Annotated in this window: 191 protein-coding genes, 3 pseudogenes and 1 riboswitch (2 of these 195 cut by a window edge); of the genes and pseudogenes, 84 read left to right on the top strand and 110 right to left on the bottom strand. The window is 71.0% G+C overall.

What is annotated here, in order from left to right:
• Nucleotides 1-179, top strand: the end of a protein-coding gene (locus STRCI_RS30970; RefSeq protein WP_269662238.1) for an FAD-dependent oxidoreductase. It extends 1219 nt beyond the left edge of the window; 179 of the gene's 1398 nt are visible here — the last part of the coding sequence; its start codon lies off the left edge, out of view; its stop codon occupies nucleotides 177-179.
• Here STRCI_RS30970 and STRCI_RS30965 read toward each other — a convergent pair.
• Entirely contained in the window at nucleotides 176-469 is a 294-nt protein-coding gene (locus STRCI_RS30965; protein ID WP_269662237.1) for a hypothetical protein, read from the bottom strand. The genes STRCI_RS30970 and STRCI_RS30965 overlap by 4 nt on opposite strands.
• 96 nt (nucleotides 470-565) lie before the next feature.
• Between STRCI_RS30965 and STRCI_RS30960 the strand changes: the two genes are divergently transcribed.
• Nucleotides 566-1387, top strand: coding sequence for a rhomboid family intramembrane serine protease (locus STRCI_RS30960; protein WP_269662236.1), 822 nt, complete (start codon nucleotides 566-568; stop codon nucleotides 1385-1387).
• Between the two features lies 1 nt (nucleotide 1388).
• Here STRCI_RS30960 and hemE read toward each other — a convergent pair whose 3' ends face one another.
• Nucleotides 1389-2444: a uroporphyrinogen decarboxylase gene (gene hemE / locus STRCI_RS30955; protein ID WP_269662235.1), complete on the bottom strand. Its 1056-nt coding sequence runs from the start codon at nucleotides 2442-2444 to the stop codon at nucleotides 1389-1391.
• A gap of 113 nt (nucleotides 2445-2557) precedes the next feature.
• Here hemE and STRCI_RS30950 point away from each other — a divergent pair, with 113 nt between their 5' ends.
• The 3 genes from STRCI_RS30950 to STRCI_RS30940 all read left to right on the top strand — a co-directional run bounded on the left by STRCI_RS30950 (nucleotide 2558) and on the right by STRCI_RS30940 (nucleotide 5601).
• Nucleotides 2558-3226: a DUF3000 domain-containing protein gene (locus tag STRCI_RS30950; protein WP_269662234.1), complete on the top strand. Its 669-nt coding sequence runs from the start codon at nucleotides 2558-2560 to the stop codon at nucleotides 3224-3226.
• A gap of 237 nt (nucleotides 3227-3463) precedes the next feature.
• Nucleotides 3464-4123, top strand: coding sequence for a helix-turn-helix transcriptional regulator (locus STRCI_RS30945; RefSeq protein ID WP_015657165.1), 660 nt, complete (start codon nucleotides 3464-3466; stop codon nucleotides 4121-4123).
• 173 nt (nucleotides 4124-4296) lie between these two features.
• A complete protein-coding gene (locus STRCI_RS30940) occupies nucleotides 4297-5601 on the top strand; it encodes a ribonuclease D (RefSeq protein WP_269662233.1) in 1305 nt (434 codons plus the stop codon).
• Between the two features lie 6 nt (nucleotides 5602-5607).
• Here STRCI_RS30940 and STRCI_RS30935 read toward each other — a convergent pair whose 3' ends face one another.
• Genes STRCI_RS30935 through STRCI_RS30925 form a run of 3 tightly spaced genes read right to left on the bottom strand, consistent with a single transcriptional unit; the run spans nucleotide 5608 to nucleotide 8668 of the window.
• Nucleotides 5608-6438 carry a carbohydrate ABC transporter permease gene (locus tag STRCI_RS30935; RefSeq protein ID WP_269662232.1) on the bottom strand — a complete coding sequence of 277 codons (831 nt, stop codon included), beginning with the start codon at nucleotides 6436-6438 and terminating at the stop codon, nucleotides 5608-5610.
• Complete coding sequence (locus STRCI_RS30930; RefSeq protein WP_269662231.1) at nucleotides 6435-7367, bottom strand: carbohydrate ABC transporter permease; 933 nt, start codon at nucleotides 7365-7367, stop codon at nucleotides 6435-6437. Before STRCI_RS30930 ends, STRCI_RS30935 begins: the two co-directional genes overlap by 4 nt.
• Nucleotides 7367-8668: an ABC transporter substrate-binding protein gene (locus STRCI_RS30925; RefSeq protein WP_269662230.1), complete on the bottom strand. Its 1302-nt coding sequence runs from the start codon at nucleotides 8666-8668 to the stop codon at nucleotides 7367-7369. Before STRCI_RS30925 ends, STRCI_RS30930 begins: the two co-directional genes overlap by 1 nt.
• 152 nt (nucleotides 8669-8820) lie before the next feature.
• Here STRCI_RS30925 and STRCI_RS30920 point away from each other — a divergent pair, with 152 nt between their 5' ends.
• From STRCI_RS30920 to STRCI_RS30905, 4 genes are all read left to right on the top strand, one after another.
• Nucleotides 8821-11193, top strand: coding sequence for a glycoside hydrolase family 2 protein (locus STRCI_RS30920; RefSeq protein WP_269662229.1), 2373 nt, complete (start codon nucleotides 8821-8823; stop codon nucleotides 11191-11193).
• Nucleotides 11190-12227: a LacI family DNA-binding transcriptional regulator gene (locus STRCI_RS30915; RefSeq protein ID WP_269662228.1), complete on the top strand. Its 1038-nt coding sequence runs from the start codon at nucleotides 11190-11192 to the stop codon at nucleotides 12225-12227. The genes STRCI_RS30920 and STRCI_RS30915 overlap by 4 nt, the downstream gene beginning before the upstream one ends.
• A gap of 121 nt (nucleotides 12228-12348) precedes the next feature.
• A complete protein-coding gene (locus STRCI_RS30910; RefSeq protein ID WP_269662227.1) occupies nucleotides 12349-13566 on the top strand; it encodes a thiolase family protein in 1218 nt (405 codons plus the stop codon).
• Nucleotides 13563-15692 carry a 3-hydroxyacyl-CoA dehydrogenase NAD-binding domain-containing protein gene (locus STRCI_RS30905; protein WP_269662226.1) on the top strand — a complete coding sequence of 710 codons (2130 nt, stop codon included), beginning with the start codon at nucleotides 13563-13565 and terminating at the stop codon, nucleotides 15690-15692. The genes STRCI_RS30910 and STRCI_RS30905 overlap by 4 nt, the downstream gene beginning before the upstream one ends.
• Nucleotides 15693-15743: 51 nt before the next feature.
• On the opposite strand, the gene STRCI_RS30900 is transcribed toward STRCI_RS30905, so the two are convergent.
• Entirely contained in the window at nucleotides 15744-16760 is a 1017-nt protein-coding gene (locus STRCI_RS30900) for a DUF8189 domain-containing protein (RefSeq protein WP_269662225.1), read from the bottom strand.
• 51 nt (nucleotides 16761-16811) lie between these two features.
• Between STRCI_RS30900 and STRCI_RS30895 the strand changes: the two genes are divergently transcribed.
• Complete coding sequence (locus STRCI_RS30895) at nucleotides 16812-17183, top strand: NTP pyrophosphohydrolase (protein WP_269662224.1); 372 nt, start codon at nucleotides 16812-16814, stop codon at nucleotides 17181-17183.
• On the opposite strand, the gene STRCI_RS30890 is transcribed toward STRCI_RS30895, so the two are convergent.
• From STRCI_RS30890 to ngcE, 10 genes are all read right to left on the bottom strand, one after another.
• A complete protein-coding gene (locus tag STRCI_RS30890) occupies nucleotides 17180-18610 on the bottom strand; it encodes a glycosyltransferase family 39 protein (RefSeq protein WP_269662223.1) in 1431 nt (476 codons plus the stop codon). The genes STRCI_RS30895 and STRCI_RS30890 overlap by 4 nt on opposite strands.
• Before the next feature lie 74 nt (nucleotides 18611-18684).
• Nucleotides 18685-20208, bottom strand: a complete 1524-nt coding sequence (locus STRCI_RS30885) for an amino acid permease (RefSeq protein WP_269662222.1) — start codon at nucleotides 20206-20208, stop codon at nucleotides 18685-18687.
• Between the two features lie 138 nt (nucleotides 20209-20346).
• Nucleotides 20347-22266 (bottom strand): 1-deoxy-D-xylulose-5-phosphate synthase, encoded by a 1920-nt coding sequence (gene dxs, locus STRCI_RS30880; RefSeq protein ID WP_269662221.1) that lies wholly within the window; start codon nucleotides 22264-22266, stop codon nucleotides 20347-20349.
• A 183-nt stretch (nucleotides 22267-22449) separates the two neighbouring features.
• Nucleotides 22450-23742, bottom strand: coding sequence for a sugar ABC transporter permease (locus tag STRCI_RS30875; RefSeq protein ID WP_269662220.1), 1293 nt, complete (start codon nucleotides 23740-23742; stop codon nucleotides 22450-22452).
• Nucleotides 23739-24530, bottom strand: coding sequence for an ATP-binding cassette domain-containing protein (locus STRCI_RS30870; RefSeq protein ID WP_269662219.1), 792 nt, complete (start codon nucleotides 24528-24530; stop codon nucleotides 23739-23741). Before STRCI_RS30870 ends, STRCI_RS30875 begins: the two co-directional genes overlap by 4 nt.
• Nucleotides 24531-24712: 182 nt before the next feature.
• Entirely contained in the window at nucleotides 24713-25810 is a 1098-nt protein-coding gene (locus tag STRCI_RS30865) for a substrate-binding domain-containing protein (protein WP_269664692.1), read from the bottom strand.
• Nucleotides 25811-25943: 133 nt separating this feature from the next.
• Complete coding sequence (locus STRCI_RS30860) at nucleotides 25944-27143, bottom strand: ROK family transcriptional regulator (RefSeq protein ID WP_269664691.1); 1200 nt, start codon at nucleotides 27141-27143, stop codon at nucleotides 25944-25946.
• 195 nt (nucleotides 27144-27338) lie between these two features.
• The gene (locus tag STRCI_RS30855; protein WP_269662218.1) at nucleotides 27339-28259 is read right to left on the bottom strand and encodes a carbohydrate ABC transporter permease; all 921 of its coding nucleotides are present in this window, start codon (nucleotides 28257-28259) and stop codon (nucleotides 27339-27341) included.
• 17 nt (nucleotides 28260-28276) lie between these two features.
• Nucleotides 28277-29206 carry a carbohydrate ABC transporter permease gene (locus tag STRCI_RS30850; RefSeq protein WP_269662217.1) on the bottom strand — a complete coding sequence of 310 codons (930 nt, stop codon included), beginning with the start codon at nucleotides 29204-29206 and terminating at the stop codon, nucleotides 28277-28279.
• A gap of 73 nt (nucleotides 29207-29279) precedes the next feature.
• Entirely contained in the window at nucleotides 29280-30725 is a 1446-nt protein-coding gene (gene ngcE / locus STRCI_RS30845) for an N-acetylglucosamine/diacetylchitobiose ABC transporter substrate-binding protein (protein WP_269662216.1), read from the bottom strand.
• A 347-nt stretch (nucleotides 30726-31072) separates the two neighbouring features.
• Here ngcE and STRCI_RS30840 point away from each other — a divergent pair, with 347 nt between their 5' ends.
• From STRCI_RS30840 to STRCI_RS30820, 5 genes and pseudogenes are all read left to right on the top strand, one after another.
• Entirely contained in the window at nucleotides 31073-34861 is a 3789-nt protein-coding gene (locus STRCI_RS30840; RefSeq protein WP_269662215.1) for a GH92 family glycosyl hydrolase, read from the top strand.
• Nucleotides 34862-34876: 15 nt separating this feature from the next.
• Nucleotides 34877-36841, top strand: a pseudogene (locus tag STRCI_RS30835) (alpha-glucuronidase).
• An 89-nt stretch (nucleotides 36842-36930) separates the two neighbouring features.
• A complete protein-coding gene (locus tag STRCI_RS30830; RefSeq protein ID WP_269662214.1) occupies nucleotides 36931-38295 on the top strand; it encodes a hypothetical protein in 1365 nt (454 codons plus the stop codon).
• Nucleotides 38296-38371: 76 nt separating this feature from the next.
• Entirely contained in the window at nucleotides 38372-39595 is a 1224-nt protein-coding gene (locus tag STRCI_RS30825) for an AAA family ATPase (RefSeq protein ID WP_269662213.1), read from the top strand.
• A 155-nt stretch (nucleotides 39596-39750) separates the two neighbouring features.
• Entirely contained in the window at nucleotides 39751-40956 is a 1206-nt protein-coding gene (locus STRCI_RS30820; RefSeq protein WP_336298852.1) for a vWA domain-containing protein, read from the top strand.
• Here the strand turns inward: STRCI_RS30820 and STRCI_RS30815 are convergent.
• A pseudogene (locus STRCI_RS30815) lies at nucleotides 40905-42035 on the bottom strand (beta-galactosidase); the annotation flags it as partial. The gene STRCI_RS30820 and the pseudogene STRCI_RS30815 overlap by 52 nt on opposite strands.
• Nucleotides 42010-45243, bottom strand: coding sequence for a GH92 family glycosyl hydrolase (locus tag STRCI_RS30810; protein ID WP_269662211.1), 3234 nt, complete (start codon nucleotides 45241-45243; stop codon nucleotides 42010-42012). The gene STRCI_RS30810 and the pseudogene STRCI_RS30815, both read right to left, overlap by 26 nt.
• 530 nt (nucleotides 45244-45773) lie before the next feature.
• Between STRCI_RS30810 and STRCI_RS30805 the strand changes: the two genes are divergently transcribed.
• Nucleotides 45774-46361, top strand: coding sequence for a hypothetical protein (locus STRCI_RS30805; RefSeq protein ID WP_269662210.1), 588 nt, complete (start codon nucleotides 45774-45776; stop codon nucleotides 46359-46361).
• Nucleotides 46362-46510: 149 nt separating this feature from the next.
• Here the strand turns inward: STRCI_RS30805 and STRCI_RS30800 are convergent, their stop codons facing one another.
• On the bottom strand, nucleotides 46511-47593 hold the full coding sequence (locus STRCI_RS30800; RefSeq protein ID WP_269664690.1) for a lytic polysaccharide monooxygenase auxiliary activity family 9 protein: 1083 nt from the start codon (nucleotides 47591-47593) through the stop codon (nucleotides 46511-46513).
• Between the two features lie 283 nt (nucleotides 47594-47876).
• Here STRCI_RS30800 and STRCI_RS30795 point away from each other — a divergent pair, with 283 nt between their 5' ends.
• From STRCI_RS30795 to STRCI_RS30785, 3 genes are read left to right on the top strand one after another with little or no spacing between them, the layout of a single operon-like run.
• On the top strand, nucleotides 47877-48488 hold the full coding sequence (locus STRCI_RS30795; protein WP_269662209.1) for a Uma2 family endonuclease: 612 nt from the start codon (nucleotides 47877-47879) through the stop codon (nucleotides 48486-48488).
• 56 nt (nucleotides 48489-48544) lie between these two features.
• Nucleotides 48545-49297: a GntR family transcriptional regulator gene (locus tag STRCI_RS30790; protein ID WP_269662208.1), complete on the top strand. Its 753-nt coding sequence runs from the start codon at nucleotides 48545-48547 to the stop codon at nucleotides 49295-49297.
• Nucleotides 49294-50562, top strand: a complete 1269-nt coding sequence (locus STRCI_RS30785; protein ID WP_269662207.1) for an MFS transporter — start codon at nucleotides 49294-49296, stop codon at nucleotides 50560-50562. Before STRCI_RS30790 ends, STRCI_RS30785 begins: the two co-directional genes overlap by 4 nt.
• Here the strand turns inward: STRCI_RS30785 and STRCI_RS30780 are convergent.
• Nucleotides 50480-51970, bottom strand: a complete 1491-nt coding sequence (locus STRCI_RS30780; RefSeq protein WP_269662206.1) for a sensor histidine kinase — start codon at nucleotides 51968-51970, stop codon at nucleotides 50480-50482. The two genes, STRCI_RS30785 and STRCI_RS30780, sit on opposite strands and share 83 nt — an antisense overlap.
• 331 nt (nucleotides 51971-52301) lie before the next feature.
• Here STRCI_RS30780 and STRCI_RS30775 point away from each other — a divergent pair, with 331 nt between their 5' ends.
• Nucleotides 52302-52571 carry a hypothetical protein gene (locus STRCI_RS30775; protein WP_269662205.1) on the top strand — a complete coding sequence of 90 codons (270 nt, stop codon included), beginning with the start codon at nucleotides 52302-52304 and terminating at the stop codon, nucleotides 52569-52571.
• A 120-nt stretch (nucleotides 52572-52691) separates the two neighbouring features.
• Here STRCI_RS30775 and acnA read toward each other — a convergent pair whose 3' ends face one another.
• On the bottom strand, nucleotides 52692-55406 hold the full coding sequence (gene acnA, locus STRCI_RS30770) for an aconitate hydratase AcnA (protein ID WP_269662204.1): 2715 nt from the start codon (nucleotides 55404-55406) through the stop codon (nucleotides 52692-52694).
• A 208-nt stretch (nucleotides 55407-55614) separates the two neighbouring features.
• Here acnA and STRCI_RS30765 point away from each other — a divergent pair, with 208 nt between their 5' ends.
• Together STRCI_RS30765 and STRCI_RS30760 are read left to right on the top strand one after the other, a co-directional pair.
• A complete protein-coding gene (locus tag STRCI_RS30765) occupies nucleotides 55615-56313 on the top strand; it encodes a hypothetical protein (protein ID WP_269662203.1) in 699 nt (232 codons plus the stop codon).
• Nucleotides 56314-56435: 122 nt separating this feature from the next.
• Nucleotides 56436-57965: a helix-turn-helix domain-containing protein gene (locus STRCI_RS30760; protein ID WP_269662202.1), complete on the top strand. Its 1530-nt coding sequence runs from the start codon at nucleotides 56436-56438 to the stop codon at nucleotides 57963-57965.
• Nucleotides 57966-58029: 64 nt separating this feature from the next.
• Here the strand turns inward: STRCI_RS30760 and STRCI_RS30755 are convergent, their stop codons facing one another.
• Entirely contained in the window at nucleotides 58030-58671 is a 642-nt protein-coding gene (locus STRCI_RS30755; RefSeq protein ID WP_269662201.1) for a superoxide dismutase, read from the bottom strand.
• Between the two features lie 150 nt (nucleotides 58672-58821).
• Here STRCI_RS30755 and STRCI_RS30750 point away from each other — a divergent pair, with 150 nt between their 5' ends.
• Nucleotides 58822-59226, top strand: a complete 405-nt coding sequence (locus STRCI_RS30750; protein ID WP_269662200.1) for a DUF6153 family protein — start codon at nucleotides 58822-58824, stop codon at nucleotides 59224-59226.
• 78 nt (nucleotides 59227-59304) lie between these two features.
• Nucleotides 59305-59934: a DUF305 domain-containing protein gene (locus STRCI_RS30745; protein ID WP_269662199.1), complete on the top strand. Its 630-nt coding sequence runs from the start codon at nucleotides 59305-59307 to the stop codon at nucleotides 59932-59934.
• Nucleotides 59935-59992: 58 nt separating this feature from the next.
• On the opposite strand, the gene STRCI_RS30740 is transcribed toward STRCI_RS30745, so the two are convergent.
• Entirely contained in the window at nucleotides 59993-60412 is a 420-nt protein-coding gene (locus STRCI_RS30740; RefSeq protein WP_269662198.1) for a DUF6299 family protein, read from the bottom strand.
• A gap of 257 nt (nucleotides 60413-60669) precedes the next feature.
• Here STRCI_RS30740 and STRCI_RS30735 point away from each other — a divergent pair, with 257 nt between their 5' ends.
• Entirely contained in the window at nucleotides 60670-60864 is a 195-nt protein-coding gene (locus tag STRCI_RS30735; protein WP_269662197.1) for a DUF5999 family protein, read from the top strand.
• A gap of 7 nt (nucleotides 60865-60871) precedes the next feature.
• On the opposite strand, the gene STRCI_RS30730 is transcribed toward STRCI_RS30735, so the two are convergent.
• Both STRCI_RS30730 and STRCI_RS30725 read right to left on the bottom strand, forming a co-directional pair.
• The gene (locus STRCI_RS30730; protein WP_269662196.1) at nucleotides 60872-61270 is read right to left on the bottom strand and encodes a RidA family protein; all 399 of its coding nucleotides are present in this window, start codon (nucleotides 61268-61270) and stop codon (nucleotides 60872-60874) included.
• Nucleotides 61267-62397, bottom strand: a complete 1131-nt coding sequence (locus STRCI_RS30725) for an acyl-CoA dehydrogenase family protein (protein WP_269662195.1) — start codon at nucleotides 62395-62397, stop codon at nucleotides 61267-61269. The genes STRCI_RS30730 and STRCI_RS30725 overlap by 4 nt, the downstream gene beginning before the upstream one ends.
• A 145-nt stretch (nucleotides 62398-62542) precedes the next feature.
• On the opposite strand from STRCI_RS30725, the gene STRCI_RS30720 reads away from it, so the two are divergent.
• From STRCI_RS30720 to STRCI_RS30700, 5 genes are all read left to right on the top strand, one after another.
• A complete protein-coding gene (locus STRCI_RS30720; protein ID WP_269662194.1) occupies nucleotides 62543-64144 on the top strand; it encodes an AMP-binding protein in 1602 nt (533 codons plus the stop codon).
• 18 nt (nucleotides 64145-64162) lie between these two features.
• Nucleotides 64163-64975 carry a PaaX family transcriptional regulator gene (locus STRCI_RS30715; RefSeq protein WP_269662193.1) on the top strand — a complete coding sequence of 271 codons (813 nt, stop codon included), beginning with the start codon at nucleotides 64163-64165 and terminating at the stop codon, nucleotides 64973-64975.
• A 119-nt stretch (nucleotides 64976-65094) separates the two neighbouring features.
• Nucleotides 65095-65646 carry an adenylyl-sulfate kinase gene (gene cysC, locus STRCI_RS30710; protein ID WP_269662192.1) on the top strand — a complete coding sequence of 184 codons (552 nt, stop codon included), beginning with the start codon at nucleotides 65095-65097 and terminating at the stop codon, nucleotides 65644-65646.
• The gene (cysD, locus tag STRCI_RS30705) at nucleotides 65643-66542 is read left to right on the top strand and encodes a sulfate adenylyltransferase subunit CysD (RefSeq protein WP_269662191.1); all 900 of its coding nucleotides are present in this window, start codon (nucleotides 65643-65645) and stop codon (nucleotides 66540-66542) included. Before cysC ends, cysD begins: the two co-directional genes overlap by 4 nt.
• Nucleotides 66543-66544: 2 nt before the next feature.
• Complete coding sequence (locus STRCI_RS30700; protein ID WP_269662190.1) at nucleotides 66545-67774, top strand: sulfate adenylyltransferase subunit 1; 1230 nt, start codon at nucleotides 66545-66547, stop codon at nucleotides 67772-67774.
• Between the two features lie 194 nt (nucleotides 67775-67968).
• On the opposite strand, the gene STRCI_RS30695 is transcribed toward STRCI_RS30700, so the two are convergent.
• Entirely contained in the window at nucleotides 67969-70239 is a 2271-nt protein-coding gene (locus STRCI_RS30695; protein WP_269662189.1) for a bifunctional salicylyl-CoA 5-hydroxylase/oxidoreductase, read from the bottom strand.
• Nucleotides 70240-70241: 2 nt separating this feature from the next.
• Nucleotides 70242-71069 (bottom strand): enoyl-CoA hydratase family protein, encoded by an 828-nt coding sequence (locus STRCI_RS30690; protein ID WP_269662188.1) that lies wholly within the window; start codon nucleotides 71067-71069, stop codon nucleotides 70242-70244.
• Nucleotides 71070-71362: 293 nt separating this feature from the next.
• Here STRCI_RS30690 and STRCI_RS30685 point away from each other — a divergent pair, with 293 nt between their 5' ends.
• Nucleotides 71363-71815, top strand: a complete 453-nt coding sequence (locus tag STRCI_RS30685) for an ATP-binding protein (protein ID WP_269662187.1) — start codon at nucleotides 71363-71365, stop codon at nucleotides 71813-71815.
• Between the two features lie 4 nt (nucleotides 71816-71819).
• On the opposite strand, the gene argF is transcribed toward STRCI_RS30685, so the two are convergent.
• Entirely contained in the window at nucleotides 71820-72842 is a 1023-nt protein-coding gene (argF, locus tag STRCI_RS30680) for an ornithine carbamoyltransferase (protein ID WP_269662186.1), read from the bottom strand.
• Nucleotides 72843-72916: 74 nt separating this feature from the next.
• Nucleotides 72917-74140: an arginine deiminase gene (locus STRCI_RS30675; RefSeq protein ID WP_269662185.1), complete on the bottom strand. Its 1224-nt coding sequence runs from the start codon at nucleotides 74138-74140 to the stop codon at nucleotides 72917-72919.
• A gap of 142 nt (nucleotides 74141-74282) precedes the next feature.
• On the opposite strand from STRCI_RS30675, the gene STRCI_RS30670 reads away from it, so the two are divergent.
• Both STRCI_RS30670 and STRCI_RS30665 read left to right on the top strand, forming a co-directional pair.
• Complete coding sequence (locus tag STRCI_RS30670; protein WP_269662184.1) at nucleotides 74283-75323, top strand: SPFH domain-containing protein; 1041 nt, start codon at nucleotides 74283-74285, stop codon at nucleotides 75321-75323.
• Entirely contained in the window at nucleotides 75320-76213 is an 894-nt protein-coding gene (locus tag STRCI_RS30665) for a hypothetical protein (RefSeq protein ID WP_269662183.1), read from the top strand. Before STRCI_RS30670 ends, STRCI_RS30665 begins: the two co-directional genes overlap by 4 nt.
• Nucleotides 76214-76234: 21 nt before the next feature.
• Here the strand turns inward: STRCI_RS30665 and STRCI_RS30660 are convergent, their stop codons facing one another.
• From STRCI_RS30660 to STRCI_RS30650, 3 genes are all read right to left on the bottom strand, one after another.
• The gene (locus tag STRCI_RS30660) at nucleotides 76235-78781 is read right to left on the bottom strand and encodes a polynucleotide kinase-phosphatase (RefSeq protein ID WP_269662182.1); all 2547 of its coding nucleotides are present in this window, start codon (nucleotides 78779-78781) and stop codon (nucleotides 76235-76237) included.
• Nucleotides 78778-80274, bottom strand: coding sequence for a 3' terminal RNA ribose 2'-O-methyltransferase Hen1 (locus STRCI_RS30655; protein ID WP_269662181.1), 1497 nt, complete (start codon nucleotides 80272-80274; stop codon nucleotides 78778-78780). The genes STRCI_RS30660 and STRCI_RS30655 overlap by 4 nt, the downstream gene beginning before the upstream one ends.
• A gap of 170 nt (nucleotides 80275-80444) precedes the next feature.
• Nucleotides 80445-81368 (bottom strand): LLM class F420-dependent oxidoreductase, encoded by a 924-nt coding sequence (locus STRCI_RS30650; RefSeq protein ID WP_269662180.1) that lies wholly within the window; start codon nucleotides 81366-81368, stop codon nucleotides 80445-80447.
• 180 nt (nucleotides 81369-81548) lie between these two features.
• On the opposite strand from STRCI_RS30650, the gene STRCI_RS30645 reads away from it, so the two are divergent.
• On the top strand, nucleotides 81549-81710 hold the full coding sequence (locus STRCI_RS30645) for a hypothetical protein (RefSeq protein WP_269662179.1): 162 nt from the start codon (nucleotides 81549-81551) through the stop codon (nucleotides 81708-81710).
• A 69-nt stretch (nucleotides 81711-81779) separates the two neighbouring features.
• Here the strand turns inward: STRCI_RS30645 and STRCI_RS30640 are convergent, their stop codons facing one another.
• The 5 genes from STRCI_RS30640 to STRCI_RS30620 all read right to left on the bottom strand — a co-directional run bounded on the left by STRCI_RS30640 (nucleotide 81780) and on the right by STRCI_RS30620 (nucleotide 85091).
• On the bottom strand, nucleotides 81780-82262 hold the full coding sequence (locus tag STRCI_RS30640) for a DUF6099 family protein (protein WP_269664689.1): 483 nt from the start codon (nucleotides 82260-82262) through the stop codon (nucleotides 81780-81782).
• Between the two features lie 193 nt (nucleotides 82263-82455).
• Nucleotides 82456-82782 carry a nucleotide pyrophosphohydrolase gene (locus STRCI_RS30635; RefSeq protein ID WP_269662178.1) on the bottom strand — a complete coding sequence of 109 codons (327 nt, stop codon included), beginning with the start codon at nucleotides 82780-82782 and terminating at the stop codon, nucleotides 82456-82458.
• Entirely contained in the window at nucleotides 82779-83969 is a 1191-nt protein-coding gene (locus tag STRCI_RS30630) for an AAA family ATPase (RefSeq protein ID WP_269662177.1), read from the bottom strand. Before STRCI_RS30630 ends, STRCI_RS30635 begins: the two co-directional genes overlap by 4 nt.
• Nucleotides 83970-84051: 82 nt before the next feature.
• Nucleotides 84052-84444 (bottom strand): cell division protein SepF, encoded by a 393-nt coding sequence (locus STRCI_RS30625; RefSeq protein ID WP_269662176.1) that lies wholly within the window; start codon nucleotides 84442-84444, stop codon nucleotides 84052-84054.
• Nucleotides 84445-84575: 131 nt separating this feature from the next.
• Nucleotides 84576-85091, bottom strand: coding sequence for a YceI family protein (locus STRCI_RS30620; RefSeq protein ID WP_269662175.1), 516 nt, complete (start codon nucleotides 85089-85091; stop codon nucleotides 84576-84578).
• 113 nt (nucleotides 85092-85204) lie between these two features.
• Between STRCI_RS30620 and STRCI_RS30615 the strand changes: the two genes are divergently transcribed.
• A complete protein-coding gene (locus tag STRCI_RS30615; protein ID WP_269662174.1) occupies nucleotides 85205-85714 on the top strand; it encodes a MarR family winged helix-turn-helix transcriptional regulator in 510 nt (169 codons plus the stop codon).
• An 18-nt stretch (nucleotides 85715-85732) separates the two neighbouring features.
• Here STRCI_RS30615 and STRCI_RS30610 read toward each other — a convergent pair whose 3' ends face one another.
• The 3 genes from STRCI_RS30610 to STRCI_RS30600 are packed head-to-tail and all read right to left on the bottom strand — an operon-like array spanning nucleotide 85733 to nucleotide 88454.
• The gene (locus STRCI_RS30610; RefSeq protein ID WP_269662173.1) at nucleotides 85733-86662 is read right to left on the bottom strand and encodes an MBL fold metallo-hydrolase; all 930 of its coding nucleotides are present in this window, start codon (nucleotides 86660-86662) and stop codon (nucleotides 85733-85735) included.
• Entirely contained in the window at nucleotides 86659-86856 is a 198-nt protein-coding gene (locus tag STRCI_RS30605; RefSeq protein WP_269662172.1) for an acyl-CoA carboxylase subunit epsilon, read from the bottom strand. The genes STRCI_RS30610 and STRCI_RS30605 overlap by 4 nt, the downstream gene beginning before the upstream one ends.
• Nucleotides 86857-86888: 32 nt before the next feature.
• Nucleotides 86889-88454 carry an acyl-CoA carboxylase subunit beta gene (locus tag STRCI_RS30600; protein ID WP_269662171.1) on the bottom strand — a complete coding sequence of 522 codons (1566 nt, stop codon included), beginning with the start codon at nucleotides 88452-88454 and terminating at the stop codon, nucleotides 86889-86891.
• 205 nt (nucleotides 88455-88659) lie between these two features.
• Here STRCI_RS30600 and STRCI_RS30595 point away from each other — a divergent pair, with 205 nt between their 5' ends.
• Entirely contained in the window at nucleotides 88660-89373 is a 714-nt protein-coding gene (locus tag STRCI_RS30595; protein WP_269662170.1) for an SDR family NAD(P)-dependent oxidoreductase, read from the top strand.
• Nucleotides 89374-89393: 20 nt separating this feature from the next.
• On the opposite strand, the gene STRCI_RS30590 is transcribed toward STRCI_RS30595, so the two are convergent.
• The 3 genes from STRCI_RS30590 to STRCI_RS30580 are packed head-to-tail and all read right to left on the bottom strand — an operon-like array spanning nucleotide 89394 to nucleotide 92819.
• Nucleotides 89394-90278: an aromatase/cyclase gene (locus STRCI_RS30590; RefSeq protein ID WP_269662169.1), complete on the bottom strand. Its 885-nt coding sequence runs from the start codon at nucleotides 90276-90278 to the stop codon at nucleotides 89394-89396.
• A gap of 58 nt (nucleotides 90279-90336) precedes the next feature.
• Nucleotides 90337-91563 (bottom strand): beta-ketoacyl synthase N-terminal-like domain-containing protein, encoded by a 1227-nt coding sequence (locus STRCI_RS30585; RefSeq protein WP_269662168.1) that lies wholly within the window; start codon nucleotides 91561-91563, stop codon nucleotides 90337-90339.
• The gene (locus tag STRCI_RS30580; RefSeq protein ID WP_269662167.1) at nucleotides 91560-92819 is read right to left on the bottom strand and encodes a beta-ketoacyl-[acyl-carrier-protein] synthase family protein; all 1260 of its coding nucleotides are present in this window, start codon (nucleotides 92817-92819) and stop codon (nucleotides 91560-91562) included. The genes STRCI_RS30585 and STRCI_RS30580 overlap by 4 nt, the downstream gene beginning before the upstream one ends.
• A gap of 196 nt (nucleotides 92820-93015) precedes the next feature.
• Between STRCI_RS30580 and STRCI_RS30575 the strand changes: the two genes are divergently transcribed.
• The 6 genes from STRCI_RS30575 (at nucleotide 93016) to STRCI_RS30550 (ending at nucleotide 100399) form a co-directional block, all read left to right on the top strand.
• Nucleotides 93016-94902 (top strand): 2-oxoacid:acceptor oxidoreductase subunit alpha, encoded by a 1887-nt coding sequence (locus STRCI_RS30575; RefSeq protein ID WP_269664688.1) that lies wholly within the window; start codon nucleotides 93016-93018, stop codon nucleotides 94900-94902.
• The gene (locus STRCI_RS30570) at nucleotides 94892-95905 is read left to right on the top strand and encodes a 2-oxoacid:ferredoxin oxidoreductase subunit beta (RefSeq protein WP_269662166.1); all 1014 of its coding nucleotides are present in this window, start codon (nucleotides 94892-94894) and stop codon (nucleotides 95903-95905) included. The genes STRCI_RS30575 and STRCI_RS30570 overlap by 11 nt, the downstream gene beginning before the upstream one ends.
• Nucleotides 95906-95977: 72 nt before the next feature.
• Entirely contained in the window at nucleotides 95978-97255 is a 1278-nt protein-coding gene (locus STRCI_RS30565) for a cation:proton antiporter (protein WP_269662165.1), read from the top strand.
• 20 nt (nucleotides 97256-97275) lie between these two features.
• The gene (locus STRCI_RS30560) at nucleotides 97276-98412 is read left to right on the top strand and encodes an acyl-CoA dehydrogenase family protein (protein WP_269664687.1); all 1137 of its coding nucleotides are present in this window, start codon (nucleotides 97276-97278) and stop codon (nucleotides 98410-98412) included.
• The gene (locus tag STRCI_RS30555) at nucleotides 98409-99890 is read left to right on the top strand and encodes an amino acid adenylation domain-containing protein (RefSeq protein ID WP_269662164.1); all 1482 of its coding nucleotides are present in this window, start codon (nucleotides 98409-98411) and stop codon (nucleotides 99888-99890) included. Before STRCI_RS30560 ends, STRCI_RS30555 begins: the two co-directional genes overlap by 4 nt.
• Complete coding sequence (locus tag STRCI_RS30550; protein WP_269662163.1) at nucleotides 99890-100399, top strand: flavin reductase family protein; 510 nt, start codon at nucleotides 99890-99892, stop codon at nucleotides 100397-100399. Before STRCI_RS30555 ends, STRCI_RS30550 begins: the two co-directional genes overlap by 1 nt.
• Nucleotides 100400-100533: 134 nt before the next feature.
• On the opposite strand, the gene STRCI_RS30545 is transcribed toward STRCI_RS30550, so the two are convergent.
• From STRCI_RS30545 to STRCI_RS30505, 9 genes are all read right to left on the bottom strand, one after another.
• Nucleotides 100534-102213 (bottom strand): NAD(P)/FAD-dependent oxidoreductase, encoded by a 1680-nt coding sequence (locus tag STRCI_RS30545; RefSeq protein ID WP_269662162.1) that lies wholly within the window; start codon nucleotides 102211-102213, stop codon nucleotides 100534-100536.
• Between the two features lie 76 nt (nucleotides 102214-102289).
• Nucleotides 102290-103969 carry an NAD(P)/FAD-dependent oxidoreductase gene (locus STRCI_RS30540; RefSeq protein ID WP_269662161.1) on the bottom strand — a complete coding sequence of 560 codons (1680 nt, stop codon included), beginning with the start codon at nucleotides 103967-103969 and terminating at the stop codon, nucleotides 102290-102292.
• 57 nt (nucleotides 103970-104026) lie between these two features.
• Nucleotides 104027-105763, bottom strand: a complete 1737-nt coding sequence (locus STRCI_RS30535; protein WP_269662160.1) for an NAD(P)/FAD-dependent oxidoreductase — start codon at nucleotides 105761-105763, stop codon at nucleotides 104027-104029.
• Between the two features lie 157 nt (nucleotides 105764-105920).
• On the bottom strand, nucleotides 105921-107420 hold the full coding sequence (locus STRCI_RS30530; protein ID WP_269662159.1) for an FAD-dependent monooxygenase: 1500 nt from the start codon (nucleotides 107418-107420) through the stop codon (nucleotides 105921-105923).
• A 34-nt stretch (nucleotides 107421-107454) separates the two neighbouring features.
• The gene (locus tag STRCI_RS30525) at nucleotides 107455-109206 is read right to left on the bottom strand and encodes an NAD(P)/FAD-dependent oxidoreductase (protein ID WP_269662158.1); all 1752 of its coding nucleotides are present in this window, start codon (nucleotides 109204-109206) and stop codon (nucleotides 107455-107457) included.
• Nucleotides 109207-109452: 246 nt separating this feature from the next.
• Nucleotides 109453-110961, bottom strand: coding sequence for an MFS transporter (locus tag STRCI_RS30520; protein ID WP_269662157.1), 1509 nt, complete (start codon nucleotides 110959-110961; stop codon nucleotides 109453-109455).
• 115 nt (nucleotides 110962-111076) lie between these two features.
• On the bottom strand, nucleotides 111077-117733 hold the full coding sequence (locus STRCI_RS30515) for a type I polyketide synthase (protein ID WP_269662156.1): 6657 nt from the start codon (nucleotides 117731-117733) through the stop codon (nucleotides 111077-111079).
• 2 nt (nucleotides 117734-117735) lie between these two features.
• Entirely contained in the window at nucleotides 117736-123789 is a 6054-nt protein-coding gene (locus STRCI_RS30510) for a type I polyketide synthase (RefSeq protein ID WP_269662155.1), read from the bottom strand.
• Complete coding sequence (locus STRCI_RS30505; RefSeq protein ID WP_269662154.1) at nucleotides 123782-124090, bottom strand: acyl carrier protein; 309 nt, start codon at nucleotides 124088-124090, stop codon at nucleotides 123782-123784. The genes STRCI_RS30510 and STRCI_RS30505 overlap by 8 nt, the downstream gene beginning before the upstream one ends.
• Nucleotides 124091-124436: 346 nt before the next feature.
• On the opposite strand from STRCI_RS30505, the gene STRCI_RS30500 reads away from it, so the two are divergent.
• The 3 genes from STRCI_RS30500 to STRCI_RS30490 all read left to right on the top strand — a co-directional run bounded on the left by STRCI_RS30500 (nucleotide 124437) and on the right by STRCI_RS30490 (nucleotide 126923).
• On the top strand, nucleotides 124437-125198 hold the full coding sequence (locus STRCI_RS30500; RefSeq protein ID WP_269662153.1) for a thioesterase II family protein: 762 nt from the start codon (nucleotides 124437-124439) through the stop codon (nucleotides 125196-125198).
• Between the two features lie 80 nt (nucleotides 125199-125278).
• Nucleotides 125279-125554 carry a hypothetical protein gene (locus STRCI_RS30495; protein ID WP_015657263.1) on the top strand — a complete coding sequence of 92 codons (276 nt, stop codon included), beginning with the start codon at nucleotides 125279-125281 and terminating at the stop codon, nucleotides 125552-125554.
• Between the two features lie 25 nt (nucleotides 125555-125579).
• A complete protein-coding gene (locus STRCI_RS30490) occupies nucleotides 125580-126923 on the top strand; it encodes an NAD(P)/FAD-dependent oxidoreductase (RefSeq protein ID WP_269662152.1) in 1344 nt (447 codons plus the stop codon).
• Nucleotides 126924-127070: 147 nt separating this feature from the next.
• Here STRCI_RS30490 and STRCI_RS30485 read toward each other — a convergent pair whose 3' ends face one another.
• The 7 genes from STRCI_RS30485 to STRCI_RS30450 form a co-directional block, all read right to left on the bottom strand.
• Complete coding sequence (locus STRCI_RS30485; RefSeq protein ID WP_269662151.1) at nucleotides 127071-127346, bottom strand: acyl carrier protein; 276 nt, start codon at nucleotides 127344-127346, stop codon at nucleotides 127071-127073.
• Between the two features lie 72 nt (nucleotides 127347-127418).
• The gene (locus STRCI_RS30480) at nucleotides 127419-128237 is read right to left on the bottom strand and encodes a 4'-phosphopantetheinyl transferase family protein (RefSeq protein ID WP_269662150.1); all 819 of its coding nucleotides are present in this window, start codon (nucleotides 128235-128237) and stop codon (nucleotides 127419-127421) included.
• On the bottom strand, nucleotides 128237-128533 hold the full coding sequence (locus tag STRCI_RS30475) for an acyl carrier protein (protein WP_269662149.1): 297 nt from the start codon (nucleotides 128531-128533) through the stop codon (nucleotides 128237-128239). The genes STRCI_RS30480 and STRCI_RS30475 overlap by 1 nt, the downstream gene beginning before the upstream one ends.
• 17 nt (nucleotides 128534-128550) lie before the next feature.
• Entirely contained in the window at nucleotides 128551-130212 is a 1662-nt protein-coding gene (locus STRCI_RS30470) for an acyl-CoA dehydrogenase family protein (protein ID WP_269662148.1), read from the bottom strand.
• 185 nt (nucleotides 130213-130397) lie between these two features.
• Nucleotides 130398-131528 carry an acyltransferase domain-containing protein gene (locus STRCI_RS30465; RefSeq protein ID WP_269662147.1) on the bottom strand — a complete coding sequence of 377 codons (1131 nt, stop codon included), beginning with the start codon at nucleotides 131526-131528 and terminating at the stop codon, nucleotides 130398-130400.
• A complete protein-coding gene (locus STRCI_RS30460; RefSeq protein ID WP_418953392.1) occupies nucleotides 131425-132255 on the bottom strand; it encodes an AfsR/SARP family transcriptional regulator in 831 nt (276 codons plus the stop codon). Before STRCI_RS30460 ends, STRCI_RS30465 begins: the two co-directional genes overlap by 104 nt.
• A 107-nt stretch (nucleotides 132256-132362) precedes the next feature.
• Entirely contained in the window at nucleotides 132363-134075 is a 1713-nt protein-coding gene (locus STRCI_RS30450) for a fatty acyl-AMP ligase (protein ID WP_269662146.1), read from the bottom strand.
• A 603-nt stretch (nucleotides 134076-134678) separates the two neighbouring features.
• On the opposite strand from STRCI_RS30450, the gene STRCI_RS30445 reads away from it, so the two are divergent.
• The 3 genes from STRCI_RS30445 to STRCI_RS30435 are packed head-to-tail and all read left to right on the top strand — an operon-like array spanning nucleotide 134679 to nucleotide 137368.
• Complete coding sequence (locus STRCI_RS30445; protein ID WP_269662145.1) at nucleotides 134679-135782, top strand: acyl-CoA dehydrogenase family protein; 1104 nt, start codon at nucleotides 134679-134681, stop codon at nucleotides 135780-135782.
• A 49-nt stretch (nucleotides 135783-135831) separates the two neighbouring features.
• Nucleotides 135832-136296 (top strand): nuclear transport factor 2 family protein, encoded by a 465-nt coding sequence (locus STRCI_RS30440; protein WP_269662144.1) that lies wholly within the window; start codon nucleotides 135832-135834, stop codon nucleotides 136294-136296.
• A gap of 7 nt (nucleotides 136297-136303) precedes the next feature.
• Nucleotides 136304-137368: an LLM class flavin-dependent oxidoreductase gene (locus STRCI_RS30435; protein ID WP_269662143.1), complete on the top strand. Its 1065-nt coding sequence runs from the start codon at nucleotides 136304-136306 to the stop codon at nucleotides 137366-137368.
• Between the two features lie 60 nt (nucleotides 137369-137428).
• Here the strand turns inward: STRCI_RS30435 and rfbB are convergent, their stop codons facing one another.
• Nucleotides 137429-138418 (bottom strand): dTDP-glucose 4,6-dehydratase, encoded by a 990-nt coding sequence (gene rfbB / locus STRCI_RS30430; protein ID WP_269662142.1) that lies wholly within the window; start codon nucleotides 138416-138418, stop codon nucleotides 137429-137431.
• 114 nt (nucleotides 138419-138532) lie between these two features.
• Between rfbB and rfbA the strand changes: the two genes are divergently transcribed.
• The 3 genes from rfbA to STRCI_RS30415 are packed head-to-tail and all read left to right on the top strand — an operon-like array spanning nucleotide 138533 to nucleotide 141002.
• Nucleotides 138533-139405: a glucose-1-phosphate thymidylyltransferase RfbA gene (gene rfbA / locus STRCI_RS30425; protein ID WP_269662141.1), complete on the top strand. Its 873-nt coding sequence runs from the start codon at nucleotides 138533-138535 to the stop codon at nucleotides 139403-139405.
• Between the two features lie 14 nt (nucleotides 139406-139419).
• On the top strand, nucleotides 139420-140040 hold the full coding sequence (rfbC, locus tag STRCI_RS30420) for a dTDP-4-dehydrorhamnose 3,5-epimerase (protein WP_269664685.1): 621 nt from the start codon (nucleotides 139420-139422) through the stop codon (nucleotides 140038-140040).
• Nucleotides 140037-141002 carry an aromatase/cyclase gene (locus tag STRCI_RS30415; RefSeq protein WP_269662140.1) on the top strand — a complete coding sequence of 322 codons (966 nt, stop codon included), beginning with the start codon at nucleotides 140037-140039 and terminating at the stop codon, nucleotides 141000-141002. Before rfbC ends, STRCI_RS30415 begins: the two co-directional genes overlap by 4 nt.
• 17 nt (nucleotides 141003-141019) lie before the next feature.
• Here the strand turns inward: STRCI_RS30415 and STRCI_RS30410 are convergent, their stop codons facing one another.
• Nucleotides 141020-141934, bottom strand: a complete 915-nt coding sequence (locus tag STRCI_RS30410; RefSeq protein WP_269662139.1) for an NADP-dependent oxidoreductase — start codon at nucleotides 141932-141934, stop codon at nucleotides 141020-141022.
• A 138-nt stretch (nucleotides 141935-142072) separates the two neighbouring features.
• On the opposite strand from STRCI_RS30410, the gene STRCI_RS30405 reads away from it, so the two are divergent.
• Genes STRCI_RS30405 through STRCI_RS30395 form a run of 3 tightly spaced genes read left to right on the top strand, consistent with a single transcriptional unit; the run spans nucleotide 142073 to nucleotide 145270 of the window.
• The gene (locus tag STRCI_RS30405; protein WP_269662138.1) at nucleotides 142073-143575 is read left to right on the top strand and encodes an MDR family MFS transporter; all 1503 of its coding nucleotides are present in this window, start codon (nucleotides 142073-142075) and stop codon (nucleotides 143573-143575) included.
• 49 nt (nucleotides 143576-143624) lie between these two features.
• The gene (locus STRCI_RS30400) at nucleotides 143625-144083 is read left to right on the top strand and encodes a hypothetical protein (protein ID WP_269662137.1); all 459 of its coding nucleotides are present in this window, start codon (nucleotides 143625-143627) and stop codon (nucleotides 144081-144083) included.
• A gap of 35 nt (nucleotides 144084-144118) precedes the next feature.
• Nucleotides 144119-145270: a nucleotide disphospho-sugar-binding domain-containing protein gene (locus STRCI_RS30395; protein ID WP_269662136.1), complete on the top strand. Its 1152-nt coding sequence runs from the start codon at nucleotides 144119-144121 to the stop codon at nucleotides 145268-145270.
• 61 nt (nucleotides 145271-145331) lie between these two features.
• Here the strand turns inward: STRCI_RS30395 and STRCI_RS30390 are convergent, their stop codons facing one another.
• Nucleotides 145332-146060, bottom strand: coding sequence for an SDR family NAD(P)-dependent oxidoreductase (locus tag STRCI_RS30390; protein WP_269662135.1), 729 nt, complete (start codon nucleotides 146058-146060; stop codon nucleotides 145332-145334).
• Nucleotides 146061-146114: 54 nt separating this feature from the next.
• Nucleotides 146115-146528: a nuclear transport factor 2 family protein gene (locus tag STRCI_RS30385; protein ID WP_269662134.1), complete on the bottom strand. Its 414-nt coding sequence runs from the start codon at nucleotides 146526-146528 to the stop codon at nucleotides 146115-146117.
• Between the two features lie 176 nt (nucleotides 146529-146704).
• On the opposite strand from STRCI_RS30385, the gene STRCI_RS30380 reads away from it, so the two are divergent.
• Nucleotides 146705-147442 carry an SDR family NAD(P)-dependent oxidoreductase gene (locus STRCI_RS30380; RefSeq protein WP_269662133.1) on the top strand — a complete coding sequence of 246 codons (738 nt, stop codon included), beginning with the start codon at nucleotides 146705-146707 and terminating at the stop codon, nucleotides 147440-147442.
• A 57-nt stretch (nucleotides 147443-147499) separates the two neighbouring features.
• On the opposite strand, the gene STRCI_RS30375 is transcribed toward STRCI_RS30380, so the two are convergent.
• From STRCI_RS30375 to STRCI_RS30360, 4 genes are read right to left on the bottom strand one after another with little or no spacing between them, the layout of a single operon-like run.
• Nucleotides 147500-147772 carry an acyl carrier protein gene (locus tag STRCI_RS30375; RefSeq protein WP_269662132.1) on the bottom strand — a complete coding sequence of 91 codons (273 nt, stop codon included), beginning with the start codon at nucleotides 147770-147772 and terminating at the stop codon, nucleotides 147500-147502.
• Between the two features lie 60 nt (nucleotides 147773-147832).
• Entirely contained in the window at nucleotides 147833-149068 is a 1236-nt protein-coding gene (locus STRCI_RS30370) for a ketosynthase chain-length factor (RefSeq protein WP_269662131.1), read from the bottom strand.
• A complete protein-coding gene (locus STRCI_RS30365; protein ID WP_269662130.1) occupies nucleotides 149065-150333 on the bottom strand; it encodes a beta-ketoacyl-[acyl-carrier-protein] synthase family protein in 1269 nt (422 codons plus the stop codon). The genes STRCI_RS30370 and STRCI_RS30365 overlap by 4 nt, the downstream gene beginning before the upstream one ends.
• Nucleotides 150330-151103: a thioesterase II family protein gene (locus STRCI_RS30360; RefSeq protein ID WP_269662129.1), complete on the bottom strand. Its 774-nt coding sequence runs from the start codon at nucleotides 151101-151103 to the stop codon at nucleotides 150330-150332. The genes STRCI_RS30365 and STRCI_RS30360 overlap by 4 nt, the downstream gene beginning before the upstream one ends.
• Nucleotides 151104-151385: 282 nt before the next feature.
• Between STRCI_RS30360 and STRCI_RS30355 the strand changes: the two genes are divergently transcribed.
• Genes STRCI_RS30355 through STRCI_RS30335 form a run of 5 tightly spaced genes read left to right on the top strand, consistent with a single transcriptional unit; the run spans nucleotide 151386 to nucleotide 156145 of the window.
• A complete protein-coding gene (locus tag STRCI_RS30355; RefSeq protein WP_269662128.1) occupies nucleotides 151386-152171 on the top strand; it encodes an SDR family NAD(P)-dependent oxidoreductase in 786 nt (261 codons plus the stop codon).
• A 46-nt stretch (nucleotides 152172-152217) separates the two neighbouring features.
• Nucleotides 152218-153162, top strand: coding sequence for an aromatase/cyclase (locus tag STRCI_RS30350; RefSeq protein WP_269662127.1), 945 nt, complete (start codon nucleotides 152218-152220; stop codon nucleotides 153160-153162).
• A complete protein-coding gene (locus tag STRCI_RS30345; protein ID WP_269662126.1) occupies nucleotides 153159-154472 on the top strand; it encodes an NDP-hexose 2,3-dehydratase family protein in 1314 nt (437 codons plus the stop codon). The genes STRCI_RS30350 and STRCI_RS30345 overlap by 4 nt, the downstream gene beginning before the upstream one ends.
• A gap of 11 nt (nucleotides 154473-154483) precedes the next feature.
• Nucleotides 154484-155446, top strand: coding sequence for a Gfo/Idh/MocA family protein (locus STRCI_RS30340; RefSeq protein WP_269662125.1), 963 nt, complete (start codon nucleotides 154484-154486; stop codon nucleotides 155444-155446).
• A gap of 54 nt (nucleotides 155447-155500) precedes the next feature.
• Nucleotides 155501-156145 (top strand): flagellar basal body-associated FliL family protein, encoded by a 645-nt coding sequence (locus STRCI_RS30335; RefSeq protein ID WP_269662124.1) that lies wholly within the window; start codon nucleotides 155501-155503, stop codon nucleotides 156143-156145.
• A 4-nt stretch (nucleotides 156146-156149) separates the two neighbouring features.
• On the opposite strand, the gene STRCI_RS30330 is transcribed toward STRCI_RS30335, so the two are convergent.
• From STRCI_RS30330 to STRCI_RS30320, 3 genes are read right to left on the bottom strand one after another with little or no spacing between them, the layout of a single operon-like run.
• Complete coding sequence (locus STRCI_RS30330; RefSeq protein ID WP_269662123.1) at nucleotides 156150-157616, bottom strand: WGR domain-containing protein; 1467 nt, start codon at nucleotides 157614-157616, stop codon at nucleotides 156150-156152.
• A 59-nt stretch (nucleotides 157617-157675) separates the two neighbouring features.
• The gene (locus STRCI_RS30325) at nucleotides 157676-158968 is read right to left on the bottom strand and encodes an MFS transporter (RefSeq protein ID WP_269662122.1); all 1293 of its coding nucleotides are present in this window, start codon (nucleotides 158966-158968) and stop codon (nucleotides 157676-157678) included.
• Nucleotides 158965-160344, bottom strand: a complete 1380-nt coding sequence (locus tag STRCI_RS30320; RefSeq protein ID WP_269662121.1) for an MBL fold metallo-hydrolase — start codon at nucleotides 160342-160344, stop codon at nucleotides 158965-158967. The genes STRCI_RS30325 and STRCI_RS30320 overlap by 4 nt, the downstream gene beginning before the upstream one ends.
• Before the next feature lie 88 nt (nucleotides 160345-160432).
• Here STRCI_RS30320 and STRCI_RS30315 point away from each other — a divergent pair, with 88 nt between their 5' ends.
• Entirely contained in the window at nucleotides 160433-161104 is a 672-nt protein-coding gene (locus STRCI_RS30315) for an ArsR/SmtB family transcription factor (protein WP_269662120.1), read from the top strand.
• A 70-nt stretch (nucleotides 161105-161174) separates the two neighbouring features.
• On the opposite strand, the gene STRCI_RS30310 is transcribed toward STRCI_RS30315, so the two are convergent.
• The gene (locus tag STRCI_RS30310; RefSeq protein WP_269662119.1) at nucleotides 161175-161924 is read right to left on the bottom strand and encodes a CbtA family protein; all 750 of its coding nucleotides are present in this window, start codon (nucleotides 161922-161924) and stop codon (nucleotides 161175-161177) included.
• Between the two features lie 16 nt (nucleotides 161925-161940).
• Complete coding sequence (locus tag STRCI_RS30305; RefSeq protein ID WP_269662118.1) at nucleotides 161941-162165, bottom strand: CbtB domain-containing protein; 225 nt, start codon at nucleotides 162163-162165, stop codon at nucleotides 161941-161943.
• Between the two features lie 250 nt (nucleotides 162166-162415).
• Between STRCI_RS30305 and STRCI_RS30300 the strand changes: the two genes are divergently transcribed.
• Complete coding sequence (locus STRCI_RS30300; protein WP_269662117.1) at nucleotides 162416-163003, top strand: histidine phosphatase family protein; 588 nt, start codon at nucleotides 162416-162418, stop codon at nucleotides 163001-163003.
• A 26-nt stretch (nucleotides 163004-163029) separates the two neighbouring features.
• On the opposite strand, the gene STRCI_RS30295 is transcribed toward STRCI_RS30300, so the two are convergent.
• A complete protein-coding gene (locus tag STRCI_RS30295) occupies nucleotides 163030-163770 on the bottom strand; it encodes a DUF1775 domain-containing protein (protein WP_269662116.1) in 741 nt (246 codons plus the stop codon).
• A 962-nt stretch (nucleotides 163771-164732) separates the two neighbouring features.
• The gene (locus tag STRCI_RS30290) at nucleotides 164733-165314 is read right to left on the bottom strand and encodes a hypothetical protein (RefSeq protein WP_269664807.1); all 582 of its coding nucleotides are present in this window, start codon (nucleotides 165312-165314) and stop codon (nucleotides 164733-164735) included.
• On the opposite strand from STRCI_RS30290, the pseudogene STRCI_RS30285 reads away from it, so the two are divergent.
• Nucleotides 165199-165604 (top strand): annotated as a pseudogene (locus tag STRCI_RS30285) (DUF4188 domain-containing protein). The gene STRCI_RS30290 and the pseudogene STRCI_RS30285 sit on opposite strands and share 116 nt — an antisense overlap.
• A 51-nt stretch (nucleotides 165605-165655) precedes the next feature.
• On the opposite strand, the gene STRCI_RS30280 reads toward STRCI_RS30285, so the two are convergent.
• Nucleotides 165656-167002, bottom strand: coding sequence for a class I SAM-dependent RNA methyltransferase (locus STRCI_RS30280; protein WP_269662115.1), 1347 nt, complete (start codon nucleotides 167000-167002; stop codon nucleotides 165656-165658).
• Between the two features lie 75 nt (nucleotides 167003-167077).
• Nucleotides 167078-169126, bottom strand: a complete 2049-nt coding sequence (locus STRCI_RS30275) for an APC family permease (RefSeq protein WP_269662114.1) — start codon at nucleotides 169124-169126, stop codon at nucleotides 167078-167080.
• Nucleotides 169127-169529: 403 nt separating this feature from the next.
• Here STRCI_RS30275 and STRCI_RS30270 point away from each other — a divergent pair, with 403 nt between their 5' ends.
• Together STRCI_RS30270 and STRCI_RS30265 are read left to right on the top strand one after the other, a co-directional pair.
• Nucleotides 169530-170201: a potassium channel family protein gene (locus tag STRCI_RS30270; RefSeq protein WP_269662113.1), complete on the top strand. Its 672-nt coding sequence runs from the start codon at nucleotides 169530-169532 to the stop codon at nucleotides 170199-170201.
• Nucleotides 170201-170878 carry a potassium channel family protein gene (locus STRCI_RS30265; protein ID WP_269662112.1) on the top strand — a complete coding sequence of 226 codons (678 nt, stop codon included), beginning with the start codon at nucleotides 170201-170203 and terminating at the stop codon, nucleotides 170876-170878. Before STRCI_RS30270 ends, STRCI_RS30265 begins: the two co-directional genes overlap by 1 nt.
• Before the next feature lie 61 nt (nucleotides 170879-170939).
• On the opposite strand, the gene STRCI_RS30260 is transcribed toward STRCI_RS30265, so the two are convergent.
• Together STRCI_RS30260 and STRCI_RS30255 are read right to left on the bottom strand one after the other, a co-directional pair.
• Nucleotides 170940-171671, bottom strand: coding sequence for a DUF3159 domain-containing protein (locus tag STRCI_RS30260; protein WP_269662111.1), 732 nt, complete (start codon nucleotides 171669-171671; stop codon nucleotides 170940-170942).
• A 3-nt stretch (nucleotides 171672-171674) separates the two neighbouring features.
• Nucleotides 171675-172073 (bottom strand): OB-fold nucleic acid binding domain-containing protein, encoded by a 399-nt coding sequence (locus STRCI_RS30255; protein ID WP_269662110.1) that lies wholly within the window; start codon nucleotides 172071-172073, stop codon nucleotides 171675-171677.
• Between the two features lie 171 nt (nucleotides 172074-172244).
• Here STRCI_RS30255 and STRCI_RS30250 point away from each other — a divergent pair, with 171 nt between their 5' ends.
• Together STRCI_RS30250 and STRCI_RS30245 are read left to right on the top strand one after the other, a co-directional pair.
• A complete protein-coding gene (locus tag STRCI_RS30250; RefSeq protein WP_269662109.1) occupies nucleotides 172245-172814 on the top strand; it encodes a TetR/AcrR family transcriptional regulator in 570 nt (189 codons plus the stop codon).
• Nucleotides 172815-172824: 10 nt separating this feature from the next.
• On the top strand, nucleotides 172825-173973 hold the full coding sequence (locus tag STRCI_RS30245; RefSeq protein WP_269662108.1) for an SGNH/GDSL hydrolase family protein: 1149 nt from the start codon (nucleotides 172825-172827) through the stop codon (nucleotides 173971-173973).
• On the opposite strand, the gene STRCI_RS30240 is transcribed toward STRCI_RS30245, so the two are convergent.
• The 6 genes from STRCI_RS30240 to STRCI_RS30215 form a co-directional block, all read right to left on the bottom strand.
• Entirely contained in the window at nucleotides 173970-174653 is a 684-nt protein-coding gene (locus STRCI_RS30240) for a response regulator (protein WP_269662107.1), read from the bottom strand. The two genes, STRCI_RS30245 and STRCI_RS30240, sit on opposite strands and share 4 nt — an antisense overlap.
• The gene (locus tag STRCI_RS30235; protein WP_269662106.1) at nucleotides 174650-177199 is read right to left on the bottom strand and encodes a sensor histidine kinase; all 2550 of its coding nucleotides are present in this window, start codon (nucleotides 177197-177199) and stop codon (nucleotides 174650-174652) included. Before STRCI_RS30235 ends, STRCI_RS30240 begins: the two co-directional genes overlap by 4 nt.
• A 109-nt stretch (nucleotides 177200-177308) precedes the next feature.
• The gene (locus tag STRCI_RS30230) at nucleotides 177309-178475 is read right to left on the bottom strand and encodes an alginate lyase family protein (RefSeq protein WP_269662105.1); all 1167 of its coding nucleotides are present in this window, start codon (nucleotides 178473-178475) and stop codon (nucleotides 177309-177311) included.
• A 157-nt stretch (nucleotides 178476-178632) separates the two neighbouring features.
• Nucleotides 178633-179394 (bottom strand): DUF3710 domain-containing protein, encoded by a 762-nt coding sequence (locus STRCI_RS30225; protein ID WP_269662104.1) that lies wholly within the window; start codon nucleotides 179392-179394, stop codon nucleotides 178633-178635.
• A gap of 1 nt (nucleotide 179395) precedes the next feature.
• Nucleotides 179396-179947: a dUTP diphosphatase gene (dut, locus tag STRCI_RS30220; RefSeq protein WP_269662103.1), complete on the bottom strand. Its 552-nt coding sequence runs from the start codon at nucleotides 179945-179947 to the stop codon at nucleotides 179396-179398.
• Entirely contained in the window at nucleotides 179944-180528 is a 585-nt protein-coding gene (locus STRCI_RS30215; RefSeq protein WP_269662102.1) for a PaaI family thioesterase, read from the bottom strand. The genes dut and STRCI_RS30215 overlap by 4 nt, the downstream gene beginning before the upstream one ends.
• A 58-nt stretch (nucleotides 180529-180586) precedes the next feature.
• Here STRCI_RS30215 and STRCI_RS30210 point away from each other — a divergent pair, with 58 nt between their 5' ends.
• Entirely contained in the window at nucleotides 180587-181045 is a 459-nt protein-coding gene (locus tag STRCI_RS30210) for a DUF3093 domain-containing protein (RefSeq protein WP_269662101.1), read from the top strand.
• 46 nt (nucleotides 181046-181091) lie between these two features.
• Here STRCI_RS30210 and STRCI_RS30205 read toward each other — a convergent pair whose 3' ends face one another.
• The 4 genes from STRCI_RS30205 to STRCI_RS30190 form a co-directional block, all read right to left on the bottom strand.
• Nucleotides 181092-182033 (bottom strand): hypothetical protein, encoded by a 942-nt coding sequence (locus tag STRCI_RS30205; RefSeq protein ID WP_269662100.1) that lies wholly within the window; start codon nucleotides 182031-182033, stop codon nucleotides 181092-181094.
• A gap of 13 nt (nucleotides 182034-182046) precedes the next feature.
• On the bottom strand, nucleotides 182047-182343 hold the full coding sequence (locus STRCI_RS30200) for a DUF4193 domain-containing protein (protein WP_005481602.1): 297 nt from the start codon (nucleotides 182341-182343) through the stop codon (nucleotides 182047-182049).
• 392 nt (nucleotides 182344-182735) lie between these two features.
• Nucleotides 182736-183971, bottom strand: a complete 1236-nt coding sequence (locus STRCI_RS30195; protein ID WP_269662099.1) for a sensor histidine kinase — start codon at nucleotides 183969-183971, stop codon at nucleotides 182736-182738.
• Between the two features lie 3 nt (nucleotides 183972-183974).
• The gene (locus tag STRCI_RS30190) at nucleotides 183975-184628 is read right to left on the bottom strand and encodes a response regulator transcription factor (protein WP_007385219.1); all 654 of its coding nucleotides are present in this window, start codon (nucleotides 184626-184628) and stop codon (nucleotides 183975-183977) included.
• Between the two features lie 362 nt (nucleotides 184629-184990).
• Here STRCI_RS30190 and STRCI_RS30185 point away from each other — a divergent pair, with 362 nt between their 5' ends.
• On the top strand, nucleotides 184991-185164 hold the full coding sequence (locus STRCI_RS30185) for a hypothetical protein (protein WP_015657365.1): 174 nt from the start codon (nucleotides 184991-184993) through the stop codon (nucleotides 185162-185164).
• 76 nt (nucleotides 185165-185240) lie between these two features.
• Here the strand turns inward: STRCI_RS30185 and STRCI_RS30180 are convergent, their stop codons facing one another.
• Both STRCI_RS30180 and STRCI_RS30175 read right to left on the bottom strand, forming a co-directional pair.
• The gene (locus STRCI_RS30180) at nucleotides 185241-186056 is read right to left on the bottom strand and encodes an inositol monophosphatase family protein (RefSeq protein ID WP_269662098.1); all 816 of its coding nucleotides are present in this window, start codon (nucleotides 186054-186056) and stop codon (nucleotides 185241-185243) included.
• 8 nt (nucleotides 186057-186064) lie between these two features.
• Nucleotides 186065-187192, bottom strand: coding sequence for a ferrochelatase (locus STRCI_RS30175; RefSeq protein ID WP_269662097.1), 1128 nt, complete (start codon nucleotides 187190-187192; stop codon nucleotides 186065-186067).
• 172 nt (nucleotides 187193-187364) lie between these two features.
• Between STRCI_RS30175 and STRCI_RS30170 the strand changes: the two genes are divergently transcribed.
• From STRCI_RS30170 to sepH, 3 genes are all read left to right on the top strand, one after another.
• Nucleotides 187365-188609 (top strand): MFS transporter, encoded by a 1245-nt coding sequence (locus STRCI_RS30170; RefSeq protein ID WP_269662096.1) that lies wholly within the window; start codon nucleotides 187365-187367, stop codon nucleotides 188607-188609.
• The gene (locus STRCI_RS30165; RefSeq protein WP_269662095.1) at nucleotides 188569-189888 is read left to right on the top strand and encodes a D-arabinono-1,4-lactone oxidase; all 1320 of its coding nucleotides are present in this window, start codon (nucleotides 188569-188571) and stop codon (nucleotides 189886-189888) included. The genes STRCI_RS30170 and STRCI_RS30165 overlap by 41 nt, the downstream gene beginning before the upstream one ends.
• Nucleotides 189889-190303: 415 nt before the next feature.
• Complete coding sequence (gene sepH / locus STRCI_RS30160) at nucleotides 190304-191359, top strand: septation protein SepH (protein ID WP_269662094.1); 1056 nt, start codon at nucleotides 190304-190306, stop codon at nucleotides 191357-191359.
• Between the two features lie 84 nt (nucleotides 191360-191443).
• On the opposite strand, the gene STRCI_RS30155 is transcribed toward sepH, so the two are convergent.
• On the bottom strand, nucleotides 191444-192295 hold the full coding sequence (locus tag STRCI_RS30155) for a sulfurtransferase (RefSeq protein ID WP_269662093.1): 852 nt from the start codon (nucleotides 192293-192295) through the stop codon (nucleotides 191444-191446).
• Nucleotides 192296-192588: 293 nt separating this feature from the next.
• On the opposite strand from STRCI_RS30155, the gene STRCI_RS30150 reads away from it, so the two are divergent.
• Nucleotides 192589-193392: a VOC family protein gene (locus STRCI_RS30150; protein WP_269662092.1), complete on the top strand. Its 804-nt coding sequence runs from the start codon at nucleotides 192589-192591 to the stop codon at nucleotides 193390-193392.
• Between the two features lie 11 nt (nucleotides 193393-193403).
• Here STRCI_RS30150 and STRCI_RS30145 read toward each other — a convergent pair whose 3' ends face one another.
• Genes STRCI_RS30145 through STRCI_RS30130 form a run of 4 tightly spaced genes read right to left on the bottom strand, consistent with a single transcriptional unit; the run spans nucleotide 193404 to nucleotide 198742 of the window.
• The gene (locus tag STRCI_RS30145) at nucleotides 193404-194051 is read right to left on the bottom strand and encodes a thymidine kinase (protein ID WP_269662091.1); all 648 of its coding nucleotides are present in this window, start codon (nucleotides 194049-194051) and stop codon (nucleotides 193404-193406) included.
• 40 nt (nucleotides 194052-194091) lie between these two features.
• Entirely contained in the window at nucleotides 194092-195282 is a 1191-nt protein-coding gene (locus STRCI_RS30140) for an alkaline phosphatase family protein (protein WP_269662090.1), read from the bottom strand.
• A complete protein-coding gene (locus STRCI_RS30135; protein ID WP_269662089.1) occupies nucleotides 195282-195869 on the bottom strand; it encodes a DUF5998 family protein in 588 nt (195 codons plus the stop codon). Before STRCI_RS30135 ends, STRCI_RS30140 begins: the two co-directional genes overlap by 1 nt.
• A 50-nt stretch (nucleotides 195870-195919) precedes the next feature.
• On the bottom strand, nucleotides 195920-198742 hold the full coding sequence (locus tag STRCI_RS30130) for a bifunctional acetate--CoA ligase family protein/GNAT family N-acetyltransferase (RefSeq protein WP_269662088.1): 2823 nt from the start codon (nucleotides 198740-198742) through the stop codon (nucleotides 195920-195922).
• Between the two features lie 177 nt (nucleotides 198743-198919).
• Between STRCI_RS30130 and STRCI_RS30125 the strand changes: the two genes are divergently transcribed.
• Nucleotides 198920-199201, top strand: coding sequence for an HPr family phosphocarrier protein (locus STRCI_RS30125; RefSeq protein ID WP_030021209.1), 282 nt, complete (start codon nucleotides 198920-198922; stop codon nucleotides 199199-199201).
• A 155-nt stretch (nucleotides 199202-199356) separates the two neighbouring features.
• Here STRCI_RS30125 and STRCI_RS30120 read toward each other — a convergent pair whose 3' ends face one another.
• The 4 genes from STRCI_RS30120 to STRCI_RS30105 form a co-directional block, all read right to left on the bottom strand.
• The gene (locus STRCI_RS30120) at nucleotides 199357-200043 is read right to left on the bottom strand and encodes a GntR family transcriptional regulator (protein ID WP_269662087.1); all 687 of its coding nucleotides are present in this window, start codon (nucleotides 200041-200043) and stop codon (nucleotides 199357-199359) included.
• 186 nt (nucleotides 200044-200229) lie between these two features.
• Nucleotides 200230-200997 (bottom strand): M23 family metallopeptidase, encoded by a 768-nt coding sequence (locus STRCI_RS30115; RefSeq protein WP_269662086.1) that lies wholly within the window; start codon nucleotides 200995-200997, stop codon nucleotides 200230-200232.
• A 13-nt stretch (nucleotides 200998-201010) separates the two neighbouring features.
• A riboswitch (cyclic di-AMP (ydaO/yuaA leader) is annotated at nucleotides 201011-201174 on the bottom strand.
• Nucleotides 201175-201388: 214 nt separating this feature from the next.
• Entirely contained in the window at nucleotides 201389-202777 is a 1389-nt protein-coding gene (locus STRCI_RS30110) for a M16 family metallopeptidase (protein WP_269662085.1), read from the bottom strand.
• The gene (locus STRCI_RS30105; protein WP_269662084.1) at nucleotides 202774-204165 is read right to left on the bottom strand and encodes a M16 family metallopeptidase; all 1392 of its coding nucleotides are present in this window, start codon (nucleotides 204163-204165) and stop codon (nucleotides 202774-202776) included. The genes STRCI_RS30110 and STRCI_RS30105 overlap by 4 nt, the downstream gene beginning before the upstream one ends.
• Nucleotides 204166-204466: 301 nt before the next feature.
• Here STRCI_RS30105 and STRCI_RS30100 point away from each other — a divergent pair, with 301 nt between their 5' ends.
• Nucleotides 204467-206923 (top strand): DNA gyrase/topoisomerase IV subunit A, encoded by a 2457-nt coding sequence (locus tag STRCI_RS30100; RefSeq protein WP_269662083.1) that lies wholly within the window; start codon nucleotides 204467-204469, stop codon nucleotides 206921-206923.
• On the opposite strand, the gene STRCI_RS30095 is transcribed toward STRCI_RS30100, so the two are convergent.
• Nucleotides 206920-207972, bottom strand: coding sequence for a CobW family GTP-binding protein (locus tag STRCI_RS30095; RefSeq protein ID WP_269662082.1), 1053 nt, complete (start codon nucleotides 207970-207972; stop codon nucleotides 206920-206922). The genes STRCI_RS30100 and STRCI_RS30095 overlap by 4 nt on opposite strands.
• A gap of 320 nt (nucleotides 207973-208292) precedes the next feature.
• On the opposite strand from STRCI_RS30095, the gene STRCI_RS30090 reads away from it, so the two are divergent.
• From STRCI_RS30090 to STRCI_RS30075, 4 genes are all read left to right on the top strand, one after another.
• Entirely contained in the window at nucleotides 208293-208799 is a 507-nt protein-coding gene (locus tag STRCI_RS30090; RefSeq protein WP_269662081.1) for a DUF6082 family protein, read from the top strand.
• A 227-nt stretch (nucleotides 208800-209026) separates the two neighbouring features.
• Nucleotides 209027-209263: a hypothetical protein gene (locus STRCI_RS30085; protein ID WP_269662080.1), complete on the top strand. Its 237-nt coding sequence runs from the start codon at nucleotides 209027-209029 to the stop codon at nucleotides 209261-209263.
• Nucleotides 209264-209311: 48 nt separating this feature from the next.
• Nucleotides 209312-209557: a hypothetical protein gene (locus STRCI_RS30080; RefSeq protein WP_269662079.1), complete on the top strand. Its 246-nt coding sequence runs from the start codon at nucleotides 209312-209314 to the stop codon at nucleotides 209555-209557.
• 139 nt (nucleotides 209558-209696) lie between these two features.
• Complete coding sequence (locus STRCI_RS30075; protein ID WP_269662078.1) at nucleotides 209697-210428, top strand: DUF6082 family protein; 732 nt, start codon at nucleotides 209697-209699, stop codon at nucleotides 210426-210428.
• A gap of 28 nt (nucleotides 210429-210456) precedes the next feature.
• Here the strand turns inward: STRCI_RS30075 and STRCI_RS30070 are convergent, their stop codons facing one another.
• Entirely contained in the window at nucleotides 210457-211629 is a 1173-nt protein-coding gene (locus STRCI_RS30070; protein WP_269662077.1) for a citrate synthase/methylcitrate synthase, read from the bottom strand.
• Nucleotides 211630-211739: 110 nt separating this feature from the next.
• On the opposite strand from STRCI_RS30070, the gene STRCI_RS30065 reads away from it, so the two are divergent.
• From STRCI_RS30065 to STRCI_RS30050, 4 genes are all read left to right on the top strand, one after another.
• The gene (locus STRCI_RS30065) at nucleotides 211740-212996 is read left to right on the top strand and encodes a citrate synthase (protein WP_269662076.1); all 1257 of its coding nucleotides are present in this window, start codon (nucleotides 211740-211742) and stop codon (nucleotides 212994-212996) included.
• Nucleotides 212997-213050: 54 nt separating this feature from the next.
• Nucleotides 213051-213995: a sucrase ferredoxin gene (locus STRCI_RS30060; protein ID WP_269662075.1), complete on the top strand. Its 945-nt coding sequence runs from the start codon at nucleotides 213051-213053 to the stop codon at nucleotides 213993-213995.
• A 153-nt stretch (nucleotides 213996-214148) separates the two neighbouring features.
• Nucleotides 214149-215822 (top strand): ATP-binding protein, encoded by a 1674-nt coding sequence (locus STRCI_RS30055; protein WP_269662074.1) that lies wholly within the window; start codon nucleotides 214149-214151, stop codon nucleotides 215820-215822.
• The gene (locus tag STRCI_RS30050; protein WP_269662073.1) at nucleotides 215819-216499 is read left to right on the top strand and encodes a response regulator; all 681 of its coding nucleotides are present in this window, start codon (nucleotides 215819-215821) and stop codon (nucleotides 216497-216499) included. The genes STRCI_RS30055 and STRCI_RS30050 overlap by 4 nt, the downstream gene beginning before the upstream one ends.
• A gap of 120 nt (nucleotides 216500-216619) precedes the next feature.
• On the opposite strand, the gene STRCI_RS30045 is transcribed toward STRCI_RS30050, so the two are convergent.
• From STRCI_RS30045 to STRCI_RS30035, 3 genes are all read right to left on the bottom strand, one after another.
• The gene (locus STRCI_RS30045; RefSeq protein ID WP_269662072.1) at nucleotides 216620-218212 is read right to left on the bottom strand and encodes a solute symporter family protein; all 1593 of its coding nucleotides are present in this window, start codon (nucleotides 218210-218212) and stop codon (nucleotides 216620-216622) included.
• Complete coding sequence (locus tag STRCI_RS30040) at nucleotides 218209-218721, bottom strand: DUF485 domain-containing protein (RefSeq protein WP_269662071.1); 513 nt, start codon at nucleotides 218719-218721, stop codon at nucleotides 218209-218211. Before STRCI_RS30040 ends, STRCI_RS30045 begins: the two co-directional genes overlap by 4 nt.
• 162 nt (nucleotides 218722-218883) lie before the next feature.
• A complete protein-coding gene (locus tag STRCI_RS30035) occupies nucleotides 218884-221007 on the bottom strand; it encodes a DNA gyrase/topoisomerase IV subunit B (protein ID WP_269662070.1) in 2124 nt (707 codons plus the stop codon).
• A gap of 439 nt (nucleotides 221008-221446) precedes the next feature.
• Here STRCI_RS30035 and STRCI_RS30030 point away from each other — a divergent pair, with 439 nt between their 5' ends.
• A complete protein-coding gene (locus STRCI_RS30030) occupies nucleotides 221447-221677 on the top strand; it encodes a DUF7455 domain-containing protein (RefSeq protein ID WP_269662069.1) in 231 nt (76 codons plus the stop codon).
• A 101-nt stretch (nucleotides 221678-221778) separates the two neighbouring features.
• On the opposite strand, the gene STRCI_RS30025 is transcribed toward STRCI_RS30030, so the two are convergent.
• The 6 genes from STRCI_RS30025 to STRCI_RS30000 all read right to left on the bottom strand — a co-directional run.
• Nucleotides 221779-222639 (bottom strand): S1 family serine peptidase, encoded by an 861-nt coding sequence (locus STRCI_RS30025; RefSeq protein WP_269662068.1) that lies wholly within the window; start codon nucleotides 222637-222639, stop codon nucleotides 221779-221781.
• Between the two features lie 133 nt (nucleotides 222640-222772).
• Complete coding sequence (locus STRCI_RS30020) at nucleotides 222773-224308, bottom strand: RNA polymerase sigma factor (protein ID WP_269662067.1); 1536 nt, start codon at nucleotides 224306-224308, stop codon at nucleotides 222773-222775.
• A 428-nt stretch (nucleotides 224309-224736) separates the two neighbouring features.
• Entirely contained in the window at nucleotides 224737-225624 is an 888-nt protein-coding gene (locus STRCI_RS30015; protein WP_269662066.1) for a FadR/GntR family transcriptional regulator, read from the bottom strand.
• Between the two features lie 163 nt (nucleotides 225625-225787).
• A complete protein-coding gene (locus STRCI_RS30010) occupies nucleotides 225788-227611 on the bottom strand; it encodes an ABC transporter ATP-binding protein (RefSeq protein WP_269662065.1) in 1824 nt (607 codons plus the stop codon).
• A 137-nt stretch (nucleotides 227612-227748) separates the two neighbouring features.
• The gene (locus tag STRCI_RS30005) at nucleotides 227749-228507 is read right to left on the bottom strand and encodes an NUDIX hydrolase (RefSeq protein ID WP_015657400.1); all 759 of its coding nucleotides are present in this window, start codon (nucleotides 228505-228507) and stop codon (nucleotides 227749-227751) included.
• 163 nt (nucleotides 228508-228670) lie between these two features.
• Nucleotides 228671-229863, bottom strand: partial view of a glycogen debranching N-terminal domain-containing protein gene (locus STRCI_RS30000; RefSeq protein ID WP_269662064.1) — the 3' portion only. Its footprint extends 1090 nt past the window's final position; 1193 of the gene's 2283 nt are visible here — the last part of the coding sequence; its start codon lies beyond the right edge, outside the window; the stop codon is at nucleotides 228671-228673.

Here is a 229863-nt window from a genome sequence, read left to right as displayed (position 1 = left end):
TCGGCCGCGAGGGCGCGGCCAAGCGGGTCGACATCGCGGCAGTGGCCCTTACCGCAGGCATGACGGTGGAGCAGATGACGGCCCTGGACCTGGGCTACGCCCCACCGTTCAGCCCGGTGTGGGACCCGGTACTCGTGGCAGCCAGAAAGGCGTCAAAGGCGGTGGCGCACGGCGCCTAAGCCGTCCCGCTGATCCTCGGCAGCGAAGCCACGGACGCACTCGACGGAGCAGCCACCGGCTGCTCCCCACTCCCAAGACCCGGCTTGGCATGCGCGGCCGACGCGCGGACGGACCGCAGCCGATGGCTCACCGCCTCGTCGAGCGTCACCGCCCGCCCCGTCTGCGCGGCGAGCCGGCCGGCCTCCTGGCCCAGCCGTGCGACGTCCTCCCACGGCAGCCGCACCACCAGGGAGAGCTCCGCCTCGCCGTCCGGCAGCGCTTGCATCGAAGGAGCCACTCGATCGTTCATCGCCTGTCCTCACGTAGACCCGGTTGAGAAGCCATACGCGCGCGGGGACACCGGCGTTCACCGATTCCCGGACCTCATCCGGGGAAGAAGACAATCGTGGTCATTCCCGTCCATGACGTGAACCCCGTACGGGGCACCCCCTGGGTGACGTACGGTCTGATCGCCGCGAACGTCCTCGTCTTCCTCGTCATGCCCGGCACGTTCGCCACCGCCGGGGAGAGCCGGCTGTCCCAGATCTGCCAGCTGCACGCGTTCCTGGACCACTACGCGGCGGTGCCGCGGGAGTTGATCCACGATCAGCTGCCCGGCCTGGTCCCGACCGGCGAGGTCGCGGGCGGCCCCCAGGGTCCCGGCTGTGTCATCGGCGAGCCGGGCTACGACAAGTCACCGATCCTGTCGGTGTTCACGGCGATGTTCCTGCACGGCGGCTGGCTGCACCTGCTGGGCAACATGCTGTTCCTGCTGATCTTCGGCAACAACATCGAGGACCGCATGGGCCATGTGCGGTTCCTGCTGTTCTACGTCGTCTGCGGCTACGCGGCCGGTTACGGCTTCGCGTACCTCAACGACGACTCGGGCGACCCCCTGATCGGCGCCTCGGGTGCCGTCGCGGGGGTGCTGGGCGCCTATCTGGTGCTGTATCCGAAGGCCAGGGTGTGGGTGCTGGTGCCGTTCCTGATCTTCCTGCCGCTGCGGCTGCCGGCCTGGCTGGTGCTGGGGTTCTGGTTCGTGCTCCAGGCGGTGTACTCGTCCGGCGAGGGAGTCTCCGGCGCCGGCACGGTCGCGTACACCGCGCATGTCGTCGGCTTCCTCGCGGGCATGCTGCTCGCCTGGCCGCTGAAACCGGGCACCCCACCGCCACCGGAGCCGCGCGGCCTGCTGTTCGGCAGACGGGCCCGGCCCCGGTACCCGGGGTGAGTCAGCGCGCGGTGCGGGTGTGGACGTACTCCACGAGCCGGGTCAGGCTGTCCGGGTCGGTGTTCGGCATGACGCCGTGGCCGAGGTTGAAGACATGGCCCTCCAGGCCCGCCGCCGCGTCGAGGACCTCCTGGGTCCTGGTCTCGACGGCCTCGGTGGAGGCGAACAGCACGGTCGGGTCGAGGTTGCCCTGGAGCGCCTTGCCGGGGCCGACCCGGCGGGCCGCCTCGTCCAGCCGGACCCGCCAGTCGACGCCGACGACGTCCGCGCCGGCCTCGCCCATCAGGCCGAGCAGTTCGCCGGTGCCGACGCCGAAGTGGATGCGCGGGACGCCGTATCCCTCGACGGCCTTGAAGACCTTGGCGGAGGCGGGCATCACCGAGCGGCGGTAGTCGGCGGGGGCGAGCGCGCCGGCCCAGGAGTCGAAGAGCTGCACCGCGGAGGCGCCGGCCTCGATCTGGACCTTCAGGAAGGCGGCGGTGATCTCCGCGAGCCGGTCCAGCAGATCGGCCCACAGCTCCGGGTCGCCGTACATCATCGCCTTGGCGTTCTCGTACGTACGCGACGGACCGCCCTCGACGAGGTAACTCGCGAGGGTGAAAGGCGCGCCCGCGAAACCGATGAGGGGGGTGGTGCCGAGTTCGCGGGTGAGCAGGCCGATGGCCTCGGTGACGTAGGAGACGTCCTCGGGGGTCAGATCACGCAGCTGGGCCAGGTCCGCCCGGCTGCGGATCGGCTTCTCGACGACCGGGCCGACGCCGGGCTTGATGTCGAGGTCGATGCCGATGGCCTTGAGGGGGACGACGATGTCGCTGAAGTAGATCGCCGCGTCCACGTTGTGGCGGCGCACCGGCTGCAGAGTGATCTCGGTGACCAGCTCGGGGCGCATGCAGGACTCCAGCATCGGAATCCCCTCGCGCACCTTGCGGTACTCCGGCAACGAGCGCCCGGCCTGCCGCATGAACCACACCGGCGTGTGCGGCACGGGTTCCCGGCGGCAGGCCTTCATGAAGGCGGAGTCATGCGTAACGGTCGGCGTCGTCTCGTGTGCACTCACGCAAGAGAGTCTCGCATGAGGGCACAGCTCCACCGGGCTCTCCCCCTTCACCGCACAGAACAGAGTGGGTGTCTAGGCCAGCGCCGCGCCTCCGTTCCCCTTAACCTTCCGGCATGGCTGCGGCTCAGGAACGACTGTCGGACGGCACTGGTGGGACGGGCGACGCGAAGGAGGGGGACCGGGATGGCGACAGCACGGCCCCGCCCGCGTTCCAGACCGCGGTTCAAGCACTGCGCAGCAGCCGGCTGAGGCCGCAGATCGAGGTGGAGTCGACACGCGCGCCCCAGCGCCTCGCCCCGCACGCGTACGCGCTGGAGGCCACGGTCGTCGACGGTGACCAGGATCTGGCGGACGGACGGCTGGTGCTGCTGCACGATCCGGCCGGGCACGACGCCTGGCGGGGCACGTTCCGGCTGGTGACGCTGGTGCGGGCGGAGCTGGAGCCGGAGATGGCGGCGGACCCGCTGCTGCCGGAGGTGTGCTGGTCGTGGCTGACCGGGGCGCTGCAGGCGCGCGGTCTGGCCTGCGGCGAGCCCAGCGGCACCGTCACGCGGGCGAGTTCGCACTACTTCGGCGGACTGTCCGAACGTCCGTCGGCCTCGCAGATCGAGATCCGCGCCTCCTGGACCCCCCGCGAGGGCCTCGGCGGGGTGCCGGACACCGCGGGGCATCTGGCGTCGTGGGCGGACCTGCTGGCGCAGATCGCGGGGCTGCCGCCGGCCGGCCCCGGTGACGCGGCGGTGGTGACACTGCCGCAGCGGAGGGGACCGCAGTCGCGCTAGACCGGGACGATCAGGCAGGCATGAGTCGCGGACGTGTGGGCATCACTTTGTCGATACGACCACTTTCAGTCATGAGTGACCACTCGAACGAACCGATTCGTTCACCGAACGATCGACCGTACGTCCGAATTGCACTAATTGTTACTCACTAGATCGTGATCATTCTCTAAAGGACTCCCGGTTCGGTGCCGAAGACGTCTGTGACCTTCAAAGCCGTCCCGCACCCCAGGAGGCCTGGTGTCCGTTCTCCTTGAGCAGCCCGCAAGCCTGGTCGCCTACCGCCCGAACAAGCCCACCGCCATGGTGGTCGTGGCCGATCCCCGAGTCCGCTCCACCGTCACCCGCCATCTGTGGGCGCTCGGTGTCCGCGATGTCATCGAGGCGTCGTCCATCGCGGAGGCCCGTCCCCGCGTCGGCAACCCCCGCGACATCTGTGTCGCCGACGTCCACCTGCCCGACGGTTCCGGCCTGACCCTGCTGTCGGAGACCCGCGCCGCGGGCTGGCCCAACGGCCTCGCCCTCTCCGCGGCCGACGACATCGGCGCCGTCCGCAACGCCCTCGCCGGGGGCGTCAAGGGCTACGTCGTCACCGGCACCCGTACCAACGTCGGGCTCCCCACCCGGCCCGGTGCCGCCCCCATCGGTGCCGCCGCCCGTATGCACCGCCGCCCCCCGGGTGCCCCGAGCCACCCGGGCGGCTACCGCGAACTGTCCGGCCGTGAGGTCGAGGTGCTGCGGCTGGTGGCGGAGGGCCAGTCGAACAAGGCCATCGGCGTCTCGATGGGTCTGTCCGCGCTGACCGTCAAGAGCCACCTCGCCCGGATCGCCCGCAAGCTCGGCACGGGCGACCGGGCCGGCATGGTCGCCGTCGCCCTGCGCACCGGCATCATCCACTGACCCCCAACCCGCCATTCACGGACGTGAACGGATCGGCCGCCGGCCCGCTCCGTCCGTGCCCCGCCCGTCGTGAACCGGAGTATTCACCGACCTGACTGGTTTGCGACCCCCAGGCGCCCGTCGACGGAACGTTCCGTCGACGGGCGCTGTCCATCCACGGATACCCTTGACAGGTGACCGACGCCCAAGAGACCGCAGCAGACAGCTCACTGCGAACCACCGGAGGCGCCCCTCCGGACGACGGCGGATCGTCTGTTACGGGGGCGCCGAGCGGGGTTCCGACCCCTGAACCCACCCCTTTGCTGGAACCGCGCGAAGGCATTCCGCCGGTGATCGCCGACGCGGAGTCCCTCGCCCGGGTGATCGCCGCGTTCGACGCCGGCTCCGGCCCCGTCGCCGTGGACGCCGAGCGCGCCTCCGGCTACCGCTACGGACAGCGCGCCTATCTGGTGCAGCTGCGCCGCCAGGGCGCGGGCAGCGCGCTGATCGACCCCGTGGCCTGTCCGGACCTCTCCGGTCTCGGCGAGGCGCTGGCCGACGCCGAGTGGGTGCTGCACGCCGCCACCCAGGACCTGCCGTGCCTGCGGGAAATAGGCATGATCCCGAGCCGGATCTTCGACACCGAGCTGGCCGGACGGCTCGCCGGGTTCCCGCGCGTCGGGCTCGGCCCGATGGTCGAGAACGTCCTCGGGTTCGTGCTGGAGAAGGGGCACTCCGCGGTCGACTGGTCCACCCGCCCGCTCCCCGAGCCCTGGCTGCGCTACGCCGCGCTGGACGTGGAGCTCCTGGTCGACCTGCGGGACGCGCTGGAGAAGGAGCTGGACCGACAGGGCAAGCTGGAGTGGGCCCGGCAGGAGTTCGACGCCATCGCCTCGGCCCCGCCGGCCGAGCCCCGCAAGGAGCCCTGGCGCCGGACCTCCGGGATGCACAAGGTGCGTCGGCGCCGGCAGCTCGGTGTGGTGCGCGAGCTGTGGGAGACCCGGGACCGGATCGCCCAGCGGCGTGATGTGTCGCCGGGCAAGGTGCTCTCCGACGCGGCGATCGTGGAGGCCGCGCTCGGCCTCCCCGCCAACGTGCACGCGCTCTCCGCGCTGAACGGCTTCGGGCACCGGATGGGACGGCGGCAGCTGGAGCAGTGGCAGGCCGCGGTGGACCGCGCCAAGGCGCTCACCGAGTCGCAGTTGCCGCAGCCGGGCCAGTCGGTCACCGGCCCGCCGCCCCCGCGGGCCTGGGCGGACAAGGACCCGGTCGCCGCGGCCCGGCTCTCGGCGGCCCGCGCCGGGGTGTCCGCGCTGGCGGAGCGGCTGAACATGCCCCAGGAGAACCTGATCACCCCGGACACCGTGCGGCGGGTCTGCTGGGAGCCCCCGAAGCCGGTGGACCCGGACTCGGTGAGCGCCGCCCTCGCCTCCCACGGTGCCCGCCCCTGGCAGATCGACCAGGTGACGCCGGTCCTGGTGGCGGCGCTGTCGGCGTAGCCCCGCTCATCGCGTGGCCCCCCGCATGAAGCCGTTGTAGATGAACCGCTGGAGGAACAGGAAGACGATCAGGGTCGGCAGGATGACCAGCACCGCTCCTGCCGAGATCGTCTCCCAGTGGGCCGCGTAGGGGCCGCGGAAGCGGAACAGCGACGTCGAGATCACGCCAAGGTCTTCCGACGGCATGTAGAGGAAGGGGATGTAGAAGTCGTTGTAGACGGTGATCCCCTTCACGATCACCACCGTCGCCGTCGCGGGCTTCAGCAGCGGGAAGATGATCTTTCGGTAGATGGTGAAGGCACCCGCGCCCTCCAGCCGGGCCGCTTCGTCCAGGGAGATCGGGATGGACCGGACGAACTGCAGGAAGATGTAGATGGAGACGATGTCCGTGCCCATGTAGAGCACAATCGGCGCCCACAGAGTGTCGAACATCCCGAAGCTGTCGACGATCTGGAAGGTCGCCACCTGGGTGGTGACACCCGGGACCAGCGCGGCGACCAGGAAGAGCGCGACCACCAGCTTCCTGAAGCGGAACCGGAACCGGTCGATCGCGTACGCCGTCATCGAGCCGATCAGGACCGTGCCGCCGATCGCCGCCAGCAGGATCAGGGCCGTGTTGCCGAAGGCGGAGAGCATCCGGCCGTCCTGGAACGCCGTCACGTAGTTGTCGAAGTTCAGCAGGTTGCCGGGGAGCGAGAGCGCCCCGTCGGCCTCCGCCATCTCCTCCTCCGTCTTCAGCGACGTCAGCACCACGACGGCCAGGGGCAGCAGGACCACCACCGTCGCCCCGATCAGCGACAGGTGGACGAGGGCACGGGCCACCGTTCGGCGCGTCATACGAGGTCCACCTTGTCGTCGGGGACGAGGCGCCGCTGGACCCAGGTCACCAGCAGGATGATCAGCAGCAGCACGACCGCGGCGGCCGAGGCGAGCCCCGTCTTGTTGAAGCGGAAGGCCAGGTTCACGGTCTGGATGACGAAGGTCTCGGTGCCGGTCGCCCCGCCGGTCATGATGTACGGGATCTCGAAGACCGACAGCGACCCGGAGATCGACAGGATGACCGTCAGACTCAGCACCGGCTTGATGCCCGGCGCGATGATGTAGCGGAACTGGTGCCAGCGGTTCGCGCCGTCCAGCTCGGCCGTCTCGTACAGCTCACCCGGGATCGACTGGATCGCGCCCAGGAAGAGCACGAAGTTCAGGCCCAGGTAGCGCCAGATCGAGACGCCCGCGAGCGAGGTGTTGGCGGAGGTGGAGGTACCGAGCCAGGCGTGGTCGGTCGTCACGCCGAACAGGCCGAGCACGGAGTCGAGGGTGCCGCCGTCCTGGAAGAAGTAGAGGAAGACGAAGCCGATCGCGACCCCGTTGATCAGATACGGGAAGAAGAGCACGCCCTTGTAAAAGTTCCGGAAGCGGACGTTGAAGCTCAGGACCGTCGCGAAGTAGAGCGCGGCCGCGATCTGCACCGCCGAGGCGGCGAGGTAGTAGCCGCTGACGAAGAAGACCCGGAAGAGATCCTCGCGGGTGAAGATCTCCGTGTAGTTGCCGACGCCCGTGTAGTTGAGCTCGGGGCTCACGCCGTCCCAGTCGGTGAAGCTGTAGGCGACCATGTTGGCGATCGGCGCGTAGGTGAAGACGATCAGCAGGGTGAGCGGGGCGATCAGGAACAGCCAGGGTGTCAGGCTCCGCCCTCGGCGTCCCCGGGCGGGGGCGGACTCCGCCCCCGCGTCCGTCTTCTCGGCCGCCCGCTGAGCGGTGGCCGCCATCAGCCCTGCGCCTCGGTCCACCGCTCGCTGAGATCGGCGAAGAAGTCGTCGAGGCTGCCCTTGGTGGCACCCCGGGCGAGGTCCACCAGCTTCTGGCGGTACTCGGGTGCGTAGATACCGGTCTCCGACTGGTTGTCGATCTGCTTGACCTCGGCGCCCTTGGAGTCGTCCACCTCGATGAACTTCACGCCCGCGTCCTCGTACGGCTTGAGCACCTCGGGAAGCGGGGCGTCCTTGCGCGGGGAGATCGCCAGATTGTCCTTGTCGTAGCCGGACTTGTCGGTGAACCAGTCGATCCAGGCGCGGGCCGCGTCCTTGTGCTTCGAGTGGACGTTGACGGCCTGGTTGTAGTCGGGGGAGAGAGCGGCGCAGAACGTGCCGTCCGTCTGGGCCGGGAAGGGCATGAAGCCGATGTCGTCGGGGTCGGCCCCGGCCTTCTCCGCGGCGTCCTGGAACTGGACGATCGCCCAGGTGCCGAGCCACTGCGTGGCGATCTCGCCCTTGGCGGTACGGGCCTTGGACTCCTCCCAGTTGGTGGTGGTCGGGTCCTTCTCGGCCAGGCCCTGCTCGACGATGTCGTGCAGCAGGGTGTCACCGACGCGCAGATCGGCGTCCGGCGCCCAGGGGTCGCCCTCGGCCAGCTTGGTGGTGGCCTGGGTGTCGCAGTGGACCGAGCCGTTGACGTACGTCCATGAGGTGAGCGTCCAGCCGGCCGCGAAGTTGGTGTAGTAGGGCACGGCGTCGGTCTTGTCCTTGACCGCCTTGAGCGCGGTGAGGAACTCGGCCGGGGTGGTGGGCCATTCGGTGATCCCGGCCTCCTCCCAGACCCGCTTGTTGTAGACGAATCCGGGGGTCACGCCGACCGGGCTCTGGCCGTAGACCTTGCCGTCGACGGTGGTGAAGTCGGTGAAGCGGTACTTCTCGGCGCGTTCCTCGACCGTGCCGAGGGAGGCGAAGAACTTCGGGTAGTCGGCCTTCTTGATCACCGCGGGGATCAGCAGGACGTCACCGTAGTTCTCGGTGTTCATCCGGATCTTGACCTCGGACTCGTAGTTGGTGAGCGCCTCGAACTCCACCTCGACCTTGGGATAGGTCTTGTTGAACTCGGCGGCGTACTGGTCCATCGTGCCGTCCTGCACCAGGTCGGTGCGCACGGTGAGGACCTTGATGGTTCCGCTGACCTTGGCCGGGTCGGTGGGCGCCTTCGCGTCCGCCCCCTCCGACGAGCCTCCGGTGCCGGTGCACGCCGAGAGCAGCAGGGCGGCACCCGTGACCATGGCGAGGACTGTACGGCGGTACATGTGCATCAGCTCCGTTCACATGAGACGGACGAGCACTGCGGGTTGGCTGGTTCGGAACTCTGACAGCGCTTTCTCAACCGGTAAAGTCCCTATCTCGCCAAGGCTGGAGAAAACCTTCCCCGTACTGGGGTTGACCGGTTTAGGGAGTGCGCATGCTGGAGGCCACACCGCTCGGCGACGGATGGATCCTGCGGCACGAGACGGCGGCGCTTCCGGCCGTGGTGCCGGGGTGCGTGCACACCGATCTGCTGGCCGCCGGGGTGATCCCGGACCCCTTCCTCGGGCGGAACGAGACCGAGGTCGCCTGGGTCGGGCGGCGGGACTGGACCTACGAGCGGGACCTGCGGGCGGCGGCCGACGGGGCGGAGCAGACCGACCTCGTGTTCGAGGGCCTCGACACGGTCGCCGAAGTCCTGCTGGACGGACGGCTGTTGGGCCGCGTCCGCAACATGCACCGCTCCCACCGCTTCGACGTCACCGGGCTCTCGGGACGGCTGTCCGTGCGGTTCGTCTCCGCGTACGCCGAGGCCGAGGCGGTGCGCGGCAAGCTCGGAGAGCGGCCCGCCGCCTACGCCGAACCCTTCCCGTACATCCGCAAGATGGCCTGCTCCTTCGGCTGGGACTGGGGGCCGACCCTGGTGACCGCGGGGATCTGGCGGCCGGTGCGCCTGGAGCACTGGTCGACGGCGCGGATCGCCCGGGTGCGCCCGCTGGTGACGGTCGAACCAGGTCTGGGGCGGCTGGAGTTGGTCGTCGACATCGAGCGGACCCGGGTCGAGGCACCGCTGACCGTCGAGGCGACGGTGGGCGGCGTGCGGGCGCGCGCCTCGGTCGACGGCACCGAGGGCGTCGTACGGCTCGACGTGCCCTCGCCGCGGCTGTGGTGGCCGCGTGGTTACGGCGAACAGGCTCTGTACGACGTGGAGTTGACGCTGTTGCACGGCGACGAGCCACTGGACGTGTGGCGGCGGCGGATCGGCTTCCGGAGTGTGGAGCTGGACCGGTCACCGGACGCGCACGGCACCGGGTTCACCGTCGTCGTCAACGGCGAGCGGCTCTTCGCGCGGGGCGTGAACTGGATCCCCGACGATGTCTTCCCGTCCCGGGTGACCCGGGCGCGCTACCGGGCGCGGCTCGGGCAGGCGGCCGACGCGGGCGTGGACCTGGTACGGGTCTGGGGCGGCGGGATCTACGAGAGCGAGGACTTCTACGACGCCTGCGACGAGCTGGGCCTGCTGGTCTGGCAGGACTTCCCCTTCGCCTGCGCCGCCTACCCCGAGGAGCAGCCGCTGCGCGGGGAGGTCGAGGCGGAGGCCCGGGAGAACGTCGTACGCCTGATGCCGCATCCCTCGCTGGTGCTGTGGAACGGCAACAACGAGAACCTGTGGGGCTTCCGGGACTGGGACTGGGAGCCGCGGCTCGCCGGGGAGTCCTGGGGCGAGGGGTACTACCTGGGCGTAATGCCCCGGGTGGTGGCCGAGTTGGACCCGACGCGGCCCTATACGGCGGGCAGTCCCTGGTCGGGGAGCTGGGACCGGCATCCGAACGATCCGGCGCACGGGACGCACCACTCCTGGGAGGTCTGGAACCGGGACGACTACACGCGCTACCGCGACGAAGTGCCGCGGTTCATGGCCGAGTTCGGCTGGCAGGCGCCGCCCGCCCACGCGACGCTGCGACGGGCGCTGCCGGACGAGGTGCTCGCGCCGGACTCCCCCGGCATGCTGCACCACCAGAAGGCCGAGGACGGCAACGGCAAGCTGCGGCGCGGTCTCGAACGCCATTTCGCCTTCCCCGAGGGGGACTTCGACCGCTGGCACTACCTCACCCAGGTCAACCAGGCGCGGGCGGTGGCCGCCGGGATCGAGCACTGGCGGTCCCACTGGCCGGTGTGCGCGGGCACGGTGCTCTGGCAGCTCAACGACTGCTGGCCGGTGACCTCCTGGGCCGCGATCGACGGGGACGGCCGGGAGAAGCCGCTCTATCACGAGCTGCGGCGGCTGTACGCGGACCGGCTGCTGACTCTGCAAGTGCGGGAGCAGGAGCTGGTGTTGGCCGCGGTCAACCAGGGCGCCGGGGCGTGGGAGGCGGCGGTGCGGTTGCGGCGGATGTCGGTCGAGGGGGATGTCCTCGGCGAGGTGAGCGTGCCGATGGCGGCGGAGAGGCGGGCCGTGGGACTCGTCGGTGTGCCCGAGGAGCTGGCGCCCGTCGGGCCCAAGGAGTTCCTGGTCGCGGATGTGGGTGAGTTGCGGGCGCTGTACTTCCCTGCGCCGGATCGGGAAATCCCTTATCCCCGGCCTGAGTTCGAGGTCGACCTCGTGCCGGGCGGAGTGCGGGTGACGGCCCTGACCCTCGTACGGGATCTGCTGCTCCAGGCCGATCGCCTCGCCCCCGGGGCGCGGGCCGACCGGGGGCTGGTGACGCTGTTGCCCGGCGAACAGGTGACCATTGGTGTGCGGGGCTGGGAGACTCCGGTCCTGGAGACCGCACATTCGGCCCTGTACTGCGTGGAGCCCTCCCGATGACCTCGACCTCCGGTCCCCGCGTCACCATCAAGGACGTCGCCGCGCGCGCCGGCGTGTCCAAGGGCGCGGTGTCCCTCGCCTTCAACCACAAGCCGGGGCTCTCCGAGGCGACCCGGGACCGGATCTTCCGGGCCGCCCAGGAGCTGGGCTGGGCACCGAACCTCACGGCGCGCTCGCTCGCCGGGGCGCGGGTGGACGTGGTGGGCCTGGCGATCTGCCGGCCCGCCCGGCTGCTCGGGCTCGAACCCTTCTACATGGAGTTCGTCTCGGGCGTGGAGAGCGTCCTGGCCGAGCAGTCCTGCTCGCTGCTGCTGCGGCTGGTGCGCAATGTGGAGGAGGAGGTCGGGGTCCAGGACTCCTGGTGGCGGGGGCGGCAGATCGGCGGCTCGATCCTGGTGGACTTCCGGGCCGACGATCCCCGGGTGGCGGCGGTGCGGCGGCTGGGGATGCCGGTGGTCGCCGTGGGGCATCCCTCGCTGACCGGTGGGCTGCCCTCGGTGTGGACCGACGACACCACGGCCGTGACGGAGGCCGTGCGGTACCTGGCCGCGCTCGGGCACCGGCGGATCGCCCGGGTGGGCGGGGCGGCGGCGCTCGGGCACACGTCCATTCGTACGGCGGCCTTCGACGAGGCCGCGCGGTCGCTGGCGCTCGCCGGAGCGTGGCAGGTGGCTACGGATTTCTCCGGGGACGCGGGGGCGAGGGCCACGCGGTCGCTGCTGGCGGCCGCGGCGCCGGACCGGCCCACGGCGATCGTGTACGACAACGACATCATGGCGGTGGCGGGGTTGTCGGTGGCGGCGGAGATGGGGCTGCGGGTGCCCTCCGACGTATCGCTGCTGGCCTGGGACGACTCCCAGCTGTGCCGCCTCACCCATCCGACGCTGTCCGCGATGAGTCATGACGTGCATGGGTTCGGGGCGGAGGTGGCGCGTACGTTGTTCGGGGTGATCACCGGGGAGGGGCCAGGGTCACACCCCGTGCCCACTCCTGTACTGACTCCGCGAGGATCGACAGCTCCTCCGGCGATGTGACCTTCGCCGCTCCCGCCTCCGGGACTGGGCAGCTACGTTACTCATAAGTAGCATGGTCGTAAGCGCGCGCTCAGTGCGTGCGCCGCAGCAGTGCAGTCCCGCACCCTGGAGGAGAGCCATCGTGCCTCGTACCGTCAGGGACGTCGTCTTCGTCGACGGCGTCCGCACCCCGTTCGGCAAGGCGGGCCCGAAGGGCATCTACCACGAGACCCGCGCCGACGACCTTGTCGTGAAGGCGATCCGGGAGCTGCTGCGCCGCAACCCGGCTCTGGAGCCCAGCAAGATCGACGAGGTCGCCATCGCCGCGACCACGCAGATCGGCGACCAGGGTCTGACCATCGGCCGCACGGCGGGCATTCTCGCCGGTCTGCCGCAGTCCGTGCCCGGCTACTCCATCGACCGCATGTGCGCCGGCGCCCTGACGGCCGTCACCGCCGTCGCGGGCGGCGTGGCCTTCGGCGCGTACGACATCGCCATCGCCGGTGGTGTCGAGCACATGGGCCGCCACCCGATGGGCGAGGGCGTGGACCCGAACCCGCGCTTCGTCAGCGAGAAGCTGGTCGACGAGTCCGCCCTGTTCATGGGCATGACCGCCGAGAACCTGCACGACCGCTACCCGAGCATCACCAAGCAGCGCGCCGACGAGTACGCGGTGCGCTCGCAGGAGAAGGCCGCCAAGGCGTACGCCAACGGCAAGATCCAGCAGGACCTGGTGCCGATCTCGGTGCGCCGCACCAACCCGGAGGCCGGTGAGACGGGCTGGGGCCTGGTCACCGCCGACGAGCCGATGCGCCCCGGCACGACGATCGAGAACCTGACCGGTCTGAAGACGCCGTTCCGCGTCCACGGCCGGGTCACCGCCGGTAACGCGGCCGGTCTGAACGACGGCGCCACCGCCTCCCTCATCGCCTCCGAGGACTTCGCCCGCGAGAACAACCTCCCGGTGAAGATGCGCCTCGTCTCCTACTCCTTCGCGGGTGTGGAGCCGGAGGTCATGGGCTACGGTCCGATCCCGGCCACCGAGAAGGCCCTCGCCCAGGCGGGGCTGACCATCGACGACATCGGCCTGTTCGAGATCAACGAGGCCTTCGCCGTCCAGGTGCTCGCGTTCCTGGAGCACTACGGCATCGCCGACGACGACGCGCGCGTCAACCAGTACGGCGGCGCCATCGCCTTCGGCCACCCGCTGGCCTCGTCGGGCGTGCGTCTGATGACGCAGCTGGCCCGGCAGTTCGAGGAGCAGCCGAACGTCCGCTACGGCCTGACCACCATGTGCGTCGGCTTCGGCATGGGCGCGACAGTCATCTGGGAGAACCCGCACTTCGAGGGGGACAAGTGAGCACCACCGCTGAGCTTTTGAAGGGTGCGGCCGAGCTGTTCCCCGACGAGGTCGTGACGTCCGCGCACGTACGCCACCTCGACCTGCCGTTCGGCGCCGGGCGCTTCGCGCTCGTCACGCTGGACAACGGCTTCGACCACACCAAGCCGACCACCTTCGGACCGCAGTCCCTGGCGAACCTCAACCTCGCCATCGACCAGGTCGAGAAGGAGGCCGCGGACGGCTCGATCGTCGGTATCGGCATCACCGGCAAGCCGTTCATCTTCGCCGTCGGCGCCGACCTCAAGGGCGTCGAGCTGCTGAAGGAGCACGAGCACGCGCTCGCCATCGGCAAGGGCGGCCACGAGGTCTTCAAGCGCCTCGCCGGCCTCGCCGTGCCGACCTTCGCCTACTACAACGGCGCGGCCATGGGCGGCGGTGTCGAGGTCGGTCTGCACTGCACCTACCGCACCGTGTCGAAGGCGCTGCCCGCCTTCTCGCTGCCCGAGGTCTTCCTGGGCCTCGTCCCGGGCTGGGGCGGCTGCACGATCCTGCCGAACCTGATCGGCGCGGAGAAGGCCGTCTCGGTGATCATCGAGAACAGCCTCAACCAGAACAAGCAGCTCAAGGGCAAGCAGGTCTTCGACCTCGGCATCGCTGACGCGCTCTTCGAGGGCGCGGACTTCCTGGAGCAGTCGCTGATCTGGACGGCGAACGTCCTCAAGGGCGATGTCGTCGTCGAGCGCCCGGCGATCGACCGCGGTGAGGCCTGGGACCAGGCCGTCGCCAAGGGCCGCTTCATCGCGGACTCCAAGGTGCACGGCGCCGCCCCGGCCGCCTACCGCGCCCTGGACATTATCGCGGCGTCCAAGGACGGCGACCTGCAGAAGGGCTTCGACGCCGAGGACGTGGCGCTCGCCGACCTGATCATGGGTGGCGAACTGCGTGCCGGCATCTACGCCTTCAACCTGGTGCAGAAGCGCGGCAAGCGCCCCGCGGGCGCCCCGGACAAGAACCTGGCCCGCCCGGTCACCAAGGTCGGTGTCGTCGGCGCCGGTCTGATGGCCTCCCAGCTCGCGCTGCTCTTCCTGCGCCGCCTCGAGGTGCCGGTCGTGCTGACCGACATCGACCAGGAGCGCGTCGACAAGGGTGTGGGCTACGTCCACGCCGAGATCGAGAAGCTGCTCGGCAAGGGCCGTATCAACCAGGACAAGGCCAACCGCCTCAAGGCCCTGGTCACCGGTGTGCTGGACAAGGCCGAGGGCTTCGCGGACGCGGACTTCATCATCGAGGCCGTGTTCGAGGAGATCGGTGTCAAGCAGCAGGTGTTCGCGGAGGTCGAGGCGGTCGCCCCGGCGCACGCGATCCTCGCCACCAACACCTCCTCGCTGTCCGTCAGCGAGATGGCGTCGAAGCTGAAGAACCCCGAGCGGGTCGTGGGCTTCCACTTCTTCAACCCGGTCGCGGTGCTGCCGCTGCTGGAGATCGTGCGCGGCGAGCAGACCGACGACGCCTCGCTGGCCACGGCCTTCGCCGTCGCCAAGAAGCTGAAGAAGACCGCGGTCCTCACCAAGGACGCCCCGGCGTTCGTGGTGAACCGCATCCTCACCCGCTTCATGGGCGAGATCCAGAACGTCATCGACGAGGGCACGTCGGTCGAGGTCGCCGAGAAGGCGGTCGAGCCGCTGGGTCTGCCGATGTCGCCGCTGGTGCTCCTGGAGCTGGTCGGTCCGGCGATCGGCCTGCACGTCTCGGAGACCCTCAACCGGGCCTTCCCGGACCGCTTCACGGTCTCCCCGAACCTCGCCGCCGTCGTCAAGGCCGGCAAGCGCGGCTTCTACGTCTACGACTCCGGCAAGCCGGAGCTGGACCCCGAGGTCGCCGCGCTCCTCAAGCAGGGCGATGTCGTCCTGACCGAGGAGCAGGTGCGGGACCGGGTCCTCGACGCGGTGGCGCAGGAGATCGGGCTCATGCTCGACGAGGGCGTCGTCGCCGAGGCCCAGGACATCGACCTGTGCCTGATCACGGGCGCCGGCTGGCCCTTCCACCTGGGCGGCATCACGCCGTACCTGGACCGTGAGGGTGTCTCGGAGCGCGTGAACGGCAAGAAGTTCCTGGCGCCGGGCCTCGCCTCGATTCCCGCCTAGCAACGACTTCGGTGCCCCGCACGCCACTTGGTGTGCGGGGCATCGTCGTGTCTAGCGGTGCTCCTGCCAGGCGGCGAGCGCCAGCCCCGGCTCGTCCTTCTGCCGGGCCACGCGCAGCACGCCGTCCGGGGTCAGGCTCGCCGCCACCACCCGGCCCTCGGCATCCTCCGCCACGGCGACCCGGGTGCCCGCGGGCAGGGCGGGTCCTGACTCCGTCCACCACAGGCCCGCCGACTCCTGCTCCGTCGGGTACGCGGCGAACGCCACCCGCCCCGAGGAGGAGCGCTGGGCGAGCAGCGTGCAGTCGTGGCCGTTCAGGTCGCAGCGGACGGCGGAGACCGGTCCCGAGCCCGCGGCGGCGAGCAGCGGGACCGGGTCGCCGTCCGGGCGCCAGGCGTGCAGCATGCCCTCGGGATCGCTGAAGAAGAGGGTGGTGTGCTCCTTCGAGGTCGGCAGCGCGCCGAGCGTCCCGGGCTCGATCCGTGCGGCCAGCGGGTCGGCGGCGAGCGGGCGGGCGCCGGGCTCCTGCTGGAGCCAGCGCAGGACGCCCTCGGGGCTGGTGGCGTACACCTCGACCAGGCCCGACTCGGCGGTGACGGCGACGAGTTCCTCGCCCACCTTGGAGCCCTTCAGGTCGTGCCAGGTGTTCCAGCCGCCGCGTTCCTTCTGGTTGATGGTGTGCACGCCCTTGCCGCGATTGCGTACGAAGAGGTGGGCGCGGCCCTCCGCGTCGACGGCGACGGCGGGGGTGCCGGTGCGCTCGCCGGTCTTGTTGGGGTGGCCGATGGACTGCCAGTCCAGGGCGGCGAGCAGGGGGCGGAAGTGGGTGGAGTGCACGAGCCCCGACTCGCCCGAACGGGTGGGGCGCCAGGCGATGAGGTGGCCGTAGCCGTCGGGGCCCTGGCCCAGCGCGAAGCCCGGCTGCACCTTCTGGTCGCCGCCCACCCGGCGGGGAGCGTCCCAGTTGCCGCCGGGGACGCGCTCCGCACGGCACAGGACGGCGTCCTGGGTGTGCCAGTAGACGCTGAGGCGGCCGTCTCGGCCGCGTATGAGCCAGTCGCCGTTCACCGGATCACTCTAAACGGGGGCGTCCCGGGCAGCGCGTGCGACCCTGGGGCCATGGAGGCTGCCCTGCTCGTGATCGTCGATGCCGCGAACGTGGTCGGATCGGTGCCGGACGGATGGTGGCGGGACCGCCGGGGCGCGGCGGAGCGGCTCCGCGACCGGCTGGCGGCGGACGGGGTGCCGGGACGGCCGGGCCCGGTGGAGATCGTGCTGGTGGTGGAGGGCGCGGCGCGGGGCGTCGGGTCCGTCGAGGGCGTACGGGTCGAATCCGCGCCGGGCAGCGGCGACGACCACATGGTGGCGCTGGTCGCGGCACGCCGGCCCGACCGCCCGTGCCTGGTCGTCACGGCCGACCGCGAGCTGCGCCGCCGAGTGACGGAACTGGGCGCGGAGGTGACGGGGCCTCGGACGGTACGGTCCGGCTAGCGCACGCGCGCGTGCAGTACGGCGCCGTCCACCACCGCCACCTCCTCGTACCCCTCCAGCAGCCGCCGCAGCGGCCGGATCCGTTCCGGGGCGTACGGCTTGCCCCGGGAGTCGTCGATGATCAGGCGGGGCGGATCGGTGGCGAACTCCCGGTTCAGGGTCGTCCAGGCGCCCTTCATCGCGTACCGCTCCCCCACGCTCGGGCCGTCGCGGCCGCCGCTGTAGTTCGTCAGGAGACCGGCCGTCAGATAGCGGGTCGCCGGGGTGCGGTCGGACAGCCAGTACGTCTCGGGGTGTATGCCCCACACGAGGATCCGGTCCTGCGGGGCGGTGTGGCGGCCGATCGCCTCCGCCAGGCGCTCGGCATGGGTCAGTTCGGGGCGAGGCGTCAGCAGTCCCCAGGTGAGGAAGAGGGTGGCGCAGCAGGCCGTGGTGATGAGGGCGCGCATCGCCCGGGGCCGGGGCAGGTGCCGTAATGCCGCTGTCGCCAACAGGGCCAGCGGCGGGGTCAGTTGCAAGTAGTAGTGGCCGAAGAAGTGGAAGCCCAGGGCCACCGCGCCTCCCGAGGCGGCCAGCCACAGCCAGAGGTCTTTGGGCTCCGGACGCCTCGCCCGTACCAGCAGCGGCAGTACGCCCGCGCAGGCCACCGTCAGGATCGCGGTGTTGGTCAACGCCCGGCCCAGGACGTGCAGTTCGGAGCCAGTGAAGGAGGCGTACGCGCCCGATCCGGTGACCGTCCAGAACAGGAAGCCGGACGGGTCGGTGAGCAGGGCGGCCAGCAGCACCGGCAGTACGGCCCCCAGTCCGAGCCCGACCAGCCCCGCCCAGGAGGCGCCGCACAGCCACAGCACCGGCAGCAGTACCGCGCCGCCCGTCTGCTTGGCGAGGAAGGCGCAGCCCACGGCCAGGCCCGCCGCGGTCCAGCGGCGGCGGTCGGCGCACCACATCGCGGCTGCCGTGCACGGCAGCATGAACACCTCGAAGCCGGCCGCCTGCGCGTCCTCGGGGTTCAGGCCGATGGAGATCAGCAGGTACAGCACTCCGGCCGTGCGGCCCGCCGTGTCACCCCAGCGGCGGCGGGCCAGCGAGGCGAGCAGGGCCGCGGTCAGCAGGTGCGCCAGGACCGCCAGCAGCCGCACCGACACCAGCGAGTCGGAGCCCGCCAGCGCGAACGCCCCCTGGTAGAGCCACGGAACGAGCGGGGGCTTGCGGTCCACGACTGTCTCGTAGAGCTCCCCGCCGTGCGCGAGCATGCGGGCCTGTACGGCGAGATAGCCCTCGTCGGGGTTCCAGAGAGGGTGGACGAAGGACGGGACGCGGGTGAGACAGGCCAGGAGCGACAGGGCCGGGAGCAGGCGTCTCCAGTAGCCGTCGCCGATGCGCGGGGTGGATACGGAGCGTTGCGGGGCGAGGAGCTCGGCGTCCATGGAAGTGCACGCTATCCGGCCCCGCAGTCCACGCCGAAGCGGGACATACGGGGCCGGAGTGTTCGACGGAACGATTACTCGGAGTCACCGCGCGGGGGCTTCATCACCTGGCCGACGGTCATCTCCTCCTGCTTGCCGAGGCGGCTGTGGGAACGGCCGTACAGGAAGTACACGAAGAAGCCGGCCACCATCCAGATGGCGAACCGGACCCAGGTCTCGGCGGGCAGGTTGATCATCAGCCAGAGCGAGGCGCACACCGACAGGATCGGGATGACCGGCACCCACGGAGTGCGGAAGGACCGGTGCAGGTCGGGGCGGGTCCTGCGGAGGATGATCACGCCGATCGCGACCACCACGAAGGCGAACAGGGTGCCGATGTTCACCAGCGCCGCCAGTTCGGTCAGCGGGGTGAAGCCGGCCAGGATCGCGATGATCACACCGAGCAGGATGGTCGGCCGGTGCGGGGTCTTGAACCTCGGGTGGACGTGGGAGAAGAACCGCGGCAGCAGTCCGTCCCTGCTCATCGCGAAGAACACCCGGGTCTGGCCGAGCAGCAGGATCATGCAGACCGTGGTCAGGCCGACCGCGGCGCCGAAGCTGATGAAGCCCGCGAACCAGGGATGTCCGGTGGCCTTGAAGGCGTCGGCGAGCGGGGCGTCCACGGACAGCTCGCTGTAGTGCTGCATGCCCGTGACGACGATCGACACGGCGACGTACAGCGTGGTGCAGATGAGGAGGGAGCCGATGATGCCGCGGGGCATGTCGCGCTGCGGGTTCTTGGTCTCCTCGGCGGCGGTGGCCACCACGTCGAAGCCGATGAAGGCGAAGAACACCACCGAGGCGGCGGTGAAGATGCCCATCACACCGAAGTTGGAGGGCGCCCAGCCGAACATCAGCTGGATCAGTGGCGCCTGGAGACTCTCCCCGGCGTCCACGGCCTGCTGCTTCGGGATGAACGGGTCATAGTTCTCGCCGTCGATCAGGAAGGCACCCGCGATGATCACGGTCAGCACGACCGTCACCTTGATGGCGACGACGATCGAGGTGATCCGCGCGGACAGCTTCATCCCGAGGACGAGGATGCCGGTCAGGACGATCACGAGGGCGAAGGCGAGGATGTCGAAGCCGAACTCCCCCGCGCCCTCTCTGCTGCCCAGCGCCGCGGGCATCTCCCAGCCCGCGTTGTCCATGAGCGACTGGACGTAGCCGGACCAGCCGACGGCCACCACCGCCGTGCCCAGCGCGAACTCCAGGACCAGGTCCCAGCCGATGATCCAGGCGGGCAGTTCACCGAGGGAGGCGTAGGAGAAGGTGTAGGCGGACCCGGCGACCGGGACCGTGGAGGCGAACTCGGCATAGCAGAGCGCGGCGAGCGCGCAGGCGACGCCGGACACCACGAAGGCCAGGGCGACGGCCGGACCGGCGTTGTTCTTGGCGACGGTCCCGGTCAGGACGAAGATGCCGGTGCCGATGATGACACCGACTCCGAAGACCGTCAGATCCAGGGCGGACAGGGATTTCTTGAGGGCGTGCTCCGGTTCCTCGGTATCGAGGATGGACTGCTCGACCTTCTTCGTCCGGAAGATGGTGTTGGCCACGGGCGTACCTCCCACGCTTGTCGTCCTCGACATGATCGAGAGGGGGCGTGGTGCGTATGCCCTGACACGAGCCAGGTCACCCGGATGGGCCGGTTCCACCACCGCAAAGGAGGGTGGGACCGGCCCATTCGGCGGTACTCAGTCGCGCGCGGGCTCCGCCTCGGCCGGAGTGCGGTCGTACCGCCCGTCCAGCTTGGAGACCAGCCCGGTCACCTGGCGGGCGATGTCCGGGGCGGTCAGCCCGATCTCGGCCATGACCTCGGCGCGCGAGGCGTGGTCGAGGAAACGCGGCGGGATGCCGAAGTCCCGCAGCGGGACGTCGACGCCCGCGTCGCGCAGGGCTTGGGCGACGGCGGAGCCGACGCCGCCGACGCGGGAGTTGTCCTCGACGGTGACGACCACCCGGTGGCGCTCGGCGAGCGGGGCCATGGCCTCGTCGACGGGCTTGACCCAGCGCGGGTCGACCACGGTGGTGGAGATGCCCTGCTTGTCGAGGAGGGAGGCGATCTCCAGGCACATCGGGGCGAGGGCGCCCACCGAGACCAGCAGCACGTCGGGCCGGTCGGTGCCCGGCTCGCGCAGCACGTCCATGCCGCCGACGCGGCCCACGGCGGGTACGGCGGGGCCGACGGCGCCCTTGGAGAAGCGGACCACGGTCGGCGCGTCCTTCACCTGGACGGCCTCGCGGAGCTGGGCGCGTACCTGGTCGGCGTCGCGCGGCGCGGCGAGCCTCAGGCCGGGGACGACCTGGAGGATCGACATGTCCCACATACCGTTGTGGGAGGCGCCGTCGGTGCCGGTGATCCCGGCCCGGTCCAGCACGAAGGTCACCCCGCACTGGTGCAGGGCCACGTCCATCAGGACCTGGTCGAAGGCGCGGTTGAGGAAGGTGGCGTAGACGGCGAAGACCGGGTGCACGCCACCGGTCGCCAGGCCCGCGGCGGACACGGCGCCGTGCTGCTCGGCGATGCCGACGTCGTAGACCCGTTCGGGGAAGCGCTTGGCGAACTTGTCCAGGCCGACCGGCTGGAGCATGGCGGCGGTGATGGCGACGATGTCGTCGCGCTCCTCGCCGAGCCTGACCATCTCCTCGCCGAAGACGGAGGTCCAGTCGGCGCCGCTGGTGGCGATCGGCAGCCCGGTGTCGGGGTGGATCTTGCCGACGGCGTGGAAGCGGTCGGCCTCGTCCTGGAGGGCGGGCTGGTAGCCGCGGCCCTTCTCGGTGAGGCAGTGCACGATGACCGGGCCGCCGAACCGCTTGGCGCGGGCCAGGGCGGACTCCAGGGCCTCGATGTCGTGGCCGTCGATGGGGCCGACGTACTTCAGGCCCAGGTCCTCGAACATGCCCTGCGGGGCGATGAAGTCCTTCAGGCCCTTCTTGGCGCCGTGCAGGGTCTCGTAGAGCGGCTTGCCGACGACCGGGGTGCGCTCCAGGAGGTCCTTGCCGCGGGCCAGGAAGCGCTCGTAGCCGTCGGTGGTGCGCAGGGTCGCCAGATGGTTCGCCAGGCCGCCGATGGTCGGCGCGTAGGAGCGCTCGTTGTCGTTGACGACGATGACCAGCGGGCGGTCCTTGGCGTCGGCGATGTTGTTCAGCGCCTCCCAGGCCATACCGCCGGTGAGGGCGCCGTCACCGATCACGGCGACGACGTGGTCGTCGCGTTTCTGGATCTGGTTGGCCTTGGCGAGGCCGTCGGCCCAGCCGAGCACCGTGGAGGCGTGGCTGTTCTCGATGACGTCGTGCTCGGACTCGGCCTGCGAGGGGTAGCCGGACAGGCCGCCCTTCATCTTCAGCTTCGAGAAGTCCTGGCGGCCGGTGAGCAGCTTGTGGACGTAGGACTGGTGGCCCGTGTCCCACAGCACCTTGTCCCTGGGCGACTCGAAGACCCGGTGCAGGGCGATGGTCAGCTCCACCACACCGAGGTTGGGGCCGAGGTGGCCGCCGGTCTTGGAGACCGCGTCGACGAGGAAGGTCCTGATCTCGCCGGCCAGCTGGTCCAGCTGCTCCAGGCTGAGCCGGTCCAGATCGCGCGGTCCCCTGATGCGGGTCAGCAGCGGCACCCGTGCCTCCTTGCAGTAGAGCTGTTGCCGGGCTTGTCGAGTCTAATGTTCCGCCTGCGCGGCCAGCGCGCGGGCGGTGCGTCGTACATCACGCGATCGGCTGTACCCACAATGTGCCGTTCCTACGACATGACTGTGCCCGGCACCGCCATTGGTGCCGGGCACAGGTCCTGCGGTACGCGGTTATGCGCGACCGGCGGTCTTCTGGGTCCTGCGGGTGATCGCGTCGATGACGACGGTCGTGAGCAGCACACCACCGGTGATCATGTACTGGACCGGGGAGGCGATGCCTTCCAGGGCCAGGCCGTACTGGATGGAGACGATCACCAGGACACCCAGCAGGGCGTTCCAGGTGCGGCCCCGGCCACCGAAGAGCGAGGTTCCGCCGATGACGGCCGCGGCGATGACGTTCATCAGGAACTCACCGGTGCCCGCGCCCTGGTTGGCGGAGGCGATCTTCGAGGCGACGAAGAGGCCACCGATGGCGGCGAAGGTGCCGGAGATCGCGAAGACCGAGATCCGCATCAGCTCCACGTTGATGCCGGCCCGGCGCGACGCCTCGACGCTGCCGCCGAGCGCGAACACCTTGCGGCCGTACGCGGTGCGGCGCAGGACGAAGTCCGTGATCAGCAGGACCGCGATGAAGAGCACCACGGCCAGCGGCAGGCCCTTGTAGGAGTTGAAGACCGCGGCGACGGCGAAGGAGACGACCGCCAGGAGCGCGGTGCGCAGAATGGTCTCGCTCAGCGGCCGGGACGGGACGCCCGCGGCCTCGCGGCGGCGGTTGCCGTAGAAGGAGCTGAGGAAGAACAGCACGACCGCGGCGGTGGCCAGCCCGTAGGCGGCCGCGACATCGGAGAAGTAGTAGCTGGTCAGCTTGGCGACGATGCCCTCGCTGTCCAGGTTGATGGTGCCGTTGTCGCCCAGGATCTGCAGCATGAAGCCCTGCCAGAACAGCAGAGCGGCCAGCGTCACGGCGAAGGCGGGGACGCCGATCTTCGCGAAGAAGAAGCCGTGGATGGCACCGGCGACCGTGCCGGTGAGGATGGCCAGCACGAAGGCGAGCCACTCGTTCATGCCGTGGGTGACGTTCAGCACCGCGAAGGTGGCGCCGGCGACACCGGAGACCGAGCCGACCGACAGGTCGATCTCGCCCAGCAGCAGGACGAACACGATGCCGACCGCGATCATGCCCGTGCCGACCATGGCGACGGAGATGTCGGAGAGGTTGCCCGCGGTGAGGAAGTTGGAGTTCAGGCTCTGGAAGATGATCCAGATGACCGCCAGACCGATGACGACCGGGATGGAGCCCAGGTCGCCGGCCTTCATCTTGCGCTTGAACTCGGTCACATAGCCCGCGAGGCCCTGCTCGCGCACCAGCAGCCGGGGGTCGACGGCGACGTCGGAGCCGCGTGCCGCCTCGGGGTTCTCCACCGCGTGGTCCTCGGGAGGCGTGGAGGTCTTGTCGATGCTCACTTCTGAACCTCCCCATTGGAGCGCGCCGCACGACGGGTCACGGCGTTGTCCGTGGCACCGGTGATGGCGGAGATGATCTCTTCCTGCGAGGTCGACTTGACCTCGAAGACGCCGTTGTTGCGTCCGAGCCGCAGCACGGCGACCTTGTCGGCCACCGCCTTCACATCGGCCATGTTGTGGCTGATGAGGATGACGGCGTGGCCGCGCTCGCGCAGCCGCTCGACGAGGTCGAGGACCTGTGCGGTCTGCTCGACACCGAGAGCCGCGGTGGGCTCGTCGAGGATGACCAGTTTGGGCGCGCCCAGCATGGAGCGGGCGATGGCGACCGTCTGGCGCTGACCGCCGGAGAGCGAGGCGATCGGGATACGGACGCTGGGAATGCGGATCGACAGCGTGTCCAGCAGCTCGCGGGAGCGGCGCTCCATCTCCACCTCGTCCAGGATGCCGCGCTTGCGCAGCTCCCGGCCCAGGTAGAGGTTGCCGACGACATCGATGTTGTCGCACAGCGCGAGGTCCTGGTAGACCGTCGCGATGCCCAGGCTCTGGGCGTCGTGCGGCCGGCTGATCGACACGGCCTTTCCGTCCCACTCGATGACGCCGTCATCGATGGGGTGCACGCCGGCGATCGTCTTGACCAGCGTGGACTTTCCGGCGCCGTTGTCGCCGACAAGGGCGACCACTTCACCGGCGTGGACCTCAAGCTCTACGTCGGTGAGCGCCTGAACGGCACCGAACCGCTTGGAGACCCCGCGCAACGCCAGCACGGGCGTAGCGGACACGTGAACCATCTCCTTCGCCGCCTGACCCGGCGGGAGGTTGTGCAGAAGATATTGGGGGGAGTTCCGTCCGGCGCCCCGCGCCGAGCTTGCGGGGCTGTATGTTGCGCGGGGCACCGGAGGAGCCTGGAGCTCAAGTCCCGTACGGGAATTCAAGGACGAATTCCCGTACTTGGAAAGGGACTCGATGCTGTTTACTCGAGGCCGATCTTCTCGCAGGCCGCCTTGTACTTGGCGGTGCAGATCTCGGCGACGGTGTAGACGCCGTCCTTGACGACAGTGTCGTTGATGTTGTCCTGCGTCAGCGAGGTGACGTCGACCAGGACGGACGGGATGCCCTTGTTGGTGGGGCTGTCCACCTTGTCCGGGGCGATGGAGTCGAGCGCCTTGCCCTGGGCGAGCGCGACGGCCATCTCGGCGGCGGCGTCGGCCTCGGGGGCGTACGGCTTGTAGACGCTCATGTACTGCTCACCGGTGACGATGCGCTGCACACCCGCGAGCTCGGCGTCCTGGCCGGTGACCGGGACGTCGAGGCCGGCGGCCTTGAGGGCGGTGATGATACCGCCGGCCATGCCGTCATTGGCGGAGTAGACGCCGATGATCTTGTCCTTGCCGATCGCCGAGATCGCGCCCTCCATGTTGGAGTTGGCGTTCTCCGGCTTCCACTCCTTGGTGTCGTACTCCTTGCCGACGTTCACCTTGCCGTCGAGGACGGAGTGCGCGCCCTCCTTGAACTGGGCGGCGTTCGGGTCGGTGGAGGAACCGTTCATCATGACGATCTGGCCGTCCTTGGCCTTGTCGCCAAGGGCCTCCAGGAGCGCCTCGCCCTGGGTCTTGCCGACCGTCACGTTGTCGAACGAGGTGTAGGCGTCGATCGGGCCCTGCGCCAGGCGGTCGTACGCGACGACCGGGATGCCCGCGTCCTTGGCCTTCTGCACGGAGGACTTGATGGCCGCGGCGTCCACCGCGTCCAGGATGATCACGTCCACCTTGTTGGTGATCATCGAGTCGACCTGCTGGCTCTGCTGGCTGGCGTCCTGCTTGGCGTTGGCGTAGACGACCTCGCCCTTGCCGTTCGTCAGCTCGCCGATCTTCTTCTCGATGAGCGGGCGGTCGAACTTCTCGTACCGCGCGGTCTGGTTCTCCGGCAGGAGCAGACCGACCTTGATGTCGTCGCCCTTCTTGGCGGCCGACTTGGTGGAGTCACTGTCACCGGCCTCATCGGCGCTGCCACAAGCGGCGAGCGAGATGGCCATTGCACCTGCGGCAACGGCAACGGCGGCACGACGCATACGCGTGTTCACTCTAGAAACCTCCCTGACGAGGCCGCGTCGTTGCGGCCGAGGTGGCTGGAAGTCAACTCGGCCACGCGTGCGACGTCAAGAAGTAAATCCTTAACGGGTTGGCAACGGTGCCATCCGTTCTCTAAGTGAAGGCGGGCGCCGAGGCGTGCAGAGTGCTGTCCAAAAGGGTCGAATCGCCCATCTCGCCGAGAGCGAGGGCAAGCGCTCCGAGTACCTCCGCACGGCCCCCAAGAGCCCCCGGGAGAACGGAGAGTTGACGTGCTGCGCTGGGGATCGCGTACCGGCTCACGGACTCCCTGATGGGCCCGAGAACCAGTTCGCCGGCCTCGGCGAGATCACCACCGAGGACCACCCGGCTCGGGTTCAGGAGATTGCAGAGATTGGCCACCCCACTGCCGATGTGGCGGCCGACGTCGGCGATCACCCGACGGCAGCCCGGATCTCCGTCCCTGGCCAGCCGGACCACACCCTCCATGGTGAGATCCGTACCGTGACTGGACTGGAGAAGCGGCAGCACATAGCGCGCCGCCGTGAACGTCTCCAGACAGCCCCGGTTGCCGCAGCGGCAGACCGGGCCGGATTCATCAAGTGTAATATGTCCGATTTCTCCGGCCGTGCCGCCAGGCCCTCGGTAGATCTTTCCGTTGATCACCAGACCCGAGCCGACACCGCTCGCGACCTTGATGTACGCCAGATCGCGCACCCCCCGGCCGCTCCCCCAGACCAGCTCCCCGAGGGCGCCCAGGTTGGCGTCGTTGTCCACGTGCACCGGCACGCCGAGCCGCCCCCGCAGCTCCTCGGCGGGCTTGGTGCCGGTCCAGCCCGGCAGGATGGCGGTGGAGCCCAGGGTCCCGGACTCCACGTCGATCGGGCCGGGCACACCGAGGCCCACGCCCGCGACCTTCGAGCGGTCCACCCCGGTGGCCGCGATCAGGCGGTTGACCAGCTCTTCGGCCCGGTCGAAGCCCTGCGTCGAGGAGGCGTCCACATCGAGCGGCTCGGACTCCTCGGCGAGCACCTGGTGGGCCAGATTGCCCACCGCGACGCGTAGGTGGGTATGCCCGAAATCGACGCCGATGACAATGCCCGCGTCCCCGCTCAGCGAGACGCTGCGGGCCCGGCGGCCACCCGCAGAGGTGGGCGTGACCTCGACGGTTCCGCCGTCCTTCAGCTCCCGGACGATATTGGAGACCGTCGCCGCCGACAGACCTGTCGTCCTGGCGATCTCCGCCTGGGTGAGCGAGCCCGCCAGCCGTACGGCACGGACGACCCGTTCCAGGTTGGCTCGGTGCAGCGACGACTGCGACCCCGGAGTCTCCACGACGACCTCCTGCGCGCGGGACCGCTTCAGTGAGGCCCCGTCTATGTCCAACTAGTGAACTCTAAGCTGAGCCGTTCGGGTTGCCTCCCGTCAAGAGGTTGAACAGTATCCAGGACGCAGCACACACGGACGCACGCCGCTCCCAGGAGAGGGAACGGCGTGCGTCCGGTTGACTGCCGAGGGTTACTTCGAGGCTTACTTCAAGGTCGCGGAGGTCAGACCCGCCTGTACCTGCCGCTGGAACGACAGGTACACGACCAGCATGGGGATCATCGCGATGGTGACACCCGCGAAGAGCACCGGGAGGTCGGAGGCGTACCCCTGCTGCTGCTGGAGCTGGATCAGCCCCTGGGTCAGCACATAGCGTTCCGGATCGTCGCCGCTCTGCGGCTGCATCAGCACCGTCGGCAGGATGAACTGGTTCCACTGGCCGAGGGTGTTGAAGATGCCGACACTGAGCAGTCCCGGCTTCGCCATCGGCAGCATCACCTGGAAGAAGGCCCGGCTGTGCGAGGCGCCGTCCAGGATCGCTGCCTCGAACACCGCCGTCGGCAGGGTCCGGAAGAAGGCGTGCATGAAGAAGACCGTGAACGGCATCGAGTAGGCGACGTACACCAGGATCAGACCCTGGTACGTGTTCAGCATGTCCAGCCGTTTGACCATGAAGAACAGCGGGACCAGGGCCAGGAACACGGGGAACATCGCGCCCGCGACGAAGAAGTAGTACAGGAACCTGTTGCCCCAGAACTGGTAGCGGGCCAGCACGTACGCCGCCATGGAGCCGAACAGCATCGTCAGCGGCACCGAGAAGATCAGCACGATGACGGTGTTGACGAAGTAGTCCCCGATGCCCTTGTCCCAGGCCCGGGAGAAGACGTCCAGCGACCAGCTCTCCGGCCAGCCGAACGCCGAGCCGCCGATCTGGGCGTCGGTCTTGAAGGAGCTGAGCACCAGCCACAGCAGCGGCAGCACGATCAGCAGCGCCCACAGGGCGAGGAAGCCGTGCGAGAAGACGTTCAGTACGACGCCCTCGCCGCGTTCGTCGCCCGGCCGGGCCGGTGCCTTGCTGACCGGGGGCGGGGTCGGGGGTGCCGATTCCTTGATGGGTGCGCTCATGTCGTCGTCTCTCCCGCTCAGAACTCGATGCGCTCGCGGCGGGTGGCGCGCAGCGTGACCACGGACACGATCAGGGTGAGCAGCAGCATGATCACGCCCATGGCACAGGCGTAGCCGCTCTTTCCGTACAGCAGGAAGTTGCGCATCATCACCGTCGCCATGACCTCGCTGTGGTGATCGGGGCCGCCGCCGTAGTCACCGGAGGTCATGGTCGTCACCAGGATGAACATGTCCATCGCGGCGATGCCGAGGTAGACCCAGGCGGTCTGCACGGAGTCCCAGAGCAGGGGCAGGGTGATGCGGAAGAAGGTGTGCGCCCGGCCGGCGCCGTCGATCAGCGCGGCCTCGTAGATGTCCCGGGGGATGGACTGCATGGCCGCGGAGAACAGCACCAGATAGAAGCCGACGCCGTGCCAGACGACGACCGCGATCAGCGCCCACAGCACGATGTTGGGTTCGTTGAGCCATTCCACGGGGCTGGCCGAGTCGACCAGGCCGAGCTTGATCAGCATCCCGTTGAGCATGCCGCCGCTGTCACTGCGGTACACAGCGCCGAACAGCACGGCGAGGATCGCCAGCGACAGGACCTGCGGGAAGAAGTAGACGACCTTGTAGAACCCGGAGCCGGCCACTCCGGCGACTCCGCCGGCCCGTCCGCGTCCGCCCGCGTTCAGCATGAACGCGAAGAACAGGGCGAGCAGAATGGTGATCGCCGGGATGAAGATCAGGAACAGGATGTTGTGCCAGATCGCCCCCATGAAGATGTCGTCCTTGAACAACGCGGTGTAGTTGTCCAGGCCGACGAACTTGAACGACTGCGACTGCCCCTTCCAGTCGGTCAGCGAATAGCCGAACGTCTGGATGTAAGGCCAGATCACAAAGACCACGTAGAGCGCCACGGGAACAACCAGAAACCCCGCGACGAACCGGTACTGCCCTTTACGCATAGGCGTTTTCCTGCCCCTGAAGTGCCGTTCCGGGCCGGGGTCGTCCGGCCCGGAACGTGGTCGTCGTGCGAGATCAGTCCCGACGGTTCTTCTTGGACTCCGGGTCCTCGGCCTGCTTGTTGACGGCCGCCTGGGCCCGCTTCAGCCACTCCTTGGGCTGGATCCGCTTGGCCATCAGCTCGTTGGACGCGTTCTCGATCGCCGTACCCATCTCGCTGTACCACTCGGTGTACAGGTAACGGAAGGTGTTGTCACCGGCCGCCTTGGACGCCTCGACCGTCGACTGCGTGCCCGGCCGCAGCTGGACGCTGGAGTCCACGCCGTCCGCGAGAATGGTCAGCGAGTTCGCCTCCTTGGCGAACAGCGTCGACCACTCCTTGGACAGCATCATCCGCATGAACTCCTTGGCCGCGGGGAGGTTCTTGGCCTTGGCGGGGATGATGAACGGCTCACCGGAACCGGCCCGGATCGCCTCGAAGGGCAGCTTGCTGTCGGGCAGCAGCGGCATCGGCAGGAACTTCATGTCGAAGTCCTCCGGCGTCGTCTTCAGCTGCTCGTTCTCCAGCCAGGAGCCGCTGGTGATGAAGGCCGCCTTGTACTGGTTCCATCGGGTCTGCGACTCGGTGTGGGTCAGACCGTTCGTACCGGGCATCAAGTAGCCCTTCTCGACGACCTCGTAGATCGCCTCGACGGCCGCCGTCGCGGCCTCGGACCCCACGAACGCGTCGGGTGCGAGGTTGTCGATCGCCTTCATGGCGTCCAGACCGCCGGTCTTGGCGATCAGGTCCATGATGGCGACGTTGATGTAGTACGGGTACTTGCCCTGGTGCGCGAGGCCGCCGATGCCCTGGGACTTGGCGTCCTTGCAGATGGCGAGGAAGTCGTCCCAGGTCTGGGGCGCCTCCCAGCCCTTCTCCTGGAAGAGCTTGCCGGAGTACCACAGGCCCCACACCGTGTAGATGTAGTTGAGGGCGACGACCTTGCCGCCCTGCATGCCCGCGTCCAGCGTGCCCGGGATCAGGGTGTCGCGGACCTTCTTGCTCGGGTCGTCGATCGACGGGGCGTCCAGGACCGCGGCGAGGTCGAGGAGCTGGCCGTTCTTGTTGAGGACGTCGATCGGGATCTGCTGCGCGCCCGAGTCGTCCACGATGTCCGGCGGGTTGCCCGCGTTGAAGCGCGGCTGGAGCTTGCCGGTGATCTCCTGGGTGCCGGTGTGGGTGGAGGTGACCCCCCACTTCTTCTCGAAGGACGCCTCCCACGCCTTGGCGTAGTCGTCGCCGTAGCCGCCCTTGAAGACGACCACGTCGAGCTTGCTGCCGTCCTTCACGCCGAACGGGTTCTTCTCGGACGTCTTGCCCTCGGTCTCACCGTCGGACGAGTCGTCCCCGCCGCCGCTCGCGCAGGCGGAGAGGAAGCTCATCGTCGGCACCGAGATCAGACCGAGTGCGGCGGACCGCTTGATCAGATCGCGGCGGCCTGTGCCCACCTCTGTGCTGTTCGGGTCGGAGCTGGATCCCATGCTCAAGTCCTCGCCTTCTCCAGGACTCAGGCGGTGAACCGGATCCTCGCCGGCACCGCGGTCAGGTCAAGCAGGGTCATGCAGGAACTACCGTGAATCGCCGACAGGTATAGTCCACTTCCCGCCAGCGGAGCAAGATCGAATGCAAGGTTGGCCGGTGGTCTTTTCCGAGTTGAGACCTCTTGGAAATATGAGCGGGTCGTGGACCCCCTGGCGGAAAAATCCCCGCCATCACCCCCGAATGCCACAGCCAACACCCTTGACACAGCAGGCGACTTGAGCCACTACTAATCCTTGCGCACCGAAGCTGACAACGTTGTCCAGAGCGCAGGGAGAGTGCTTGCCAGATGAGACACAGACGTGGCACGGCGGTCGTGTGGGCGACCGCCTTCGCTTTGGCGGTGGGCTCACAGGGCGTGGCGGTGGCCCTGCCCGAGGCCCCCACCGTCGACCGGGAGTTCAGCTCCTCCTTCGAGAGCGGTGACCCTGCCCCGGACTGGCTCAACACGGTCGACACGGCACCCGACGGCAGCAAGCGGGCCGAGGGGGTGGACGGCGGCTACAGCTCGGGCATTCCGGGCAATGTGACCGACCATGTCACCGACGTACGGGCGAGCGGCGAGAACACCGGCGGCGGCGAGGTGAAGGAGAACCTCGTCGACGGCGAGCCCAGCACCAAGTGGCTGGTCTTCCAGCCCACCGGGTGGGTCGAGTTCGACCTTGACAAACCGGTGAAAATCGCGAAATACGCGCTCACTTCGGCCAATGACTTCGCCGGGCGCGATCCGCGGGACTGGACCCTGAAGGGCTCGACCGACGGCACGAACTGGACGACCCTGGACTCCCGCTCGGGTGAAACCTTCGCCGAGCGGTTCCAGACGAAGACCTACGACCTCGCCGAGCCGGGCGAGTACCGGCACTTCCGGATCGAGGTCACCCGCAACAACGGCGCCTCGGACATCCTCCAGCTCGCCGACGTCCAGTTCTCCACCGGCGACAGCGACACCCCGATACCGCAGGACATGCTCTCGCTGGTCGACCGCGGCCCGAGCGGCTCGCCGACGGCGAAGGCGGGCGCGGGCTTCACCGGCAAGCGGGCGCTGCGCTACGCGGGGCGGCACACGGCGGACGGACGGGCGTACTCGTACAACAAGGTCTTCGACGTGAACGTGGCGGTCGGCCGGGACACCCGGCTGTCGTACCGGATCTTCCCGTCGATGGCGGACCGCGATCTCGACTACGACGCCACGAACGTCTCGGTGGACCTCGCCTTCACCGACGGCACGTATCTGAGCGGCCTCAAGGCCACCGACCAGCACGGCTTCCCGCTGACACCGCGCGGGCAGGGGGACTCCAAGATCCTCTACGTCAACCAGTGGAACAACGTCGCCTCGCGGATCGGGTCGGTCGCGGCCGGCAAGACCGTGGACCGGATCCTCGTCGCCTACGACTCCCCCAAGGGCCCGGCGAAGTTCCGCGGCTGGCTGGACGACGTGAGCCTGAAGAGCGTGCCGCAGGAGCGGCCGAAGGCGCATCTGTCGGACTACGCGCTCACCACCCGGGGCACCAACTCCAGCGGTGGCTTCTCGCGGGGCAACAACTTCCCCGCGACGGCCGTCCCGCACGGCTTCAACTTCTGGACGCCGGTCACCAACGCGGGCTCGCTGAGCTGGCTCTATGACTACGCGCGATCGAACAACTCGGACAATCTGCCCACGATCCAGGCGTTCAGCGCGAGCCATGAGCCGAGCCCCTGGATGGGCGACCGGCAGACCTTCCAGGTGATGCCGTCGGCCGCGTCCGGAACCCCGGAGACCGGGCGGGACGCCCGTGAGCTGGCCTTCCGGCACGAGAACGAGACCGCGCGGCCGTACTACTACGGGGTGCGGTTCGAGAACGGGCTGAAGGCGGAGATGACGCCGACCGACCACGCGGCGGTCCTGCGCTTCACCTACCCCGGCGACGACACCAGCGTCCTGTTCGACAACGTCACCGACCAGGCGGGCCTGACCCTCGACAAGGACAGCGGGACCTTCACCGGATACTCGGACGTGAAGTCCGGCCTGTCGACGGGCGCCACCCGGCTCTTCGTCTACGGCGAGTTCGACAAGCCGGTCACCGAGGGTGACTCCAGCGGCGTCAAGGGCTACCTGCGCTTCGACGCCGGGGACGACCGGCGGGTCACCCTGCGCCTGGCGACCTCGCTCATCAGCGTGGACCAGGCCAGGGCCAATCTGCGCCAGGAGGTCCCGGACGGCACCTCCTTCGACGCGGTCAAGAACCGCGCCCAGCGCCAGTGGGACCGCATCCTCGGCAAGGTGGAGGTCGAGGGCGCCACGCCGGACCAGCTGACCACGCTGTACTCCAGCCTGTACCGGCTGTACCTGTACCCCAACTCCGGTTTCGAGAAGGTCGGTTCGAAGTACCAGTACGCCTCGCCCTTCTCCCCGATGCCGAACCCGGACACCCCGACGCACACCGGCGCGAAGATCGTGGACGGCAAGGTCTACGTCAACAACGGCTTCTGGGACACCTATCGGACCACATGGCCCGCGTACTCCCTGCTGACGCCCTCTCAGGCGGGTGAGATGGTCGACGGGTTCGTGCAGCAGTACAAGGACGGCGGCTGGACATCTCGCTGGTCCTCGCCGGGCTACGCGGATCTGATGACCGGCACCTCCTCCGACGTCGCCTTCGCGGACGCCTACGTCAAGGGCGTCGGCTTCGACGCGAAGGCGGCCTATGACGCGGCCGTGAAGAACGCCACCGTCGTGCCGCCCTCCTCGGGCGTGGGCCGCAAGGGCATGGCGACCTCGCCGTTCCTCGGCTACACCAGCAGCGACACCCACGAGGGCCTCTCCTGGGCGCTGGAGGGCTACCTCAACGACTACGGCATCGCGCGGATGGGCCAGGAGCTCTACAGGAAGACCGGCGAGAAGCGCTACCAGGAGGAGTCGGAGTACTTCCTGAACCGCGCCCAGGACTATGTGAACCTGTTCGACTCCCGGGCCGGCTTCTTCCAGGGCCGGGACGCCAAGGGTGACTGGCGGGTGGAGTCGGCCAAGTACGACCCGCGCGTGTGGGGTTACGACTACACCGAGACCAACGGCTGGGGCTACGCCTTCACCGCCCCGCAGGACTCCCGCGGTCTCGCCAACCTCTACGGCGGCCGCAGCAAGCTCGCCGACAAGCTCGACGCGTACCTGGGCACCCCGGAGACGGCCTCCCCCGACTTCGTCGGCTCCTACGGCGGTGTCATCCACGAGATGACGGAGGCGCGGGACGTGCGGATGGGCATGTACGGGCACTCCAACCAGGTCGCCCACCACGCCCTGTACATGTACGACGCGGCCGGGCAGCCGTGGAAGACGCAGGCGAACGTCCGTGAGGTGCTCTCCCGCCTCTACACCGGCAGCGAGATCGGCCAGGGCTACCACGGCGACGAGGACAACGGCGAGCAGTCGGCCTGGTTCCTCTTCTCCGCGCTCGGCTTCTACCCACTGGTCATGGGCAGCGGCGAATACGCCGTCGGCTCCCCGCTGTTCACCAAGGCGACCGTCCATCTGGAGAACGGCGAGGACCTGGTCGTCAAGGCGCCGGGGAACAGCGCCCGCAATGTCTACGTCCAGGGTCTGAAGGTCAACGGCAAGACCTGGACGTCGACTTCGCTGCCGCACAAGCTGCTCGCCAAGGGCGGGGTCCTGGAGTTCGACATGGGCCCGCGGCCGTCGGCCTGGGGCACCGGCAAGAACGCGGCGCCGGTCTCCATCACCCAGGACGACAAGGTGCCCACGCCCCGGGCGGACGTGCTGAAGGGCGAGGGCGCGCTGTTCGACAACACCTCCGGGACCAGCGCGGCGGTGACGTCGGTGGATCTGCCGACGCCGGAGCCGGCCGAGGCGGTCCAGTACACGCTGACCTCGTCCGACCGCGCCAAGGCGCCGACCGGCTGGACCCTCCAGGGCTCCTCGGACGGAACCGAGTGGACGACGCTGGACCGGCGCACGGGTGAGTCCTTCACCTGGGACCGGCAGACCCGGGCGTTCTCGGTGGGCTCACCGGGTACGTACGAGAAGTACCGCCTGGTGCTGGACGGCGAGGCGACCGTTTCGGAGGTCGAACTCCTCGCTGAATGAGGAGAGTTGAGGCCCATGCCGCTACCCGTGCCCGTGCTCCCCGCCGGTGTGGACCCGGCCTGGCTGCCGCCCGCCGCCTTCGAGGCGATCGGCAGCCGGGTCGACCCTGATCCGCGGATCGGGGCTCCTGGTGGACACGGTGCACGGTGAAGTGGCGGAGGCTTGTGCACGGTTCGGGGGAAGCGTCGTACGTGACGCTTCCCCCGAACCGTTCGACCTGGTGCTCGACCTGACCGGCGCCGACGACAGCGAGGCGTTCACCTTCGAGCGCGCCGAGAACCGCACTACGGTCACCGCGACCGGCCAACGCGGGCTGCTGCACGGCCTGTTCCATGTCGTACGGCTCGGCGAGGACGCCTTCGGCGGGCAGCGGGCGCGGCTGACGCACCGGCCCGGCGTGGCGCTGCGGGTGCTGGACCACTGGGACAACGTGGCCGTGCATCCGGTGATGGGCCAGGTGGAGCGCGGGTACTCCGGCGGCTCCCTGTTCTGGCGGGACGGCCGGGCGCGCGGCGATCTGGAGCGGGTGCGGGTCTACGGCAGGCTGCTGGCGGCCTGCGGGATCAACGCCGTGACCGTGAACAACGTCATGTGCACGCGACCGAGGCACGGCTGCTGACCGAGCGGATCGGCGACGTGGCCAGGATCGCCGAGGCGCTGAGGCCCTACGGCATCCGCACTCACCTCTCGGTGTCCTTCGCCGCGCCGATCCTGCTCGGCGGCCTGGACACCGCCGATCCGCTGGACCACGGGGTGCGGCGGTGGTGGGAGCGGGCGACCGCCGAGGTGTACGCGGCAATACCCGACTTCGGCGGGTACCTGGTGAAGGCCGACTCCGAGGGGCAGCCGGGGCCGTTCGCGTACGGCCGCAGCCATGCCGACGGCGCGAACATGCTGGCGGCGGCGCTGGCACCGTACGGCGGGACCGTGCGCTGGCGGGCGTTCGTGTACGACCACCGCCAGGACTGGCGGGACCGCTCGACGGACCGGGCGCGGGCGGCGTACGACCATTTCGTGCCGCTGGACGAGGAGTTCGCGGCGAACGCGGTGCTCCAGGTGAAGCACGGGCCGATGGACTTCCAGGTGCGCGAGCCGGTCTCGCCGCTGCTCGGGGCGATGCCGGGGACGCGGCTCGCGGTGGAGGTGCAGGCCACCCAGGAGTACACCGGGCAGCAGCGGCACGTGTGCTGGCTGGGCCCGATGTGGGGCGAGGCGCTGCGGTTCCGGCCGGAGGGGACCGCTCCGACCGGGGGCCTGTCCGACGGCCTGGTCGCCGTCTCCAACGCCGGGGACGACCCGTTCTGGACCGGGCATCCGCTGGCCCAGTCCAACCTGTACACCTTCGGGCGGCTCGCCTGGGACCCGGGCGCCGATCCCCTGGCGATCCTCGACGACTGGATCGGGCTCACCTTCGGGCCGGGTCCGGCGGCGGGGGTGCGGGCCGTGCTGGAGGGGTCCTGGCGGACGTACGAGAAGTACACCGCGCCGCTCGGCGTGGGGTTCATGGTGCAGCCGGGGCACCACTACGGGCCGAGTGTGGACGGGTACGAGTACAGCCCCTGGGGCACCTACCACTTCGCCGACCGGGACGGGGTGGGCGTCGACCGGAGCGTGGCCACCGGGACCGGGTACGCGGGGCAGTACGCCAAGCCGTGGGCCGAGGTGTACGAGTCGCTCGCCACCTGCCCCGACGAACTGCTGCTGTTCTTCCACCATGTGCCGTACGGGCATGTGCTGCACAGCGGGAGGACGGTGATCCAGCACATCTACGACACCCACTTCGAGGGGGTGACGGAGGTCGAGGAAGCGTCCGAAGTGTGGGCTTCGCTAAGGGAGTTGATGAACGCGGGACGTCATGCGCGGGTCACCGAGCGGTTCGCCGAGCAGCTCCGCGGCGCCCGTGAGTGGCGGGATCAGATCAACAGCTACTTCCTGCGGAAGTCGGGCGTTCCGGACGGGCGGGGGCGGGATCTCTACTGACAGATCCCGATCGTGGTGCTTATGATGCGGGCGATGAACACCTTCCCCTCTTCCGGATTGGGGGAATCGTCCACGCAAGGTGAGTGCTGATGGCACTTCACTTCGCGGACACGATTCCGACCCGCCTGTCGATGTGGCAGCGCGTACGCGAGTACGCCGTGCCACCGTCCATGATCGAGACCGCGACCGCGCGGCGTACGGCCGGTGACTGGGCCGGTGCCTGCGCCGCCGCCCGGGTCGACGTCGACCTCGATCTGCGCGCCGTACGTCACCGCTACGGCACCGAACTGCTCACTCGACTCCGCGCGGACCTGCGCCGGTTGGCGCCGGATCTGCTGCGCTGGCACATGCCGCGGATCGCCCCCGACGGGTGGCTCCGGCCGGGTCTCACCCTCTCGCTGGCCCGGTATTCGGGTTCGGTGCAGCTAGTGGTGCGGACGCCTCCTGCCTGGGCGGACGCCGGACAGCGGATGTCGCTGGCGCTGTGGGACGAGTCCTCCGGGAGCTACGACTCCGGGCACCATCCGCACCCGCATCCCGACCGGCGGTTCCGGCTCGATCTGCACCGGCACCTGTGGGATTCCGGCCGCAGCGGGGAGTTGGCGCACCGGTGCGGTGATCCGCCCGACTCCTTGTGGAACACGGCGGGTTGGGCTGCCGAGGCCGAGCAGCTGCTGCGGGCCGAATGCGGCCTTGCTCGCGGTGCCTTCACCGTGCGCACCGGTCCGCGCAGCCATGAGGTGCTCGAACTCGTCGCCCCCGACGACAGCCACGCCCCGACGCTCCGGCTGGTGCAGGAGGAGCTGCCGCCGCAGGAGGTCGCGGCGCTCCCGGTGCTGCCGGAGGCGGCGACCCGGGTGCTGCCGGACCTGGAGCTGCTGCGGGCGGGGCTGCTCGCCGCCGACCGGCTGCATCCGCTCGTCGCCGCCGCGTTGCCCGCGTACGCCTCTCCTCCGGCGGCGCACCCGGTTCCCGAACCCGTCGATCCGCATCGGGTGGAGTGCCGGGGCGAGGTGCACCGGATCGCGCTGCGGGACGGGGTGCTGACGGCGGTCGACCACGACGCGGTCGAACTGCGCCGGGAGGAACTGCTGGTGGCGTTCGGCGGCCCCCCGCTGCCGTGTCTGCGGGCGATCGACGCCGTGCACCGCAGCCCGGAGGCGCTGCCCGCGGTCCGGGAGCGCCTCGGCCACGGTGATGTCGGCGGGGCGCTGGCCGTGGTCGAAGGGCTGCTCGGTCCCGGTGCGATGCTGCGCGAGGGCCCGCTCCGGGAGGAACTGGAGTCGGCCGCCGCCCGCCGCATCGAGCACGGGCTCTTCCGCTCGGGCCTGGTCGCCGTGCACCCCGCCGCCGACGTCGGAGCCGAAGGGCGCCGTATCCGGCTCGACCGCCGTACGCCTCCCGTACTGCGCCGCAAGCGCGGCAGCCGTACCCGGCCCCGCCTGGCCTCATAACCGGACGACTTCGTCCGCTTCTCATTCTTCAGCCCTCGGGGCTGCCCCGTTCCCTAGACCTCACCTGGTGATGCCCATGACTTCGCGCACGCTCCTTCCCGTCGACGCCCAACTCTCCCTCGCCGACGACCTCCTGACGCTCCTTCGGACCTCCAGCACCGAGCCGCGCCCCGACGAGCAGCTCGAAGCGCTCACCCTCGCCGTCGCGGCCGACCTCCCGGTGCTGCTCTGGGGCGAGCCCGGCATCGGCAAGACCGCGGCCCTGACACAGCTCGCCGCCTCGCTCGACCTGCCGCTGACCACCGTGATCGCCAGCGTCCACGAGCCGACCGACTTCTCCGGACTGCCCATCGTGGGCGACGACCCTGCCGTGCGGGGCGTGCCGATGGCGCCGCCGCAGTGGGCCGTGGAGCTGGTACGGGCCGGGCGCGGGCTGCTCTTCCTCGACGAACTGTCCACCGCCACCCCCGCCGTCCAGGCGGCGCTGCTCCGGGTCGTGCTGGAGCGCCGGGTCGGCAACCTTCAACTGCCGCCCGGGGTACGGATCGTGGCCGCCGCCAACCCGCGCGCCTCGGCGGCGGACGGGTGGGAGCTGAGCCCGCCGCTGGCCAACCGGTTCGTGCATCTGTACTGGGTGCACGACAAGGACGTGGTGGTACGGGGTCTCGGCGGGGTCTGGCCCCGGGCCGAACTGCCCCGCCTCGCCCCGGAGCGGTTGCCGGAGGCGGTGGCCTTCGCCCGCCGCGCGGTCTGTGACTTCCTCGCCGCCCGGCCCACGCTGATCCACCGGCTGCCGAGCAGCGAGACACGGCGCGGCGGGGCCTGGCCCTCACCGCGCAGCTGGGAGGCCGCGCTGACCCTGCTGGCCTTCGGTACGGCGGCCGGCGTCTCCCGGGAGGTGCTGGCGCTGCTCGTGCGGGGTGCGGTGGGCGACGGTCCGGGGCTTGAACTCCTCGCCCACCTGGACCGGATGGACCTGCCGGACCCGGAGCTGCTGCTCGCCGATCCGGCCACCGCGGAGCTGCCCGAGCGGGGCGATCTCCGGCAGGCCGCGCTGGAGGCGGTGGTGGCCGCGGTGGGGGCGCGGCCGGAGCGGGGGCGCTGGGAGGCGGCCTGGGCGGTGCTGGTCCGGGCCCTGGAGACCGGTGCTCCGGACCTGCTGGTCGCCCCGGCCAAGGCGCTGGCGGCGGTGCGGCGCGACGACTGGGAGGTGCCGGCGGCGGTGGAGCGGCTGGCCTCGATCGTCGGACTCGCGGCGCGCGCGGACCGGTCGGTGGAGCGGGCCAAGGTGGGCCGATGACGGGGGCGGTGCGTGCGGAGGGCGCGCGGGCCGTGCGGCGTCCGCTGCCCCGGCCGATGGCCCCGCCTCCGCCGCCGCGTCCGGTGCGGGCGACCGTTCCGGCGGCGCCGGTCCGTCCCGGCGAGCCCGACCATCCGGACGGGCTCCCCCTGGACATGGAGAAGTTGCTGGCCGCCCGCCTGCACGCGGTGAAGGTCCGCCCCTACCTCGCGGTCGCGCTCTTCGCGCTCCGGATCGTGGAAGACCGTGCGGTGCCGACGATGGCGGTCGACGCGCACTGGCGCTGTTACGTCTCCCCCGGCTTCGTGGCGCACACTCCGGTGGAGGAGCTGGCGGGCGTCTGGGTGCACGAGGTCTCCCATCTGCTCCGGGACCATCACGCGCGCGGCGAGCGCTACGCGCGGGAGAACGAGAAGTACGGGCCGGGCGAGCGGCTGCGCCGGAACATCGCCGCCGACTTCGAGATCAATGACGACATCTACGGCGACGGCCTGCCCCGGCCCACGGGGGCGATTCTCCCGTCGCTGCTGCGGCTGCCCGACGGGCTCCTGATGGAGGAGTACCTGCGCACGGCGTCCATGTCCGGGGCGCTCGCCGAGCTGGCCTGGCTGGACTGCGGTGGCGGTGCCCACGGCCAGGAGCGGCCGTGGGAGCTGGGAGCCGACGGGGCCCACGGGCTGACCAGACAGCAGCGGGACGCGGTGCGCTTCCGGGTCGCCGAGGGGATCAAGGGCAAGCCGGGCGAGGCCCCGGAGGGCTGGCGCCGCTGGGCGGACGAGGCTTTCCATCCGCCGCAGCCCTGGCGGCAGTTGCTGGGGGCCGCGGTGCGCTCGGCGGCCGGGGCGCCGGGGGTGGGCGAGAACCACAGCTACCGGCGTCCGTCCCGGCGCTCGGCCGCCGTTCCCGGGGTGGTGCTGCCGAGTCTGCGGCGCAATCCGCCCCGGGTCTGTGTGGTGATCGACACCTCCGGGTCGGTGAGCGACAGCGAGCTGGGCAGCGCGCTGCTGGAGGTGGCGGCGATCGCCCGAGCGGTGGGCGGGCGGCGCGATCTGGTCTCGGTGGTCTCCTGCGACGCGGCGGCCGGGATCGCCGTACCGATCTGCCGTGCGGAGTCCCTCGATCTGATCGGCGGCGGGGGCACGGATCTGCGCTCGGGTTTCGCGCGGGCGCTGCGTTCGCGGCCCCGCCCGGACGTGATCGTCGCCCTGACGGACGGCCAGACGCCCTGGCCGTCCGAGCAGCCGCCGTGCCGCACCGTCGTCGGCCTCTTCCCGCGTCCGCCCCGCGCCGTGAACGAGAACGACCCGGACTATGTCCCGGACTCCCCGCCGTCCTGGGCCCGTGTCGTCACGATCGGCTGAAGGCGCAGGACCGCCACGCCGAGCGGGTCGAGGCACAGGGGTTCGCCCCGCTCGATCCGCTTGCCGGTGAGGAGGTCGGTGGCGGTGACATGGGAGGTCAGGTCGACTGTGGCGGCGGCATGGTTGAGCAGGAAGAGCAGGTGTGTGCCGTCGGGGGCGACCCGGGTCGCCGTTTCCACCGTGCGGTGGTCCGCGTACGGGCCGAGCAGGTCGTGGCGGTCGAGGATCCGGCGGACCACGCGGTCCACGCCGGGCTGGTCGAGGGCGGTGGCGACGTACCAGCCCTCGCCCTCGCCGTACGGGTGCCGGGTGACCGCCGGGGTGCCCGCGTAGAAGTCGCCGCCGTAGGTGGCGACCGGTTCGGCGCCGCGGGGCCGCACGATCTCGAGGACGAGCCGGGCGTGGGCGTCCAGTTCCGGCACGGTCTGGGTGTACTCCGCGGGCCGGGCGTCCCATTCGTCGACGCGGACGCCCATCAGCGGGGCGAGCGGTCCGGGGACGTCGGTGAGGAAGGCACGGTCGTGCTCGTCGACGCGGCCGGAGAGGAAGGTGGTCAGGACGGTGCCGCCGCGCGCCGCCACCTCCTCAAGCCGGCTCGCGAGGTCGCCCTTGACCATGTGCAGGACGGGGGCGAGGACCACGTCGTACGGGGTCAGGTCGGCGGTGACCGGGACGACGTCCACGTCCGCCCCCGCCTCCCGGGCGGCCCGGTAGTAGGCGTGCACGGTGTCCTGGTACTTCACCAGCCGGGAGGGCCCGTCGGACATCTCCAGGGCCCAGCAGCTGTCCCAGTCGAAGAGCAGCGCGGTGCGGGCCGGGGTACGGGCGCCGAGGGTCGCCGTGCCGAGCAGTTCCAGCTCCCGGCCCAGTGCGGCCACTTCCCGGAAGACGCGGGTGTCGTCGCGGCCCGCATGCCCGATCACGGCTCCGTGGTACTTCTCGCAGGCACCCCGGGAGGCCCGCATCTGGAAGTACAGGGCCGCGTCGGCGCCGTGGGCGACGGCCTGGAAGGTGGCCAGGCGCAACTCCCCCGGCTGCCTGAGCGGGTTGACGTCACGGCAGGCCGTCGTCGACGGGGTCGCGCGCACACGGTCGCCGTCGGCAACAGCCAGGGCGGCGGACTGGCCCTGGCGGCGGCCCGGCGCCCGCGACATTCCGGTACGCGGCCCGCGCGACGACCTCGTTGCCGTACTGGACGGAGCCGGTACCGCCGCCGACGGTCCAGTCGGTGAAGGCGAGGGGGACCGTCGCGGTGGTGCCGTCGGTGTAGGCGACGGTCGCCTCGGACCGGCGGTTGCCGTTGACCGCGCTGCCGATGAAGGACAACTGCGTGACGCCGTCGCGGACTTGGATGGTCTGGCCGTCGGCGGTGGCGTTGTCCGGACGGCCGTTCGGCGAGTCGGGCCAGCTGAAGGTCAGCCCGTTCACCGTGCCCTGCCCGCCCGGCGTCAGCCCGGCCGCCGCGAGCGCCTGCCGGGAGTAACTCCGGCCGCCGCCGTCGTAGTCGGCCTCGTCGTGGTCGCCGGAGTCCTCGGAGATCCCGGTGTTGTCGTAGGCGGCGAGCAAGGTTCCCGGCGCGGCCACGGTGAGCGACACCGGCTGCTGGTACGAGCCGCCGTCGGAGGTCACCGTCACCCGCGCCTCGTGGAAGCCCTGGGGTGTGTCCGCGGTCGTGGTCAGGGTGATCTCCTGGGCGCCGTCGACGACCGTGCCCTCGCCGGGCGTGGCGGTGACGCTGTCCGGGGCGTCGACCCGGAACCGGACCTCGGGACCCGCACCCGCCCCGCTCATCGAGAGCACCCGGATCCCGACCTTCGCACTGTCGCCCGGGGCGAGCCTCACGGTCGTCGGACCGACCCCAATCTGGTACGGCTGCTCCCCAGCCCGGAACGACGGCGGGGCGTCGTCGGGAGCGCCGCCCCAGCTCCTGTCCGGCGCACCGGAGAGCGTCAGGTCGAGGCGACCACCGTCCCGCACGAAGGAGGCTGGGAGCCAAGGCCGGTCACTGGTACGACCGTTGACCCTCAGGGAGCGGATGTACGGCGCGTCCGCGGCGGCGCCCTCCGCGCGGACGGAGATGTCGTTGCCGCCCGGGCGGTCGATCTCGATCCGCGGGAACAGCGGTGAGGCGAGGACGAGTTCGGCCCGCGAGGGCACCTGCGGATACAGGCCGAGCGCGGAGAAGACGTACCAGGCCGACATCGCCCCGAGGTCGTCGTTGCCCGGAATCCCGCCGGGCTCCGCCGACCACAGCTCGCGCATCGCGGCGCGCACCGTCTCCTGCGTCTTGTACGGCGCTCCGGCGTAGGCGTACAGGTAGGGCACGTTGATCGACGGCTCGTTGTCCAGCTCGGACTTCTCACCTCCGCTGCCGGTGAAGGCCCAGCCGCCGTCGGCGTCGTGGAAGAAGGAGTCCAGCCGCGCGACCGCCCGGTCCCGGCCGCCCATCGCCGCGAACAGGCCCGCCGGGTTGTGCGGAACCATCCAGGTGTACTGGGCCGCCGTGCCCTCGACGAAGCCGTTGCCGGTGGCCGGGGTGAAGCCGGTGACCCAGCTGCCGTCGGCCTTGCGGTTGGCGATGTAGCCGCCCGACGGGTGGGCGGCGATGTTGAAGTTGTTCTGCCACCACTGCGAGCGGCGCCCGAACTCCGCCGCGATGTCCTTACGGCCCGCGGCCGGGGCCAGCTGGGTGAGCGCGAAGTCGGCGCCGGACATCTCCAGCGTCTCGGCCGCGCCGCCCCAGGCGTTGGAGACGGAGGGCATGTAGTGATGCTTCAAGTACTTGTCGAGGGAGGGGCGTTGGCCGACCGACAGCACCGGCTTCCCGGCGGCGGACAGGTCCTTGTCGGTGGGGACGGTCGCCGCCTTGAGGAGGGAGGCAAAGGCGCCGCGGAGATCGAAGTCGGTGCCGCCGAAGGCACGGATGCCGGCGAGCGCGATGGGCGAGGGATCGCCGTTCATGACGTGGGTGCCGCGCGCGCCGTGCAGCCAGCGGTCCCAGATCCCGCCGTTCTGCTCCGCGAGTTCGTACAGCGACTGGGCGATGTCCGAGCCGGTGCGGGGCTCCAGCAGGGTCAGCACCTGCACCTGGTCGCGGTAGACGTCCCAGCCGGAGAAGGTGCCGTACTGGGCGCGGTGGCCGCTGCGGACGGTGTGGACCTTGCCGTCGGCGCCCCGGTATCGGCGGTCCGCGTCGCTGATGACGTTCGGGTGGAGCAGGGAGTGGTACAGGGCGGTGTAGAAGGTGGTGCGCTCCTGTTCGGTGCCGCCGCCGACGCGGATGGCGTCCAGCCGGTCACGCCAGTCGGCGCGGGCCGCGTCCCGGACCGCCTCGAAGGAACGGCCGGGCGGGTTCTCCGCGACCAGATTGGCCTCGGCGCCCGCCTGACTGACGTACGAGATCCCGACCTTGACGTTCACCGGATCCGCGCTCGGCGCGAACTCGACGTAGCCGCCCGCACCCTTGCCCGGCACCGGCCGCCCGCCGTTCGCGAACCCACCGGTGCCACCGCTCGTCTCACGGGACCCCGGGTTCAGCCGATCGTCGCGCCAGGTGCCGGTGGCCTGGAAGGTGCGGTCGAAGCGGGCGGTGAAGTACAGGGTGTAGTAAGCCCGTCGGCCCTCGGGGTCGAGGTAGCCGCAGAAGTTCCCTGAGGTGACGGAGCCGGAGACGGTCCGCTTCTCGGGGTCGATGCTGATCGCCGAATCGGTCGACCCCACCTCGGAGTTGGCGGTGCGGATGAGCAGCGAGGCGGGCTTGTCGGGCGGGTAGGTGAAGCGGGCCGAGCCGGTGCGGGCGGTGGCCGTGAGGTCCGCGGTGACGCCGGAGGCGAGACCGACCCGGTAGCGGCCGGGTTCCGCGCGCTCGTCGGCGTGGCTGAAGTCGGCGGCGTACACCTGGTCCTTGGTGTCACCGGCCGGGGACGAGGTGACCTCGCCCGCGTACGGGAAGAACGGGATGTCCCCGCTGCCTCCGGCGCAGCCCGTGCCGGACATGTGCGTGAGGCTGAAGCCGCGGATCCGGGTGGCGTCGTAGTGGTAGCCGCCGGGGGCCGCGGTGCGGGTGGCGTCGCCGCGGGTGTTCTCCGGGCTGAAGGAGAACATGCCGAAGGGGGTGACGGCGCCGGGGAAGACGTTTCCGCCGTTCTTGGTGCCGATGAGGGGGTCGACGTAGGTGGTGGGGTCGTCCACCAGGGTGGACGCGGGTGGGGATGTCGCCGCCAGGGCGGGTGTGACGCCGGCCGCGAGCAGGGCGGCCAACAGCACGGACAGGGGACGGAAACGCATGACGCGGCCCCTCCTTCTCCGGACGGGTCGCGCACCACAGGTCGCACAAGCCGCGGGGACAGTAGCGTGCGCCACCGGTACCACGGAAGAGCACCTCCCCCGCCGCAGGCTCGCACACCGGCCACCCGGACGGGCCAACTCTCCAACTGGCTTGACATCGTTGTCCGTTGGGGCGGTAGCATCATGTGTAGACCACTCAGACAACGTTGTCGCGCGCCTTCACCCCTTCACGCCTTGGCGCCGCACAAGCCACGCACACCCGGACCGGCACTTCCCCCCCTCGTCGGCCCGGCTCGCGGACCCGGTGGAAGTCGGCTCACTTCCCACCGGGTCCGCCCGGAGCGGGTCGGCCTCTCGGAACCGCGACTGCCGTGTTGCGCGTGCTTGCTGGTGCCTGTCCGCCGACAGGGCACGGAGCATGAGGAGGCGTCATGCGGTTCCCCGGGCCTCGCCCGACACCCCCGGAGCCGCCCGAGCGGCCGCGAGCGGTTCCTCCCGCCCCACCGGCGCGGACGTCGGTACCGGTACCGGTGCCCGAGCCGCCGTTCGCCGAGGGTGTGGTCGAGAGCGTCACGGAGTGGTTCGGACTCCAGGTGGCGCCCTACGCCGCCGAAGAGCCGACCCTGCGCAAGGTCGAGCGACGTCTCGCGGAGAACCTCGACGAACTCGACCTCACGGGCGAGGATCCCCTCGACGCGCTGGCTGAGTGGGCCGAGGAGAAGCTCCGCGACCTGGCCGTCACCGTCGAGGCGGCTGAGCCGAGTGCGCCCGGGGCGGGCGCCGAGCACACTCCCACCGAGCGCCTCCTGGACACCGCCACGGCCGGTGCGGCGCTGCTGCGGGACCCGTTGGCGGGCGCCTTCACCACGGCCGAGGCGCTGGCCAAGCACCAGGAGGGCATGTTCGCGAAGGCACTGCGGTACGGCGCCCACGCCGCCGCCTGCCTGGTCGCGCCGGGCCTGATCGTCAATGACGTGGTCGCCCTGCTCACGGACGCCGTGGCACCGGAGCCCACCGCGCTGAAGGAGGCCGACCGCAAAAAGGCCGCGGATCGCAAGCGGATCGCGGACTTCACCCAGTCCCAGGGCTTCAACCTGCTGAAATCAGTTGCGGTGTAAGGAAGTTGCGTCCTGGCATGGACTTCCCCAGCGCGCTGGGCGCGGGCGGTTGGAGGATGCGGGACCAGGCTCAGGCTCACCACAGGGAATGGCACGGACCTGGTGGGCGACGGCTCACGCCCACCAGGTCCGGCCGTTCCGGAGCCCGCTCAGCCGACCCGGCAGGGCAGGTTCGTCGCCGTATCACCTCCGCTGCCGGCGACGACGTAGCCGAAGGTGGTGGATTCGCCCGGATCCAGCGAGCCGTTCCAGTTCGCGTTGTGGACCATCACCGCCTGGCCGTTGTACGTGGGGGTGCCGTTCCAGAGGCTGTCGACCCGCTGGCCGCTCGGGAGGGTCCAGTCGACCATCCAGCCGAGCATCGGGACGTCGCCGGAGTTGGTGACGGTGACCTCGGACTGGTAGCCGCCGCTCCAACTGCCCGTGGCCCTGCGGGTGGCGGTGCACGTGCCCGGGACCGGATCGGTGGGGTTGCCGGGCTCCTTGATGCCGGTCACCTCGCCGTTGCCGCCGTCGAAGACGATGTCGGAGCAGGAGTAGAAGGTCTCGGCGCTGTCGGAGCGCTGCCAGACCATGTAGACGATGTGGCGGCCCGACTTGTTCGCCGGAAGCTGCCCGGTCCAGGAGTAGTTGGCCTCGACCGTGCCCGGGGAGCCGTTGAGCGGCGGGTGGTCCACGCTCAGGAACGGCTGTGACTCCATGTCGTCCCAGGTCAGGGTCTGGGTCGGGTCGAAGCCGTCCTTGGTGATGTAGACGTAGAACCAACCGGGGTGTGCCGCCCAGGCGTTATAGGAGAAGTCGACCGTCGCGCCCGAGGTGAGATGGGTGAGCGGCCAGTCGTCGCGGGGCTGGTTGAAGCCGGTGAAGTTGGTGTTGCCGCCGCTGCACAGCTCGCCGTCCGGCACGAAGCCGCGGGTGCGGCCGGCGCCGTCGGAGCGGAGCACGGAGAACCAGTTGTAGAACGGGGTCGTCCCGCTGACCTGCTGTGCCGCCTTGCAGGCCGGGTTGACCGGCTTGATCTCACCGGTGTCGGTCAGCCCGTCCTGCCAGCACAGGAAGGTCCGACTGCCCGGCTTCATGGGCGTACCGTGCGCCTCCGCCTCGGTCCCGGCGGACATCACGAGCGCGAGGGCCGGGATCGTGGCGAGCAGGGAGACCAGGACGAGGAAGAGGGCCTTGGTGCGGAAGGTGAGCGCTAATCGGTGTGGTTGGTTGTCGGGCGCGGAGGCCATCGTCGATCTTGTCAGGATCATGACAGTTCAGTCCATCCATCAGGTACGGGCCGAGCGGCATGTGCATGCGGATGGGTGGGGCGGGAGCGGTCCCGCGGGCGGGTTCCGGTCCACCGAATGTGGGAGCGCTCCCACCTCACTTGAATCGGAAAGTAGCGCCATGGGGCGCGGTTGTAAACGCCTGGCGCACAGGTGTCAAGCGTGTGCCGTGGCATCGCCGGTTCGGGTGGCGGTAACGTCGTACGTACGATCACGCCACGTGCCGGCGTCCAGACTGGCGGCCATGGGAGCAGTGATGACCACACCCCGGCATGGACGGGCCACCGAGGACACCTGGATGTTCCCACCTGCCGACGGCTGGACCTTCGACGAGGTCAAGCACTTGGAACTGCCCTTCGACTGGGAACTCGTGGATGGGCGGATCGTGGTTCGGGGACAGACCAAGTTCTGGCACAACCGCGTGCGCGACAGGCTGCTGATCGCGCTGGAAGCCGCGCGCACCGAGCCGTACGAGGTGGTGACCGAACAGTGCGTCATGGTGGACGAGCAGAACACCAACAAGCCCGACGTGATCGTCTTCGACCCTCGGAAACTGGAGTTCTTGGAACTCGAGTGCGTTCCGGTGAACAGGCTCGCACTCGTCGTGGAGGTCGTCTCCCCAGGGTCCCGCCAGGACGACCGGGTACGAAAGCGCGCGCTCTTCGCGACGGCCAAAGTGCCGCTCTACTGGCGCGTGGAACTCGAACGGGATCAGGTAGCCGTCCACGAGTACTGGCTCAACACGGATACGCGCTCCTACATCCCGGCGCCCATGCATCCCGTGCATCAACACAAGCTCATCACTGAAGTGCCGTTCCCCGTCGAGATCGACCTGGACATCCTCGTCGGCTTCTGAGTGCCCCCCGTGATGCTGCTCCAGCAGCTTCCGGAGCCTGAAGTAGCTTGCCGGGCATGTCGGACGGAGCTGCGTATCTTGTCGTCGCCGATGCCCTGCGGGCTCGGATTCTCGCTGGCGAGTGGGGAGTTGGGGCCCGGCTGCCGTCGCGGGCTCGGCTTGCCCAGGAGTACGGGGTCGGGCGCAATGTCACCCAGCGGGCCGTGGAGCAGCTGGTCGTCGAGGGGCTGCTCGAAGGGCGTGCCGGATCGGGTACGTACGTCCGCGTGCCGCGCGAGCGGCTGCGGATCGTCCGGTCGCGGCACGGGGCATCCTCGCTCGCCGCGCTGAAGGAGCGCGGCCGGGCCGGTGCCTGGGACGCGCACAGTGACGTAAGGGTGCCCGCGCCCGTGAGCATCGCCGAGCGGCTCTCGATCCGGCCCGGCGATCTCTGTGTCCGTACGCACTACGAGTTCCTCGCCGACGGCCATCCCGTGCAGCTCTCCGAGTCCTGGGAGCCCATGGCCCTCACGGACGGCACTCCGATCGTGCTGCCGGAGCGGGGGCCCCTCGCGGGCAAGGGGGTGCTGCAGCGGATGCGTTCCATCGGCGTCGAGATCGAGACCGTGGTCGAACTGCCGCGTCCGGCACGCGCCACCCGGGAGCAGGCGAATCTGCTGGGGATCGCCTTCGGGGACCTCGTGCTGCAGATCGAGCGGACCATCTACGACATCGACCGGCGGCCGGTCGAGACCGCCGACATCGTCATTCCCGACGTACGGAGAGAAGTGGCCTATGAGTTCGCCGTGGAACGGCCGACCGTCGTATGAGTCGCATACGGCCGACCCTTCGGCTCGGGCTGCTGCGCGATCCCGACTTCCGTCGGCTCTGCGCCGCCACCGCGTTCGGTCAACTCGGCGACCGTATCGTCTTCCTGGCACTCCCCCTGGTCGCCCTCACCGCCCTGCGCGCCGACGAGTTCCAGGTCGGCTTGCTCACCGCCATGACCACGGCCGGTTCACTGTTCGTGGGGCTGCCCGCGGGCGCCTGGGTGGACCGGATGCGGAAGCGTACCGTGATGATCAGCACCGATCTCGCCCGTGCCCTGATCCTTTTGACGATACCCGTGGCCTCGTGGGCCGGGCTCCTCTCCCTCCCGTGGCTCTACACCGTCGCGTCGGTCCATGGCGTGCTGACCGTCTTCTTCGACGTCGCCCAGGTGAGCCATCTGCCCCGTCTCGTGGGGCGCGGCAAGCTGGTGGAGGGCAACTCCACGCTCTCAGCCGTCCGTTCAGTCACCAGCATCAGTGGCCCCGGCGTCGCGGGGCCGTTGGTCGGCTGGCTCGGGGCTCCTGTGGCGGTGCTGGCCGGTTCGGTCGGGATGGGACTCTCCGGGCTGCTCGCCTGCGGGATCCGGAAGCGTGAACCGCGGCCCGTGCCGAGTGCGCGGCCCCGACTGGTCCGGGAGATCAGGGAAGGGCTGCGGTTCGTTCTTCGGCAGTCCGGTCTGCGCGGGATCATTCTCGCCGACGCGGTCTTCAATCTCTTTCTGGTCATGTATCAGACCATGCTGCTGGTCTTCCTCCAACGCGAGACGGGAACGGGCTCGTTCGGCATCGGACTCATCCTCTCGGGGATGGGGTGCGGGGCGTTGGCCGGTGCCCTCACGGCGAGCGCGTTCTCACGGTGGGTCGGGCAGCGGCGGGTCATCTGGCTCGCTCCTCTTGTCACTTGTCCGCTCGCCGCCCTGATGCCCTTCGCCCGCCCGGGCTGGAGCCTGTACGTCGCCGCTGCCGGGCTCTCGGCCCTTTCGCTCGGCGGGGTCGTCCGTGTCGTGGCCCAGTCGAGCTTTCAGCAGGCGCTCACGCCCGATCGGTTGCTGGGCCGGGTGAGTGCGACCGCGCGGTTCGTGTCCTGGGGTGGGATTCCGCTGGGCGGGCTCCTGGGCGGCGCCTCGGGTTCCGTGTTCGGCGCGGCCACGACGCTGTGGATCGGCGCGGCCGGGATGACCCTCAGCGCACTGCCGACGTTTCTGTCCAGGACCCTCTCACCCCACTCACCGGCACCGACCCCGCCGACGGCAGTCGTACGGTGAACTCCGTCCGGCCCGGTTCGCTCTCCACGTCGATACGGCCGCCGTGGGCCGTGGTGACGGCCGCGACGACGGCCAGGCCCAGGCCGGAGCCGCCCGTGCTGCCGGGGGCGCGGGAGCGGGAGGTGTCGGCCCGGGTGAAGCGTTCGAAGACCGTGGGGAGGAGGGCGGCCGGGATGCCTGGGCCGTCGTCCGTGACCCGGAGCACGCAGTCGGCGCCCCGCGTCTCCACCGTGGCGACGACCCGCGTGCCCGCGGGGGTGTGCAGGCGAGCGTTGGCCAGGAGGCCGGCGACCGCCCGGCGGAGGCGGGCCTCGTCGCCGACGACCAGGGCGGGCGCGTCCAAGGGCAGGACGAGCCGCCAGTCGTGGCCGTCACCCGCGGCCCGCGCGTCCCGCACCGCCTCGGCGACCAGTCCCGCGAGGTCCACCTCCGCAAAGTGCGGTGGACGCCCCTCGTCCAGCCGGGCCAGCAGCAGGAGGTCCTCGACCAGACCCGTCATCCGGGCGGACTCGGCAAAGACCCGCCGCCAGGCCAGTACCGGCTCGATCCGGTCCGTGCCGCGGTTCATCAGCTCCGCGTAGCCCGCGATGGAGGCGAGCGGGGTGCGCAGTTCATGGCTGGCGTCGGCGAGGAAGCGGCGCATCCGCTCCTCGGTCCGCCGGCGTTCGGTGAGCGAGGACTCGACGTGGTCGATCATGCGGTTGAGCGCGGCGCCCATCCGACCGGCCTCGCTGCCGGGGTCGGTGTCACGCTCCGGGACCCGGGGGAGGGCGGTGACGTCAGCGCGGTCCAGCGGGGCGCGGGAGATCTCGGCGGCGGTGGCATCGACCCGGCCGAGCGGGCGCAGCTGACGCCGGATCACCACCGCGCAGACGCCACCGGCGACGACCAGTCCCGCGGCGGCGACGGCGGCCCCGGTGCGCAGCATGCCGCTGATCATCCGCTGGACGTCCGCCATCGGCAGCCCGGTCAGCACCCGCATCCCGTCGCCGTCGAGCACGGCGACGCGATAGGTGCCGAGGCCGGGGACGCTCCGGGTGAGCGGGGTGCCGTCGGCCCGGACGCCTGTGAGGGCGGCCCGCTGGGCGGCGTCGAGGTCCCTGGGGGCGGCGTCCTGGCCGACGACGGCCGCGGAGAGCAGGGCGCCGTCCTCGTCGAGCCGGGCGGCGAGCAGCCCCGCGGGATGGCCGCCCCTGTCGAGGAAGGCGAGCCCGTCGGGGTGCAACCGGGCCCCGTCGAGGCTGCGTTCGGCGGCGTCGGTGACCCGGTCGTCGAACTGGCCGAGCAGCGCGGCACGCTGCACATAGGCAGTGGTGAGGGCCGTCGCCGCGCACACCGCGACGAGCGTGGCGCCGATGAGGAGCAGCAGGCGGGCGCGGAGGGAGCGGGCGCGCGGTCGGTGGGTCATCCGCCGTCCTCGGGTCCGCGCACGGTGTGGATCATCGGAACCCCCTGCTTCCAGACATGTCCCGATCCTGTCCCGGTCCGCTGAGGGAATCCTGTACTCCACCTGAGCTGCACCGATGTCCTGATGTGCGGCCGTGGTCCGCCGTTGCTCCGCGAAGGTTCCGCCCCCGGCCCCGGATGGGCGCGCGGTCGTTCGGCACCCCGTCGACCAGCGCTGATCGCGACTGGAAACGGCGGTCGGGTCGCCGCTCCGGTGACGGTCCGGACCGCGGGGCGAGGACACCACCGTCGCGGAGACCGGCCCGGTCTCCTTCCGCCGACTGGGCCGCGCGGTGTTCGCACCGGCCGCCTGGGCGGCGTACGCCCTCCTGGTGCTCGCCACGGTCGTCGCACTCGTACGGGAGCCCGCGCTGCGCCCGGATCCCGGGCAGGTGTTCTTCACCGACTCCCTGCTGACCGTGCAACTGGTGCTGCTCGTCGGGCAGACGGCCGGCATCGCCTGGCACGAGGCGTTCCATGACAACCGCGGTGACGTGCGGGCCGCGCGGGGCGATCTGGACGGCGCCGTCGAGGACTTCGGCTACGCGCAGGCAATCCTGTGAAGGTTCGTCATGGGACCGTGCCGGGAATGGCCGTGAACCGCCAGCACCGCCCGGAAGAACGCGGAGGGCCGCATCCCCGTCGCGCCGGGGATGCGGCCCTCAACTGCCTTGCTGGACCGCTTACTTGCGGATCAGGTTGCGCAGCACGTACTGCATGATGCCGCCGTTGCGGTAGTAGTCGGCCTCACCGGGGGTGTCGATGCGGACGACCGCGTCGAACTCGACGCCCGTGTCGGTGGTGACCTTGACCGTGCTGGGGGTGGTGCCCTCGTTCAGCTCGGTGATGCCCGCGATGGAGAAGGTCTCCTCGCCGGTCAGGCCGAGCGAGTCGGCCGACTGGCCGGCCGGGAACTGCAGCGGCAGGACGCCCATGCCGATGAGGTTCGAGCGGTGGATGCGCTCGTACGACTCGGTGATGACGGCCTTGACGCCGAGGAGCGCGGTGCCCTTGGCGGCCCAGTCGCGGGAGGAGCCGGAGCCGTACTCCTTGCCGCCCAGGATGACCAGCGGGGTGCCGGCGGCCTGGTAGTTCTGCGAGGCGTCGTAGATGAACGACACCGGCGCGTCGGCCTGGGTGAAGTCGCGGGTGTAGCCGCCCTCGGTGCCCGGCGCGATCTGGTTGCGCAGGCGGATGTTGGCGAACGTGCCGCGGATCATGACCTCGTGGTTGCCGCGGCGCGAGCCGTAGCTGTTGAAGTCACGACGCTCCACACCGTGCTCGGTGAGGTACTTGCCGGCCGGGGTGTCGGCCTTGATGGCGCCGGCCGGGGAGATGTGGTCGGTGGTGACCGAGTCGCCGAGCTTCGCGAGCACGCGGGCGCCCGTGATGTCGGTGACCGGGGTGGTCTCCATCGTCATGCCCTCGAAGTACGGGGGCTTGCGGACGTAGGTCGACTCCGCGTCCCACTCGAAGGTGTTGCCGGTCGGGATCGACAGCGCCTGCCACTGGGCGTCGCCCGCGAAGACGTCCTGGTAGGACTTGGAGAACATGTCCTCGCCGATGGCGTTGGCGACGACGTCGTTGACCTCGGCCTCGGAGGGCCAGATGTCCTTCAGGAAGACCGGGTTGCCGTCGGTGTCGACACCCAGCGCGTCCTTGGTGATGTCCACCTTCATGGAGCCCGCGAGGGCGTACGCGACGACCAGCGGCGGGGAGGCCAGGTAGTTCATCTTGACGTCGGGGTTGATCCGGCCCTCGAAGTTCCGGTTGCCCGAGAGCACCGAGGTCACGGCCAGGTCGTGGTCATTGACCGCCTTGGAGACCTCCTCCGGCAGCGGGCCGGAGTTGCCGATGCAGGTGGTGCAGCCGTAGCCGACGAGGTTGAAGCCGACCTTGTCGAGGTACGGGGTCAGGCCCGCCTTGTCGAAGTAGTCGGTGACGACCTTCGAACCCGGGGCGAGGGTGGTCTTGACCCACGGCTTGCGGGTCAGGCCCTTCTCCACGGCCTTCTTCGCGACCAGCGCGGCGGCGACCATGACGTACGGGTTGGAGGTGTTGGTGCAGGAGGTGATGGCCGCGACCGTCACCGCACCGTGGTCGATCGTGTAGGTCGAGCCGTCGGGGGCGGTGACCTCGACCGGGTTCGACGGGACGCCGTTGGAGACGGCGGGGGCGTCGGAGGCCGGGAAGGACTCCTGACCCGCCTCGTCGGCGGTGGCGACGTAGTTGCGGACGTCCTGGGCGAACTGCGCGGCGGCGTTCGCGAGGACGATGCGGTCCTGCGGGCGCTTCGGGCCGGCGATGGAGGGGACGACCGTGGAGAGGTCCAGCTCCAGCTTCTCGGAGAAGTCCGGCTCGGCCTTCGGGTCCAGCCAGAGGCCCTGCTCCTTGGCGTACGCCTCGACGAGCGCGACCTGCTGGGCGGAACGGCCGGTGAGCTTGAGGTAGTTCAGGGTCTCGCCGTCGATCGGGAAGATCGCGGCGGTGGAGCCGAACTCCGGCGACATGTTGCCGATGGTGGCGCGGTTCGCGAGGGAGGTGGCAGCGACGCCCTCACCGTAGAACTCGACGAACTTGCCGACGACGCCGTGCTTGCGCAGCATCTCGGTGATGGTCAGCACCAGGTCGGTGGCGGTGGTGCCGGTGGGCAGCTCGCCGGTGAGCTTGAAGCCGACGACGCGCGGGATCAGCATGGAGACCGGCTGGCCGAGCATGGCGGCCTCGGCCTCGATGCCGCCGACGCCCCAGCCGAGCACACCGAGACCGTTGACCATGGTGGTGTGGGAGTCGGTGCCGACGAGGGTGTCGGGGTACGCCTGGCCGTTGCGGACCATGACGGTACGGGCCAGGTGCTCGATGTTCACCTGGTGGACGATGCCGGTGCCCGGGGGGACGACCTTGAAGTCGTCGAAGGCGGTCTGGCCCCAGCGCAGGAACTGGTAGCGCTCCTTGTTGCGGCCGTACTCCAGCTCGACGTTCTGCGCGAACGCGTCGTTGGTGCCGAACTTGTCGGCGATGACGGAGTGGTCGATGACCATCTCGGCCGGGGAGAGCGGGTTGATCTTCGCCGGGTCGCCGCCGAGCGCGGCGACGGCCTCACGCATGGTGGCGAGGTCCACGACACACGGCACACCGGTGAAGTCCTGCATGATCACACGGGCGGGCGTGAACTGGATCTCCTGCGACGGCTGGGCCTGGGAGTCCCAGTTGCCGAGCGCGCGGATGTGGTCGGCGGTGATGTTGGCGCCGTCCTCGGTGCGGAGCAGGTTCTCCAGCAGCACCTTCAGGCTGTACGGAAGGCGGGCCGAGCCTTCCACCTTGTCCAGCCGGAAGATCTCGTACGACTCGTCGCCCACCTGCAGCGTGCTGCGGGCGTCGAAGCTGTTCGCCGACACGACAGTCTCCTTCTTTGATGTGCGCGTTCCCACCGCATCCTGCCGCCACGTCGACTTGGCCGATCCGCTAAGGTCAGGCTAAGTTAGGTAACCCTTACCGGGCTGGCGGCTGCGGTACGCCTCGGCAGATATCTCGATGTCGAGATAACTCTAGTACATGGGGCCGGGATGGTCATGCCCGGCCTCCCTGTGATGTCCTTCTTCGACCATGAAGCGAGGCGATTTCCATCGGCATGCCAGCGGCTGGACGGCATGGGTACCCCTGCCGACAACCGCGTGGACGCGACTGCGTCCCGGGCGCGCCCCACTGCGCTGTCCCCTGCTGACCGACGCCGACCTGGCGCGCGCCGCCTGGACGGCGACGCATCTGCCCGAGCTCTTCGCCGCGCTCCGGCACGCGGTGTGCGCGCACCACGAGGGCTTCCCGGAGGGCCTCGACGTACGCGCCGTCCACATCCACCCCGTCTCCCGGGACGGCATACCGTACGTCGGCGTCGAGTTCCGCGATCTCGGCGTCGCCCTGCACGGCACCCGCGTGGTGGACCTCGGCGGACCCGAGGTCGCCACCGACCGCGGGATCGCGGAACAGGACGCCACCGACCCGCGCGCCGGCCTGGACGAGGCGCTCATCGGACACTGGAGCGGCATCCCCTTCGACTACGGCGTGATGGAGTCCTCGGAGTTCGAGTTGCGCGCCAACGGACAGGGGTGGAGCAATCTCGCCAACGCCCTCGGGGAGTGCGTCACCCGGCTGACCTGGCGGTGCCCGGAGCCGGGACTGCTGGAGCTGCGGACGGAGGGCGGAGCGGTCTCACACCACGCGTACCGGGTCACCGGCGACCCGGTGCCGACGGTCGCCTTCGACGAACCGGTGGAGTTCTGTCATCAGTTCGCCAGGTCGGGGTAGGCGGTCCCTCAGCTGGACCGGGCTCCGTCCGATATTGATGCTTTTGCCCGGACCTTGACGGTCTGTCACCCGAATGGCGCCCCCAGGAGGCGCCATCTCATATCTGAGATAGCCTCACCCTCATGGCAGACGACTACCTCGTACGCATCGGCAAGCTCATCCGTGACGCCCGGCAACACCGTGGCTGGACACAGACGCAGCTGGCCGAGGCGCTCGGCACCTCCCAGAGCGCCGTCAACCGGATCGAGCGCGGCAATCAGAACATCAGCCTTGAGATGATCGCCCGAATCGGTGAAGCCCTGGACAGCGAAATCGTCTCTCTGGGCTACGCGGGCCCGATGCATCTGCGGGTGGTGGGCGGTCGTCGGCTGTCCGGCGCGATCGATGTGAAGACGAGCAAGAACGCGGGCGTGGCCCTGCTGTGCGCCTCGCTGCTCAACAAGGGGCGCACGGTGCTGCGCCGGGTCGCCCGCATCGAGGAGGTCTACCGTCTGCTGGAGGTCCTCCAGTCCATCGGGGTGCGCACCCGCTGGATCAACGACGGAGTCGACCTGGAACTGGTGCCGCCGGCCGAGCTGGACATGGCCGCCATCGACGCCGAGGCCGCCGTCCGCACCCGCTCCATCATCATGTTCCTCGGCCCGCTGCTGCACCGCATGGACAGCTTCAAGCTGCCCTACGCCGGCGGCTGCGACCTCGGGACGCGCACCATCGAGCCGCACATGATCGCGCTGCGCCGGTTCGGCCTGGACATCGCGGCGACCGAGGGCCTGTACCACGCCCAGGTGGACCGGGCGATCTCCCCCGACCGCCCGATCGTGCTGACCGAGCGCGGGGACACGGTGACGGAGAACGCGCTGCTGGCCGCGGCCCGGCACGACGGCGTCACCGTCATCCGCAACGCCTCCTCCAACTACATGGTCCAGGACCTGTGCTTCTTCCTGGAGGCGCTCGGCGTCAAGGTCGAGGGCATCGGCACCACGACGCTGACCGTGCACGGCGTGCCCACCATCGACGTGGACGTCGACTACTCCCCCTCCGAGGACCCGGTCGAGGCGATGAGCCTGCTGGCCGCGGCGGTGGTGACGGAGTCGGAGCTGACGGTGCGCCGGGTGCCCATCGAGTTCCTGGAGATCGAGCTCGCGGTCCTGGAGGAGATGGGCCTCGACCACGACCGTACGCCCGAGTACTTCGCGGACAACGGCCGTACCCGGCTGGTGGACCTCACCGTCCGCCCCTCCAAGCTCGAAGCCCCGATCGACAAGATCCACCCCATGCCGTTCCCGGGCCTGAACATCGACAACGTCCCGTTCTTCGCGGCCATCGCGGCCGTCGCCTCGGGCAAGACGCTGATCCATGACTGGGTCTACGACAACCGCGCGATCTACCTGACCGACCTCAACCGCCTGGGCGGGCGCCTGCAGTTGCTGGACCCGCACCGCGTCCTGGTCGAGGGCCCCACCCGCTGGCGCGCCGCCGAGATGATGTGCCCGCCGGCCCTGCGCCCCGCGGTCGTCGTCCTGCTGGCCATGATGGCCGCGGAGGGCACGTCGGTGCTCCGCAACGTCTACGTCATCAACCGCGGCTACGAGGACCTCGCCGAGCGCCTGAACTCGATCGGCGCGCAGATCGAGATCTTCCGGGACATCTGAGCCGTCCCCGGCGGAGACGGCAGGGCTCCCGCAGGCCGGCGCCTGCGGGAGCCCTGCCGTTCGTTCACGGCGCGAGCAGCAGGCTGTCGCCGCGCTCCTTGGCGGCGGCGTAGCGCCGGGCCACGTCCTGCCAGTTGACGACCTTCCACATGGCCTCGATGAAGTCGACCTTCTGGTTCTTGTACTGGAGGTAGAAGGCGTGCTCCCAGGCGTCGAAGACCAGGATCGGGGTCGAGCCCTGGCCGACGTTGCCCTGGTGGTCGTAGATCTGCTCGACGACGAGGCGGCCGCTCAGCGGCTCGTACGCCAGCACGCCCCAGCCCGAACCCTGGGTCGTGGCCGACGCCTTGGAGAGCTGGGCCCTGAACCAGTCGTAGGAGCCGAAGGACTCGGCGATGGCGTCCGCGAGCTCGCCCACGCCGTCCTTCTCCAGCGGTTCGCCGCCGCCGTCACCGGTCATGTTGTGCCAGTAGACGGAGTGCAGGATGTGGCCGGAGAGGTGGAAGGCCAGGTTCTTCTCCAGGCCGTTGATCGAGCCCCACGCCTCTTTGTCCCGCGCCTCGGCGAGCTGCTCCAGCGTGTCGTTGGCGCCTTTGACGTACGCCGCGTGGTGCTTGTCGTGGTGCAGTTCGACGATCTCGGGGCTGATCACCGGGGCCAGCGCCGAGTAGTCGTACGGAAGTTCCGGGAGCGAGTAGACCGGCATGTCCAGCGTCCTCCGACATTATTGCGAATGATGTGCAGCTGCACGCTAACAGCAAGAGTGGCATCCGCGGGTTCGGAGTGCGCAGGGCGTCCCGTTCGGTACTGTCGGACGGGACGCGACAGGGCGGACGGTCCACGGCGGGAATCCGGGATGCGGGCAAACAGATACGTACGCGCAGGAAGTGCCCTCGGGCAGCTCCTGCTCGTCGTCGTGCTCGCGCTCGGGGTGTTCGTGATGCACACCGTGGGGCATCCCGAGGAGTCCTCGTCCCATTCCGGGATGCAGAACGCGTCGCACGCCGCACCGATGGACCATCCGGCGGCGCACGATCCCGACGGCTCGTCCACCCACGAGCCCGCCATGCCGATGGACATGGCCTCGCTGTGCGTGGCCGTGCTGTTCGGCGCCTGGGTGCTCGCCGCGCTGCTGAGGTCGGCGTTCACCCGGCACGGGGAGTGGCTGGCGCGACTGCTCGCCCAGGTCGCCTCCGTGCTGCGGCCCAATCCGCCGCCTCGCGGCCCCGATCTCACCCAGCTGTCGGTTCTGCGGCAATAGGCCGGTTCCTTCCACGGGCGTCAGCCCGTGACTCGGCATGCCCGGAAGGACAGAACCACACGCAAAGTGAGATCACCCATGACTGCAATCAAGCGCGGCCTCGCCGCGGCCGGACTCGTCGCCGCCGGCGCCCTGTTCCTCGCGGCCTGCGGGGACGACGACATGGACGGGACGGAGCACGGCAGCTCGGCGTCCAGGTCGGCGGAGGCCGAGGCGGGGACGGAGACTGAGGCTGGTTTCAATGACGCCGACGTCGCCTTCGCCCAGATGATGATCCCGCACCACGAACAGGCCCTGGAGATGGCGGAGCTGGCCGACGGCCGGGCCTCCGACGCCGAGGTCAAGGACCTCGCCGGGAAGATCGAGAAGGCCCAGGGCCCCGAGATCCGGACCATGAAGGGCTGGCTCAAGGAGTGGAAGCAGCCGACCGCGGCGGAGTCCATGCCGGGCATGGACCACGGCTCAGGCCACGGCGGTGACGGCATGATGTCCGGCACGGAGATGACGGAGCTCAAGGCCCTCAAGGGCACCGCGTTCGACAAGGCCTTCGCCGAGATGATGATCGAGCACCACAACGGCGCGATCAGCATGGCCGAGGACGAGCGGAAGAACGGCGAGAGCGCCGACGCCAAGAAGATGGCCGAGGCCATCGTCGAGGGCCAGTCGGCGGAGGTCGAGCAGCTCCAGGACATCGTCGACCGGCTCTGAGCACAGCGGGACCGGGCCGCGGAGGCTTCCCTCCGCGGCCCCGGTCCGGTGCGGGCGTTCAGCCCTCGGTCAATGTCACGTCCTGCTGCCGGGAGGCGTGGAAGGCGGGCAGGGGCAGGCCGGCGCTGGAGTCCAGTTCCATGACGGTCGCCTCGACGTGCGCCGCGCCCGCCTCGATGGCGCCCGGGGTCGGCTTGCCCGTGTTCTCCCAGCGGTGCTCCAGGCCGTCGCAGATCGCGCGCGTGCCGCCGATGCCATGGCGGACCGTGTCGTCCTGGCCGACCGAGGAGCTGACGAACACCGGGCCGGTGCCGCCCGTACAGCGGTAGGTGCCGGAGAGGGTGACCGTGCCGTCGGCGGCGATCCGGCCGGTCGGGTCGACGGTCACCGTCTCGAACGGGTCGGCCGGGGCGGCGGGGGCGGTGAGCAGCAGCAGGGCGGCACCTGCGGCGAGGCCGAGGGCGAGGCGTACGGGCATGAGGGGACCTTCCGGATGAGCGGAACTCGGGGGGCTCCACCAGTACCCGGCGGGCGCGCCCGCGCGCGTGATCATCACCCCTTCGGTGGCGAGTTGGCGGCGGGCGTCCGTGTACCGTCCGGGAGTTGTCCCCGTGTTGTCACACCTCCGGCCCGCCCGTGGCGATGAGTTCACGCGGGGAGCATGGTCTACCCATACGAAGAGGCCGGACCGTGTGGATCCGGCCTATGTGGATCCGACCTATGTGGAGGTGCGCCATGCGTGCCCACCAGCCTTCGTGTTCGCTGACCGCTCCGCACGCCGCGGTCGTCGTCGCCGCCCGTCCCGAGCAGGGGTGGAGCCTGCTGTGCGACGGCACGATCGTCTTCGACGACTCCGGGGAGCTGCTGCCGGACGGGCGGGTCGTCGCCCCGCACCGTGTGCCGGTCCGTCCCCTGGCGATGGCGGCCTGAAGCCCCGTTACGGCAGCACCGCGAAGCCGTCCAGTTCCACCAGGGCCTGGTGGTCCCAGAGCCGGACCACCTCCACCACCGCCATCGCCGGGTAGTCCCGGCCCGCCAGCCGCCGCCAGATGCCGCCCAGTTCGGGGGCGTGTGCGCGGTACGCCGCGACATCCGTGGCGTAGACCGTGACCCTGGCCAGTTCGGCCGGGGTGGCACCGGCCGCTCGCAGGGCCGTGAGCAGGTTGGTGAGCGCCTGCTCGAACTGCTCGGGGAGGGTGTCTCCCACGACCTTGCCGTCGGCGTCGAGGGCCGTCTGGCCCGCCAGGAACACCAGCCGGGTGCCGGTGGCGACCACCGCGTGCGAGAAGCCCGTGGGCGGGGAGAGTTCGGGTGGGTTGACTCGCTCGGCGGTCATCCTGAGTCCTCCAGGTCGGCGTACAGCTCCTTGGCGATGATGCCGCGTTGGACCTCGCTGGCGCCCTCGTAGATGCGCGGGGCACGGACCTCGCGGTACAGGTGCTCCAGCAGATGGCCGCGGCGCAGGGCCCGCGCCCCGTGCAACTGGACGGCCCGGTCGACGACGTCCTGGGCCGTCTCGGTGGCCAGCAGCTTCGCCATCGCCGAGCGCCGGGGGACGTCCGGGGCGCCTTCGTCGTACGCCGTCGCCGCCGCGTAGACCATCAGCCGGGCCGCCTCGGTGCGCAGGGCCATGTCGGCGACCTGGTGGGCCACCGTCTGAAGGTCCCTCAGCTTGCCGCCGAACGCGTCCCGTCGGGACGTGTGGGTGAGCGTCGCGTCCAGGGCCGCCTGGGCCATGCCGACCGCGAAGGCGCCGACGCTGGGGCGGAAGAGGTTCAGGGTGCCCATCGCCACCCGGAAGCCGCGGTCGGGCTCGCCGAGGAGGTCGTCGGCGGTCACCGGGACCGCGTCGAAGGCCAGGCTGCCGATGGGGTGCGGGGAGAGCAGGTCGAGGGGGGTGCCGGTCAGGCCGGGGCGGTCGGCCGGCACCAGGAACGCGGTCACGCCCCGGGATCCGGCGCCCGGGGTGGTCCGCGCGAAGACGGTGTAGAAGTCGGCGTCGGGGGCGTTGGAGATCCAGCACTTCTCGCCAGTGAGGCGCCAGGCGGACGGGCCGTCGGGGGCGGCGGCCAGGGACAGGGCCGCCGCGTCCGAGCCCGCACCCGGCTCGCTCAGCGCGAACGCGGCCACCGCCCGGCCCTCGCCGACCCGGGGCAGCCAGTGCGCGCGCTGTTCCGGGGTGCCGTGGGCGTGCACCGGGTGGGCGCCAAGGCCCTGGAGGGCGAGCGCGGTCTCCGCCTCGGTGCAGGCGTAGGCCAGGGACTCGCGCATCAGGCAGAGGTCCAGAGCGCCGGAGGTGAAGAGCCGGGGCAGCAGGCCGAGGGTGCCCAGCTCGGCGACGAGCGGACGGTTGACCTGGCCGGGCTCGCCCTTCTCGGCCAGCGGCCGCAGCCGCTCGGCGGCCAGCCGGCGCAGTTCGGCACACCAGGCGGTCTGTTCCGGTTCGAGTGAGAATGCGGGCATCGCCGTCCTCTCTCCCCGCGGCTGTCGAGGTGGCCGCAGAGCCACTCCCCCGACGGTATCGCGCACAGTTGACTGCCGTCACCAACACGATACGCTCGACGAGCGAGCCCACCAGGGAGCCCACCAGGCAAGGGGGCGCACCGCCATGAACCACTCGGCGCATCTCGACACCTTCGCGCGGGACCACCTCCCGCCGTCCGAGCAGTGGCCGGAGCTCAGCTTCGACCTGCCGGAGCTGCGCTACCCCGAACGGCTGAACTGCGCCGCCGAACTGCTGCACGGCCCCCCGGACGACCGCCCGGCGTTCCGCACCCCGACGGGCCCGGCCTGGACCTACGGCGAGCTGCGCGCCCGCGTCGACCGGCTGGCGCATCTGCTCACCGACGATCTCGGGGTGGTCCCGGGCAACCGGGTGCTGCTGCGCGGCCCCACCACCCCGTGGCTCGCGGCCTGCTGGCTGGCGGTGCTGAAGGCGGGCGCGGTCGCGGTGACCGTGCTGGCCCAGCAGCGCCCGCACGAGCTGCGCACGATGTGCGAGATAGCCGAGGTGGGGCACGCCCTGTGCGACATCCGCGCCGTCGACGACCTCGCCAAGGCGGAGGTACCGGGCCTGCGGATCGCCACCTACGGCGGTGACTCCCCGGACGACCTGCTGCGCCGGGCGGCGCCGAGCACGCCGTACCCGGCCGTGGACACCGCCTCCGACGACGTGGCGCTGATCGCCTTCACCTCCGGGACCACCGGACGGCCCAAGGGCTGTATGCACTTCCACCGTGATGTGTTGGCGATAGCGGACACCTTCTCCAAATATGTGCTCCAGCCACATGTGGGCGATGTCTTCGCGGGCAGCCCCCCGCTCGGCTTCACCTTCGGGCTCGGCGGGCTCGTCGTCTTCCCGCTGCGCGCCGGGGCGAGCGCGCTGCTGCTCGAACAGGCCGGTCCCAAGCAGCTGTTGCCGGCCGTCGCCGAGCACCGGGTGACTGTACTGTTCACGGCGCCGACCGCCTATCGCGCGATGCTCGACGAGCTGGCCGGGCACGACGTCTCCTCGCTGCGTCGCTGTGTGTCGGCCGGGGAGAACCTGCCCGCGGCCACCTGGCGGGCCTGGCACGAGCGGACCGGGCTGCGCATCATCAACGGCATCGGCGCCACCGAGCTGCTGCACATCTTCGTCTCCGCCGCCGACGAGCACATCCGCCCCGGCACCACCGGGGTCCCGGTCCCCGGCTGGCACGCGCGCGTGGTCGACGCCGAGGGCCGGGAGAAGCCCGACGGGGAACCGGGGCTGCTCGCGGTGCGCGGACCGGTCGGCTGCCGCTATCTCGCCGACCCGCGGCAGCGGGAGTACGTGCGGCACGGCTGGAACATCACCGGCGACACCTACGTCCGGGAGAGTGACGGCTACTTCCGCTACATCGCCCGCGCGGACGACATGATCATCTCGGCCGGGTACAACATCGCGGGCCCCGAGGTCGAGGAGGCCCTGCTGCGCCACCCGGACGTGCTGGAGACCGCGGTCGTGGGCCGCCCGGACGCGGCGCGCGGGCAGATCGTGATGGCGTTCACGGTGCTCAGGCCCGGCGCCCGGCGCGACGCGGAGGCGCTGCGGACCTTCGTGCGCGAGGAGCTGGCGCCGTACAAGTGCCCGCGCGAGATCGTCTTCCTCGACGCGCTGCCGCGCACGGCCACCGGAAAGCTCCAGCGGTTCAAGTTGCGAGTGGCGGCCGAGACCGGGAGTGACCGGTAATGATGCCGACGACCTAAGATGATCAACGTGTCCGACCAGCATGCACCTCGGTCTCTGATCGTCACGCTCTACGGCGCCTACGGCCGCCATGTGCCCGGCCCGGTGCCCGTCGCCGAGCTGATCCGGCTGCTGGCCGCGGTCGGCGTGGACGCTCCCTCCGTGCGCTCGTCGGTGTCCCGGCTCAAGAGACGCGGGCTGCTCGTGCCCGCCCGGACGGAGGACGGCGCGGCGGGCTACGAACTCTCGCCGGACGCCCGCCAGTTGCTCGACGACGGCGACCGGCGCGTCTACGCCACCGCACCGCCCGACGACGAGGGCTGGGTGCTCGCGGTCTTCTCCGTACCGGAGTCGGAGCGGCAGAAGCGGCATGTGCTGCGCTCCCGCCTGGCCGGCCTCGGCTTCGGCACGGCCGCCCCCGGCGTGTGGATCGCGCCCGCACGGCTGTACGAGGAGACCCGGCACACACTGGCCCGGCTGCGCCTGGAGCCGTACGTCGACTTCTTCCGCGGCGAGCACCTGGGCTTCACGCCGACCGTGGAGGCCGTCACCCGCTGGTGGGACCTGGCGGCCATCGCCAAGCAGCACGAGGCGTTCCTCGACCGCCACGCGCCCGTGCTGCACGACTGGGAGCGGCGCTCGGACACCCCGCCCGAGGAGGCGTACCGCGACTACCTCCTCGCCCTGGACTCCTGGCGCCATCTGCCCTACGTCGACCCCGGGCTGCCCGCCCGGCTGCTCCCCGAGGACTGGCCGGGCGTGCGGTCGGCGGCGGTGTTCCGGGCGCTGCACCGGCGACTGCGGGACGCGGGGGCGCGGTTCGCCGGGCTGTGACCCCGGCCACAACTCCGGTCCCTCAGAGAACCCTCAGGCCCTTCCGGCACTCTTCTCAGATTTCTCACCTAGCGTGCACCGAGTCGCATGCCAGGTAAGGAAAAAGAGGACTGTTGCGCATGACCACCACGGCAAGGGCTCAGGGAGCCACGATCTGGCTCACCGGGCTGCCGAGCGCGGGCAAGACGACGATCGCCCGCCTGCTCGGCGACCGGTTGAAGACCGAGGGACATCGCGTGGAGGTCCTGGACGGCGACGAGATACGCCGCTTCCTCTCCGCGGGCCTGGGCTTCTCCAAGGAGGACCGCAACACCAACGTGCAGCGCATCGGGCTGGTCTCCGAGGTGCTGGCCCGCAACGGCGTCCTCTCCGTCGTCCCGGTGATCGCCCCCTACGCCGACAGCCGCGAGGCGGTACGGGCGCGGCACGCGGCGAGCGGGACGCCGTACGTCGAGGTGCATGTCGCCACCCCGGTCGAGGTGTGCAGCGAGCGGGACGTGAAGGGGCTGTACGCCCGGCAGGCGTCGGGTGAGCTGTCCGGGCTGACCGGGATCGATGATCCCTACGAGCCGCCGGTGGACCCGGCGCTGGTGCTGCGGACGCAGGAGCAGAGCCCCGGTGAGTCCGCGGACGCCGTGTACGCGGTGCTGGCCGAGCGGGGGCTGCTGTGAGTTTCGCCCTCTCCCACCTGGACGCGCTGGAGTCCGAGGCGGTGCACATCTTCCGCGAGGTGGCGGGCGAGTTCGAGCGTCCGGTGATCCTCTTCTCCGGCGGCAAGGACTCCATCGTCATGCTGTACCTGGCGCTGAAGGCGTTCGCGCCCGCGCCGGTGCCGTTCTCGCTGCTGCACGTCGACACCGGGCACAACTTCCCCGAGGTGCTCGACTACCGGGACCGCGCGGTGGCGGCACATGGGCTGCGGCTCCATGTGGCCTCCGTACAGGACTACATCGACCGGGGTGTGCTGCGCGAACGTGCCGACGGGACGCGGAATCCGCTGCAGACGGTGCCGCTCACGGAGAAGATCCAGAGCGAGCGCTTCGACGCCGTGTTCGGCGGCGGGCGCCGTGACGAGGAGAAGGCTCGGGCGAAGGAACGGGTGTTCTCGCTGCGGGACGAGTTCTCCCAGTGGGATCCGCGCCGTCAGCGGCCCGAGCTGTGGAACCTGTACAACGGGCGGCACACTCCCGGTGAGCATGTGCGGGTGTTCCCGCTGTCGAACTGGACCGAGCTGGATGTGTGGCAGTACATCGCCCGGGAGAACATCGAGCTGCCGGAGATCTATTACGCCCATCACCGTGAGGTGTTCGCGCGGGGCGGGATGTGGCTGACGGCCGGTGAGTGGGGCGGGCCCAAGTCCGGGGAGACCGTCGAGAAGCGGCAGGTCCGCTATCGGACGGTCGGCGACATGTCCTGTACCGGCGCGGTGGATTCCGACGCCGACACCATCGAGAAGGTGATCGCCGAGATCGCCGCGTCGCGACTGACCGAGCGGGGGGCGACCCGGGCGGACGACAAGCTGTCCGAGGCCGCGATGGAAGACCGTAAGCGCGAGGGGTACTTCTAGGCATGAGCAAGACCATGGAACTCTCCGAGACGACGACCATCGACACCCTGCGGTTCGCGACGGCCGGTTCGGTCGACGACGGCAAGTCCACGCTCGTCGGCCGACTGCTGCACGACTCCAAGTCGGTGCTGGCCGACCAGTTGGAGGCGGTGAAGCACGCTTCCCGCAACCGCGGCCAGGAGGCCCCGGATCTGGCGCTGCTCACGGACGGTCTGCGCGCCGAGCGCGAGCAGGGCATCACCATCGATGTGGCCTACCGCTACTTCGCGACACCGCGGCGCCGGTTCATCCTGGCCGACACACCGGGCCATGTGCAGTACACGCGGAACATGGTCACCGGCGCCTCCACCGCCGAACTGGCGATCATCCTGGTCGACGCCCGCAACGGGGTCGTCGAGCAGACCGTCCGGCATGCCGCCGTGGCGGGGATGCTGCGCGTCCCGCACGTCGTCCTCGCCGTGAACAAGATGGACCTCGTCGGTTACGAGGAGCGGGAGTTCGAGCGGATCGTCGAGGACTTCGCCGGTCACGCGGCCGAGTTGGGGCTGCCCGGCTTCACCCCGATCCCGGTGTCGGCGCTCGTCGGGGACAACGTGGTGGACCGCTCGACGCACATGGACTGGTACCGGGGTCCCGCGCTGCTGGACTTCCTGGAGGAGGTCCCCGTCGGCGTCGAGACCGCGGACGCCCCGGCCCGCTTCCCGGTGCAGTACGTCATCCGGGACGGCGAAGTCCGCTACTACGCGGGCCAGTTGGTGTCGGGCGCGCTGCGCGTCGGTGACCGGGTCACGGTGCATCCCTCCGGCGAGACCTCAGAGATCACCGGTATCGACGTGCTCGGTTCAGCCCGGGAGGTGGCGTACGCGCCGCAGTCGATCAGCGTACGGCTGGCCGATCAGCGGGATGTGTCGCGCGGCGACCTGATCACCTCGGGGGTCGACGTCCCGGCACTCACCCGGGAGGTCCGGGCGGCGGTCTGTCATCTGGCCGACCGTCCGCTGAAGGTGGGCGACCGCGTCCTGGTCCGCCACACCACCCGCACCGTGAAGGCGATCGTCCAGGACCTCGGCGGCGCGGAGTCGCTGGCCGCGAACGACCTGGGCCGCATCTCCCTGCGCACGGCGGAGCCACTGGCCCTGGACGACTACGCGGTGTCCCGCTGCACCGGCGCCTTCATCGTGATCGACCCGGCGGACGGCGCGACGCTGACCGCCGGGATGGTGGAGCTGTAGCCCGCACCACCACTGGATGCCCTCAAGTCCCGGGGCCTGTCTGACGATTCCCGTCGTCCGCCCGAAGGGCGGGCCGAGCGGCGTATGGTGCGTGCGATCGCAAGGCGCCGGAGCGTCCTCGTGGCGGAGCCACGTGGGCGGTTCGGCAACGCGGCGAGCGGGCGTGCCATACGCCGCTCGGCAGGCGGGAATGGTCAGACAGGCCCCAGCGTCAGGCGGGGCTTGGGGGCGTCCGTGCGGCCGGTCTGGGGGCGGCGGCTGCCTGCGCGGTACGGGGCCGGCCAGGTCACGCCCGGGCCGTCGTAGGACTGTTCCGCCGCCGCGTGCAGGGTCCAGTGCGGGTCGTAGAGGTGGGGGCGGGCCAGGGCGCACAGGTCGGTGCGGCCCGCCAGGATCAGGGAGTTGACGTCGTCCCAGGAGGAGATCGCGCCGACCGCGATCACCGGGACGCCGAGGGAGTTGCGGATCCGGTCGGCGTACGGCGTCTGGTACGAGCGCCCGTACTCCGGTCGCTCCTCGGCCACGACCTGCCCGGTGGAGACGTCGATGGCGTCGGCGCCGTGCGCGGCGAAAGCGCGGGCGATCTCCACGGCGTCCTCGGCCCCGGTGCCGCCCTCGGCCCAGTCCGTGGCGGAGATACGGACGGTCATGGGCCGTTCCTCGGGCCATACGCCCCGGATCGCGTCGAAGACCTCCAGTGGGAAGCGCAGGCGCTCGGCGAGGGAGCCGCCGTAGGCGTCGGTGCGGCGGTTCGTGAGCGGGGAGAGGAAGCCGGAGAGCAGATAGCCGTGGGCGCAGTGCAGTTCGAGGAGGTCGAACCCGGCACGGGCCGCCCGCCAGGCCGCCGAGGCGAACTGCTCCCGCAGATCGGTCAGTTGGGCACGGGTCAGCTCGCGCGGGGTCTGACTGTCCGGCCGGTAGGGAAGCGGGGAAGCGGCCACCAGGGGCCAGTTGCCGTCGGGCAGCGGCTCGTCGATGCCCTCCCACATCAGCTTGGTCGAGCCCTTGCGCCCGCTGTGCCCGAGCTGCACGCCGATCGCGGTGCCGGGCGCCTGCGCGTGCACGAAGTCGGTGATCCGCCGCCACCCCTCGGCCTGTTCGGCGGTGTAGAGGCCGGTGCAGCCGGGGGTGATCCGGCCCTCGGCGCTGACGCACACCATCTCGGTCATCACCAGACCGGCGCCGCCGAGGGCACGCGCGCCCAGGTGGACGAGGTGGAAGTCGCCCGGGAGACCGTCGACGGCGGAGTACATGTCCATCGGTGAGACGACGACCCGGTTGCGCAGGGTCAGTCCGCGCAGCCGGAGCGGGGTGAACATCGGGGGCGTGCCGGGCGGGCAGCCGAAGTCCCGCTCGACCGACTCCGTGAAGCGGGGGTCGCGCAGCCGGAGGTTGTCGTGGGTGACGCGGCGGCTGCGGGTGAGGAGGTTGAAGGCGAACTGGCGGGGCGGCTGGCCGAGATAGAGACCGATGTTCTCGAACCACTCCAGGCTGGCGCGGGCGGCGCGCTGGGTGGAGGCGACGACCGGCTTGCGCTCCTCCTCGTACGCCGCCAGCGCCCGCTCCACGGAGGGCTGTTCCTCCAGACAGGCGGCGAGGGCGAGCGCGTCCTCCACGGCGAGCTTGGTGCCGGAGCCGATGGAGAAGTGCGCGGTGTGGGCGGCGTCGCCGAGCAGCACGATGTTCTCGTGCGACCAGTGTGCGTTGACGACCGTGCGGAAGGTGGTCCAGGCGGACTTGTTGGTGTGCAGGGGGCGTCCGCGCAGGGGGTCCGCGAAGATCTTGGCGCAGCGCTCGATGGAGTCGGCGACGTCCAGGTCCGCGAAGCCGGCGGCGCGCCAGACCTCCTCGCGCATCTCGACGATGACGGTGGAGGCGTCGGGCGCGTAGGGGTAGCCGTGCAGTTGCATCACGCCGTGCTCGGTCTCGGCGATCTCGAAGCGGAAGGCGTCGAAGGCGAAGTCGGTGGCCAGCCAGATGTAGCGGCAGTGGTGGGTGGTCACATGGGGGCGGAACACATGGGCGTAGGCCTCGCGGGTGGTGCTGTGCACACCGTCGGCGCTGATGACCAGGTCGTGGGTCTCGGCCAGCCAGGCGGGGTACGGGGCTTCGGAGTTGAAGCGGAGGTCCACGCCGAGGGTGCGGCAGCGGTTGTGCAGGATCTCCAGGAGACGCTTGCGCCCCAGGGCCGCGAAGCCGTGTCCTCCGGAGGTGTGGCGGGTGTTGCGGTGGCTGATGTCTATGTCGTCCCAGCGGGTGAAGTGGTGCTGCAGGGCCTCGTAGACCTGGGGGTCCGCGTGTTCTATGCCGCCGAGGGTCTCGTCGGAGAGGACCACTCCGAAGCCGAAGGTGTCGTCGGGGGCGTTGCGTTCCCAGACGGTGATCTCCCGGGTGGGGTCCAGGCGTTTCAGCAGCGCGGCGGCGTACAGCCCTCCAGGTCCACCACCCACAATCGCCACTCTCATGGTCAGCGCCCCTTCCACTTCGGAGGGCGCTTGGCCGTGAACGCCTTGTGGAACTCCGAGTAGTCCTCCCCCGTCATCAACAGGGCCTGGGTCGCCGCGTCCATCTCCACCGCCGCCGCCAGCGGCATGTCCAGTTCCGCCGTCAGCAGTGCCTTGGTCTGGGCGTACGCCAGTGCCGGGCCCTCGGACAGGCGGCGGGCCAGCGTCGCCGCCGCCTCGTCCGCTCCGCCGTCCTCCGTCAGTTCGCTGATCAGGCCGATGCGCTCCGCCTCGGGGGCGCGTACCGGCTCGCCGAGCATCAGCAGCCGGGTCGCGTGGCCCAGGCCCACCACCCGGGGCAGCAGATACGCCGCGCCCATGTCGCCGCCGGACAGGCCGACGCGGGTGAAGAGGAAGGCGAAGCGGGCGGTCGGGTCGGCCACCCTGAAGTCCGACGCCAGGGCGAGTACCGCCCCCGCGCCCGCCGCCACCCCGTGGATCGCGGCGACCACCGGGAACGGGCACTCCCGGATCGCCCGCACCACCTGGCCGGTCATCCGGTTGAAGTCCAGCAGCTGGGCCGTGTCCATGGAGAGGGTCGCGCCGATGATCTCGTCGACGTCGCCGCCGGAACAGAATCCGCGCCCCTCCCCGGCCAGCACCAGGGCCCGTACCGCCCGCTCGCGGGACAGCTCGGCGAGCAGGTCGCGCAGGTCGGCGTAGGCGCCGAAGGTGAGGGCGTTGAGCTTCTCCGGGCGGGCGAGGGTGACCGTGGCGACGCCGTCCGTGAGCTCCACGCGCAGATGCCGCCAGCGTTCGGTGCGGGCGGCGGAGCCGGTGAAGGGACTCATGAGGGGCGGCCTCCTCGGGCGGACTGCGGGCGGCGCTGTCTCACTGAGGTCTACCCCTCGAATTTATCACCCATCCGTGACTGTCGTCAGGATGGCGCGATACGTCACCGTCGCGACCCGGGTGTCACGGATCGTCGACACCCCCGTAACGGCGGGCTCGGACGTGCGAGGCGGAGCGTTGACCCGGGTAAGCCGCTCGCTACGGGGCCGAAGGTCCCGGACGGTGCCCGACTGAGGACTCTGCCGACGGGCGCCGTACCATTCATAAGGTTGAAAGCAGCACAGACTGCTTGATGAACGGACCCGCCGTGCACGATCGCCTCCCCTCCCCCGCCTCCTGGCGCATCGCACTGCCGCACACCACCGCGGCGGTGCCGGTCGCTCGCGCCCTGGTCCGTACCGCTCTGGCCGAGCTGGAGCACAGTGCCGACGGCGACACCGCCGAGCTGCTGACCGCCGAGCTGGTCGCGAACGCCGTGGAGCACGCGGCGGGCGAGGGGCCCATAGAGCTGGTGGTGGAGCTGCTGCCGAGCGGCTGCCAGGTCGAGGTGCACGACCCGGACCCGGCGCCGCCGGGCAATCTCACGCACCCGAGCGACGGCGAGCCCGATCCCTGGCAGGAGCACGGGCGGGGCCTGCTGCTGATCCGGGCCCTCAGCTCGTCCTGCGGCCACCGGCCGACTCCGTCGGGCAAGGCGGTGTGGTTCCGTCTGCCGGCGGTGCCCGCCCAGCGCCGCCCGCAGTAGCCGCCTACGCCGCCGCCCGGCCCAGCGTCGCGACCAGCACCGCCTTGATCGTGTGCATCCGGTTCTCCGCCTCGTCGAAGACCACCGAGTGCGGCGACTCGAAGACCTCGTCGGTGACCTCCAGCGAGTCCAGGCCATGGGTCTCGAAGATCTCACGGCCCACCTTCGTGCCCAGGTCGTGGAAGGCCGGGAGGCAGTGCAGGAACTTCACGCCCGGGTTGCCGGTGGCGCGCAGGACGTCCATGGTCACCGCGTACGGGGCCAGCGCCTTGATCCGCTCGTCCCAGACCTCCTTGGGCTCCCCCATGGAGACCCAGACGTCGGTGGCGACGAAGTCGGCGCCCAGGACGCCCTCCGCCACCGACTCGGTGAGCGTGATCGCGGCGCCGCTGCCCTCGGCCAGCCGCCGCGCCTCGGCCACGACCTCCTCGCCCGGCCAGTAAGCCTTCGGCGCGACGATCCGCACGTCCATGCCGAGCAGGGCGCCGGTGATCAAGTAGGAGTTGCCCATGTTGAAGCGGGCGTCGCCGAGGTAGGCGAAGGCGATGCCGTCGTCCAGGGTCTTCGGGGTGTGCTCCAGCATCGTCAGGACGTCGGCGAGCATCTGGGTGGGGTGCCAGTCGTCGGTGAGGCCGTTGTAGACCGGCACCCCCGCGTACGCGGCCAGCTCCTCGACCTTCTCCTGGCTGTCCCCGCGGTACTCGATGGCGTCGAACATCCGCCCGAGCACCCGCGCGGTGTCCTTGACCGACTCCTTGTGCCCGATCTGTGAGCCGGAGGGGTCCAGATACGTCGTCGAGGCGCCCTGGTCGGCGGCGGCGACCTCGAAGGCGCAGCGGGTGCGGGTGGATGTCTTCTCGAAGATCAGCGCGATGTTCCGGCCACGCAGGTACTGGATCTCGGTCCCGGCCTTCTTCGCGGCCTTCAGCTCGGCAGCCAGCTCGATCAGACCGCGGAACTCCTCCTCGGTGAAGTCCAGCTCCTTGAGGAAGTGGCGGCCGGCGAGGGCGGTCGGGACTGTCGCCATGGGGGCGCTCCAGAGATGCGTGAACAGGGAAACATGATCAGGGACTCTGGAAGTCTATACGATGTTCCACATTTCTATACGGGCCCACGTTCGACCGGGCAGCTCATGCACCGGGGTCCACCCCTCCCCCGCCCCAGCTCGCTCCCCGGGATCTCGATGACCTCGATGCCCTGCTTGCGCAGATGGGTATTGGTGGTGGAGTTGCGTTCATAGGCCACGACGACGCCTGGTTCGACCGCGAGGACGTTGCAGCCGTCGTCCCACTGCTCGCGCTCGGCCGCGTGCACGTCCTGGGTGGCGGTCAGCACCCGGATCTCGCTCAGGCCCAGCGCGGCGGCGATCGCGCGGTGCATGTGCTCCGGCGGATGGTCGGTGACCTTCAGCTCCTTGCCGTCGACGCCCGGCTCGATGGTGTACGAGCGGAGCATGCCGAGCCCGGCGTACTGGGTGAAGGTGTCGCCGTCGACCATCGTCATCACCGTGTCGAGGTGCATGAAGGCTCGCCGCTTGGGCATGTCGAGCGCCACGATCGACTCGGCGGAGCCCGCCGCGAACAGCTTGTGGGCGAGCATCTCGACGGCCTGCGGGGTGGTTCTCTCGCTCATCCCGATCAGTACCGCGCCGTTGCCGATCACCAGCACATCGCCGCCCTCGATGGTGGACGGGTAGTCGGCCTGCCCCTCGGACCAGACATTGAACGTCTCCTCGCGGAACAGCGGGTGGTGCCGGTAGATCGCCTCGAAGTGCACGGTCTCGCGCTGGCGGGCGGGCCAGCGCATGGCGTTGACGGAGACGCCGTCGTAGATCCAGGCGGAGGTGTCCCGGGTGAAGAGGTGGTTGGGGAGGGGGGCGAGAAGGAAGTCGTCGAGGTCCATGGCGTGGAAGCGCACGGAGGTCGGTTCCGGATGGGCGTGCAGGAACTCGCGTTTGGTCATGCCGCCGACCAGCGCCTCGGCCAGTTCGGGCGCGGGCAGGTTCTCGAAGGCGGCGCGCAGATGGTCGGTGGCGAGGACGCCGTACTCCTTCTCGTCGAAGACGCGGTCCAGGACGAGAGTGCGGGCCGCCGGGATCGCCAGGGCCTCGGTGAGCAGGTCGCCGAAGAGGTGGACGGTGACACCGCGGTCGCGCAGGACGTCGGCGAAGCCGTCGTGCTCGGCGCGCGCCCGGCGCACCCAGAGCACATCGTCGAAGAGCAGCGCGTCCTTGTTGCTGGGGGTGAGCCTTTTGAGCTCCAGATCCGGCCGGTGCAGGATGACGCGGCTGAGCCGCCCGGCCTCGGAGTCGACATGGAATGCCATGTCTCCATCCTGACCATCGGCGGCGATATTCACCCCCTTCTTGACCACTTCGCTCGCCATCACTTCCGGTTCTCGTCCTCTTGACGACAAGCGGAGTCCCCATTTATCGTCGGCGTGACGAAAATCAGCGAGGGGGTCGCTCATGGCCGACATCACCCGGCGCCTCGGCTGGCGCCATCTGCGGGGCGCGCCGACGGCGCACATCCGGCACCACCGCTCGGGCAAGCTGGCGCACGACGGCCCCGGGATCAGCTTCTGGTTCCGGGCGCTGAGCGCGGCCCTGTCCGAAGTCCCGGTCGACGACCGGGAGCTGGCGATGACCTTCCACGCCCGTACGGCCGACTTCCAGGACGTGGCCGTCCAGGCGACGGTGACCTACCGGGTCAGCGACCCGGCCGTGGCCGCCGCCCGGCTGGACTTCTCCATCGACCCCGACACCGGGGCCTGGCGCGGCACCCCGCTGGAGCAGCTCGGCACCCTGCTGACCGAGACGGCCCAGCAGCACGCACTCGACGTCCTGGCCCGTACGCCGCTGGCGGCCGCCCTGGTGGACGGGGTGAGCGCGGTCCGTGAGCGGGTCGCCGCGGGCCTCGCCGCCGAGCCGCGGCTGCCCGCCACCGGCATCGAGATCGTGGCCGTGCGCGTGGTGGCCCTGCGCCCGGAACCGGAGGTAGAGCGGGCCCTGCGGACCCCGGCCCGCGAGCTGATCCAGCAGGAGGCCGACCGGGCCACCTACGAACGGCGGGCCGTCGCCGTCGAGCGGGAGCGCGCCATCGCCGAGAACGAACTGGCCAGCCAGATCGAACTCGCCCGCCGTGAGGAGCAGTTGGTCGAACAGCGCGGGACCAACGAACGCCGCAAGGCGGAGGAACAGGCCGCGGCCGACGCGGTGCGCGCCGAGGCGGAGGCGGCGCGGACGGTGCGGCTCGCCGATGCCGAGGCCACCCGGTCGGTACGGCTCTCGCGCGCCGAGGCCGAGGGCGCCCGAACCGTGGGCGAGGCGAAGGCCGAGGCGCAGGCCGCCTGGCTGCGGGTGCACGCCGAGGTGGACGTCGCCGTGCTGCGCGCCCTGACCGGGACGCGGCTCGCGGAGAACCTGCCCCGGGTGGACAGCGTGACCATCTCGCCGGACGTGCTCACCGGACTGCTCTCCCGGCTCGGCGGCGACGGGGACCGGGCGTGAGCCTCGCGCCGCGCGCGGTGCTGGTCCATCGCACCACGGAGTACGAGGAGTTGGTGGCCCGGCACGGCACGCACGGCCAGGCCGCCTACTTCCTGCGCTCCCGGGGCCGGGACATCGAGGAGGTCGCCGAACGGCACCGGCGAACCCAACGGGCGCTGGCCGAGGTGACCTCCGCGATCCCGCTGACCTGGCGTCAGGCCCGGGTCGAGCGAGCCGACTTGGACCGGTTTCTGTTCGCGCCGCAGGACGTGGTGGTCGTGGTCGGCCAGGACGGATTGGTGGCGAACGTGGCCAAGTACCTGGCGGGGCAGCCGGTCATCGGCATCGACAGCGATCCCGGCCGCAACCCGGGTGTCCTGGTACGGCACCGGTCCGCGGACGCGGCGAAGCTGCTGGCGACATCCGGAACGACTCCTGCCGACGAACTCACCATGGTCGAGGCCGTCGCCGACGACACCCAGCGCCTGGTCGCGCTGAACGAGATCTATCTGGGCGCGGCCGGACACCAGACGGCCCGCTACCGCCTGGGCCTGGAGGACGACGGGGGTGTCGTCGAGGCCCAGGCCTCGTCCGGGGTGCTGATCGGCACCGGGACGGGGGCGACCGGCTGGCTCCGGTCGGTGTGGCAGGACCGGGGAGGGCGGCTGCGGCTGCCCTCCCCGGCGGAGGAACGACTGCTGTGGTTCGTCCGGGAGGCCTGGCCCTCCCCGGCCACCGGGACGTCCCTGGTGGCCGGGGAACTGGGCGCCGCCGCCCGGTTGACCCTCACCGTCGAGTCCGAACGCCTGGTGGCCTTCGGGGACGGCATGGAGACCGACGCCCTGCAACTGACCTGGGGACAGTCGGTACGGGTCGGGGTGTGCCGGGAGCGGCTGCGGCTGGTCGGCTGACCGACCCGCCGCAGCCTCGGGTCACAGCCGAGGGTCGACCGGCTCCGACTCCAGCGCCAGTACGCCGAACACCGCCTCGTGCACCCGCCACAGCGGCTCGCCCTCGGCCAGGCGGTCCAGGGCCTCCAGGCCGAGCGCGTACTCGCGGATCGCGAGCGAGCGCTTGTGGTTGAGGAAGCGGCGGCGCAGCCGGGTGAGGTTGTCCGGGCGCGTGTACTCGGGACCGTAGATGATCCGCAGGTACTCGCGGCCCCGGCACTTGATGCCGGGCTGCACCAGTCGGCCCTCCGGACCGCGCACCAGCGCGCCGAGCGGCTTGACGACCATGCCCTCGCCGCCGCGGCCGGTCATCTCCAGCCACCAGTCGACGCCCGCCCGCACCGACTCCGGGTCGGCGGTGTTGACGTAGAGGCGACGGGTGGTCTGGAGCAGGCCCGAACCGTCGTGCTCCACCAGCCGGTCGAGCAGCGCGAGCTGTTCGTCGTGCGGGAGCGCGGCGAGGCTGCGGCCCTGGACCGCCAGGATCTGGAACGGCGCCAGGCGGACGCCGTCCAGGCCCTCGGTGGTCCAGCAGTAGCGGCGGTACGCGTCGGTGAACGCGGCCGCGTCCACGGCCCGTTCGCGCTGCCGCGCCAGCAGGTCCGTCACCTCGACCCCGCGCGCCGCGGCGCCCTCCAGCGCGGCCAGCGCGCCCGGGAACACCGCGCCGGAGGCGGCGCCGACGGCGGCGTACTGCGAGCGCAGCAGCCCGGACGCCTTCAGCGACCACGGCATCAGCTCGGCGTCCAGCAGCAGCCAGTCCGTGTCGAGTTCGTCCCACAGTCCGGCCTCGCCGACGGCGTGCCGGACGCGGCCGAGGATCTCCTCGGTCACCGACTCGTCGTCGAGGAAGGGCCGTCCGGTACGGGTGTACAGCGCCCCCGTCGGACCGTCGACGCCGAACCGCGCCTTCGCCGCCTCCGCGTCCCGGCACACCAGCGCCACCGCCCGCGAGCCCATGTGCTTCTCCTCGCACACGACCCGCGCGACCCCATCCTGCCGGTACTGCGCGAACGCCTCCTCCGGGTGCTCCAGATAGCCCTCGACCTGCGAGGTCGCCGTAGGCGCCATGGTCGGCGGAAGGTAGGGCAGCAGTCGCGGGTCGACCGCGAAGCGACTCATGACCTCCAGGGCCGCCGCCGCGTTCTCCTCGCGGACCGTGATCCGTCCCGCGTGCCGGGTCTCCACCGTGCGGCGCCCGTGCACGTCCGCCAGGTCCAGCGGCCGCCCGTCCTGCCCGCCCGGCGCCTCGGAGCGCAGCGGCTTGGTCGGCTCGTACCAGACCCGCTCCGCCGGTACGTCGACCAGCTCGCGCTCCGGATAGCGCAGCGCGGTCAGCTTGCCGCCGAAGACGGCGCCGGTGTCCAGGCAGATGGTGTTGTTGAGCCACGTGGCCTCGGGCACCGGAGTGTGGCCGTAGACCACAGCGGCCCGGCCCCGGTAGTCCTCCGCCCACGGGTAGCGCACCGGCAGGCCGAACTCGTCGGTCTCCCCGGTGGTGTCGCCGTACAGCGCGTGCGAGCGGACCCGGCCGGAGGTGCGGCCGTGGTACTTCTCCGGCAGACCGGCGTGGCAGACCACCAGCTTGCCCTCGTCGAGGACGTAGTGGCTGACCAGCCCGTCGATGAACTCCCGTACCTGGCGCTTGAACTCCTCGCTCTCGCCCTCCATCTGCTCGACGGTCTCGGCGAGTCCGTGCGTGTGCTGGACCTTGCGGCCCTTGAGGTAACGGCCGTACTTGTTCTCGTGGTTGCCCGGTACGCACAGCGCGTTGCCGGAGCCGACCATCGACATCACCCGGCGCAGCACACCGGGGCTGTCGGGGCCGCGGTCCACGAGGTCGCCGACGAAGACCGCGGTGCGGCCGTCCGGGTGGACGCCGTCGGCGTAGCCCAGCTTGCCCAGCAACGACTCCAGTTCGGCGGAGCAGCCGTGGATGTCGCCGATGATGTCGAAGGGGCCAGTGAGGTGGGTCAGGTCGTTGAAGCGCTTCTCGGTGACCACGGTGGCGCGCTCGATCTCGTCCACGCCGCGCAGCACATGCACCTTGCGGAAACCCTCGCGCTCCAAGTGGCGCAGGGAGCGGCGCAGTTCGCGGATGTGGCGCTGGATGACCCGGCGGGGCATGTCGGCGCGGTCGGTGCGGGCCGCGTTGCGCTCGGCGCACACCTCCTCCGGCACGTCCAGCACGATGGCGATCGGCAGCACGTCGTACTGCTTGGCCAGCGCGATCAGCTGCTTGCGGGCGTCGGACTGGACGCTGGTGGCGTCGACGACCGTACGGCGGCCGGCCGCGAGCCGCTTGCCCGCGATGTAGTGCAGGACGTCGAAGGCGTCCCGGGTGGCGCTCTGGTCGTTCTCGTCGTCGGAGACCAGGCCCCGGCAGAAGTCCGAGGAGATGACCTCGGTGGGCTTGAAGTGGCGGCGGGCGAAGGTGGACTTGCCCGAGCCGGAGGCGCCGACGAGGACGACGAGGGAGAGATCGGTGACGGGCAGGGTGCGCCCCTGGGTCTCGCGGGTCTCGGTCATGCAGCCTTCGCCTCCTTGTCGGCGCGGTCGGTGGACGGGGTGGTGGACGGGGTGGTGTTCAGCTCGAAGACGGCCATCTGGGTGGGCGGACCCACCTCGGGGTCGTCGGGTCCGACGGGGACGAACTCCGCGGTGTAGCCGTGCCGTTCGGCCACCGCCTCCGCCCAGGTGCGGAACTCGGCGCGGGTCCACTCGAAGCGGTGGTCGCCGTGCCGGACGTGCCCGGCCGGGAGGGACTCCCAGCGCACGTTGTACTCCACGTTCGGGGTGGTCACCAGGACCGTCCGGGGGCGGGCGGCGCCGAACACCGCGTACTCCAGGGCGGGCAGCCGCGGCAGGTCGAGGTGCTCGATCACCTCGCTGAGCACGGCGGCGTCGTATCCCTTGAGCCGGTGGTCGGTGTAGGCGAGCGAGCCCTGGAAGAGCTTGACCCGGGACGCCTGGCGTTCGCCCATGCGGTCCAGCTTGAGGCGGCGGGAGGCGATGGTGAGCGCCCGCATCGAGACATCGACGCCGACGATCTCGGTGAACGCCGTGTCCTTGAGCAGCGCCTGCACCAACTGGCCCTGGCCGCAGCCGAGATCGAGCACCCGGGCGGCTCCGGCGCCGCGCAGCGCGGCGAGGATCGCGTCCCGGCGCTGCACGGCGAGCGGGGTGGGCCGCGCCTCCTCCTCGGCCTCGGCCTCGACCGCGTTGTCGAGGTCCTCGACCTCGCTGTCGTCGGCCTCGGCGAGCCGCACCAGTTCGAGGCGCTCCATCGCCTCGCGCGTCAGCGACCAGCGGCGGGAGAGATAGCGGCTGGTGATCAGCTTGTGCTCGGGGTGGTCGGCCAGCCAGCCCTCGCCGACCCGCAGCAGCTTGTCGACCTCGTCGGAGGCGACCCAGTAGTGCTTGGCGTCGTCCAGGACCGGGAGCAGGACATAAAGGTGGCGCAGCGCCTCGGCGAGGGTGCGCTCCTCGGATTCGAGCAGCAGCCGTACATACCGGGAGGCTCCCCACTCGGGGAACTGCTCGTCGAGCGCGACCGGTTCGACGGTCACCGTCCAGCCGAGCGGCTCGAACAGGCGCTGGACGAGCGCCGGGCCGCCGCGGGCGGGCAGCGCGGGCACCTCCACGCGCAGCGGCAGCGGCTCGGCGGCGCGCTCCGGGCGGGCGGTGCACACGCCCCGCATGGCGCTGGAGAACACCGCGCTCAGCGCCACCGCGAGCAGCGAGGAGGCCGCGTACGGGCGATCGTTGACGTACTGCGCGAGCGCCGCGTCGGGGGCGCCGCCGCGGCCCTTGCCCTTGCCCCGCTTGACCAGTGCCACCGCGTCGACCTCCAGCAACAGCGCCGCGGTGCAGCGCTCGGCGTTCGCCTCGGGGTAGAGGACGTGCGCCTTGCCGTAGGACGTGGAGAACGCCTGGGCCTTCTCGGGATGCTTGTGCAGCAGGAAACCGAGGTCGGTGGCGGGGCGTTCGGGGGTGCCGGTGGTACTGATCGTCAGGAACATGGGCAGGGCCTCTGAGGCTCGATGGACACGGGTGTCGCCGTATGCACGAAGGCCCCCAGGACGGTGATCCCGGGGACCTTCAGGACGACGCTCACACCTTCGCACGCCGGGCGCGACCGGCGCCTTTGTTTATTCCTACGGTTCCGGCGGCTCCCGAGGCTCTCGCGGTGCTACGACAGCTGCGACTGCACCTGGGAGGAGATCAGTTCCAGGTGGTCGAGGTCGGAGAGGTCGAGGAGCTGGAGGTAGACGCGGCGGGAGCCGATCTCGGCGTAGCGGCCGATCTTGTCGACCACCTCGGCCGGGGACCCCGCCAGGCCGTTGGTCCTGAGCTCGTCCACCTCGCGGCCGATCGCGGCGGCCCGGCGGGCGACCTCCGCGTCGTCCTTGCCGACGCAGACGACGAGGGCGTTGGAGTACGTCAGCGCGTCGGTGCCGCGGCCGGCCGCCTCGGCCGCGGCGCGGACCCGGCCGAACTGGCGCTCGCTGTCCTGGATGCTCGCGAAGGGCATGTTGAACTCGTCGGCGTACTGGCCGGCCAGGCGCGGGGTGCGGGTGGCGCCGTGGCCGCCGATCAGCACCGGGATCCTGGACTGGACGGGCTTGGGCAGCGCGGGTGAGTCGGTGAGGTCGTAGTAGGTGCCGTGGAAGTCGAAGGTCTTGCCGGGGTCGGTGGCCCACAGGCCGGTGACGATGGCGAGCTGCTCCTCAAGACGCGCCACCCTCTCTTTCGGGAAGGGAATGCCGTATGCCTGGTGCTCCTCCTCGAACCAGCCCGCGCCGAGGCCGAGTTCGATGCGGCCGCCGGACATCTGGTCGACCTGCGCGACCTGGATGGCGAGCACGCCGGGGAGGCGGAACGTCCCTGCGGTCATCAGGGTGCCGAGGCGGATGCGCTTGGTCTCACGGGCGAGTCCGGCGAGGGTGATCCAGGCGTCGGTGGGGCCGGGCAGGCCGTCCACGGAGCCCATCTTCACATAGTGGTCGGACCGGAAGAACGCGTCGAAGCCAAGGTCCTCGGTGGCCTTCGCCACGGTGAGCAAGGTGTCGTAGGTGGCCCCCTGCTGGGGCTCGGTGAAGATGCGAAGATCCATACCTCCATCCTGCATGGCCGAGTGGTGGTCAACCCCGTTGGCCCCTCCGGCCCCGCTCCGCCACGGTCGGGTGAAAATCGCGGGCGGCGGACCGCGGGGCGGCACGCGCCAGTGACCCGGTTCGGTGGTGATCGTTGGCTCGGGCGGAGCCGGACCGACCGGCTCTCCGAGGAGGCCGCGATGTCCGATGAATCCCAGTCGAAGGGACTGCTCCAGCAGATGGAGGAGCTGATGGCGGCGCTGAACGCGGATCTGTCCGCGCTGGACAAGGATCTCCAGTCGGCCGGGGCCTCGGGACGAGGTGCCGGCGCGACGGCGGGCGCGAGGGAGGACGTCGACTGAGGGGTGTGTCCGCAGGCTACGTCCCGTGCGGCCCGCCCCGCTCATTCCGCCCCGCTCAGCCCGTCTCTCTCAGCCCGCCTCTCTCTCGGACTGCCGTAGCACCTGGTCTCTGTCCCGGTCCGCGAGTCTGCGGAGCATCTCCAGGACCCGGTCGCGGGACTCGTCGGCCGCATCGATGGCCTCCATGCACTGCCAGTAGGTGCCCTCGTCGTCCGCCGCGCTCGCCAGGCCGACGAGGGCGATGCCGACCTCGCCGAGGAGACCGCCGAGGTACATCAACGCCTGGCGGGCGTCGCCCAGTTCGCCGAGCTGGGCCGCGCGCAGGTCCTTGGTGTCGATTTCGGGGGTGTCCAGCACCCCGCAGCCCCGGCCCGCCAGCTCGGTCAACCCCAGCGCCTCGCCGCGCAGTTCGGGTGGGCCGAAGACCGCGAGCCGGCTGCCTATCGCCTGTGCCAGGGCCTGCGCCTGCCACACCTCCGTCATGATGTCCGGCGCACGCTCGGTCCCCGCGAGGGCGCGCCTGCTCGTCACGATGAGCCGCACCGCGTCCATGCGCTGCCCCCGTCTGTCCGACGCGCCCATGGCACGTCCGCCCGAACTCCGTTGTCCACTACCCAGAGTGAGGGTGTGTGAGACGAAAAGCCAGAGGAAGACGGAAATCTGTGGACAACAAATCGATGTCGAGCGGCTAAACGGATACGGAGAGTGAAAACGGATCGATCGACTCCCGGATGTGGTCCAGAAGTCACGGCGCCGGGAAGCGCCGTTCGTTCCGGTCGATCTTGGCGGCGAGGGCGGCGAGCAGGTCGACGCCCAGCACCTCGCACAGTTGCAGCAGGTAGGCCAGCACATCGGCGACCTCGTCCGTGACCCGGTGCGCGGTGTCGGGGTCCGACATCACCCGCGCCGACTCCTCGGGGGTCAGCCACTGGAAGATCTCGACCAGTTCGGAGGCCTCCACGCTGAGCGCGGCGACGAGGTTCTTGGGGGTGTGGTACGGCTGCCAGTCGCGGGCCGCGGCGAACTCGGCCAGTCTGCGCTGGAGCTTCGCCACGTCGAGGTCTTCTGTCACGGGTTCAGGTGTACCACCGTGACGCCGGGCGTTCCGCGGGCCCAGGCCGGGTCGCTGACCGTGCCGACGAGACGGATGTGGCCGCGCTCGCCCATCCGGGCCGCGAGGCCGAGCAGTTCGGCGCCCTGGCGTGGGTCGAGGGCGCGTTCGAGGCCGTCCGTGAGGACGGTGAGGGTGCGCATCGCGGGGGGCACCTCGCCGGGCGGGTCGACCTCCAGCACGCCGGGGCCGGTGAGCAGCACCAGGGTGAGCGCGAGGTAGCGCAGTTCGCCGTCGCCGAGGCGGCCGAAGTCCGTGCGGCCGCCGTCGCCCCGGTCCAGCACGCCCCGGACGGTGCCGTCGCCGAGCGGCTCGGCGAGGACCTCGGCGACGGGGCCGCGGCATCCGGCGCGGACAGCCGCGACGAACTGCTGGTGGCGGCGGGCGCATTCCTGGCGGGTGCGCCACAGGACGTCGGCGAGGTTGTCGCAGCCGCCGAGCAGCCGGCCCGAGCCGATCGGGACGGGGACGCGCATCCAGTCGGGGCGAGGATCACAGGGGAAGACCGAGCGCAGGGCGACGACCATCTGCTCGGCGGCGGCGAGGACCCTGCGCTGTCCGTCCGTCTTCCCGGCGACGCGCAGCGGCAGCAGGGCGGTGCCGAGGCGGTCGTCGGGCAGCGGGGCGCGGGTGACCGGCGAGGATCCGGCGGTGTGCCAGGCGGCCTGCACGGTGCGGCGCCCGGGATCGCGCAGCGCGGTCTCCAGGAGGGTGACGCCGTCCGCGGTCAGCCGCTCGCCGACGACGCGCAGTTCGGGCTCGGCCTGTACGGCGACGTCGAGCCGGACCGGGCCCTCGGGCCCTTCGGCGGTGCACCCGACCCGGAAGCCCCGGCGCCGCTGGGCGTCGGGGCGTGCCCCGTAGGGGACGCAGGCGACGGGGTCCGGGAACACGTCGGCCAGCGCAGCACCGCCACCGAGCCGGGCGAGCGCCTCGTACGCGAGCAGCGCGGTCGTCTTCCCGCATCCGCTGGGTCCGGTGAGCACCGTGACCGCTCCGAGCGGCACGCCGACCCGCCGGTGTCCGGCGAAGGCGGCGAGGCGTAACTCGCTGATGTGGGGACGAGCGGGCCCTCCGGCGCCGGAGGGAAGGGGCACCCGGGGCGACGCGGCGCCGGACGGCGTCGCCGGGGTGGAAGGCACGGCCATATGCGGACCGTAGGACTCCGGTGGGCGGCGAACCGTTTTGGCGGTGGCAGCTTCCTACGATCGGGGGATGCTGCCGCCGGGGTCACGACCCCGGGGCGCCCGCGCCCTCCATGATTCCGCTCACCTCGGTGCCGTTCGGGGTCAGCAGGAAGACATTGCGGTCGACCCGGTGCATCCCGCTGGACAGGCCGAAGACAACGCCCGTGCTGAAGTCGAGAACACGCTTGGCGACCTCGGTCTCGGCCCCGGTGAGGTCGAGCAGGACCGGGATCCCCGACATCAGCGTCTCGGCGACCTCACGGGCGTCACCGAAGACGTTCACCCGCAGCACGACGAAGCGGCGGCGCGGCTCCGTCTCGGCCTCCGGGTGCGCGCGGTGGTCCACGGCGGACGGCCACGCGTCGCGGCCCCGCAGGGGTACGACCTGGGCGAGCCCTTCCCACTGTTCATCGGTGACGTCGTAGCGGCGGTTCACCGGCTCCCCCCGAACTGACTGGTACGCAAAACCTGCACCGGCCAATTCTTACGCCAAGTCACCCGTTCGGCCCAACTGCGACACGGACGGCGACCGGCGAAACCTCCGCGACGGCCGCGCTCGGGCGCCGCTCAGGCGTCCCGGCGGGTGAAACGGAGGGTGGCGGTGACCGTGGTGAGACCGCGCATCATGCCGAGTTGGTTCCAGCCCATGCCGAACTGCTCGCGGTCGACGGTGAACTCGGCCTCCAGGGTGACCGAGGAGGCGTCGGACCCGGCCAGGCGGGCGGTGACGGACTGCGGCCTGCTGATGCCGCGGACGGTCAGCCGGCCGTCGACGCGCACGGCGCCATCGCCGCCCGGCTCGGCGCCGCTCACCTCGAAGGTGAGCTCGGGGTGGTTGTCGGCGTCGAAGAAGTCGGCGGAGCGCAGGTGCACATCGCGCTTGGTGTTCCTGGTGTCCAGGGAGGCGGCGTCCAGGGTGACGGTGCCGACGGCGGACCCGTCGGGCCGTACCTCGCCCTGTCCCGCGACGCCCGCGAAGGCGCCCTTCACGGTGACCAGACCCCACATCGTCCGGTGCTTGAGGGCAACGGTGGTGGCGGCGGGGTCGAGCTGCCACAGTCCGGTCTCCACGGCGACGGTCATGGTCCTGCACTCCTCGGATGGGTACTTCAAATTTGGATGACCTCACGCTAGCCGACGATCCAAATTTGAACAACCCTCTCGTCCAAAATTGGACAACGGGTAGAATCGACGCTATGGCCGACCCGCAGGAGACCCCTACCGACCAGCTCGGATGCCCCGCCGCGTCCGCCGACAGCCTGCTCCCGGCCGAGCTGCGCTCCTGGATGCGGATGCTGGCCGCGACGGCGGCGGTGGAGCAGCGGCTGCGCTCGGTGGTCAAGGAGACGCTGGACGTCTCCCACGACGAGTTCCTGATCCTGTGCCTGCTGGCCGAGCAGCCCCGGGAGGGCCTGCGGATGAGCCGGATCGCGGAGCTGCTGGGCCGGCCGAAGACCCGGCTGACGTACCAGATCGCCTGTCTCCAGCACGCCGGGCTGGTCACCCGGCAGTCGGTCTGCGGGGACAAGCGCGGCGTCGAGGTCGGCCTCACGGCCAAGGCCCGCGAGCTGCTGACGCAGGCCTCCGGGACGCTCGCCGGGACGGTCACCGAGGCCCTGAGGGAGATCTTCGGCCCCGCCGAGCGCGAGGCGATGTGCGGGCTGCTGCCCGGCCTTGAGGAGGAGACACCGGGCTCGGGGCGGTGACCGCCCCGAGCCGCGTGGTCACGCGTGGCAGGTGGGCAGGCTGCCGCCGTTGTACGTGATCATCTCGCCGAACGCCTCCGCCACGTCCACCGTCCGGCCGGAGGCGATCGCCTCGCGCTCGTCCAGTTCGGCGTAGGCGCGGTGGAGGTTGCCGACGACGCGCTCGAACTCCGTGAGATGGCTGAAGGCGCCCTTGCCCGCCTCCTTCGCCGCCACCAGCGGGGTAAGCCGCTGGGCCCTGCCCTCCGCCGCCACCCGCTGGATCCAGCGCAGGTACTCCTCCGTCTCGTCCAGCACCTCGGGACCCCGGACCGGACCGTGGCCGCAGACCACCGTGCGGGGCCGCAGGGCGCGCAGCCGGGCCAGCACGGCCAGCGAGCCGGAGACCGAGCCCATCAGGACGAACGGGGAACTGCCCGCCATCGCGATGTCCCCGGCGAACAGGACCCGCTCCTCGGGCAGCCACGCCACCACGTCGTCGTTGGTGTGCGCGGGGCCCAGGTGCAGCAGCCGGATCTCGCGGTCGCCCTGGTACAGCGTCAGCTCGTCCGTGAAGGTGAGGTCCGGCAGCCGTACCGACAGGTCGCCCCACGCCACGTCCGGCCAGACCCCCGTGAGGGCCAGGCCGTTCTTGACCATCTCCGCGCGGGTGCGGGCGTGCGCCACGACCGTCGCGCCCCCGAAGGCGCCGTTGCCGTGGGTGTGGTCACCGTGGTGGTGGGTGTTGACCAGCACCCGCACCGGGCCCCGGCCCAGGCCGTCCACGGCCTCCCGCAGCGCCGCCGCCCGCGCCGCCGTGGCCGCGGTGTCGACGAGCACCAGCCCTTCGGGGCCGGCTACCACGCCCGCGTTGCTCAGGCACCAGCCCCCGTCGGGCTGGAGGTGGGCGTACACGCCATCGGCGACCTCGGTCAGCTCGGTCCGCAGCCTGGTGGCGGATCCGCTCATGACATCGCCGCCCAGTACGGGTATCCCGGCGCCGCCCAACTCGTCCCCCCTCCGGTGGTCTGCGTCCAGGACACCGCCGGCGGCTGGAGCGGCAGCGGTTCGCCCTCCGCCTGCTCGTCCTGCCGGCCGGAGAGGGCCAGCAGGACCGTGAGCAGGGCCGAGAGTTCTTCCGGTGTGGGTTCGCCTCGTAGCACTCGTATCACCCGTTCCTCGGAGTCCGCCCCGCTCACTGGGGCTGGTTCCCGTGCTTGCGGGAAGGCCGGTCGGCGTGCTTGCGGCGCAGGGTGCGCAGGGCGTCGATCAGCCGGGCGCGGGTCTCCGCCGGGTCGATCACGTCGTCCACCAGGCCGCGCTCGGCGGCGTAGTAGGGGTGCATCAGCTCCGAGCGGTACTCCTTCACCAGCTGCTCGCGCGTCGCCTGCGGATCGTCGGACGCGGCGATCTCCCGCCGGAAGACGACGTTCGCCGCGCCCTCCGCGCCCATCACCGCGATCTCGTTGACCGGCCAGGCGAAGGAGACGTCGCAGCCGATGGACCGCGAGTCCATGACGATGTACGCGCCGCCGTACGCCTTGCGCATGATCAGCTGCACCCGGGGCACGGTCGCGTCGCAGTACGCGTACAGCAGCTTCGCGCCGTGCCGGATGATCCCGCCGTGCTCCTGGTCCACGCCGGGCAGGAAGCCGGGCACGTCGACCAGGGTGAGCAGCGGGATGTTGAAGGAGTCGCAGAACCGCACGAACCGGGCCGCCTTCTCGGAGGCCTGGATGTCCAGCGCGCCGGCCTGCACCGTGGGCTGGTTGGCGATGACGCCGGTGACGTCGCCGCCCATCCGGACCAGTGCGCAGACCACATTGCGGGCCCAGTTCTCGTGGATCTCGAACAGGAACCCGTCGTCGACGATCTCCTCGATGACGTCCCGGACGTCGTAGGAGGCGCGCGGGTCGGCCGGGACCAGGTCCAGCAGGGCCTCGGTGCGCCGGTCGGCGGGGTCGGACTCGGCGACCTGGGGCGCGGATTCGCGGTTGTTCGAGGGGAGCAGGGAGAGCAGGAAGCGGACGTTCTCCAGGCACTCCTCCTCGTCGTCGAAGACGGCGTGGGCCACCCCGGAGGAGGTGGAGTGCGGGTCGGCGCCGCCGAGCCCGTTCATGGTGATCTCCTCGCCGGTCACCGCCTGGACGACGTCCGGTCCGGTGATGAACATCTGCGAGGTGCCGCGCACCATGAACACGAAGTCGGTGAGCGCCGGCGAGTAGGCGGCGCCGCCCGCGCAGGGGCCCATGATGACGCTGATCTGGGGGATGACCCCGGAGTTGCGCACATTGCGGGAGAAGATGCCGCCGTATCCGGCGAGCGCGGTGACGCCCTCCTGGATCCGGGCGCCGGCGCCGTCGCACAGGCCGATCACCGGGGCGCCGGCCGCCGTCGCGAGGTCCATCAGCTTGTGGATCTTCTGCGCGTGCGCCTCGCCGAGGGCACCGCCGAAGATCCGGAAGTCATGGGCGTAGACGAAGGCGGTGCGGCCGTTGACGCGGCCCCAGCCGGTGATCACACCGTCGGTGTGCGGGCGGCGGGCCTCCAGGCCGAAGCCGGTCGCGCGGTGCCGGCGAAGGCCCTCGGTCTCGGTGAAGGTGCCCCGGTCGAAGAGCAGGTCGATCCGTTCGCGTGCGGTCAGCTTCCCCTTGGCGTGTTGTGCCTGGGTCGCCCGCTCCGAGGGACCGCGGTGCACCGACTCGCGCAGTTCATGGAGTTCGGCCGTCCGTTCCCGGAGTGGAGGGGTAGTGCGGTCCATTGACGCTCCTCACAAGTCGTCAAGAGGCCTGTTCAGCCCCTTCTCGGAACGCGTGGCCGACAGAGTGCGTCGGGGGGCTGGAGCGCTGGTGGAGCGGGGCTTAAGCAGGCTCACCAGGGCGTCGAGCCGCATTCAACCGTGGCGAAGCAGAATCAGGGCGTCCGCCACGGGGGACTCCGCACGGGGGACGAAGGGAAGTGGTCACATGACGTACCCGACCGGCGAAGAGCCCTGCGGAACCGGCGAGTTGCCCGCGGCCGGGGCACCGGTCGCCCTGGTGACCGAGTGCGCCTCGGGGATCGGGGCGGCCGTGGCACGGCGGCTCGCGGCCGAGGGCATGCGGGTGGTCGTGAACTGCGAGCGCAGCCCCCGGGCCGGCGAGCGGCTCGCGGCGCAGCTGCCCGGGGCGATGTGCTTCGCCGCCGACATCGCGGTGCGCGAACAGGCCGAGGCGCTGGTCGCGGCGACCGTCGAGCGGTACGGACGGCTGGATGTGCTGGTGAACTCCGCAGGGGTGACCGAGGTACCGCCCCAGCGGGACGGCGAGGCGGCGGACGCCGAGGTGCTGCGGGAGATCTTCGACGTCCATGTCCTGGGGACCTGGCAGATGTGCGTGGCCGCGATGCCGCAGCTGCGGGCGGGCGGCGACGGGTGCGTGGTCAACGTGTCGACGGTGACGGGCGTACGGCCGTCCGCCGGCTCCGTCCCGTACGCCGTCAGCCGGGCGGCCCTGGACAACATCACCCGGCTGCTGGCGGCGGTGGCCGGTCCCGACGTCCGGGTGCACGCCGTGGCGCCCGGACCGGCGGACGCCTCCCCGCGCAAGCACCCGGACACGCCGGAGGAGGTCGCGGAGGCCGTGCTGGCGATGGTGCGGTCCCACTGGCCGTCCGGTCAGGCGCTGACACCGCTGCGCTGACCGGACGGGCCGCCCGGCCGCTACGGCCGGCGCGTCTCCGCGAACTCCTTCGCCCGCCGCAGGGTCGCCCTGCTGTTCGTCCCCAGCGCGTTGCGCACCGTCTCCCGGGCCTTCGGGTCGGCCAGGATCACGCTGTGCCGGGACGTCGCGAGCGTCGTGCCGTCGGGCAGCGCGTCCAGCCGCCACTCCCCGGTGTGGGCGACCAGCACGGTCGGCGTGCGGATCTGCTTGTAGGCGATGCTGCCGGCCTCGGGCCTGCACACCCGTACCGACTCGCTGTGGTGCGCCGTTCCGTCGGGGCCGCGGGTCTCCATCACCATCCGCTGGATGCCCGGGGCCTCATCGGTGAGCTCCAGCGAGGCCACGTGCTTCAGCCGCCCCGGCCAGCGGTCGGCCTCGTGGAGGAAGCCGTAGACGACGTGCGGGGGCGCCGCGATGCGCAGGCTGTCCTCGAAGGTGTACGGCGCCCTGGGGTTCTCGGCGGCGATCCGCACCCCGGCCAGTTCGGCCGGGCTGTTCTGGTGCAGGGCGTGCAGCACGAAGTGCTCGTCGGTGAACGCCTCGAACTCGTGGTGGAGTTCGAGCAGGGTCTCGCCGCCGCCGAGATCCTTCGCCAGCCAGCGTCCGCTCATCGAGGCCAGCGGCGCGGCCGGTTCCTCCTGGCGGAAGTCGACGGTCAGGGCGTGCGGGTCGAGCACCCGCTCGGAGGTCCAGCTGCGGATCTCCGAGCCCGCGAACGCCCAGATGCGGATGTGCTCCCGGCCCTCGGTGCGCGGGGCGCCCTCGACATATTCGGCGTGGACGCAGGGCTCGAACATCAGCGGCCAGACGGTCACATCGGCGACGAGCGCGTGGACGGCCCGCGCGGGCGCCGCGATCCGGGTGGTGTGGACGGTGTTCGGCATGCCGGTCCCCTCGACTGTCGGTGACGGTCTGTCAGTGACGTGCCCGGGCGATGGACCGTCACCTGACCACCACCGCGGCCGAGTTGAAGCCGCCGTGGCCGCGTGCCAGCACCAGTGCGGCGCGCAGGTCGACCGGGCGGGGGGCGCCGGTGACGAGGTCGAGGTGCCAGCCGTCCTTGGGCCGGTCCACGTGCGCGGCCGGCGGCAGCACCCCGTCGCGCAGCGCCAGCAGGGCGGCCACCAGGTCGAGCGTGGAGCCGCCCGCGCCGATCCGTCCGGTCATCGTCTTGGGGACGGCGACGGGGACGCCGTACGGCCCGAAGAGCTCGCCGATCACCTCGGCCTCGGCCTCGTCCAGGGCGGGCACCCCGGAGGCGTCGGCGAAGACGACGTCGATGTCGTCGGTGGTCGCCCCCGCGTCCTCCAGGGCGAGGCGGGCCGCCCGTCCGAGGTTGCCGGGCCCGGTCGGCGGGTCGAACGCGGCGGCGTACCCGGCGACCTCGCCGAGCACCTCCGCGCCCCGCTCCTCGGCGGCGGACCGTTCCTCCAGTACGACGTAGGCGGCGCCCTCGCCCGGCACATAACCGGAGGCGTCCTGGTGGAAGGGCAGGTAGGCGCGGTCCGGGCGGCTGTGCGGGCTGACCTGTCCGGTGGCGAGGTGGCCCGCCCAGCCCAGCGGGCACAGGCCCGCGTCGGAGCCCCCGGCCAGCAGCACCCTGGTGCCGTCGCCGAGGCGCCGCCGGGCCTGGCCCACCGCGTCCAGGCCCCCGCACTGTTCGGTGACGAGGGTGCCGCTGGCGCCCCGCATGCCGTGCCGGATGGAGACCTGGCCGGTGCAGGCGGCGTAGAACCAGGCGAAGGACTGGTAGGCGCTGACGCTGTCGCTGCCGGTGCGCCACAGGGCGCTCATCTCGTGCTGCCCGAACTCGTAGCCGCCTGCCGAGCTGGCGGTGAACACGCCGGTGCCGTACTCCTCCATCGAGGCGGGGTCGACATCGGCGTCGTCCAGGGCCTCGGCGGCCGCGGCCAGCGCCAGCCGGGTGAAGCGGGCGGTCTGCGGCAACAGCCTGCTGGGCACGTACTGTTCGGCCACGAAGGAGGCGACCTCACCGGCGACCGGGACGCGGTTGACGGGCGCGTCGCGGGCCGGGCGCAGGGCGCTGACCCCGCGCAGGGTCGACTGCCACCAGGCGCGGGTGCCGACGCCGTTGGGGGCGACGACGCCGAGGCCGGTGACGGCCGCGCGCACCCGGGCCTGCGGTGCGGAGGAGAGGTCGGGGGTCATTCGGGCTTCCTCAGCACGAGGGCGCTCTGCAGGCCCCCGAAGCCACTGCCCACGCTGAGCACTGTGTTGAGGGGCTGAGCCCGCGCGGTCAAGGGTACGTAGTCGAGATCGCATTCCGGGTCCGGGGTGTGAAGGTTCGCGGTGGGCGGGACGGCACCGTGCTCCAGGGCCAGGGCGCAGGCGGCGGCCTCCAGTGAGCCGATCGCGCCGAGCGAGTGGCCGATCATCGACTTGATGGAGCTGACCGGCACGTCGTAGGCGTGCGAGCCGAGGCTCAGCTTGAGCGCGTTGGTCTCGTGGACGTCGTTCTGCCGGGTCCCGGAGCCGTGCGCGTTGACGTAGTCGACGGCGTCGGCGGGCAGCCGGGCCTCGTCGAGGGCGGCCCCGACCGCGGCGGCCAGTTCGGTGCCGTCGGGGCGCAGTCCGGTCATGTGGAAGGCGTTGCCGCGGGTGGCGAACCCGGCGATCTCGGCGTAGACGTGCGCGCCGCGGCGGCGGGCGTGCTCCTTCTCCTCCACCACGAGAATGGCGCCGCCCTCGCCGAGCACGAATCCGTCGCGGGTGAGGTCGAAGGGCCGGCAGGCCTCGGCGGGGTCGTCCCCTTCATAGGGGGTGGTGGCCTTGATGGCGTCGAAGGAGGCCGCGGTGATGGCGCACACGGGCGCCTCCGCGGCGCCGGCCAGCATCACGTCCGCCGACCCCTCCGCGATGATCCCGGCGGCGTGGCCGAGGGCGTCCAGGCCGGAGGTGCAGCCGGTGGAGACCAGCGCGACCGGTCCCTGCGCGGCGACGGTCCAGGCGACCTCGCGGGCGAGCGCGCTCGGCACCATGTAGTCGTACAGCTGCGGTACGGCATAGGTGGTGTCGGTGCGCCAGTCCCGGCCCTCGTCGCTGAGCAGCGGGTAGGCCTGGTCCAGGCTGGTGGCGGCGCCGACGGCGCTGCCGATGCTGACGCCGGTGCGCAGCGGGTCCAGGCCGCCGAGGGCGAGTCCGCTGTCCGCGACCGCCTCCCAGGCGCTGACCACGGCGAACTGCGCCGAGCGGTCCATGCGGTGGATCTCCCGGACGCCGAGTCCGGCGGCCGCGGGGTCGAAGTCGACCTCGGCGGCGACGCGGGAGCGGTAGCCGGCGGCGTCGAAGAAGGTGATGTGCCGGGTCGCGGCCCGGCCGCCGGTGAGCAGCGCCCAGTAGTCCTTGGTGCCGATGCCACCGGGGGCGACCACACCCAGCCCTGTGATCACTGCGCGTCGGGTCATGCGGCGATGGTCGGCGCGCACGCTCAAGGGGTGGTGGAGCGGGTCGCGATCTGGCCGGGACCCATCGGTCGGCACCGCCTCCCCCGGTGCACCGCCTCTTGACCACCCCTCTAGGCGAACTACCCAGACTGCAACCGCCGTGGGCACCCCCCGAGAGAGAGGTAGAGGCTCGGTGACTGCAGCTCCTCACCCCAGCATCCATCCACCGGCGACGGCCTCGGAGGCCTCCTCGCGGACCGAGCGGCTGTCCCGTGTGGTCATCCGGTTCGCGGGCGACTCCGGGGACGGCATGCAGCTGACGGGTGACCGGTTCACGTCGGAGACGGCGTCGTTCGGCAACGACTTGTCGACGCTGCCGAACTTCCCCGCCGAGATCCGCGCACCCGCCGGCACCCTGGGCGGTGTCTCCTCCTTCCAGTTGCACTTCGCGGACCACGACATCCTCACGCCCGGCGACGCCGTGGACGTGCTGGTGGCGATGAACCCGGCGGCACTGAAGACCAATCTGGCCGATCTGCGCGCGGGCGGTGAACTCCTCGTCAACAGCGACGAGTTCGACTCCCGGGCACTGACCAAGGCCGGGTACGAGCGCTCCCCGCTGGACGACGACTCCCTCCAGGGGTACCGGCTGCACCCGGTGCCGCTGACCAGCCTCACCGTCGAGGCACTGAAGGAGTTCGGGCTGAGCCGCAAGGAGGCCCAGCGCGCGAAGAACATGTTCGCGCTCGGCCTGCTGTCGTGGATGTACCACCGGCCCACCGAGGGCACGGAGAGGTTCCTGAAGTCGAAGTTCGCCAAGAAGCCCCAGATCGCCGCGGCCAACATCGCCGCGTTCAAGGCCGGCTGGAACTTCGGCGAGACGACGGAGGACTTCGCGGTCTCCTACGAGATCGCCCCGGCGGCGGACGCCTTCCCGTCCGGCACCTACCGCAACATCTCCGGCAACCTCGCCCTGTCCTACGGTCTGCTCACCGCGGCCCGGCAGGCGGATCTGCCGCTGTTCCTCGGCTCGTACCCGATCACCCCGGCCTCCGACATCCTGCACGAGCTGTCGAAGCACAAGAACTTCGGTGTGCGGACGTTCCAGGCGGAGGACGAGATCGCGGCGGCGGGCGCGGCGCTCGGCGCGGCCTTCGGCGGTTCCCTCGCGGTGACCTCCAACTCCGGTCCCGGGATGGCGCTCAAGAGCGAGACCATCGGTCTGGCCGTGGCCCTCGAACTGCCGATGATCATCGTCGACATCCAGCGCGGCGGCCCGTCGACCGGCCTGCCGACCAAGACCGAGCAGGCCGACCTGCTCCAGACGATGTACGGCCGTAACGGCGAGGCCCCGGTGCCGATCGTCGCCCCCAGCACTCCGGCGGACTGCTTCGACGCGGCGCTGGAGGCGGTGCGGATCGCGCTGACCTACCGCACCCCGGTCTATCTGCTCTCCGACGGCTACCTCGCCAACGGGACCGAGCCGTGGCGGATCCCCGAGCTGCACGAACTCCCCGACCTGCGGGTGAATTTCGCCGACGGGCCCAACCACACGCTGGAGGACGGCACCGAGGTCTTCTGGCCGTACAAGCGCGACCCGCTCACCCTGGCCCGCCCGTGGGCGATCCCCGGTACGCCGGGCCTTGAGCACCGCGTCGGCGGCATCGAGAAGCAGGACGGCACGGGCAACATCTCCTACGACCCGGCCAACCACGACTTCATGGTCCGCACCCGGCAGGCGAAGGTCGACGGGGTCTGGGTGCCGGACGTGGAGGTCGACGACCCGCACGGCGCGAACACCCTTGTCCTGGGCTGGGGTTCGACCTACGGCCCGGTCACCGCGGCCGTGCGCCGGCTGCGCACCGCCGGGGAGCCGATCGCGCAGGCGCATCTGCGCCATCTCAGCCCCTTCCCGCGCAACCTCGGCGAGGCCCTCGGGCGGTACGAGCGGGTCGTGGTGCCCGAGATGAACCTCGGCCAGCTCGCGTCCCTGCTGCGCGCCCGCTACCTCGTCGACGTACGAAGCCACACCCAGGTGAGCGGCATGCCCTTCAAGGCCGAGCAGCTCGCCGCGGTGCTGAAGGAGGAGATCCATGCGGCTTGAACTGACGGCCCGTGACTTCAAGTCCGACCAGGAGGTGCGCTGGTGCCCGGGCTGCGGTGACTACGCGATCCTCTCGGCCGTCCAGGGCTTCATGCCCGAGGTCGGGGTGGCGCGGGAGAACATCGTGTTCATCTCCGGGATCGGCTGCTCCTCCCGGTTCCCGTACTACATGAACACCTACGGGATGCACTCCATCCACGGCCGCGCCCCGGCGATCGCCACCGGGCTGGCCGTGAGCCGGCCCGACCTGAGCGTCTGGGTGGTGACCGGTGACGGCGACGCGCTGTCGATCGGCGGCAACCACCTCATCCACGCCCTGCGCCGCAATGTGAACCTCAAGATCCTGCTGTTCAACAACCGGATCTACGGCCTCACCAAGGGCCAGTACAGCCCCACTTCGGAGCTCGGCAAGATTACGAAGTCGACGCCGATGGGTTCGCTGGACGCACCGTTCAACCCGGTGTCGCTGGCGGTCGGCGCGGAGGCGTCCTTCGTGGCCCGGACCGTCGACTCCGACCGCAAGCACCTCACCGAGGTCCTGCGCGCCGCGCACCGGCACCCGGGCACGGCACTGGTGGAGATCTACCAGAACTGCAACATCTTCAACGACGGTGCCTTCGAGGTCCTCAAGGACAAGCAGCAGGCGCAGGAGTCGGTGATCCGGCTGGAACACGGCCGGCCGATCCGCTTCGGGACGGACGGCGCCAAGGGCGTCGTCCGCGACCAGGCCACCGGCGAGCTCCACGTGGTGGACGTCACCCAGGAGAACGAGCACCGCGTCCTCATCCATGACGCACACGCCGACTCCCCCGCAACGGCCTTCGCCCTGTCCCGGCTCGCCGATCCGCAGACCCTGCACCACACGCCGATCGGTGTCTTCCGGGACATCGAACGGCCCGTCTACGACACGACGATGGCCGACCAGTTGGAGGCCGCCGTCCAGCAGAACGGCAAGGGCGACCTCGCGGCAGTCCTCGCCGGCAGCGACACCTGGAGCCGCTGATCCGCTCCGTCTCAGCACCAGCTTTCGTAAGGAGACCCAGTGACCACTGTTGCTGCCGCAAACTCCGAATGGTTGACCACAACCGTGATCGGCGGCATCGCGCTGACACTGTTCGTGGGTGTGCTGTTCGCCGCGGCCGCCCGCCGGATCCGCCAGCCCGCAGTCGTCGGTGAGATCGCCGCGGGCATCTGCCTGGGCCCCAGCCTGCTCGGGCTGTTCCCCGGCGATCTGCCGGAGAAGTTCTTCCCGGCCGAGGCACGCGCCCATCTGGGCATGGTGGCCCAGGTCGGTCTCATCCTCTTCATGTTCGTCATCGGCTGGGAGTTCGACGCCACCAGCTTCAGCGGACGCCGGAAGTCCACCGGCATCATCTGGCTGAGCTCGATCGCCTGCCCGCTCGCCCTGGGCATGGGCCTCGCCGCGCTGATCTACGGCACCTACGGGACCGTGAACGGCAAGGAGGTCGGGACGTTCGAGTTCACCCTCTATCTCGGCGTGGCCATGTCGATCACGGCGTTCCCGGTGCTGGCCCGCATCGTCGCCGACCAGGGGCTCCAGTTCAGCCGCGCCGGGGCGCTCTCCTTGGCCCTGGCGGCCGCCGACGACGTCCTGGCCTGGTGCATGCTCGCCCTGGTCGTGGCGCTGGTGACGGCCAGCGGTACGGGCGCGTTCATCACCATGCTCCTGTGGTCGCTGGTGTACGTCGCCGGCATGCTCTGGGTCGTCAAGCCGGTCCTGCACAAGCTCACCGACCGGATGGCCGGCTCGGCCCTCCAGTACGTCATGGTGATCGCCGCCTGCGGTGCCTTCGGCTCGGCCTGGATCACCTCCGAGATCGGCATCCACGCCATCTTCGGCGCGTTCTTCTTCGGTCTGGTCATGCCGCGTGACCGCAGGCTGATGCAGTCGGCGTTCGGCCCGACGGAGAAGGCCAGCAAGCTGCTGCTGCCCCTGTTCTTCGTGGTGACCGGTCTGTCCGTCGACCTCACCACGATCACCGGCAACGGTCTGCTGGTGATGCTGGCCGTCATCGTCGTGGCCTGCCTCGGCAAGCTCGGCGGCGTGGCGATCCCGGCCAAGCTGACCGGGATGAACTGGCGCGACGCCACCGTGCTCGGACTGCTGATGAACACCCGCGGTCTGACCGAGCTGGTGATCCTCAACGTCGGTCTGCAACTGGGCCTGCTCACCGTCGAGTTGTTCAGCGCCATGGTCATCATGGCCCTCGTCACGACGGCGATGGCGGCGCCCCTGCTGACCATGCTGCTGGCCAAGGAGAACGAGCGCGCCCACGAGGAGCTGCTGCAGTCCCAGCCCGTCATCCGCATCACCACGTCGTCCCCAAAGTGACGGAAAGGCAGGCACCCACCATGGACTTCGCCTGGTCCGAGGAACAGCGAGAGGCGTACGACCGCACCCTGGCCGCCGTGCGCGAGGCTTTCCCCCCGAGTGACGGCACGGCCGAGTACTACGACCGCGGTGACTTCAAACAGCTCGGCACGCTCGGCCTGCTGGGCCTGTCCGTGCCGGCCGAGTACGGCGGCGGCGGGCTCGGCGCCCTGGACACCGCACGGCAGGTGGAGGCCCTCGGGCGCGGCTGCGACCGCACCGGGCTGGTCTTCGGCGCCTCGGCACATCTGTTCGCCTGCGCCATGCCGATCGTCGACTTCGGCAGCCCGGCCCTGAAGTCCCGGGTGCTGCCCGGGATGTGCTCGGGCGAGCTGATCGCGGGCAACGCGATGACCGAGGACGAGGCGGGTTCGGACGTCTCCAGGCTGGCCACGGTCGCCGAGCGCACCGACGGCGGCTGGATCCTCAACGGCGAGAAGAGCTTCGTCACCAACGGGCCGGCCGCGGACGTCTTCACGACGTACGCGACCACCGATCCCAAGGCGGGCTATCTGGGCGTCACCGGGTTCGTGGTGGAGCGTGGCGCGCCCGGTCTGACGATCGGGGAGCCCTTCGAGAAGATGGGCATGGCCCATGTCCCGGCCGGGCGGCTGAAGTTCGAGAACTGCTTCGTGCCGGACGAGCAGATCCTCGGCGCCGAGGGCCAGGGCGGCTTCATCTTCCAGCACTCGATGGGCTGGGAGCGGTGCTGTCTGTTCGCCGGGTTCCTCGGCCTCGCCGACCATCTGCTGGACCGGTCCGTGGAACAGGCCCGCACCCGTAAGCAGTCGGGGCGCCGGATCTCCCGCTTCCAGGCCGTGTCCCACCGGATCGCGGACATGAAGCTGCGCACGGAGAGCGCCCGGCTGCTGCTGTACCGGGCGGCCTGGGAGATGGACCGGGGCGGCCCGGCCACCCTGTGGATCGCGCTGTCCAAGCTGGCCGTCTCGGAGGGCGTGATCTCCACCGCGCTGGACGCGATCCGGCTCTTCGGCGGGCGCGGCTACCAGCGCTCCGAGGGCATCGAGGCCGCCCTGCGGGACGCGGTGCCCTCCGTCATCTTCTCCGGCACATCGGACATCCAGCGCGACATCATCTCCAGGGAGCTGGGACTATGAGCACCAACGTCAGCCTGCACCGCCTGCTGTACGACTCCGCCCGGCGCTATCCGTACTCGGTGGCGGTGCACGGGGCGGACGGCCCCATCGACTACCGCAAGCTCGACCGCCTCGCGGACCGGTACGCCGCGGCCCTGCTGGAGAGCGGGGTGGGGGTCGGCGACCGGGTCATCATCTGGAGCCACAAGAGCGTCGACGCCATCGCCGTGATGCAGGCGGCGCTGCGGATCGGCGCCATATACGTGCCGGTCACCGGCTCCAATCCGCCCGCCCGGGTGGCCCGGATCGCCGCCGGCTGCGAGCCGCGGCTGGTCGTGGCCGACGCGGGCGGTGTGGAGCGGGCCAAGGCGGCGGAGTTCGACGCGGCGCCGCTGGCCGGTTTCGCGGAGCTGCTCGGCCGGGCCGAGGACGGCGCGCGCCCGACGCACTTCAAGAACGAGCCGGACGATCCGGCGTACATCCTCTACACCTCGGGTTCCACCGGTGAGCCCAAGGGCGTGATGATCAGCCACCGCAACGCGCTGGCGTTCGTGGACTGGGCGGTCGAGGAGCTGGAGCTGACGGTCTCCGACCGGCTCTCCAACCACGCGCCGTTCAACTTCGACCTCTCCGTCTTCGACCTGTACGGCGCCTTCGCCTCCGGCGCCTCGGTGCATCTGGTCCCCGAGGAACTCGCTTACGCGCCCCTTCAGTTGGCGGAGTTCATGCGGCAGCGCCTGATCACCGTCTGGTACTCGGTGCCGTCCGCGATCAGCCTGATGATGCGGGAGGGCGGCCTGCTGGAGGGTCCCCCGCCGTCGAGCCTGCGGGTCTGTCTCTTCGCCGGCGAGCCGTTCGCCATCCACCACGTCCAGGAGCTGCGCAAGGCCTGGCCCGGGGTGCGGCTGCTGAACTGGTACGGCCCGACCGAGACCAATGTCTGCACCTCCTACGAGGTCACCGAGGCCGACCTGGAGCGGGAGACCCCGCTGCCGATCGGCACGGCCTGCTCCGGTGACACCGTCACGCTGGACGGGCCGGAGGGCGGTGAGGGCGAGGTCGTCGTCACCGGCCCGACGGTGATGCTGGGCTACTGGGGGCGCGGCCCCCACGAGGGCCCGTACCGCACCGGCGACATCGCGCGCCTGGACGCGGACGGGAACCTGGAGTACGTCGGACGCCGCGACCACATGGTGAAGGTCCGCGGCAACCGGATCGAGCTGGGCGAGATCGAGGCGGCCATCGGCACCCTCGAGTCCGTCGCCGAGGTGACGGTTCTGGTGATCGGCACCGGCCTCACGTCCCAACTGCACGCCGTCGTCGTCCCCTCGCCGGGGCAGCGGCCCTCCCTGCTCGCCATCAAACGCCGTTGTGCGGAAAGGTTGCCCACCTATATGAACATCGACCGTTTGCACATCGCCGAGGACCTGCCCAGGACCCCGAACGGCAAGCTGCACCGGGCCGCGCTGGTCACGGCCGTAGAGGCGGGTGAGCTGTGATGCAGACCGCCATGCCCACGATGGCCTCGTCCGTCGACATCCAGCTGTTCCGTACCGTGATGGCCTCGCTGGCCAGCGGGGTCTCCATCGTGACCACGCTGGACAAGGAGGACGAGCCGCGCGGTCTGACGTGTTCCGCGGTGTGCAGTGTCTCCGTGGACCCGCCGCTGCTGCTGGCCAGCGTCAGCAACCGCAGCGGGACGCTCCGCGCGGTCCTGGACCGGGCCCAGTTCTCGGTCAACATCCTCGGCTCGCAGGGCCAGATGGCGTCCCAGCTGTTCGCCTCGGGCGCCACCGACAAGTTCGAGCGGGTCCGCTGGACCCCGGGTCCGGCGACCGGGACCCCGCTGCTGGCGGTCACGGTCGGCCACGCGGAGTGCGAGCTGCACGACGCGGTGGAGGCCGGCGACCACACCCTGCTCATCGGCCGGGTGGTGGGCGGCGGCACCGCGGACGAGCGGTTCCCGCTGACCTACTGGCGCGGCGGCTACGCCCGTCTGCTGCCGTAGCCGACGGTCTGAACCCGGCGTTGGGCCACAGCGGCCCGCGCCGGGTTCTTTCGTGGCTGGAGCGGCGCCCGGACAACGACAGGTGCCGCCGTCCTCCTCGCGGAGGACGGCGGCACCTGTCGTGCGCTACGCGCCTAACGGGACGTCGCCGAGGTGACCGAGGTGACGTTGTCCCGGGTCAGCAGGCGGCGGAAGTCCGCGGGGGCCGCGGTCTTGACCCACCAGAGCATCTTCAGACGCTTGGGGATGGTGAAGTGGTAGACCCGGGCGTCCGGGTCGCCGAAGGCGTACAGCGGCGGGATGAACTTCTCGCGGCGCAGCTCCGAGAAGATCATGTCCGCCGCCGGACCGGCGGCCAGCTCGCCCGCACCGACCCGCTCGATGGACCGGAGCGAGCGGTCGATGACGCCCCGCAGGCCCTCCGGGACGTGGAACCAGATGCCGCCGAGCTCGAAGCGTTCGACCGGCGTCCAGTCCCGCCCCGCGCTGGACTCGCAGTCCAGGCGGGCCCGCTTCAGCGAGAGGTCCGCGAGGATCTGCCAGAGCAGCCAGACCCGGGAGAAGGCGTTGTAGAGCGCGAACTCCTTGGCGGCGATACGGGCGCAGCGCAGCCAGCGGTCGTTGAAGGCGTTCAGGTCGTCCTGGAAGGCCGCCACCCGGGCGAACGGCGCCGTGGCGAAGTCGTCGCGGCGCACGGCCGGGATGAGCGCGCCGGCCAGCGCGTGCACGATCTCGGTGGCCATGGTGACGTCACGGGAGAGGAACAGGTCGTTGCGGGCCGCCGTCCGCTCCAGTGCGAACCAGCGGTCCCCGTAGGTCCGGGAGGCGGTGCGCTGCCACAGCGGCGCGTTGGTCCAGGGCCGGACGGCGGTCGCCGAGGCGAACTGCTTCTCCAGGTCGGGGAACTGCTCGACGACCGTGCGGAACGCTTTCTCGGGGTCGTCCGGAAGGTGGTCCCAGCGGTCGGGGTCGAGGCTGAGGGTGACTCCGGTGGCGGGGTTGCCGCCGCCGGCGTGGTTGTCGAAGCGGACGAGCTGGACCCAGCCGCCGTCGAAGAGGTGGTGGACGGTGCCCTCGGACCAGGCGGTGGCCTTCGGGTAGTCCGCGGGCGGCCGCACCTCCTCGAACGGGGTCACCCCGGTCATGTGGGTGGCGATGACCCGGGAGCGCAGCCCGAGCCGCGGCTCGGCGTCGTCGCCGCCGTTCCGCGCCACCAGGAAGGAGTCGGGGCCGCTGACGTCGACCAGGTAACGGGCCTTCCAGACATGCCCGTCGGTGGTCTCGATCCGCGCCCCGTCCTCCTCGGTCCAAGCGTCGGTCGCGTGCACCCCGTGCGGCAGTATCGCGGCGCCGTAGCGGTGGGCGATGCGCTGGGTGTACGCGTCGACGGTGCGCCGCTCCAGATGCCATTCGGCGTGCTCGCCGGGCACGTTGAACTGGATGGACTCCTCGGGGCTCTGCGACCGGCCGGGCCGGTGGTAGAGGAAGCCGAGGCTCTTCTTGACGCCGCTGTCCCGCCGTACGTCCGCCGGCAGGTCCGGGAACAGGCCGAAGGCGGCGATCTCCGGGATGTCGAAGCGCTTGGCCAGCAGCAGGAACACCTCGGCCGTGTAGGGCACGGTGGTCTCGCCCGACGGCTCGCTGCGGTCCTCGGCGCCGGGCACCACGAGCACCCGTACACCCTGCCGGGCCAGGACGGCGGCGAGCAGGCCGCCGGCCATGGTGCCACCGAGCACGGCGACGTCGTACCTCTCCCGGAAATCCGCGGGAGGAGCCGCGCGGTCGCCGGCGGGGGCGGTTCGGTTGATCTTCATGGGTTCAACTCCCCTCGGTTCACTCCCTGGACGCGCGTGGGCGCCGGCCCCACCGGGGCCGGCGCCGATCGCGTCATCAGAAGATGCGCTTGCCGCGCAGCTTCGCCTTCACGGCCTCCCGCCCGTTGCCCGTCATCATCCGCTTGACCACCGGGTCGGCGTCGTTGCGCAGCCAACGGGCGGTCTTCAGGATGGTCTTGGGTCCGGGGATCATGAAGCGCAGATTCCGCTCCGAGAAGCCGAAGTTCTTCGGCACGAAGTTCACGGTCTCGAGCTGCTCGTAGATCGTGTCCGCCGCGTCGCGCGCGGTGGTCGTTCCGGCCTCGTAGTCGAGGACCTGCCCGATCATGAGGTCGTACAGCTCCTTGAAGCCGTCGTGGTCGGGCCAGTACAGACCGAGGTGCGGGGCCTTCTCCAGGTCCTTGAAGTGCTGCTCGTTGCCGTCCTTGAAGTACTTGAACAGGCCCTCGGAGAGCCGGTAGGTGCCCGCGTTGGCGCCCCAGGCCCACATCCGGTAGACGGCCGTCCACAGGTCGTAGTCGCTCCAGGAGATGAAGGAGGCGTTGACCAGCGAGTCGTTGTAGTCGAACAGGCCCTGCTGCATCGTGTCGACGTACTCGAAGCGCTCGCGGGAGAAGTCGCCGTCCTTGACGGCCTCCAGCAGCCGCCAGGTGAGGCTGTTGATGGCCTCGGCGGTGTTGGACAGACCGCGGGAGTACAGCGGGTCCAGGAAGCCGGCCGCGTGCGAGAGCAGGAACCAGCGGTCACCGGCGCACTGGCGCGAGGAGTACTGGAGCCGGTCGGTGGAGACCCAGTTGCGCACCCCGCGGGCGCCCTCGTACTGGCGCGCGATGTCCGGGAAGCGCGAGGCGTAGGAGTAGAACTCCTCCTCGGGCGTCATGTCCGCGGACTTGGGGTACTTGCGCGGGTCGAGGGTGAGGCCGACGCTGCACAGCGGGTTGCGGGACCACTCGTGGTTGTCGAAGCCGATCACCCAGAACCAGCCGCGCTCGAACATGTGGTGCACCGTGCCCTGGTACCAGGGCGAGGGCGGGGTGTCCGCGGCGCTGCGGTGGGTGAACAGGTCGTCCGTCTTGCGGACGTTGGTCATGTGGTTCCACATGGACCGGGAGTGGTGCAGGAACCGGCAGGGGTCCTCGCGCAGCTTGAACTTGTCCGCGAGCGGCGAGCGGTAGCCGCTGGCGTCGACGACGTACTTGGCGCGGTACTGCTCGCCCTCGGCGGTGCTCAGGGTGACCCCGCTGTCGTCGAAGTCGACGTCGGCGACCCGGAAGTTCTGCCGGGATTCGGCGCCGTACTTCAGGGCCACGTGGAACATGTACGCGTCGGTGTCCTGCCGGTACAGGTGGCTCGCCTCGTGCAGCAGACCCGGGGTGCCGAACTGGTTGACCTCCTGCGGGTCCTGGTCCTGGCCCTCGTGGTGCAGCAGGAAGCTGAAGTGCTTCTTCACACCGAACTTGGGGCCGAGCACCTTGGTGCTGTTCGTGAAGGTCGCCAGCGTCTTGATCTCCGGCACGTCGTAGCGCTCGGCGATGGTGCGCAGGCACACCAGCGTGTACGGGATGGTCGACTCGCCGATCGCGAAGCGCGGGTGGGCCGAGGCGTCCAGGAGCAGGACCTTGACGCCGTTGCGGGCCAGTACGGCGGCGAGCATGGAACCGGCGATGCCGGACCCCAGGATCGCCACGTCGTACACCGGCGCCGGGCCGGTGACCAGGGCGGGGCTGTCGGACACGGGGAACTCCTCAGGCTTGTCGGGCTGCTGGTCTCGGGGATCCTGTTCGGGGTGCGGTCACTCGGGCTCGGGCACCCGGAAGGCCCGTCCGATCACCGGCCAGCCCGCGGCCATGTGCTTGAGTTCCTCCGCGAGTTGGAACTCGCTGCGGTCGAAGCGCTTCTTCATGAAGAGCGTGAGCCCTTCCCAGGTCAGGTCGCCGATCTCCTTGGGAGCCTTGGTCCGCGACCAGCGCAGCGTCTTCGCCAGCTTGATCGGGTTCACCTCGGTCCAGTGGACGTCGGGGTCGTCCAGGCCGAACACCGGCGGGATGAAGTCGGCCTTGCCGAGCAGCTTCATGATGTGGTCGGAGGCCTCGCGGTCCTCGCGGCGGCCGTGCTGGACGTCCTGGATCGTCTCGCTCATGGCCTTGAGCAGCTCACGGGCGGGCGCGTACTCCGGGATGGCCCCGTTGGGCGCCTGGCGCTCCAGACGGTCCAGGACCTTCGGGTCGTGGTTCTCCAGGAAGCGGGCGTAGGCGCGGTTGATCTCGAAGGTGGCGAGCGCCTGGCTGAGCACCCAGGACCGGTAGTAGGCGTTCCACAGGAACCAGCTCTTGGTGCCGGTGTAGGCGTTGGCGACCAGGTCGTCGTTGAAGTCGAGCAGGCCCTGCTCCAGCTCCTGGACGTACTCGAACCGCTCGACGGCGAAGTCGTCGTCCTTGATGGCGTCCAGCAGGCGCCAGGTCAGGGCGTGGATGATCTCCATGGTGTTGGACAGGCCGCGGGAGAACAGCGCGTCCACGAAGCCGGCGGCGTGCGAGGTCAGGCACCAGCGGTAGCCGACCGTCTGCTTGGAGGAGTACTGGAGCCGCTCGGTGCGCACCCAGTCGCGGACCGTGATGGACCCCTCGAACTGCGGTGCGATGTCGGGGTACTTGGCGATGAAGTTGCGGAACTCCTCCTCGGGGGAGCAGTCCGGCGTGGGGTGGATCCGCGGGTCGAGGTTGAGGCCCACGCTGCACAGCGGGTTGGTGGCGCGCGGGTGGTTGTCGAAGGGGATGACCCACATCCAGCCGCCCTCGAACATGTGGTGCAGGGTGCCCTGGCTCCACGGGCTCGGGTTCTTGTGGCTGCCCTTGGGGACGGTGTCCTCGTACGGCTTCACATTGATCATGTGGGTGAACAGCGAGCGCGACTGGTGGCGCAGCCGGCTCGGCTCCTCGCGCAGGCCGAACTTCTCGGCCAGCGGGGAGCGGTGACCGCTCGCGTCCACCACGAACTTCGCCCGCACCGGATCGCCCTGGACCGGTATGACGGTGACACCGTCGTCGTCGAACTCGGCGTCGACGATCTTCGTCTGCTGGCGGACGTCGGCGCCGTACTTGATGGCCACGGCCAGCATCCAGGCGTCGACGTCCTGGCGGAAGAAGTGGTTCTCGGTGTGGGTGATCTTCGGGATCGGGAACATGCTGGTTTCCAGCGGGTTCTGGCGGGCGCCCTCACGGTGGTAGAGGAAGCCGAAGTTGCGCTTCACACCACAGTTGGTGGAGATCTTCGACTGCACGGACTCGAAGGTCGTCAGCCACTTGATCTCGGGCACGTCGTACCGCTCGCTGACCAGCCGCATCAGCATCGAGGTGTACGGGATGGTGGACTCACCGATGGCGAAACGGGGGTGCGTTCCCGCGTCGAGGACGAGCACCTTCGCGCCGTTGCGGGCGAGGCAGGCGGCCAGCGTGGTGCCCGCCAGACCCGACCCCAGGATGGCCACGTCGTACTGCGGCGACGTAGGGTGCTTCGAGCGAGTCGGCATGAGCCTCTCCTTGGTCGATCCCGGCATCCGTTTCGGCCAAGCTAGGACCACTGACTCAAGCCCCACTCAGCCACCGCTCAGGGCCGCGCCGCACCGGGATACAGCCGTACCGGTGGTGTGCCACCGCCACAGGCCGGGCGGCGGCACACCGCACGGTTCAGCTCTGGACCCAGCGCCGGCAGGCGAGAGCCAGTTCCTGCCGTGCGCGGGCGCGCGGGCCCGCCCAGGCGCAGTAGCCGTCCGGGCGGATCAGCACGACCTCCGGTTTGTTCCAGGGCCCGGAGTCCGCGACGATCCGGCCGCCGATCCGGACGAGGCGGCCGTCCCCCTCCGCTACCGCCGGCAGCAGCGGGGCGCCGTCCTCCCGGTCGATGAGCACGAACCCGCCGTGGCGCAGCGCCTCGTGGATGCGGACGGGAGCGCCGTGCCCGGCGACCCTGAGGTCGGGGACCCGGGTGCCGGTGAGGGGTGAGGCGCCGACGGCCGAGGCCATCGTCGGGTAGCGGGTGGCGATGCCCGACAGATGGCCGACCGCGGTCCGGTGGGTCGCGGGGATCCGGCTGGCCACGGACATCACGGTCCTGCGGGCGATCCGCGCGGGCAGCCGGTCGGACGTCATCATGCGGGTGGCGATGTCCGTCACCTTGATGACGCCCTGGGAGACCCGGCGCCGTTCCAGCTCGAAGGTGTCGAGCAGGTCGTCCGAGGCCCGTCCGCCCACCACGGCGCCCAGCTTCCAGCCGAGGTTCATGGCGTCCTGGATGCCGAGGTTGAGCCCCTGTCCGCCGAGCGGGGAGTGCACATGGGCGGCGTCGCCGGCGATGAGCATGCGCCCCTGGCGGTAGAACGACGCCTGCCGCTCCTGGATGTGGAAGCGCGAGGTCCACAGCGGCTCGCTGGGCCGCATGTTCCTGCCGAACAGCTTGGCCAGGGTCCGCTCGACCTCGTCGAGCGTGACCGGCTCGTCCGACCAGGGCTTGTCCCGGTCGATCACGCCCATGCGGTACCAGCCGTTGCCGAAGTCGGTCGCCACCACCAGCCCGGCCCGGCCGACGCGGATCAGCAGCTGGTCGTCGAGCGGGGTACCGAGCCGCACATCGGCGACGATGATCGTGTACGGGTAGGTCGCGCCGGTGAACTCGGCGCCCATGGCCTCCCGCACCCGGCTGCGCGAGCCGTCGCAGCCGACCAGCCAGGAGGCGCTCTCCTCCCACACCTTGCCGTTCTGCTCCAGCGTGCAGTGGACCACGGGACCGTTCTGCCGGCAGCCGGTGAGGGCGACGCCCCGGTCCACGGCCACGCCGAGGTCGGTGGCGCGCTTCTCCAGGATCTCCTCGGTCTCCCCCTGCGGAATGATCGTCAACTGGCCGTAGTCGGTGGCCAGTCGGCTCATGTCGAACAGGGAGTGGCCGAGTGACACCCGGACCTGCGGGATCGGGTTGGCGCGGGCCAGCACCTCCTCGGCGAGCCCGCGCATGTTGAGGACCTCCATGGTCCGGCCGTGCAGTCCCAGTGCCCGGGACTCCCTGGTGCGGTCCTCGCGACGTTCGACGACCCGGCAGCGCACACCCGCCATGGCGAGTTCGCCTGCCAGCATCAGCCCCGTGGGACCGGCACCGGCGATGATCACGTCGTATGCGACGGTCTTCGTGCTCAAGACGATGCCCTCTCTCCGCTCGTGTGACGAATCGTCAGCTGACGTTTGTGGCGCGGTGCTTGATGATCCGGCCGACAACGGGCCAGTACGCGGCCATGTGCTTCAGCTCCTCGGTGACCTTGAACTCCTCCTGGTCGAACCGCTTGCGCAGGAACAGCGTGAGTCCGTCGTAGACCAGGTCACCGATCCCGTCCGGGGCCTCCTTCTTCGCCCAGCGCAGGGTCTGCAGGACCTTGAGCGTCGAGGCGTCCGTCCAGTGGTTGTCGGGCTCGGAGAGACCGAAGGCGGGCGGTACGAAGTCGACGGCGCGCAGCTGCGCGAGGATCTCGTCCGCGGCCGCCCTCGGGTCGGCCGCGCCCTTCTGGACTTCCTGCACCAGGGTGCTGACGTTCTTCAGCAGCTGGCGGACCGGGGCGTAGTCGGGGATCGCGCCGTCCGGGGCCTGGCGTTCGAGGCGTTCCAGGCCGGCCGGGTCACGGTTGTCCAGGAAGGTGGCGTAGGCGCGGTTGATCTCGAACGTGGCGAGGATCTGGCCGAGCGACCACACCCTGAACCAGGCGTTCCACAGGAACCAACTGCCGAACGACGTGTAGGCGTTGGCGACGAGGTCGTCGTTGAAGTCGAGCAGGCCCTGCTCCAGCTCCTGGACGTAGGAGAACCGCTCCTCGGCGAAGTCGTCCGCCTTGATGGCGTCCAGCAGCCGCCAGCCGAGGGCGTGGATGATCTCCATGGTGTTGGACAGGCCGCGGGAGAACAGCGCGTCCACGAAGCCGGCCGCGTGCGAGGTCAGGCACCAGCGGTAGCCGACCGTCTGCTTGGAGGAGTACTGGAGCCGGCCGGTGCGCACCCAGTCCCGGGTGGCGACCGCGCCCTCGAACTGCGGGGCGATGTCGGGGTACTTGGCGACGAAGCGGCGGAACTCCTCCTCGGGGGTGCAGTCCGGCTGCGGGTGGATCCGCGGGTCGAGGTTGAGGCCGACGCTGCACAGGGTGCTGGTGGCCAGCGGGTGGTTGTCGAAGGGGATGACCCACATCCAGCCGCCCTCGAAGAGGTGGTGCAGGGTGCCCTCGCTCCAGGGGCTGGGGTTGTGGTGCGTGCCCTTGGGGACGGTGTCCTCGTACGGCTTCACCCCGATCATGTGGGTGAACAGGGAGCGCGAGTGGTGGCGCAGCCGACTGGGCTCCTCGCGCAGGCCGAACTTCTGCGCCAGCGGGGAGCGGTGGCCGCTGGCGTCCACGATGAACTTCACCCGCACCGGGTCGCCCTGGTCCGGGATGACGGTGACGCCGTCGTCGTCGATGTCGACGTCGACGACCTTCGTCTGCTGGCGCACCTCGGCGCCGTACTTGAGGGCGACGTTGAGCATCCAGGCGTCGGTGTCCTGGCGGAAGAAGTGGTTCTCGGTGTGGGTGATCTTCGGGATCGGGAACATGCTGGTTTCCCGCGGGTTCTGGTGCGCGCCCTCGCGGTGGTAGAGGAAGCCGAAGTTGCGCTTCACACCGCAGTTGGTGGAGATCTTCGACTGCACCGCCTCGAAGGTGGTCAGCCACTTGATCTCCGGCACCCCGTACCGCTCGCTGACCAGCCGCATCATCATCGAGGTGTACGGGATCGTCGACTCGCCGATGGCGAACCGGGGGTGCGTTCCCGCGTCGAGGACGAGCACCTTCGCGCCGCCGTTGGCGAGACAGGCGGCCAGCGTGGTGCCGGCCAGGCCGGACCCGAGGATGGCCACGTCGTACTGCGGCGACCTGGGACTCTTCGGACTGAGGCGGTCAGGGGACATGAGCCGCTCCTTGGTCGTTTTCAGCCGTCTGGCTAATGGATCCGGCCAAGGTAGAAGCACCCCCTCAAAGGCAACTCCTATTCCGGTCATCTTAGGGGTTAATGCAGGCCAATACATTTATCGTTCAATCCGCTCACATTCACCTATTTCCGGCCAGCGGTCGACCCCTCGGACAAGGTGCGCGCACAGCAGAACGGCCGGCCTCCCCCGAGGGGGAGACCGGCCGTCCAGGCCGTACGGGAACCGTCAGCCCATGTGAGCCACCGGAGCACTGCTCTCACCGGGCCGCGGCTTGGGCGTGTTCATCATCGCCGCGATGGCCACGGCACCACAGGCCATGATCACACCGGCCCAGGTGAACGCGGTCGTGAACCCTTCGGTCATCGCATCGTGGACGACCGCGGGATTCTTCGCCTGCGCGGCGTGATCGGCCAGGTACTCCGCCGCCGCGTCGGCGGCGAGGGTGCTGAGCAGCGCGGTACCGATCGAACCACCGATCTGCTGCGCGGTGTTGACGGTGCCGGAGGCGACGCCCGCGTGCTCGTCGGCGATCCGGTACGTCGCGTAGTTCATCGCGGTCGCGATCACCAGACCCATGCCCGCGCCCTGGACGTACAGGGCGGGCGCGACCATCGTCCAGTACGACGAGCCCGGGTCGAGCGCGGCCAGCCAGAACAGCGCGCAGGCCGCGATGACCATGCCGGGCACCACGAGCGCGCGCGGCGGGGCCTTGGGGATCAGCTTGGTGGACACACCGCCGGCGAACATGCCGACGCCGAGCGGCAGCGGCAGGAAGGCCAGACCGGTCTCCACCGGGGAGTACCCCTTGACCAGCTGGAGGTAGAAGGTCAGGAAGAACAGCGCACCGAGCATGGCGATCATCGCGACGCCCACCGCGAGGTAGGAACTGCCCCGGGTGCGGTCGGTGATCACCCCGAGCGGCAGCAGCGGATGCGAGGAACGCGCCTCCACCGCGACGAAGGCCGCCAGCAGCACGGCGCCAGTAACGAACAGGCCCACCACCAGACCGGAGCCCCAGCCCTCGGACTCGGCCTCGCTGCACGCGTACACGACCGCGACGAGACCGGTGGTGACCAGCAGCACGCCGGGGATGTCCATCCGCGCGCGCACCGCGGCACGCTGCTCCGGGCCGAGGTACAGCACGCCGAGCGCGGCGATCACGGCGATCGGCGCGTTGACGTACATGCACCAGGTCCAGTCCATGTACTCGGTGAGGAAACCACCGAGCAGCAGACCGATGACGGCACCACTGGCGACGATGCCGCCGAAGATGCTGAACGCCTTGGCGCGTTCCTTCTGGTCGGTGAAGTTCACCGAGATCAGCGACAGCGCGGTGGGGGCGAGCAGAGCGCCGAAGGCGCCCTGGAGCGCACGCGCGGTGAGCAGCATCTCGATGTTGGGGGCCGCGCCGCCCAGGCAGGAGGCGAGCGCGAAGCCGGCCAGGGCGATCAGGAAGGCCCGCTTGCGGCCGGTGTAGTCGGCGATCCGGCCACCGAGCAGCAGGAGGCTGCCGAAGGCCAGGGTGTACGAGGTGACGACCCACTGCCGGTTCTCATTGGAGAAGCCGAGGTCGGCCTGCATCTCCGGCAGCGCGATGTTCACGATCGTGATGTCGAGAACCACCATCAGCTGGGCCAGGCAGATGAAGACGAGGGCCGTCCAGCGCTTGGGGTTCGCTAACGGGGCCGCTCCGACGGCGCTACCGCCGGGGACCCGGTCCTCGGATGTGGTCATGGGGGGAGATGCCTTTCTCCGTCGTGTTCCGCGGCCCCGGAGCAGGGGCCGCAGACGTTGGCTCGGCCGGCGGGTCGGCCTCCGCAACGGGCGGGGGCGTCACCGCTACATGAATTCACCCGTTGATGGATTCATCTTGCCATGAATTATTCTCCCTGCGCGACGGTGCAGGCAAGTACCCAGTTCGGACCATCCACCCGAAGTACAGCGACAGCAGTGAACCGTCGAGCGGAGGACAAGCGATCCCCGAGCCGGTCAGGCCCTGGACGGTGTTCGTGGCGTCGTAGTCGATGGCCTCCTCGCCACCGACGACGAACTCCTCGACCACCCCCATGACGGGGTGCAGCTCGTTGTCGTTGACGGCGAAGGAGTCCTGGAGGGTCCGCCACCACTGCTCCACCGGCACCGTCCGGAACTCCCAGCCGTGCCGCTCCATGGCCAGCAGCAGCTCCTTGAAGGCCGCCTTGCGCCGGTTGACCAGGTGGTACGTCAGCCCCCACGCGTGCTCCCCGCGCGAGATCCGCACCAGGGCCGAGGTGACGTAGTCCACCGGGGTCATCTCGATCTCCAGATCGAGATCGGGGGCCATTCCCAGCTGCACACAGCCCTTGATCACCCGGGTGGTGAAGTGCGTGGTCAGACAGGCCCCGGTGCGCGAGTCGCCGAGGACACGGCCGGGCCGGTGCATGTCCACCGGGATGCCCCGCTCCTGCGCCTGGCGGACCAGCAGTTCGGCCGCCCACTTGGTCTGGACGTAACCGGTCACCAGCTTGCCCGCGCCGAGGATGTCGTCGCCCTCGGCGATCACGGTGCGGCCGTCGGCGGGGATGCCCCAGATGCCGTACGTCGACACGTACGAGACCGGGATCTGCGCCGGGCCCGCGCAGGCGAGCCGGAGGATCTCCTCGGTGCCGCCCACGTTGGCGGGGCGCAACTGCTCGTAGGTGTAGGAGAAGTTGACCCAGGCGCCGTTGTGGTAGATCGCGTCCAGGGTGCCCGCGAGCCGGGTGAAGTCCTCGTCCGTCAGGCCCAGTCGGGGCTTGCCCAGGTCGCCGGGGACCACCGTGATGCGGTCGTCGGCGCCCTCCCGCCAGGTCAGGTACTGCTCCAGGTTCTGCCGGACCCGGGCCAGGCCCGACTCCGGTGTGTCGCAGCGGACCAGGCAGTGGACGGTGGCGTCGGTGGTGGCCAGCAGCTCGTCGAGGAGGTACGCCCCGAGGAAGCCGGTGGCACCGGTGAGCAGGACGTTCGCGGGGTTCGTGTAGCCCTCGCCGACCGGTCCGGCCGGCACGATCGCCGGGTCGAGGTTGACGTCGGCGGCGATCAGCGCCGGTTCCGTCCAGTCCGCGGCCGGCGCCGGCGCGGCCTCGCCGTCACCGCCGAGCTCGGTGTCGAGCAGCCGCACCCAGTCCTCCAGCGTGGTCCGCTCGAAGAACTGGCTCGGCCGCACGCTGATGCCCAGATCGCCCTTGCAGCGCTTGACGACCTCCATGACCATCAGCGAGTCCAGGCCGTGCGACATCACGTCGGCCTCCGGGAGCACCGACTCCGGCGGCACCGCCAGCACCTCGCCGAGCACCTGCTGGAGGTAGCCGGTCAGCACGGTCGCCCGGCCCGCGGTGTCGGCGCCCTCCAGGGCCTGGAGCACCGCCGTGGACGTACCCGATCCGATGCCCTCGTCGATCTCGACGGTGCGCAGCACCGGACGGTCGGCGCGGGCCTCCATCACCGGCTTGTACACCGACCAGTCGGCGGCGCACACCACGGCCTGCGGCGCCTCCCCGGCCAGCAGCGCGTCCAGCAGCCGCAGACACTGCGGTGCCGAGAGCATGCGCAGACCGGTGGAGGTCAGGAACTCCACGACGTCGGCGCCGAACAGATTGGACGTCAGCTCCCACGGTCCCCAGCTCACGGTGAGCGCGGTCAGACCCTGGGCCTGCCGGTACTCGGCGAGCGCGTCGAGGAAGGAGTTGGCGGCGGCGTAGCTGGTGACGTGCTGCGAGCCCCAGGTCGCGGCGATCGAGGAGAAGCCGAGGAAGAAGTCCAGCTCCAGGCCCTCGGTCAGCTGGTGCAGCAGCCAGCCGCCGACCACCTTGGGCCGCCACACGGCGTCGTAGTCGCTCGGGTCCGACACCGGGATGTCCCGCAGGAACTGCGGGACCGAGGTGCCGGCCGCGTGGACCACACCGCGCAGCGGCATCAGGCCGGTCGCCAGGCCCTGGATCACCGGCAGCATGTCCTCGATGTCGTTGACGTCGGCCGCGACCACGTCGACCAGGACCCCGGTCTCCTCCAGCCCGGAGACGAAGTCGACGCGTTCGCGGACCGAGCCGGTGAGCGTGGGGTCGTTCCACTGCTGCCGGGGCGGCAGCGGGGTGCGGCCGAGCAGGACGAGCTTGCCCGCGCCGTTGTCGGCGAGCTTGCGGGCGAGGGCCTGGCCGATGCCGCCGAACGCGCCGGTGATCAGATAGGCGCCCTGGCGGTCGATCGTCGGCCGTCGCCGCAGTTCGTCGGCGGTGAGCGGGTACTTCACCAGCCGGGCCACCCGGCGCGAGTCGCCGCGCAGCGCCTGCTGGTCCTCGGCGGCGGTGTCGGCGAGCGCCGCGGCCAGCGCCGCGCCCTCGCCGGTCTCCCCCTCCGGGTCCGGGTCGAGGTCGATCGCGCCGGCCCAGTGCTCTGGGTGCTCCAGCGCGATCGCCCGGCCGAGGCCCCAGAGCGTCCCGGCGAAGGGCGAGGTGACGCCCTGTTCCGCCAGCGCGGGCACCGCGCCCCGGGTGACCAGGCTGAGCCCGGTCCTCGTGCAGGCAGCGCGGGCCGTCAGGCCCTGGACCAGGGCGACGGCGGCCAGTTCGGCGCGGTCCCGGAAGGCGGTCAGCGACTCCGCGTCGGCCGCGTCCGGGCGGGGCGCGTCCAGACCGGTCAGCAGCACGACCCGGTGCGGGGCGACCCCGTCGGGCAGATCGCGCAGCCAGTCGTCCAGGTCGGGGGCGCCGGACTCCTCGATCCGGCAGTGCGCGCCGAGCGCCCGCAGGGCCGTGGCCAGCCGGCGGGCGGTGCCGGTGCGGTCGGGCACCAGCAGCCAGCCCTGCCCGGACAACTCCGGTGCGGCGGCGGCCGGTTCGATCTCCTGCCACTCCAGCCGAGTGAGCAGTTCCTCCGGGTCCCGCCAGGGCGCCGGGGCCGGGGCCGAGGAGGACGCGGGCTCGGTGACGACCATCAGCTCCCGGATGCCGCCCAGGTAGGCGCCGTCCTCGGAGAACAGGTCAACGCTGCCGGAGACCGTGCCGGGCTCCTTGCCGGCCTGGGCGATGGCCCGGACGTAGCGGGCGCGGTCCAGGGACTCCATGGTGGCCTCGGTGACCCGGCCCGCGAAGCCCGCCTTGCTCAGGCCCGCGCTCCAGGAGACGGCCGCGACGGCCGCGTCGAAGACCTGCACCGCGTGGTCGGCGGTCTCCTCGCTGTCCAGGCCGAGGGCCACCAGCACGCCCTCGTCACCGCGTCGCGCGGAGACCACGGCGCCGATCAGCGCGTCCGACAACGAGGCCGTCTCGTAGTGGAGTTCGTCCTCGTACTCGTGTCCGGCGAGGGTCGGGGCGGAGTGCCGCGAGCGGGAGCTCGCCCGGCGTCGCAGCACGGCGCGGGCATGCCGGGTCCAGGGCGCTCCGGCGGCGGCCTCGGCCGGGGTCTGGCTGTGCAGGGTGACGATCGCGCAGCCGTCGTCGTCGGTGTCGACGGTGATCTGCAGGACCCGTCCGGCCCGGTCCATGGGCGGCGGCCGGAACACGTCGAGCTTCTCGACGCAGGACCACACACCGCCGAGCGCGTCCCCGGCCGCGGCCCGCGCCGCCCGGCCCAGCGAGCCGACGGGCAGGAACCGGAAGCCGTCCGCACCGGTGCGCGCGAAGCGGTCCCAGTCCGGCGCGTCGAGCTGGAGCTCATAGGTCGGTACGGCGCTGTGCAGCCGGGTCCCGGCCTGCGGCACCGGAGTGCCCGCGGCGGCGGCCCGGGGTGCCTCCCGGCGCTCCTCGTACCAGTAGCGCTCGCCGTTCCAGGGGGTGACCGGCAGGGCCACCCGGCGCGGGGCGCGTCCGGTGCCCGAGTGCACCGCCGTCCAGTCCACGGTCTCACCGCGCAGGTGCAGCAGACCCAGCGCCCGCTGGACGGCGGTGCGGTCCTCGGGTGCGCCGGCCCTCGGCTTGTACAGGGACGGCACATACAGGCAGTCGCCGTCCAGGCCGGTGCGCTCGCCGATGCCGCTGAGCACCGGGGAGGGGCCGATCTCCAGGAAGGTGCGGGCCCCTTCCGCGTGCAGCGCGGTGAGGCCGTCGTGGAAGCGGACCGTGCCGGCCGCGTGCCGCACCCAGTACTCCGGGCCGCTGTCCTCGGCGGTCCAGGCGCGCCCGGTGTGGTCGGAGATCAGCGGCAGGGTCGGCATCCGGTAGGTCAGCGACTGTACGACCTCGCGGAAGTCGGCGAGCATCGGCGCCAGCAGCGGGGAGTGGAAGGCGTGGCTGACGGTCAGCCGGGTGGTGCGCATGCCGCGCGCCTCCAGCGCCGTGCGCACCGCGTCCACATCGGCGGCGGCACCCGAGATCACCACGCTGGAGGGGCCGTTGACCCCGGCCAGCGACACCGTGTCGCGGTGTCCGGCGATGGCCGCGCGGGCCGTCGCCTCGTCGCAGTCCAGGGCGGCCATCGCGCCGCCCGCCGGGAGCGCGGCCATCAGGGCGGCGCGGGCCGCGACCAGCCGGACAGCGTCCGGCAGTTCGAAGACTCCGGCGATGCAGGCGGCGACGATGCCGCCGATGGAGTGGCCGAGCAGTCCGCTGGGCTTCAGGCCCCAGGACTGCCACATCCGGGCGAGCGCGTACTCCACCGCGAACAGCGCGGGCTGGGTGTAGCGGGTGTCATCGACCGGGGAGTCCTCGCCGGGCTCCGGCCACACCACCGACGCCAGCGGGCGGTCCAGCCGCGCGTCGAAGAGGGCCGCGACCTCGTCGAAGGGGCCGCGGAAGGCGGGCTCGTCGGCCAGTCCGCGGGCCATTCCGGCGTACTGCGAACCCTGGCCGGTGAACAGCCAGGCCGTCTTGCGGTGCTTGTGGACGGGCAGTTCGGCGGTGACGACGCCGGAGGCCCGCTCACCGCGCGCGAACGTCTCCAGCGCCTCGGCGAGTTCACCGGCGTCGGTGCCGGTGACGGCGAGCCCGTTGCGCTGCCGGGACCGGCCGACCTGGCTGGTCCAGCTGATGTCGGCGAGCGGCGCCCCCGGGTGGGCGCGCAGGTGTCCGGCGTAGCGTCCGGCCAGCGCGGCCAGGCCCTCCGCGGAGTGCGCGGACAGGGTCAGCACCTCGGGTCCGCCGTACTCGACGGCCTCGGCCCGCTCGGGTACGGCGCTGATGACGGCGTGCGCGTTGGTGCCGCTCGCGCCGAAGCTGCTGATGCCGCCGATGCGCGGCCGGTCGCCGGTGTCGCCCCAGGCGCCGCCGTCCTTGGTGACCTCGACGTTCAGCTTGCCCCAGTCGACGTTCGGGTTGGGGTCGTTGAAGTGCAGGTGCGGCGGGAGCTCGCCGTTCTGGAGGGCGAGGACCAGCTTGAGCACCCCGGCGATGCCCGCCGCCGACTCCAGGTGACCGATGTTGGTCTTGATGGAGCCGACCTTCAGCGGGCTGTCCGCCGGGCGGTTGCGCCCGATCACGGCCTGGAGGGCGCGCAGTTCGATCGGGTCGCCGAGCGCGGTGCCGGTGCCGTGCGCCTCGATGTAGTCCACGTCACCGGGGGCGATCCCGGCCTGCTCCAGGGCGCCGCGGATGACGCCCTGCTGGGCGGCCGGGTTGGGCACCGTGAGTCCGCTGCTGCGGCCGTCGTGGTTGACGGCCGAGCCGCGCACCAGGGCGAGCACCGGATCGCCGTCGCGCTGGGCGTCGGAGTAGCGCTTGAGGACGACCACACCGGCGCCCTCACCGCGCACATAGCCGTTGGCGCTCGCGTCGAAGGTCTTGCAGCGGCCGTCCGGGGAGAGCCCGCCGAACTTGCTCATCATGACGAAGCCGTACGGCGAGAGCATCAGGTTGACGCCGCCGGCGAGCGCCATGTCGCACTCGCCGGTGCGCAGGTCCTGGCAGGCCTCGTGCAGGGCGACCAGGGAGGACGAGCAGGTCGTGTCCATGACCTTGCTCGGTCCCATCAGGCCGAGAGTGTAGGAGATCCGGCCGGCGACGAAGCTCGGCTCGCCGACCAGCTGGTAGGCGTCGACGTCCCGGATGTCGCCCTCGCTCTGCCTCAGCCGGGCGTAGTCGGTGGTGGAGACGCCGAAGTAGACGCCGGTGGAGCTGCCGGTCAGCCGGTCCGGTGCGTAACCGGCCCGCTCCAGCGCCTCCCAGGCCACCTCCAGCACGATCCGCTGCTGCGGGTCCATGCCGACGGCTTCGCGCGGCGAGATCCCGAACACACCGGGCTCGAAGAGGTCCACCCGCTCGTCGAGGAAGCCGCCCTGGGTGACGTACGCCTTGCCGGGCCGGTCGGGGTCGTCGTCGAAGACCGCCTGGGCGTCACCGCGTTCCGCCGGGAACTCCCGGATGGTGTCGGTGCCGTCCACCAGCATCCGCCACAGCGAGTCGGGGCTGTCGGCACCGCCGGGCAGGCGGCAGCCGAGCCCGATGACGGCGATCGGCTCGTCCAGCGGCCGGCTGCGGTTCTTCGCCAGCTCGCCCTGGAGCCTCTCGATGGTGCGGACGGCTTCGACGAGGCGGGCCCGGTAGTCCGGGGTCGTCATGGTCAGTCTCCCTCGGTCAACAGGGCTTCGGACGACGCCAGCGCGTCGTCGAGACGGCTCAGCAGGTCGTCGTCGTCGAGATCTGCGGGATCTGTCAGGTCCTCGGCCGGCTCCTCGGCGGCTGCCGCCGCCGCGGGTCCGGTCAGGTCCTGGGGTTCGGTGAGCACTTCGTCGAGGACGAAGCGGGCGAAGGACGTGACATTGGGGCACTCGAACATGACGGTGCCGGGCAGTTCCAGGCCCAGCTCGCGTTCGGCGCGCTGCTTGAGGTCCTGGGAGAGCACCGAGTCCATACCGAGGTCGAAGAAGCCCTGGTCGGGCGAGACATCGGCCTCCTCGCCGAGCACCTGCGCGACAAGCCTGAGCAGCAGGTCGACCAGCCGCTCCGCCCGCCGGTCGGGCGGCAGCGCGAGCAGCTCGGTGGCGAGATCACCGGCGGGCTCCGGCGCGGTCTCGGCCACGGGCTGCGGCTCGGACTGCGGGCGGGGTTCCACCGCGTAAGGAGTGTCCACCCAGTAGGGCTTGCGCTGCCAGGGGTAGGCGGGCAGCGTCACGGGCCGGTGCGCGCCGGGGACCAGCCGGTCCCAGTCGACGTTCGCCCCGTGGGCGTGCAGCGTGGCCGCCAGTTCCAGCAGGTCGACCGGGCCGAGGTAGGCCTTCTCGACACCGCTGGGCTGACGCCTGCGCGGCGCGGTGAGCTGGACCGGGATGGACTCGCCGGGTTCCGCCGCCGCGTCCAGGGCGGCGCCGAGCATCCGGATGGCGCGGCTGCCGGTGCCGATGTCCAGCAGGACGTCGATGCCGGACATGATGACCTCGTTGGCCAGACCCGACCAGCCGTTCGCGGCGGAGTGGCGGGCCACCCTCGCCCCGTCGGGCTGCGCGGGCACGGGCACTCCGGCCGCGAGCAGCCGTACGGCGTTCAGGAGGGTGAGGTCGCCCGCTACGACGGAGGCGGCGTACTCGCCGATGTCCCATCCGACGACCGCGTCGGGCTCGACGCCGAGCGCCTTCCACAGCGCGGTCGTGGCGAGCTGGCCGGCGAACACCTCGCCCGCGTGCTCCACGCTGCCCGGGAGCGCCGGGCCGTCGCTCTCGCCGAGCTCGGCGCGCAGCGCCTCATGAGCCTCGGCCAGGGCCGTGCGGTAGATGTCCGCGGCCTCGGGGTCACCGGCCAGCGCTTCCTCGTAGCCGGACATGTCGGCCGGGGTGCGGCCGTAGACGAAGAGCACGGCCGCGTCGTCCCGGGCCTGTACCGGGTGGGCCCGGTCCAGCGCGGCGAGGACTTCCTCACGGGTGCGTCCCACGGCGGTGACCCGGTGCGCGAGATGGGCTCGGCGGGCGCCCGACGTCCAGCACAGGTCGGCGAGTTCACCGTCCGGGGTGGCCGCCACCCGCTCCCGCATCAGGGCCACGGCGGCAGTCAGGGCGTCCGGCGTCGCGGCCGACACGGTCAGCACACAGGGCCGGGCCGGCCCGGTCGCGGCCGGGGTCGCCGGCTGCTCGGGGGCCTCCTGGACCAGGACGTGCGCGTTGGTACCGGTGAAGCCGAAGGCGCTGATGCCCGCGATCCGGGGCCGTTCGCCGCGCGGCCACGGCACGGGTTCACCGGCCACCGCCAACGGCAGCTTCTGCCAGTCCAGTTGTCCGGTCGGCTCGGACAGGTGGAGCTGGGCGGGGATGCGCTCCCGGCCGAGCGCCAGCACCGTCTTGATCAGTCCGGTGACTCCGGCGGCGGCCTCCAGATGGCCGACGTTGGTCTTCACCGAGCCCACCAGCAGCGGCCGGTCACCAGGGCGTCCGGTGCCCAACGCGCCTGCCAGGGCGCGCAGTTCGACGGCGTCGCCGAGCCGGGTGCCGGTGCCGTGCGCCTCGACGTACGACACCTCGTGCGGTTCGATCCCGGCCTGGTCGAGGGCGGAGAGGATGACCTCTTCCTGGGCGGTGCCGCTGGGCACGGTGAACCCGCCGCTGGCCCCGTCCTGGTTGACCGCGCTGCCGCGGATGATCGCGTACACCCGGTCACCGTCGCGCAACGCGGTCGAGAGTTTCTTGAGGATGACCACACCGGCGCCCTCGCCTCGGCCGTAGCCGTCGGCGGAGTCGTCGAAGGTCTTGCACCGTCCGTCGGGCGCGAGCGCCCCGGCCGCCCCCATGGAGAGGAAGACCGTCGGGGTGGCCATCACGTTCACCCCGCCGGCCAGCGCCAGCTTGCTCTCCCCGGCGCGCAGGCTCTGGCAGGCCAGATGCACGGCGGTGAGCGAGGAGGAGCAGGCGGTGTCCACGGCGAGGCTCGGACCGCGCAGCCCCAGGAAGTACGAGATGCGTCCGGCGGTCGCGCTGAAGGAGTTGCCGGTGCCGTAGTACAGGTCCACATCGGCCTGACTGCGTGTCACCAGCTGCTGGTAGTCGGTGGTGTTGAGGCCGACGAACACTCCGGTACGGCTGCCGCTCATCCGGTCGGCCCGCACCCCGGCGTCCTCCAGCGCCTCCCAGGCCACCTCCAGGAACAGCCGCTGCTGCGGGTCCATGGTGCGGGCCTCGCGGGGCGAGATCCGGAAGAAGGAGTTGTCGAACCCGTCGACGTCCCCGAGGAACGACCCACGCGCGGGTACCCCGTCTAAGGCCGCGGCGTCCCAGCGCGAGGCGGGCACATCACCACTGGCGTCGACCCGCTCGTCGAGCAGCCGCCAGAAGTCCGACGGCCCGGAAACCCCACCCGGGAGCCGGCATCCGATGCCGACGATGGCGACGGGTTCGACAGCGTCGTCGGACTCGGGAGCAGGAACCGAGGGCTCCGCACGAACGACCGGCTCAGAGGCGCCGCCAAGGGGCGCGGGGAACTGCGCGACCGGCCCAGACGGCGCGGCAGGGACGGAATCACCTGTCGAGGCACTCTCCGAGGAAATCTCCGGCGCCTCTTCAGCGACAGGCTCGAGAACACCCTCGGCGGCGCCCTCCGGCGTCAACGTCATGATGTAGTCGGTAAACCCATCGATCGTGCCGTGCGCCAGCGCATCCGCCCCGTCGACAGGCACCCGCAACTGCTCCGCCACCATGCGCCCGAACTCCGCGACGGAGATCGAGTCGACACCCAGCTCGAAGAACCCCCGGGTACGCGGCAACCGCTTCCGCGGCCCGTGCCCAAGGATCTTGATGAGCACGGAGTGAACCGTGGACGCCACGTGCTCCCGGTCGAGAGCGACCGGCGCGGCCTCCTCGACGGCCTCCTCAACGACCTGCTCAAGAGCGACAGGAGCCTCAACAACCGCAGCCGGAGCCACAGTTGCCGGAGCAGGAGCCGGAGCCACGACCTCGGGCCGGTCGGCAGCAAGCTCCGCCACGACCTTCCCGCTCGCGTCCACGAGCCGCACCTCGGCCCGCAGCCCGCTCAGATCGGCCGGCCCCGAGCCCTGCTCACCGCGCTCCACACCGTCCAGCCAGAACCGCTCGTCGGCCCAGCGGTGCGGCGGCAACGACACCGGCCGCACCGGCGCCCCGTGCGCCGTGGCCCAGTCGACCTCGACACCCGCCTCGTGCAGCTTGGCCCGGGAACGGGCCAGCATGGTGGGGCCGTTCTGGCCGCGGACCAGCGAGGAGACGACCGGTCCGCGCCGCTCGCGATGGGCGAGCGAGGACTGGAGCGGCCGGGCCAGCACAGGATGCGCGCCGATCTCGACGAACGCCGTCTCGCCCTGTGCGAGCAGTGTGTCGACGACGGGCCACAGCCGCACCGCCTCACGGAGGTTGGCGCTCCAGTACGCGGCGTCCAGCGGGACGTCCTGCCCCGGCAGGGCGGTGGACAGGAACGGCACGGCCGGCGTCGAAGGCGTCAAGTCCGCGAGCAGCGAAGCCAGTTCGTCGGCGTAGGGCTGCATCAGCGGGGAGTGGAAGGCGTAGTCGACCGGGAGCGAGACCACGTTCACGCCGTCGTCGGCGAGTTCGCGGACCGCGGCCTCCACGGCCTCCTTGGGTCCGGCGATGACGACGGAGGCGGGCCCGTTCTCGGTGGCGACGCACACCTCGGGGTGGCCGGCCGCGAGCCGTTCGGCGACCTGGTCGGCGCCGAGCTCGACATTGGCCATCCGGCCGGTGCCGGCGGCGGCGTGCATCAGCCGCCCGCGGTGCGTCACCAGCCGTACGGCGTCCTCGAGTTCGAGCGCTCCGGCCATGTGGGCCGCGGCGACCTCGCCCATGCTGTGGCCGATCACCGCGTCGGGGCGCACGCCCCAGGACTGCCAGAGCCGGGCGAGCGCGACCTGGACCGCGAACACCGCGGGCTGGGCCACGTCGGTGGCCTTCACCCGGGCCGGGTCGGCGTCGCGCAGGACGTCGTACAGGGACCAGCCGGCCTCGGCGCGCAGCAGCTCGTCGATGTCGTCGAGGGTGTCGCGGACCACGGGCTCGCTCTGGGCGAGGTCGAGGCCCATCTTCGGCCACTGCGAGCCCTGTCCGGAGAAGACGTGGACGAGCTTGGGCGGACGGTCGGCGGCCCGGCTGCCGTCGGCGTCGGCGAGCGCCGCGGTGAGTTCGGCGGCGTCCTTGCCGACCACGGCGATCCGGTGCTTGTGATGGGTGCGGCGCACGGCGGCGGCCGCGGCGAGGGGGGCGACCGGGTCGGTGAGCCGGGCGGCGTAGTCCGCGGCGAGTGCGCGCAGTCCGTCGGCGGTGGTCGCGGAGACCAGCAGGGTGTGCGGTCCGGCAGCGGAATCGGCCGCGGGCTCGGTGGCCGCGGGCTGCGGCGCGCTGCCGAGGACCACGTGCGCGTTGGTGCCGGAGAGCCCGAACGCGCTCACTCCGGCGGTCAGTTGACGCTGGTCGTCGGGCAGCCGTACGTGCTCCACCGGGACGTGCGTGCCGGAGGACTCCCAGTCGATCATCGGCGCCGGGTAGACGTGGTGGATCTGGCCCGGGACCGTGCGGTGGCGCAGCACCAGCAGCGTCTTGAGGAGACCGGCGATACCGGCGGCGGAGTCCATGTGCCCGAAGTGCGCCTTGTGCGAGCCGACCAGCAGCGGTGACTCGGCGGACCGGGTCTTCCCGATCACCTCGGTGAGGGCGGAGATCTCCAGCGGGTCACCGAGCGGGGTGCCGGTGCCGTGTGCCTCGACGAACACCGGCTCCTCGGGCGTGACGGACGCCGACGCCAGCGCCGCGCGCAGCAGGTCCTGCTGCGCGACGGCGTTGGGGGCGGTGAGTCCGGCGCTGCGGCCGTCCTGGTTGACGGCCGAACCGCGGATCAGCCCGTGGATGCGGTCATGGTCGCGTACCGCGTCGGCGTAGCGCTTGAGTACGACGACCCCGCAACCCTCGCCGCGGACGATGCCGTCGGCGCGGGCGTCGAAGGGGCGGCACCGTCCGGTCGGGGACAGCGCTTGCACCTTGCCCATGAAAACGGAGAGTTCGGGCGCGACGATCACATTGACGCCACCGGCCAGCGCGGCGTCGGCCTCGCCGTTGCGCAGCGCCTGGCAGGCGAGGTGGACGGCGACGAGCGAGGAGGAGCAGGCGGTGTTGACAGTCATCGCCGGGCCGTGCAGCCCGAAGGTGTAGGCAATGCGTCCGGCGGCGAAGCTGAACTCCTTGCCGGAGGCGAAATAGGGGTCTATGGCGCGGATCCCGGAGGTCCGCGCGTGCAGCAGCAGATAGTCGGAGCCGAGAATGCCCATGTGCACGGAGGTCCGGCTGCCCTCCCAGGCGCCGCGCGGCAGGCCCGCGTCCTCCATGGCCTCGGAGCAGACCTCCAGCAGCAGCCGCTGCTGCGGGTCCATGCCCCGGGCCTCACGCGGCGAGACGCCGAAATAGTCGGCGTCGAACCGGTCGATCTCGTCGAGGAATCCGCCCTCACGGCAGTAAGTGGTACCGGGGTTGTGCCGGTCGGGGTGGTGGAACTCGTCGCTCCAGCGGTCCGCGGGCACCGGCGCGACGACGTCCACGCCGTCCATCAGCACCCGCCACAGTCCGTCCAGGTCGCGTACGCCGCCGGGGAAGCGGCAACCGACCCCGACGACAGCGATGTCGTCGGGGCGGGGCTCGAACCGTCGGTTCTCAGCCATGGACCGGAATACCTCCCGTTGTGACCTGACGGCGTAGGCCCGCCAGGTATCCCGCCAGGGACCGGATCGTCGGATACCTGACGAGGGCGCGCGGATCCACCTCGAATCCGAGCCATTGCGCCAGAGCCGTGGTGATGACCAGGCTGTCCGCGGAATCGATGTCGAACTCGTCGAAGCAGAGGTGGACCGACACCGTCGCCGGCGGCAGCAGGGTTCGTTGGGCTATCTGCTCCACCAGCCAGTTCTCCACCGCTTCGGGGGTGATCTCCTGGGGGGTGACCCCCTGCGCAGTTCCGCTCACCGTGGCACCTCTCTCCCTCAAGTGCGGCCGAAAGCGACGGTAGGGAGACGGACTCAAGACGCCCTTGAGAGAGCCCGGGGTTGGCCGGTCCTCGACCGTCCCAGAAGGGGGTTCCCGGCGTGAACGGGCGTCTGGACCACCAGAGTCCGGCCCGTCCGCCCCCTTGGAGCCAGCGGTCCTGCGGGCCCCGGAACGGCTACATCAGTTCGATGCATTCCGGCCAGAGGGGGCGGACTCACCCCCTCCCCTCTCGAACCCCTGTCGACGGCGACTTGAGCGCCCCCTGTTCCGATCCCCGTCGAACAAGGTCCGCCGACCTCCCTCCGAGCGCGGAAGGAACCCTCCCTTGACCACCGACCCGCAACTGACGCTGTTCTGCCTGGCCCACGCGGGTGGCAGCGCGCATCCCTACATCCGGCTCGCGGCCGATCTCCCCGATCACGTCACCGTCGTACCGCTGGAGCTGCCCGGCCATGGCACCCGGGTGCGCGAGCCCCTGCTGCACGGTCTGACCGCGCTGACCGAGGAGGCGGTACGGCTGATCGGCGAGCGTCGGCACGAGCCGTACGCGATCTTCGGGCACAGCTTCGGCTCGCTGCTCGGCTACGAGGCCTCACGGGTGCTGACGGCCCAAGGGACGCCACCGCAACTGCTGTTGGTGTCCGGGCGCAACGGTCCCACCGAGCCGCTGTCGCACCGACCCTTCCACCATCTGCCCGACGACGGCTTCGTCCAGGGGCTGCAGCGGATCGGCGGGCTGCCCGAGGCGCTGCTGGCCGAGCCGGAGCTGCTGAAGTTCTATCTCCCGGCGATCCGGGCCGACTTGCGGGTCGTGGAGACCTACTCGCACGCCCCGGGTGCGCGGCTGACGGTCCCGGTGGCCGCGTTCGCCGGGCGCAAGGACGTGCTGACCGACGCCTCCTCGATGGCCGCGTGGTCGCGGATCACCACCGGGGTCTTCGATCTCACCCTGGTCTCCGGCGGCCATTTCTTCATCCAGGAGCCGGAGTTCAGGGCCGCGCTGAGCACCCGGCTGACCAGGTTCGCGGCCACGGCGGGCCGGATTCCGGCGGCTCGTGGCGCGGTCGCCCGAGCCGTTGCCGAGTGAACCTCAACCGACTGCGCCCAGCATCTCGGGCAGTACGGCTCTCCCCCCACGCTCAAGCCCGAGACCAACAGGAGGCCCCAGTGGCGGCGCTGTCCCAAGAAGAGATCCGTCGCAGGATCGGCGAGTACATCGAGCAGCAGTTCCTCGGTGAGAGCGAGGTTTCGGAGCTGACGGACGACACCCCGCTGCTGGAGTGGAGCGTCCTCACCTCCATGAACACCTCCCTGCTGCTCTCGTTCATCCGCACCGAGCTGGGGGTCGTCGTGCCCCCGACCCACATCACCGGCCGGCACTTCGCCAACCTGGCTGCCATCACGGACATGGTCTACTCCCTGGCCCCGCAGCCCGCTGCCTGAACCGACCGAAGGAAGAGAGAGCATCGTGGACGCACAATTCGACGTCGCAGTCATCGGCGGCGGCCCCGCGGGATCGACCGTGGCCTCGTACCTGGCCAAGGCCGGTCTGTCCGTGGCCGTGTTCGAGGCGGAGAACTTTCCTCGTGAGCACGTCGGCGAGTCCCTGGTCCCGGCCACCACCCCGGTGCTCCTGGAGATCGGGGCCATGGACAAGATCGAGGCGGCCGGCTTCCCGAAGAAGTTCGGTGCCGCCTGGACCTCCGCCGAGGACCGCGACATCAACCACAACGGCTTCCGTGGCCTGAACCACGACTTCCGTGCCGCCGAGGTCCTGTTCAGCGAGCGGGACCAGGACGGCGTGGACCGGGACCACACCTTCCACGTGGACCGCAGCAAGTTCGACCACATCCTCCTCAAGCACGCCGAGGAGCTGGGTGCCAAGGTGTTCCAGGGCGTCCGGGTCGGCAAGGTCGACTTCGACGGCGAACTGCCGGTCGTGGAGGTGAAGGTCGGCGCCTCGTCGACGCAGATCCCGGTGAAGATGGTCGTCGACGCCAGTGGCCGGCAGACCCGTCTGGGCACCCAGCTCAAGTCCAAGATCCCGGACCCGGTCTTCAACCAGTACGCCGTGCACACGTGGTTCGACGGTCTGGACCGCAAGGCCCTCGCCGTCAACAAGGACCAGGCCGACTACATCTTCATCCACTTCCTCCCCCTGCTCGACACCTGGGTGTGGCAGATCCCGATCACCGACACGATCACCTCGATCGGTGTGGTCAGCCAGAAGAAGCGGTTCCAGGAGTACGGCGGCGACCGCGAGAAGTACTTCTGGGAGACCGTGGCCTCCCGCCCCGAACTGCTCGACGTGCTGAAGAACTGCGAGCAGGTCAAGCCGATGAAGACGGAGGGGGACTACAGCTACGGCATGAAGCAGATCGCCGGCGACAACTACGTCCTCATCGGCGACGCCGCCCGCTTCGTGGACCCGATCTTCTCCTCCGGTGTCTCCGTCGCGCTCAACAGCGCCCGGCTCGCCGCGAAGGACATCATCGCCGCCGCCGAGGCCGGTGACTTCAAGCACGAGCGGTTCTCCGCCTACGAGAACAAGCTCCGCAAGGCGGTGGGCTACTGGCACCGCTTCATCGAGGCCTACTACCGCCTCAACATCCTGTTCACCGCCTTCGTCCAGGACGACCGCTACCGGCTGGACATCCTCAAGATGCTCCAGGGCGACGTCTACGACGACCAGGAGCCGAAGGCGCTCTCCGCGATGTGGGAGATCATCGAGGCCGTGGAGAACGACCCGACCCACCTGTGGCACCCGTACCTGGGCCAGCTGAGGTCCCCCACCGCCGCGCCCAGCTTCTGACCCACCCGGCCCTCCCCCAGCCGGGAGAGCGCCAGAGCTGGAGCGCAAGCAGCCGGCCGCGTACCTTCTCCGGAACTTCCGGGAAGGTACGCGGCCGGCTCTGTGTGTGCCGTGCCGCGAAGCGGCGCGCGCGAGGCGCGCGCCGCTTCAGGCGGCACGCGCCTGCGCGATGACGGTGAGCAGGGCGCGCGGGGTCGGGGCGTCGGCGACGATCGTGTCGGGCAGCATCAGCCCGTACTCCCGCTTGAGCCGGCCGGTCACCTGGAGCAGCGCGAGCGAGTCGTAGCCGAGCCGGTAGAACGGCGTGTCCACGACGTCCTCGGCCGCCAGGTCGATGCCCTCGGGGATACCGGCGCTCTCGCCCAGCAGCCGGAGCAGATCGGCGAGGGTGAAGCCGGGCGAAGGGGATTCGGACAGGGTCATGGATGCCTCCTGGAGAAGGGGAACGGGAATCGGTGACGGTGAAGCGAGGGAAGAACAGGGGGAGTCGGAGTCTCAGAGCCGGCCGAGCAGCACGCCGAGCAGGCTCTGGTCCAGCGTGGTGTCGGCGGCGGTGTCCTCCGCGGCGCCGAAACCCTCGTCGCGCAGGGCGGCGCTCACCACGTAGTCGGACTCCAGGGCGAAGGTGCCGAAGCTCCACTCCGGGCCGGTGCCCGGGGAGCCGTCCGGCCGCTGGAGCCGGATGCGCGCGTCGTCCAGCGTGAAGCCGAACTCGGTGAACCGGAAGCGCAGTCCCTGGCCGATGGCCTTGCTGTACGCCTCCTTCAGCGTCCACAGGCGGACCAGGGCGCTGTTGCGGGTCTGTTCGGGGAGCGAGTCCAGCAGCTCGCGCTCGTGCGGCGTGCAGGCCTGGAACTCCACACCGGTGCCCACCATCGGGCGCTCGGCGCGCTCCACGTCCACGCCGAGCAGTCCGCGCCGGGTGACCCCGACGACCATGACCTCCTCGGTGTGGCTGAGGCTGATGTCGATCTGGTCGCAGCCGCGCAGATACGGCCGACCACCCGGCTTGTACGCCAGGTCCACCGCCTCGGGGCTGCTGGCGAGCACCCGGGCCGCGGTGTGCTTCAGCAGCAGCCGGGAGGCGAGGAAGCCCTCCCGTACCCGGCGATGGGTCAGCCGTTGGAAGCGGCCCCAGTCACGGGGGCCGAGGAGCGGGCGCAGAACCCTTTCTCCTGAGTCCTCCGGGAGCCAGTCGGTGACTCTGCCGTAGGTCACGACAGTGCCGCCCGCGGACAACGGCCGCAGGACCTCGTCCCACTCTCCCTCGGGACCGGACACGAGCACGGGGGCTCCGGCGGCGGGAGCGGCCATCAGACAGCCGCCTTCACCAGACGGTCGCGCAGATAGGCGACCAGGGAACCCACGGACGTCATGCTGTCGACCATGTCGGGCAGGGAGAGCTCACCGAGCTCCGGTACGGCCTGCTCAACGCGGTACTTCAGCTGCATGATGAGGACCGAGTCGAAGCCCAGGTCCTCACGGAGCAGCGATTCCGTGCCCACCTCGGCCACCGGGTCGTCGATGACCCGTCGCACCGCCTGGACCACCGCGGAGATCAGATCGCCGGACGAGTCGTCGGCGTGTGTGTCGTCGGCGCGCGCGCTCATGGGCCGTTTCCTTCCGGTCAGGACTCAGCGAGGTTCGTCTCGTACAGGTCGTAGGAGCGCTTCTGCTCGTAGCGTTCGAGGACCGCGTCGAAGAGACGTCCCTCGACGGCCTCCTGCGGGGCCTTCGGTATGTCCAGGCCCAGCAGGGCGCCCAGCCGGTGCAGCGCCCCGGTGATCCACGCCGGGTCGGCGAGGAAGGTGCCGGGCCGGGCGTCGTGGTGCTCGCGCCAGACGCCGAGGCTGGCCGCGGCGGCGCAGACCAGGGCGTAGCGGTCGGTGAGGGCGAGGGTGTCCGGGGTGGAGAGGCCGTCGCCGGAGGTGATCCTGGCGAACCGCCCGCGCAGCTTGCGGAGTTCCGCGAGGAAGGCGGTGACCAGCTCGCCCAGTTCGCCGCCGACGCCGGCGCAGGCGCCGAGGATCGGGACGATGGGGTCGGAGGTCCCGGCGGGTGTCAGCGCGCCGAGATCGGCGGGCGGCAGGTCCTCCCAGGGCCGCAGCAGGGTGGCCGGCGGCGCCTCGTCCACCAGCCAGGACTCCCGTGCCAGTTGCGGCAGTTGGGCGACCAGCATGGCCTGGCGGGCGGCGGTACCCGCGTGGCCCTGGGCCAGCAGCGGCAGATCGCGCGCCATCCGCCCGAAGGCGCCGTAGGGGCCCTTGGCGTCGAAGTACGCCTCGCCCAGCACGGTGGACAGATCGTGCGCGGAGTCCTGCAGGAGCTTGGGCACGGCGTAGGCGGCGGCCGCGGCGCAGGCGCTCACCCGGTCGGGCAGCAGATGCAGGCCGCGTGCGGCCGCCAGGGCGATGCTGTCGCTGATCAGCAGGTCCAGCAGGGCACCGGTCAGCACCTCGCGGCCGTACGTCGACTTCAGCGGGCCGTAGGGGTCATCGCCCCGGGTCTCGACGGCGAACCGGATGGCCGTGCGCAGCACGGTGTCGGCGGCGGCGATCAGCACCGAGGGCAGCAGGGCACGGGTGACGACCGAGCAGCGCACGGCCAGGCCCATGCCCTGGCCCGCCCGGCCCACCACGGCCTCGTCCGGCACGGGGCAGCCGCTGAACTCCAGGCCGCCGAACTCGCAGCCGTCCAGGCCGACCGTCCGGTACCGGTGGAGGGTGCGCAGGGTGCCCTCGGGCAGGATCTCGCGGTCGATCAGCAGCACTTCGTGCGTGCCGTCCTCGGTGCCGGCGATGACGGTGAGACCGCGGGCCCGGGCGTAGTTCAGCACGGCGGTCTTGGCGCCGTGCAGGCGCCGCCGGCCGTCGCCCTTGACCAGCGCGAACTCGTCGCGCACAAAGTCGTTGGCGTGCGCGACGGCGGGCCGGGCGACCGCGATCCGGCCACCGCCGAGCAGCAGCGCGGCGGTCCACTCGCGTTGCGCCGTGTCGCCGGCGGTCCACACGGGCGTGGCGGCGAAGTAGCAGTTGAGCCCGTACCCGAACCCGAGCGCGAGATCCCGTCGGCAGGCGGGCCGCACGACGCGGCCGAGCCCGTCGATCCGCTCCAGCCGCCCGCCGTACTCCACCGGCACGAACTCGGCGCCGAACTCATGGTCGTCCAGCAGCCGTTCGGCCCGTGCGAGCGAATCGCCCCCGAGCGCACCGGCCCCTAACGGGGCCAGCGCACGCTCCAGTTCGTCCGTACGGATCCGGAGCCGTCCCTCGGCCGTGGTCGCACGCACAGATCGCTCCACCGGGTGTCACTCCTCGCGGTCCGCAGGGTCCGATCCGTCCCCGTGCGACCGGCTGTCGCGCCCACCCGCACGAGAACGAACCAAGGCTGCGCCGGACCACTCAAGCCCTGGTGGACCGCACCAAGTGCCTGTGGAGTGGAATATGCCCAGGTCAGATTGGACCGGTCCGTGTCCTAGGCCGGCCCCCTGCCCGGCGGCCGTAACCACGCCACCGACGCGCGGGGCCCGTCGTCGGCCCGGGCCGCCCGCTCCGCGGGATCGCCGAGCACCAGACAGTCCAGCGCCTGCCGCAGCCGGTCCCGTTCCTCGTGCGGCGCGCCCACACAGCCGTCCAGCAGTGAGACCGCCCGATGGCCGTGCCGTCTGGCCTGCACGGCGAGCCCATGACCGGGTCCGACCTCCGCGCACAACAGGGCGCCCACCGTGTTCAGTTGACCGAGCGCGGCGTCCAGCAGCACCGGACGCGAGGGCTGCAGCGCCCAGAACTCGGGGTCGACCGCCCGCTCCGGCTCCGGCCGCCCGCCCGCGCACCCGGACAGCAGCGGCGTATGCGGAACGGCGTACTCGGACGCCTCGAAGGCCGGCAGGGTGTCCCGGCAGGCCTCGGCGACCAGCGGGCCGTGCAGTCCCGCGGGCACCTGGACCCGCATCCAGGTCAGCCCCGCTCCCTCCAGCGCGCGCCGGGTGGCCGCGAGACCGAACTCCGAGCCGGACACGATCGTCTGTCCGGGCCCGTTGCTCGCGGCCACCACCGTCCCGCCCCGCAGGAAGGGCGAGACCGCGGGCGGTGCCGCGGCGACGGCGAGCGCCCCGCCCGCCGGTGCCCCGGCCAGCGCCTCGGCCTGCACCACGACCAGCCGCACCGCGTCCGTCAGCGGCAGCACCCCGCTCTGGACAGCGGCGACCAGCTCGCCGACACTCTGTCCGAGGACCGCGCCGGGGCGCAGTCCTCGGTCCCGAACCGTCTCGCTGAGCGCGTGGCAGACCGCGAACAGCAGCGGATGCACCTCGGCCACGGTGCGCAGCCGCGCACCGGACGACCACAGTCGGTACAACCGTTCTCCGGTTTGGCCCAGCAGTCCCAGGACCGTGTCCATGGCCGTGGTGAAGGCGGGCTCGTACCGGTACAGGCCATAGGCCATGGCGGGGTACTGAGCTCCCGCTCCGGGCAGGAGCAGCGCGACCGGCGGCACTGATCCGTCAGTACCGGCCCGGCGCCCGCACCCTGAAGAGCGAGAGCGGCTGGTCCAGCCGTAGTTCGGAGGAGGAGTCGAGCAACGCCCCCTGGAGCGACTGGAGTTCATAGCTCGGGTCGAGCCCGAGCTCACCGGCGAGCACATCGCGCAGCCGCTGGTAGACCTCCAGCGCCGTGGTCCGTCGCCCGGCCCGGTACAGGGCCAGCATCAACTGGAGGTGAATCCCCTCGTGCAGCGGATGCCGGGCCGCGAGCCCGAACAGCTCCCCGATGATCTCGTGATGGCGCCCGAGGAGCAGGTCCGCCTCGATCCGGCGGCACAGTATGCCCATCCGGGACTCCTCCAGGCGGGTCACCTCGACGTCGAGGATCCTTCCGCACTCCACATCGGCGAGCGCGGGACCGCGCCACAGCGACAGAGCCTTGCGGAACAGGTCCGCCGCCGCCTCGTAGTCCCCCTTCTCCAGGGCCCGATGACCGCCGCCGGAGAGCCGCTCGTACTCCCGGACGTCGACAGAACCGCCCTGGGTGTCCAGCAGATACCCGCCGGGCTGGGTCACGAGCACACTTTTCGCGCCCAGAGGCATATCAGGCGATGGGCCTCCGATGGCGGAGGTGATAAGGTTCCGAAGTTGAAGTATGTACGTCTGTAGGGTCGTTGCCACGCTGGGCGGTGGGGTCTCGCCCCAGACCTCCTCCACCAGCATCCCGACGGAGACGGGACGGTCAGGGTTGAGGGCCAGTACCGCGAGAACCTTGCGTGGCTTGACCGCGGAAGGCACCACAGACTTGCCGGTCTGCATCACTCTGCATGCGCCGAGCACTTCGATGTCCATCGGCATCCTCTCTGTTGCCTGCACTCCGCTGCTGAAATTCCGCAGCATTGGTTCCGCTGGGTGATGTGATGGTCACGTGATGGTCCGGTGAGCGTCTTGACGTGCACTCAACTCGGACTCAAGTCGGCCTGGAACACGGGTACTTGTGGATAGAGCGGCCGTATCCCGCCACTCCGCAGCAGCCCGCGCATGGCCGAGCGCTGGAGCTTCCCACTGGTCGTACGCCGCACCACACCCTGCCGGACGAGCAGGATGACGGCGTCGGGGATCCCGAACTCCCCGTCGAGGTGGCTCTGTACGGCCTCGGCGAGCGACGGCAGTTCACCGTCGAGGAGGCCGTTCTCGCGCACTTCCTGGATCACGATGAGCCGGTCACGCTCCGGCCCCGTGGTGACAGCCGCCGTGACCCCGAACTTGGGGTTCAGGCCCTGGACCGAGGTCTCGATGTCCTCCGGCGCGACATCGACCCCGTTGACAACGACGCCCTCCTTGAGCCGTCCGATCACGAACAGCTCGCCGTGATCGTCCACGGCACCGAGGTCGCCACTGCGCAAAAACGATCCGTCATGGGCGGAGGTGACCGCTCCGAAACTCTCCTCGGTCTCGGCCCGGCGCCGCCAGTACCCCGGGGCCACACTCTCGCCCCGGATCCAGATCTCGCCCACCCGCCCCGGCTCCAGTACCTGCCGGGTCTCCGGGTCGACGATACGTAACTCCACCCCGAACGGCCGCCCCACACCGACCAGGGTCCGACTGAGCGTGCCGTTGCGCGGTGCGGCCAGCCGGCCGGCGGCGAGCGCGATACTGTCCACCGCGCGCTCCACCGGCGGCCGACCGGGGCTGCTGCCCGTCACCAGCAGGGTCGCCTCGGCGAGCCCGTAGGCCGGATAGAACGCCTCGGACCGGAACCCGGCCGGGGCGAACCTCCCCGCGAAGGCGGCCATGGTGGGCTCCCGCACGGGTTCGGCCCCGTTGACGGCGACCTGCCACGAGGACAGATCGAGCCGCTCGACCTCTTCGTCCGTGGCCGCGCGGACACACATGTCGTACGCGTAGTCCGGACCGCCGGACACGGTGACGCCGTACCGCTCGATCATCCGCAGCCAGCTCAGCGGCCGAGCGGCGAAGGTGGCGGCGGGCATCAGCACGCCCCGGGCCCCGAGGTGCAGCGGATGCAGCAACTGCCCCACCAGGCCCATGTCGTGGTACGGGGGCAGCCAGCCCCCGATCACCGAGTGCTCGTCCGTGCCCAGCGCCCGGGTGATGGCCTCCTGTCCGGCCAGCAGGTTCCGCTGGCTGATCAGGACGCCCTTCACCTGGGTCACCGAACCGGACGTGTACTGGATGAGGGCGATGTCCTCGTCCGCCGCCACCGTCGGCCGCCAGTCCTCCGGATCGGGCAGCGCGGCCCGGTCCGCCGCGAGGCACACCAGGTCACTGCCCGCGAAGAGCCGGGACAGTTCGGCCGCCACGGCTGAGTCCGCGAGCGCCAGGGACACATCGGCGTCCTTGGCGACGGCGGTCAGCCGGCGGACATTGCGCCCGCCGTCCAGCGGGGACGGACAGGGCACCGCGGTCGCCCCGGCGTAGAAGCAGCCGAGCAGTCCGGCGATCTGCAGCGGTCCTTCGCAGTTCGGCAGCAGCACGCGCTGCGCCGCCCCGCCCTGCGACTGGAGCCATGCCGCCAACTGCCGTGCCTGCCGGTCGAGTTCGCCATAGGTCAGAGTCCGGACCGACGGCCCCGACCCCTCGTCGTGGCGCGGGGTTGACTCGGCGCCGACGAAGCTGAAGGCTTCGCGGCTGGGATCCGCCGCCTCCATGCGACGTCGTAATGCGCCAAGAAAACCACCCATTTCGAACCGCCCCCGTTCGACTCAATGGCGCGAAGCTAACGGCCGATGCTCAAGGAACGCATGACCTCTCCTCGACTCCCGGACGGGCGTCGGGCGCTTGAGACGCATCATAACGAGGGAAGATGCCGTCGCGGTACGGGTAATTCATGATGTGTTGAGGAATCGATCCGGTCGGATCCTGTCCGCGACTCCTCACCGCACCCACGCTGAACTTGGCAAGTATCGCTCGGAGCCTCAGCGTCCGGATCAGAACAGATTCGCGAAACTCACGACTTGGCCGCGATCGAACCCCTCTTCGATCTCCATCGAGGGGCGGGACGGGGCCGAGAGGCGGCCGAGGCGCCCTTCAGCGCTCACTCGCCGCCGGGCCGGCACCGCACCGATGCTCAAGGTCCCTCCGAGTCCGAGGGCGCACCCTGACGCCCGGGCCCCTGGCCCCAACAGTCTCCGTCGGCGCGCGAACACCATGGGATCCACTGGTGCTCCGGGGATCCTCCAAGACTCCTCCAGCCCGTTCCCCGACGTTGAGTGGCGGCACGCCATACGTCCCGCGGCGAGGAGGCTTCATCCATGTCCGGCTCGTTACTCACCCCCACCGACACGTCCGGCGCGGTGCGGCAGGCCGCCGAACTGGCCGCACGGCACGCCGCTGCCGCGGATCTCGCCCGGCGCCTGCCGGGCGAGGTGGTGGAAGCCCTGGTCGCGGCGGGGTTCGCCCGGCACTTCGTGCCGGTCCGCTGGGGCGGACGGGCGGGCGGATTCACGGAGTTGCTGGACTCGGTGGCCACGGTGGGCGAGGGCTGCACCTCGGCGGCCTGGATCGCCACGGTCACCTCCGGGGCCGCCCGGATGGGGGCCTGTCTGCCGGAGGAAGGACAGCGCGAGCTCTGGTCCGGTGGCGCCGACACCCTCGTCGTGGGAGCGCTCAACCCCACCGGGCGGGCGGTGCCGGTCGCCGAGGGCTGGCGGCTCACCGGCCAGTGGCCGCTGGTCAGCGGGGTGGACTTCGCCGACTGGACGCTGGTCTGCGCACTGGTACCCGGGCCCGAGCGGGAGGAGGCCCGGTTCTTCGCCGTGCCGCGCCACGACTACCGGGTCGCCGACACCTGGTTCAACGTCGGCATGCGGGCGACCGGCAGCAACACCCTGATCGCGGACGGGGCGTTCGTCCCCGAGCACCGGTCGGTCGCGCGCGAGGACATCTGGCGCGGGCGGGCCGTCGGCTCCGCCGCGCGCTGTCACACCGCCCCGCTGCGTTCGATCAGCGGCACCCTGTTCGCCGCCCCCGCGCTCGGTGCGGCCCGCGCGGCCGTGCGGGCCTGGTCGGCGCGGATGGCGGGCCGGCCGAGCCCGGCGGCGCAGGGCGTACTGGCCCGCGCGGAGGGTGACATCGAGGGCGCGGCCCTGCTGCTGCACCGGGTGGCGCGCACCGCCGACGACGGCTGCGGCGACGCGCACGAACGCACCCGGGCGCCGCGGGACTGCGCGCTGGCCGCGGACCACCTCGTCGACGCGGTGCAGCGGCTCTTCCGCTCGGCCGGCTCCGGCGCCCAGGCCGAGGCCGACCCGCTGCAGCGGATCTGGCGCGACGTGCACTGCGTGGCGAGCCATGCCGCGCTGCGCTTCGAGACCGCGGGCGGCGCGCACGGCGGCCAACTGCTGGGGGCCGGGTGAGGCAGAGCCACAGCCGCACCGACACAGGCCACACCAACAAAGAGAAGGAGTGACCGAGTTGCACGGAGAAACCGCTCCACCTCGCACCAGCCCGTTCGCCGATCCCGGCCTCTACGCGGAGATCACCCAGTTCTACGCCTGGCACATGGCGCTGATGGACGAGGGCGAGCCGGACGCCTGGGCCGACGCCTACACCGAGGACGCCGTCTTCGAGGAGCCGGGGCGGACCAATGTACTGCGCGGCCGGGAGGCCATCCGGGCCTCGATCACCAAGCGCACGGCGGAACTCGCCGCGGCCGGGACCGTCATGCGGCACTGGATGAGCAACCTGGCCGTCACCCCGCAGCCGGACGAAACCCTGCGCGCCCAGTACTACTCGCTGGCGATGCGGGCGCCGCGGGGCGAGCGGCCCGACATCTTCGCCCATGTCGTCTGCCGGGACGTGCTGGTACGGGAGGGCGAGCGCTGGCTCATACGGCATCGGCACGTCGGCATCGACGCCTTGGAGAAGTGAGGGGACCATGCGGATCGGAATCGTCTTCTTTCCCACCGTGGGACCGGCCGACAAACCGGCCGCACAGTATTTCGAGGAGTGCCTGCGCTTAGTCGATCTCGCGGAGGAACTGGGCTACGACCACGTCAAGATAGTCGAGCACTACTTCTTCACCTACGGCGGTTACAGCCCGGACGCCACGACATTTCTGGCGGCCGCGGCGGGCCGGACCCGGCGGGTCAGGCTGGGGACCAGCGCCACCATTCCGGCATTCCAGCACCCGGTGAAGCTGGCCGGGAAACTCGCCATGCTCGACAATCTGTCCGGCGGGCGGCTCGACGCCGCCTTCGGACGGGCCTTCCTGCCCGATGAGTTCGAGGCGTTCGGCATTCCGATCGACGAGAGCCGGCGGCGCTTCACCGAGAACGTCGCCGCCATTCAGAAACTGTGGGCCGAGGAAAACGTCGTATGGGACGGGGAGTTCCACAGGTTCGGCCCCGTCACCCTGCTGCCGCGGCCGGTGCAGCAGCCGCATCCGCCCGTCTTCGTGACCACCGCGCAGAGCCTGGACTCCGTCGCCGACGCCGCCCGGCTCGGCCACCACCTCCAGACGGTGCCCAACGCCATGTCCCGGGAGGGCCTTGAGGAGCGGCTGAGTCTCTTCCGCGCGGAGTGGGCGGGGGCGGACTCGCCGCGGATCCACCTCAGCTATCCGACCGTGGTGCACGAGGACCCCGAGCGGGCGCGCAAGGCGGGGCAGGCGGACGACGAGGCCAACACGGCGTCGTTCCGGACCGCGGTCGAGTCCTGGCGGAAGGTGTCGAGCGAGGCGTATCCCGGCTACGGCAAGCTGGCCGAGAAGCTCGCCCGGGGCTCCGACTTCGAGGCGAAGGTCGCCGAGAACAAGCTGCTGGTCGGCGCTCCGGACGCGGTGCGGGGCCAGTTGGAGACCATCGCCGAGTGGTACGGCGACGACGTCACCCTGAGCCTGGGCGTCCACTCCGGCCATCTGTCCTACGAGGACGCGGCCACCACCCTGCGCCTGCTCGCCGAGAAGGTGCTGCCCGGACTGTTCCCGCTCCGGGCCGCCTGAACAGACGTGCCGTCCCGGGCCTGGTGGCCTCCGGGACGGCACGTTCCTGTCGCGGCCCTGTCACACGCCGAGCGCCGCACGGTCGAGCAGCGGCTCCCACCAGGTAGCGTTGTCCCGGTACCAGTCGACGGTGGCGGCGAGCCCCTGCTCGAAGGGGATCGAGGGCCGGTAGCCCAGCTCCTCCTGGATCTTGCCGATGGCGAGCGAGTACCGGCGATCGTGTCCCTTGCGGTCCTCGACCGCGCGCACCCGCTCCCAGCCCGCGCCGCAGGCCCGCAGCAGCAGACCGGTCAGCTCACGGTTGGTCAGCTCGGTACCGCCGCCGATGTGGTAGACCTCGCCGGACCGGCCGCCGCGCAGGGCAAGTTCGATGCCGGCGCAGTGGTCGTCGACGTGCAGCCAGTCGCGTACGTTGCCGCCGTCGCCGTAGAGCGGGACGTCCTGTCCGGCCAGCAGCCGGGTGACGAAGAGGGGGATGACCTTCTCCGGGAACTGGTGCGGCCCGTAGTTGTTGGAGCAGCGGGTCACCACCACGTCCAGGCCGTGGGTGCGGTGGTAGGAGAGGGCCAGCAGATCGGAGCCCGCCTTGCTCGCGGCGTAGGGCGAGTTGGGGGCCAGGGGCTGGTCCTCGCGCCAGGAGCCGGCCGGGATGGAGCCGTACACCTCGTCCGTGGAGACATGGACGAAGCGGCCGGTGCGATGCGCCCGCGCGGCGTCGAGCAGGACGGCCGTGCCGGTCACGTTCGTCGTGACGAAAGGCAGCGGCCCGTGGATCGAGCGGTCGACGTGGGACTCGGCGGCGAAGTGCACCACCGCGTCATGGCCGGGCACCACGGAGTTGACCAGTTCCACATCGCGGATGTCTCCCTGGACGAACGTGCATCCGGGATGGTCCGCCACCGGCCGGAGATTGGTGAGCGTGCCCGAGTAGGTGAGGGCGTCCAGTACCGTGACTTTCGGATTCGGGATCTTTGGATAACGTCCCGAGAGTAGATTTCGCACGAAATTGGAGCCGATGAAACCGGCGCCGCCGGTGACGAGAATCCTCATGTCCGGAGACTGCTGTCACCGGCTCAATATGCGGTGGTGGCCTGCTCGCGGGCGACTGGACTTCAACTGTTCCCGTGTGTACGGCGGCAGTTGCTTGTGCCTATGCTGCCGGATATGCGCGGCATACTTCTCGCCGGTGGGACGGGATCGCGTTTACGACCTCTCACCCAGGCGGTTTCCAAGCAGCTCATGCCAGTGTTCAACAAACCGATGATCTATTACCCGTTGACCACCCTCATCAATGCGGGTGTCCGGGAGATCCTGATCATCACGACGCCCCACGAGCGGGAACAGTTCGAACGGCTTCTGGGCGACGGTTCACAGTGGGGGCTCCGGCTGGAGTACGCCACCCAGGACCGCCCCGAGGGGATCGCGCAGGCGTTCCTGATCGGCGCCGAGTTCATCGGTGACGAGCCGGTGGCCCTGATCCTGGGCGACAACATCTTCCACGGCGTCGGGCTCGGCACCCAGTTGCGGTCCAGGCGGGACATCACCGGGGGCTGGATCTTCGCCCACCAGGTGAAGGACCCCACCGCCTACGGCGTGATCGAGTTCGACGACCAGGGCCGGGCGACCTCCATCGAGGAGAAGCCCGAGCGGCCCAAGTCCCCCTACGCGGTGCCGGGTCTGTACTTCTACGACAACGACGTCATCGACATCGCCCGCAAACTGCTGCCCTCCGCCCGGGGCGAGCTGGAGATCTCCGACGTCAACGCGGAGTACATCAGGCGCGGCAGTCTCCAGGTCACCGTGCTGGAGCGGGGCACCGCCTGGCTGGACACCGGCACCTTCACCTCCCTGGTGGAGGCGGGTGAGTTCGTCCGGGTCCTGGAGGCCCGCCAGCGGCTGATGATCGGCTGTGTGGAGGAGGCCGCCTGGCGTGCCGGGCTGATCGACGACGACCGGCTCGCCCAGCTCGCCGAGCCGCTGATGCAGAGCGGATACGGCGAGTACCTGCTCGAACTCCTCCAGCCGTCCGCCCCGTAGGAGGCACCGTGCAGATCAAGGCGCTGTCGATCGAGGGTCTGTGGGAGGTGACTCCCCAGCAGCACCAGGACGCCCGGGGCCGGTTCATGGAGTGGTACCGCTTCGACCACCTCGCCGAGGCGGTGGGGCATCCGCTGGACCTGCGGCAGGCGAACCTCGCGGTCTCCTCGCTCGGTGTGGTGCGCGGCATCCACTTCGCCGATGTCCCGCCCGGCCAGGCCAAGTTCGTGACCTGTCCGGCCGGTGCGGTGCTCGATGTGATCGTCGACATGCGGGAGGGCTCACCGACCTTCGGGCGGTGGGAGGCGGTACGCCTCGACGGTGACACCCGCAAGGCGGTGTACATCTCGGAGGGTCTGGGCCACGGCTACTGCGCGCTGACCGACGAGGCGACCGTCGCCTATCTCTGCTCCGCGGTCTACGCCCCCGAGCGGGAACGCGCCGTCCACCCGATGGACCCCGATCTGAACATCGACTGGCCCGCGCTCGGCGAGCCGCTCCTTTCCGAGCGCGACTCGGGTGCGCCCACCCTCAAACAGCTCGGCGAGGAGGGGCAGTTGCCGGACTACAACGCCTGTCGGCGCTTCACCGCCGGCCTGGACGCCGCGGCCGCCGCGAAGGGAGCCTCCGGATGAGCGCGCCGGCGAGGACCGAGGTGTACGAAGTGGAGCACCGTGCCGAGATCGCGGCCCCGGCCGCCTTCGTGTACCGGCTGCTCGCCGACGTCACCCACTGGCCGCGGCTCTTCCCGAACATCGCCCACATGGAACGGTTCTCGGGCGACGGCACGAACGAGCGGGTCGGCGTCTGGCTGACCTCCGGCGACCGGGTCTTCCCCTGGGTGGCGCTGCGCGTCCTGCGCCCCGGGGAGCTGCGGGTCGACTACCGGCAGGAGACGACCCAGGCGCCGGTCGCCGACATGGGCGGCTCCTGGATCGTGGAGCCGCTCTCGGAACGGGCGTGTCGGGTACGGCTGCTGCACGACTGCCGGCCGGCCTCGGACGAGCCCGCCACCCTGGAGTTCATCGCCGGGACCCTGGAGCGCAACAGCACGGCCGAACTCGCCGCGTTCAAGGAGGCGGCCGAGCGGGAGGCCGCCGACGAACGCCTGGTGACCGAGATCGAGGACACCGCGAGGGTCGACGGATCGGTCGCGGACGTCTACGAGTTCCTCGCCGACGCGGCCGCCTGGCCCGAGCGCATCCCGCACATCGTGTCGGTGGACGCCCGCGAGGGCGGCGACGACGTGCAGCTGCTGGACTGGGTCACGCACACCGAGCGCGGTGTGGACCACCCCTCCAAGGTGGTCCGGGTGTGCTTCCCGCCGGACCGGATCGTGTACCGGCACCAGCTGCTGCCGCCGCTGGCCGCCGTGCACACCGGTGGCTACACCGTGACCGCGGACGGGGACGGGGCCGTCGTGTCCTCCCGGCACACCGTGGTCCTGTCGGCGTCCGGCATCGCGAACGTGCTGGGCGAAGGGGCGGACGTGGAGCAGGCCCGCGCCTTCACCCGGCAGGCGCTGAGCACCAGCAGCCGGGAGGTGCTGGCGCGGGCGAAGGAGTTCGCCGAGCACCGACGGCACGGGGGCGGGTGAGGACACCCGTGTGCCGGTCAGCCGCTGGTGAGCACCACCTTGCCGCGCACATGGCCGGTCTCGACCTCGCGATGGGCCTCGGCGGCCGCCGCCAGCGGGTGTGCGGCCGCGATGGGAAGCACCAGCTCGCCCCGGGCCGCGAGGCCGGCCAGTTCGGCGAGCATCCCGGCGGAACGGGCGCCCCGCAGCCGTACGATGCCGTGCTCGTCGGCCGCCTTCTGGTCCACGGTGGTGCCGATCCGGGCGCGGTCGGCGACGAGTTCCAGCGAGGCGTCCACGGACGCGCCGCCGACCGCGTCGAGGACGACGTCGACGCCCTCGGGGGCCAGCGCCCGCACCCGCTCGGCCAGTCCGTCGCCGTACACGACCGGCTCCGCGCCCAGGGCCCGCAGATATGCGTGGTTGCGCTCGCTCGCCGTACCGATGACCCGCGCGCCCAGGCGCCGCGCGAGCTGTATCGCGACGGTGCCCACTCCCCCGGCCGCGGCGTGCACCAGCAGGGTGTCGCCGGATGCGACCTTCAGTTCGCGCAGCGCGTTGCAGGCGGTCTGGCCGACGGCGGAGAGCACTCCGGCCAGCTCCCAGGGCAGGGCGTCCGGTTTGCCGGTGACCGAGTCCGCGGGGACGGTGAGGACCTCGGTGTAGGCCGCCATGGCCGTGAAGCCGAGCACCTCGTCGCCCGCGGCGAAGCCGGTGACGTCCGCGCCGACCTGGTCGATCACCCCGGCGAACTCGTTGCCGAGCCGCTGCGGGAAGGTCACCGGGACCAGGCCGGCGAAGTCCCCGCGCCGCAGCTTCACATCGACCGGATTGACCCCGGCGGCGCGGACCCGGACCCGCACCTCACCGGGTCCCGCGACCGGTTCCTCGATCTCCAGCGGGCCCAGAACCTCCGGACCTCCGTACGCGGAGAACACGATTGCCGTAGCCATGCGGTCTTCCTCCCGTTCCACATCCGGTCCTCACGTCCCAACCACCCTACGATGCTTGGCAGTTGAGACGCTCAAGCGTCTCTCGGAACGTGTCTCGGAACGTGTCTCGGAACGTGTCTCGGAAACGGGGGAGAACCCATGGCTGACACCGCCGGCACCGGCGACAGGCTTGATGCGCGGCTGGTGAGACTCGGCGCGATCATCGTGTGCGGCGCCTTTCTCTCGGCGATGGACGCCACCATCGTCTCGGTGTCGCTGGACAGTGTCGGCCGGGAGTTCTCCGCCTCGCTCTCCTCCCTCCAGTGGGTCGCGGCCGGGTATCTGCTCGCGCTCGCCATGGTCGTCCCGGTGACCGGCTGGGCCGCCGAACGGTTCGGCGCCCGGCGCATGTGGCTGTTCGCGCTCTCGCTGTTCGTCGCGGCCTCGGCCCTGTGCGGCGCGGCCTGGTCGGTGGAGAGCCTGATCGCCTTCCGGCTGTTACAGGGCCTGGGCGGCGGGCTCATTCCGCCGCTCGCCCAGATCCTGCTGGTGCGGGCCGCCGGGCCACGGCGGATCGGCCGGGTGATGACGCTGGTCAGCGTGCCCACCCAGCTCGCGCCGATCGTCGGTCCGAGCGTGGGCGGCCTGCTCGTCCACGACCTGGGCTGGCGCTGGATCTACTACGTCAACCTCCCCCTGGGCGCGATCGCCATCCTGTTCGCCTGGCTCGCCCTGGAGAAGGACACCCCGGCCCCCGGTGAGTCGGGCCGCCTCGACATCGTCGGGCTGGTGCTGCTCTCCCCCGGGCTGACCGCGCTGCTGTACGGGCTGTCCGTGCTGGAGGAGTCCGAGGACGGCTTCGGCTCCGGGCGGGTCCTCGGCTTCGTCGGCGGCGGGGCCGTGCTGCTGGCGGTGTTCGTCCTGCGCGCGCTGCGTCCGCGGGCCCTGGCTCCGCTCGTCGATCTGAAGCTGTTCGCCAACCGGTCGTTCGCCCTCTCCTCCGGGCTCCTGTTCCTGCTCGGCGCCACGCTGTTCGGCGCCATGTTCCTGCTGCCCCTCTACTACCAACAAGTGCAGGGCCACGACGCGTTGCGGGCCGGTCTGATGCTGGCCCCGCAGGGCGCCGGTACGGTGATCGCGCTCGCCCTCGCCGGGGCGCTGGTGGACCGCTTCGGCCCCCGCTGGATCGTGCTGACCGGCATCGCGCTGACCGTCGCCGGCACCCTCGCCTTCACCGGAGCCGGTACCGACACCGGCGACGCCCTGCTGACCGGCTCGCTGGTGCTGCGCGGTCTGGGTCTCGGCGCCGTCGCCACTCCCCTGACCGCCTGCGCCTACCGCTCGCTCAGCAAGGACGCGGTGCCCCGGGCCGCCCCCGCGCTCGTCATCGTCCAGCGCATCGGCGGCTCCCTGGGCACCGCCGCGCTCGCCGTACTCCTCCAGGGGCGGATCGGCGGGGCGCACGGCGCGGGCGAGCCGTCCGCAGCGGCCCTCGCCGACGCGTTCAACACCACCTTCTGGTGGACCGTCGGGCTCAGCGCCGTGGCCCTCGTCCCGGCGCTGTTCCTGCCCGGCCGCCCGCGCGAGACCGAGGACGCCGAGCCACCGGAGTCGGACGACGGCTCAAGCCCCGCGTCAGCGGATTTCGAGCGGCGGCCGTAAGGCTGCGCCCCGCAAGGCCCACTCGCCTCAGCCGGAAAGAGGAGCTGCCATGTCCGCCCGAACTCCCCAGACCCGTCGCCGCGTCCTGCGCTCGCTGGCCGTCACCGCGCTGGCCGTCCCCTCGCTGCTCATGGCCGCCGGCGCCGCGCAGGCGGACACCACCGCGGCGGCCGCCAAGTCCTACTCGCCGGTCGGCACCTGGAGCGCCCAGGTGCAGACGTCCATCCCGAGCTCCGGCACGACCAGCTTCACGTTCCTCTCCGACGGAACCATGGGCAACGACACGGACACCTGGTACTGCACCGGCAAGACGACGTTCTCGTACGACATCAAGCACCCGCACAAGGACTCCAGCGGCAATGTCGACGGCTCGGTCGTGGGGCACCAGGACGCCGTCTTCAGCGACAAGGACCACTGGACCTCGCACGGCGTGTCCAAGGTCCTCGACCTCCAGGGCAACGTCGTGAGCAGCTTCACCGTCGACGTCGTCGCCACCCGGACCTCGTAACGCATCGGCGAACATCGACGAACGGAGTTCCGGCCATGCGCGTGCTGTTCACCTCCCCACCCGCCCTGGGCCATCTCTTCCCGGTCATCCCACTGGCCTGGGCGCTGCGCTCCGCGGGCCACGAGGTGCTCGTCGCCTCGTCCGACACGGCCGTGGACGCGGCCGTGAAGGCGGGCCTGCCGGTCGTCGACGTGTCCCCCGGCACCGACTTCGACCGGGTCTTCGGCGGCGGCCCCCAGCTCTCGCCGGCCGAGCTGGCGGCGCAGATGAAGGTGCGCGGCCAGGCGATCGTCAAGGCGGGCGGCGCCACCACCCCGGCGATGCTGGAGCGGTTCGCGACCGTGAGCGACCTCATGGCGGACGGCACCCTCGGGATCGCCGAGGAGTGGCGGCCCGATCTGGTCGTCCACGGCCGGCTCCAGGGTGCGGGGCTGCTCGCCGCCCGGCGGCTCGGGGTGCCGGCGGTGGAGCACGGCTTCGGGATGCTGCGCGAGGGCGGCTTCGCCCAGGGCTTCCTGCCCTACCTGGCACCGTCCTTCGAACGGCACGGCGTGCCCGTGGAACTGCCCGCCCACGCGGTCCTGCACGTGGCACCGCCGAGCCTGATGAGGGGCGAGGGCGAGGGCTGGAACATGCGGTACGTCCCCTACAACGCCGGGGGCGAGCTGCCCGGCTGGCTCACGGCCCCCCGCCCGCGCGCCCGGATCGCCGTGTCCCTCGGCACCATCGTGCCCAGGATGCTGGGCACGGGCGGGCTGGAGAAGCTGCTGGGGGCCGCCGCCGAGACCGACGCCGACTTCGTCGTCACCGGGATGAGCGAGCAGGACCTGCCTCAGGTGCCGGAGAACGTACGGGTCGTGCGCTGGCTGCCGCTGAACGCGCTCCTGGAGCGGTGCGACGCCACCGTGCACCACGGCGGTTCCGGCTCCACCCTGACCGCGCTCACCTTCGGTCTGCCCCAGCTGCTGCTGCCCCACGGTGCGGACAACTTCGTCAACGCGGACGTCATCGACCGGGCCGGCCCGGGGCTGTCCGTGGACCCGCACGAGGTCACCACCGGCACGCTGGAACGGCTGCTGACGGACGACTCACTGCGGGCAGCCGCCCAGCGGGTGGCGGAGGAGGTCAGGCAGCAGCCGTCCCCGGCTCAGCTGGTGGGCGAGCTGGCGAAGTTCGCGGCCTCCTGAACCGGCGCAACGGAATGAGGGGCCGACGTCGCTGTCGGCCCCTCTTCGGTGTCCGTGCCGCTCAGAGGTTGTGGATCCCGCCGTCCACCAGCAGCACCACACCCGTGGAGTACGCGGCCTCGGCGAGCGTCAGCACGGACTGCGCCACGTCCTCGGGCGTGCCGATCCGGCGCAGCGGGGCACCCGCCTTCACGGCCTCGCGCGGGCCGGTGAAGTCGGCGGTCCAGGGCGTGTCGATGAGCCCGGGGGCCACTGCGTTGACCCGGACCTCCGGCCCGGCGACGTTGGCCAGGAGCCGGGTCAGATGGTTGATCGCGGCCTTGCTGACGGCGTACGGGATCGAGCTGCCGGTCGGCTTGACGCCCGCGATCGAGGAGACGTTGACGATGGCTCCGCCGCCGTCGGCCTTGAGGTGGGGCAGGGCCGCGACGCTCATCTGCCAGGTGCCCACCACGTTGACGTCCAGGATCTCGCGCCAGATCGCCGGGGTGGCCGCGGCGAGGTCGGCGTGCGGGATCAGCCGGGTGGCGCCCGCGTTGTTGACCAGCAGATCGAGTCGGCCGAGCCGCTCGACCACCGTGTCGACGATCCGGACCGCCTGCTCCTCCACCGCGATGTCGCCCTGCACATAGACGGCGCCGGGCAGGGAGTCGGCGAGTTCCTTGCCCTCCTTCGGCGAGTTGCGGGAGTTGACCGCGACCCGGTAGCCGGCGGCGGCCAGGGCCTTCGCGGTGGCCTCGCCTATCCCGGACGTCGAACCGGTCACCAGGGCGACCCGCTGCGTGGACATGTGTGCGCCTCCATCGGGAGTCGGGGGTGGGGCGTCGGGAGTGGGGCGTACGTGTCAGTCCGTGCCGTCGTGGGTGACCCGCCGGTACCGGATCAGCCAGCCGTCCTCGTGGCGGACCAGGGTGTCCTCGGCGTAGGTGCTCGCGGTGATCCGCGGCCGGCCGCCGCGCTCGGTGGCCATGGAGAAGGCGTAGTAGCGCGTGTGCACGACGCCCTGCTCGTCCTCGGGGTCCACTTCGAGCATGCCCAGCCAGTGGCGCCGGGTGATGCCCTCGGCGACGATCTGGTCCACCCGCTTCTGGGAGGCCACGGCGATGTCCACGCGGCCGGTCAGCGGTTCGGCGACGTTCTGGTCGAAGACGCCGTCCTCGGTGAACGTGTCCGCCCACTCCTCGACGGCGCCGTTGTCGAGCAGCCGCATCTGTCGGGCGTAGAACTGCTGGATCTGCTGGAACAGACTGCCCGTCATGGAGTCCTTCTCCTCTTTCTCGGCGGGGTGTTCTCGGCGGCGTCATCTCGGCTGCGTGGAAGCCTCCGCGGCCCGGGCCGAGACTGACAGCCGGCTCTCAAGGTGAACTCGATTCATCGCACAGCGGTTGGGCCGACCCTTCCCCACGACAACCCACCTCGGGAGGGAGACAGTTCATGAGGCTCGACGGAAGGGTCGCGGTCGTCACCGGCGGCACCAAGGGGCTCGGCCGGCGGATCGTCGAGGCGTTCGCGGGCGAGGGCTGCAAGGTCGTCGCGGCGGGCCGGGACAAGAGCGTCGGCGCGGACCTCGTGGGGAGCGGCGGGGACGTGATCGTGCACGAGGCGGACGTACGGGACCCCGAGTCGGTGGACGAGCTGATGCGCGCCGCCGCCGAGTACTTCGGCCGGCTGGACATCGTGGTGGCCAACGCGGGGGTCAGCCGGCCGGGACCGGCGGCCCTGCTCGCCCCCGCGGACTTCGCCGACACCATGGCCACGAACCTCGGCGGTGTCTTCCACTGCACCCGTTCCGCGGTGCCCTACCTGGAGCGCAGCGAGCACGGCGGACGGATCGTCAACCTGTCCTCGGCGCTCGCCACCCGCGTCGCCCCGGGCGCGTCCGCGTACGCGGCGACCAAGGCGGCGGTGGAGATGTTCACCAGGGTGACGGCGGTGGAACTGGCGCCGAAGGGCATCACCGTCAACGCGCTGTGCCCGGGCCTGATCGACGAGGGCATGACCCGCTCGATCAAGGACAACGAACGGGTGTGGGCGCAGTACGCGCCGAAACTCGCGATGGGGCGCCTCGGCTCCCCCGACGAGGTCACCGCCGCCGCGCTCTTCCTCGCGGGGGCGGAGAGCTCGTACGTGAACGGGCATGTGCTGGAGGTGAACGGGGGCCTCAACTGGTAGTCGAACGGCCCGGGTGCGCACGACGGCCGGCGCGGACCGCGCCGGCCGTCGTGCGGATCAGGCAGTCGCCGCCCCGTCGGTGGCGAACGCCGCGTTGACCGCGGCGAGGTACTGGCGGGGGGTCTCCGCGACCGCGACGGCGTCCTCGTCGACCTCGATGCCGTACTCCCGCTCGATCTTGCCGGTGGTCTGGAGCACGGCCAGGGAGTCGTAGTTCAGCTCGGTGAACGTCTTGTCGAGGATGTCGCCGTCCAGGTCGACCGTGTCGTCCGCTCCTGCGCAGTCCCGGAGCAGCGTGGTCAGATCGTCGAGGGTGATTTCAGTCGGCATGGTCTCTCCGTCTCCTACGTGGGGTTCTCATGTGGGGTCCCGCGGTCGGGTGGCACGGGCTCAGCCCGGGACGCGCACCACCATCGCCGCGTTGAAGCCGCCCCGGCCGCGGGCCAGCACCAGTGCGGTGCGCAGCGCCGCCGGGCGGGGCTCGCCCGTCACCAGGTCGATGGGCAGACCCGGGGCGGGACCGTCGACGTTGACGGTCGGAGGGATCACCTGGTCGCGCAGGGAGAGCAGGGCCGCAGCCAGATCGAGTGCGGCCCCGCCCGAGGACAGCCGGCCGGTCATCGTCTTGGGTGCGGTGACCGGAACGCCGTTCGGACCGAAGAGCGCGGCAAGGGCCAGGGCCTCGGTACGGTCGGCGGCCAGGACGCCCGCCGCGTCCGCGAACACGACATCCACGTCGGCCGCGGTCAACCCCGCGTCCCTGAGCGCCAGTTCGGCGGCGTCCTTGAGGCGTGAACCCTCGCCGGACTGCGCGGCCGGGTCGAAGGTGGCCGCGTACCCGGCGATGGTCCCGTAGGTCTCGGCGCCCCGTTCCCGGGCGGCCGCCGCGTCCTCCACGACCAGCAGTGCTCCCCCCTCACCGGCGACATGCCCGGAGGCGTCGGCGGAGAACGGGAGATAGGCACCGGCCGGATCGGTGACCGTGCTGAGGCGGCCGTCGGCGAGCTGGGCGGCCCAGCCCCAGGGGCACAGCGCGGACTCGACGCCGCCGGTGACCACGAGGCGGATGCCCTTGCGCACCACCTGCCGACGGGCCTGGGCGACCGCGTCGAGCCCGCCCGCCTGCTCGGTGACGAGCACCCCGCTGGGGCCGCGCAGCCCGTGCCGGATGGAGATCTGGCCGGTGTTGACGGCGTAGAACCAGGCGAACGACTGGTAGGCGCTGACGTAGCGCCCGCCCTTGCTCCACAGCGCCTCCAGCTCCCGCTGCCCGAACTCGAAGCCGCCCGCGGAGCTGGCGGTGACCACGCCCGCCGCGTACTCGGGCAGTGCGGCGGTGTCGACGTCGGCGTCGGCCAGGGCCTCGTCCGCGACGGCGAGCGCCAGCCGGGTGACGTGGTCGGTCTGCGGCAGCAGCCGCCCCGGGGTGTGCTCGGCCGGGTCGAAGTCCCGGACCTCCCCGGCGAGTCGGGCCGGATACCGGTCGGCGTCGAACCGGCTGATCTCCCGGATGCCGCTCGCCCCGGCCAGGGTCGCCTGCCACCACTTCTCCCGCCCGAAGCCGTTGGGCGCGGCCACGCCCATACCCGTGACGACGGGGGGCGCGGTGGCCGTGGGCGCTGTCATCGTGCGTCTCCCTTCTCGGGGCGGATCAGGACCATCGCACTCTGGAAGCCGCCGAAGCCGCTGCCGACGCTGAGGACGGCGTCGGTGCGCTGTTCCCGGGCGGTGAGCGGGGTGTAGTCCAGGTCACAGGCCGGGTCGGCGGTGTGCAGGTTCGCGGTGGGCGGGATGACTCCGTGCTCGATGACGAGGGCGCTGGCCGCGACCTCCAGGGAGCCGATCGCGCCGAGCGAGTGACCGATCATCGACTTGATGGAGCTGACCGGGATGTCGTAGGCGTGGCTGCCCAGGCTGCGCTTGAAGGCGGCCGTCTCGTGCCGGTCGTTCTGCTTGGTGCCCGAGCCATGGGCGTTGACATAGCCGATCTCGGTGCGGTCGAGCCGCGCCTCGTCCAGGGCGACCCGGATCGCCTCGGCCATCTCCCGGCCGTCATTGGTGAGACCAGTCATGTGGTACGCGTTGCAGCGGGTGGCGAAGCCCGCGATCTCGGCGTAGATGTGCGCACCGCGCCGACGGGCCGCTTCCAGCTCCTCCAGCACGAGTACGGCGGATCCCTCGCCGAGCACGAAGCCGTTGCGGGAGGCGTCGAAGGGCCTGGAGGCGGTCTCGGGTTCGTCGTTGCGCGGCGAGGTGGCCTTGATGGCGTCGAAGCACGCGATGGTGATCGGGGAGATGGGCGCCTCGGTGGCGCCCGCGATCATCACGTCCGCGCTGCCCTCCCGGATCAGTTCGACCGCGTGCCCGAGGGAGTCGAGGCCGGAGGTGCAGCCCGTGGACACCGTGGCCACCGGCCCCTGGGCGCCGGAGCGCCAGGCGACCTCGGCGGCCATGGAGCTCGGCACGAAGTAGTCGAAGAGATGCGGTACGGCGAGGGTGTGGTCCACCTCCCACCTGCTGCCGCCCTGGCTGACGACGTTGTACTCGGCGTCCAGGCCCATGGTGCAGCCGACCGCGCTGCCGAGGGTGACACCCGTGCGCAGCGGGTCGAGGCCCTGCTCCAGGCCGCTGTCGCGCAGTGCCTCGCGGGCGCTGACGACGGCGAACTGGGCGGCGCGGTCGAGGCGTTCGGCTTCGGCGGGGCTGAAGCCGTGCTCCAGCGGGTCGAAGTCGGCCTCGGCGGCGATCCTCGACCTGAACTGGGCGGCGTCGAAGGTGGAGATGGACCGGGTGGCGGTCCGGCCGGAGGTGATCAGGGACCAGAACTCCTTCGTTCCCACCCCTCCTGGAGCGACCACACCGATCCCGGTGATGGCGACACGACGGTTCATCGGCTGCCTTTCATGAGTAGCGGCTGCCTTTCGTAAGGGGCTGCGTCCGCGGGCGAGGGGCGTCGTACGTCGCGGCACAGCCGGGCCAGCAGCTCGGGCAGGGCCCGGCCGCGTACGAAGTGGTGGTCACCGGCGACGGTCCGCTGCCCGTGGACGCCGTCGGCCCACGCCCGCCAGCCGTCCATCACCCGGGGACCGGCCAGCGGGTCGTCGGTGCCGGCGACGGTGAGCAGCGGGGTGGTGAGGGGTGCGTCGGCGGCCCGGCGCAGCTCGCGGGCGAGCCGCAGGTCGTCGCGGATGACGCCGAGAGCCGTGCGCTGCCAGACGCCGCCGCGCGGGGTGCCCGGTTCCACCGCGCCGAACGTCTCCAGCACATCGAGCAGCCGGTCGTCGGGCAGGTCGCAGGCGTCCACGAGGGGGGTGCGGGAGTCGGGCGGCGGACAGGCGCCCACCACCACGAGCTCCGGCCCGCGGCGGCCCGTCCGCTCCAGGGCCCGGGCCACGGAGTACGCGATCAGGCCGCCCAGGCTGTGCCCGTACAGCACGTACGGCTCCTCGGGCGGCGGTCCGTGGTGGCGCAGCAGGTCGGCGAAGAGTCCGCGGACCGTGGTGACGCGGGGTTCACGGCGTCTGCCGTCGCGGCCGGGGAGCAGGACGGGTACCGGCAGCGCCGCGTCGCCGAGCCGCGCGGGCCAACCGCCGAAGGCGGAGGTGCCGGCGCCCGCGTGCGGGAAACAGAAGAGTTTCGGTAATCGGGAACTCCGGGTCATCGCCACCTCTTGGGTCGTCACCTCTTGGGATGTCTCTCGGGTCGTCTCTCGGGTGCCTCTCGGGGTGTCGCGAGCCGGGTCAGTCTGAGAAGACGTCCTCGACCACAGATGGAGCGGCAGTGGTGCGGCGCCACAGCCGCGCACGGTGTGCCGAACGTCGTCCGGTCCCTGAGGTCCCTTCAAGCGCCCTTCCAGGTGCTGCTGTGAGCATCCCCGCGTCGTCCGGACCCTGTCGTCCGGACCTTGTGGATCGGACCTTCCGGAGCACCGTCAGGAGGATGTATGTCGGAGCAGGAGTCACGGACGGCCGTGGTGACCGGCGCGACCAGCGGGATCGGCCTCGCCACCACCCGGCTGCTGGCAGAGCGGGGTTACCGGGTCTTCCTCTGCGCCCGTACCGAGGACAGCGTGCTGCGCACGGTGAAGGAACTGCGCGACGAGGGCCTGGACGTCGACGGCCGCCCGTGCGACGTCCGTTCCACCGAGGACGTCCAGCGCTTCGTGGGCGCCGCCGCCGAGCGGTACGGCACGGTCGACGTGCTGGTCAACAACGCGGGCCGCAGCGGTGGCGGGGTCACCGCCGACATCGCGGACGAGCTGTGGCTGGACGTCATCGCCACCAATCTCAACAGCGTGTTCCTGATGACCCGTGAGGTCCTGAACACGGGCGGCATGCGGCACAAGGACTGGGGCCGCATCGTGAACATCGCCTCGACGGCGGGGAAGCAGGGAGTCGTGCTCGGCGCCCCTTACTCGGCCTCCAAGCACGGCGTGGTCGGCTTCACCAAGGCGCTCGGCAATGAGCTGGCCCCCACCGGGATCACCGTCAACGCGGTCTGCCCCGGCTATGTGGAGACGCCCATGGCGCAGCGGGTGCGCTCGGGATACGCGGCCGCGTACGACACCAGCGAGGAGAAGATCCTGGAGAAGTTCCAGGCCAAGATCCCGCTCGGCCGGTACTCCACCCCCGAGGAGGTCGCCGGTCTGGTCGGCTACCTGGTCACCGACGCCGCCTCCTCCATCACCGCGCAGGCCCTGAACGTCTGCGGCGGTCTCGGCAACTTCTGAGCAACTCCCGACAGGTACCGCCGACTTCGGAGAGGTGACAACGATCATGACCGTACGCGAGGTTGAGCACGAGATCACCATCGAGGCTCCGGCAGCCGAGGTGTACCGGCTCATCGCCGACGTGGAGAACTGGCCGCTGATCTTCCCGCCCTCCGTGCTCGTCGAGCGGGTGGAGCACACCGGGAACGAGGAGCGGATCCGGATCTGGGCCACCGCCAACGGCACCGCGAAGAACTGGACCTCCCGCCGTGTCCTGGACCCCGAGGCGCTGCGGATCACCTTCCGCCAGGAGGTGTCGGCGCCCCCGGTGGCCGCGATGGGCGGCACCTGGATCGCCGAGGCCGTGGAGCCGGGCCGCACCCGCCTGCGGCTGCTGCACGACTACCGGGCCGTCGACGACGACCCGGCCGGACTGGAGTGGATCGACCAGGCCGTGGACCGCAACAGCCGCGCGGAACTCGCCGCGCTGAAGACCAACGTCGAACTGGCCACCGGCGCCCCTGACCTGATGCTCTCCTTCGAGGACAGCGTCGAGATCAACGGCTCGGCCAAGGACGTGTACGACTTCATCAACGAGGCCGACCGCTGGAAGGACCGGCTGCCGCACGTCGCCGAGGTGGACCTGACCGAGGAGACGCCCGGTCTGCAGGTGCTGCGGATGGACACCCTGACCAAGGACGGCTCGTCGCACACCACCGAGTCGGTCCGGGTGTGCTTCCCGCACGACCGCATCGTCTACAAGCAGACCACGCTGCCCGCCCTGATGGCCCTGCACACCGGGCGCTGGACCCTGGTCGAGGACGACCGGGGCGTCACCACCGCCACCTCCCAGCACACGGTGATCGTCAACACCGGGAACATCCACGCGATCCTGGGCGAGAGCGCGGGCGTCCCCGAGGCCCGCACCTTCCTGCGCAACGCGCTCGGCACCAACAGCCGCGCCACGCTGGGCCACGCGAAGACCTACGCGGAAGCCAAGGCGCGACAGTGAGTGCGGCGTTGGAGGACCGGGCCGCGTTCCTGGAGTGGTTCGACGAGCGGCGGGCGGCGAACACCTACCGGGTGACGCCGGTGCCGCTCGACGCGCTCGACGGCTGGCACTTCGACCCCGGCACCGGGAACCTCGGGCACCGCAGCGGCGGCTTCTTCACCGTGGAGGGGATCGAGGCGTCCCTCGGCGAGGACGTCGGCAGCTGGACGCAGCCGATCATCATCCAGGACGAGATCGGCATCCTGGGGATCCTGGTCAAGCGGTTCGGCGGCACGCCGTACTTCCTGATGCAGGCGAAGATGGAGCCGGGCAATGTGAACACGCTCCAGCTGTCCCCGACGGTCCAGGCGACGCGCAGCAACTACACGCGCGTGCACCGCGGGAGCGCGGTGCCCTATCTGGAGTACTTCGTGGACCCCCGGCAGGGCCGGCGGGTCTTCGACTCCCTCCAGTCCGAGCAGGGTTCGTGGTTCCTCGCCAAACGCAACCGGAACATGATCGTCGAGATCCCCGAGGACGCCGAGGTCCCCGCACACGACAGCTTCCGCTGGGTGAGCCAGGAGCTGCTGAAGGACCTGCTGCGGATCGACAACGTCGTCAACATGGACTCCAGGACGGTCCTGTCGGGCCTGCCGTTCCTGCACGGCGAGCAGTCCGGCACCGGCGACGAGCCGCACACGAAGGCCGAGATCCTCAGCTGGTTCACCGAGGCGCGCAGCAACCACGTGCTGGAACGCCGCCGCATCCCGCTGAACCAGGTGAAGGGCTGGAGCCGGGGACCGGAGCGCATCGAGCACGAGCGCGGAGCCTTCTTCACCGTGCTCGGAGTCGAGGTGGAGGCCAGCAGCCGTGAGGTGGCCCGCTGGTCGCAGCCGCTGCTGGCCCCGGTGGACCGGGGAGTGGTCGCCTTCCTGGCCCGCCGCCCGGCCTCGGACGCGGACTGGCAGGTGCTGGTGCACGCCCAGAGCGAGGCGGGCACCTCGGACGTGGTCGAGATGTCCCCCACGGTGAACTGCGTCCCCGCCAACTACACCCACCTGCCCGCCCAGCAGCGCCCGCCCTTCCTCGACCAGGTGCTCTCCGCGCCCGCCTCCCGCATCCACTTCGACACCGTGCTCTCCGAGGAGGGCGGCCGCTTCCACCACGCGGAGAACCGCTACCTCCTGGTCGAGGTGGGGGACGACTTCCCGGCCGCCGGACTGCCCGACGACTACATCTGGATGACCCGCCGCCAGCTCACCGGCTTCGTCCGCTACGGCAACCACGTCAACGTGGTCGCCCGCTCACTGCTCGCCTGCCTCATGGACTAGGGGGATCCCGGATGCCTTCCGTGGGCCTGGGCCTACTCGGCTGCGCCGACATAGCGATCCGCAAGGTACTGCCCGCCCTGACCCCGGACAGCGGGCTGCGGTTGGTGGCCGTCGCCAGCCGCGCCCCCGAGAAGGCCAAGGAGGTGGCCGTCCGCTTCGGCACCCGAGCGGTGACCGGCTACGCGGAACTCCTGACCGACCCCGAGGTGGATGCGGTGTACATCCCGCTGCCCCCGGCGCTGCGCGGGCGGTGGGTGCGGGCAGCCCTGGACGCGGGCAAGCACGTCTTCGCTGAGAAGCCCCTGACCACGAACGCGAGGGAGACGGCCGCCCTCGCGGCACGGGCGGCCTCCTCCGGCCTGGCGCTGATGGAGAACTACATGTTCGTCCACCACGCCCAGCACGCCTACGTACGCACCCTGCTGTCCGACGGCGCGATCGGCGAACTCCGCACGTTCCAGGCGGCGTTCACCATCCCGCCCCGCCCCGCCGGCGACCACCGGCTGGACGCCGCCCTGGGCGGCGGAGCCCTGCTGGACGGCGCGGGTTACCCGATACGGGCGGCGCAGTACTTCCTCGGTGACGACCTGACGGTGCTGGGGGCGAGCCTTCACCGGGGCGCGCCCCAAGCGGTGGACACAGCGGGCGCCGCGCTGCTCCGCACCCCCACCGGAGTCACCGCCCACCTCACCTTCGGCATGGAGCACTTCTACGTCTCCCGCTACCAACTCCTGGGCACCACGGGCCAGATCACGGTGGACCACGCCTTCACCACCCCGGCGGACCACCGCCCCCTGATCCGCGTCGACCACCACGACCACCAGGAGCGGCGCACCCTGCCGCCGGACAACCAGTGCGCGAACACACTCGCCCACTTCGCGAGCGCCGTCCGCACCGGCACCCCCACGGACATCGCGACGAGCGTGGCGCAGAGCGGGATCGTCGAGGCGATCAGGGACACAGCGGGGTCGTAGTCGGTCCACTCGGTGAGATCATCGAGGCGGGCGGAACCGACCTCCACTGCCCCTGTGTCCACTCCTCATGACAGGCAGAACCAGTTGAACGACAAGGCGCCACAGCAGCCGGACCCCCGACCCGCCATCTCCGAGCCCGAACTCGTGGGGTCCTCGCTCCCTCCGATGCCCCCGGTGCCGCCCACGGCACCCCAGCCCTGGGGCGCCGCCCCGCCGGGCCGTCGGAGCAAGCGTGGCTTGATAGTCGGCGCCGCCGTCGCCGTGCTCCTCGCGGGCGGCGGCATCGGCTGGTGGGCGCTGGCCGGGGACAGCGACCCGCTGGACCACGTCGAGGTCTCGGGCGGGAAACTCATCAGCGACAGCGGCGACTCGTACGAGGACTGCAGCGACACCGACGAGTACGCGTACAACGACTGCGACTCGTACAGCGGTTCGGACGCCCCGACCTACGAGTTCACCTACAAGATCACCAACAAGGGTGACGAGCACGCCAACTACTCCGTCATCGTCAACGGCTTCGACGAGGACGGCGACTTCGTCGGCCAGACCTACATCGGTACGACGCACCTGGCCGCCGGCAAGTCCGACTCCGACAAGGGCGAGTTCGACGAGTACGTGACCCTGGAGAAGGGCCACGAGCTGTCCGACATCAAGTCCGTGAAGGTCGCCTACGTCGACCGCATGGCCCTGGCCAACTGACCCGTCACACCAGCCGCCTGATCTCTCCGCGCACCCGGTAGAAGCCACCCGGGGCGGAGTGCAGGGCATCCACCACATAGCGGGCGCCGGGCTGGCGGATCGCGCGGGGGAACTGGACGTTCCAGCCCGGCTCATAGCCTTCGGAGACGACACGCACGCGCACGCGGCCGCCCTGCTCGAAGCACTCCACGACGACTCCGCTCCCCGCCGCCGGGACGACGCTGACCGTGGCGACGGAGGCGGCCGTGGTCAGGGGCGCGTACGTCGGCAGGGCGGCCGCCAGCTTGATGTCGGCGGCGACCGGGACGGTGCCCGACTGCGCGGCGGTGATCGCGGCCTCGCTCGCGTCGATGCAGGCGAGCGAGCCGTCGGTGGAGACGGTGTAGAGCCGTCCGTCGTGGTACTGCATGGAGAGCGCCGAGCCGCCGCCCGTGCCGAGCTTCCACAACCGTGTGCCGTCGGCGGTGAAGCAGTAGACGGAGGAGGCGGAGTCGCCCGCGAAGACGTACCGCCCGCCGGGGGACGTGGCGCACGAGTACACCGCGGCGTCGCACGGGTAGGAGGCCTCGACGAGACCGGTGGACTTGGCGAGCCGCTGGACGACCCGCCGCCCCGTCCCGGCGTAGACCGCGTCCTGCTCCTGCCAGCCGAAGAGCACATTGCCGCCGGTCGCGGTGTGCCAGAGCTGGCGGGTGCCGTCCGCCGCGTAGGCCGTCACACCGCTGCTGTGCCCGTGGTACACGGCGCGGTCGTCGGCCCGCACCATCCAGCCGTGCTCCCCGGACGAGTTGCGCGACCACTGGAGCTCGTCCTCGTGGTCGATGACCGTCAGACCGCCGTCGCGGTCCGAGACGTTCAGCACGCCCGCGTGGATGTCCAGCCAGAAGATGTCCACGTCGGCCGCGATGTCGTAGGCGGCGAACGGCACCTTCGCCGAGAGGTCGTACACCCGCCCGTCGTCACAGCCCGCGTAGATCCAGAAGTCGTCCGCCACCAGGCACTTCACCCCGTCGGGCAGGGAGTAGTGCGCCAGCACCTCGCCGTCGTGGCCCAGGTTGTACACGTCGCCGTCCTGGTTGCCGATCCAGCAGCGGTCCTCGTCGACATGGATGCCGAACGCGGAGGCGCCGGTACGGAACCGCCACAGCACCGGAGCGGTGGCCCGCGCCGTGGACGGGGCGGACGTCACCTGACGGCGCGTCACGGGCCGGGCCGCGCGCTGCCCCTGAACGGCGGGCGCATACCCCTTGCGCACCTTCTCGGCGATCTTCTTCGCCGCCGCTGCCCGCGCCTTCTCGACGGTCGGAAAGGTGGAGGTCTGACGCTGCCCGTCCACGCCGATCCGTCCGTACCGCACGGAGACGGTCGTCCCCTCGACGGTCACCTCGTAGAACTTGTGAGCGCTTCCGCTCTCCTGGGACAGCTCCAGATACGTCGTGTTCCCCGACTGTCGTGCCTGCGCAGCGGACACAGCACACCCCTCCCCAAGGTCTGGCCGAGCCGATACGGCCGATCTCCAGTGACTCCAAACTAGTGGCCACCACTGACAGCCGGCCGCTGCTCGGTGATCCAGCGGGCGGCGAGCAGTCCGGAGCCCGCGGTGAGGACGGCGGCGGCGACGACCGTGGCATCGAGGCCGAGGGTGTCGGCGAGGACACCGGCGACGAGGGCGCCGGCGGCATAGCCGATGTCGCGCCAGAAGCGGTACGTGCCAAGAGCGTTGGCGCGCCAGGCGGGGTGGGCGTGGTCGGAGACCGAGGCGATGAGGGCCGGGTAGACCAGGGCGGTGCCCAGGCCGAGGGCGACCGCGGAGAGGATCCCCGCGAGGAGCGGCCGGTCGAGCAGGACGAGTGCGAGGACGAACCCCGCGGCCTGGACGAGCATGCCGGTGACGATGAGGGGTTTGCGGCCGATGCGGTCGGCGAGGTGGCCGCTGGGGATCTGGCCGATGCCCCACAGGATGGGATAGAGGCCCTTGATCAGGCCGACGGCTGCGATGCCGAGGCCGTGGTCGGTGAACAGGAGCGGGAAGACACCCCAGGTGAGGCCGTCGTTGAGGTTGTTGACGAGACCGGCCTGACTGGCGCCGCGCAGGGAGCGGTCGCGCCAGGAGGTGCGTGCGAAGGTGGCCTTCAGGCCGGTGTCCTCGTCGGTGGGCAAGGGCCCCGCGTGGTGGGCGAGTTCGAGGGCGACATGGTCGGCCGTGTCCCGGACGACGAGGGACAGGCCGAGGCCCGCGACGACGAAGACGACGCCGATGAGCTCCGGTACGGGCCGCAGACCGTGGCTCGTGGCGAGGTAGCCGGTGAGCAGAGCGGTGACGCCGACGGCCGTGTACCCGGCGGCCTCGTTGAGGCCGGTGGCCAGTCCCCGGCGGGCGGGGCCGACGAGGTCGATCTTCATGTTGACCGTCATCGACCACGTCAGGCCCTGGTTCAGGCCGAGGAGGACATTGGCGGCGACGATCCAGCCCCACGACGGCGCCCAGGCGAGGACGAACGGCACCGGAACGCCGATCAGCCAGCCCGCCACCAGCAGTTGCTTACGGCAGAAGCGGGCGGTCAGCGCGCCCGCCGCGAGGTTGGTCAGGGCCTTGGTCAGTCCGAAGGCGATGATGAAGGAGAACACGGCGAGGTCGCTGGTGAGGCCGAAGGTCTCGGAGCCGATCAGTGGAACGGTGGTGCGCTCCAGGCCCACCAGACCGCCCACGGCGACATTCACGATCACCAGCAGCGTGAACTGGGGCCAGTTCTCGCGCAGACCGAGGCGTACGGGGCGGCCCGGGGTGCCGGCCGGGGCGCTGGGCGCGGGGACGGCCTTCACGGGTGGGTGCCCTCCGGGCCCTGGACGAGTTCCTGTCCGTGCGCGGCGGCGTAGTCGGCGGGTCCGCCGTCGAGCACCGCGACGTCGGTGTGACCGGCGCGTTCCAGCAGGCTGGCGGCGGTCATGGCGCGCTCGCCGTGTCCGCAGGCCACGACCGCGCCGACGGGAGCGGCCGCGGACGCCTCGGCGAGGGTGCCGAGTTCGATGTGGATCGAGCCGGGGACATGCCCGGCGGCGAACTCGGACTCCTGGCGCACATCGACGTAGGAACGGCCGTGCGTGCGGTCGGCGGGGAGGAACGCGGTGGTCGCCTGCCGGTGCCCGGCGGCCGTCCAGGCGGGCATGCCGCCCGCGAGACGGCCGGCGAGGCGTTCGTATCCGATCTTGTACGCCTGCCAGACGATGTCGTCCGGATCCTGTGCGTCGGCGGTGACGAAGGCGAGCGGGGCGGTGTCGGGCAGCAGCCAGCCCAGCCAGGTACCGAACTGGCCGCGCAGCGGAATCGCCACGGAGCCGGGGATGTGTCCGGCGGCGTAGTCCGCGGCGGGGCGTGCGTCGACGACATGGCCGCCGTCGGCCATGAGGGCGCGGACCTGTTCGGCGGTGAGGTCCGGCAGCCGTGGCGTGCCGGACAGGAGGCCGGGTCCGCGCCGGTTGGCCTCGGCGAGGCGGTCGAAGTAGGCGGGGTAGGTGCCGGGGCCGGTGACGAGCCGCCGTACGAACGTGTCCTCGTCGGCTGCCGCGAGCAGGGGGTTGTCCCGCTTCTGGGCGCCGATCGTGGAGGTGCGCTCGGTCCCGGGCGGGGCGGAGCAGAACGAGCCGGCGCCGTGGGTGGGCCACACCGCAGTGTCGTCCGGCAGCGCGGTCAGGCGCCGGAGCGAGTGGAACTGGGCGCGGGCGAGTTCCTCGGTGCGGTCGGCGCCGAGCAGGTCGGTGCGGGCGGCGGAGTTCACGATCAGCGAGCCGCCGGTGAACACGCCGAGTGCGCGGCCGTCGTCGAGGAGCAGGAAGGCGAGGTGCTCGTCGGTGTGCCCCGGCGTGGCCAGCGCGCGCAGCGTCAGTCCGCCGAGGTCGGCCTCCTCGCCGTCGGTCAGGCCCCGGTGATCGAAGGAACGGTGCCCGGCGGCGGAGGCGAGGATCGCGGCGCCGTGGTCGTGGCCGAGCTGGACGGCGCCGGAGAGGAAGTCGGCGTGCAGGTGCGTGTCGGCCGCGTACGCCACGGTCAGACCACGCCGCCCGGCCGCCGTGTGCAGGGCTCGCAGGTCACGGCCGGCGTCCACGGCGAGCGCGCGGCCGTCGCCCAGGTCCACGAGGTAGGCGCTGTTGCCCAGCCCGTGGTCGACCAGCGGAATCAGATGATCGTCGGCGAATCCCATCGTGCTGTCCTTCCCGGAGGATGCGCCGGGCGGGGAGCGTCACCGCCGCGCTTCAGTTACAGTAATCCATAGATATTTGGAGGAAGCAATGCGGGACGCCACCACGAGCGGCGGCAAGGCCGCCCTCTACGACGCGTTCGCGGCCAGCGGCAAGGCCCTGGCCAGTGGAAAGCGCCTGGAACTGCTCGATCTGCTCGCTCAGGGCGAGCGCACCGTCGACGCCCTCTCGAAGGCCGCCGGGCTGAACCTGACCACCGCCTCGGCCCACTTGCAGACGCTCAAGCAGGCCGGTCTCGTCGCCACCCGCCGCGAGGGCGTCCGGATCCACTACCGGCTCGCCGGTGACGACGTCGCCCGGCTCTTCGCGCTGCTGCGCAAGGTCGCCGAGCACCACCAGGCCGCCGTCCCCGCCGCCCGCGACGCCTACCTCGGCGAGGACGGCGCCACCGAGGTCACCCACGAGGAGCTCCTGGCCCGGGTCGGGGCCGGCGACGTGGTGGTGCTCGATGTGCGGCCGCTGGAGGAGTACCTCGCCGGCCACATCCCCGGCGCGGTCTCCCTCCCCGTCGCGGAACTGGCCGACCGGATCGGCGAACTGGCCGAGGACACGGAGGTCGTCGTCTACTGCCGCGGCGAGTACTGCGCCCTCGCCTACGACGCCGTACGCCTCCTCGCCGAGCACGGACGGCGGGCGGTCCGGCTCAACGACGGCATGCTCGAATGGCGCCTCGCGGACCTGCCGGTGCAGGTCGGGCGCTGACCGGGCTCGTGCGCAAACGGCATGACCCGCCGGTCGCGCCCCCGGCGGGTCATGTGCTGTTCCTGCGGGCTCAGACGGCTGCCACGGAAACCTTCCGGGCGGCGGGCTCGGGTTCGAGGACGCGTTCCGCCAGATGTCCGAAGAGCACGCCGAACGCCGTCCACAGCACCGCCTGGATGCCGATGGAGGCGAGGCGGAACTCCCACAGGTCCGTCGCCGGGAAACCCTCGGGCACGTTCTCGCCGGAGGGGAGGAAGACCATCGCGACGGTCATCACCGCCAGGAAGGCTCCGCCCGCGACGACGGAGGCGTTCCAGTTGCCCAGTTGCGGTGCGATCCGGCGGCCGAGCAGCACCGCCGCGATCGTCAGCAGCACGCTGAGCGCGATCATCAGGAAGAACAGCGCGGTCCGTTTGTCGATGGTGTCGGGGTTGCCCACGGCGGGCGGGCTGGCCGGGTACTTCAGCATCGGCACCAGGTACCCGGCCCCGAACGCGCCGAGCGCGGTCAGCGCGGCGGTGGCGCGCGCCCCGAACCGGCCGATGCGGCCCAGCGCGAAGCAGAACGCCAGGGCGGCGATACCGCCGACCGCGATCCCGAAGACGAGGACACCCGTGGCCAGACCGGCCGTGGACTGCACGCTCCGGCTGACGAGTTCCTCCCCGCCGGCCTCGTGATGGGCGTTGCCGGACTCGAAGGCGATGGCCGCGTCGACCGGACCCTCGCCCACGAGGTACGCGAAGATCAGCGCCAGTGTCCCGGCGCCCAGCCCCGCGAGCATGCCGCGCACCAACAGGGCGCGCACGACAGTGGAGTTCATCGGTGCTCGCCCCGTCTCAGTGGCAGGGGAAGCCGAGCAGATGGCGGGCGTCGTGCACCCACTCATGAACGCCCTCACCGGACACGACGGCGGTGGCGCCCTGCTCGGCGCCGACGAAGTAGAGCAGGACGAGCATCAGGACGCCGAAGAACACCGCCCACGGGGCGATGGCCCGCAGCGGCAGTGGCGTGAGGGTCTGGGTGGTGGAAGTGGGGGTGGGGGCAGCGGTGGACTGCGCCATGGCGAGACCTCCTCGGGAACACGCGTCCCGCATCGTGTGGAGCACTCGACGACGGCTTGGGTCTGACTCACCACCACCTCACGGGGAGGGGCGGCACACAGTGGCGCGACCGTGCCGGACTTGCACCGGACTTCCGTGGCGCCGTCGTCCTGTCGCCCAGATGGTAGGGGCAATACGGGTTCCGGCCAACATGGCGTACGCCACCCTACGATGGGCGGCCGACGCCGGGACCTGCCGCGAAGGGGATGCCATGACCGTCCGATTGACGCTGGTGTGCGCCGCCGCGCCCGCGACGGACACGGTGCGTTTCGCCGATGCCGTGCCCGACGACAGGGCGCTGGAGCGGGCGCGCCGGATGGCCGGGACGCTGCCCTCGGCCGGCGACCGGTACACGGCGCCGTCGCTGCGGTGCCGCCGCACGGCCACGGCGCTGGGGTGGGAAGCCGTGGCCGTCGAACCCGAACTGCGCGACCTGGACATGGGCCGCTGGCGGGACCGCACCCTGGACCGGGTCGCGGCCGACGAGCCGGACGGATTCGCCGCCTGGCTGACCGACCCGCACGCGTCTCCGCACGGCGGCGAGTCCGTCGCCGGGTTGTGCGCACGGGTCGCCGCCTGGGCCGACGCGCTGCCGCCGGACACGGGGCGGATGGTGGCCGTGGTCGAGCAGGCGGCGGCCCGCGCGGCGATCCTCCACGCGCTCTCCGCTCCCCTGCACTCCTTCTGGCGCGTGGACGTGCCCCCGCTCACCACCGTCCAGCTCACCGGACGGGCCGGGCGGTGGAACCTGCGGACGGGGGCGGCACCCGCCACGGCGCCGGACGACGGCCCCCGGTGACCGACGAGCGAACCGCCCGCGAGGGATCAGCTGTCGGCCCCGGCGGCGCGACGCCTCACCAGCCACCACGCGCCGCCACCCAGGGCGAGCAGCGCCACGGCCGCCACCCCGATGACCGTCCCTCGCGAGCTGCCTTCGTCCTCGTCGGCGGCAGTATCGGCGGCGGCGTCGGGAGTCTCGGCGGACGTCTCGGCGGGGGCGGATGACGCGGCGGCCGACGGCGTCGGGCTGGGGCCGATGGGTTCCGCACCCGGTGCCGCGGCCTTCAACTTCAGTACCGGCGCGGGCTGTTCGGACTCCACGCCACCGCCGGGCAGTTCGATCCACCGGGAGATCTCGCCGTCGCTGTAGGTCTCGACGGTCTTGAACGCGAGTTCCTTCGCGTCCGGCAGCTGCCGGACCTTCACCTTGTACTCGGCGTCCGTGCCGACGGCGAGCTTGGGGCCGCCCACGGTGTAACCGTCGTCCGTGGCCTTGAACTTCCAGCCCTTGGGCGCCGCCACGAGCGTGACATCACCCGGTGCGATACCCGCGGGCAGGACGACCCGCATCTCGGTGAAGCCCGCGCTGCCGGACTCGGCCTCCGAGACGAAGCCGAGGGTGACGTTCTCGGCCAGGGCCTGCGCGGTGTCGGACTCGACCTCCGCGTGGGCGGCGGCCGGGCCGGCCAGGGCGACGGTGGCCATCAGGGCGAGGGCGCCGACGACACCCGACCGTCGCGCGGTCCGTCCGAGGGCGTGCGTGAACGTGGGCATGGGGAGGGACATGGGGAACTCCTTGCTGATGCCGAGAGCCGGGCAGGCCGAAGCCAGGCCCGGGTGGGGGAAGGACCGGGACGTGCTCGTGTCCCGGTGGTCCCCTGCGCACCAGCGCGTGTTGCAGCGTGTGCGTCCGTGGGGTGGCCGGGTCGGCGAAGCGGCCGGGCAGCCGTGCGCCCGACGGCCTGCCGACATCCCCGGAGGGCAGGCGTGGCAGCACCCGGGCCAGCGCGGCGCCCGCGACCGCGCGCACGGTCCGGGCGGCCGCCGACGCCACGGTGACGGCCGTGTCGGCACGGTGCAGCAACCAGGCCGCGACAAGGGCGGCCAGCAGATGGGCGGCGGTCATGGCCGACCCGGCGTCGTGCCAGACCTGCCCGTCCCCCGTCGCCGTCCCGGGATGACCGACGTGCCCTTCATGACCGTACGACCCGTCCCCATGCCCGCCACCGGCCCGGCTCAGGGCCAGATGCAGCCCGCCCTGCGCCGCGAGCGTGCAGCCGATGACCACGGGCAAGGACAAGCGGCGGCCCGCCACGGGCCGCACCAGGACGAACTGGGCCGCGGCGAAGGCCGCCACGAGCCGCCAGGGCACCGCGCCCTCGGCGACCGCGTGGTGACCGAGCGCGGCGAGCACACTGCCGACGAGCGCGAACAGCCCGGCCCGCGCGCACGCCACGGCGCGATCCGGCCGCGGGCGGTCGCCCGAACCGTCGTACGCCCTCACGTGATCACCTGCCACGGTCGCCCATCGCCTTCCCCTACGGCAGAAGGTGAGGCGGTGTTCACCGCGAGGGTCGGGCTGTTCAGGCGCGCACCGGAACGGGCGCCTGCTTCACCCGGGCGACGGTCAGGACGTACAGGAGCAGGCCCCCGGTGGTGAGGGCGAAGCCCGCCCACACGCCACAAGGCACTGCTGGACAGCATCGAGGGACCGATCGTGCTGGTGGGGCACTCGTACGGCAGTGCGGTCATCTCCACTGCCGCCGTGGGAAATCCGAACGTGAAAGCACTGGTCTACCCGGCGGCGTTCGTACCGGACGGGGGGAGGCGCGCAGTCGCTGGTCGGGAAGTTCCCGGGCAGCACCGTGGGCGAGTCCCTGAAACCGGTGCCGCTGCCCGACGGACAGGTCGACCTCTACATCGACCCGCAGGTCTTCCACTCCCATTTCGCGGCCGACGTGTCGGCGGAGGAAGCCGCCCTCTACTCGATCACACAACGCCCGGCCACCGGCGCCGCCCTGGGCGAGCCCGCCAGCGGCGCAGGAGTTCATGGCCCAGCGCTCCTGCGCGAAGACCCAGGTGGTCGAGGGCGCTTCGCACATGGTGTTCGTCTCCCGGCCGGGCGCGACGGTGGCTCTCATCGAGACGGCCGTGCTCATGAAGTAGGGCCTGCGGATCCACGCCTTCTGGTACGTCATAGCCAATGTGGCCCAGGTGGTGCTGTGGGGAATTCTCACCCCCGACGTCGTCATCTTCCACATCGGGCTGCGGATCAACCGGCTGCGAGCGTTCTCCAGTTGGCTGCCGGCCTTCATGTCGATGCCGCGCATGCTGCGCGAGCTGTCACAGGAAAAGAGCAGTGGACTTCTCGGCTACAAGGTCCTCTACGGCGGCCTCCGAGACTTCTACGTCGTCCAGTACTGGTCCGACAAGGAACGGCTCCTCGGGGGGGGAGGGCCAGGTGGGCATCTGGCACGAGACGTTCCTCGTCCCGGCGGGCTCCTACGAATCGGTGTACGTCGACATGCCCGCCTACGGCCTCGCCGCCGCGACGGGCGTCGTACCGGTCGGCCGGCGCGGCGACTCGGCGGCCGAGCGCCTCCGGGCGGCCGAGAAGTAGCCGCCCGTTCCACGAGGACCACGCACACCGAACCGCCCCCGAGTACCGGAGTCAGCGCCCCTTCTTCTCGGCAGGCTCCAGAATCGCCACGCACTCCACGTGATGCGTCATCGGGAACAGATCGAACACCCGCAACGTCCGCACCCGGTACCCCCCGTCCCGGAAGTACCCCAGATCCCGGGCCAGGGCCGCCGGGTCGCAGGCGACGTACGCGATGCGGCGGGCGCCCAGGGACGACAGGTGCTCGACCGTCTTGCGGCCCGCGCCCGCCCGGGGCGGGTCCAGGACGACGAGGTCGACCTCGGTGATGCCCGTCCGCGGCAACACCGCCTCGACCTTGCCCTGTTCGATGCGCACCCGGTCGAAGTCGGCGAGGTTGTGCCGGGCGTCCTCCACCGCGCGCTTGCCGGACTCGATGCCGAGGACCGCGCCCTGGTCGCCGAGGCGGTCGGCGAGGGCGCCCGCGAACAGGCCCACGCCGCAGTAGAGGTCGAGTGCCATCTCGCCCTTGCGCGGCAGCAGCCCCTGCATCACGGCCGTCACCAGCGTGTCCGCCGCCTTCGGGTGCACCTGCCAGAAGCCGCCGCTGCCGACCCGGTGGGTGCGGCCGTCGGCGCGTTCGCGGACGAAGGGGCGGCCGTGGACCCGGTGGATCCCGCCGTCCTTCTCCTCGACCCGCATCACCGACACCGGCTTGTCCAGCTCCACGATCGGCAGCCGGGCGCCCGGCCGGGGCGTGAGGATCACCTGGCGGTCCTGCGAGCCGGTCGCCGCGATGGCCTCGATCGACTCCATCCCGGACCAGTCCCGCTGCTCGATGCCGAGCTCGCTGACGCCCTCGGCCGCGATCATGCAGTGCTCGACCGGCTCGACCTCGTGCGAGCGGTGTCGGCGCAGACCCGCCCGGCCGGTGTCGGGGTCCACCGCGTACTGCACGCGCGTGCGCCACTGCGGCACCTCCCCCGCCGGCAGCTTGTCGCCCTCGGCGGGCATCACCGTGCCGTCCCAGCCGGCCTCCTCGGGCGTCAGCCCGGCCAGCCGCGCGAGCTGCTCGGCGACGACCTCGCCCTTCATCCTGCGCTGCGCGCCCGGCTTGGCGTGCTGCCAGTCGCAGCCGCCGCAGCGGCCCGGACCGGCGTAGGGACACGGCGCCTCGATGCGGTCCTTGGACGCCGACAGCACCTCCACCGCGTCCGCGCGCAGGAAGCGGGCGCCCTCCTCGCCCTCGGTGACCCGGGCGACGACCCGCTCACCGGGCAGCGTGTGCCGGACGAAGAGCACCTGGCCTTCGTCGGTGCGGGCAATACAGTGGCCGCCGTGCGCAACGGGCCCGACCTCGACCTCGTACTCCCGCCCGACGAGCGACCCCACCTGCGAGTTCTTCGGTTCTGCCTGCATGGCGGGGTGACTCCAGATACGTGAGGAAGGAACTACGGGACAACAGACCGACGGGCCCGACAACAGCCCACCAGTCTACGACTGCTTCGAGGAGTCCTTCGTCCGCTCCACCGCCGGGCCACGCCGCACGGAACCCGGCGCGTTCCACTCCTGCCGCCTGCGGGCCCGCTTCTTGGCGACCTCGGAGGACTGGAGCTGGTAGGGCACCGACGTCACCATGACACCCGGCGTGAACAGCAGCCGGCCCTTCAGGCGCAGGGCGCTCTGGTTGTGCAGCAGATGCTCGTACCAGTGGCCCACGACGTACTCGGGGATGATCACGGACACGGCGTCGCGCGGCGACTCCCGGCGCAGGTTCTTGACGTACTCGATGACCGGCCGGGTGATCTCGCGGTACGGCGAGTCCAGGACCTTCAGCGGTACGTCGATGCCGCGTCGCTCCCACTCGGCCTTGAGCGCCTTGGTCTCGGCCGGGTCGACGTTGACGCTGAGCGCCTCCAGGGTGTCCGTGCGCATCAGCTTGGCGTAGGCGAGGGCGCGCAGCGTGGGGCGGTGGATCTTGGAGACCAGGACCAGGGAGTGCACCCGGGAGGGGCGCACGCTGTCGTCGCTCGGGCCCTCGGGCGCGGCGATCTCCTCGGAGACCCGGTCGTAGTGCTTCCGGATCGCGCTCATGGTCACGTAGAAGATCACCATGCCGAGCAGGGCGACCCAGGCGCCGTGCGTGAACTTGGTGACCAGGACGACGACGAGCACCAGGCCGGTGAAGAAGGCGCCGAAGGTGTTGATCGCGCGGGAGCGGACCATGTGGCGGCGCTTGGCCTGGTCGGTCTCGGTACGCAGGTGCCGGTTCCAGTGCCGGACCATGCCGATCTGGCTGAGCGTGAAGGAGACGAAGACACCGACGATGTACAGCTGGATCAGCCGCGTGGAGTCGGCCCCGTAGATCCACACCAGCAGGGCGGCGGCGCCGGCCAGCAGCACGATGCCGTTGGAAAAGGCGAGCCGGTCGCCGCGGGTGTGCAGCTGGCGCGGCAGGTAGCGGTCCTGGGCGAGGATCGAGCCGAGCAGCGGGAAGCCGTTGTACGCGGTGTTGGCCGCGAGGAAGAGGACCAGGGCGGTGGCGGCGGCGAGCAGGATGAAGAAGAACGTGCCGTCCCCGAAGACGGCGGCCGCGACCTGTGAGATCACCGGGTCCTGGACGTAGTCCTCACCGACGGGCACGCCGTTGTGGACGAGGTCCTTGGCCGGGTTCTCCGCCATGTGCACATCGGTGGCCATGGCGAGCCCGATGATGCCGCAGAACATGGTGACCGCGAGGCCGCCCATGAGGGCGAGCGTGGTCGCCGCGTTCCGGGACTTGGGCTTGCGAAAGGCGGGGACGCCGTTGCTGATCGCCTCGACGCCGGTGAGCGCCGCGCAGCCGGAGGAGAAGGCGCGCAGCAGCAGGAAGACCAGGGCGAAGCCGGCCAGGCCCTCGTGCTCGGGCTTGATCTCGTAGTCCGCGGTCGGGGCGGCCATCGAGTCGTCCAGGACCAGGCCCTTGAACGCACCCCAGGTGATCATGATGAAGACACCGGCGACGAAGACGTACGTCGGGATCGCGAAGAGGCTGCCGGACTCCTTCACGCCGCGCAGGTTCATCAGCGTCAGCAGCACGATGATGGCTACGGCGCACAGCACCTTGTTCTCGACCACGAACGGCACGGCCGAACCGAGGTTCTCCACGCCGGAGGAGATGGACACGGCGACGGTCAGGACGTAGTCGACGAGCAGCGCGCTGGCCACGGTGAGGCCCGCCTTGGGGCCGAGGTTGGTGTTGGCGACCTCGTAGTCGCCGCCGCCGCTCGGGTAGGCGTGCACGTTCTGCCGGTAGGAGGCGACCACCGTGAACATCAGGACCACGACCGCGAGCGCGATCCAGGGGCTGAAGTGGTAGGCCGACACACCCGCGATGGACAGGACCAGCAGGACCTCGCCGGGCGCGTACGCCACAGAGGACAGCGGGTCGGATGCGAAGACGGGGAGTGCGATGCGCTTCGGCAGGAGCGTTTCCCCGAGCCGATCACTGCGCAGAGCGCGCCCGATCAGAATCCGTTTGGGCACGTCGGTCAGTTTGGACACAACAGAGGATCGTAGGCGTTCGAACGGGCTGCCGCCCACCCGCCACCCCAGTTCCGCCGGTCCCCTGCCCTCCGGGTGAAATCGAGGGCGTCGCGGCTGCGGATTCCGCGGCTCCCGGCATCGCCATGCCTATATGACAAAACCCGCCCGTTTTCCCGGCCGTTGCCGCTCCAGGAGGTCCCATGGCCACCACCGCCCAGCTGATCGGCGCCGCCGCCGCACTCGTCGGCCTCGGAATCCTGACCCTGGCCAGCGTCCGCAGCATCAGCCGCCGCTGATCGACCCGATCGCGCGGCAACCGTGCACAGGGGTGCCTACGTCCTAGTGCGCGTGTGTAGCTTGGGCGTCGATCTGAGACCCTGATCTCGCCGAGCAGTATCTCTTGACATCTGGAAGGACGGTCGTGCACATCGTCATCATGGGCTGCGGAAGAGTGGGTTCCGCTCTCGCCCAGACCCTGGAACAACAGGGGCACACGGTCGCTGTGATCGATCAGGACCCCACCGCCTTCCGCCGACTCGGCCCCGGTTTCGGCGGCCGCCGGGTCACCGGTATCGGCTTCGACCAGGACACCCTGCGCGAGGCGGGCATCGAGGAGGCCGGCGCCTTCGCCGCCGTCTCCAGCGGCGACAACTCCAACATCATCTCCGCGCGCGTGGCCCGCGAGATGTTCGGCGTGGAGAACGTCGCGGCCCGTATCTACGACCCCCGCCGCGCCGAGGTCTATCAGCGCCTCGGCATCCCCACGGTCGCGACCGTGCGGTGGACCGCCGACCAGATGCTGCGCCGGCTGCTCCCCTCGGGCGCCGAGCCGCTGTGGCGCGACCCCACCGGTGGTGTCCAGCTCGCCGAGGTGCACACCGCCACGTCCTGGGTGGGTCACAAGATCAGCAGGCTCCAGGAGGAGACGGGCGTCCGGGTGGCGTTCCTGACCCGGCTCGGCGAGGCCATCCTGCCCAGCTCGCAGACGGTGTTGCAGGAGGGCGACCTGGTGCACGTGATGATGCGCACCGATGAGGTCGACAAGGTCGAGGCGGCGTTCGCCCAGGGTCCCGAAGAGGAGGGCGGTCACTGATGAGGGTCGCCATTGCCGGTGCCGGCGCCGTCGGCCGCTCGATCGCGGGCGAGCTGCTGGAGAACGGCCACGAGGTCCTGCTCATCGACAAGGCGCCGACCGCGATCTCGGTCGAGCGCGTCCCGCAGGCGGAGTGGCTGCTCGCCGACGCCTGCGAGATCACATCCCTGGACGAGGCGGCGCTCCAGCGCTGCAACGTGGTGATCGCCGCGACCGGCGACGACAAGGTGAACCTGGTCGTCTCCCTGCTGGCGAAGACGGAGTACGGCGTCCCGCGCGTCGTCGCCCGCGTCAACAACCCCAAGAACGAATGGCTCTTCAACGAGTCCTGGGGCGTCGACGTCGCCGTCTCCACCCCGCGTCTGATGTCCGCCCTGGTCGAGGAGGCGGTGAGCGTCGGCGACCTGGTCCGGCTGCTGCGCTTCAGCCATGGCGACGCCAACCTGGTCGAGCTGACCCTGCCCGAGGAGTCGGCCCTGGCCGGCACCCAGGTCGGCGATGTGGAGTGGCCGCAGGACACCTCGCTGGTCACGATCATCCGGGGCACCCGGGTACTCACCCCGACCCGCGACGACTCCCTGGAGGCGGGCGACGAGCTGCTGTTCGTGGCCGCGCAGGCCCGCGAGGAACAGCTGGAGGACCTGCTCTCGGTGCGCCGCGAGGACACCGCGAGCTGAGACACCACGCACGAAGAAGGGCGCCCCGGGAGATCCCGGGGCGCCCTTCTTCGTGCGTGGTTCAGTTCGCCGAACGGGCCTCGGCCTGCCGCTCCTTCTCCGCCTTCTCGGCCGCCTCCATCTCCGCGAACACATCGATCGGAGCGGGTGCCTTGGCGAGGAAGACCCAGGTCAGCCAGACGGCGAGCAGGAACGGCGGAATCTTGAGGGCGACCAGGACCCAGCCCAACTGGGTGGTGTCCGCCCACCAGTAGAGGGGGAAGAGGATCGCGCACTTGGCGAGCAGGATCGTGCCCCAGGCGTAACTCGCCTTGGCGTACGCCTTCTTGCGGCCGGGGTTGCGCTTGCGCCAGGAGAGGTTCTCCTTGAACACCGGGCCGAGGATCAGACCGATCAGCGGGACCCCGCACAGCGTGGTGATGATGTACGCGAGCCCGAGGCCCAGCGTGTAGAGCATGCCCGGCAGATAGAAGTCCTTGGCGTTGCCCGTCATCATCGCGAAGACCACACCGAAGGCGACGCCGAAGACACCGCTGAAGGCGTGCTTGACGGTGTCCTTCATCACGAGCCGGACCACGACCAGGACCAGCGACACCGCGAGCGCGGCGATCGCGGACATGTGCAGGTCCTTGTTGATCGTGTAGATGGTGACGAAGAGCAGTCCGGGCAGCACCGTCTCGACCATGCCGCGCATGCCGCCGAAGGCCTCGAACAGGGCGGCCTCGGTCACCGCCCGGGCGTCTGCCGCGGCGTCTGCGGTGGTGTCTTCGGTCGGCTTGTCGAGCGACGTCACCGGCTACTCCCGTCCGAGGGGTCTCAGTTCGTATTTCGGGTTGAACAGCACGCGGCGGCCCCGGCTCATCGAGATCCGGCCCGATGCGATCAGTCGGCGCCCCGGCTCTATCCCCACGATGGAGCGTCTGCCGAGCCACACCACGTCCAGCGCGGCGGAGCCGTCGAACAGCTCGGCCTCCAGGGCCGGGACCCCGGCACGCGGCCGCAGGGTGACCGTGCGCAAGGTACCAGTAACGGTGACTATCTGTCGGTCGTGGCAGTCACCGATGCGGATACAGCCGGCCGTCTCGGCGTCCTCTCGCAGCTCCTCGGACTCCAGGTCCTCCTGCGACGAGGAGAGCCGGTCGAGCATGCGCCGGAACCGGCCCACCGGCTTCTCGGAACGAGGAAGAGAACTCATGTCTGAAGCGTACCGGGGCGCACCGAGACGTACGTACCCGCGGGCCCGGGGCTCCAACCAAGGGTGAGCATGGTTCGACTTGCCTAAAGCTTTTAGGTAAATACATAATCACTTTCGGTAGGCGATGGGCAGGCGATCCGCACACGATCGGTGGACGAAAGGAAGGCGGGCATGGCGCGCGCAGGACTCACCCCGGAGCTGCTCACCCGCGCCGGGGCGGAGCTGGCCGACGAGGTCGGCTTCGAGCAGGTGACCGTCTCGGCGCTGGCCCGCCGGTTCGACGTCAAGGTCGCGAGCCTGTACTCGCATCTGAAGAACTCCCACGACCTCAAGACCCGGATCGCCCTGCTGGCCCTGGCGGAGCTGGCCGACCGGGCCGCCGACGCGCTGGCGGGCCGGGCCGGCAAGGACGCGCTGACCGCGTTCGCCGACGTCTACCGCGACTACGCCCGCACCCACCCCGGCCGCTACACCGCGGCCCGCTTCCGCCTGGAGCCCGAGACTGCGGCGAGGAGCGCGGGAGTACGGCACGCCCAGATGACCCGCGCGATCCTGCGCGGCTACGACCTGGCCGAGCCGGACCAGACACATGCCGTCCGCCTCCTGGGCAGCGTCTTCCACGGCTATGTCGACCTGGAGCTGGCGGGCGGCTTCAGCCACAGCTCCCCCGACAGCGAGGAGTCCTGGTCCCGGATCCTGGACGCCCTCGACGCCACGCTCCGCAACTGGCCCTCAGTCTGAAAGCCCTCCCATGCACACCGCACCCCTCACCGCCGGCCTCGTCCGCGGCGCCCTGGACCTGGAACCCACCGAGCACGGCCTGCTCCCGCACCGGCTCCCCGCCAGGGCCCGCGCCCAGTGCGCCGACCCCCAGCTCGCCATGGCCGAGTCCCAGCCCTCCGGCGTACGGCTGGCCTTCCGCACCCGCGCCACCACCGTCGAGCTGGACACCCGGCCCACGAAGCGGTCGTACGTCGGACTCCCGCCGCGTCCGGACGGGGTGTACGACCTGCTCGTCGACGGCGCCCTGACCGAGCAGGCGGTGGCGAACGGCGGCGACACCCTCGTCGTCGACCTGGCCACCGGCGGCCAGGAGCGCCGCCCCGGCCCGGTCGCCACCCTGCGTTTCACCGGGCTGCCCGCCCGGGAGAAGGACGTGGAGATCTGGCTGCCGCACAACGAGACCACCGAACTCCTCGCCCTGCGCGCCGACGCCCCCGTCGAGTCCCTGCCCGACCGCGGCCGCCGGGTGTGGCTGCACCACGGCAGCTCCATCAGCCACGGCTCGGACGCGGCGAGCCCCACCGGCATCTGGCCGGCGCACGCGGCGGTCCTGGCGGGCGTGGAACTGATCAACCTGGGCCTCGGCGGCAGCGCCCTGCTCGACCCCTTCACCGCCCGCGCGATGCGGGACACCCCGGCCGATCTGATCAGCGTCAAGATCGGCATCAACCTGGTGAACCTGGACCTGATGCGGCTGCGCGCCTTCACCCCGGCCGTCCACGGCTTCCTGGACACCCTCCGCGACGGCCACCCCGACACCCCGCTGCTGGTCGTCTCCCCCATCCTGTGCCCCATCCACGAGGACACACCGGGCCCGGGAGCCTTCGACCCCGAAGCCTTGGCCACCGGACGGCTGCGCTTCCAGGCGACCGGCGACCCGGCGGAGCGGGCGGCCGGAAAACTGACCCTCAGGGTGATCCGCGAGGAACTGTCCCGCATCGTGGCGCAACGCACCCCCGAGGACCCGAACCTGCGCTACCTCGACGGCCGCGACCTCTACGGCGAACAGGACCACGCCGAACTCCCGCTCCCCGACGACCTGCACCCGGACGCGGCCACGCATCACCGCATGGGCGCCAGGTTCGCGGAACTGGCCCTCGGGACCCCAAGGCCCTAGCGCTCGAACCGGTACCCCATCCCCGGCTCAGTGATGAAGTGCTTCGGATGCGAGGGATCCGCCTCCAGCTTCCGCCGCAACTGAGCCATGTACACCCGCAGATAGTTGGTCTCCGTGCCGTAGGACGGCCCCCAGACCTCCTGGAGCAACTGCTTCTGGCTGACCAGCCGCCCGGCATTGCGGACCAGCACCTCCAGCAGATGCCACTCGGTGGGCGTCAGCCGGACGTCCGTGCCGTCACGGTTGACCTTCTTCGCGGCCAGGTCGACGGTGAACGTCCCGGTCTCGACGACGACGTCCTCCTCACCGCCCCCGAGCGGCTCGGCACGCCGGACCGCCGCCCGCAGCCGGGCCAGCAGCTCGTCCATGCCGAAGGGCTTGGTGACGTAGTCGTCGGCGCCCGCGTCGAGGGCCTCGACCTTCTCGTCGGAGGAGTGGCGCGCGGACAGGACGAGGATCGGCACCCGGGTCCAGCCGCGCAGCCCCCGGATCACCTCGACACCGTCCATGTCCGGCAGCCCGAGGTCGAGGACGACGACGTCGGGGTGGCGTGCGGCGGCGAGCTGAAGGGCGGTGGCGCCGTCGTGCGCGGCGTCCACCTCGTACTTGCGGGCCTTGAGGTTGATCACTAGGGCGCGCACGATCTGCGGCTCGTCCTCGATCACGAGCACCCGGGTCATGTGGCCTGCCTTTCGGGTTCCGGAACTGTGGGGCGGAGGAGCGGTCCCGCGGCAGCGCGGAGCGTGAGGACCATCGTGAGCCCCCCGCCCGGGGTGTCCTCCGCGGTCAGCGTCCCGCCCATCGCCTCCGCGAACCCCCGGGCGACCGCGAGCCCCAGCCCCACTCCGGCGCCGCGCGGAGCGTCACCGTACCGCTGGAAGGGCGCGAAGATCCGCTCTTTGGCGTCGTCGGGGACGCCGGGCCCGCGGTCCACGACGCGCACCTCGACCCGGTCGGCGAGGGAGCTGGCGGAGACGAGGACGGGCGTGCCCGGCGGGCTGTACTTGACGGCGTTCTCCACGATGTTGGCGACCGAGCGCTCCAGCAGCCCGGGGTCGACGGCGACCATGGGCAGGGTCTCCGGGATGTCGAGTTCGACGCTGTCCTCGGGCACCCCGCCGAGGGCCATCGGCACCACCTCGTCGAGGTCGATCTCGCGGACGATCGCGCTGACCGTGCCGGTCTGCAGGCGGGACATGTCGAGGAGATTCCCGACCAGGTGGTCGAGGCGGTCCGCGCCCTCCTCGATCCCGGCCAGCAGCTCCGCCTCGTCCTCCTCGGACCACGCCACGTCGTCGGAGCGCAGGCTGCTCACGGCCGCCTTGATCCCGGCGAGCGGGGTGCGCAGGTCATGGCTTACGGCGGCCAGCAGCGCGGTGCGGATGCGGTTGCCCTCGGCGAGGGTTCGGGCCTGGTCGGCCTCCTCGCGGAGGCGGCGCCGGTCCAGGACCACGGCGGCCTGCGCGGCGAACGCGGCGAGCACCCGGCGGTCCTCGGCGGGCAGCACCCGGCCGGTCAGCGCGAGCGCCATGTGGTCCCCGGCCGGCATGTCCACGTCGGCGTCCTCGGGCCGTGTGACCGGCGGCCCCATTCCGACGCTGCCCGCGCAGGTCCACGGGTCGACATCGCTCGCCCGCTCCAGCAGGGCCGCCGACTCCATTCCGAAGGTCTCCCGGACCCGTTCCAGCAACGCCTCCAGGCTGGTCTCGCCGCGCAGCACGTCCCCGGCGAGGAAGGAGAGGATCTCCGACTCGGCGCGCAGCCGGGCCGCCTGATGGGTCCGGCGGGCGGCGACGTCGACCACCGAGGCGACCGAGACCGCTACGCCCACGAAGATGACCAGGGCGAGGATGTTCTTCGGGTCGGCAATGGTGAGCCGGCTGACCGGCGGGGTGAAGAACCAGTTCAGCAGCAGCGACCCGAACGCGGCCGAGGCCAGCGCGGGCAGCAGTCCGCCGATCAGCGCCGCCGCGACCGTCAGGGCCAGGAACAGCAGCATGTTGTTGGTGAGACCGAGGTCGGCGTCGACATGGGTCAGCAGCAGCGCGAGCAGCGCGGGGCCGCCGATCCCGGCCAGCCAGCCCCACACGATCCGGGACCGGCCGAGCCGGGCACCCCGGGCGACGGGCAGCCCGCGCCCCTTGGCCACCTCTTCGTGGGTGACGATGTGCACGTCGAGATCGGGCCCCGACTCCCGGGCGACGGTCGCGCCGACGCCCGGCCCGAAGACGTACTGCCAACTCTTGCGGCGCGAGGAGCCGAGCACGATCTGGGTGGCGTTCACCCCGCGCGCGAAGGCCAGCAGCGCCGCCGGTATGTCGTCCCCGACGACGTGGTGGAAGGTGCCGCCGAGATCCTCGACGAGGGTCCGCTGTACGGCGAGTTCCTTGGGCGAGGCCGCGGTCAGCCCGTCACTGCGGGCGATGTACACCGCGAGCACCTCACCCCCGGCACCCTTCTCCGCCAGCCGCGCCGCCCGCCGGATCAGCGTCCGCCCCTCCGGACCGCCGGTCAGCCCCACCACGATCCGCTCCCGCGAACCCCAGATCTTCTGCACCCGGTGCTCGCCGCGGTACTCGCGCAGGTACTCGTCGACCCGGTCGGCCACCCACAACAGCGCCAGCTCCCGCAGAGCCGTCAGATTGCCGGGCCGGAAGTAGTTGGACAGCGCCGCGTCGACCTTGTCCGGCTGATAGACGTTGCCGTGCGCCATCCGCCGCCGCAGCGCCTGCGGCGACATGTCGACCAGCTCGATCTGATCCGCCCGCCGCACCACCTCGTCCGGCACCGTCTCCTGCTGCCGCACCCCCGTGATCGACTCCACCATGTCCCCGAGGGACTCCAGATGCTGGATGTTCACGGTCGATATGACATCGATCCCGGCCGCCAGCAGCTCCTCGACATCCTGCCAGCGCTTGACGTTGCGGGAGCCGGGGACATTCGTATGGGCCAGCTCGTCGACCAGCGCCACCTGCGGGCGGCGGGCGAGAACGGCGTCCACGTCCATCTCGGTGAAGGCCGTGCCCCGGTACGCCAGCTCCCTGCGCGCGATCTGCTCCAGACCGTGCAGCATCACCTCGGTACGCGGCCGGTGATAGTGCTCGACGAAGGCGACGACGCAGTCGGTGCCCCGCTCGGCACGCCGGTGCGCCTCGGAGAGCATCGCGTACGTCTTGCCGACGCCGGGTGCCGCACCGAGGTAGATCCGAAGTCTGCCGCGTCCCACAGCGTCGACCTTACGGCCAGCAAACCGGACATATGACACCGGGTGCGGCGGCCGGGGTGCTTTTGACGCAACCCTGACGCACCGCACCCGGCGGGGGCTCTCCCCCGGCTCAGGAGGGGTTGTCCCCGTGGGTGAGGGTCTCCCAGGCGACGAAGAGGTTGTTGCTGCCGGCCGGGCGGCTGTTCCTGGTCAGCGTCTCGGTGTTGGTCATGGCGTGGCCGAGCCGGTTGTGCAGGGCGTTGTAGCCGACCTCGGTGACGGGCCCGAGCCCGAGGTGCAGGGAGCCGCCGCACAGCCAGCCGGGCACGGCCGTACCGAGCTGGTACTTGGACTGGAATCCGAGCGCGTGCCGCAGCCGCTCGCCGACGTCGGTGCCGTACAGGTCCTGGCCCTGGATCCGGCTGGTCTCGGCGATGTGCGAGATCGAGGAGATGCCGTAACCGGTGTGCGTGAGGTCGCGGCAGGTCTCCTGGGTGAGTCCGGTGACGAAGGTGGACTGGCCCTGCCAGTACTTGACGATCTTGTCGCGGGTGTCGAGGTTCTGGCTCGGCACGGTCTTCGGCAGCGCGCCGTCGGATTCGAGGTAGACGTAGGCCGCGGTGCGGGTGCGGAACTTCGCCATGGCCTTGTCGTAGGACGCCTTGTCCTCCAGGAAGACGGAGATGCCGACGGCGGCCTCCATCATCGTCAGCTCCCAGTTCCCGTTGGAGTTGGAGCCGTTGATGATCTCGGGGAGGTAGACGTTGCGGAGCATCGTCGCGAACCGCCCGGAGTTCGGCCAGCCGCCGGCGTAGGTGTGCTTGATGATCTCCGCGGCCTTGGACCAGGACGAGCCCGCCCAGCCGGTCTGGAGCGGGGCGTTGCTGTTGGTGTGGTCCGTGATGACGGCGGACCAGGCGTCCATCAGCTGGATGGACTTCTGGGCGTAGCGCGCGTCCCGCGTGATGTACCAGGCGAGGGCGTTGGTGTACGCGGCCATCGCGTCCTGGCGCTCGTCGGTGCAGCCGTGGTCGGGATTGGAGTACGAGCCGCACTCCACCACCGCGCGCGGCTTGGGCGTGCGGTTCTGGTCGGCGTACCTGCTCCCCATCATCTGGTCGTAGGCGCCCTTCCAGGGCTGGGCGCCGACGAGGACCTTGGAGCGGGTGAAGTCCAGCTGGCTCTTGGAGACCGTGACACCGGGGTGCGCGAAAGCGGTGGGGGCGGCGTCGGCGGGCCAGGCGAGAACGCTCGCGACGAGGGCTGCCACCGTCGCGAGGAGGGGGGTACGGCGCATAGCGACTCCGTTCTCATGCATGAACAAGGAGCGCCTCTGTGAACGCAGGCGTTGGCCGCAGACCATAGGTCCAGACCAATAGGCCGTCAAGAGCCCGCGCAACGGAAAGGGCCGCACCCCGAGGGGTACGACCCTTTGCCGCCTGTCTGTCCGGCGTCTAGCGAACCTCGGTGATCTCCGGGCCGCGCTGCAACTGCCCCATGCCGCCGGAGAACCGGGAACCGGCCTCCTCCTGCTGGACCCCCTCGGGGACCATCTGGGCGTCGTTCGGCAGCTTCAGCACGATCGGGTCGCGGGGCGCCATCGGGCCCTCACCGCGGACCACGACCGTGTCCCGGAAGATCTGCTCCAGCAGTCCGGCCGCCTGCGGCTGCACCGCGCCCTGGCCGGAGATGACCCCGCGCAGGAACCAGCGCGGGCCGTCCACACCGACGAACCGCACGACCTGGAAGCCGCCCGTGCCGTCCGGCAGCTGCACCGGGACCTGCGCCCGCAGCTCCCAGCCCAGCGGACCCTCGACCTCGTCGATGATGCCGCCCTGCTGGGTGATGCCGGTGCCGATCTCCTCGCGCACCTCGCCCCAGATGCCCTCGCGCTTGGGAGCGGCGAAGGCCTGCAACTGGACCGCGCTGTCCCGCAGGACGACGGTCGCCGCGACGATCGCGTCGCCCGCGACCTCGACCCTCAGCTCCATGCCCTCGACCCCGGGCACGAAGAGCCCGCCCAGGTCGACCCGGCCCTCGCCGGGCTCGCGCACCTCGGTGCTGTCCCACGGCCCGTCGGGCCGCGGCTCCGGCTCCAGACGCACGCGCTCGCGCGTGCCCTCGTCGTCCGCCTCGGTGTCGACGCCGTCGACGACCTGCTCGGGCTCGCCGGCCGCGTCCTCGGCGGCACCCTTCTTCTTGCGACGTCCGAACACGTCACTGTCCTTCCCGGTCGGATACGACCGAAGCGTATCTAGTCCCACCCGTCGTGCCGCCGTCGGCGGCCTGACCGCTTGTGCCGCGCCCGCCGTCCACGGCGGCGTGCCCACCGGTGGACCCGAAGCCCCCCTCGGCCCGCGCCGAGTCGGGAAGCTCCGCGACCTCCTGGAAGCGGACCCTCTCGACCTGCTGGACGACCAGTTGGGCAATCCGGTCGAAGCGCTCGAACCGCACGGACTCGCGCGGGTCGAGATTCACCACGATCACCTTGATCTCCCCACGGTACCCGGCATCAACCGTCCCTGGGGCATTCACCAGGGCGACACCGCAGCGGGCGGCGAGACCGGACCGTGGATGCACGAAGGCCGCGTACCCCTCAGGGAGCGCCACAGACACCCCGGTCGGCAGCACCGCGCGCTCCCCCGGCTTCAGTTCACAGCCCTCGGTGGTGCGCAGATCCGCCCCCGCGTCGCCGGGGTGCTCGTACGACGGAAGCGGTACGTCCGGGTCGACGCGGCGGATCAGCACGTCCAGGGGGGCACGGCTCACGGGTTCACCTCGAAGGCGCGGGCGCGGCGCACCTGGTCCGGGTCGCTCATCGCGGCCCGGATCTCCTCCGGGCGGCCGTTGTCGATGAAGTGGTCGACCTTGACCTCGATGAACAGCGCCTCGGCGCGGACGGCGAGCGGGCCGTCGGGGCCGCCGACGCGTCCGGTGGCCCGGGAGTAGATCTTCCGCCCGGCCACCGCGGTCACCTCGGCCTCGAGGTGCAGCGTGGTGCCCACCGGCACCGGCCGCCGGAAGTCCGTCTCCAGCCGTCCGGTCACGGCGATGGTGCGCAGCAGCCAGTTCAGCGAACCGAGGGTCTCGTCGAGCGCGGTCGCGAGGATCCCGCCGTGGGCGAGGCCCGGGGCGCCCTGGTGCTCGGGGCGCACGGCGAACTCGGCGGTGAGGGAGACCCCTTCGCCCGCCCGCGCCTGGAGGTGCAGCCCGTGCGGCTGCTCACCGCCACAGCCGAAACACTCGCCGTAGTGCGCGCCGAGCAGCTCACCGGGCGCGGGGGCGTCCGGGTGCCGTACCGGTGTCACGGCGTCGGCCGGGGGCTGAAGGCTTGCGGATGTACCACTCACAGGCGCAGACCTTACCCGCGCGTCGGCGCCTTCCGGACACCGTGCCAAGCTTGGCTCCATGCAGCTCTCCGCCACCCCGTACGAAGAACGCCTCACCGCCCCCCGCTCGTGGTGGCTGATGTCGGTGCTGGTCGGCGTCTCCCTGGCGCTGATCCTGCTGCCGTTCGGCACCCTGCCGATGCTCGGCGGACTGGCCGGCGGCACGGCCGCCGCGGCCGTGGTGGCCAGCTCCTACGGCTCGGTCCGGATCCGGGTGGTGGCCGGTTCGCTGATCGCGGGCGAGGCGAAGATCCCGGTCAAGGCGCTGGGCGAGGCGGAGATCCTGGACGCCGAGGAGGCTCGCGCCTGGCGGACCCACAAGGCCGACACCCGTGCCTTCCTGCTGCTGCGGGCCTACATCCCGACGGCACTGAAGGTGGCGGTCACCGACCCCGAGGACCCGACGCCGTACCTGTACCTGTCGACCCGCGAGCCGGAGGCACTGGCCGAGGCCATCAGGGCGGCGAAGGCGGCCTAGCACACAGGGTCGAAGGGTCCCCGGTGCGGGGACCCGGTGCGCGCCCTCAGCGGGTGGGTCTGCCCCGCCCGAACCGCTTGCGGCCCACTTCCCCGGTGATCTCGCCCATCGTCAGCGGATCGGCGGGCGCCTCCAGCGCCGGGAGGTCCGCGAGCGCGTCCCAGGGCACCTGGTTCTTGCGCAGATCGGCGCGGATCCGGTCGGCCAGCCTTCTGGTGTCCCTGCGGTTCATCAGCGCGCCGACGGCCGCGCCCACCATGAACGGCATCAGGTTCGGCAGATTGCGCACCATGCGCTTCATGATCTGCTGGCGCAGCTGGTGCTTCATATGGCTGTTCAGCGCCAGACCCACCGTCGACGGTCTGGTCACGTCGACGCCGCGCTCCCCCGACCAGGAGTCGAGGTACGCGGTGGAGCGCTGTTTCAGGTTCCCCGGCGGTCGCACGCCGTAGACCTCGTGGAGTTCGGCGATCAGCTTCAGCTCGATCGCGGCGACTCCGGTGATCTCCGCGGCCAGCTCCGCGGGCATCGCGGGCGGAACAGGCAGCATCGCCGCCGCGCCCACGCCCGCGCCGACGGTCGAGGTCGCGGCCATGGCGCCCGTCACGAGCTTGTCGGCGAGCTGCTCGGGGCCGAGCCCCGGGAACTGTCCGCGCAGGGTCGCGAGGTCCCGTACGGGCACACGCGGGGCGTTCTCGATGACGCGGTCGGCCAGGTAGGCCAGCCCCGCCTTGGCGCGGCTGCCGCCCTTGCGGACGCCTTCTCTGGCCTTGTCGCGCATGACCGCGGCGCGGCGCCGGGCCACGGGCGCGGGAGACTGCGCCGGCACCGGCGGATCGCCAGGGCCGGCCGCCGGTTCGAGCGAGGCCGATCCAGTACCGGATGAGCCTCGCTCGTCGTCACGCGCGCCGTAGGGGCCGCCGGGCGGCCCTTGGTCCGCTCCCCGCGCGGGGAAGCGGCGCTTCCAAGGAGAGGTCGAGCCGGTCATGCCCGACCCGCCCTCAGTCGCAGTCGCGGCAGATCGGCTGACCGTTCTTCTCCCGGGCCAGCTGGCTGCGGTGGTGCACCAGGAAGCAGCTCATGCAGGTGAACTCGTCCTGCTGCTTGGGCAGCACCCGGACGGCCAGCTCCTCATTGGAGAGGTCCGCGCCGGGCAGCTCCAGGCCTTCTGCGGCCTCGAACTCGTCGACGTCCACTGCGGAGGTCGACTTGTCGTTCCGCCGGGCCTTGAGCTCTTCAAGGCTGTCCGAGTCGACGTCGTCGTCGGTCTTGCGTGGGGTGTCGTAATCCGTTGCCATGTCGCTCTCCCCCTCTGGGTGTCTGCGGTGTCTCAGCGCACGTAACGCGTGAGAGGCCGGACTTGTGCCCGACCTGAGGCGGAGATTTTGCCTCACATCAAGGTCTGTTACTCAATCGACACCCAACCGGACTCCTCAAGAGTGATCGGCTTGGATGGCGAACGGGACCGTACACGGTCCTAACGCCGCAGTTCAAAGGCGTCTCACCGTGTACTTCCCGTGATCAAGACCCGTGAAAACCCGGATTTTCCCGGCTTTCCGACAGGTCACATGATCACTCACAGTAGATGGCCGGAAATTCGCCCTTGTGATCGATCACACACGGTACAGCTCGGTTCGCGTTCAGAAAATTCCGCGCAAAGCGAACAAGCCCGAATGTCGGCTCGTCGATCTCACACCGGCAACGCCACTCTCATCTCCAGCCCACCACCCTCGCGCGGCTGCGCCGCGATGTGCCCGCCGTGGGCCCTGGCCACGGACCTCGCGATGGACAGACCGAGCCCGACCCCCTTGTCACTGCCGGTCCGCTCGGTACGCAGCCGCCGGAAGGGCTCGAAGAGATTGTCGATCTCGTACGCCGGGACGACCGGCCCGGTGTTCGAGACCACGAGCAGCGCCTGGCCGTGCTGGAGCTCGGTGGTGACCTCGACCCAGCCGCCCTCGGGGATGTTGTACCGCACGGCGTTCTGCACGAGGTTCAGGGCGATCCGCTCCAGCAGTACGCCGTTGCCCTGGACCACCGCCGGATCGCGCTTGCCGCGGATCTCCACGCCCTTGGCCTCCGCCTCGCCGTGCACCTGGTCGACGGCCTGCTCGGCCACCTCCGCGAGGTCGACGGGCTTGCGCTCGACGATCTGGTTGTCGCTGCGGGCGAGCAGCAGCAGTCCCTCGACGAGCTGCTCGCTGCGCTCGTTGGTGGCCAGCAGCGTCTTGCCGAGCTGCTGGAGCTCCATCGGCGCGCCCGGGTCGGACAGGTGCACTTCGAGCAGCGTGCGGTTGATCGCGAGCGGGGTGCGCAGTTCGTGCGAGGCGTTGCCGACGAAGCGCTGCTGGGCGGTGAAGGCCCGCTGGAGGCGCTCCAGCATGTCGTCGAAGGTGTCGGCCAGCTCCTTCAGCTCGTCGTCCGGTCCGTCAAGCTCGATCCGGCGGGAGAGGTCGGAGCCGGCCACCGCGCGGGCGGTGCGGGTGATCCGGCCGAGCGGCGACAGGACGCGTCCGGCCATGGCGTAGCCGAAGGCGAAGGCGATGACCGCGAGGCCGAGCAGGGCCAGCAGGGAGCGGCTGAGCAGGGTGTCCAGGGCGTGCTCGCGCTGTTCGTTCACACACTCGTTGAGCGCGTGGTTCAGCTCGTCCGCGGGCAGCCGGGTGGCGCCGAGGTTGCACATGTCGCTGGAGACCTGGCCGGAGAGGATCTTGAAGGGCAGGTCACTGCCGACGTTCAGCGCGCTCGCGGCGAGCAGATAGATGATCGACAGCAGCAGGATGCCGGCAATCAGGAACATGCCGCCGTAGAGCAGGGTGAGCCGTATGCGGATGGTCGGGCGCAGCCAGGGGAAGGGCTGCACCGGCCTTCTCGGGTCCCAGGTCGGTTTCGGCGGCGCCTGGGGCGGTGCGGGGGTCGATGCCATGACTCAGATCCGGTAGCCGGAGCCGGGAACGGTGACGATGACGGGGGGCTCGCCCAGCTTGCGGCGCAGCGTCATGACGGTGACGCGGACGACATTGGTGAACGGGTCGGTGTTCTCGTCCCAGGCCTTCTCCAGCAGCTGCTCCGCGGAGACGACCGCGCCCTCGGAGCGCATCAGCACCTCCAGCACGGCGAACTCCTTGGGCGCGAGCTGGACCTCCTTGCCGTCGCGGAAGACCTCGCGGCGGTTGGGGTCGAGCTTGATCCCGGCGCGCTCCAGGACGGGCGGCAGGGGGACGCTCGTACGGCGTCCGAGGGCACGCACGCGTGCCGTCAGCTCACTGAAGGCGAACGGCTTGGGGAGATAGTCGTCGGCGCCGATCTCCAGGCCCTCGACGCGGTCGCTGACGTCGCCCGAGGCCGTGAGCATCAGCACGCGGGTGGGCATGCCGAGCTCGACGATCTTGCGGCAGACGTCGTCGCCGTGCACGAGCGGGAGGTCGCGGTCGAGGACGACCACGTCGTAGTCGTTGACGCCGATGCGCTCCAGAGCGGCCGCGCCGTCATACACGACGTCGACGGCCATGGCCTCCCGGCGCAGTCCGGTGGCCACCGCATCGGCGAGCAGCTGCTCGTCCTCGACGACGAGTACGCGCACGTCGCTGTTCCTTCCTCTGTCCACCCGCGTAGCGCCGCTTCGGGGCGCGCGAGCAGGGGTCCGGTGGGGGTGTTGGCCTCCATCCTGCCCTTTTCGGCCATAAGTCGGCGGTAAGACGGGTGAGTGACGGATGAAGGGCGGGTGTGAGGACCGGGAATGCGAGATTTTCTCGCTGGGTTGAGGTTTCCGTGAAACAGAGCGGGGGGAGGACGGCTTTACACCCCGCGATCACGCTCCGCTTGTGCCGCACCACCATGCGGTACAACGCAATCCGCTTTCCGCAGAGCGGCCGACGTGATCGCCCCTTCCGAACGGCACACCCCCGTGCCACCGACCCACGACCCAGGACGAGGGGGCACAGCATGGACGCATTCACCGCAGGGCTTCTCCAGCGCATAAGGGCGACCGAGTCCGACCTGACGCGAGCCCGCGACGAGGGCGACGACTTCCTCGTCGAGGTGGAGCAGGGCGAGCTCGACGACCTGCGCCGCCTCGCCGCGGAGCACGGTGTGGAAGTCGGCGCGTACAGCGTCTGACCAGCACGCGCGCACAGGAGCGGGCCCCCGGCGAATCCAGCGCCGGGGGCCCGCTCTCGTGTGCTGCGGCCCGCTGTCAGTCGTGCCAGGCGCCGAAGTCCTCCAGCAGCCTCTGGAGGGGCTCGAAGACGCCCGGGGTGGCGGCGACCGCCAGATCGCCGTTGGGGCCTTCTCCGGGCCGTCCACCGGTCAGCGCGCCCGCTTCCCGGGCGATCAGGTCACCCGCGGCGAGGTCCCACGGGTGCAGACCCCGCTCGTAGTAGCCGTCCAGGCGTCCCGAGGCCACGTCGCACAGGTCGACCGCGGCCGAGCCGGAGCGCCGGATGTCGCGCAGCAGCGGGATCAGCCGGTGGGCGACCTCGGCCTGGTGCAGCTTGACCGCGGAGACGTAGTTGAAGCCCGTCGAGACCAGCGCCTGCTCCAGGGGCGGCGCCGGGCGGCAGGCCAGCTCGCGCTCGCCGTCCCAGGCCCCCGTGGCCCGGGCGCCACCGCCGCGGACCGCGTAGTACGTCTCCCCGCGCATCGGGGCCGCTACCACTCCGACGACGGTCTCGCCGTCCTGTTCGGCGGCGATGGAGACAGCCCAAGTCGGCAGTCCGTACAGGTAGTTGACCGTGCCGTCGAGCGGGTCGACGATCCAGCGGACGCCGCTGGTGCCCTCGGTGGAGGCGCCCTCCTCGCCGAGGAAGCCGTCGTCGGGGCGCCGGCCGGAGATCAGGTCGGTGATCAGCTTCTCGGCCGCGATGTCCATCTCGGTGACCACGTCGATCGGGCTCGACTTGGTCCTGGCCACCGCGAGGTCGGCCGGGCGGCCGTCCCGCAGCAGGTCGCCCGCGCGGCGCGCGGCCTCCTGGGCGATCCGGAGCAGGTCCGAGTGCAGGGGGTCGGTCACGGGGCTCCTCAGGCGTGGGGGCTGTCCGCGCCCGCGGCGGCGGGCCGGGGGGCGCGGGCCGGGCAGCAGCCGACCGGGCACAGGTGGTGGCTGGCGCCGAGCGTGCCGAGGGCGCACGGGGTGACCGCGCGGCCGCTCTCGACGGCGGCCCGCTCCAGGGCCAGTTCCCGGACGGCGGCGGCGAATCTCGGGTCTGCGCCGACGGTGGCCGAGCGGCGCACCGGCAGCCCCAGCTCCGCGGCCTTCGCCGTGGCCTCGGTGTCGAGGTCGTAGAGAACCTCCATGTGGTCCGAGACGAAGCCGATGGGGGCCATGACGACCGCCGGGACGCCGGCGGCGTGCCGCTCCTCCAGGTGGTCGCAGATGTCGGGCTCCAGCCACGGGATGTGCGGGGCGCCGGAGCGGGACTGGTAGACGAGCCGCCAGGGGTGGTCGACGCCGGTGCGCTCGCGGACCGCCTCGGCGATCAGCCGGGCCACGTCCAGGTGCTGCCTGACGTACGCCCCGCCCTCGCCGTGGCCCTCGACCGGGCCGGAGGTGTCCGCGGCGGAGTCCGGGATGGAGTGGGTCGTGAAGGCGATGTGGGCGCCGCTCCGGACCTCTTCGGGGAGGTCGGCCAGAGACTTCAGCACACCGTCGATCATGGGCTCCACGAAGCCCGGGTGGTTGAAGTAGTGCCGCAGTTTGTCGATCCTCGGCGGCTGAAGGCCCTCCGCCTCCAGCGCGGCGATCGAGTCGGCGAGGTTCTCGCGGTACTGACGGCAGCCCGAGTACGAGGCGTAGGCGCTGGTGGCGAGGACGAGGACGCGGCGGCGGCCGTCGCGGACCAGCTCGCGCAGGGTGTCGGTCAGATAGGGCGCCCAGTTGCGGTTGCCCCAGTACACCGGCAGGTCCAGGCCGTGGTCGGCGAAGTCCTTGCGCAGCGCATCGAGCAGCGCGCGGTTCTGGTCGTTGATGGGGCTGACCCCGCCGAACAGGAAGTAGTGCTGTCCGACTTCCTTCAGGCGTTCCTTGGGGATGCCGCGCCCGCGCGTCACGTTCTCCAGGAATGGAACCACGTCGTCCGGGCCTTCGGGGCCGCCGAAGGAGAGCAGGAGCAGGGCGTCGTAGGGGCTGGCATCGAGCGCGTCTGGCATGCGTCCGATCCTGCCACCCGGCACTGACACCCGGGAAACGGCGGGGTGTCGACCTGGGTTCCCGACCGGCCGATCGGGTGCGTTAGGGTCACCTAACTCGTAAGCTGTATCGGCCACGTACACGCCTTACGCGGCGCCTTCGCGCGCCGCCTTCCCCGCGACCGGAGACCCCGTGCCCAGCCCCTACCGCGCCCTGTTCGCCGCCCCCGGCTCCAAGGGCTTCTCCGCCGCGGGCTTCCTCGGCCGGATGCCCCTGTCGATGATGGGCATCGGCGTGGTGACCATGGTGTCCCAGCTGACCGGCCGGTACGGCCTGGCCGGCGCCCTGTCGGCCACCATCGCGCTGGCCGCCGCGGTGGCCGGACCGCAGGTCTCACGGCTGGTGGACCAGTACGGCCAGCGGCGCGTGCTGCGTCCGGCGACCCTGCTCTCGCTCGTCTCGGCGGCCGGACTGCTGCTCGCCGCGCACTACCGCTGGCCGGACTGGACGCTGTTCGTCTTCAGCGCCGGCATCGGGTGCGTGCCGAGCGTCGGCGCGATGATCCGGGCCCGCTGGGCGGCCCTCTACCGGGACACCCCGCACCTGCACACCGCGTACTCCTTCGAGTCCGTGGTGGACGAGGTCTGCTTCATCTTCGGGCCGATCATCTCCATCGGTCTGTCCACGGCCTGGTTCCCGGAGGCCGGTCCGCTGCTCGCCGCCTGCTTCCTGGCGGCCGGGGTCTTCTGGCTGACCGCCCAGCGGGCCACCGAGCCCGAACCGCACCCGCGCGAGAAGCACGAGGGGCGCGGCACCAGCGCCCTGCGCTCCGCCGGGCTCCAGGTGCTGGTGGCCACCTTCGTGGCGACGGGAGCGATCTTCGGCGCGGTCGACGTGGTCACCGTGGCCTTCGCCGAGGAGCAGGGCCACAAGGGCGCCGCCAGCGTGGTCCTCGCCTTGTACGCGGCCGGTTCCTGTGCAGCGGGCGCCGTCTTCGGGCTGTTGCGCCTCAAGGGGGCGCCCGAACCTCGCTGGCTGCTGGGCATATGCGCGATGGCCGTGAGTATGATCCCCCTCCTACTGGTCGGAAACTTGCCGTTTCTGGCCGTGGCGCTGTTCCTTGCGGGCCTCTGCATCGCTCCCACGATGATCACGACGATGTCCCTCATCGAGCAGCACGTACCACGCGCGCAGCTGACCGAGGGCATGACCTGGATAAGCACCGGGCTCGCGGTCGGGGTCGCGCTCGGCTCCTCCGTGGCCGGCTGGGTGATCGACGCGGCCGGTGCGCGGGCCGGGTACGGGGTTCCGGCGGTCTCCGGAGCCGTCGCGGTCGCGGTCGGTTTCCTCGGGTACCGCCGGCTCAGCAGGCCGGCTCCGGGTCGGGGAGGCACCGTTGAGCAGCACAGCGAGCGGGAAGAACGGCACGTGGCGTAACTGGGGCGGAAACGTCTCCGCCCGCCCCGCGCGGGAGGTCGAACCGGCCTCGGTCGAGGAACTGGCGGCCGCCGTACGGAAGGCCGCCGAGGACGGCCTGAAGGTGAAGGCCGTCGGTACCGGGCACTCCTTCACGTCGATCGCCGCCACCGACGGTGTGTTGATCCGCCCTCAACTGTTGACCGGTATCCGCAATATTGACCGGGACGCCATGACCGTCACGGTCGAGGCCGGTACCCCGCTCAAGAGACTCAACCTGGCCCTGGCCCGCGAGGGTCTGTCGCTGACCAACATGGGCGACATCATGGAGCAGACCGTCTCCGGGGCCACCAGCACCGGCACCCACGGCACCGGCCGCGAGTCCGGCTCGATCGCCGCCCAGATCGTCGGACTTGAACTGGTCACCGCCGACGGCTCGGTGCTCACCTGCTCCGAGAAGGAGAACCCGGAGGTGTTCGCGGCGGCCCGGATCGGCCTGGGTGCGCTCGGCATCGTCACCGCGATCACCTTGGCCGTGGAGCCGGTCTTCCTGCTGACCGCCCGCGAAGAGCCCATGCCCTTCGACCGGGTCACCCGTGAGTTCGACCAACTGTGGGCCGAGAACGAGCACTTCGAGTTCTACTGGTTCCCGCACACCGGCAGCACCAACACCAAGCGCAACAACCGCAGCGCGGGCCCGGAGCACCCCGTCGGACAGCTCAGGGCGTGGTTCGAGGACGAGTTCCTCTCCAACGGCGTCTTCCAGGCCGCCCAGTGGGTCGGCCGCGCGGCGCCCGCCACGATCCCGGCCATCGCGCAGATCTCCAGCAAGGCCCTGTCCGCGCGGACTTACACGGACATCCCCTACAAGGTCTTCACCTCGCCGCGCCGGGTGCGGTTCGTGGAGATGGAATACGCCCTCCCGCGCGGGGCGGTCGTCGAGGCGCTGCGTGAACTGCGCACGATGGTCGACCACTCCGGCCTCAGGGTGAGCTTCCCGGTGGAGGTGCGCACCGCACCCGCCGATGACATCACCCTGTCCACCGCCTCCGGCCGGGACACCGCGTACATCGCCGTCCACATGGCCAAGGGGACCCCGTACCAGCGGTACTTCACCGCCGCCGAGCGCATCTTCACCGCGCACGAGGGCCGGCCGCACTGGGGCAAGGTGCATACGCGGGACGCGGAGTACTTCGCCGAGGTCTACCCGCGCTTCGGCGAGTTCACCGCGCTGCGGGACCGGCTGGATCCGGAACGGCTGTTCCAGAACGACTACTTGAGGCGGGTTCTGGGCTCGTAGCCGGGTCCACGACAGTTGGTTCCGATTCTGATGTTTAGGTGAAGTACGCCACTTTCAAGATCCCCGGATCCCTTGCCGCAGAAGGCCAACTCCCGTCCCTTGCGCCAATTCGGGCGGCGTGCCAATCCACGCACGTGGCCCAAATGGAGTACTGTTGCGAGCCCTGGGTCCGGTCTCCCGCCAGGGCGTCCGCGACCTTCAAGGACCGCCGGGAGGGGGCTAGTTGCACAGGGTGACGGAGTTGGTCACTTAGCGTTGCGAATAGGTAACCGTGCCATAACGGCGATCCAGGGCCCGTGCCCGACACGCCGGGCAACTCGGCAAGGTTGTGGCAGGCTGCACCCGGGCAGGCCACACTCGACTAGCGGAAGCAGCGACGCACGTGACGTCGGCAGGCACCACCCGGGAGGTCCCCATGCCCGAACTGCGTGTCGTGGCCGTCTCCAATGACGGCACACGGCTGGTGCTGAAGGCTGCGGACAGCACGGAGTACACGCTTCCGATTGACGAACGGCTCCGCGCCGCCGTGCGCGGCGACCGTCCCCGCCTCGGCCAGATCGAGATCGAGGTGGAGAGCCATCTCCGCCCCCGCGACATCCAGGCGCGTATACGCGCGGGTGCCACGGCCGAGGAAGTCGCGCAGATGGCGGGCATCCCCGTCGACCGCGTCCGTCGCTTCGAGGGCCCCGTGCTGGCCGAGCGCGCCTTCATGGCCGAGCGGGCCCGCAAGACCCCGGTCCGCAGGCCCGGTGAGAACGCCGCGGGACCCCAGCTCGGCGAGGCCGTCCAGGAGCGACTGCTGCTGCGCGGCGCCGAGAAGGACACCGTGCAGTGGGACTCCTGGCGCCGCGACGACGGCACCTGGGAAGTCCTGCTGGTCTACCGGGTCGCGGGCGAACCGCACTCGGCGAGCTGGACGTACGACCCGCCCCGGCGGCTCGTCCAGGCCGTCGACGAGGAGGCGCGCTCGCTGATCGGCGAGTCCGAGGACCTCGCCGCGCCGGAGCCCAGCTTTCCGTTCGTCCCGCGGATCGCGCGGCTGCCGCGCGACCGTCCGCTGGACCGCGCGCTCGACCGTGCCCACGACCGGGAGCGGCCGAGCCTGCCCGCGCCGACGCCCGAGCCGGTCGAGGAGGCGGTGAGTGAACGGGACTCGCTGACCAGCCTGTTGGAAGCGGTCCCGAGCTTCCGCGGCGATCTCGTCGTGCCCGAGCGCCCGTCGGAGACGCCCGCGCCGGAGGAGCCCCCGGCCGCTGAGCCCGCGGCGGAGGAACCGCCCGCCCCCGCGGCGTCGGCCGGTTCCGCCTACGCGGACGTCCTGATGCCGCGTTCGGTGGGCAGCCACCGCGACCGCCTCATCGGCTCGACCGACCGCCAGGCCGAGGCCGACGGCGTCCGCCCGGGCCGCCGGGCCGCGGTCCCGAGCTGGGACGAGATCGTCTTCGGCACGCGCCGCAAGAAGCAGGAGTAGTCGACCGTAGGACACTTGGGGCCCGCGCCGGTTGGCGCGGGCCCCGTTCTGTGCGTGCGTCGGAGCAGGCCCTCTGCTCCGCGCCTACTGCGGGTCCGGCCCGACCGCCACCGGCCGCGTGGGGTCGGCGGACCACTCCGACCAGGAACCCACGTAGAGCGCGGCCGGGATGCCGGCGACGGCGAGGGCCAGCACCTCGTGGGCGCCGGAGACGCCCGAACCGCAGTACACGCCGACCGCCGTGCCGTCCGTGGCGCCCAGGGTCTTGAAGCGCGCGTGCAGTTCCTCGGCGGGCAGGAAGCGGCCGTCGGCGGCGACGTTCTCGTTGGTCGGCGCGGAGACGGCGCCCGGGATGTGTCCGCCGACCCGGTCGATCGGCTCCACCTCACCGCGGTACCGCTCCCCCGCGCGGGCGTCCAGCAGCAGCCCGGAGCGGGCCAGGGCGGCGGCGCCGTCCGCGTCGAGCCGTCCGGCCGCGCCAGGCTTCGGCTGGAAATCGCCCTCGGCCGGGGTCGGCGCGGTGGTCTCCAGGGGGCCGTCCCAGGTCGGCAACCCGCCGTCGAGGACCCGCACGTCCGGGTGACCCGTCCAGCGCAGCAGCCACCACGCGCGGGCCGCCGCCCACCCCTGTCCCCCGTCGTACACGACCACCGGCCGTCCGGCCGAGACCCCCGCGCGGCGCATCGCGGCGCCGAACTCCGTGAGGTCCGGCAGCGGGTGGCGGCCGGCCGTCCCGGGGGCCGAGGCGAGCTCTTCGTCCAGGTCGACGAAGGCCGCGCCGGGGATGTGCCCGGCCGCGTACTCGGCCCGGCCGTCGAACGGCGGCTCGCCCGCCGCTCGAGCCACGCTCAACTGCCAGCGGACGTCCAGGAGCACCGGCGGACGCTGTCCTGCCAGGTCGCCGGCCAGTTCGGTTGCGGAGATGATGGCGTTCATGGCCACCATCCTCGCGTACGGGGTGGCCGCGAAGTCCAGCTCCGGCTACTCTGCTCGGCCGGACAGCCCCGATCACGAGGCGTACGGGATCGGGCACATGCTGTACAGCCGATCGACACCCGTGGGCAATCGCACGGAAACGGACGAGAGACGGCACTCCGGGCATCCTCCGGAGACAGCGCGCGGTACGGCGCGCCCGAGACGCGTGGCACCACGGGTGGTGCGAGCATCGGCACGGGGTCCGGAGAGCGGAATCGACGCGGCCACCACGAGCGGCCGAGGAGAGAGTGACGATGACCGAGGCACGGGGGTCGGCCGGCCTGAACGGCGAAGCGCACACCCGGCACGCGCCCGGCTCGCCCTGCTGGGTGAGCCTGATGGTGCACGGGCCTGCCGCGACCCAGGAGTTCTACGGCGAGCTGTTCGGCTGGGAGTTCCAGCCTGGACCGCAGCAGCTCGGCCCGTACGTACGCGCGCTGCTCGACGGGCAGGAGGTGGCCGGAATCGGCCAGCTGCCGCCGGACCGGCATCTGCCCATCGCCTGGACGCCCTACTTCGCCTCGACCGACGTGGACCAGACGGCCGAGACGGTACGGCTGTGCGGCGGCACGGTGGGAGTGGGCCCCCTGGACGCGGGCGAGGCCGGGCGCCTCGCCATCTGCTCCGACCCCACCGGCGCGGTCTTCGGGGTCTGGCAGGCGGCGGCCCACCTCGGCATCGCCCTCACCGGCGTCCCCGGCACGCCCGTCTGGAACGAGCTCCTGACCTTCGAGACGGCGAGCGTCACCAAGTTCTACGAGACGGTCTTCGGCCACGAGCAGCAGGCGGTCGCCTCGGCGGACTTCGACTACGTCACCCTGCACCTCGGCGGCCGCACCATCGCCGCGATCCTGGGCCTCGGCCAGTCCCTGCCCCGCGACCGGGGCCCGCACTGGATGACCTTCTTCGAGGTGGCCGACACCGACGAGTCGACCGCCCGTGCCGTGTCCCTGGGCGGCCACGTCCTCAAAGCCCCGCACGACAGCGCCCTCGGCCGCATGGCCACCCTCACCGACCCGGAGGGCGCCCGCTTCTCCCTGCTCCAGAGCAGCCCCTGACCTCCACACCGTCAGGCCGACGGCACCGGGAGCACGTCCGGGGACAGGGCCGCGGCTCTCGCCGTGGCCGCTGTCATGCGCTTGCTGTGATGGCGGCGGCAGAGGACCTCGTAGCCGATGGCTTCGGACTGGTTGACGTCGCCGACGACCACCTGGGCGCCCTCGACCACCATCGCGCCGCCTATGGTGCGGGCGTTGTGGGTGGCGCGGGCGCCGCACCAGCACAGGGCCTCGACCTGGAGGACCTCGACTCGGTCGGCCAGCTCCACCAGGCGCTGGGAGCCGGGGAAGAGCTTGGAGCGGAAGTCCGTGGTGATGCCGAAGGCGTAGACGTCGAGGCCCAGGTCGTCGACCACGCGGGCGAGTTGGTCGATCTGCTCCGGGGCGAGGAACTGGGCCTCGTCCGCGATCACGTAGTCCGCGCGGCCCCCTTGGGAGAGGTGGTCGACCAGGTACGCGTACAGGTCCTGCCCGTCCTCGACCTCCACCGCGTCCGTCACCAGGCCCAGCCGGGAGGACAGCTTGCCCTCGCCCGCCCGGTCGTCCCGGGTGAAGATCATGCCGACCAGACCGCGCGCCGAGCGGTTGTGCTCGATCTGGAGAGCCAGCGTCGACTTCCCGCAGTCCATGGTTCCGGAGAAGAACACCAGCTCGGGCATGGGAGGTTGAGCACCTTTCGGTGGAGGGGGCGGACGGCGATCAGGAGCGTACTTCGAGCAGCGGGACCAGTTGCTCCGCCGGGGTCATCGAGCCGTGGTTGCCGACCATCACCGACTCCTTCGGCTCCCGCTCGGACGCGATGATCAGCACATCGTCCCGAGCGGCCGCGACCACGTCGCCGATCCGGGCGTACACCCGCTCGTCGATGTGCGGGCCGAACCAGCCCGCCGCGATCGCCTCCTCGCGCGAGGCCACCCAGAACTGCTCGCCGAGCACCTCGCGCCAGCAGGTCAGGACGTCGTTCTCGGCGCCCGGGACCGCGTAGACATGGCGCGCCCGGCCCTCGCCGCCCAGCAGGGCGACCCCGGCCCGCAGCTCCCAGTCCTCGTCGAAGTCGATGCGGTGCTGCTCGTCGAAGGGGACGTCGACCATGCCGTGGTCGGCGGTGACGTAGAGCGCGGTGCGCGGCGGGAGTTGCTCGGCGAGGCGCTGGACCAGCCGGTCGACGTACATCAGCTGGCCCCGCCAGGTGTCGGAGTCGACGCCGAAGCGATGCCCGGCGCCGTCCACCTCGGCGTAGTACGTGTAGACCAAGGAGCGGTCCCCGGCGGCCAGTTGCGCGGCCGCCAGATCCATCCGCTCCTCCCCGCTCAGCCGCCCGTGGAAGGTGCCGCCGCTGAGCGCCACCTTGGTCAGCGGGGTGTTCTGGAAGGCCGGCGAGGACACCTGCGCGGCGTGCACGCCCGCGTCATGGGCGCGCTGGAAGACGGTGGGGTACGGCTGCCAGGGCCCCGGCGCGGTCCACGGCTGCCAGCGCAGCTGGTTCATCAGCTCGCCGGTGTCCGGATTGCGCACGGTGTACCCGGGCAGTCCGTGCGCCCCGGGCGGCAGTCCGGTGCCGACGGAGGCGAGGGAGGTCGCGGTGGTCGCCGGGTAGCCGGTGGTGAGCGGCCGTCCGGTGCCGCCCCGCGAGCTGGCCAGCAGCGACGTCATGAAGGGCGCGTCCTCGGGATGCGCCTTGAGCTGCTCCCAGCCGAGACCGTCGATCAGGAACACGCAGTTCCGGTCGGCCGGGGTCAGCTCGCTGATCGCGGCGGACATGCCGGGCACGTCCATACCGGCGGCCAGGGTCGGCAGCAGGTCGGCGAGCGAGCCGGCGCCGTACTCGGGCAGGGGGGCGGAGTCGAGGGGAAGCGGCTGCGGGTCGTGCTCCCAGGCGGGCTGTGCCATCAGCGGCTGACGTCCGCGGTCGCCTCGGAGAGCGACTGTGCGAAGGCGAGCGCCTGGCGCACCGTCTCCGGTCCGTCGCCGGCCTCGCTGACCCGCAGGCTGAGGTCGTCGGCCGTGGAGTTGCCGGTGTAGCCGTGGTCCGCCTCGCAGTTGGGGTCGCCGCAGGCGGCGGGCTCCAGGTCGATGCGGGAGACGGCGCCCCAGCCGATGGTCAGCACGACCTCGCGGGGCAGGGTGCCCGGTGTGTACGACTCCGGGTTGGCGACCACCCGGCTGACCACGACCGACGAGATCCGGCCGATCTTGACCGACTCGGTGGACGTCGTGGCGTACGGGGTGGGCGAGGTGGTGTCCGCCGCCTGCTCGTCGGTGTGGCTGACGATGAAGCGGTTGTCGGTGAGGACCAGGACCGTGACGTGCCTGCGCACCTCGTTCTGGTCGAAGGTGGTCTCCTGGTGGACCAGGTACGACCGGATGGGCTCGCCGCCCACGGCGGCCTCCACCGCCTCGGCCACGAGGGCCGGGTAGTAGCCGCTGCGCTCGATCGCCGCTCGCAGCCCCTGGGTCGTCGTACTGGTCTTGGCCATGACCCCCATCCTACGGGGGCCCACTGACTGCGAGGGACCGCTCGCGCCGGTCAGTAGGCGGGCAGCGTGCGCGGCCCGAGGTCGTCGCGAGCGGGCGGCGGGGCCAGCCGTACGGTGGCGCCGAGCACGCTCAGGCCGTGCGGGGCGACGACCACCGGTTCCAGGGTCACCGCGACGACCTCCGGGTGGTCGTGGACCAGGCGCGACACCCTCAGGAGCAGCTCCTCCAGCGCGGGGGTGTCGGCCGGGGTGGAGCCGCGCCAGCCGAAGAGCAGCGGCGCGGTCCGGATCGAGCGCACCAGGGTGGACGCCTCGCGGTCGGTCACCGGGATCAGCCGGTGGGCCATGTCGCCGAGGAGCTGTGAGGCGGCTCCGGCGAGCCCGAACGACAGGACGGCGCCGGCCGCCGGGTCGATCACGGCCCGTACGACCGTGTCCACCCCGCGCGGGGCCATGGCCTGGACGACCGGCCGCAGTTCCTCCGGCCTGCCGAACAGCTCGACCAATTCGGCGTAGGCCCGGCGCAGTTGCTCCTCGTCCGCGAGATCCAGCCGGACGCCGCCCAGGTCGGCGCGGTGGCGCAGGTGCGGTGCGGTGGCCTTGAGGGCGACGGGGTAGCCGACCGCGCGGGCCGCTTCGGCGGCGGCGTCGGGGGTGGGCGCGGGGACGGCGCGCCGTACCTGGACGCCGTACGTCCCGAGCAGGTCGGAGGTCTCCTCGGGGCCGAGGGTGAGGCCCTGCCCGCGCGTGAGGAGGCCGTCGATCAGGGCGGCGGCGGCCCGCTCGTCGATGCCGTCGTACTCGGGGACCCGGCCGGGCTCGGCGGCCTCCCGGCGCCACTGGGCGTACTTCACGGCTTCGGCGAGGGCCCGGACGGCGCGTTCGGCCGCGGGGTAGGCGGGGATGAGGCGCCCGCGCGGGGAGGGCGGCTGGTCCCGCGGCGCGTCCGCGGGGGCGGGCGCGGGGGGCGCGACCGGCCCCGGTTCGGCCGGGGCCCGGGGTGCCGTGCTGGCGGCGGCGGACAGCGCCTCCGCCAGCCCGCCCAGCTCCACGTGCACCACCAGCACCGGTTTCCCGGGCACCTCCTCCGCGGCCGATCGCAGCGCCTCGGCCAGCACCGCGTCGCCCGGCGAGGTCTCACCGATCGCCGGGATCGCCGTGACGACCACGGCGTCGCAGGTGTCGTCGGCCAGGGCGCGTGACAGGGCCCGGCGGAAGTCCTCCGCCGACGCCCCGGTCGTCAGGTCCAGCGGCGGCAGTGGCCGCAGGTCCTCGGCGAGGCAGGCGTCGTAGGTCAGCAGGCCCAGCGACTCGGAGTTGCCGAGGATCGCCACGCGCGGACCGGACGGCAGCGGCTGGCGGGCGAGGAGCAGCCCCGCGTCGACCAGCTCGGTGATGGTGTCGACCCGGATCACCCCGGCCTGCCGCAGCAGCGCCGACACCGTGGCCTGCGGCAGCCGTGTCGCCCGTACGGCGTGGCCCTGCGGGGCAGCTCCCCCGTGCCGCGCGCCCTGCACCACGACCAGCGGCTTGGCGGCGGCCGTCCGCCGGGCGAGCCGGGTGAACTTGCGGGGGTTGCCGATGGACTCCAGGTACATGAGGGCGACATCGGTGTCCGGGTCGTCGTACCAGTACTGCAGGACGTCGTTGCCGGAGACGTCGGCCCGGTTGCCGGAGGAGACGAAGGTGGACACGCCGGTGACACCGGTGACCCCGCCGCCGCGCCGGTGCAGCCGGGACAGCAGCGCGATGCCGATGGCGCCGGACTGGGCGAACAGCCCTATCCGGCCGGGCCGTGGCATCTCGGGCGCCAGCGAGGCGTTCAGCCGGACGTCCGCCGAGGTGTTGATGACACCGAAGGCGTTCGGCCCGATGATCCGCATGCCGTACGTACGCGCGTGCCGGACGAGTTCGCGCTGGCGCTCCCGGCCCTCGGGCCCGCTCTCGGCGTACCCGGCGGAGACCACGACCAGCCCCTGGACGCCGTGTTCGCCGCACTCGGTGACGACCTGGGGGACCTGTTCGGCCGGTACGGCGACCACGGCGAGGTCGACATGGCCGTCGATGTCCCGCACCGAGCGGTGCGCGGGCACGCCCGCCAGCTCCTTCAGCTCCTCGGGGAACGCCTGGTTCACCGCGTACAGGGGGCCGCGGTAGCCGCCCGCGCGGATGTTGTCCAGGACGCCCCGGCCGACGCCGCCGGGGGTCCGGCCGGCGCCGATGACGGCCACCGAGCCGGGCACCAGCAGGCGTTGCACGGACCGGGCCTCGGCGCGCTGCTCGCGCGCGTACTGCACGGCGAGCGAGCGGTCGGTGGGCTCCAGGCCGAACTCCAGGCGGACGACGCCGTCCTCGAAGCTGCGCTTCTGGGTGTACCCGGCGTCCGTGAACACCTTGATCATCTTGGTGTTGGCGGGCAGCACCTCGGCGGCGAACCGGCGGATCCCGCGCTCCCGCGCGACGGCGCCGATGTGTTCGAGGAGGGCGGAGGCGACACCGCGGCCTTGATGGGCGTCCTGGACGAGGAAGGCGACCTCGGCCTCGTCGGCGGGGGCGGAGGCGGGCATTCCGTCGGGGCCGATGCGGTCGTAGCGTACGGTGGCGATGAACTCGCCGCCGATGGTGGCCGCGAGTCCCACCCGGTCCACGAAGTCGTGGTGCGTGAAGCGGTGGACGTCCTTTGCGGACAGTCGCGGGTAGGGCGCGAAGAAGCGGTAGTACTTCGACTCGTCCGAGACCTGCTCGTAGAAGCTGACCAGGCGCTCGGCGTCGTCAACGGTGATGGGTCGGATGCGCGCGGTGCCGCCGTCGCGCAGCACCACGTCGGCTTCCCAGTGGGCGGGGTACTCGTGCCGGTCCGAGGCGCTCTGCATGGGGCCCAGATTACGGCTCGCGTCCGACAACGGCGCGGGGCAGTCTGTGGAGGACGGGTGCCGGATCGAGGCCGCGGTCCGGCGACCACACGGAACGGGACGAAGGTCTGTTCCGGGCACGCTTCACGTTGTGGAACACTGGTCTAGACAACCTGAGCACCTGAAGGGCAGCATCACATGGCTGAGCGCCGCGTCAACGTCGGCTGGGCCGAGGGCCTCCACGCCCGCCCCGCTTCCATCTTCGTCCGAGCCGCCACGGCCGCAGGCGTCCCGGTGACGATCGCCAAGGCTGACGGCAACCCCGTCAACGCGGCCTCCATGCTGGCCGTTCTGGGCCTGGGTGCCCAGGGCGGCGAGGAGATCGTGCTCGCCTCCGACGCCGAGGGCGCGGACGCCGCCCTGGACCGGCTGGCCAAGCTGGTCGCCGAGGGCCTCGAGGAACTCCCCGAGACCGTCTGAGCCAGTGCGCACGCGGCACTCGCCGCTTCCCGAGGGGCTCGTCCGAATTATCGGGCGGGCCCTTCGCCTTTCCCGCCGGGCGATCGCCATTTCCGAATTCGGGCAGCAGAAATAATCCCCCGCGAATTACTGCCTCTTTGTATACGGCGCGCGTGTTAATACGGCTGACCCGACATGTTTACGGGATGTTGCGAATTCCTCACACGCTCCGGTCCCGCGGACAGCTTCAGCCGGTGCGCGCCGTTCGCGCGCTCGGTGTGCATGGCCGTGATCGCCCGCGCGCGCTCGCTGTCGCCGCGCGCCACCGCGTCCACGATCGCGCCGTGCTCCGCCCACGCCTCCACGGGGCTGGCGGGCGCCTCCACCGCGTACATCCAGGCGATCTTGTGCCGCAGCTGGGTCAGCATCGAGGTCAGCGCGGGGCTGCCGGAGGCCTGGGCGAGCGTCTCGTGGAACCAGCTGCCCAGCGAGCGCAGATCCTCGCTGTTGCCCCTCCTGGCCCGCTCCTGACCGAGCCTCACCAGGCCGCGCAGCACCTTCAGATGCGCCTCGGTGCGCCGCTGGGCGGCGCGGGCGGCGCCCAGCGGCTCCAGCAGGCCGCGCATTTCCAGCAGGTCGGCGGCCTCCTGCTCGGTCGGTTCCGCGACACACGCGCCCGCGTGCCGCCGGGTCACCACGAAGCCCTCCGCCTCCAGTGTGCGCAGGGCCTCCCGGACGGGGACGCGCGAGACACCGTAGCGGCGGGCGAGCAGTTCCTCGGTGAGCCGGCCGCCGCGCTCGTGGACTCCGGCGACGATGTCGTCCCGGATCGCCGTGCATACCGACTGCGCCGGAACACGCATGACCGACCTCCGCTTTAATCCCCGTGAAACGTCGATGGCTGACGTGTTCATCGACTCTATGGCAATGAGCGGGAATTTCCGATGGCGGGCCGGAATCCATGGATATTTTTTGGACAACAGGGCCCGGTAAAAGCCGAAAACCCCGACTCTGGGAGCCGGGGTTCCGGTAAGCGGTGGCGGATGCCGTCAGAGGCTCACACCGTGCGAGCGGAGGTAGAAGAGCGGGTCGATGTCCGAGCCGTACTCCGCGGTCGTGCGGGCCTCGAAGTGCAGGTGCGCCCCGGTGACGTTGCCGGTGGCACCGGACAGGCCGATCTGCTGGCCCGGGGTGACGCTCTGGCCGACCGCGACACCGATCGACGACAGGTGCCCGTACTGGGTGTACGTGCCGTCATGCATCCGGATGACGATCTGGTTGCCGTAGGCACCGCCCCAGCCGGCCTCGACGACGGTGCCCGTGCCGACCGAGTGGACGGAGGTGCCGCTGGAGGCGTGGAAGTCGATGCCGGTGTGGCTGCCGGAGGACCAGACGGCGCCGCCGGCCTTGTAGCTCGTCGAGACGTAGGAGCCGGAGATCGGGGAGACGAAGGTGTTCAGGCGCTTGCGCTCGGCCTCACGGGCGGCGCGCTCCTTGGCCTCGCGGGCCTCCTCGGCGGCCTCGGCGGCCCGCTTGCGCGCGGCCTCCTCGGCCTCCTTCTTGGCCTCCGCCTCGACGGCCGCCTGCTGCTGCGCGGCGGCCTGGGCGTCGATCTGGTCGGCTACCGAGTCACCGATGGTGATCACGGGGGTGAGACCGGTCTGCTCCGCGGGGACCTCGGCGGCGAGCGCCGGGGCGGCCGCGAGAGTGCCGACGACGCCGGTGGTGGTGAGGGCCGCGACGCCCGCCGCGCGGGCGGTCGTGCGCTGCATCCGGCTGGGACGGCGGTGCTTCCCGGTGGCGCGGGTGAACGCCATGTAGTGGCTGGTCCTTTCCTTCCTTCTCGCCTACCGGGTTAGCTGACGGGTTCGGAGCAGGAAGGTCTCCTACGGACCCCCTCGCACTACGCGCGGGCGCCCGATTCACCCCAGGGACTGCGGTGGGTCCCCGGCTCCCCTGGCTCGCGCCGTAGGGGGACTCGGCGATGACTGTCCGGTGCCGCGGTCGCGGCGCACTGCCTGACGGACAGCCCGCATGACGCTAATCGGGGCAACTTTCAATTCCCAAACGGATCACTGTTTTTGTAGCGCATGCCACAGGTCAGACAGGCAACCTCTCCCCCAATTCGGACATAAAGGGGCCCTGGTGGCGCTTCCGTCACCAGGGCCCCACACGCGCGTGACCGCGCGTTCACATCCGAGGAGGTGTCTACTCGGCCGTCACGACGGTGACTTCACCGATCCCAAGGGCCTCCACGGCCTCCTTGATCTGCGCCGCGTCACCGACCAGCACCGTCACCAGACGGTCCACCGGGAAGGCGCTCACGACCGCCGCGGTGGCCTCCACGGTGCCCGTCTCGGCGAGCCGGCGGTACAGCGTGGCCTGGTAGTCGTCGGGCAGGTGCTGCTCGACCTGGTCGGCCAGGGTGCTCGCCACGGCGGCCGCCGTCTCGTACTTCAGCGGCGCCACCCCGACCAGGTTCTGCACGGCGACGTCCCGCTCGGCGTCGGTGAGCCCGCCCTCGGCGAGGGTGCGCAGCACCTTCCACAGGTCCTCCAGGGCGGGACCGGTGTTCGGCGTGTCGACGGAACCGCTGATGGCGAGCATCGCCGCGCCGCTGCCGTCGGGGGCGGAACGCAGGACCTGCCCGAAGGAGCGCACGCCGTAGGTGTAGCCCTTCTCCTCGCGCAGGACGCGGTCCAGGCGGGAGGTGAGGGTGCCGCCGAGGCAGTACGTGCCGAGGACCTGCGCGGGCCACACGCGGTCGTGCCGGTCGGGTCCGACGCGGCCGATCAGCAGCTGCGTCTGGACGGCTCCGGGGCGGTCCACGATGACGATCCGGCCGGTGTCGTCGGCGGTGACCGGGGGCACCGGCCGCGACTCGGCCGAGGAGCCGGTCCAGGAGCCGAGGGTGTCGGCGAGGAGCGCGTCCAGGTCGGTGCCGGTGAGGTCGCCGACGACCACGGCGGTGGCCGTGGCGGGGCGCACATGCCGCTCGTAGAAGGCGCGTACGGCCGCGGAGTCGATGGCCTCGACGGTCTCCTCGGTGCCCTGGCGCGGGCGGGACATGCGGGCGGTCGCCGGGAAGAGCTGCCTGGACAGCTCCTTGGCGGCGCGCCGGGAGGGGTTGGCCAGCTCGTGCGGGATCTCGTCGAGGCGGTTGCGGACCAGCCGCTCGACCTCGCTGTCGGCGAACGCGGGCGCCCTGAGGGCGTCGGCGAGCAGTCCGAGTGCCTTGGGCAGCCGGGAGACCGGCACTTCGAGGGAGAGGCGCACGCCGGGGTGGTCGGCGTGGCTGTCGAGGGTGGCGCCGCAGCGCTCCAGCTCGGCGGCGAACTCCTCGGCCGTGTGCTTGTCGGTGCCCTCGGAGAAGGCGCGCGCCATGATCGTGGCGACGCCGTCCAGGCCGGCCGGCTCGGCCTCCAGGGGGGCGTCCAGGAGCACCTCGACGGCGACGATCTGCTGGCCGGGGCGGTGGCAGCGCAGCACGGTCAGGCCGTTGTCGAGGGTCCCGCGCGTGGGCGCCGGGAAGGCCCAGACCTTCGCCTCACCCGCCTGGGGCTGGGGGTGGAACTCCATCGGGGCGAGCTCGGTCACTTGGCCGTCTCCTCGTTCTCGTCGCTTGCTTCCACGGTGGCCGCGGACTCCAGGTCCTCGGTGGGTTCCTCGACGGTCTCCATGGGGACGGTCGGCTCGTAGACAAGCACCGCGCGGTTGTCGGGGCGCAGCCGGGCCTTGGCGATCTCCTGGACCTCCTCGGCGGTCACGTCCAGCACCCGGCCCACGGCGGTGAGGGCGAGCTGCGGGTCGCCGAACAGCACCGCGTAGCGGCACAGTTCGTCGGCGCGGCCCGCGACGGTGCCGAGCCGGTCCAGCCATTCGCGCTCCAACTGGGCCTGGGCGCGCTCCATTTCCTCGGCCGTCGGGCCCTCGGCCGCGAACCGGGCGAGCTCCTCGTCGATGGCGGCCTCGATCACCGGGACCTCGACGTCGCCGGAGGTCTTCACGTCCAGCCAGCCCAGGGAGGGCGCACCGGCCAGACGCAGCAGCCCGAACCCGGCGGCGACGGCCGTACGGTCGCGCCGGACGAGCCGGTTGTACAGGCGGGAGGACTCGCCGCCGCCCAGGACGGTGAGCGCCAGGTCGACCGCGTCGGACGCGCGCGTGCCGTCCTCCGGGAGACGGTAGGCGGCCATCAACGCCCGCGCGGGGACCTCCTCCTCGACGACCTCGCGCAGCTGCTCGCCGATGATCTCCGGCAGCGAGCCGTCGCGCGGGGTGGGCTTGCCGTCGTGGGCGGGGATCGAGCCGAAGTACTTCTCGACCCAGGCGAGCGTCTGCTCCGGGTCGATGTCACCGACGACCGACAGCACGGCGTTGTTCGGGGCGTAGTACGTGCGGAAGAACGCGCGCGCGTCCTCCAGGGTCGCCGCGTCCAGGTCGGCCATCGAGCCGATCGGCGTGTGGTGGTAGGGGTGGCCCTCCGGGTAGGCCAGCGCGGTCAGCTTCTCGAAGGCCGTGCCGTAGGGGACGTTGTCGTAGCGCTGGCGGCGCTCGTTCTTCACGACGTCGCGCTGGTTCTCCATCGACTCGTCGTCCAGGGCGGCGAGCAGGGAGCCCATGCGGTCGGCCTCCAGCCAGAGGGCGAGCTCCAGCTGGTGGGCGGGCATGGTCTCGAAGTAGTTGGTGCGCTCGAAGCTGGTGGTGCCGTTGAGCGAGCCGCCGGCGCCCTGCACCAGCTCGAAGTGGCCGTTGCCCTTGACCTGGGCGGAGCCCTGGAACATCAAGTGCTCGAAAAGGTGAGCCAGGCCGGTACGTCCCTTGACCTCGTGACGTGAGCCGACGTCGTACCAGAGGCACACCGCCGCGACCGGGGTCAGGTGGTCCTCGGAGAGCACCACGCGAAGGCCGTTGGCCAGGCGGTGCTCGGTCGCTGTCAGGCCCCCGGTGCCTGCCTGGTCTGTGGCCGTGTGACCCATGGGCATGTGCGTCCCTTCGATCGCGGCGCGGTCCTCGAAACCGCGGCTTTCCTGCCGGTCCTGCCACTGTATGCAAGCGTGCGCGGCGTCGGCGAAGTTCCCGGACTGCGTACGCCGAGGGCGGATGCCGGCATCGGATCGCGTAGCCTGCGGGCAGTCGTGAGCGGAGGTCACTCTCCGCACCGGTCCGCACGGCCGACGCCGGGTCCTGGTCCGGGATGTCAGTGCCGCGGTCCACAATGGTCCGCGTCAGATCCGGTGCGCGCGCCCAGCAAGCGAGCACGAAGACAAAGGAGCCTTGGCAGCGATGGCCCGCCGCAGCACGAAGACCCCGCCGCCCGACGACTCGTTCGAGGAGAAGATCCTCGACATCGACGTCGTGGACGAGATGCAGGGCTCCTTCCTTGAGTACGCGTATTCGGTCATCTACTCGCGCGCCCTGCCGGACGCCCGTGACGGCCTCAAGCCGGTGCACCGGCGCATCGTCTACCAGATGAACGAGATGGGCCTGCGCCCCGACCGCGGCTATGTGAAGTGCGCGCGCGTGGTCGGCGAGGTCATGGGCAAGTTGCACCCGCACGGCGACGCGTCGATCTACGACGCGCTGGTGCGCATGGCCCAGCCGTTCTCGATGCGTCTGCCGCTGGTCGACGGCCACGGCAACTTCGGCTCGCTGGGCAATGACGACCCGCCGGCCGCCATGCGGTACACCGAGTGCCGGCAGGCCGCGGCGACGAGCCTGATGACCGAGTCGATCGACGAGGACACGGTCGACTTCGCGCCCAACTACGACGGCCAGGAGCGGGAGCCGGTGGCGCTGCCCGCCGCCTTCCCCAACCTCCTGGTCAACGGCTCCTCCGGGATCGCGGTCGGCATGGCCACCAACATGCCGCCGCACAACCTCTCCGAGGTCATCGCGGCCGCCCGCCACCTGATCCGCTATCCGAACGCGGATCTGGACGCCCTGATGAAGTACATCCCGGGCCCCGACCTGCCCACGGGCGGCCGGATCGTCGGCCTGGCCGGTATCCGGGACGCCTACGAGACGGGCCGCGGCACCTTCAAGATCCGCGCGACGGTGTCGGTGGAGACGGTCACCGCCCGCCGCAAGGGCCTGGTCGTCACCGAGCTGCCCTTCACGGTCGGCCCGGAGAAGGTGATCGCCAAGATCAAGGACCTGGTCGGTTCGAAGAAGCTCCAGGGCATCGCCGACGTCAAGGACCTCACCGACCGCGAGCACGGCCTGCGCCTGGTCATCGAGATCAAGAACGGCTTCGTGCCGGAGGCCGTCCTGGAGCAGCTCTACAAGCTGACGCCGATGGAGGAGTCCTTCGGCATCAACAACGTCGCTCTGGTCGATGGCCAGCCCCTCACTCTCGGCCTCAAGGAGCTGCTGGAGGTCTACCTCGACCACCGCTTCGAGGTCATCCGGCGCCGCAGCGAGTTCCGCCGCACCAAGCGCCGCGACCGCCTGCACCTGGTGGAGGGCCTGCTCACCGCGCTCGTCGACATCGACGAGGTCATCCGCCTGATCCGCTCCAGCGAGAACAGCGCGCAGGCCAAGGAGCGCCTGATGGAGCGCTTCTCGCTGTCGGAGATCCAGACGCAGTACATCCTGGACACCCCGCTGCGCCGGCTCACCAAGTACGACCGCATCGAGCTGGAGGCGGAGAAGGACCGGCTCAACGAGGAGATCGCGGAGCTGACCCGGATCCTGGACTCGGACGCCGAGCTGCGCAAGCTGATCTCCGCCGAACTGGCCGCGGTGGCCAAGAAGTTCGGCACCGAGCGGCGTACCGTCCTGCTGGAGGCGGCGGGCGCCCCGGTGGCGGCCGTACCGCTCCAGGTGGCCGACGACCCGTGCCGGGTGCTGCTGTCCTCGACGGGTTTGCTGGCCCGTACGTCGAACGGCGACCCTTTCGCGGAGGACGGTGACGCCAAGCGCACCAAGCACGATGTGATCGTCTCGGCGGTCCCGGCCACCGCGCGGGGCGAGGTGGGCGCGGTGACGTCCGCGGGCCGGCTGCTGCGGATCAACGTCGTCGACCTCCCCACCCTGCCGGACACGGCGTCCCGGCCGAACCTCGCGGGCGGTGCGCCGCTGTCGGAGTTCGTCTCCCTGGAGGGCGACGAGACGGTGGTCTGCCTGATCACGCTGGACGAGTCCTCACCAGGCTTGGCGATCGGCACCGAGCAGGGTGTGGTGAAGCGCGTGGTGCCGGACTACCCGTCCAACAAGGAGGAGTTGGAGGTCATCACCCTCAAGGAGGGTGACCGGATCGTCGGCGCGATCGAGCTGCGCACCGGCGAGGAGGACCTGGTCTTCATCACGGACGACGCGCAGTTGCTGCGCTACCAGGCTTCGCAGGTGCGTCCGCAGGGCCGTCCGGCGGGCGGTATGGCGGGGATCAAGCTCACCGACGGTGCGAAGGTGATCTCCTTCACCGCGGTGGACCCGGCGGCCGAAGCCGTCGTCTTCACCGTCGCGGGCTCGCGCGGCACGCTGGACGACTCGGTGCAGACGACGGCCAAGCTGACCCCCTTCGACCAGTACCCGCGCAAGGGCCGGGCCACCGGTGGTGTCCGCTGCCAGCGGTTCCTGAAGGGCGAGGACTGTCTGTCGCTGGCCTGGGCGGGCGCCGTACCGGCCCGTGCGGCGCAGAAGAACGGCACACCGGCCGAACTGCCCGAGATGGACCCGCGCCGCGACGGCTCGGGCGTGTCGCTGGCGAAGACGGTGTGGGTGGTGGCGGGTCCGGTCTAGGCCCCTGGACCGGGCTCGTCCTCGGAGCCCCGGACATAGCGCAGGACGCCCCACATGCCGTGTTCATCGGCGTGCGGGGCGTCGCTCGTGCACCCCTGCAGCTCCTTGGCGAGGGCGGGCGCGTCGATGCCGGAGCCGATGAGGACGAGCTGGGTGAGACGGTCGGCGCCCTGCGCCCAGGGCTCCGGGTAGAACCGCAGAAACCGCCCGACGGCGTGCACGGAGTACCGGTTACCGGCGTCGTGCGGCCCGAAGTCGACGTACCCCTTGATCCGGTAGAGCCCCTCGGGACGGCTGTCGAGGAAGCTCATGAGCGAGCGCGGATCGAGGGGCCGGCCGGAGACGAACGAGACGCTGTCGTACGCGGCGTGCAGATGCCCGTCATGGTCACCGTGCCCGTGCTCATGCAGATCGTCGAAGGACAGCTGCCCGACGCGCTCCTCGCCGGGCCGGCAGTCGAAGAGGAACTCGGGGTCGATGCGCCCGTAGGTGGCGGGTACGACGGCGGCGCGCTCGGCAAGCTCACCGACGAGCCGGAGCACCCGCTCGGGCTCCTCCGCTCGATCGGTCTTGTTGACGACGACGAGGTCGGCGAGGGCGACGTGCCGGTCGAGCTCGGGGTGCCGGGCGCGGGTGTCGTCGAACTCGGCGGCGTCGACGACCTCGACGAGACCGCCGTAGACGATGCCGGGATGCTCGCTGGCGAGCACCATGCGGACCAGTTCCTGTGGTTCGGCGAGGCCGCTGGCCTCGATGACGATGACGTCGATGCCCGCGGCGGGCGCGGCGAGCCGCTCCAGGTAGAGGTCGAGTTCACTGGCGTCGACAGCGCAGCACAGGCAGCCGTTGCCGAGGGCCACGGTCGAGTCGCCGAGGGCGCCGGCCACGGCCATGGCGTCGATCTCGATGGCCCCGAAGTCGTTGACGATCGCTCCGATCCGGCTGCCTCCGCTGCGGTGCAGGAGGTGGTTGAGGAGCGTGGTCTTGCCGGAGCCGAGGAAGCCGGCGAGGACGACGACCGGGATCTGCTGCGCGGTACGGCTGGGCAACGAGCGACCTCTCTCACACCGACGCGTGCACCGGCTCTTGTCCCGGCGCGCGTACGAAGAATCAATGCCGGTCCAGGATACGAGCCGCAAGAAACCGGGCGAAGTGAACGATTGTTAGCAGCACTTGCGGGGCAGACGTTGGGCATGGCGCCGGACTGTGCGACCCTCGCTTCCCTCCGTGCGCCTCCTCTCCGCCTCCCTGCCGATCAGAGCCGCTCGGCACCCTGGGAGACGGCAAGCGCCGCCCACCGCTCGCCGGTCCCCTTCAGTCGACCCGCACCCCGACGACCGGCGGACGGCCGCCTGATTCGGGGGTTGACATGGCCACACAGACTTCGGGGATGCGCTCGCTCGGCGCACTGGTCAAAGCACGGGTCACGGCGGTGACCCGCTTCATTTCCACGACCGGTTCGCACCACCGCAAGCGGGCTGCCCTCATCGAACAGCACCGGCTCCACTTCGACCTGCTGTGCAAGGCCATGGACGATCCGGCACTGGCCGCGGTCCTCGACACCTACGAAGCCGACATCCCGCTGGACAAACAGCGCCAGTACCTCTTCGCCAACGCCCTCTACGTCAACGCCCTGTTCTTCCACCGCATCGGCGCCGTCACCCTGGCCGAGCTGCACGGGCATCTGCGGGTCATGTGCCAGAACCCGGTGTTCCGCGAGTACTGGGAGGCCACCCGGCATCACCGCAAGAGCCTGCCCGACACGTCGGAGGAGTTCGCGCTGGGGCGGATGATGGACGACCTGGTCCAGGAGCTCGCCGAATCGGACAGCGACGAGTGGTGGGTGGTCGGCGATCCACCTGATAAACCGTCATAACCAGCGGAAAGCACGGTTAGTCAAGGGCAGACGGACTACTTCACTCACACGCCGACTCGTATCTCCCGCCACTGGCGCATCGGAGTCGCTATCTTTCTCCCTGCCCCTCTCCGGGCGCTCCGACGGACACCAGCGCGCTCGGAGAGATCGCCCTGTCGGCACACCAGACAGTCAGGCCAGGCTCGGAGGGCACCCCATCATCCAGAGCCATAAGGCGGTATCCCCCTGTGAAGATCGTGCGCCGACTCGGTGCGACTCCTCGCGAGCGCGGAAGCGCGTCCGGCCAGACCTGCCCGGACATCTTCGAGTTGGAGGACGGTGATTTCGCCGTCATCGGGACGGATGTCACCGAGGAACTCGACGGGAAGCTGCCGCCGGACGCCGGGCGAGCCGAGTACGAGCGGATCGTGGTGATCACCCGCGAGACGCTCCTTCGCGCGAAGCGGGACATCCCCGACTCCTGAGCCAACGCCCGATCTGCCCCCCAGCCATCACTTCCTAGGACGTCGACCGTGGAAGCTTCCTGCCGTCTCCGCATAGTCCGCCGCATCGACTCGCCTCCCGAGGAGGAGCGATGCACCACTGGCCGGACCTGTCCCGCCGTCTTCGTGCTGTCCGAGGGCGACCTCATCGCCATCATCGGAACCCCACCGAAGGCGATGATCAGCCAACGCCGGCTGCCCTCGGGCAAGACGTTGGTGGTCATACCTCGTCACACCCTCCTCAGCGCTCTGGAGAGCCTCGACAGAGCCGCCTGAGGACGCCGGGGCCGCTCGCCCCTGGCGAGGCAGCGAGTTCCGGGCCTGCCGCGCGGCTGCGGCAGGCCCTTCGCCGCTCGGCGTTTTCCCTTCGTGCGGTACGGGCAGGATGTCCGGGCCGATCCGGGGGGAGGCTGGCGTGGCAGGGGTTTCCGCGTGGCGTTCAGCGGTCAGAGGCGGTATCTGGCTGACCACGGCCGGAGCGGGAGTGGCCCTGGTGGGCGCCGCGTCCGTCGTGGTCAGCGGCTGGCTCATCGACGGCGTGGAGCGCGTCAACGGAGACCGACGGACCGCGGCCGAACGCAGCGTTCTCGGGGACTACTTCGGCGCCGTGAGCGCGGTCTTCTCCGGCCTCGCCCTGCTTCTGCTGGTCACCACGCTGCTCTTCCAGCAGCGTGAGCTTCAGCTCCAGCGCCGGGAACTCGCCCTCCAGCGGGAGGAGTTGGTCGCCTCACGGGCGGAACTTCGCCGAAGCGCGGCGGCGGACCTGCGGGGGCTCCACGTCCAGCTCACCCAGATGCAGATGGACGACCCCTCCCTGACCGAAGTGTGGAACGACTTCCCCGGACAGCCCCATTCGGTCATCAAGCAGCATCTCTACGCCAACTTGACCTACAGCCACCTTTTACTCGCCTTCCAATGGGGCGACCGGTCGGAGGACGATCTCCTGCACGAGGCCCGGGACATCGTGCGCAGCCCCGCTTTCCGCAGCTACTGGACCGCCTCACGTTCCCTGAAGGCGGCCCTGCCTCCCGACTCCGACGAGGGGCGCATGTTCCGGCTGTTCGAGCGCGCCATCGCCGAGACGCGCGGGGGCGATCCGCCGGGGCCCGGAGCCGGGGCGGGAGCGGGCGCGGGCGCGGGCGCCTAGCGTCGGCCCTGTGGACCGTGCCGGTCCGTCACGCGGCGGGCACCGCCACCGGTGCCCCCGGCCCCACATAACGGGCCGCCGGGCGGATGATCTTGCGGTCTTCCGCCTGCTCCAGGATGTTGGCGCTCCAGCCGACGACGCGGGCCGCCGCGAAGGTGGGGGTGAACATGTCGCGGGGAAGGCCGCAGAGTTCCATGACCACGCCGGCGTAGAACTCGACGTTGGTGTGGAGTTCGCGGCCGGGTTTGAGGTCGGCGAGGATCGTCTCGACCTGGCGCTCGACCTCCACGGCGAAGTCGACGCGCGGGCCGCCGAAGCGCTGGGCGATCTCGCGGAGCAAGCGGGAGCGGGGGTCCTCGGTGCGGTAGACGGCGTGGCCGAAGCCCATGATGCGGTCACCGGCGAGGACGCGTTCACGGATCCAGGGGTCGATGCGGTCGGGCGTGCCGATCGCGTCGAGGGTGTCGAGCGCCCTGCTGGGGGCGCCGCCGTGCAAGGGGCCGGACAGCGCGCCCACGGCTCCCACGAGACACGCCGCCACGTCCGCTCCGGTGGAGGCGATGACCCGCGCCGTGAAGGTTGATGCATTGAAGCCGTGATCAATGGTTGAGATCAAGTATTGCTCGACGGCCCTGGCCCGCACGGGATCCGGTTCCGAACCCGTCAACATGCACAGGTAGTTCGCCGCGTACGACAGATCCTCCCGCGGCTCGACCGGCTCAAGCCCCCGCCCGAGCCGGTACAGCGCGGTGAGCAGCGTCGGTACGGCGGCCGCCGCGGCCAGCGCGTCCCGGCGGCGTTCGTTCGCGCCGATGTCGTACACCGGGCGGAAGCCCCGCACCTCGCCGAGCAGGGACAGCGCGGTGCGCATGGCGGCGAGCGGTCCGGAGCCGCCGGCGCTCGCGCTCGCCACGGCGATGGCGGGCAGCACCGCGCGGACCTCGTCGGGCAGGCACCGCAGCGCGGCGGTCTCGGCGGCGAAGGCCGCGGCCTGTCCGGTGTCCGGCAGTTCGCCGTGGACCAGGAGATGCCAGACGTCCTCGAAGGCGCGGGTCTGCGCGAGTTCGACGGCGGAGTACTGGCGGTAGTGGTAGAAGCCCTCCAGCCCCCGGACGTCCCCGATGGCGGTGTCGGTGACGACGACGCCCGCGAGCCCTCGCGGCGCCTCGATGAGAGTGGTGGCCGACCTGTTGACGGACATGATTTCCTCCCTGGACTTGATTCGACTGTCCATGCTTGACTGAGAATCTGTCAATGTTGATTGAATCAATACATCAGTCAATGCGTCGTCCAGCGGATACGGTGGCCTCCATGCGCGATCAAGAGCCCGGCTCCGGGCACACGACCCGGCGGCTGACCACCAAGGAGGCCGCCGAACTGCTCGGCGTGAAGCCCGAGACCGTGTACGCGTACGTCAGCCGCGGTCAGCTCAGCAGCCGACGGGTGCCGAGCGGCCGGGGCAGCACCTTCGACGCGAAGGAGGTCGAGGAGCTCGCCCGGCGCAACCGGCGGGAGAGCGGCGGCACTTCGGGCTCCGGAAGCGAGCTGTCGGTGCGGACCCGCATCACGTTCATCGACAAGGATAGGTACTACTTCCGGGGTGTCGACGCGGCCGAACTCGCCGTCCGCCACTCCTACGAAGAGGTCGCCGAGTGGCTGTGGACCGGGCAACTCCGCCCCGGCATCGGCTTCTCCGCCCCTGAGGCCACGGTCGCCGCGGCCCGTCGCGCCGTCGACGCGCTGCCGGAACACACCGGCCCCACCGACCGGTTGAGGGTCGCCGCCATCGCCGCCGCGACCGCGGACCCGCTGCGCTTCGACCTGTCCGAGGAGGCCGTACTCGGCACCGCGCGGGCCCTGATCCCCACCCTCGTCGCCGCGCTGCCGCCGGTCCGGCGCGGCCACCGCGACACGGGCCCGCTCGCCCACCGGCTGTGGGCCCGGCTCAGCGGCCTCCCCTCGGACGAGGCGTCGCTGCGCACCCTGGACACCGCCCTGGCCCTGCTCGTCGACCACGACCTCGCCGCGTCGACGCTGGCCGTGCGGGTCGCCGCGTCCGCCCGCGCGCACGCCTACGCGGCCGTCTCCGCGGGCCTGGGCGTCCTGGAGGGCCCCTTGCACGGCGCGGCGAGCGGGCTGGCCCACCGGATGCTGCTGGACGTCCTCGACCGCGGTGACGCGGCGCCGGTGATCGCCGAAGAACTGCGGGCGGGCCGCCGCATCCCGGGCCTCGGGCACCGGCTCTACCCCGGCGAGGACCCACGCGCGCGGGTGCTGTTCGGGCTGCTGGAGGAGATCCCCCGGGCCGAGCCCGCCCTCGCGGCGGCCCGCGACATCGTCGCCACGACCGCCCGGCACACCCCGCTACACGCCAATGTCGACCTAGCGCTGGCCGTGTTCACCGTGGCCGGCGGCATGCCCGCCACCGCGGGCGAGACGGTCTTCGCCGTCTCACGGACGGCGGGCTGGATCGCCCACGCCTTGGAGGAGTACGGCGAGCGCCCGCTGAGGATGCGCCCCAGCGGGCACTATGTCGGCCCGAGGCCGCCGCAACCACTGCCGGAGTAGGACACGAGCGGATCGGGAAGCCACTCTGGATCAACTCAGGTTAGGCTCACCTTTGTGAGTACCTGCTCGAGTGACTCCCGGGACCTCGATGAGCCCATCGCGGGCACCGCGGCCACCGCGAAGACCTGGCTGCTGCTGGAGCAGCCCGGTCCGTGGGGGGCCAAGGCGCTCACGTCCAGCCATCTGGACCCCGTGCTGGGCCGCGCCCTGGAGTCGGCCGCCAAGGGCACCGGCGTGCGCATCGCGCTCATCCGCCGCCCCGGGCGCCACGCCGACCGCGGAACGCCCACCGCGCGGCAGGTGTACGCCGCCCACACCACTCCGGGGAACGCCTGGCTGCACGGCGCGACGCTCCGTGATCCGCGCCGACTGCTCGACCTGGACTTCGCCACGCTCGGCAAGGGCGACCACAGCGGCTTCGACTCGGCGCTCCAGGCGGCCCCGCACACGGGCGACCCGCTCGCGCTCGTGTGCACCAACGGCAAGCGGGACCGCTGCTGCGCCCTCCTCGGCCGCCCCCTCGCGGCCGAACTCGACGCCTCCGGCGTGGGCGGCGTCTGGGAGGTCACCCATCTGGGCGGACATCGCTTCTCCCCGACCCTGCTGGTCCTGCCGTACGGCTACGCCTACGGCCGGGCGGAGGCGCACTCCGTCAAGGAGATCCTCCACCGCGCGCGGGAGGGGCGGATCGTCGTCGAGGGCTGCCGCGGGAACTCCGCGTGGGAGCGGCCGGGGCAGGCGGCCGAGCTGGCGGTGCGTACGGCCGTGGGCGAGTACGCGGCGGACGCCCTGAGCGTCGTGCGTACGGAGGGTGCGGCGCCCCGCTGGACGGTGACCGTCGCGCACGGCGACGGACGCCAGTGGCATGTGGTCGTCACCCAGGGTGCCGCGCTGCCGCCCCGCGCGGAGAGCTGCGGGACCTCGGTGCTGGGCTCGCCCGCGCGGATGGACGTGGTCGCGGTGCACGAGTTGACGACCACGACGGCACTGGCCAGCTGACGTCCATGGTGGACCGCCCCGTCCACCATGGATCACTCATCCACTGTCGATCACGAGATCCAGCCCGCCGATCAAACGATCCAGCCCGCCGATCAAGAGATCCAGGCCACACCCCTCTCGGCGCCCCCGCCGCACCCACGTACCGTCATGGGTATGAGCCCCACTCCCCCCGCACGCCGCCTGCGCCTCGGCCTGCCGCGGCGGATGTTCTCGCAGGTGCTGCTGATGCAGGTGGCCATCGCCGCGGGAGTCGCGGTGCTCGCGACGGGCCTGTTCCTCGCGCCGCTCGGCAACCAGCTCGACGACCAGGCGATGCGCCGGGCCCTCGCCATCGCCCAGACCACCGCCGTCGAGCCGCAGATCGCCGAGGACGTCGTGAACACGCCACCGACGGCCGACGGGCCGGTCCAGCGGGAGGCGGAACGGATCCGCGAGGCCACGCGGGCCGAGTACGTCGTGGTGATGGACTGGCGGGGTGTGCGCTGGTCGCACCCCACGCCCGACGAGGTCGGCAGGACGGTCTCCACCGACCCGGGACAGGCCCTGGCCGGTCATGAGGTCATGGAGATCGACGACGGCACCCTGGGCCGCACCGCCCGCGGCAAGGTGCCCCTGCGGGACAGTGACGGCGACATCGTCGGCGCGGTCTCGGTCGGGATCGCCTACGACAGTGTCCGGGCCCGGCTGATCCACGCGATCCCGGAGCTGCTGGCGTACGCGGGCGGCGCCCTCGCGGTCGGCGCGCTGGCGGCCTGGCTGATCTCCCGACGGGTCCACCGGCAGACCCGTGACCTGGCCTTCTCCGATATCTCGGCGCTGCTGGCGGAGCGCGAGGCGATGCTGCACGGCATCCGGGAGGGCGTGGTCGCCCTGGACCGCGCGGGCCGTATCCGCCTGCTCAACGACGAGGCGCACCGCCTGCTCGGCATCGGCGACGAGGCCATGGGCCGCTCCCTGGACGAGGCGCTCGGGGAGGGCCGTACGGCCGATGTGCTGGCCGGGCGGGTGACGGGCACCGATCTGCTCACCGTGCGCGGACAGCGCGTCCTGATCGCCAACCGCATGCCCACCGACGACGGCGGCGCCGTCGCCACCCTGCGCGACCGCACCGAGCTGGACCAGCTCGGCCGGGAGCTGGACTCCACGCGCGGGCTGATCGACGCCCTGCGCGCCCAGGACCATGAGCACGCCAACCGGATGCACACGCTGCTCGGGCTGCTGGAGCTGGAGATGTACGACGACGCCGTGGAGTTCGTCGGCGAGGTGGTGGGCGACCACAGGGCGACGGCGGAGCAGGTCACCGAGAAGATCAAGGACCCGCTGCTCGCGGCGCTGCTGGTCGGCAAGGCGACCGTGGCGGCCGAGCGCGGGGTGGCACTGCTGATGTCGGACCGGACGCGGCTCCCGGACCACCTGATCGATCCCAGGGGCATCGTGACGATCGTCGGCAACCTGGTGGACAACGCGCTGGACGCGGTCGGGGGAACCGCGCACGCGCGCGTGGAGGTCGAATTGCGGGCCGAAGGACGCACCGTGGTGCTCGGAGTGCGGGACACCGGTCCGGGAATCCCGGCCGGACAACGTGAGTTGATCTTCACCGAGGGCTGGTCGACCAAGGAGGCTCCGGCCCATCGTGAGCGCGGGATCGGGCTCTCCCTGGTGCGCAGGCTCGCCGAACGGCAGGGGGGCGCCGCCGGCGTGGACGAGGCGCACGGCGGCGGCGCGGAGTTCACCGTCGTCCTGCCCGACGCGCTGACCGAGCCGGACGCCGAACCGGCGCTCACCGGGCCCGCCGCCCACCGGAACGCCGAGGAGGAGTCGCGATGATCGAGGTCCTGGTCGTGGACGACGACACACGTGTCGCCCAGGTCAACGCCGCCTACGTCGAGAAGGTGCCGGGCTTCCACGTGGCCGGTGCGGCGCACAGCGCGGCGGAGGCGCTGCGCCGGGTCGAGGAGCTGCCGCGGGTGGACCTGGTCCTGATGGACCACTATCTGCCCGACGACACAGGTCTGTCGGTCGTACGGGAGATGCGGCGGCGCGGCCACGAGACCGACGTGATCATGGTGACCGCGGCCCGGGACGTCTCCACCGTCCAGGAGGCGATGCGGCACGGCGCGCTCCAGTACCTGGTGAAGCCGTTCGCCTTCGCGGGGCTGCGCGCCAAGCTGGAGGCGTACGCGGAGCTGCGCCGCACCCTCGACAGCGGCGGCGAGGCCGAACAGGCCGAGGTGGACCGCATCTTCGGCGCGCTGTCCGCGTCCTCGGAACCGGGGCTGCCCAAGGGGCACTCCCCCACCACGGCCGATCTCGTACGGCGTTCCCTGATCAACGCCGAAGGCCCCCTGTCGGCCCAGGAGATCGCGGAGCGCACCGGAGTCAGCCGCCAGACCGCGCAGCGCTATCTGAAGCTCCTGGAGCGCACGGGCCGCGCGCGACTCACCCTCAAGTACGGCGACGCGGGCCGCCCGGAACACCGTTACGTGTGGGCGACCCGCGCCTGAGGGCACGGCCGGTGGTGGGGGCGGGGGAAGCGGCCGTACCCGCTCACCTACATACGGATCCGGTGCGCGGTTGTCTCCGGGCGACCGGGGAGCAGGACCGCTCCTAGGGTCAGACAGGCCCTAGGCCGCCCCCGCTCCCGTCAGTGACCGCACCTCGGTCTCCGCGTGCTTGGCCTCGTCCGGGACTTCGGCGGAGGTGGCTGTGCCGAGCCAGCCGGCGACGAACCCGAGCGGGATGGAGACGATGCCGGGGTTCTGGAGCGGGAACACCTGGAAGTCGACGCCGGGGAACAGGGATTCGGGGCTGCCGGACACCACCGGGGAGAGCAGGACGAGGGTCACGGCGGGGATCAGACCGCCGTACACCGCCCAGACGGCGCCTCGGGTGGTGAGGCCGCGCCAGAACAGTGAGTAGAGCAGCACGGGCAGATTGGCGGACGCGGCGACGGCGAAGGCGAGGCCGACGAGGAAGGCTACGTTGAGGTCGCGGGCGAGCAGGCCGAGCGCGATGGCGACCACGCCGATGCCGACGGCGGCGACGCGTGCGACGGCGACCTCGCTGCGCGGCTTGGCCCGTCGGCGGCGCAGGGACGCGTACAGGTCGTGGGCCACGGACGCCGAGGAGGCGAGGGTGATTCCGGCGACCACGGCGAGGATCGTGGCGAAGGCGACGGCGGCGACGATCGCGAACAGGACCGTCCCACCGGTGGAGTGGGCTCCGCCGCCCAGATCGAGCGCCAGCAGCGGTACGGCCGTGTTCCCGGCGGCGTTGGAACCGCGCACCGCGTCCGGGCCGACGATCGCGGCGGCGCCGAAACCGAGGACGATCGTCATCAGGTAGAAGCCGCCGATGAGCCCGATCGACCAGACCACCGAGCGCCGGGCCGCCCGCGCGGTGGGCACGGTGTAGAAGCGGGACAGGATGTGCGGGAGCCCCGCGGTGCCGAGCACCAGGGCGAGTCCGAGGCTGATGAAGTCGAAGCGGGCGGTCCAGTCGCCGCCGTACTTCAGGCCGGGGGCCAGGAATGATTCGCCGTGGCCGCTGCGTTCGGCCGCGGTGAGCAGCAGCTGGTCGAAGTCGCCGTGGAAGCGCACCAGGACGAGCACGGTCAGCGCGATGGTGCCGCCGAGCAGCAGGACCGCCTTCACGATCTGGATCCAGGTGGTGGCCCGCATCCCTCCCAACGACACATAGATCACCATGAGCGCGCCGACGCCGATGACGGTCCAGGTCTGCGCCGCCTCGCCCTGGCCGCCGAGCAGCAGCGCGACCAGGCTGCCCGCACCCACCATCTGCGCCACCAGATACAGAACGGACACGGCGACCGAGGAAGTTCCCGTCGCGATCCGCACGGGCCGTTCGCTCATCCGCGCGGCGACCACGTCGGCGAGGGTGAACCGGCCGCAGTTGCGGACCAGTTCGGCGACCAGGAAGAGCACGACCAGCCAGGCCACGAGGAAGCCCACGGAGTACAGCAGTCCGTCGTAGCCGTAGAGCGCGATGAGTCCGGAGATGCCGAGGAAGGATGCTGCGGACATGTAGTCGCCCGCGATGGCAAAACCATTCTCCATCGGCGAGAAGAGCCGACCGCCGGCGTAGAACTCCTCGGCCGACCCCTGCCGGTGGCGGCTCACCCAGGTCGTGATCGCCAGGGTGACGGCGATGAACGCGCTGAACAGCAGCAGCGCCAGGGTCTGGTGATCGCCCGTCACGCGGTGCCGCCCCTCGTGCCGCGGGTCAGTTCCTGGGTGTCCCAGCGCAGTTCGAGCGCGGCCCGGTCGCGGCGCAGCCGCGCGTGCCGGGTGTAGGCCCAGGTGAGCAGGAAGGTGGTGAGGAACTGTCCGAGCCCGGCGAGCATCGCCACGTTCACCGCGCCGGCCACCGGCCGGGCCATCAGGCCGGGCGCGGTGGTGGCGGTCACGACGTAGCCGACGTACCAGGCCAGAAAGCCCACGACGGCCGGGACGACGAACCTCCGGTACTGGCTGCGCACTTCCTGGAAGGCGGCGCTGCGCTGCACCTCCAGGTAGACGTCCGCGGCCGTGGCCCCGTCGGCGCGGGCCGGCGCTACGGCGGCGGAGGCGTCGTCGGACTCGCCCCAGCCGGAGGCCAGGGCGTCGTACCAGGGATCGTCGTACCGCACGCTCCCGGTCGGCCGGATCGGGTCCGGCCGGTCAGGACCACCCTCGCGCGTGCGGGAGTGACCGTTGCTTGAGTGCATGCCCAAGGATGGACAGAACGGGAAGATCCCCGACTCTTGTTCCCCTCTCGCTTCACCCCATCAGGTGATTTGTCCGCACGGGACTGTGCGTGTCCCTTCACATACGCGTAAACCGGGGCAGGTCGTGGCGGAGTCCGCCGACGACCTGCCCCGGTCCGGGTCCTACGCGTCGATGCGGGAGCGGTCCAGTGTCGCCGCCGAGGAGGAGATGAACTCCTTGCGCGGCGCCACGTCGTTGCCCATCAGCAGGTCGAAGACCTGCTCGGCCGCTTCCAGGTCGGAGAGGTTGATCCGGCGCAGGGTGCGGTGGCGCGGGTCCATCGTGGTCTCGGCCAGCTGGTCGGCGTCCATCTCGCCGAGGCCCTTGTAGCGCTGGATCGAGTCCTTGTAGCGGACGCCCTTGCTCTGGAACTCCATGAGCTTGTCGCGCAGTTCGCGGTCGGAGTACGTGTACACGTACTTGTCCTGGCCCTTCTTGGGCTGGACGATCTCGATGCGGTGCAGCGGCGGCACGGCCGCGAAGACGCGTCCCGCCTCGACCATGGGCCGCATGTAGCGCTGGAACAGCGTCAGCAGCAGGCAGCGGATGTGGGAGCCGTCCACATCGGCGTCGGTCATCATGACGATCTTGCCGTAGCGGGCCGCGTCGATGTCGAAGGTACGGCCCGAGCCCGCTCCTATGACCTGGATGATCGCGCCGCACTCGGCGTTCTTCAGCATGTCGGTCACGGAGGACTTCTGGACGTTGAGGATCTTGCCGCGGATCGGCAGCAGCGCCTGGAACTCGGAGTTCCGGGCGAGCTTGGCGGTGCCGAGCGCGGAGTCCCCCTCGACGATGAACAGTTCGCTGCGCTCGACGTCGTCGCTGCGGCAGTCGGCGAGCTTGGCGGGCAGCGAGGACGACTCCAGGGCCGTCTTCCGGCGCTGCGCGTCCTTGTGCTGACGGGCGGCGATACGCGTGCGTGCCGCGGCGACCGCCTTCTCCATGACCACCCGGGCCTGGGCGGCCGCGTCCCGCTTGGTGGACGTCAGGAACGCCTTGAGTTCCTTGGTGATCACGGTGTTCACGATGCGGCGGGCCGCCGAGGTGCCGAGCACCTCCTTGGTCTGCCCCTCGAACTGAGGTTCGGCCAGCCGCACCGTGACGACGGCGGTGAGGCCCTCCAGGGCGTCGTCCTTGACGACGTCGTCCTCCGCTACACGCAGCAGCTTCTTGGCGCGCAGCACCTCGTTGAGCGTGCTGGTGACGGCGGTCTCGAAGCCCGCGACATGGGTGCCGCCCTTGGGGGTGGCGATGATGTTCACGAACGACTTCAGAGTCGTGTCGTAGCCCGTGCCCCAGCGCATCGCGACATCGACGTCGAGTTCCCGGGTGACCTGCGTGGGGGTCATCTGCCCGTGCTCGTCCAGGACCGGGACGGTCTCCCTGAAGGTGCCCTGGCCGGAGAAGCGGAGGACGTCGCAGACCGGCTTGTCGGTGGCGAGGTACTCGCAGAACTCGCTGATGCCGCCGTCGAAGCGGAAGGACTCCTCACCCTTGCTGCCGCCCTCGCCGAGGCCGAACTCGTCACGGACGACGATGGTCAGGCCGGGCACCAGGAAGGCGGTCTGGCGGGCGCGCTGGTGGAGGTTCTCCAGGGAGAGCTTGGCGTCCTTCAGGAAGATCTGGCGGTCGGCCCAGTAGCGCACGCGCGTGCCGGTGCGGGTCTTGGGGATCTTCTTGGGCTTGCGCAGACCACTGGTCGCCTCGAACTTGGCGTCGGGGCCCGTGGCGGCGAAGGCGCCGGGCACACCGCGCCGGAAGCTGATCGCGTGGGTGTGACCGCTGCGGTCCACCTCGACGTCCAGCCGCGCGGACAGGGCGTTCACCACGGAGGCACCCACGCCGTGCAGACCGCCGGAGGCGGCGTAGGAGCCGCCGCCGAACTTGCCGCCGGCGTGCAGCTTCGTCATGACGACCTCGACGCCGGACAGGCCCGTCTTGGGCTCGACGTCGACGGGGATGCCACGGCCGTTGTCGCGGACCTCGACCGAGCCGTCGTCATGAAGGACGACCTCGATGTGGTCGCAGTAGCCCCCGAGGGCCTCGTCCACAGAGTTGTCGATGATCTCCCAGAGGCAGTGCATCAGGCCGCGGCTGTCGGTCGAGCCGATGTACATGCCCGGACGCTTACGCACGGCTTCGAGGCCCTCAAGGACGAGCAGGTGCCGCGCGGTGTAGTTGGAACCGTCCCGGTCTGCTCCTGCCAGCAGCGCTGTGGACGGCACGGACGTCTCGGCGGTCACGCGGTTCGCTCCTCGCTGAATTTCAGATGGTGCCCTTGTGAGTAAGGGCGTGGCTTCGGTTGCCGCTCAGAGGGTACCGAGGCCTGGTAGAGCCGATGTAACGCCACCCTCGTCTGTTGGCAGACTAGTCCAGAGTCGCATGCCTGTTCGATCCCTCGATGGAGTGAAGTACATATCACGTTCCCTTCCAGGCATGAACCATTTAGGCTCCGGGCACGTCCTCATGAACAAACCGGCAATCCAGCCGGGGGGACCGACACCGACCGACAGCGCGAACCCGTAAGACACACAGACACGCAATACGGCACATTCGCCGCCAACCTGCAGCAGCCAGCCGCCTGGAAAGATTTTTCAAGGAAAAGCCACGAGCGGGAACGTTTTCGGGCTGGTTGGATGTTGACCCTGGTACGACAGCTCGTCGAGCTAGAGAAGAGGCGACGTGACTACTGTTCTGACCCCCGCGAGCCCGCTGACGGCCGCCGATCGCTGCGACCGTTGCGGCGCCCAGGCATACCTGCGCGTCGTCCTGGTAAGCGGCGGAGAACTGCTCTTCTGCGCCCACCACGGCCGCAAGTTCGAGCCGGGACTCAAGAAGATCGCCGCTGAGATACAGGACGAGACGGAGCGGCTGACGACCGTTCCCGCCACCGCTTCCGAAGATGAGCGCTGACACCTCGCGTCCACGACGAGCCAGCTCCAGGCATTAGGCCGGTGTACGGGCGGCTGCCCCTGATTTCCAGGGGCAGCCGCCCGTACGCGTAGGAGAACCGCTCAGGGCTCCGTGCGCGCCCCTCGCGCGGCGGCGACGTCCCAGCCCAGTTTCGTCAGGGCGTCGGACACCCGCGTATAGACCCCGGGGCTGCCCGGGCGGCCGCAGCCGCTCCCCCAGGACACCAGCCCGATCAGCCGCCCCTCGGCGACCAGCGGTCCTCCGCTGTCCCCCTGGCAGGCGTCCCGCCCGCCCAGCACCTCACCGGCGCACAGCATGCTGTCGGCGAGGTAGGAGCCGTCACCGCCGCCGGGATAGGCGCGCTCGCAGCGGCTGTCGGAGAGCACGTGCACGCGCGCCGCCCGCAGACCGTCCGCGTAGTCGCCGCCCCCGGTCGCGTCTCCCCAGCCGTAGACCATGGCCGACGCGCCCGGCGCGTACGCCCGGTCCCCCGCCGCCGCCATCGCGATCACCGACTCCCGCGGCAGTGGCTCGGCAAGGGTGAGCACGGCGAAGTCCCCGGCGTTGGTGACGTCGTCGTACCCCGGATTCACCCAGGTCTCCCGTACGTCGATCTCCTGCCCCGCGCTCGTCCGCAGGTCCGTGCGCCCGGCTATGACCTTGAGGTCGTCCAGCTGGTCCGGCGGCGCCCCGAGGATGTCCTCGCCCATGCAGTGGGCCGCGGTGAGCACGGTGGACGGGCCGACCGCCACACCACCGCAGAACTGCCCGGAGCGCGTACCCCCGAACCGGTCACGGCTGGACAGCGCCACCGTCCAGGGGCTGTCGGAGACCTCGACGGGGAATCCCCCGACGATGACACTGTCGGCGGCCGCCGGTGCGGCGGACGCCAGGGGTATGACGGCCGCCGCGGCAGCCAGGACCAGTGGCCGGGCCAGCGCCCGGACCAGGGGACGACGCATACGCGCTCCTCACTCAGGGTTCCCTCGGGACACCCAGCGTGATCCACGCCGTCGCGCCCCGCACCCGCGCGGGCAACGCGAAGGCCCGGCTCCCGCTCGGGGAACCGGGCCTTCGGCGTCGTAGGGCCGCGACCTAGTCGAGGTAGTCGCGCAGCACCTGGGAACGCGACGGGTGGCGCAGCTTCGACATCGTCTTGGACTCGATCTGGCGGATGCGCTCGCGCGTCACGCCGTACACCTTGCCGATCTCGTCGAGGGTCTTCGGCTGACCGTCGGTGAGACCGAAACGCATGGAGACGACGCCCGCCTCGCGCTCGGACAGGGTGTCGAGGACGGAGTGCAGCTGCTCCTGGAGGAGCGTGAAGCTGACCGCGTCGGCCGGGACGACGGCCTCGGAGTCCTCGATGAGGTCACCGAACTCGCTGTCGCCGTCCTCGCCCAGCGGGGTGTGCAGCGAGATGGGCTCGCGGCCGTACTTCTGGACCTCGATGACCTTCTCGGGGGTCATGTCGAGTTCCTTGGCCAGCTCCTCCGGGGTGGGCTCGCGGCCCAGGTCCTGGAGCATCTGGCGCTGCACGCGCGCGAGCTTGTTGATGACCTCGACCATGTGCACCGGGATACGGATGGTGCGGGCCTGGTCGGCCATGGCGCGGGTGATCGCCTGACGGATCCACCAGGTGGCGTACGTGGAGAACTTGTAGCCCTTGGTGTAGTCGAACTTCTCGACCGCGCGGATCAGACCGAGGTTGCCCTCCTGGATCAGGTCCAGGAAGAGCATGCCGCGGCCGGTGTAGCGCTTGGCCAGGGAGACCACCAGTCGGAGGTTGGCCTCCAGCAGGTGGTTCTTGGCGCGGCGGCCGTCCTCGGCGATGATCTCCAGCTCGCGCTTGAGCTTGGGGGCGAGCTTGTCGGCGTTGGCCAGCTTGTCCTCGGCGAACAGGCCGGCCTCGATGCGCTTGGCGAGCTCGACCTCCTGCTCGGCGTTGAGCAGCGGGACCTTGCCGATCTGCTTGAGGTAGTCCTTGACCGGGTCGGCGGTGGCACCGGCGGCGGCGACCTGCTGGGCGGGCGCGTCGTCCTCGTCCTCGTCGGAGAGCACAAAGCCGGCGCTCTCGGCGCCCTCGGGCTCGCCCTCGCCGGGCTTGGCCTCTTCGAGGACCTCGTCCTCGGCCGACTCGGCGTCGTCCTTCTTGGCGGTGGTCTTCTTCGCCGCCGTCTTCTTGGCGACGGTCTTCTTCGCGGCCGCCTTCTTGGCGGTCGTCGTCTTCTTGGCAGCGGCCTTCTTCGCGGGTGCCTCGTCCTCGACGGCCGCGTCGGCGGCGGGTGCCGCAGGCGTGGCGGTGGCGGTGGCCTTCTTGGTGGTCACCGTCTTCGCCGCGACCGTCTTGGTGGCGGTGCGCTTGGCCGGACTCTTCGCTGCGACGCTCTTTCGGGTGCGCTTGGGCTCCGCGGCACTGACCATCAGCGTCACACCCTCTTCCTCGAGGATCTGGTTGAGGCTGCGCAGTACGTTCTTCCACTGAGTGGCCGGAATCTGGTCAGCTTCGAAGGCCCGACGCACGTCATCGCCGGCGATCTGCCCCTCAGCCTTTCCCCGCTCAATGAGCGCCATGACAGAGACGGACTCGGCGATCTCCGGCGGGAGCGTACGGGATGTGCTGGCCGACACGAACAACCTCTCGGAACGTTGGAAAACGGCTTCCGGCCCCGTCCACGACGGACAGGAGCCGACCACCGGCTTGGGGATGGGCCGACGGTGCGGGCGGGGGCCGGGAAGATGCACAGCGCCTTGTATGGCGTCCGTATTCCCTCCGCGGCAGTCACCTCTTAGGTCATCGCGCTGTTCCCACGAGCGTTACGCCCAATCTGCGTGGCCCGAGTCACACCCCGTAAGCACTCAAAAACTGTCAGATACGGACAGTTCAGGTCAGCCGGAGGCCTTGAACCCAAACGTACCGCCCGTGCCGCCGCCTCGCCGCACCGTCGGACCCCGCAGGATCACCCGGATCCTGCGGGGTCCGACGGGAGGCGGTTCGCCGGCCGAGCGATGCCACAGGAGGGGGAGGCATCCCCGGCCGCGCCGCCCGCGGGGCGCGGTCAGTGCTCGCGCGGGGCGGGCACCACGCGCTCCACCTCTGGGTGGACGGTGAGCAGCTGCCGCATCGCCGTCTCCGCCGCCCCACCGTCACCGGCGGCGAGGGCGTCGACGATCCGGCCGTGGTGGGCCAGCGACGACTCGTTCGGCCGCTCACAGCCCGTGACCGGACCGCCCGAGACCTGGAGCGCGGCCGAGACGATCCCGGAGAGGTGCTCCAGCATGCGGTTGCTGGCGACCTGGATGAGCAGCGAGTGGAACTCGGCGTCCGCGCGGGAGAAGGTGAGGGCATCGCCCTGCCCCAGGGCATGGCCCATGATCTCGACCATGTCGGCCAGCCGCTGCTGGATGTCCTCCCGGCCGTGCCCCGCGGCGAGGCGCGCGGCGAGCGGTTCGATCGTCCAGCGCAGCTCGCTCAGCTCACGCCGCTGGTCGTCGCGCTGCGGCCCGAAGGCCCGCCACTCGATGATGTCCGGGTCGAGGAGGTTCCAGTCGCTGACGGGACGCACGCGCGTGCCGACGTTCGGCCGGGCGCTGACCAGGCCCTTGGCCTCCAGGACGCGGAGCGACTCACGGACGACGGTGCGGGAGACCTCGAAGCGCTGGCCGATCTCCTCGGGCACCAGCGGGCGGTCGGCACCCAGGTCGCCGGAGACGATCATCTGGCCGAGCTGCTGGACGAGTTGGCCGTGCAGTCCGCGTCCGCGGCTGCCCGCGGCACGTCGGCCCACGCGGCCCAGCTCCGGCTCCGCGCCCTCCCAGGTGGGGGGTCCGACGCGGTCGGCGACAGGGGCCTCGGCGTAGGGGTAGCGGTCGAGTTCGCCCGGGCCGACGAGACCGGAGTCGGCGGCGCGGGCGGCGGTCATCATGGTGTGCGCAAGGGTACTCACGGATCCTTTGTCGGCGCCCTCTCCAACTCCCTTGAGGTCTTTGGTGAAAAGCACACGAAAGGGTGATCGCTCACCCCGTCGCAATTGACGCCTTATCGGAAAGAAATGGGCTTTCCACGGGGAGTTGTGCGCACGACAGGCATCGAATGGGCCCGGACGGTCGTCATCGGACCCTGCTGCGCAGGGTCGTGAGCAGATACGCGCACAGCAGAGTGGTCAGCGACAACGCCAGTGCGCCGCCCACAGGTTGAGCCAGCACCCGCGCGACTCCGGCCAGATAGCGCTCTCCCCCGAAGGGCCACTGCATCAGCAGCACTTCCCTGACTCGCAACGGAAATCCCGCCGCCGACCGCACCCCGGGCCCCTCCAGCACCTTGTGCACCAGCGGTACGACAAGCACCGGCACCGCGACCACGGCGGCGAGCCCGGCGGTCGTCGACCGGAACACCCCAGCGGCCAGCACCCCCGCCCAGGCGCACCCCACCACCAGCCCGACCCAACTCGCGCTCATCGAGACCCACTCGGCGGGAACCTCCGCCACCTCCCGTCCGTATACGAGATACAGCGCCTCCGCGTCACACCCCACCGTCACCACGGCCAGCCCCACCGCGGTCAGCCCGGACACAAGCAGCTTGGCCGCGAGCAGTCCCAGCCTGCGAGGCACCGTGCCGCGGTCCGCCGCCAGCGCGGGGTGACGGAACTCGTCCCCGAAGGCCAGCGCGCCGAGCAGCCCCGCACCGAGCGCCGCGGGCGGCAACGGCAGCTCCCGCGGCCAGGCCGCCAGCAGCCGCTCCTGCGGGGTGTGCCCGACCCGGGCGAGCACCAGAGCGGTGACGACGGAGACGACGAGCACGACGGCGGCGGTGAGGAATCCGGTACTCACACCGACGGCACGCCGGAGTTCGTAGCGGAGGGGGCGGAGGGGGCTGGGGGCGGAGCGGACGGAGATGGGGGGTGGGAGGGAGGGGAGGGGGGAGGGGGGAGGGGGCGAATCGCTCGAATTCCGAGAACCGAGGGGACGGGCCTCGGAAGCAGTCTCCTGCGGCTGTGCGTCGTCCGGGCCGTCGGACGACGAGGGCACGGGATCCGCCTCCTTCTCGGCCGCCGCCCCGGGGCCCATGTCCCCGACCTCGTCGGCGAGTTGGTGCACCAGAACGCCGTGCCGGAAGGCGATCTCGCCGATGTCGGCACAGGTACTGCCGTACACGGAGAGGCGGTTGCCGTTCTCGCGGACGATCTCCACCGAGCGCTGTGCCGTGCGGGCATCCTTGGCGAGGAGTGCCGCGAGGCGGTTGGCGTGCGGGGTGCGGACGGCGACGCGGGGGCGCAGGCGCGTCCGGGAGAAGTCGGAGGCGTCCTGGTCGGCGACGAGTCTTCCCTGGTCGAGGGTGATGACGCGGTCGGCTGTGCGGGCGGCTTCCTTGGGGTCGGCCGTGGTCAGCAGGACGGTGCCGCCTTGGCCGGCGTGGGCGCGCAGAACGCCGTACAGCCAGCGGCTCTCACGGGCGGAGAGTCCGTCGGCGGGGGCGTCGAGGACGAGTGTGTGCGGGTCGGCGAGCAGGGCGCCGGCCAGGCCGAGGCGGCGGTCCATGCCGCGGGAGAGGGTGCCCAGCCGTTCGTCGCGCAGGCTGACGAGGCCGACCACTTCGAGGACTTCGTCGGCGCGGCGGACGGGGACGCCCGCGGCGGCGCAGAGCATGCGCAGATGTCCGCGCACGGTGCGGGCGGGATGGCCCGGGACATCACCGAGGAGGACGCCGACCTCACGGGAGGGGTGGGCGATCCGGTGCAGGGGGCGGCCTCTGAAGTGAGTGAGACCACGGCCCTGTTGGAGTTCGAGCATGAGTCTGAGTGCCGTCGTCTTGCCCGCTCCGGGTGTGCCGAGCAGTGCGGTGACGCGGCCGGCGCGCGCCTCGAAGGAGACGTCGTCGACGGCGGGCGGGAGCTCCTTGCGCGGGTCGCTGGTCAGTCCGAAGGCCTGGATCACCCGAAGCAAGATAGCGCGCTATGTCCGGTTTTTCGGGCAGCGCAAGGCCCGTTCCACGCGCGGCAGTCGGCACGCTCGGATCCCTGTTCGCCGTTCGCTCGGGGGCCCGGTCCCCGCTCGGGTTTCCGGTGCTCGCCTCAGACTTCGGGGCGGAGCATCGGGGGGTTGAGGAGGGTTGCGCCGCCGGCCCGGAAGAGCTGGGCGGGGCGTCCGCCCTGGCGGGTGGTGGTGCCTCCGGTGGGGACGAGGAAGCCCGGAGTGCCGGTCACCTTGCGGTGGAAGTTGCGGGGGTCGAGGGCGACGCCCCAGACGGCTTCGTAGACGCGGCGCAGCTCTCCGACGGTGAACTCGGTGGGGCAGAAGGCGGTGGCCAGCGAGGAGTACTCGATCTTCGAGCGAGCGCGCTCCACCCCGTCGGCGAGGATCTGGGCGTGGTCGAAGGCGAGCGGGGCGAGGGGTTCGCCGTCGCGGCCGTAGCCGCCCTGCTGGAGCAGTTCCTCGACCGGTGCCCAGCGTGCGTTGCTGGCGTCGCCGCCCGCGCGGGGGGCGGGCAGGTCGGGGGCGAGGGCGAGGTGGGCGACGCTGACGACGCGCATGCGCGGGTCCCGCTTGGGGTCGCCGTAGGTGGCGAGCTGTTCCAGGTGGGCGCCGTTGTCCTGGACGGGTACGGCCGGGTCGTGGGCGCGCATCCCGGTCTCTTCGGCCAGTTCGCGTGCCGCTGCCTGGGCCAGGTCCTCGTCGGCCCGTACAAATCCGCCGGGCAGTGCCCAGCGCCCCTGGAACGGCGGTTCCCCCCTGCGTACCGCCAGCGCGCACAGGGCATGGCGGCGCACGGTCAGCACGACCAGGTCCACGGTGACGGCGAAGGGCGGAAAGGCTGACGGGTCGTAGGGCATGCGGCGATCATAGTCGTCTGCCTGACGATAAACACTCCCTTCGCCGGTCGCATCGACCAATGATCGAGTCCGTTCCGTGCCGGGTCTCCCATGCGTCGTGCGCTGATCGAGTGCACTCCGTGCCGGGCCTCCGCTGAGTCGTGCTGTGGGGTGTCGTCCGAGGTCACACTCCCAGTTGCAGTCCGTCGGCGGCCTCCTCGACCATGGCGAGCCCGAGGCGGCCGATCCGTACCGAGAAGGGGGCGCCCGCGACCCGCAGTCCGGTGAGGACGATCTCCCCGAGGGGGGCACTGGCGGCGGGGCGGAGGGTGACGGTGCCCGCGGGGGCGTCGGGGCGGATGCCGGCGAGGGAGGTCAGCAACAGTACTCCGGCCGCAGCGGCGGTGGCGGCGGGACGGCAGGACGCCGGGTGCGGGATCGGTGCGCTGCCGTCGGTGCGCTGCTCTCCCCCGTACATCTCCGGCAGGCGGTGGTCGAATGCCTCGGCCGCCGCCAGGGCGCCGCGCAGCAGCCCGCTCGCCTCCTTCTCGAATCCGGCGGCGATCAGACCGGCCACGGCAATCGCCGTCTCGTGGGTGCGTACGGCTCCGCCGCGGTGGCCGAAGGTGTTGAATCCCGGCTCCTTGGCGGCCAGTCCGCGCAGTCCCCAGCCGGAGTCCATCGCCGGGCTGCCGAGGAGTCGGGCGAGTTGCTCGGTCTGCACCTTGTCGAGGAGTCCGGGTGCTCGTTCGCCGCCGCCCAGCAGACCGGTGTCGAGGAGATGGGATGTGGCCGCGCCCAGGTGCGGTACGAGCCGTCCGTCCGGGGCGCGGGCCGCCGCGGGCCTGCCGCCGCCGAGGTCGTCGATCCAGAAGTCCCGCTGGAACGCGGTACGCAGGTTTCTCGCCCACTGCCGCAGCCCCGGGCCACCCGGTCTGCCGAAATCATCCAGGAGATCGGCGCCGAGCAGGGCCGCCCGGTGGGCATGGGCCTGGGTTTCGCAGCGCTGCGGTCCGCCGGGGTGCGGGTCGCTGAGATAGATGCCCTCGCCGAGGGTCGTGCGCAGCCAGGCCAGGCATCGCTCGGCGGCCGGGAGCAGTTCCTCGGTCTCCTTTTCCGGGAGCCCCCAGCGTCGGGCCTCGGCGAGGAGAGCCGGGAAGAGCAGGGTGGCTTCCGTGGCCGTGCAGCTCGGTGGCAGGTGCGGGCCCGCATCCCGGCGCGGGCCCGGGATCATCCCGGAGCTCGGTCCGTCGGTCAGCTGGGTGCGGGCCAGGGTGCGGAGCGTGCCCGCGGCGAGGCGGGTGCCCAGGGGCAGTGTCATGCGGGCCGCGGCGAGGGCTTCGGCGGGGGCCAGGCCGCACCGCCAGGGTGCTCCTG

Origin of the sequence: Streptomyces cinnabarinus (assembly GCF_027270315.1) — a bacterium.
In the GTDB taxonomy this organism is placed as follows: domain Bacteria; phylum Actinomycetota; class Actinomycetes; order Streptomycetales; family Streptomycetaceae; genus Streptomyces; species Streptomyces cinnabarinus.
Note: the sequence above shows the minus strand (reverse complement) of the source record. Positions and strands in the feature narration are given on the sequence as shown.

What these genes read in the sequence shown, in the direction of transcription:
- STRCI_RS30545 (WP_269662162.1), bottom strand. Translation starts at nt 102,213, where the DNA reads ATGAAGATCAACCGAACCGCCCCCGCCGGCGACCGCGCGGCTCCTCCC.
- STRCI_RS30535 (WP_269662160.1), bottom strand. Translation starts at nt 105,763, where the DNA reads ATGCCGACTCGCTCGAAGCACCCTACGTCGCCGCAGTACGACGTGGCC.
- STRCI_RS30405 (WP_269662138.1), top strand. Translation starts at nt 142,073, where the DNA reads ATGGCTGACACCGCCGGCACCGGCGACAGGCTTGATGCGCGGCTGGTG.
- STRCI_RS30580 (WP_269662167.1), bottom strand. Translation starts at nt 92,819, where the DNA reads ATGACCCGACGCGCAGTGATCACAGGGCTGGGTGTGGTCGCCCCCGGT.
- STRCI_RS30645 (WP_269662179.1), top strand. Translation starts at nt 81,549, where the DNA reads ATGTCCGATGAATCCCAGTCGAAGGGACTGCTCCAGCAGATGGAGGAG.
- STRCI_RS30825 (WP_269662213.1), top strand. Translation starts at nt 38,372, where the DNA reads ATGACTTCGCGCACGCTCCTTCCCGTCGACGCCCAACTCTCCCTCGCC.
- STRCI_RS30240 (WP_269662107.1), bottom strand. Translation starts at nt 174,653, where the DNA reads ATGACCCGGGTGCTCGTGATCGAGGACGAGCCGCAGATCGTGCGCGCC.
- STRCI_RS30865 (WP_269664692.1), bottom strand. Translation starts at nt 25,810, where the DNA reads ATGCGTCGTGCCGCCGTTGCCGTTGCCGCAGGTGCAATGGCCATCTCG.
- STRCI_RS30550 (WP_269662163.1), top strand. Translation starts at nt 99,890, where the DNA reads ATGCAGACCGCCATGCCCACGATGGCCTCGTCCGTCGACATCCAGCTG.
- STRCI_RS30380 (WP_269662133.1), top strand. Translation starts at nt 146,705, where the DNA reads ATGAGGCTCGACGGAAGGGTCGCGGTCGTCACCGGCGGCACCAAGGGG.
- STRCI_RS30760 (WP_269662202.1), top strand. Translation starts at nt 56,436, where the DNA reads ATGGCAGACGACTACCTCGTACGCATCGGCAAGCTCATCCGTGACGCC.
- STRCI_RS30720 (WP_269662194.1), top strand. Translation starts at nt 62,543, where the DNA reads ATGAACCACTCGGCGCATCTCGACACCTTCGCGCGGGACCACCTCCCG.
- STRCI_RS30740 (WP_269662198.1), bottom strand. Translation starts at nt 60,412, where the DNA reads ATGCCCGTACGCCTCGCCCTCGGCCTCGCCGCAGGTGCCGCCCTGCTG.
- STRCI_RS30870 (WP_269662219.1), bottom strand. Translation starts at nt 24,530, where the DNA reads ATGGTTCACGTGTCCGCTACGCCCGTGCTGGCGTTGCGCGGGGTCTCC.
- STRCI_RS30310 (WP_269662119.1), bottom strand. Translation starts at nt 161,924, where the DNA reads ATGAACTCCACTGTCGTGCGCGCCCTGTTGGTGCGCGGCATGCTCGCG.
- STRCI_RS30065 (WP_269662076.1), top strand. Translation starts at nt 211,740, where the DNA reads ATGCGCGATCAAGAGCCCGGCTCCGGGCACACGACCCGGCGGCTGACC.
- STRCI_RS30585 (WP_269662168.1), bottom strand. Translation starts at nt 91,563, where the DNA reads ATGACCCCCGACCTCTCCTCCGCACCGCAGGCCCGGGTGCGCGCGGCC.
- STRCI_RS30200 (WP_005481602.1), bottom strand. Translation starts at nt 182,343, where the DNA reads ATGGCAACGGATTACGACACCCCACGCAAGACCGACGACGACGTCGAC.
- STRCI_RS30820 (WP_336298852.1), top strand. Translation starts at nt 39,751, where the DNA reads ATGGAGAAGTTGCTGGCCGCCCGCCTGCACGCGGTGAAGGTCCGCCCC.
- STRCI_RS30090 (WP_269662081.1), top strand. Translation starts at nt 208,293, where the DNA reads ATGGCCACACAGACTTCGGGGATGCGCTCGCTCGGCGCACTGGTCAAA.
- STRCI_RS30610 (WP_269662173.1), bottom strand. Translation starts at nt 86,662, where the DNA reads ATGAGCGGATCCGCCACCAGGCTGCGGACCGAGCTGACCGAGGTCGCC.
- STRCI_RS30715 (WP_269662193.1), top strand. Translation starts at nt 64,163, where the DNA reads ATGATCAACGTGTCCGACCAGCATGCACCTCGGTCTCTGATCGTCACG.
- STRCI_RS30475 (WP_269662149.1), bottom strand. Translation starts at nt 128,533, where the DNA reads ATGAGCGCGCGCGCCGACGACACACACGCCGACGACTCGTCCGGCGAT.
- STRCI_RS30600 (WP_269662171.1), bottom strand. Translation starts at nt 88,454, where the DNA reads ATGGACCGCACTACCCCTCCACTCCGGGAACGGACGGCCGAACTCCAT.
- cysC (WP_269662192.1), top strand. Translation starts at nt 65,095, where the DNA reads ATGACCACCACGGCAAGGGCTCAGGGAGCCACGATCTGGCTCACCGGG.
- STRCI_RS30320 (WP_269662121.1), bottom strand. Translation starts at nt 160,344, where the DNA reads ATGGGATTCGCCGACGATCATCTGATTCCGCTGGTCGACCACGGGCTG.
- STRCI_RS30520 (WP_269662157.1), bottom strand. Translation starts at nt 110,961, where the DNA reads ATGACCACATCCGAGGACCGGGTCCCCGGCGGTAGCGCCGTCGGAGCG.
- STRCI_RS30660 (WP_269662182.1), bottom strand. Translation starts at nt 78,781, where the DNA reads ATGACCGAGACCCGCGAGACCCAGGGGCGCACCCTGCCCGTCACCGAT.
- STRCI_RS30395 (WP_269662136.1), top strand. Translation starts at nt 144,119, where the DNA reads ATGCGCGTGCTGTTCACCTCCCCACCCGCCCTGGGCCATCTCTTCCCG.
- STRCI_RS30690 (WP_269662188.1), bottom strand. Translation starts at nt 71,069, where the DNA reads ATGAGTCCCTTCACCGGCTCCGCCGCCCGCACCGAACGCTGGCGGCAT.
- STRCI_RS30350 (WP_269662127.1), top strand. Translation starts at nt 152,218, where the DNA reads ATGACCGTACGCGAGGTTGAGCACGAGATCACCATCGAGGCTCCGGCA.
- STRCI_RS30055 (WP_269662074.1), top strand. Translation starts at nt 214,149, where the DNA reads ATGAGCCCCACTCCCCCCGCACGCCGCCTGCGCCTCGGCCTGCCGCGG.
- STRCI_RS30895 (WP_269662224.1), top strand. Translation starts at nt 16,812, where the DNA reads ATGGAGGCTGCCCTGCTCGTGATCGTCGATGCCGCGAACGTGGTCGGA.
- STRCI_RS30105 (WP_269662084.1), bottom strand. Translation starts at nt 204,165, where the DNA reads ATGCCCATGGGTCACACGGCCACAGACCAGGCAGGCACCGGGGGCCTG.
- STRCI_RS30255 (WP_269662110.1), bottom strand. Translation starts at nt 172,073, where the DNA reads ATGAGTTCTCTTCCTCGTTCCGAGAAGCCGGTGGGCCGGTTCCGGCGC.
- STRCI_RS30755 (WP_269662201.1), bottom strand. Translation starts at nt 58,671, where the DNA reads ATGCCGGTCTACTCGCTCCCGGAACTTCCGTACGACTACTCGGCGCTG.
- STRCI_RS30140 (WP_269662090.1), bottom strand. Translation starts at nt 195,282, where the DNA reads ATGGCACAGCCCGCCTGGGAGCACGACCCGCAGCCGCTTCCCCTCGAC.
- STRCI_RS30340 (WP_269662125.1), top strand. Translation starts at nt 154,484, where the DNA reads ATGCCTTCCGTGGGCCTGGGCCTACTCGGCTGCGCCGACATAGCGATC.
- STRCI_RS30795 (WP_269662209.1), top strand. Translation starts at nt 47,877, where the DNA reads ATGGGAGCAGTGATGACCACACCCCGGCATGGACGGGCCACCGAGGAC.
- STRCI_RS30670 (WP_269662184.1), top strand. Translation starts at nt 74,283, where the DNA reads ATGGCCGACATCACCCGGCGCCTCGGCTGGCGCCATCTGCGGGGCGCG.
- STRCI_RS30300 (WP_269662117.1), top strand. Translation starts at nt 162,416, where the DNA reads ATGACCGTCCGATTGACGCTGGTGTGCGCCGCCGCGCCCGCGACGGAC.
- STRCI_RS30125 (WP_030021209.1), top strand. Translation starts at nt 198,920, where the DNA reads ATGGCTGAGCGCCGCGTCAACGTCGGCTGGGCCGAGGGCCTCCACGCC.
- STRCI_RS30400 (WP_269662137.1), top strand. Translation starts at nt 143,625, where the DNA reads ATGTCCGCCCGAACTCCCCAGACCCGTCGCCGCGTCCTGCGCTCGCTG.
- STRCI_RS30265 (WP_269662112.1), top strand. Translation starts at nt 170,201, where the DNA reads ATGAGGGTCGCCATTGCCGGTGCCGGCGCCGTCGGCCGCTCGATCGCG.
- STRCI_RS30965 (WP_269662237.1), bottom strand. Translation starts at nt 469, where the DNA reads ATGAACGATCGAGTGGCTCCTTCGATGCAAGCGCTGCCGGACGGCGAG.
- STRCI_RS30485 (WP_269662151.1), bottom strand. Translation starts at nt 127,346, where the DNA reads ATGACCCTGTCCGAATCCCCTTCGCCCGGCTTCACCCTCGCCGATCTG.
- STRCI_RS30290 (WP_269664807.1), bottom strand. Translation starts at nt 165,314, where the DNA reads ATGCGCGGCATCGACATGAAGGCCGGCAGCCAACTGGAGAACGCTCGC.
- sepH (WP_269662094.1), top strand. Translation starts at nt 190,304, where the DNA reads ATGCCCGAACTGCGTGTCGTGGCCGTCTCCAATGACGGCACACGGCTG.
- STRCI_RS30415 (WP_269662140.1), top strand. Translation starts at nt 140,037, where the DNA reads ATGAGCGCGCCGGCGAGGACCGAGGTGTACGAAGTGGAGCACCGTGCC.
- STRCI_RS30315 (WP_269662120.1), top strand. Translation starts at nt 160,433, where the DNA reads ATGCGGGACGCCACCACGAGCGGCGGCAAGGCCGCCCTCTACGACGCG.
- argF (WP_269662186.1), bottom strand. Translation starts at nt 72,842, where the DNA reads ATGGCGACAGTCCCGACCGCCCTCGCCGGCCGCCACTTCCTCAAGGAG.
- STRCI_RS30115 (WP_269662086.1), bottom strand. Translation starts at nt 200,997, where the DNA reads ATGGCGTTCACCCGCGCCACCGGGAAGCACCGCCGTCCCAGCCGGATG.
- STRCI_RS30460 (WP_418953392.1), bottom strand. Translation starts at nt 132,255, where the DNA reads ATGGACATCGAAGTGCTCGGCGCATGCAGAGTGATGCAGACCGGCAAG.
- STRCI_RS30070 (WP_269662077.1), bottom strand. Translation starts at nt 211,629, where the DNA reads ATGTCCGTCAACAGGTCGGCCACCACTCTCATCGAGGCGCCGCGAGGG.
- STRCI_RS30130 (WP_269662088.1), bottom strand. Translation starts at nt 198,742, where the DNA reads ATGCAGAGCGCCTCGGACCGGCACGAGTACCCCGCCCACTGGGAAGCC.
- STRCI_RS30450 (WP_269662146.1), bottom strand. Translation starts at nt 134,075, where the DNA reads ATGGAGGCGGCGGATCCCAGCCGCGAAGCCTTCAGCTTCGTCGGCGCC.
- STRCI_RS30915 (WP_269662228.1), top strand. Translation starts at nt 11,190, where the DNA reads ATGACCTCGACCTCCGGTCCCCGCGTCACCATCAAGGACGTCGCCGCG.
- STRCI_RS30780 (WP_269662206.1), bottom strand. Translation starts at nt 51,970, where the DNA reads ATGACCCACCGACCGCGCGCCCGCTCCCTCCGCGCCCGCCTGCTGCTC.
- STRCI_RS30695 (WP_269662189.1), bottom strand. Translation starts at nt 70,239, where the DNA reads ATGAGAGTGGCGATTGTGGGTGGTGGACCTGGAGGGCTGTACGCCGCC.
- STRCI_RS30640 (WP_269664689.1), bottom strand. Translation starts at nt 82,262, where the DNA reads ATGGACGCGGTGCGGCTCATCGTGACGAGCAGGCGCGCCCTCGCGGGG.
- STRCI_RS30050 (WP_269662073.1), top strand. Translation starts at nt 215,819, where the DNA reads ATGATCGAGGTCCTGGTCGTGGACGACGACACACGTGTCGCCCAGGTC.
- STRCI_RS30365 (WP_269662130.1), bottom strand. Translation starts at nt 150,333, where the DNA reads ATGAACCGTCGTGTCGCCATCACCGGGATCGGTGTGGTCGCTCCAGGA.
- STRCI_RS30145 (WP_269662091.1), bottom strand. Translation starts at nt 194,051, where the DNA reads ATGCCCGAGCTGGTGTTCTTCTCCGGAACCATGGACTGCGGGAAGTCG.
- STRCI_RS30725 (WP_269662195.1), bottom strand. Translation starts at nt 62,397, where the DNA reads ATGCCCGCATTCTCACTCGAACCGGAACAGACCGCCTGGTGTGCCGAA.
- STRCI_RS30465 (WP_269662147.1), bottom strand. Translation starts at nt 131,528, where the DNA reads ATGAACTCCAGTCGCTCCAGGGGGCGTTGCTCGACTCCTCCTCCGAAC.
- STRCI_RS30370 (WP_269662131.1), bottom strand. Translation starts at nt 149,068, where the DNA reads ATGACAGCGCCCACGGCCACCGCGCCCCCCGTCGTCACGGGTATGGGC.
- STRCI_RS30005 (WP_015657400.1), bottom strand. Translation starts at nt 228,507, where the DNA reads ATGCCCTACGACCCGTCAGCCTTTCCGCCCTTCGCCGTCACCGTGGAC.
- STRCI_RS30230 (WP_269662105.1), bottom strand. Translation starts at nt 178,475, where the DNA reads ATGCGCCGTACCCCCCTCCTCGCGACGGTGGCAGCCCTCGTCGCGAGC.
- ngcE (WP_269662216.1), bottom strand. Translation starts at nt 30,725, where the DNA reads ATGGGATCCAGCTCCGACCCGAACAGCACAGAGGTGGGCACAGGCCGC.
- rfbA (WP_269662141.1), top strand. Translation starts at nt 138,533, where the DNA reads ATGCGCGGCATACTTCTCGCCGGTGGGACGGGATCGCGTTTACGACCT.
- STRCI_RS30150 (WP_269662092.1), top strand. Translation starts at nt 192,589, where the DNA reads ATGACCGAGGCACGGGGGTCGGCCGGCCTGAACGGCGAAGCGCACACC.
- STRCI_RS30410 (WP_269662139.1), bottom strand. Translation starts at nt 141,934, where the DNA reads ATGGCTACGGCAATCGTGTTCTCCGCGTACGGAGGTCCGGAGGTTCTG.
- STRCI_RS30810 (WP_269662211.1), bottom strand. Translation starts at nt 45,243, where the DNA reads ATGCGTTTCCGTCCCCTGTCCGTGCTGTTGGCCGCCCTGCTCGCGGCC.
- STRCI_RS30800 (WP_269664690.1), bottom strand. Translation starts at nt 47,593, where the DNA reads ATGGCCTCCGCGCCCGACAACCAACCACACCGATTAGCGCTCACCTTC.
- STRCI_RS30525 (WP_269662158.1), bottom strand. Translation starts at nt 109,206, where the DNA reads ATGTCCCCTGACCGCCTCAGTCCGAAGAGTCCCAGGTCGCCGCAGTAC.
- STRCI_RS30390 (WP_269662135.1), bottom strand. Translation starts at nt 146,060, where the DNA reads ATGTCCACGCAGCGGGTCGCCCTGGTGACCGGTTCGACGTCCGGGATA.
- STRCI_RS30830 (WP_269662214.1), top strand. Translation starts at nt 36,931, where the DNA reads ATGGCACTTCACTTCGCGGACACGATTCCGACCCGCCTGTCGATGTGG.
- STRCI_RS30765 (WP_269662203.1), top strand. Translation starts at nt 55,615, where the DNA reads ATGAAGCGAGGCGATTTCCATCGGCATGCCAGCGGCTGGACGGCATGG.
- STRCI_RS30925 (WP_269662230.1), bottom strand. Translation starts at nt 8,668, where the DNA reads ATGTACCGCCGTACAGTCCTCGCCATGGTCACGGGTGCCGCCCTGCTG.
- STRCI_RS30375 (WP_269662132.1), bottom strand. Translation starts at nt 147,772, where the DNA reads ATGCCGACTGAAATCACCCTCGACGATCTGACCACGCTGCTCCGGGAC.
- STRCI_RS30595 (WP_269662170.1), top strand. Translation starts at nt 88,660, where the DNA reads ATGACGTACCCGACCGGCGAAGAGCCCTGCGGAACCGGCGAGTTGCCC.
- STRCI_RS30650 (WP_269662180.1), bottom strand. Translation starts at nt 81,368, where the DNA reads ATGGATCTTCGCATCTTCACCGAGCCCCAGCAGGGGGCCACCTACGAC.
- rfbB (WP_269662142.1), bottom strand. Translation starts at nt 138,418, where the DNA reads ATGAGGATTCTCGTCACCGGCGGCGCCGGTTTCATCGGCTCCAATTTC.
- STRCI_RS30120 (WP_269662087.1), bottom strand. Translation starts at nt 200,043, where the DNA reads ATGCGTGTTCCGGCGCAGTCGGTATGCACGGCGATCCGGGACGACATC.
- STRCI_RS30185 (WP_015657365.1), top strand. Translation starts at nt 184,991, where the DNA reads ATGGACGCATTCACCGCAGGGCTTCTCCAGCGCATAAGGGCGACCGAG.
- STRCI_RS30280 (WP_269662115.1), bottom strand. Translation starts at nt 167,002, where the DNA reads ATGCAGGCAGAACCGAAGAACTCGCAGGTGGGGTCGCTCGTCGGGCGG.
- STRCI_RS30355 (WP_269662128.1), top strand. Translation starts at nt 151,386, where the DNA reads ATGTCGGAGCAGGAGTCACGGACGGCCGTGGTGACCGGCGCGACCAGC.
- STRCI_RS30175 (WP_269662097.1), bottom strand. Translation starts at nt 187,192, where the DNA reads ATGCCAGACGCGCTCGATGCCAGCCCCTACGACGCCCTGCTCCTGCTC.
- STRCI_RS30560 (WP_269664687.1), top strand. Translation starts at nt 97,276, where the DNA reads ATGGACTTCGCCTGGTCCGAGGAACAGCGAGAGGCGTACGACCGCACC.
- STRCI_RS30025 (WP_269662068.1), bottom strand. Translation starts at nt 222,639, where the DNA reads ATGCGTCGTCCCCTGGTCCGGGCGCTGGCCCGGCCACTGGTCCTGGCT.
- STRCI_RS30250 (WP_269662109.1), top strand. Translation starts at nt 172,245, where the DNA reads ATGGCGCGCGCAGGACTCACCCCGGAGCTGCTCACCCGCGCCGGGGCG.
- STRCI_RS30920 (WP_269662229.1), top strand. Translation starts at nt 8,821, where the DNA reads ATGCTGGAGGCCACACCGCTCGGCGACGGATGGATCCTGCGGCACGAG.
- STRCI_RS30790 (WP_269662208.1), top strand. Translation starts at nt 48,545, where the DNA reads ATGTCGGACGGAGCTGCGTATCTTGTCGTCGCCGATGCCCTGCGGGCT.
- STRCI_RS30295 (WP_269662116.1), bottom strand. Translation starts at nt 163,770, where the DNA reads ATGTCCCTCCCCATGCCCACGTTCACGCACGCCCTCGGACGGACCGCG.
- STRCI_RS30890 (WP_269662223.1), bottom strand. Translation starts at nt 18,610, where the DNA reads ATGGACGCCGAGCTCCTCGCCCCGCAACGCTCCGTATCCACCCCGCGC.
- STRCI_RS30850 (WP_269662217.1), bottom strand. Translation starts at nt 29,206, where the DNA reads ATGCGTAAAGGGCAGTACCGGTTCGTCGCGGGGTTTCTGGTTGTTCCC.
- STRCI_RS30855 (WP_269662218.1), bottom strand. Translation starts at nt 28,259, where the DNA reads ATGAGCGCACCCATCAAGGAATCGGCACCCCCGACCCCGCCCCCGGTC.
- STRCI_RS30630 (WP_269662177.1), bottom strand. Translation starts at nt 83,969, where the DNA reads ATGGCCGTGCCTTCCACCCCGGCGACGCCGTCCGGCGCCGCGTCGCCC.
- STRCI_RS30655 (WP_269662181.1), bottom strand. Translation starts at nt 80,274, where the DNA reads ATGTTCCTGACGATCAGTACCACCGGCACCCCCGAACGCCCCGCCACC.
- STRCI_RS30735 (WP_269662197.1), top strand. Translation starts at nt 60,670, where the DNA reads ATGCGTGCCCACCAGCCTTCGTGTTCGCTGACCGCTCCGCACGCCGCG.
- STRCI_RS30590 (WP_269662169.1), bottom strand. Translation starts at nt 90,278, where the DNA reads ATGCCGAACACCGTCCACACCACCCGGATCGCGGCGCCCGCGCGGGCC.
- STRCI_RS30570 (WP_269662166.1), top strand. Translation starts at nt 94,892, where the DNA reads ATGCGGCTTGAACTGACGGCCCGTGACTTCAAGTCCGACCAGGAGGTG.
- STRCI_RS30040 (WP_269662071.1), bottom strand. Translation starts at nt 218,721, where the DNA reads ATGCACTCAAGCAACGGTCACTCCCGCACGCGCGAGGGTGGTCCTGAC.
- STRCI_RS30620 (WP_269662175.1), bottom strand. Translation starts at nt 85,091, where the DNA reads ATGACCGTCGCCGTGGAGACCGGACTGTGGCAGCTCGACCCCGCCGCC.
- STRCI_RS30675 (WP_269662185.1), bottom strand. Translation starts at nt 74,140, where the DNA reads ATGGCATTCCATGTCGACTCCGAGGCCGGGCGGCTCAGCCGCGTCATC.
- STRCI_RS30195 (WP_269662099.1), bottom strand. Translation starts at nt 183,971, where the DNA reads ATGGCATCGACCCCCGCACCGCCCCAGGCGCCGCCGAAACCGACCTGG.
- STRCI_RS30745 (WP_269662199.1), top strand. Translation starts at nt 59,305, where the DNA reads ATGACTGCAATCAAGCGCGGCCTCGCCGCGGCCGGACTCGTCGCCGCC.
- STRCI_RS30785 (WP_269662207.1), top strand. Translation starts at nt 49,294, where the DNA reads ATGAGTCGCATACGGCCGACCCTTCGGCTCGGGCTGCTGCGCGATCCC.
- STRCI_RS30480 (WP_269662150.1), bottom strand. Translation starts at nt 128,237, where the DNA reads ATGGCCGCTCCCGCCGCCGGAGCCCCCGTGCTCGTGTCCGGTCCCGAG.
- STRCI_RS30840 (WP_269662215.1), top strand. Translation starts at nt 31,073, where the DNA reads ATGAGACACAGACGTGGCACGGCGGTCGTGTGGGCGACCGCCTTCGCT.
- STRCI_RS30555 (WP_269662164.1), top strand. Translation starts at nt 98,409, where the DNA reads ATGAGCACCAACGTCAGCCTGCACCGCCTGCTGTACGACTCCGCCCGG.
- STRCI_RS30950 (WP_269662234.1), top strand. Translation starts at nt 2,558, where the DNA reads ATGGCTGCGGCTCAGGAACGACTGTCGGACGGCACTGGTGGGACGGGC.
- STRCI_RS30730 (WP_269662196.1), bottom strand. Translation starts at nt 61,270, where the DNA reads ATGACCGCCGAGCGAGTCAACCCACCCGAACTCTCCCCGCCCACGGGC.
- STRCI_RS30245 (WP_269662108.1), top strand. Translation starts at nt 172,825, where the DNA reads ATGCACACCGCACCCCTCACCGCCGGCCTCGTCCGCGGCGCCCTGGAC.
- STRCI_RS30385 (WP_269662134.1), bottom strand. Translation starts at nt 146,528, where the DNA reads ATGACGGGCAGTCTGTTCCAGCAGATCCAGCAGTTCTACGCCCGACAG.
- STRCI_RS30360 (WP_269662129.1), bottom strand. Translation starts at nt 151,103, where the DNA reads ATGACCCGGAGTTCCCGATTACCGAAACTCTTCTGTTTCCCGCACGCG.
- STRCI_RS30205 (WP_269662100.1), bottom strand. Translation starts at nt 182,033, where the DNA reads ATGACCGGCTCGACCTCTCCTTGGAAGCGCCGCTTCCCCGCGCGGGGA.
- STRCI_RS30210 (WP_269662101.1), top strand. Translation starts at nt 180,587, where the DNA reads ATGCAGCTCTCCGCCACCCCGTACGAAGAACGCCTCACCGCCCCCCGC.
- STRCI_RS30700 (WP_269662190.1), top strand. Translation starts at nt 66,545, where the DNA reads ATGAGCAAGACCATGGAACTCTCCGAGACGACGACCATCGACACCCTG.
- STRCI_RS30750 (WP_269662200.1), top strand. Translation starts at nt 58,822, where the DNA reads ATGCGGGCAAACAGATACGTACGCGCAGGAAGTGCCCTCGGGCAGCTC.
- STRCI_RS30305 (WP_269662118.1), bottom strand. Translation starts at nt 162,165, where the DNA reads ATGGCGCAGTCCACCGCTGCCCCCACCCCCACTTCCACCACCCAGACC.
- STRCI_RS30155 (WP_269662093.1), bottom strand. Translation starts at nt 192,295, where the DNA reads ATGAACGCCATCATCTCCGCAACCGAACTGGCCGGCGACCTGGCAGGA.
- STRCI_RS30100 (WP_269662083.1), top strand. Translation starts at nt 204,467, where the DNA reads ATGGCCCGCCGCAGCACGAAGACCCCGCCGCCCGACGACTCGTTCGAG.
- STRCI_RS30435 (WP_269662143.1), top strand. Translation starts at nt 136,304, where the DNA reads ATGCGGATCGGAATCGTCTTCTTTCCCACCGTGGGACCGGCCGACAAA.
- STRCI_RS30930 (WP_269662231.1), bottom strand. Translation starts at nt 7,367, where the DNA reads ATGGCGGCCACCGCTCAGCGGGCGGCCGAGAAGACGGACGCGGGGGCG.
- STRCI_RS30685 (WP_269662187.1), top strand. Translation starts at nt 71,363, where the DNA reads ATGAACGGACCCGCCGTGCACGATCGCCTCCCCTCCCCCGCCTCCTGG.
- STRCI_RS30445 (WP_269662145.1), top strand. Translation starts at nt 134,679, where the DNA reads ATGTCCGGCTCGTTACTCACCCCCACCGACACGTCCGGCGCGGTGCGG.
- STRCI_RS30515 (WP_269662156.1), bottom strand. Translation starts at nt 117,733, where the DNA reads ATGACGACCCCGGACTACCGGGCCCGCCTCGTCGAAGCCGTCCGCACC.
- STRCI_RS30135 (WP_269662089.1), bottom strand. Translation starts at nt 195,869, where the DNA reads ATGGCCAAGACCAGTACGACGACCCAGGGGCTGCGAGCGGCGATCGAG.
- STRCI_RS30935 (WP_269662232.1), bottom strand. Translation starts at nt 6,438, where the DNA reads ATGACGCGCCGAACGGTGGCCCGTGCCCTCGTCCACCTGTCGCTGATC.
- STRCI_RS30615 (WP_269662174.1), top strand. Translation starts at nt 85,205, where the DNA reads ATGGCCGACCCGCAGGAGACCCCTACCGACCAGCTCGGATGCCCCGCC.
- STRCI_RS30510 (WP_269662155.1), bottom strand. Translation starts at nt 123,789, where the DNA reads ATGGCTGAGAACCGACGGTTCGAGCCCCGCCCCGACGACATCGCTGTC.